General features: G+C 36.1%; 210 protein-coding genes, 9 tRNA genes and 3 pseudogenes (2 of these 222 cut by a window edge). 94 read left to right on the forward strand and 128 right to left on the reverse strand.

The features are described 5' to 3' along the window. On the reverse strand, positions 1-2235 hold the 5' portion of the coding sequence (ppsA, locus tag JHT90_RS08200; protein WP_201090307.1) for a phosphoenolpyruvate synthase. Its footprint begins 138 nt before the window's first position; 2235 of the gene's 2373 nt are visible here — the first part of the coding sequence; its start codon is at positions 2233-2235; its stop codon lies beyond the left edge, outside the window. A 190-nt stretch (positions 2236-2425) separates the two neighbouring features. On the opposite strand from ppsA, the gene ppsR reads away from it, so the two are divergent. Both ppsR and JHT90_RS08210 read left to right on the forward strand, forming a co-directional pair. Further along, the gene (gene ppsR, locus JHT90_RS08205) at positions 2426-3235 is read left to right on the forward strand and encodes a posphoenolpyruvate synthetase regulatory kinase/phosphorylase PpsR (protein WP_201090308.1); all 810 of its coding nucleotides are present in this window, start codon (positions 2426-2428) and stop codon (positions 3233-3235) included. A 14-nt stretch (positions 3236-3249) separates the two neighbouring features. Next, complete coding sequence (locus JHT90_RS08210; protein ID WP_201090309.1) at positions 3250-3810, forward strand: zf-TFIIB domain-containing protein; 561 nt, start codon at positions 3250-3252, stop codon at positions 3808-3810. Between the two features lie 68 nt (positions 3811-3878). Here JHT90_RS08210 and pyrF read toward each other — a convergent pair whose 3' ends face one another. Continuing rightward, the gene (gene pyrF, locus JHT90_RS08215; RefSeq protein ID WP_201090310.1) at positions 3879-4571 is read right to left on the reverse strand and encodes an orotidine-5'-phosphate decarboxylase; all 693 of its coding nucleotides are present in this window, start codon (positions 4569-4571) and stop codon (positions 3879-3881) included. A 162-nt stretch (positions 4572-4733) separates the two neighbouring features. Here pyrF and ypfJ point away from each other — a divergent pair, with 162 nt between their 5' ends. Beyond that, positions 4734-5582, forward strand: a complete 849-nt coding sequence (gene ypfJ, locus JHT90_RS08220; RefSeq protein ID WP_201090311.1) for a KPN_02809 family neutral zinc metallopeptidase — start codon at positions 4734-4736, stop codon at positions 5580-5582. Here ypfJ and JHT90_RS08225 read toward each other — a convergent pair. Beyond that, positions 5575-6513, reverse strand: a complete 939-nt coding sequence (locus tag JHT90_RS08225) for a CobW family GTP-binding protein (protein ID WP_379971682.1) — start codon at positions 6511-6513, stop codon at positions 5575-5577. The genes ypfJ and JHT90_RS08225 overlap by 8 nt on opposite strands. A 195-nt stretch (positions 6514-6708) precedes the next feature. Between JHT90_RS08225 and JHT90_RS08230 the strand changes: the two genes are divergently transcribed. After that, on the forward strand, positions 6709-7608 hold the full coding sequence (locus JHT90_RS08230; RefSeq protein ID WP_201095812.1) for a GNAT family N-acetyltransferase: 900 nt from the start codon (positions 6709-6711) through the stop codon (positions 7606-7608). Next, complete coding sequence (locus JHT90_RS08235; protein WP_201090313.1) at positions 7608-9038, forward strand: PIG-L deacetylase family protein; 1431 nt, start codon at positions 7608-7610, stop codon at positions 9036-9038. Before JHT90_RS08230 ends, JHT90_RS08235 begins: the two co-directional genes overlap by 1 nt. Before the next feature lie 50 nt (positions 9039-9088). Here the strand turns inward: JHT90_RS08235 and JHT90_RS08240 are convergent, their stop codons facing one another. The 8 genes from JHT90_RS08240 to pstS all read right to left on the reverse strand — a co-directional run bounded on the left by JHT90_RS08240 (position 9089) and on the right by pstS (position 17188). Then, a complete protein-coding gene (locus JHT90_RS08240) occupies positions 9089-10564 on the reverse strand; it encodes an amino acid permease (protein ID WP_236254111.1) in 1476 nt (491 codons plus the stop codon). A 216-nt stretch (positions 10565-10780) separates the two neighbouring features. Beyond that, positions 10781-12094, reverse strand: coding sequence for a phosphate regulon sensor histidine kinase PhoR (phoR, locus tag JHT90_RS08245; RefSeq protein ID WP_201090315.1), 1314 nt, complete (start codon positions 12092-12094; stop codon positions 10781-10783). Further along, positions 12094-12792 (reverse strand): phosphate regulon transcriptional regulator PhoB, encoded by a 699-nt coding sequence (gene phoB / locus JHT90_RS08250; RefSeq protein WP_330892969.1) that lies wholly within the window; start codon positions 12790-12792, stop codon positions 12094-12096. The genes phoR and phoB overlap by 1 nt, the downstream gene beginning before the upstream one ends. Positions 12793-12794: 2 nt before the next feature. Then, a complete protein-coding gene (phoU, locus tag JHT90_RS08255; RefSeq protein WP_236253891.1) occupies positions 12795-13508 on the reverse strand; it encodes a phosphate signaling complex protein PhoU in 714 nt (237 codons plus the stop codon). 13 nt (positions 13509-13521) lie between these two features. After that, positions 13522-14304 carry a phosphate ABC transporter ATP-binding protein PstB gene (gene pstB, locus JHT90_RS08260; protein ID WP_201090316.1) on the reverse strand — a complete coding sequence of 261 codons (783 nt, stop codon included), beginning with the start codon at positions 14302-14304 and terminating at the stop codon, positions 13522-13524. A 6-nt stretch (positions 14305-14310) separates the two neighbouring features. Continuing rightward, entirely contained in the window at positions 14311-15171 is an 861-nt protein-coding gene (gene pstA / locus JHT90_RS08265; protein ID WP_201090317.1) for a phosphate ABC transporter permease PstA, read from the reverse strand. After that, positions 15168-16124: a phosphate ABC transporter permease PstC gene (gene pstC, locus JHT90_RS08270; protein ID WP_201090318.1), complete on the reverse strand. Its 957-nt coding sequence runs from the start codon at positions 16122-16124 to the stop codon at positions 15168-15170. Before pstC ends, pstA begins: the two co-directional genes overlap by 4 nt. Positions 16125-16153: 29 nt before the next feature. Then, positions 16154-17188: a phosphate ABC transporter substrate-binding protein PstS gene (pstS, locus tag JHT90_RS08275; protein WP_201090319.1), complete on the reverse strand. Its 1035-nt coding sequence runs from the start codon at positions 17186-17188 to the stop codon at positions 16154-16156. Positions 17189-17574: 386 nt separating this feature from the next. On the opposite strand from pstS, the gene JHT90_RS08280 reads away from it, so the two are divergent. Next, on the forward strand, positions 17575-18270 hold the full coding sequence (locus JHT90_RS08280; RefSeq protein ID WP_236253893.1) for a hypothetical protein: 696 nt from the start codon (positions 17575-17577) through the stop codon (positions 18268-18270). A 23-nt stretch (positions 18271-18293) separates the two neighbouring features. Here the strand turns inward: JHT90_RS08280 and JHT90_RS08285 are convergent, their stop codons facing one another. The 8 genes from JHT90_RS08285 to leuC form a co-directional block, all read right to left on the reverse strand. Beyond that, positions 18294-19871: an EAL domain-containing protein gene (locus JHT90_RS08285; RefSeq protein ID WP_201090320.1), complete on the reverse strand. Its 1578-nt coding sequence runs from the start codon at positions 19869-19871 to the stop codon at positions 18294-18296. A 292-nt stretch (positions 19872-20163) separates the two neighbouring features. Continuing rightward, entirely contained in the window at positions 20164-21663 is a 1500-nt protein-coding gene (locus tag JHT90_RS08290; protein WP_201090321.1) for a multicopper oxidase family protein, read from the reverse strand. A 20-nt stretch (positions 21664-21683) separates the two neighbouring features. Continuing rightward, on the reverse strand, positions 21684-22151 hold the full coding sequence (locus JHT90_RS08295) for a hypothetical protein (RefSeq protein ID WP_201090322.1): 468 nt from the start codon (positions 22149-22151) through the stop codon (positions 21684-21686). Between the two features lie 369 nt (positions 22152-22520). Next, positions 22521-23633 (reverse strand): aspartate-semialdehyde dehydrogenase, encoded by a 1113-nt coding sequence (asd, locus tag JHT90_RS08300; protein WP_201090323.1) that lies wholly within the window; start codon positions 23631-23633, stop codon positions 22521-22523. 54 nt (positions 23634-23687) lie between these two features. After that, on the reverse strand, positions 23688-24770 hold the full coding sequence (gene leuB, locus JHT90_RS08305) for a 3-isopropylmalate dehydrogenase (RefSeq protein ID WP_201090324.1): 1083 nt from the start codon (positions 24768-24770) through the stop codon (positions 23688-23690). A gap of 41 nt (positions 24771-24811) precedes the next feature. After that, positions 24812-25570: a class I SAM-dependent methyltransferase gene (locus tag JHT90_RS08310; RefSeq protein ID WP_201090325.1), complete on the reverse strand. Its 759-nt coding sequence runs from the start codon at positions 25568-25570 to the stop codon at positions 24812-24814. Between the two features lie 10 nt (positions 25571-25580). Beyond that, entirely contained in the window at positions 25581-26225 is a 645-nt protein-coding gene (gene leuD, locus JHT90_RS08315) for a 3-isopropylmalate dehydratase small subunit (RefSeq protein ID WP_201090326.1), read from the reverse strand. A gap of 1 nt (position 26226) precedes the next feature. After that, positions 26227-27657, reverse strand: coding sequence for a 3-isopropylmalate dehydratase large subunit (gene leuC / locus JHT90_RS08320; protein WP_201090327.1), 1431 nt, complete (start codon positions 27655-27657; stop codon positions 26227-26229). A gap of 283 nt (positions 27658-27940) precedes the next feature. On the opposite strand from leuC, the gene JHT90_RS08325 reads away from it, so the two are divergent. Beyond that, positions 27941-28519, forward strand: coding sequence for a GNAT family N-acetyltransferase (locus tag JHT90_RS08325; protein WP_201090328.1), 579 nt, complete (start codon positions 27941-27943; stop codon positions 28517-28519). Positions 28520-28745: 226 nt separating this feature from the next. Here JHT90_RS08325 and JHT90_RS08330 read toward each other — a convergent pair. The 4 genes from JHT90_RS08330 to alaS all read right to left on the reverse strand — a co-directional run bounded on the left by JHT90_RS08330 (position 28746) and on the right by alaS (position 33151). Continuing rightward, positions 28746-28836 (reverse strand) — tRNA-Ser (locus JHT90_RS08330). A gap of 72 nt (positions 28837-28908) precedes the next feature. Next, entirely contained in the window at positions 28909-29097 is a 189-nt protein-coding gene (gene csrA, locus JHT90_RS08335; RefSeq protein ID WP_201090329.1) for a carbon storage regulator CsrA, read from the reverse strand. Positions 29098-29253: 156 nt separating this feature from the next. Further along, positions 29254-30489 (reverse strand): aspartate kinase, encoded by a 1236-nt coding sequence (locus JHT90_RS08340; protein ID WP_201090330.1) that lies wholly within the window; start codon positions 30487-30489, stop codon positions 29254-29256. A gap of 37 nt (positions 30490-30526) precedes the next feature. Continuing rightward, positions 30527-33151 carry an alanine--tRNA ligase gene (alaS, locus tag JHT90_RS08345; RefSeq protein WP_201090331.1) on the reverse strand — a complete coding sequence of 875 codons (2625 nt, stop codon included), beginning with the start codon at positions 33149-33151 and terminating at the stop codon, positions 30527-30529. Positions 33152-33761: 610 nt separating this feature from the next. Between alaS and JHT90_RS08350 the strand changes: the two genes are divergently transcribed. The 4 genes from JHT90_RS08350 (at position 33762) to JHT90_RS08365 (ending at position 36070) form a co-directional block, all read left to right on the forward strand. Beyond that, positions 33762-33838, forward strand: a tRNA-Arg gene (locus tag JHT90_RS08350). Between the two features lie 839 nt (positions 33839-34677). Then, positions 34678-35100: a hypothetical protein gene (locus JHT90_RS08355; protein ID WP_201090332.1), complete on the forward strand. Its 423-nt coding sequence runs from the start codon at positions 34678-34680 to the stop codon at positions 35098-35100. Between the two features lie 268 nt (positions 35101-35368). Beyond that, entirely contained in the window at positions 35369-35509 is a 141-nt protein-coding gene (locus JHT90_RS08360) for a hypothetical protein (protein ID WP_201090333.1), read from the forward strand. Between the two features lie 237 nt (positions 35510-35746). Further along, positions 35747-36070, forward strand: a complete 324-nt coding sequence (locus tag JHT90_RS08365) for a DUF3601 domain-containing protein (RefSeq protein ID WP_201090334.1) — start codon at positions 35747-35749, stop codon at positions 36068-36070. A 178-nt stretch (positions 36071-36248) separates the two neighbouring features. Here JHT90_RS08365 and JHT90_RS08370 read toward each other — a convergent pair. The 6 genes from JHT90_RS08370 to prmB form a co-directional block, all read right to left on the reverse strand. Further along, a tRNA-Ile gene (locus tag JHT90_RS08370) sits at positions 36249-36325 on the reverse strand. A gap of 58 nt (positions 36326-36383) precedes the next feature. Beyond that, the gene (rpoD, locus tag JHT90_RS08375; protein WP_201090335.1) at positions 36384-38231 is read right to left on the reverse strand and encodes an RNA polymerase sigma factor RpoD; all 1848 of its coding nucleotides are present in this window, start codon (positions 38229-38231) and stop codon (positions 36384-36386) included. A gap of 84 nt (positions 38232-38315) precedes the next feature. Beyond that, entirely contained in the window at positions 38316-40121 is a 1806-nt protein-coding gene (gene dnaG, locus JHT90_RS08380) for a DNA primase (RefSeq protein WP_201090336.1), read from the reverse strand. A 116-nt stretch (positions 40122-40237) separates the two neighbouring features. Further along, a complete protein-coding gene (gene rpsU / locus JHT90_RS08385; protein ID WP_109702367.1) occupies positions 40238-40453 on the reverse strand; it encodes a 30S ribosomal protein S21 in 216 nt (71 codons plus the stop codon). Positions 40454-40570: 117 nt separating this feature from the next. Then, positions 40571-40972, reverse strand: coding sequence for a DUF4345 family protein (locus JHT90_RS08390; protein WP_201090337.1), 402 nt, complete (start codon positions 40970-40972; stop codon positions 40571-40573). A gap of 26 nt (positions 40973-40998) precedes the next feature. Continuing rightward, a complete protein-coding gene (gene prmB / locus JHT90_RS08395; protein WP_201090338.1) occupies positions 40999-41913 on the reverse strand; it encodes a 50S ribosomal protein L3 N(5)-glutamine methyltransferase in 915 nt (304 codons plus the stop codon). 151 nt (positions 41914-42064) lie between these two features. Between prmB and pyrC the strand changes: the two genes are divergently transcribed. Next, positions 42065-43120, forward strand: a complete 1056-nt coding sequence (gene pyrC / locus JHT90_RS08400; protein WP_201090339.1) for a dihydroorotase — start codon at positions 42065-42067, stop codon at positions 43118-43120. Continuing rightward, complete coding sequence (gene rnt, locus JHT90_RS08405) at positions 43110-43778, forward strand: ribonuclease T (protein WP_201090340.1); 669 nt, start codon at positions 43110-43112, stop codon at positions 43776-43778. The genes pyrC and rnt overlap by 11 nt, the downstream gene beginning before the upstream one ends. A 57-nt stretch (positions 43779-43835) precedes the next feature. Here the strand turns inward: rnt and JHT90_RS08410 are convergent, their stop codons facing one another. Then, complete coding sequence (locus JHT90_RS08410; RefSeq protein ID WP_201090341.1) at positions 43836-44207, reverse strand: DnaJ family domain-containing protein; 372 nt, start codon at positions 44205-44207, stop codon at positions 43836-43838. Positions 44208-44213: 6 nt separating this feature from the next. Continuing rightward, complete coding sequence (locus tag JHT90_RS08415; protein WP_201090342.1) at positions 44214-44825, reverse strand: HAD family hydrolase; 612 nt, start codon at positions 44823-44825, stop codon at positions 44214-44216. Between the two features lie 112 nt (positions 44826-44937). Between JHT90_RS08415 and JHT90_RS08420 the strand changes: the two genes are divergently transcribed. The 6 genes from JHT90_RS08420 (at position 44938) to JHT90_RS08445 (ending at position 50120) form a co-directional block, all read left to right on the forward strand. Beyond that, positions 44938-45798: a carboxylate/amino acid/amine transporter gene (locus tag JHT90_RS08420; RefSeq protein WP_201090343.1), complete on the forward strand. Its 861-nt coding sequence runs from the start codon at positions 44938-44940 to the stop codon at positions 45796-45798. After that, positions 45798-46706, forward strand: coding sequence for an EamA family transporter RarD (rarD, locus tag JHT90_RS08425; RefSeq protein ID WP_201090344.1), 909 nt, complete (start codon positions 45798-45800; stop codon positions 46704-46706). Before JHT90_RS08420 ends, rarD begins: the two co-directional genes overlap by 1 nt. Before the next feature lie 113 nt (positions 46707-46819). After that, a complete protein-coding gene (locus tag JHT90_RS08430; protein ID WP_201090345.1) occupies positions 46820-48574 on the forward strand; it encodes a penicillin-binding protein activator in 1755 nt (584 codons plus the stop codon). Then, positions 48574-48939, forward strand: coding sequence for a YraN family protein (locus tag JHT90_RS08435; RefSeq protein WP_201090346.1), 366 nt, complete (start codon positions 48574-48576; stop codon positions 48937-48939). Before JHT90_RS08430 ends, JHT90_RS08435 begins: the two co-directional genes overlap by 1 nt. Positions 48940-48957: 18 nt before the next feature. Next, positions 48958-49539, forward strand: a complete 582-nt coding sequence (locus JHT90_RS08440; RefSeq protein ID WP_201090347.1) for an SIS domain-containing protein — start codon at positions 48958-48960, stop codon at positions 49537-49539. Then, positions 49539-50120: a BON domain-containing protein gene (locus tag JHT90_RS08445; RefSeq protein ID WP_201090348.1), complete on the forward strand. Its 582-nt coding sequence runs from the start codon at positions 49539-49541 to the stop codon at positions 50118-50120. The genes JHT90_RS08440 and JHT90_RS08445 overlap by 1 nt, the downstream gene beginning before the upstream one ends. 53 nt (positions 50121-50173) lie before the next feature. On the opposite strand, the gene JHT90_RS08450 is transcribed toward JHT90_RS08445, so the two are convergent. From JHT90_RS08450 to JHT90_RS08465, 4 genes are all read right to left on the reverse strand, one after another. Next, the gene (locus JHT90_RS08450) at positions 50174-50452 is read right to left on the reverse strand and encodes a DksA/TraR family C4-type zinc finger protein (protein ID WP_201090349.1); all 279 of its coding nucleotides are present in this window, start codon (positions 50450-50452) and stop codon (positions 50174-50176) included. A gap of 136 nt (positions 50453-50588) precedes the next feature. Beyond that, positions 50589-51167, reverse strand: coding sequence for a YceI family protein (locus JHT90_RS08455; RefSeq protein WP_201090350.1), 579 nt, complete (start codon positions 51165-51167; stop codon positions 50589-50591). Between the two features lie 167 nt (positions 51168-51334). After that, complete coding sequence (gene metH, locus JHT90_RS08460) at positions 51335-55027, reverse strand: methionine synthase (RefSeq protein ID WP_201090351.1); 3693 nt, start codon at positions 55025-55027, stop codon at positions 51335-51337. 126 nt (positions 55028-55153) lie between these two features. Then, positions 55154-56035, reverse strand: a complete 882-nt coding sequence (locus JHT90_RS08465) for a LysR family transcriptional regulator (protein WP_201090352.1) — start codon at positions 56033-56035, stop codon at positions 55154-55156. Positions 56036-56172: 137 nt separating this feature from the next. Here JHT90_RS08465 and JHT90_RS08470 point away from each other — a divergent pair, with 137 nt between their 5' ends. Continuing rightward, complete coding sequence (locus tag JHT90_RS08470) at positions 56173-57381, forward strand: MFS transporter (RefSeq protein ID WP_201090353.1); 1209 nt, start codon at positions 56173-56175, stop codon at positions 57379-57381. Positions 57382-57514: 133 nt separating this feature from the next. Beyond that, positions 57515-57805 (forward strand): DUF5339 family protein, encoded by a 291-nt coding sequence (locus JHT90_RS08475; protein WP_201090354.1) that lies wholly within the window; start codon positions 57515-57517, stop codon positions 57803-57805. A gap of 96 nt (positions 57806-57901) precedes the next feature. Here JHT90_RS08475 and JHT90_RS08480 read toward each other — a convergent pair whose 3' ends face one another. Together JHT90_RS08480 and JHT90_RS08485 are read right to left on the reverse strand one after the other, a co-directional pair. Next, the gene (locus JHT90_RS08480) at positions 57902-58591 is read right to left on the reverse strand and encodes an LrgB family protein (RefSeq protein ID WP_201090355.1); all 690 of its coding nucleotides are present in this window, start codon (positions 58589-58591) and stop codon (positions 57902-57904) included. Next, positions 58581-58985: a CidA/LrgA family protein gene (locus JHT90_RS08485; protein WP_201090356.1), complete on the reverse strand. Its 405-nt coding sequence runs from the start codon at positions 58983-58985 to the stop codon at positions 58581-58583. Before JHT90_RS08485 ends, JHT90_RS08480 begins: the two co-directional genes overlap by 11 nt. Before the next feature lie 396 nt (positions 58986-59381). Between JHT90_RS08485 and gltP the strand changes: the two genes are divergently transcribed. Further along, positions 59382-60740, forward strand: coding sequence for a glutamate/aspartate:proton symporter GltP (gltP, locus tag JHT90_RS08490; RefSeq protein ID WP_201090357.1), 1359 nt, complete (start codon positions 59382-59384; stop codon positions 60738-60740). Positions 60741-60776: 36 nt separating this feature from the next. Here the strand turns inward: gltP and JHT90_RS08495 are convergent, their stop codons facing one another. Both JHT90_RS08495 and JHT90_RS08500 read right to left on the reverse strand, forming a co-directional pair. Next, the gene (locus tag JHT90_RS08495) at positions 60777-62159 is read right to left on the reverse strand and encodes a DUF3482 domain-containing protein (protein WP_201090358.1); all 1383 of its coding nucleotides are present in this window, start codon (positions 62157-62159) and stop codon (positions 60777-60779) included. Beyond that, positions 62152-63537, reverse strand: a complete 1386-nt coding sequence (locus JHT90_RS08500; protein ID WP_201090359.1) for a DUF2868 domain-containing protein — start codon at positions 63535-63537, stop codon at positions 62152-62154. Before JHT90_RS08500 ends, JHT90_RS08495 begins: the two co-directional genes overlap by 8 nt. 267 nt (positions 63538-63804) lie before the next feature. Between JHT90_RS08500 and JHT90_RS08505 the strand changes: the two genes are divergently transcribed. Beyond that, the gene (locus tag JHT90_RS08505) at positions 63805-64062 is read left to right on the forward strand and encodes a hypothetical protein (protein ID WP_201090360.1); all 258 of its coding nucleotides are present in this window, start codon (positions 63805-63807) and stop codon (positions 64060-64062) included. A gap of 65 nt (positions 64063-64127) precedes the next feature. Here JHT90_RS08505 and JHT90_RS08510 read toward each other — a convergent pair whose 3' ends face one another. Next, positions 64128-64670, reverse strand: a complete 543-nt coding sequence (locus JHT90_RS08510) for a carboxymuconolactone decarboxylase family protein (protein WP_201090361.1) — start codon at positions 64668-64670, stop codon at positions 64128-64130. Between the two features lie 523 nt (positions 64671-65193). Beyond that, a complete protein-coding gene (locus JHT90_RS08515; protein ID WP_201090362.1) occupies positions 65194-68166 on the reverse strand; it encodes a calcium-binding protein in 2973 nt (990 codons plus the stop codon). Between the two features lie 565 nt (positions 68167-68731). Here JHT90_RS08515 and JHT90_RS08520 point away from each other — a divergent pair. From JHT90_RS08520 to JHT90_RS08545, 6 genes are all read left to right on the forward strand, one after another. Beyond that, positions 68732-70837: an SdrD B-like domain-containing protein gene (locus JHT90_RS08520; RefSeq protein ID WP_201090363.1), complete on the forward strand. Its 2106-nt coding sequence runs from the start codon at positions 68732-68734 to the stop codon at positions 70835-70837. Positions 70838-70851: 14 nt separating this feature from the next. Beyond that, a complete protein-coding gene (locus JHT90_RS08525) occupies positions 70852-71712 on the forward strand; it encodes a rhodanese-like domain-containing protein (RefSeq protein WP_201090364.1) in 861 nt (286 codons plus the stop codon). Positions 71713-71741: 29 nt separating this feature from the next. Further along, positions 71742-75557: an Ig-like domain-containing protein gene (locus tag JHT90_RS08530; RefSeq protein WP_201090365.1), complete on the forward strand. Its 3816-nt coding sequence runs from the start codon at positions 71742-71744 to the stop codon at positions 75555-75557. Between the two features lie 41 nt (positions 75558-75598). Beyond that, positions 75599-79831 (forward strand): RHS repeat protein, encoded by a 4233-nt coding sequence (locus tag JHT90_RS08535; protein ID WP_201090366.1) that lies wholly within the window; start codon positions 75599-75601, stop codon positions 79829-79831. Positions 79832-80336: 505 nt separating this feature from the next. Continuing rightward, complete coding sequence (locus tag JHT90_RS08540; RefSeq protein ID WP_201090367.1) at positions 80337-80762, forward strand: hypothetical protein; 426 nt, start codon at positions 80337-80339, stop codon at positions 80760-80762. A gap of 375 nt (positions 80763-81137) precedes the next feature. Beyond that, on the forward strand, positions 81138-81356 hold the full coding sequence (locus tag JHT90_RS08545) for a hypothetical protein (RefSeq protein WP_201090368.1): 219 nt from the start codon (positions 81138-81140) through the stop codon (positions 81354-81356). A 269-nt stretch (positions 81357-81625) separates the two neighbouring features. On the opposite strand, the gene JHT90_RS08550 is transcribed toward JHT90_RS08545, so the two are convergent. Together JHT90_RS08550 and JHT90_RS08555 are read right to left on the reverse strand one after the other, a co-directional pair. Further along, positions 81626-81916 (reverse strand): hypothetical protein, encoded by a 291-nt coding sequence (locus tag JHT90_RS08550; RefSeq protein ID WP_201090369.1) that lies wholly within the window; start codon positions 81914-81916, stop codon positions 81626-81628. Between the two features lie 199 nt (positions 81917-82115). Further along, positions 82116-85766 (reverse strand): autotransporter outer membrane beta-barrel domain-containing protein, encoded by a 3651-nt coding sequence (locus tag JHT90_RS08555; RefSeq protein ID WP_201090370.1) that lies wholly within the window; start codon positions 85764-85766, stop codon positions 82116-82118. A gap of 852 nt (positions 85767-86618) precedes the next feature. Here JHT90_RS08555 and JHT90_RS08560 point away from each other — a divergent pair. The 5 genes from JHT90_RS08560 (at position 86619) to JHT90_RS08580 (ending at position 88621) form a co-directional block, all read left to right on the forward strand. Further along, complete coding sequence (locus tag JHT90_RS08560; protein ID WP_201090371.1) at positions 86619-87059, forward strand: hypothetical protein; 441 nt, start codon at positions 86619-86621, stop codon at positions 87057-87059. Positions 87060-87390: 331 nt separating this feature from the next. Further along, on the forward strand, positions 87391-87618 hold the full coding sequence (locus JHT90_RS08565) for a hypothetical protein (protein ID WP_201090372.1): 228 nt from the start codon (positions 87391-87393) through the stop codon (positions 87616-87618). A 508-nt stretch (positions 87619-88126) separates the two neighbouring features. Then, a complete protein-coding gene (locus JHT90_RS08570; protein ID WP_201090373.1) occupies positions 88127-88318 on the forward strand; it encodes a hypothetical protein in 192 nt (63 codons plus the stop codon). After that, positions 88293-88484 carry a DUF4224 domain-containing protein gene (locus JHT90_RS08575; RefSeq protein ID WP_201090374.1) on the forward strand — a complete coding sequence of 64 codons (192 nt, stop codon included), beginning with the start codon at positions 88293-88295 and terminating at the stop codon, positions 88482-88484. The genes JHT90_RS08570 and JHT90_RS08575 overlap by 26 nt, the downstream gene beginning before the upstream one ends. Then, positions 88481-88621, forward strand: a complete 141-nt coding sequence (locus JHT90_RS08580; RefSeq protein WP_201090375.1) for a hypothetical protein — start codon at positions 88481-88483, stop codon at positions 88619-88621. Before JHT90_RS08575 ends, JHT90_RS08580 begins: the two co-directional genes overlap by 4 nt. A gap of 396 nt (positions 88622-89017) precedes the next feature. On the opposite strand, the gene JHT90_RS08585 is transcribed toward JHT90_RS08580, so the two are convergent. The 3 genes from JHT90_RS08585 to JHT90_RS08595 all read right to left on the reverse strand — a co-directional run bounded on the left by JHT90_RS08585 (position 89018) and on the right by JHT90_RS08595 (position 89267). Continuing rightward, positions 89018-89093, reverse strand: a tRNA-Lys gene (locus JHT90_RS08585). A 15-nt stretch (positions 89094-89108) separates the two neighbouring features. Further along, a tRNA-Pro gene (locus tag JHT90_RS08590) sits at positions 89109-89184 on the reverse strand. A 7-nt stretch (positions 89185-89191) separates the two neighbouring features. Continuing rightward, positions 89192-89267, reverse strand: a tRNA-Asn gene (locus JHT90_RS08595). A 166-nt stretch (positions 89268-89433) separates the two neighbouring features. Here JHT90_RS08595 and JHT90_RS08600 point away from each other — a divergent pair. The 4 genes from JHT90_RS08600 (at position 89434) to JHT90_RS08615 (ending at position 93072) form a co-directional block, all read left to right on the forward strand. After that, positions 89434-90057 (forward strand): phosphoribosylanthranilate isomerase, encoded by a 624-nt coding sequence (locus JHT90_RS08600; protein ID WP_201095817.1) that lies wholly within the window; start codon positions 89434-89436, stop codon positions 90055-90057. 144 nt (positions 90058-90201) lie between these two features. Continuing rightward, entirely contained in the window at positions 90202-91155 is a 954-nt protein-coding gene (gene accD / locus JHT90_RS08605) for an acetyl-CoA carboxylase, carboxyltransferase subunit beta (protein ID WP_201090376.1), read from the forward strand. Next, entirely contained in the window at positions 91152-92435 is a 1284-nt protein-coding gene (folC, locus tag JHT90_RS08610) for a bifunctional tetrahydrofolate synthase/dihydrofolate synthase (protein ID WP_201090377.1), read from the forward strand. The genes accD and folC overlap by 4 nt, the downstream gene beginning before the upstream one ends. Before the next feature lies 1 nt (position 92436). After that, positions 92437-93072, forward strand: a complete 636-nt coding sequence (locus tag JHT90_RS08615) for an SPOR domain-containing protein (protein ID WP_201090378.1) — start codon at positions 92437-92439, stop codon at positions 93070-93072. A gap of 62 nt (positions 93073-93134) precedes the next feature. On the opposite strand, the gene JHT90_RS08620 is transcribed toward JHT90_RS08615, so the two are convergent. The 13 genes and pseudogenes from JHT90_RS08620 to thrS form a co-directional block, all read right to left on the reverse strand. Beyond that, the gene (locus tag JHT90_RS08620; protein ID WP_201090379.1) at positions 93135-94043 is read right to left on the reverse strand and encodes a LysR family transcriptional regulator; all 909 of its coding nucleotides are present in this window, start codon (positions 94041-94043) and stop codon (positions 93135-93137) included. A 1-nt stretch (position 94044) separates the two neighbouring features. Next, a complete protein-coding gene (locus tag JHT90_RS08625) occupies positions 94045-94938 on the reverse strand; it encodes a polyprenyl synthetase family protein (RefSeq protein WP_201090380.1) in 894 nt (297 codons plus the stop codon). Further along, positions 94935-95177: an exodeoxyribonuclease VII small subunit gene (locus JHT90_RS08630; protein WP_201090381.1), complete on the reverse strand. Its 243-nt coding sequence runs from the start codon at positions 95175-95177 to the stop codon at positions 94935-94937. The genes JHT90_RS08625 and JHT90_RS08630 overlap by 4 nt, the downstream gene beginning before the upstream one ends. Before the next feature lie 7 nt (positions 95178-95184). Beyond that, entirely contained in the window at positions 95185-95730 is a 546-nt protein-coding gene (locus JHT90_RS08635) for an NADAR family protein (RefSeq protein ID WP_201095818.1), read from the reverse strand. Between the two features lie 12 nt (positions 95731-95742). Beyond that, positions 95743-96405: a BUD32 family EKC/KEOPS complex subunit gene (locus JHT90_RS08640; RefSeq protein WP_201090382.1), complete on the reverse strand. Its 663-nt coding sequence runs from the start codon at positions 96403-96405 to the stop codon at positions 95743-95745. A gap of 124 nt (positions 96406-96529) precedes the next feature. Next, positions 96530-97285: a sulfate transporter CysZ gene (cysZ, locus tag JHT90_RS08645; protein WP_201090383.1), complete on the reverse strand. Its 756-nt coding sequence runs from the start codon at positions 97283-97285 to the stop codon at positions 96530-96532. Positions 97286-97319: 34 nt separating this feature from the next. Beyond that, positions 97320-98246 (reverse strand): annotated as a pseudogene (rluB, locus tag JHT90_RS08650) (23S rRNA pseudouridine(2605) synthase RluB); the annotation flags it as partial. Positions 98247-98683: 437 nt separating this feature from the next. After that, positions 98684-98981: pseudogene (locus tag JHT90_RS08655) on the reverse strand (hypothetical protein); the annotation flags it as partial. Between the two features lie 266 nt (positions 98982-99247). Beyond that, entirely contained in the window at positions 99248-101938 is a 2691-nt protein-coding gene (locus JHT90_RS08660; RefSeq protein WP_201090385.1) for an autotransporter family protein, read from the reverse strand. Positions 101939-102291: 353 nt separating this feature from the next. Then, positions 102292-102648: a 50S ribosomal protein L20 gene (gene rplT / locus JHT90_RS08665; protein ID WP_201090386.1), complete on the reverse strand. Its 357-nt coding sequence runs from the start codon at positions 102646-102648 to the stop codon at positions 102292-102294. A gap of 17 nt (positions 102649-102665) precedes the next feature. Continuing rightward, positions 102666-102866, reverse strand: coding sequence for a 50S ribosomal protein L35 (gene rpmI / locus JHT90_RS08670; RefSeq protein ID WP_201090387.1), 201 nt, complete (start codon positions 102864-102866; stop codon positions 102666-102668). Positions 102867-102928: 62 nt separating this feature from the next. Next, positions 102929-103459 (reverse strand): translation initiation factor IF-3, encoded by a 531-nt coding sequence (infC, locus tag JHT90_RS08675; protein ID WP_201090388.1) that lies wholly within the window; start codon positions 103457-103459, stop codon positions 102929-102931. Positions 103460-103488: 29 nt separating this feature from the next. Further along, positions 103489-105405 carry a threonine--tRNA ligase gene (thrS, locus tag JHT90_RS08680; protein ID WP_201090389.1) on the reverse strand — a complete coding sequence of 639 codons (1917 nt, stop codon included), beginning with the start codon at positions 105403-105405 and terminating at the stop codon, positions 103489-103491. A 302-nt stretch (positions 105406-105707) separates the two neighbouring features. Between thrS and JHT90_RS08685 the strand changes: the two genes are divergently transcribed. The 4 genes from JHT90_RS08685 (at position 105708) to JHT90_RS08700 (ending at position 111281) form a co-directional block, all read left to right on the forward strand. Further along, on the forward strand, positions 105708-106673 hold the full coding sequence (locus JHT90_RS08685; protein WP_201090390.1) for a 2-hydroxyacid dehydrogenase: 966 nt from the start codon (positions 105708-105710) through the stop codon (positions 106671-106673). Positions 106674-106889: 216 nt separating this feature from the next. Then, on the forward strand, positions 106890-107483 hold the full coding sequence (locus JHT90_RS08690; protein ID WP_201090391.1) for a LemA family protein: 594 nt from the start codon (positions 106890-106892) through the stop codon (positions 107481-107483). Positions 107484-107502: 19 nt separating this feature from the next. Then, entirely contained in the window at positions 107503-109374 is a 1872-nt protein-coding gene (locus tag JHT90_RS08695) for a M48 family metallopeptidase (RefSeq protein WP_201090392.1), read from the forward strand. Between the two features lie 32 nt (positions 109375-109406). Then, positions 109407-111281: a M48 family metallopeptidase gene (locus JHT90_RS08700; protein WP_201090393.1), complete on the forward strand. Its 1875-nt coding sequence runs from the start codon at positions 109407-109409 to the stop codon at positions 111279-111281. 94 nt (positions 111282-111375) lie between these two features. Here JHT90_RS08700 and crcB read toward each other — a convergent pair whose 3' ends face one another. From crcB to JHT90_RS08800, 20 genes are all read right to left on the reverse strand, one after another. Next, on the reverse strand, positions 111376-111765 hold the full coding sequence (gene crcB, locus JHT90_RS08705; protein WP_201090394.1) for a fluoride efflux transporter CrcB: 390 nt from the start codon (positions 111763-111765) through the stop codon (positions 111376-111378). 315 nt (positions 111766-112080) lie between these two features. Continuing rightward, positions 112081-112398, reverse strand: a complete 318-nt coding sequence (locus JHT90_RS08710) for an integration host factor subunit alpha (protein ID WP_201090395.1) — start codon at positions 112396-112398, stop codon at positions 112081-112083. A 6-nt stretch (positions 112399-112404) separates the two neighbouring features. Next, complete coding sequence (gene pheT, locus JHT90_RS08715) at positions 112405-114786, reverse strand: phenylalanine--tRNA ligase subunit beta (RefSeq protein ID WP_201090396.1); 2382 nt, start codon at positions 114784-114786, stop codon at positions 112405-112407. A gap of 26 nt (positions 114787-114812) precedes the next feature. Next, positions 114813-115829, reverse strand: coding sequence for a phenylalanine--tRNA ligase subunit alpha (pheS, locus tag JHT90_RS08720; protein ID WP_201090397.1), 1017 nt, complete (start codon positions 115827-115829; stop codon positions 114813-114815). Positions 115830-116400: 571 nt separating this feature from the next. Beyond that, a complete protein-coding gene (locus JHT90_RS08725) occupies positions 116401-116709 on the reverse strand; it encodes a TRL-like family protein (RefSeq protein WP_201090398.1) in 309 nt (102 codons plus the stop codon). A 208-nt stretch (positions 116710-116917) separates the two neighbouring features. Beyond that, positions 116918-117721 carry a glycine-rich domain-containing protein gene (locus JHT90_RS08730; RefSeq protein WP_201090399.1) on the reverse strand — a complete coding sequence of 268 codons (804 nt, stop codon included), beginning with the start codon at positions 117719-117721 and terminating at the stop codon, positions 116918-116920. Positions 117722-117744: 23 nt separating this feature from the next. Further along, complete coding sequence (locus tag JHT90_RS08735; RefSeq protein WP_201090400.1) at positions 117745-118536, reverse strand: TatD family hydrolase; 792 nt, start codon at positions 118534-118536, stop codon at positions 117745-117747. A gap of 22 nt (positions 118537-118558) precedes the next feature. Beyond that, the gene (locus JHT90_RS08740) at positions 118559-118909 is read right to left on the reverse strand and encodes a PilZ domain-containing protein (protein WP_201090401.1); all 351 of its coding nucleotides are present in this window, start codon (positions 118907-118909) and stop codon (positions 118559-118561) included. A 32-nt stretch (positions 118910-118941) separates the two neighbouring features. After that, positions 118942-119928 carry a DNA polymerase III subunit delta' gene (locus tag JHT90_RS08745; RefSeq protein WP_201095819.1) on the reverse strand — a complete coding sequence of 329 codons (987 nt, stop codon included), beginning with the start codon at positions 119926-119928 and terminating at the stop codon, positions 118942-118944. Further along, on the reverse strand, positions 119921-120559 hold the full coding sequence (tmk, locus tag JHT90_RS08750) for a dTMP kinase (protein WP_201090402.1): 639 nt from the start codon (positions 120557-120559) through the stop codon (positions 119921-119923). Before tmk ends, JHT90_RS08745 begins: the two co-directional genes overlap by 8 nt. Beyond that, positions 120559-121605 carry an endolytic transglycosylase MltG gene (gene mltG / locus JHT90_RS08755; RefSeq protein WP_379971726.1) on the reverse strand — a complete coding sequence of 349 codons (1047 nt, stop codon included), beginning with the start codon at positions 121603-121605 and terminating at the stop codon, positions 120559-120561. Before mltG ends, tmk begins: the two co-directional genes overlap by 1 nt. Before the next feature lie 16 nt (positions 121606-121621). Next, positions 121622-122869: a beta-ketoacyl-ACP synthase II gene (gene fabF / locus JHT90_RS08760; RefSeq protein ID WP_201090404.1), complete on the reverse strand. Its 1248-nt coding sequence runs from the start codon at positions 122867-122869 to the stop codon at positions 121622-121624. Positions 122870-123094: 225 nt separating this feature from the next. Further along, positions 123095-123334 carry an acyl carrier protein gene (acpP, locus tag JHT90_RS08765; RefSeq protein WP_201090405.1) on the reverse strand — a complete coding sequence of 80 codons (240 nt, stop codon included), beginning with the start codon at positions 123332-123334 and terminating at the stop codon, positions 123095-123097. 179 nt (positions 123335-123513) lie between these two features. Next, positions 123514-124257: a 3-oxoacyl-ACP reductase FabG gene (gene fabG / locus JHT90_RS08770; RefSeq protein ID WP_201090406.1), complete on the reverse strand. Its 744-nt coding sequence runs from the start codon at positions 124255-124257 to the stop codon at positions 123514-123516. A gap of 10 nt (positions 124258-124267) precedes the next feature. Beyond that, positions 124268-125209 (reverse strand): ACP S-malonyltransferase, encoded by a 942-nt coding sequence (fabD, locus tag JHT90_RS08775; protein ID WP_201090407.1) that lies wholly within the window; start codon positions 125207-125209, stop codon positions 124268-124270. A gap of 156 nt (positions 125210-125365) precedes the next feature. Then, positions 125366-126487, reverse strand: coding sequence for a sel1 repeat family protein (locus JHT90_RS08780; RefSeq protein WP_201090408.1), 1122 nt, complete (start codon positions 126485-126487; stop codon positions 125366-125368). A 217-nt stretch (positions 126488-126704) separates the two neighbouring features. Then, positions 126705-127742 carry a phosphate acyltransferase PlsX gene (plsX, locus tag JHT90_RS08785; RefSeq protein ID WP_201090409.1) on the reverse strand — a complete coding sequence of 346 codons (1038 nt, stop codon included), beginning with the start codon at positions 127740-127742 and terminating at the stop codon, positions 126705-126707. 2 nt (positions 127743-127744) lie between these two features. Beyond that, positions 127745-127933 carry a 50S ribosomal protein L32 gene (rpmF, locus tag JHT90_RS08790; RefSeq protein ID WP_201090410.1) on the reverse strand — a complete coding sequence of 63 codons (189 nt, stop codon included), beginning with the start codon at positions 127931-127933 and terminating at the stop codon, positions 127745-127747. Between the two features lie 13 nt (positions 127934-127946). Further along, positions 127947-128477, reverse strand: coding sequence for a YceD family protein (locus JHT90_RS08795; RefSeq protein ID WP_201090411.1), 531 nt, complete (start codon positions 128475-128477; stop codon positions 127947-127949). 197 nt (positions 128478-128674) lie between these two features. Continuing rightward, a complete protein-coding gene (locus tag JHT90_RS08800) occupies positions 128675-129052 on the reverse strand; it encodes a hypothetical protein (RefSeq protein ID WP_201090412.1) in 378 nt (125 codons plus the stop codon). Positions 129053-129249: 197 nt separating this feature from the next. On the opposite strand from JHT90_RS08800, the gene JHT90_RS08805 reads away from it, so the two are divergent. From JHT90_RS08805 to JHT90_RS08835, 7 genes are all read left to right on the forward strand, one after another. Beyond that, positions 129250-129828, forward strand: a complete 579-nt coding sequence (locus tag JHT90_RS08805) for a Maf family protein (protein ID WP_201090413.1) — start codon at positions 129250-129252, stop codon at positions 129826-129828. 84 nt (positions 129829-129912) lie between these two features. Further along, positions 129913-130320, forward strand: a complete 408-nt coding sequence (locus JHT90_RS08810) for a pilin (protein WP_201090414.1) — start codon at positions 129913-129915, stop codon at positions 130318-130320. A 166-nt stretch (positions 130321-130486) separates the two neighbouring features. After that, positions 130487-131128 carry a uracil phosphoribosyltransferase gene (gene upp, locus JHT90_RS08815; RefSeq protein ID WP_201090415.1) on the forward strand — a complete coding sequence of 214 codons (642 nt, stop codon included), beginning with the start codon at positions 130487-130489 and terminating at the stop codon, positions 131126-131128. Positions 131129-131158: 30 nt separating this feature from the next. Beyond that, entirely contained in the window at positions 131159-131920 is a 762-nt protein-coding gene (trmJ, locus tag JHT90_RS08820) for a tRNA (cytosine(32)/uridine(32)-2'-O)-methyltransferase TrmJ (protein ID WP_201095820.1), read from the forward strand. 21 nt (positions 131921-131941) lie between these two features. Continuing rightward, the gene (locus JHT90_RS08825) at positions 131942-133036 is read left to right on the forward strand and encodes a calcium:proton antiporter (RefSeq protein WP_201090416.1); all 1095 of its coding nucleotides are present in this window, start codon (positions 131942-131944) and stop codon (positions 133034-133036) included. Positions 133037-133479: 443 nt separating this feature from the next. After that, the gene (locus JHT90_RS08830; protein WP_201090417.1) at positions 133480-134043 is read left to right on the forward strand and encodes a Smr/MutS family protein; all 564 of its coding nucleotides are present in this window, start codon (positions 133480-133482) and stop codon (positions 134041-134043) included. Between the two features lie 74 nt (positions 134044-134117). Then, on the forward strand, positions 134118-134675 hold the full coding sequence (locus JHT90_RS08835; protein WP_201090418.1) for a hypoxanthine-guanine phosphoribosyltransferase: 558 nt from the start codon (positions 134118-134120) through the stop codon (positions 134673-134675). A 44-nt stretch (positions 134676-134719) separates the two neighbouring features. On the opposite strand, the gene JHT90_RS08840 is transcribed toward JHT90_RS08835, so the two are convergent. Both JHT90_RS08840 and glyA read right to left on the reverse strand, forming a co-directional pair. Then, a complete protein-coding gene (locus JHT90_RS08840) occupies positions 134720-135712 on the reverse strand; it encodes an MFS transporter (protein ID WP_201090419.1) in 993 nt (330 codons plus the stop codon). An 81-nt stretch (positions 135713-135793) separates the two neighbouring features. Then, positions 135794-137047 (reverse strand): serine hydroxymethyltransferase, encoded by a 1254-nt coding sequence (glyA, locus tag JHT90_RS08845; RefSeq protein WP_201090420.1) that lies wholly within the window; start codon positions 137045-137047, stop codon positions 135794-135796. A 198-nt stretch (positions 137048-137245) separates the two neighbouring features. On the opposite strand from glyA, the gene JHT90_RS08850 reads away from it, so the two are divergent. From JHT90_RS08850 to JHT90_RS08865, 4 genes are all read left to right on the forward strand, one after another. Then, complete coding sequence (locus tag JHT90_RS08850) at positions 137246-137689, forward strand: hypothetical protein (protein WP_201090421.1); 444 nt, start codon at positions 137246-137248, stop codon at positions 137687-137689. A gap of 167 nt (positions 137690-137856) precedes the next feature. After that, entirely contained in the window at positions 137857-139521 is a 1665-nt protein-coding gene (gene ettA / locus JHT90_RS08855) for an energy-dependent translational throttle protein EttA (protein WP_201090422.1), read from the forward strand. Between the two features lie 77 nt (positions 139522-139598). Next, on the forward strand, positions 139599-141248 hold the full coding sequence (locus JHT90_RS08860) for a phosphoethanolamine transferase (RefSeq protein WP_201090423.1): 1650 nt from the start codon (positions 139599-139601) through the stop codon (positions 141246-141248). A gap of 234 nt (positions 141249-141482) precedes the next feature. After that, positions 141483-141974 carry a hypothetical protein gene (locus JHT90_RS08865; RefSeq protein WP_201090424.1) on the forward strand — a complete coding sequence of 164 codons (492 nt, stop codon included), beginning with the start codon at positions 141483-141485 and terminating at the stop codon, positions 141972-141974. Between the two features lie 49 nt (positions 141975-142023). Here the strand turns inward: JHT90_RS08865 and ahpF are convergent, their stop codons facing one another. The 3 genes from ahpF to JHT90_RS08880 all read right to left on the reverse strand — a co-directional run bounded on the left by ahpF (position 142024) and on the right by JHT90_RS08880 (position 145211). After that, complete coding sequence (ahpF, locus tag JHT90_RS08870) at positions 142024-143586, reverse strand: alkyl hydroperoxide reductase subunit F (protein WP_201090425.1); 1563 nt, start codon at positions 143584-143586, stop codon at positions 142024-142026. A 129-nt stretch (positions 143587-143715) separates the two neighbouring features. Next, positions 143716-144279: an alkyl hydroperoxide reductase subunit C gene (gene ahpC, locus JHT90_RS08875; RefSeq protein WP_201090426.1), complete on the reverse strand. Its 564-nt coding sequence runs from the start codon at positions 144277-144279 to the stop codon at positions 143716-143718. A 188-nt stretch (positions 144280-144467) separates the two neighbouring features. Next, positions 144468-145211, reverse strand: coding sequence for a hypothetical protein (locus JHT90_RS08880; protein WP_201090427.1), 744 nt, complete (start codon positions 145209-145211; stop codon positions 144468-144470). Between the two features lie 175 nt (positions 145212-145386). On the opposite strand from JHT90_RS08880, the gene JHT90_RS08885 reads away from it, so the two are divergent. From JHT90_RS08885 to JHT90_RS08905, 5 genes are all read left to right on the forward strand, one after another. Further along, positions 145387-145860 carry a hypothetical protein gene (locus tag JHT90_RS08885; protein ID WP_201090428.1) on the forward strand — a complete coding sequence of 158 codons (474 nt, stop codon included), beginning with the start codon at positions 145387-145389 and terminating at the stop codon, positions 145858-145860. A gap of 251 nt (positions 145861-146111) precedes the next feature. After that, positions 146112-146188 (forward strand) — tRNA-Arg (locus tag JHT90_RS08890). A 50-nt stretch (positions 146189-146238) separates the two neighbouring features. Next, positions 146239-146314, forward strand: a tRNA-His gene (locus tag JHT90_RS08895). A 22-nt stretch (positions 146315-146336) separates the two neighbouring features. Beyond that, a tRNA-Leu gene (locus JHT90_RS08900) sits at positions 146337-146421 on the forward strand. Between the two features lie 397 nt (positions 146422-146818). Next, positions 146819-147136, forward strand: a complete 318-nt coding sequence (locus tag JHT90_RS08905) for a hypothetical protein (protein WP_201090429.1) — start codon at positions 146819-146821, stop codon at positions 147134-147136. A gap of 550 nt (positions 147137-147686) precedes the next feature. On the opposite strand, the gene JHT90_RS15405 is transcribed toward JHT90_RS08905, so the two are convergent. Further along, the gene (locus JHT90_RS15405) at positions 147687-147866 is read right to left on the reverse strand and encodes a terminase small subunit-like protein (RefSeq protein ID WP_379971681.1); all 180 of its coding nucleotides are present in this window, start codon (positions 147864-147866) and stop codon (positions 147687-147689) included. 298 nt (positions 147867-148164) lie between these two features. Between JHT90_RS15405 and JHT90_RS08910 the strand changes: the two genes are divergently transcribed. After that, the gene (locus JHT90_RS08910) at positions 148165-148473 is read left to right on the forward strand and encodes a hypothetical protein (RefSeq protein ID WP_201090430.1); all 309 of its coding nucleotides are present in this window, start codon (positions 148165-148167) and stop codon (positions 148471-148473) included. An 871-nt stretch (positions 148474-149344) separates the two neighbouring features. On the opposite strand, the gene JHT90_RS08915 is transcribed toward JHT90_RS08910, so the two are convergent. From JHT90_RS08915 to JHT90_RS08945, 6 genes and pseudogenes are all read right to left on the reverse strand, one after another. Next, the gene (locus JHT90_RS08915; RefSeq protein WP_201090431.1) at positions 149345-149809 is read right to left on the reverse strand and encodes a hypothetical protein; all 465 of its coding nucleotides are present in this window, start codon (positions 149807-149809) and stop codon (positions 149345-149347) included. Positions 149810-150073: 264 nt separating this feature from the next. Further along, entirely contained in the window at positions 150074-154048 is a 3975-nt protein-coding gene (locus JHT90_RS08920; RefSeq protein WP_201090432.1) for a hypothetical protein, read from the reverse strand. 15 nt (positions 154049-154063) lie between these two features. Further along, the gene (locus JHT90_RS08925) at positions 154064-154837 is read right to left on the reverse strand and encodes a DUF4123 domain-containing protein (protein ID WP_201090433.1); all 774 of its coding nucleotides are present in this window, start codon (positions 154835-154837) and stop codon (positions 154064-154066) included. Continuing rightward, positions 154834-157065: pseudogene (locus tag JHT90_RS15205) on the reverse strand (type VI secretion system Vgr family protein). Before JHT90_RS15205 ends, JHT90_RS08925 begins: the two are co-directional and overlap by 4 nt. Positions 157066-157209: 144 nt before the next feature. After that, positions 157210-157833, reverse strand: a complete 624-nt coding sequence (locus JHT90_RS08940; protein WP_201090436.1) for a hypothetical protein — start codon at positions 157831-157833, stop codon at positions 157210-157212. Between the two features lie 89 nt (positions 157834-157922). Further along, positions 157923-158543, reverse strand: coding sequence for a hypothetical protein (locus JHT90_RS08945; protein WP_201090437.1), 621 nt, complete (start codon positions 158541-158543; stop codon positions 157923-157925). A 722-nt stretch (positions 158544-159265) separates the two neighbouring features. On the opposite strand from JHT90_RS08945, the gene JHT90_RS08950 reads away from it, so the two are divergent. Continuing rightward, the gene (locus JHT90_RS08950; protein ID WP_201090438.1) at positions 159266-159709 is read left to right on the forward strand and encodes a tetratricopeptide repeat protein; all 444 of its coding nucleotides are present in this window, start codon (positions 159266-159268) and stop codon (positions 159707-159709) included. A gap of 531 nt (positions 159710-160240) precedes the next feature. Continuing rightward, positions 160241-160429, forward strand: coding sequence for a hypothetical protein (locus JHT90_RS08955; RefSeq protein WP_201090439.1), 189 nt, complete (start codon positions 160241-160243; stop codon positions 160427-160429). A gap of 249 nt (positions 160430-160678) precedes the next feature. Here the strand turns inward: JHT90_RS08955 and JHT90_RS15410 are convergent, their stop codons facing one another. The 3 genes from JHT90_RS15410 to JHT90_RS08970 all read right to left on the reverse strand — a co-directional run bounded on the left by JHT90_RS15410 (position 160679) and on the right by JHT90_RS08970 (position 162762). Next, on the reverse strand, positions 160679-160801 hold the full coding sequence (locus JHT90_RS15410) for a helix-turn-helix transcriptional regulator (RefSeq protein WP_201090440.1): 123 nt from the start codon (positions 160799-160801) through the stop codon (positions 160679-160681). 539 nt (positions 160802-161340) lie between these two features. After that, entirely contained in the window at positions 161341-161841 is a 501-nt protein-coding gene (locus tag JHT90_RS08965; RefSeq protein ID WP_201095821.1) for a pilin, read from the reverse strand. Positions 161842-162366: 525 nt separating this feature from the next. Further along, the gene (locus tag JHT90_RS08970) at positions 162367-162762 is read right to left on the reverse strand and encodes a DUF3592 domain-containing protein (protein ID WP_201090441.1); all 396 of its coding nucleotides are present in this window, start codon (positions 162760-162762) and stop codon (positions 162367-162369) included. A 273-nt stretch (positions 162763-163035) separates the two neighbouring features. On the opposite strand from JHT90_RS08970, the gene JHT90_RS08975 reads away from it, so the two are divergent. The 5 genes from JHT90_RS08975 to JHT90_RS08995 all read left to right on the forward strand — a co-directional run bounded on the left by JHT90_RS08975 (position 163036) and on the right by JHT90_RS08995 (position 171078). Next, positions 163036-163581, forward strand: coding sequence for a GNAT family N-acetyltransferase (locus JHT90_RS08975; protein ID WP_201090442.1), 546 nt, complete (start codon positions 163036-163038; stop codon positions 163579-163581). An 11-nt stretch (positions 163582-163592) separates the two neighbouring features. After that, complete coding sequence (locus JHT90_RS08980) at positions 163593-165266, forward strand: AMP-binding protein (protein ID WP_201090443.1); 1674 nt, start codon at positions 163593-163595, stop codon at positions 165264-165266. 24 nt (positions 165267-165290) lie between these two features. Continuing rightward, positions 165291-165521 (forward strand): acyl carrier protein, encoded by a 231-nt coding sequence (locus tag JHT90_RS08985; RefSeq protein ID WP_201090444.1) that lies wholly within the window; start codon positions 165291-165293, stop codon positions 165519-165521. 113 nt (positions 165522-165634) lie between these two features. Then, the gene (locus tag JHT90_RS08990; RefSeq protein ID WP_201090445.1) at positions 165635-168541 is read left to right on the forward strand and encodes an autotransporter family protein; all 2907 of its coding nucleotides are present in this window, start codon (positions 165635-165637) and stop codon (positions 168539-168541) included. 314 nt (positions 168542-168855) lie between these two features. Beyond that, positions 168856-171078 (forward strand): EAL domain-containing protein, encoded by a 2223-nt coding sequence (locus JHT90_RS08995; RefSeq protein ID WP_201090446.1) that lies wholly within the window; start codon positions 168856-168858, stop codon positions 171076-171078. Between the two features lie 114 nt (positions 171079-171192). On the opposite strand, the gene JHT90_RS09000 is transcribed toward JHT90_RS08995, so the two are convergent. Both JHT90_RS09000 and JHT90_RS09005 read right to left on the reverse strand, forming a co-directional pair. Further along, entirely contained in the window at positions 171193-171678 is a 486-nt protein-coding gene (locus JHT90_RS09000; protein ID WP_201090447.1) for a hypothetical protein, read from the reverse strand. Positions 171679-171859: 181 nt separating this feature from the next. Beyond that, positions 171860-173050 carry an amino acid aminotransferase gene (locus JHT90_RS09005; RefSeq protein WP_201090448.1) on the reverse strand — a complete coding sequence of 397 codons (1191 nt, stop codon included), beginning with the start codon at positions 173048-173050 and terminating at the stop codon, positions 171860-171862. Positions 173051-173341: 291 nt separating this feature from the next. Here JHT90_RS09005 and JHT90_RS09010 point away from each other — a divergent pair, with 291 nt between their 5' ends. The 7 genes from JHT90_RS09010 to JHT90_RS09040 all read left to right on the forward strand — a co-directional run bounded on the left by JHT90_RS09010 (position 173342) and on the right by JHT90_RS09040 (position 180290). Then, a complete protein-coding gene (locus JHT90_RS09010) occupies positions 173342-173686 on the forward strand; it encodes a hypothetical protein (protein WP_201090449.1) in 345 nt (114 codons plus the stop codon). Continuing rightward, positions 173665-174156, forward strand: a complete 492-nt coding sequence (locus JHT90_RS09015; protein WP_201090450.1) for a hypothetical protein — start codon at positions 173665-173667, stop codon at positions 174154-174156. The genes JHT90_RS09010 and JHT90_RS09015 overlap by 22 nt, the downstream gene beginning before the upstream one ends. A 179-nt stretch (positions 174157-174335) precedes the next feature. Next, positions 174336-176354, forward strand: a complete 2019-nt coding sequence (gene uvrB, locus JHT90_RS09020; RefSeq protein WP_201090451.1) for an excinuclease ABC subunit UvrB — start codon at positions 174336-174338, stop codon at positions 176352-176354. Positions 176355-176624: 270 nt separating this feature from the next. Further along, positions 176625-177131: an OB-fold protein gene (locus JHT90_RS09025; RefSeq protein ID WP_201090452.1), complete on the forward strand. Its 507-nt coding sequence runs from the start codon at positions 176625-176627 to the stop codon at positions 177129-177131. A gap of 188 nt (positions 177132-177319) precedes the next feature. Beyond that, the gene (purB, locus tag JHT90_RS09030; protein WP_201090453.1) at positions 177320-178690 is read left to right on the forward strand and encodes an adenylosuccinate lyase; all 1371 of its coding nucleotides are present in this window, start codon (positions 177320-177322) and stop codon (positions 178688-178690) included. Positions 178691-178693: 3 nt separating this feature from the next. Further along, positions 178694-179863, forward strand: a complete 1170-nt coding sequence (locus JHT90_RS09035; protein ID WP_201090454.1) for a ribosomal protein uL16 3-hydroxylase — start codon at positions 178694-178696, stop codon at positions 179861-179863. Next, complete coding sequence (locus tag JHT90_RS09040) at positions 179856-180290, forward strand: GNAT family N-acetyltransferase (RefSeq protein ID WP_201090455.1); 435 nt, start codon at positions 179856-179858, stop codon at positions 180288-180290. Before JHT90_RS09035 ends, JHT90_RS09040 begins: the two co-directional genes overlap by 8 nt. A gap of 149 nt (positions 180291-180439) precedes the next feature. Here the strand turns inward: JHT90_RS09040 and JHT90_RS09045 are convergent, their stop codons facing one another. Next, positions 180440-180697 carry a hypothetical protein gene (locus JHT90_RS09045; protein WP_201090456.1) on the reverse strand — a complete coding sequence of 86 codons (258 nt, stop codon included), beginning with the start codon at positions 180695-180697 and terminating at the stop codon, positions 180440-180442. Between the two features lie 604 nt (positions 180698-181301). Here JHT90_RS09045 and aqpZ point away from each other — a divergent pair. From aqpZ to JHT90_RS09065, 4 genes are all read left to right on the forward strand, one after another. Then, a complete protein-coding gene (gene aqpZ, locus JHT90_RS09050) occupies positions 181302-182024 on the forward strand; it encodes an aquaporin Z (RefSeq protein WP_201095822.1) in 723 nt (240 codons plus the stop codon). Positions 182025-182493: 469 nt separating this feature from the next. Further along, on the forward strand, positions 182494-182928 hold the full coding sequence (locus tag JHT90_RS09055) for a DUF1090 domain-containing protein (RefSeq protein WP_201090457.1): 435 nt from the start codon (positions 182494-182496) through the stop codon (positions 182926-182928). A gap of 158 nt (positions 182929-183086) precedes the next feature. Beyond that, complete coding sequence (locus tag JHT90_RS09060; RefSeq protein WP_201090458.1) at positions 183087-184076, forward strand: class I SAM-dependent methyltransferase; 990 nt, start codon at positions 183087-183089, stop codon at positions 184074-184076. A 91-nt stretch (positions 184077-184167) separates the two neighbouring features. After that, positions 184168-184539 (forward strand): SirB2 family protein, encoded by a 372-nt coding sequence (locus JHT90_RS09065; protein ID WP_201090459.1) that lies wholly within the window; start codon positions 184168-184170, stop codon positions 184537-184539. On the opposite strand, the gene JHT90_RS09070 is transcribed toward JHT90_RS09065, so the two are convergent. Next, positions 184536-185294, reverse strand: a complete 759-nt coding sequence (locus JHT90_RS09070; protein ID WP_201090460.1) for a class I SAM-dependent methyltransferase — start codon at positions 185292-185294, stop codon at positions 184536-184538. The two genes, JHT90_RS09065 and JHT90_RS09070, sit on opposite strands and share 4 nt — an antisense overlap. A 340-nt stretch (positions 185295-185634) precedes the next feature. Here JHT90_RS09070 and JHT90_RS09075 point away from each other — a divergent pair, with 340 nt between their 5' ends. The 5 genes from JHT90_RS09075 to JHT90_RS09095 all read left to right on the forward strand — a co-directional run bounded on the left by JHT90_RS09075 (position 185635) and on the right by JHT90_RS09095 (position 189268). Beyond that, positions 185635-186657, forward strand: a complete 1023-nt coding sequence (locus JHT90_RS09075) for a class 1 fructose-bisphosphatase (RefSeq protein ID WP_201090461.1) — start codon at positions 185635-185637, stop codon at positions 186655-186657. A 13-nt stretch (positions 186658-186670) separates the two neighbouring features. Next, positions 186671-186931, forward strand: coding sequence for a hypothetical protein (locus JHT90_RS09080; RefSeq protein WP_201090462.1), 261 nt, complete (start codon positions 186671-186673; stop codon positions 186929-186931). 84 nt (positions 186932-187015) lie between these two features. Continuing rightward, the gene (locus JHT90_RS09085) at positions 187016-187984 is read left to right on the forward strand and encodes a DMT family transporter (protein ID WP_201090463.1); all 969 of its coding nucleotides are present in this window, start codon (positions 187016-187018) and stop codon (positions 187982-187984) included. Between the two features lie 46 nt (positions 187985-188030). After that, positions 188031-188897, forward strand: a complete 867-nt coding sequence (pdxY, locus tag JHT90_RS09090) for a pyridoxal kinase PdxY (RefSeq protein WP_201090464.1) — start codon at positions 188031-188033, stop codon at positions 188895-188897. Positions 188898-188917: 20 nt separating this feature from the next. After that, positions 188918-189268 (forward strand): hypothetical protein, encoded by a 351-nt coding sequence (locus tag JHT90_RS09095; protein WP_201090465.1) that lies wholly within the window; start codon positions 188918-188920, stop codon positions 189266-189268. 28 nt (positions 189269-189296) lie between these two features. Here the strand turns inward: JHT90_RS09095 and JHT90_RS09100 are convergent, their stop codons facing one another. The 4 genes from JHT90_RS09100 to JHT90_RS09115 all read right to left on the reverse strand — a co-directional run bounded on the left by JHT90_RS09100 (position 189297) and on the right by JHT90_RS09115 (position 191752). Then, a complete protein-coding gene (locus JHT90_RS09100; RefSeq protein WP_201090466.1) occupies positions 189297-189701 on the reverse strand; it encodes a ClpXP protease specificity-enhancing factor in 405 nt (134 codons plus the stop codon). Beyond that, on the reverse strand, positions 189701-190327 hold the full coding sequence (locus tag JHT90_RS09105; RefSeq protein WP_201090467.1) for a glutathione S-transferase N-terminal domain-containing protein: 627 nt from the start codon (positions 190325-190327) through the stop codon (positions 189701-189703). The genes JHT90_RS09100 and JHT90_RS09105 overlap by 1 nt, the downstream gene beginning before the upstream one ends. A 149-nt stretch (positions 190328-190476) precedes the next feature. Further along, positions 190477-190857 carry a diacylglycerol kinase gene (locus JHT90_RS09110; RefSeq protein ID WP_201090468.1) on the reverse strand — a complete coding sequence of 127 codons (381 nt, stop codon included), beginning with the start codon at positions 190855-190857 and terminating at the stop codon, positions 190477-190479. Between the two features lie 91 nt (positions 190858-190948). Continuing rightward, a complete protein-coding gene (locus tag JHT90_RS09115; RefSeq protein WP_201090469.1) occupies positions 190949-191752 on the reverse strand; it encodes a phosphatase PAP2 family protein in 804 nt (267 codons plus the stop codon). A gap of 216 nt (positions 191753-191968) precedes the next feature. Between JHT90_RS09115 and hslO the strand changes: the two genes are divergently transcribed. Next, positions 191969-192859 carry an Hsp33 family molecular chaperone HslO gene (gene hslO / locus JHT90_RS09120; protein WP_201090470.1) on the forward strand — a complete coding sequence of 297 codons (891 nt, stop codon included), beginning with the start codon at positions 191969-191971 and terminating at the stop codon, positions 192857-192859. Positions 192860-192861: 2 nt separating this feature from the next. After that, positions 192862-193416 carry a DUF4166 domain-containing protein gene (locus JHT90_RS09125; RefSeq protein WP_201090471.1) on the forward strand — a complete coding sequence of 185 codons (555 nt, stop codon included), beginning with the start codon at positions 192862-192864 and terminating at the stop codon, positions 193414-193416. Between the two features lie 6 nt (positions 193417-193422). Here JHT90_RS09125 and ggt read toward each other — a convergent pair whose 3' ends face one another. Beyond that, positions 193423-195117 carry a gamma-glutamyltransferase gene (gene ggt, locus JHT90_RS09130; RefSeq protein WP_201090472.1) on the reverse strand — a complete coding sequence of 565 codons (1695 nt, stop codon included), beginning with the start codon at positions 195115-195117 and terminating at the stop codon, positions 193423-193425. 401 nt (positions 195118-195518) lie between these two features. Between ggt and proP the strand changes: the two genes are divergently transcribed. Then, positions 195519-197021, forward strand: coding sequence for a glycine betaine/L-proline transporter ProP (gene proP / locus JHT90_RS09135; RefSeq protein WP_201090473.1), 1503 nt, complete (start codon positions 195519-195521; stop codon positions 197019-197021). A gap of 151 nt (positions 197022-197172) precedes the next feature. Continuing rightward, positions 197173-198246 (forward strand): LOG family protein, encoded by a 1074-nt coding sequence (locus JHT90_RS09140; protein ID WP_201090474.1) that lies wholly within the window; start codon positions 197173-197175, stop codon positions 198244-198246. A gap of 69 nt (positions 198247-198315) precedes the next feature. Here the strand turns inward: JHT90_RS09140 and JHT90_RS09145 are convergent, their stop codons facing one another. Then, positions 198316-198795 (reverse strand): L,D-transpeptidase family protein, encoded by a 480-nt coding sequence (locus JHT90_RS09145; protein ID WP_236254115.1) that lies wholly within the window; start codon positions 198793-198795, stop codon positions 198316-198318. 245 nt (positions 198796-199040) lie between these two features. Between JHT90_RS09145 and JHT90_RS09150 the strand changes: the two genes are divergently transcribed. Further along, positions 199041-200753, forward strand: coding sequence for a proline--tRNA ligase (locus tag JHT90_RS09150; protein ID WP_201090476.1), 1713 nt, complete (start codon positions 199041-199043; stop codon positions 200751-200753). Positions 200754-200791: 38 nt separating this feature from the next. On the opposite strand, the gene JHT90_RS09155 is transcribed toward JHT90_RS09150, so the two are convergent. From JHT90_RS09155 to JHT90_RS09245, 19 genes are all read right to left on the reverse strand, one after another. After that, positions 200792-201031 carry a sulfurtransferase TusA family protein gene (locus JHT90_RS09155; RefSeq protein WP_201090477.1) on the reverse strand — a complete coding sequence of 80 codons (240 nt, stop codon included), beginning with the start codon at positions 201029-201031 and terminating at the stop codon, positions 200792-200794. Positions 201032-201046: 15 nt separating this feature from the next. Next, on the reverse strand, positions 201047-202486 hold the full coding sequence (locus JHT90_RS09160) for a M48 family metalloprotease (RefSeq protein WP_201090478.1): 1440 nt from the start codon (positions 202484-202486) through the stop codon (positions 201047-201049). A gap of 99 nt (positions 202487-202585) precedes the next feature. After that, positions 202586-203422 carry an ammonia-dependent NAD(+) synthetase gene (gene nadE, locus JHT90_RS09165; protein ID WP_201090479.1) on the reverse strand — a complete coding sequence of 279 codons (837 nt, stop codon included), beginning with the start codon at positions 203420-203422 and terminating at the stop codon, positions 202586-202588. Positions 203423-203441: 19 nt separating this feature from the next. Continuing rightward, the gene (gene pncB, locus JHT90_RS09170; protein WP_201090480.1) at positions 203442-204641 is read right to left on the reverse strand and encodes a nicotinate phosphoribosyltransferase; all 1200 of its coding nucleotides are present in this window, start codon (positions 204639-204641) and stop codon (positions 203442-203444) included. A gap of 4 nt (positions 204642-204645) precedes the next feature. Then, entirely contained in the window at positions 204646-205287 is a 642-nt protein-coding gene (locus JHT90_RS09175) for a nicotinamidase (RefSeq protein ID WP_201090481.1), read from the reverse strand. A gap of 222 nt (positions 205288-205509) precedes the next feature. Then, the gene (locus JHT90_RS09180) at positions 205510-207579 is read right to left on the reverse strand and encodes an EAL domain-containing response regulator (protein WP_201090482.1); all 2070 of its coding nucleotides are present in this window, start codon (positions 207577-207579) and stop codon (positions 205510-205512) included. A 278-nt stretch (positions 207580-207857) separates the two neighbouring features. Continuing rightward, positions 207858-208733, reverse strand: coding sequence for an archaetidylserine decarboxylase (gene asd / locus JHT90_RS09185; RefSeq protein WP_201090483.1), 876 nt, complete (start codon positions 208731-208733; stop codon positions 207858-207860). A 4-nt stretch (positions 208734-208737) separates the two neighbouring features. Continuing rightward, positions 208738-209550, reverse strand: coding sequence for a rhodanese-like domain-containing protein (locus tag JHT90_RS09190; RefSeq protein WP_201090484.1), 813 nt, complete (start codon positions 209548-209550; stop codon positions 208738-208740). Positions 209551-209666: 116 nt separating this feature from the next. Continuing rightward, entirely contained in the window at positions 209667-210323 is a 657-nt protein-coding gene (locus JHT90_RS09195; protein WP_236253895.1) for a class I SAM-dependent methyltransferase, read from the reverse strand. Continuing rightward, complete coding sequence (locus JHT90_RS09200; RefSeq protein WP_201090485.1) at positions 210320-210727, reverse strand: hypothetical protein; 408 nt, start codon at positions 210725-210727, stop codon at positions 210320-210322. The genes JHT90_RS09195 and JHT90_RS09200 overlap by 4 nt, the downstream gene beginning before the upstream one ends. A 30-nt stretch (positions 210728-210757) precedes the next feature. After that, a complete protein-coding gene (locus JHT90_RS09205) occupies positions 210758-211213 on the reverse strand; it encodes a YiiD C-terminal domain-containing protein (RefSeq protein WP_201090486.1) in 456 nt (151 codons plus the stop codon). A gap of 62 nt (positions 211214-211275) precedes the next feature. Further along, the gene (locus JHT90_RS09210) at positions 211276-212637 is read right to left on the reverse strand and encodes an ATP-binding protein (RefSeq protein ID WP_201090487.1); all 1362 of its coding nucleotides are present in this window, start codon (positions 212635-212637) and stop codon (positions 211276-211278) included. After that, positions 212637-213314, reverse strand: a complete 678-nt coding sequence (locus JHT90_RS09215; RefSeq protein ID WP_201090488.1) for a response regulator — start codon at positions 213312-213314, stop codon at positions 212637-212639. Before JHT90_RS09215 ends, JHT90_RS09210 begins: the two co-directional genes overlap by 1 nt. Positions 213315-213351: 37 nt before the next feature. Next, complete coding sequence (locus tag JHT90_RS09220; RefSeq protein WP_201090489.1) at positions 213352-214020, reverse strand: riboflavin synthase; 669 nt, start codon at positions 214018-214020, stop codon at positions 213352-213354. Positions 214021-214145: 125 nt separating this feature from the next. Next, positions 214146-214541: a DUF1090 domain-containing protein gene (locus JHT90_RS09225; RefSeq protein ID WP_236253896.1), complete on the reverse strand. Its 396-nt coding sequence runs from the start codon at positions 214539-214541 to the stop codon at positions 214146-214148. Between the two features lie 178 nt (positions 214542-214719). Then, on the reverse strand, positions 214720-215193 hold the full coding sequence (locus tag JHT90_RS09230; protein WP_201090490.1) for an outer membrane lipoprotein: 474 nt from the start codon (positions 215191-215193) through the stop codon (positions 214720-214722). Between the two features lie 108 nt (positions 215194-215301). Next, positions 215302-216615, reverse strand: coding sequence for an ATP-binding protein (locus JHT90_RS09235; protein ID WP_201090491.1), 1314 nt, complete (start codon positions 216613-216615; stop codon positions 215302-215304). Next, positions 216612-217280, reverse strand: coding sequence for a response regulator transcription factor (locus JHT90_RS09240; RefSeq protein ID WP_201090492.1), 669 nt, complete (start codon positions 217278-217280; stop codon positions 216612-216614). The genes JHT90_RS09235 and JHT90_RS09240 overlap by 4 nt, the downstream gene beginning before the upstream one ends. A 155-nt stretch (positions 217281-217435) precedes the next feature. Continuing rightward, positions 217436-218353: a L,D-transpeptidase family protein gene (locus JHT90_RS09245; protein ID WP_201090493.1), complete on the reverse strand. Its 918-nt coding sequence runs from the start codon at positions 218351-218353 to the stop codon at positions 217436-217438. Positions 218354-218616: 263 nt separating this feature from the next. Between JHT90_RS09245 and JHT90_RS09250 the strand changes: the two genes are divergently transcribed. Continuing rightward, positions 218617-220155, forward strand: a complete 1539-nt coding sequence (locus JHT90_RS09250; RefSeq protein ID WP_201090494.1) for a phosphoenolpyruvate carboxykinase — start codon at positions 218617-218619, stop codon at positions 220153-220155. Between the two features lie 62 nt (positions 220156-220217). Here the strand turns inward: JHT90_RS09250 and JHT90_RS09255 are convergent, their stop codons facing one another. The 3 genes from JHT90_RS09255 to JHT90_RS09265 all read right to left on the reverse strand — a co-directional run bounded on the left by JHT90_RS09255 (position 220218) and on the right by JHT90_RS09265 (position 224388). After that, complete coding sequence (locus JHT90_RS09255; protein WP_201090495.1) at positions 220218-220766, reverse strand: AAA family ATPase; 549 nt, start codon at positions 220764-220766, stop codon at positions 220218-220220. Then, positions 220766-222409: a phosphoethanolamine transferase EptA gene (eptA, locus tag JHT90_RS09260; protein ID WP_201090496.1), complete on the reverse strand. Its 1644-nt coding sequence runs from the start codon at positions 222407-222409 to the stop codon at positions 220766-220768. The genes JHT90_RS09255 and eptA overlap by 1 nt, the downstream gene beginning before the upstream one ends. Before the next feature lie 266 nt (positions 222410-222675). Continuing rightward, positions 222676-224388, reverse strand: a complete 1713-nt coding sequence (locus tag JHT90_RS09265) for a cation:proton antiporter (protein ID WP_201095825.1) — start codon at positions 224386-224388, stop codon at positions 222676-222678. A 380-nt stretch (positions 224389-224768) separates the two neighbouring features. Here JHT90_RS09265 and JHT90_RS09270 point away from each other — a divergent pair, with 380 nt between their 5' ends. The 6 genes from JHT90_RS09270 to JHT90_RS09295 all read left to right on the forward strand — a co-directional run bounded on the left by JHT90_RS09270 (position 224769) and on the right by JHT90_RS09295 (position 229436). Then, positions 224769-225212 carry a YqaA family protein gene (locus JHT90_RS09270; RefSeq protein WP_201090497.1) on the forward strand — a complete coding sequence of 148 codons (444 nt, stop codon included), beginning with the start codon at positions 224769-224771 and terminating at the stop codon, positions 225210-225212. Between the two features lie 160 nt (positions 225213-225372). Beyond that, on the forward strand, positions 225373-225864 hold the full coding sequence (locus JHT90_RS09275; protein ID WP_201090498.1) for an acyl-CoA thioesterase: 492 nt from the start codon (positions 225373-225375) through the stop codon (positions 225862-225864). Between the two features lie 177 nt (positions 225865-226041). Further along, positions 226042-227856, forward strand: coding sequence for a cation:proton antiporter domain-containing protein (locus tag JHT90_RS09280; protein ID WP_201090499.1), 1815 nt, complete (start codon positions 226042-226044; stop codon positions 227854-227856). A 136-nt stretch (positions 227857-227992) separates the two neighbouring features. Next, entirely contained in the window at positions 227993-228580 is a 588-nt protein-coding gene (locus JHT90_RS09285) for a YqaA family protein (protein ID WP_201090500.1), read from the forward strand. A gap of 9 nt (positions 228581-228589) precedes the next feature. Beyond that, complete coding sequence (locus tag JHT90_RS09290; RefSeq protein WP_201090501.1) at positions 228590-229015, forward strand: DUF3301 domain-containing protein; 426 nt, start codon at positions 228590-228592, stop codon at positions 229013-229015. Further along, positions 229002-229436 carry a PA0061/PA0062 family lipoprotein gene (locus tag JHT90_RS09295; protein ID WP_201090502.1) on the forward strand — a complete coding sequence of 145 codons (435 nt, stop codon included), beginning with the start codon at positions 229002-229004 and terminating at the stop codon, positions 229434-229436. Before JHT90_RS09290 ends, JHT90_RS09295 begins: the two co-directional genes overlap by 14 nt. Before the next feature lie 162 nt (positions 229437-229598). Here JHT90_RS09295 and JHT90_RS09300 read toward each other — a convergent pair whose 3' ends face one another. Beyond that, complete coding sequence (locus JHT90_RS09300; RefSeq protein WP_201090503.1) at positions 229599-230198, reverse strand: hypothetical protein; 600 nt, start codon at positions 230196-230198, stop codon at positions 229599-229601. Positions 230199-230363: 165 nt separating this feature from the next. Beyond that, positions 230364-230686, reverse strand: the final stretch of a protein-coding gene (gene ubiH / locus JHT90_RS09305) for a 2-octaprenyl-6-methoxyphenyl hydroxylase (protein WP_201090504.1). The gene runs 865 nt beyond the window's last position; only the last 323 of its 1188 coding nucleotides appear in the window; the start codon falls outside the window, past its right edge — the gene reads right to left on this strand; the stop codon is at positions 230364-230366.

The following is a 230686-nucleotide window of genomic DNA, read 5'->3' on the forward strand; positions in this document are numbered from 1 at the left end:
TTTATCAGCTTTACGACAAGCTTGAATAGCCATCGATAATAGTTTCTTAACTGCTGGATTACGCTCATCAAATAAATGAGCGATAACACCTGAATCTCTATCTAAGCCTAAAGTTAATTGGGTCATATCGTTAGAGCCAATAGAGAAACCATCAAAATACTCTAAAAACTCATCTGCAAGTAAAGCATTGGATGGTAATTCGCACATCATAATAACGCGCAAACCATTCTCACCTCGTTTTAAGCCATATTCAGCTAATAAATCAATCACTTGGCTAGCTTCACCTAAGGTACGAACAAAAGGCACCATCAGTTCTACGTTGGTTAAGCCCATTTCTTCACGCACCCTTTTCATGGCACGACACTCTAGCTCAAAGCAATCTCGGAAAGACTCGCTAATATAACGAGAAGCACCACGGAAGCCCAACATAGGGTTTTCTTCTTCTGGTTCGTATAGCTTGCCACCAATTAAGTTAGCATATTCATTGGATTTAAAGTCAGATAGACGTACAATAACTTTCTTTGGATAGAAAGCAGCGGCTAAGGTACTCACCCCTTCCACTAGCTTATCGACATAGAAATCTACAGGGCTACCATATCCAGCAATACGTTTTTCAACTGCTTCTTTAACATCCATTGGCAAGCCATTAAAGTTTAATAGTGCTTTTGGATGTACCCCAATCATACGGTTAATAATAAATTCTAAGCGTGCTAAGCCAACACCCTCATTCGGTAGCATAGAGAAATCAAAAGCACGATCAGGATTACCCACATTCATCATGATTTTGAATTTTAAAGGTGGCATAGCGTCCACTGAGCTTTTACGAATATCAAAATCTAATTTACCTTCGTAAATAACCCCTGTATCACCCTCTGCACAAGAAACTGTCACTTCTTGACCATCTTTTAAAACTTTAGTTGCATCGCCACAACCTACTACCGCTGGTATACCTAGTTCACGGGCAATAATAGCGGCATGGCAAGTACGACCACCGCGATTGGTAACAATCGCGCTTGCGCGCTTCATTACTGGCTCCCAATCTGGATCAGTCATATCAGAGACTAATACATCACCTGCTTGTACCTTATCCATTTCAGCTACGCTATGGATAATTTTGACTGGGCCAGAGCCTATACGCTGTCCAATTGAACGACCTTCTACCAGAATATTACCTTTTTCTTTCATAAGGTAACGTTCCATTACACTGACATTAGTACGGCTTTTTACGGTCTCAGGACGCGATTGCACAATATAAAGTTTGCCATCATCACCATCTTTCGCCCATTCAATATCCATTGGACGACCATAGTGCTTTTCAATAATCAGTGCTTGTTTAGCAAGATTAGCTACTTCCTCATCTGTTATACAGAAACGAGCGCGCTCTTTATTAGCCACATCAACTGTTTTTACGGAACGACCTGCTTTAGCTTCATCCCCATAAACCATTTTAATGGCTTTACTACCTAGATTGCGACGTAAAATAGCAGGACGGCCAGCTTCTAAGGTAGGTTTATGGACATAAAACTCATCAGGATTAACAGCGCCTTGCACAACAGTTTCACCTAAACCATAAGCACCCGTAATAAATACTACATCCCTAAAACCAGATTCAGTATCTAAGGTAAACATTACCCCTGCTGTGCCCGTTTCAGAACGAACCATGCGTTGCACACCAGCAGATAAGGCAACTATTTTATGGTCGAAACCTTGATGGACACGATAAGCAATAGCGCGATCATTAAATAAAGAAGCAAATACTTCTTTAGCGGCACGAATAACATTATCCACGCCACGAATATTTAAAAAGGTTTCTTGTTGGCCTGCGAAAGAGGCATCTGGAAGGTCTTCTGCAGTTGCTGAAGAACGAACTGCTACAGCAATATCGTGACCTTGTGCTAATTCAGCAAATGCTGCACGAATATCTGCATCTAATTGTGCAGGAAACTCAGCCTCCATAATCCATTGGCGGATTTGGCTACCTGCTTTAGCTAAAGCATTAACATCATCTACATCTAATGTGTCTAGTAAATCATGGATACGATTATTTAAACCACTTTGCTCTAAAAACTCGCGATAAGCGTCTGCCGTTGTTGCAAAGCCACCTGGTACGGAAACCCCTGCACCAGCTAGATTACTAATCATTTCACCCAAAGAGGCATTCTTGCCTCCTACCTTCTCTACATCATGTACGCCTACATTTTCTAATGAAACTACGTACTTTGTATTAGTCGCCAAGGCTGTCTCTCCACTCTAACGATTGACAATAGGTCACACTAGATGACACAGTTAATATCTATCATAATGAAAATACTAAACAAACATATTTTTTTAGCAAATACTTTTTAAAAAAACTTACCAATAAAAAATAATCGCATTACTATATCAGACTTAAGCACAATATTGTTTATTTTTAGGCAAGCATTTTATGAAAAGAACCGCATTTTTTGTCTCTGATGGTACGGGTATCACGGCTGAAGCAATAGGTCATAGCTTATTGTCACAGTTTGATAAAATAGAACTACAGATGACCACCAAGCCGTATATTAATACTGTGGAAAAAGCGCAGCAACTTGTCCAACAAGTTAATGAAGCCGCAGAAAAAGATGGTTTGCGCCCACTTGTTTTTGAAACCATTGTCAATCAAGAAATTAGTAATACCTTAAAACAATGTAACGGCTTTATTATTAATATTTTTTCTACTTTTCTATCTTCTTTAGAAGCCGAGCTAGATACTAAAGCCACTGGCTCGGTGGGCAAAACTCACTCTATTTCAAATAGTTATGTAGATCGTATTGATGCTATTAACTTTGCCCTAGATAATGATGATGGTTCACGTACTCGTTTTTATGATCGTGCTGATATTATTCTAATTGGTGCCTCACGCACAGGTAAAACCCCTAGCTGCCTTTATATGGCAATGCAATATGGGATACGTGCAGCTAATTACCCTCTTACTGAAGATGATTTAGAAAGTCGTAAATTACCAGAACCATTAAGAGATCATAAAAGAAAGCTATTTGGCCTAACTATTGATGTAGACCGTTTAGTCGCTATTCGTAATGAGCGTCGCTCTAACAGTAAATATGCCAGTTATGCTCAATGCCAGTATGAAATCCAAGAGGTAGAAGCACTCTTTCAACGAGAAAATATTCCTTTTGTTAATTCTACGCATTTTTCAGTAGAAGAAATCGCTGCTAAAATCCTAGCGACCCAAAATGTTACTCGACGCTTTTAATAAGGAGTTTTTGTATGAAGTGTCCAAGCTGTCAACAAGGTGAATTAAAATACTCACAACTTGAAGAATCTCTACCTTGCCAAACCTGTAATCATTGTGCAGGCAATTGGTTATTACTGATCGACTATTTAAGTTGGCAAAGCGTTACTAAATTTGCACCAACTCCCGAAGAAATTAATACAAATACAACCATTGAAGTAGATGAAACACGTAGAGCATTACTTTGCCCTGTCTCTGGCAAACTAATGACTAAATTCCGTATTTCTAGTAAAACCACTCACAAAATTGATTTAAGTACTACAGTTAATGGTATTTGGTTAGATAAAGGGGAATGGGAACTGTTAAAACAACAAGGCCTATCCCATAAACTAAATAGTATTTTTACAGAACCTTATCAAAAGAGTATACGAGAGGAATTAGCTTCTAAATCCTTTGCAGAGCATTATCAACAACAATTTGGTGAAGAAACTTACCAAAAACTAAAGACGTTCCGCGCATGGTTGGATAAACAAGATAAACGTGCTGCTTTACTTGCCTATTTGATAGCGGAAGACCCTTATTCAGCCAATCGCTAAACCTATATTAATAATCTTAAGACTAGAGCCTAAATTAAATAGGCTCTATATAAAGAAAAGAATAAAAATTACTGTAAGCTTATTAAAATATCTTCTAATGCTTGGGGAGGGTTAACTGCTTTGGTAATAGGGCGACCAATTACCAAATAATCTGAACCGTCTAGCATAGCCTGTGCAGGGGTTACAATACGTTGCTGGTCATGTTTACTTGCCCCAACAGGTCTAATGCCTGGCGTTACCAATTTTAATTGAGGGAAGTTTAGCTTTAATGCCCTTGCCTCTTGTGCAGAGCTTACTAAACCATCTAATCTCGCTTCTGCTGCTAATTGTGCTAAGCTTAATACTTGTTGCTCTGGTGTTTTGGTAATACTTAGTTGCTGTAAATCCTCAAGCCCTAAACTTGTTAACACAGTAACACCTATTAACAAGGTTTTACTGTTCATTTGATCTAATACATTACGACAAGCTTGCATCATGGCTAAGCCACCAACACAATGAATATCTACCATCCACACCCCCATAGAGGCAGCCACTTTAACAGCCATTGCAGTGGTATTAGGGATATCATGGAATTTTAAATCTAAAAATACTTCAAATCCTATTTTTTGTAATTCCTCAACAATTTTTGGGCCAGTAACTGTAAATAACTCTTTCCCTATCTTCACACGACATTTAGTGGGGTCTAATTGTTTAGCTAAATTAATAGCATCTTCAACAGTCGAAAAGTCTAAGGCAACAATAACAGGACTAGTACAAGACATGTAAAGGGATTCCTTTAAATAGATAGTTGAGATCAAGCTAAATGCTGTTTAACAAACCTTTTTTGAATACAGTAAAGAATTTGTTAGATTAAAAGCTAGTTGCATTTTATTAAATACCTTCATCATAATAAACCAATTTATTGGTTATTTTGAATATTTTATATGCGTTGGAAAAATCGTCGAGAAAGCGACAATATTGAAGATCGTCGCTCAGATCAATCTATGCCCATGGGTGGCTTTAGTCTACCTCGTGGTAAGCTAGGCATTGCCGTTATTGTTATTGTGTTTGTAGCAAGTTACTATGGTATAGATCTTACTCCTTTACTCACAGGCCAATCTTCTCCTGTAGCTACTCAACAGCAACCAGTAGATACAACCCGTGATAATGAAATGGCGCAATTTACCTCGGTAGTATTAGCCACCACAGAAGATACTTGGACTAACATTTTCCAACAGATGGGTAAACAATATACCGATCCTAAACTGGTGCTTTACCGTGGCGCGACACGTACAGGTTGTGGTGTCGGTCAATCTGTGATGGGCCCCTTCTATTGCCCAACTGATAGCACTGTCTATATTGACCTTTCTTTCTATGAAGAAATGAAAACTCGCTTTGGTGCAGGTGGTGATTTTGCCCAAGGTTATGTTATTGCTCACGAAGTTGGCCATCATGTACAGCACTTATTAGGTATCACCGATAAAATGCGTGCTATGCAACAAGGCCGCAGTGAAGTAGAACAAAATAAATTATCGGTTAAATTAGAATTACAAGCTGATTGTTTAGCAGGTGTATGGGGGCATTATATGGAAAATGAAAATATTCTAGACCCCAATGATCTACAAGAAGCCCTTAATGCAGCTATGGCTATTGGTGATGACAGATTACAAAAACAGGCTCAAGGCCGTGTAATTCCAGATAGTTTTACTCATGGCACATCAGAACAACGTTATACTTGGTTTAAAACAGGGTTTGATAGCGGTAAAGTAAGTAGTTGTAATACCTTTAACTGATAGTAGTTAATAAGCTATCTATCAATAACTGCCCTGTTTGTTTAGAGGTAAATATAAGTTCTATACGGCTATCCTTGCGCCATTCTGTTGCTTTCCAAGGAGCTGTATCTTCCGCAACAGCATTAACAGATAGCCAACCGTGATTAGTATGTACTACTAGCTTTGCCCGTAGCCATTGGTATTGTTTTAACCAATTATCTAATTTGAGCTTATCAAAACAATAATGTGGTTGAAACTGCCAACCAATAGACCATTCCTCTCGCTGCTCTTGCATATGGCAAACAATTCCCTCAGCCAATTGCTCTTTTTGCCCATTATCACCAGCAATACTATATATCTTTTGTGGTGCTAACAGCTCGACTAATGGCTGTTTAGGTAAATAAGATAAGGGTAAATAGCCTTGTGTTGTCCAATACAAATTACATTGTGGGAACTGTTTATTTATCGCTTGTTGTTGCTGTTTAGTAATATCTTCTGATTTATTAACGAGCAATAGCCCAGTGCTGTTATAGGGCTGAAAATCTGCTAATAACTGTTTAGCATCTACTACTTGTAGTAAGGGATGCAATGTTAAAACTGTGTTCCAAGGTTCGGCTTGTAATTGTTTTTGTACTTGTAGAGGATGGCCTAACCCCGATAACTCTATAAACAGCACATCTGGTTTAGCTTGTTTAAGTAATCGAGTTAATCCAACTTGAAAAGGTGCGCCCCCTGTACAACAAACACAGCCCCCTGCTATTTCGGTAATAGTGACTGCCTGCTCGCCCAATAAAGCCTTATCAACACCTATTTTGCCAAACTCATTAATTAATACAGCCCACTGCTCATCAACTGGTTTTTGTTTTAATAATTGTTGGATTAAGCTCGTTTTACCAGTACCTAAGGAGCCAACAATTAAATATGTTGTTATTTTATTCAGCAAACAAATCACCTTTCTCTATGCTTTAAACTAGTAAGATTAAAGCCTATTAATTAATATAGCTATTGCTCTATATTTTTATACGTCGTTGAATGACTTCGCCGTACTAGTTGTACTGTCTTCAGCCATTCGCCTCGTCTAAAATTACATAGAAACAGCTATATCATGTTAAAATAACTGCACAATTTATGAAAGGAAAAAGCAGTGTTGCTGAATAAGTTTCAATGGTTTCGCGAACGTGGTTGGCAAGAAATTGATGCTACTACTTATGAACAAATATGGCAAACCTATGGTGGTAGTGTAGCTACCCATCCTACTATTATTGATCGTCTATCTAAATTTGCCAATATCAAAGTACGTTATCTCGGTTGGCAACAAGAGGGGCAATTAGTAGGTGCTATTGCTTGTTGGGGTGATTCGCTGGCACTTTCTCGAGACCAATTAAAAAAGCATGGTAAGCGCGGTTTATTTGATCTGGGTAATGCGGAAATTATTTTACCGTTAGCCGACAACAGCCAAATTACTTTACGTCATAGGGCTCGTTATCTTTCTACCCTTAATCAAACACAAATAACTAACTGGCAAACACAGAAAGAACAGTTAGCTATAGCCCGCGCCTCTGAAGAATATTCTAAAAAATTTAGATATAACCAACGCCGTGAATTACGCTTATTAGAGGAAACAGGTGGTATTATAAAACCTATTTTAGATTTCTCTGCTGAACAGTTAGCCAACATCTATTGTGATCTATTTTTTAAGCGTTGGAATTTTCAAGTACCCAGTGCCGCCACACAAAAAGAAGTATTTACTTTATTGCGTGAGTTTATGGTAGGTTCAGTTATTTTGTTAGAAGATAATCCAATAGCCATACAGGTTTTATACCAAGTAGAATCACCTAAATGGCTGAGTATTGAGTATGTAAATGGTGGGGTGGATCCACAAGAAAGAGCTTTTAGCCCAGGCAGTGTATTAAGCTTTGTCAACTTACAGCAAGCTTGGCAGCAAGCCAATCAACTTAATAAGACATTACGCTATTCTTTTGGTAGAGCAGATAGAGAATATAAAGATCGTTGGTGTAATCGTACACCTGTAGGAATTATTAATTAATGAGTAGAAAACAGCAGCTATTAAAAAAACATCGACAAAAGAAACGTTTAATCCTAATAGGGTTTGCTATCTATTTACTGGCTTGGATTGTTGCTTGTTTTTTTGTACCACTTTTAGCCTGTTTTATACCTTTTATCATCATAGGTATTTGGGTTATCCATGAAGCATGGTTAGCTGATCATTTATTTTACTCACCAAAACAGGATTATATTTATAATTTTCCTGCTAATACCTTTACAATCCCTGCACATTTACAACAAGATAATTTACAGATCAATTTAGGTAATTTACCTGATAATTTTGATACCCTTATTTTAGCTGTTAATTTAAAAAGCTCTTTTATGGGTAATTTATTAGACCCACAAGTGATTATTAAAACCAATCAACTCACTGATCGCCAAGATTTTGAAAGAAGCGTACAAGGATTACGTTATATTAATTTATCAGGTCTAGCTGATGAATTACAGCAGGGCAATATTACAATTGCTACTAAGCACTGCCATATTAAAGGTGAATTAACACTTTATGGCTTTACTAACCCTGACTATAGCCAACAGCGTATCATGGTTATTGCACCCCATGCAGATGATGCTGAACTGTCTGCCTTTGGGCAATACAGTCAATGTCCAGAGGCCAGTATTATCACCCTCACCCAAGGTGAAATTGAAGCTGAACATTACCAACAAACCCTCAACCTAACCAAACAAGAAGCCGCCCAGCTTAAGGGACGTCTAAGAAGTTGGGATAGTATTGCCGTTCCTTTATGGGGAGGTATTAATCCTAGTAATAGTGTGCAATTGGGTTATTACTGTTTACAGTTAAAAGCTATGCACCAACAACCTGAACAACCTTTTGGTTCTAAAGAGTCAGGGGAAACAGATACGCGCCTAGTTCGCCTATTTAACACCTTACCCTTACCTAGTGATAACGATGGTCTAGCCACATGGCAAAATTTAAAAAATGATCTTACTTTCTTAATTGAACATTTTAAGCCTGAAGTTATTATTATGCCCCATCCGCAACTAGACCCTCATGAAGACCATGTTGAAGCTAGCTTATTGGTAGAAGAAGTATTACAAACAACCTCTTGGCAACCTACTACACAATTACTTTATGCTAATCATTTGCATGATAATGATCGTTGGCCAATGGGCCCTGCTTATCAAGGGATTGCTCTGCCACCTGCTGTAGACTCTCTACCCGCCTATGCACTATGGAGTCCTGTATTAAGTAAGCAAACACAGCTTAATAAAGCAATGGCATTAGCGATGGAACACGATTTACAGCCCCCTTTATCGATTAAAAGACGCTTACGTCGTTTAATTCAATTACTTATCACTGAGCGTGAGCATCCATCAGCAGGGGAAAACGAATTCTTCCGCAAAGCTGTACGCAGACATGAATTATTTTGGGTAAAACCTAGACAATAAAACAAAAAAGCACCTTAATTAAGGTGCTTTTTTATTAATCATACAAGTGATTACTTCTCATCTTCTTCTCTAAATTCTGGATACTTCATTTCTTCATAGCGAATAAATTTGGTTCTTTTGATAAATTTATAACTTAACCAAATGACAAAGAATAAGGGTAAACCAATATATGTAGAAATTACCCGTTTCCAATCTATATTATCTGCCCAAAATGCTTGGTAATCTTGCCCTATTACAATTATCATACAAATAATAAAAGCAAAAATAGGCCCAAATGGGAAAGAGCCTGCTTTATAGGGTAATTTTGATAAATCTAAGCCTTGTTTTACAAAGCCTTTTCTAAAACGATAATGGCTGATAGCTATACCTAACCAAGCAATAAAACCCGTCATCCCTGAAATGCTTAACAACCAACCGTATACTTCTTGGCTTTGAAACATTGAGGTTAAAAAGCACAGCATGGCAATTAAGGTGGTAGCTAATAGCGCATTACGTGGTACACCATTACTTGATAAACGAGCAAAAATTGCAGGTGCTTTTCTATCCCGTGCTAATGCATAAAGCATCCGTGAAGAAGCGTACATACCAGAGTTACCAGCAGATAATACTGCGGTTAAAATAACCGCATTCATTACTGTAGCAGCGGATAATAAACCTGCATGTTGGAATACTAAGGTAAATGGGCTTACTGCAATATCTGACTCTGCATTACTTAATAAGCGTGGGTCTGTATAGGGAATTAAAAAGCTAATAATAAAAATAGCAAATACATAGAATAATAAGATACGCCAGAAGATACGACGAATCGCAATCGGAATATTTTTACCTGGATTTTCTGACTCACCTGCTGCAATACCTACTAACTCAGTTCCTTGAAACGAGAAGCCAACAATCATGGCTACCCCTATCATTGCGGAGAACCCTCCTACAAAGGGAGCGTCACCCATTGTCCAGTTTTTCCAGCCACCTGTTTCACCACCTTGCATAATGCCTAAGATCATTAATAACCCTAGTACAATAAACACAACGACAGTGACTACTTTAATTAATGAAAACCAGAATTCAGCCTCCCCAAAGCCTTTTACGGAGATATAGTTAAGCCAAAACATAATCAGCAGGAAGATAGCACTCCACTTCCACCCTGCTACATCAGGTAGCCAGTAGGCCATGACTAATTGCAGCGAGACAAGGTCAACCGCAATGGTGACTGCCCAGTTATACCAATAGTTAAGCCCCATCGCAAAACCAAAACCTTCATCTACATATTCTGCACTATAAGTTGCAAATGAACCGGGGGTTGGCATAAAAGCAGCTAACTCTGCCAAACTGGTCATAATAAAATAGACCATCATACCTACCACAATATATGATAATAACGCACCGCCTGGCCCTGCTTGAGCAATGGTTTTACCTGAAGCAACAAAAAGCCCTGTACCTATAGAGCCACCAATGGCTATCATAGAGAGATGACGTGCTTTTAATGTTCGTTTTAATGAGGTTTTATTATTGGTTGCTGCCTGAGTCATCATTAACCTTATTAATTTTAAAAATAGCGCGAATTTTAACAAATTATCTTAAAAATAGCTTAAAAGATTTCAAAATTTAAAAAGGTGTTTTCTAATAACAATGACTTAATGAATTACGATGGCAATAAATACTATTGACGCTAGAAAATTGTTGATCATCAGGTACTTATGCCATGATCTTGGGGCAAGATAAGTTATTTAGAAATTATTGCTATTTTATATTTCTGATGGCTTAATTCTATTAACTGGGAAAATTAAGCTAAAAGTAGAACCTTTACCTTCTATACTTTTAATACCCAAGCGTCCACCATGTCGCAATACGATGTGTTTTACAATGGATAAACCTAAACCTGTACCACCCGTTTCACGGGAACGGCTTTTATCCACACGATAAAAACGTTGGGTTAAATGTTTAATATGTTGTGCAGGGATTCCTTGACCTGAATCTTTAACCTGAAACACTGCTTCACCATCAATCAGTTTAAAGCTAATATCTATATCACCGCCTTGTTTGGTATAACGTACTGCATTAATGGCAATATTAGCAACGGCACTTATTAATTCAGATTCCACACCTGCAATAGCAACATTATCAAAACAATTAACGGTAATTTTATGTTGCCCTGCTGATAATTCCTGTATGGTATTTTCTGTATGTTCTAAAATACTTTTTACAGCAACCCATTGATCCATAGGGGGTGGTGGGCTGTCTTCTAAACGGGCTAATGTTAATAAATCATTTACCAGTGACTGCATACGGTCACCTTGTTGTTGCATTAAATCTAAATAGTGTTTACGCTCAGCCTCGTCTAATGGCAAATTCTGTATAGTCTCAATAAAACCACTGAGTACGGTTAAGGGCGTTCTAATCTCATGTGACACATCCGCCACAAAGTTACGACGCATTCTTTCAACACGCTCCAATTGGGTAATATCATTGGTTAGCAACAATAAGCGTCCTTCATCATAGGGATGTAATTGGATTAGTAGTTTTTGCTCCTCATCATTTCCTAATGCTAGCTTCAACGGTTTTTGATAGTCCTTATTTTCTAAATAAGCGATAAAATTAGGATCTCTTACTAAATTAGTGATATGTTGTTGTAAGTCTAACTCAGCATCTAAGCTAAAATGTTGTGCGGCTGTGGCATTACACCATTCAATTTTATAATCTTCATCAAGCAATAGCACACCATTGGGTGAAACCTGTATCGCCCCTAATAGCTTGTTTAATTGATCTGTACTATTTTGATTCTCTTGATCACGTTGTTTTAATAAACGCTCAACATAATCAGCTATTTCTTTACTGTAACCAACAAATTGGTATTGGTCTTTATTTTTAGCCCCTTGTTTTAACCAACTGATCAACAGATTAAATTGTTTTTTATTAAACCATAACCAACCAATAACAAATACAAAGATGCCCACCACAACAAGAATTGGGTTTGCCAAGCGCGCGCCCAAATAGACATCAATAAATACCGCTATAACAATATAGATTAGTAACCAAAACAGTGGCTTATAAAAACTCATTATTCACTCTCAGTTTTAGGTGCATTAAAACGATAGCCTGCCCCTCTTACTGTTTCTATTAAATGATCAGCTTGAACAATGGCTAATCCTTCACGTAACCGTTTAATATGGACATCAACCGTACGCTCTTCGATAAATACATGTTGCCCCCATACTTTATCTAATAATTGGCTGCGGCTATGTACTCTATTAGGATAATGCATTAAATAGTTTAATAACTTAAATTCTGTAGGGCCTAATTTTACTTCTTCCCCTTTATAGACAATTTGCCATAATTCGGGATCTATGGTTAACCCCGCTAATGATACACGTTCAGCACTTGCTTCTGGTAATTTACGACGCAGTAATGCGCGCACTCTCGCCAGTAACTCTTGGGTTGAAAAAGGTTTGACTACATAGTCATCTGCACCAGCATCTAACCCTTGTACTTTATCTAATTCTTCACTACGGGCTGTGAGCATGATAATAGGTATTTGCTTAGTTCGCTCATTGCTGCGCCAGCGTCTTGCTAAAGATACACCGCTTTGCCCTGGTAACATCCAATCGAGCAATACTAAATCGGGTAATATACTATCTACTTCTTGTTGTGCTTTATCCGCATCATCAACAATGACACAATCAAAGCCTGCATGTTTTAAATTAATAGCTAATAATTCCGCAATGGCAGGTTCATCTTCAACGACTAAAATACGTGCCATAATTAACCCTCTGAATTTTGAGTAAGAGATTCAATTTCTTCCATGGCCACATGTCTAACATCTTCGCCTTTAACGATATAGATAATGAGTTCCGCTATATTTTTAGCATGATCGCCAATACGCTCAAGAGCCTTAGCAATAAACAACAAATCAAGGCTTGGCGTGATCATGCGGGGATCTTCCATCATATAAGTGATTAGTTTACGGATAAAACCACCAAACTCCACATCAATTTCATTATCACTACGCATAATATAGAGGGCTGCTTTAATATCTAGCCGAGCAAATGCATCTAATGACTTATGTAATAAATCTAATGCAAGATTAGCCATAAAACGTAATTCTGCACCCATTAGGTTTCTAGAAATACCATGTTCAATAATTGACTTGACCATACGGGCTATTTTGGTAGCTTCATCGCCCGCCCTTTCTAAATTATTGGTGGTTTTAGAAATAGCCATTAATAGCCGTAAATCTCGTGCAGTTGGCTGACGACGTGCAATCATTGACACTAGGTTTTTATCAATTTCCACTTCCATTGAGTTTACTTTATGTTCAAGCTCAATGACTTTATCAGATACTTCAATATCAAAACTGGTTAATGCAGTAATGGCTAAAGTCATTTGTGACTCAACTAACCCACCTAACTCCATAATCTGGGTAGAGATGCTATTTAATTCAGCATCAAATTGGGTTGAAAGATGTTTATTAGTCATAATCTAGTTCCTATTAACCAAAACGGCCCGTAATATAATCTTCAGTTTCTTGACGTTGCGGTTTTAAAAATAATTGTTCTGTTTCGCCCACCTCAACTAACTCCCCCAAATACATATAAGCAGTATAGTCTGAACAGCGTGCTGCCTGCTGCATATTATGAGTTACAATCGCTACAGTATAATCTTGTTTTAACTCATGAATAAGCTCTTCAATTTTACCTGTGGAAATAGGGTCTAGGGCTGAACAAGGCTCATCCAGTAATAACACTTCTGGCTTAATCGCAATACCTCTGGCAATACATAAGCGTTGTTGCTGACCACCTGATAAGCTAGCGCCATTTTGATGAAGTTTATCTTTTACCTCATTCCATAAGGCTGCTTTATTTAAAGCCCACTCAACCCGATCATCCATTTCCGCATTAGAGAGCTTTTCAAATAGTTTTACCCCAAAAGCAATATTATTATAAATAGACATAGGGAAAGGCGTAGGTTTTTGAAATACCATACCAATCCTCGCCCTAATTAAGGCAACATCTTCTTTACTGGTTAACAGATTTTCGCCATCAATTAAAATTTCGCCTTCCGCCCGTTGCTCCGGGTATAACTCAAACATGCGATTAAGGGTGCGCAATAAAGTTGATTTACCACAGCCTGAGGGACCAATAAAGGCGGTAACTTTTTTCTCAGGAATATCTAAATTAATGCCTTTTAATGCATGAAACTTACCATAGTAAAAATTTAAATCACGAATTGCTAATTTCGTTTTAATTGTTTCATTGTGTGGTTTGATGACCATCAGTAATTAACCTTTCTTCTTAAATAAAATACGCGCTGTCACATTGAGAATCAATATACCAAAGGTAATAATAAAGACACCTGCCCAAGCTAGTTTTTGCCAGTTTTCGAATGGGCTCATCGCAAACTTAAAGATAGTCACAGGTAAGCTCGCCATTGGCTGCGATAAGTCGCTAGTCCAGAATTGGTTAGATAATGCAGTAAATAATAACGGTGCTGTTTCACCTGCAATACGGGCAATAGCTAACAATATACCAGTAATAATTCCTGCGCTAGCTGCTCTAATGGTTACCATTAACACTACTTTCCATTTGGGCGCTCCGAGTGCATAGGCAGCCTCACGCAATGAGTTAGGAATAAGTGCTAACATATTTTCCGTGGTTCTTACTACCACAGGCACAACAATCAATGCCAATGCCACAACACCAGCCCAGCCTGAAAATCCTTTAAAAGGTAAAACAATTAAAGAATAAACAAAAAGACCAATAATAATGGAGGGGGCTGATAATAAAATATCATTAATAAAACGGGTTACACTGGCAATAATGCCTTTGCCACCGTATTCACATAAATAAACCCCAGTCATAATACCAATCGGCGTACCTATTAAGGTAGCCATCAATACCATTAGGAATGAACCCCATATGGCATTAGCTAAACCACCTGTATCTGCATTCGGTGGCGGCGTCATTTCACTAAATACCGCTAAATTGATACCACCAATACCTAAATAGATGGTTTCAAATAATATCCACGCTAGCCAAAATAACCCAAATAGCATAGCCATCAGTGATAGGGCTAAGGCTATATGATTTTTTAACTTACGACGATTATGTTGTTTAACTTTTTGAGGGCTAAAATAACTCATGCGCGCCCTCCTTCATTTTTTTGTAATTTCATTAAAAATAACTTTGAACAAGAAAGCACCAAGAAAGTAATAAAGAATAAAATTAAACCTAGATAAATTAATGAAGCTTGATGTAAACCGGGGCTTGCTTCAGCAAACTCATTAGCCAATACCGAAGTGATACTATTAGCTGCTTCAAATAAAGATACTGATTCCAATTGGTTCATATTACCAATCATAAAGGTAACTGCCATGGTTTCTCCCAAAGCTCTACCTAAACCAAGCATAATCCCACCAATTACCCCTGCCTTGGTGTAAGGAAATACCACATTTCTGATGACTTCCCATGTGGTTGCTCCTAGACCATAGGCTGATTCTTTTAATAAAGGAGGTGTTACTTCAAATACATCACGCATTACTGATGCAATAAAAGGGATAATCATAATGGCAAGAATAATGCCTGCAGAGAAAATACCTATTCCCACAGGATAGCCCGATACTAGAACATTTAAATAAGGTACATTACCTAGTAGACTTTGTAACGGTGTTTGCACATATTCAGCTAATAGAGGCCCAAATACTAATAATCCCCACATACCATACACAATGGAGGGAATAGCCGCTAATAGTTCAATTGCTGTACCCAAGGGTTGTTTTAACCAATTAGGTGCTAATTCGGTAAGAAATACAGCGATACCAAAACTAACTGGAATAGCAATAAGTAATGCGATAAGCGAAGTGGCCACTGTACCATAAATCATTACCAGTGCCCCATACTTGTCTTGTACAGGGTCCCACTCATTACTCCAAATAAAACTTAAACCAAATTCTTTAAACGCAGGTATGGCACCTATAATTAAGGAAATAATAATACCTGCTAGCATTACCAAGGTTAAAATAGCAGCACCACGGAACAGCCCTGCAAAAATAGCATCCCCATAACGGGAATGCTTGCGACTAGGAGAAGATTGCATATTTTATATAATAATCCTTAGTAACCTGACTACTTATAATTAATAACTGTACCATTAGTATCTACTATTTTAGACCAACTATTACGAATAGTTTTCTTTACTGTCTCAGGAAAAGCCACATAATCTAACTCAGCAGAAGCAGCATCACCTTTTTCTAATGCCCAGTTAAAGAATTTTAAAGCAGCGGCTGTTTGTGCAGGTTTATTAGTTTGTTGATAAAGAATGATATAGGTCGCTGTAGATAAAGGCCATGCTTGTTCGCCTGCGGCATTAGTCATATCTTGCGCAAAGGTTTTTTCCCAATCAATGCCTTCCGCAGCAGCTTTGAATGCTTCATCGCTTGGTACTACAAAATTACCTGATGAGTTTTTTAAGGCCACATAAGCCATTTTATTTTGTTTAGCGTAAGCGTATTCCACATAACCAATTGAGTTAGCCAAACGCATAACAAAGGCAGATACGCCCTCATTACCTTTACCACCTACACCCACTGGCCATTTCACCGCTGCGCCTACACCCACTTGATCTTTCCAATCAGCACTAACTTTTGCTAGGTAAGAAGTAAATACGAAACTAGTACCTGAACCATCTGCACGACGTACTACAGTAATTTTAGCATTAGGTAAATTAACTTGTGGATTTAATTTTTTAATGGCCTCATCATTCCATTGGGTAATTTTGCCTAAATAAATATCAGCTAAAACTTCACCTGTTAGTTTTAACTGGCCTTCTTTAATGCCTTTAACATTAATTACAGGTACCACGCCACCAATTACTGTAGGAAATTGCATTAAACCATCTTTAGCCAAATCTTGATCACTTAAGGGAGCATCAGAAGCACCGAAATCCACTGTTTTCGCTACTATTTGTTTTACACCAGCACTTGAACCTATGGATTGATAATTAACGCGATTACCTGTTTCTTTATAATAACTATCAGCCCATTTGGCATAAACGGGAGCAGGAAAAGAAGCGCCTGCCCCTGTAATATCTTGTGCAGTTACTGGTAAAGCAACCAATAAAGAAGCTAAACCAACTGTTTTTAAGATCGATGTTAAGCGCATAATACTCACCTTTATTATTAAGTTGAGCATATCATGGCAAAGTTTTATGACAGTTTTATGACACTGGTGTAAAAATTAATTAGTGGCTTTAAATAAATTGATCGTATCAGTATCAACAGCTAACTAATATGCTTCTAAACCAAACTAAAATACCACTAGTTAGTTTTTTGCAGATTCAGTGTTGTATATCGTAACTTTTTTCCAATTCAACATTACCTATATCTATTTGTTTTAATTTGTTATTGATTTATATAACACTTTTACTATTAAAGACTTTAAAAAAAGACTCAGCACTTTATAATACATAAGAAATCATAGGGAATAATACAAAACAGCTAATGTATTTTTTTAAAAAACTTATTCAATATCCTTTTATAGTAATTTGTTTGCTCGTTTTAACCGCCTGTCAAACTAATTTCAGTGACGCTGATCTTGATCGTCAAGAAATCGTTACCAATCAAAGTAATGTTACTGCTAGTGAATTATTACAAACAGATGCTAACCGTGTTACCACGATTGCCATGCGTAATAATTTACATGGACTTTATGTTTTATTAGAAAAATTTTATAAACGTAATCCTAGAGAATGGCGAAAAACGGCTAATTCTTTAGAAGAAGCTAGAAAAATGGTATTTGATGCCATTGAACACGATAAATTTCTGCCTGGTTTAGAAAATAAAACAAGTATTGATGCACTCTATGTCGCCTTAGACCCCAATTATACAGGCGATAGAGCTGCAGCTTTAATTTATGGTTTAGCCACCATGATTATCGTTGCCCATGGCGACCATACAAAGTTTTATCTAGCTGATGTGGTTGATGCAGAACATATTTTTAATGCCGCCCGTAATGTGGAAATTGCCCAATGGATGTTAAAGCAACGTCAAAGTTCTGATGGTAAGCCATTACTGATTTCTAATGAAATGTCGGATAATGGTTATAATTTGAGCTTTGCTATTGAGCTGGCCAAAATAACTGCTCGCTTAGATTTAGTTTCAGCGATGTTAGATGAACGTTATCGACGTGTTGGCACCAATTATGTACATAACTTATTATTCTTAACCTTTTTACCTGTGCAATAATTTTACTGTTTATAAGTGATAAGCTACTCACTAAACATTGAAAATTGTTGGTATGGCAAAGGAGCGTTATAGGGTTTCAGTATAGACTTAATAGTATATTCTATAGGGGAAGGTCTGCTAAACAAGAAACCCTGAATATATTCTACGCCCTGATTACTCAAATAATGCAATTGGTCTATTGTTTCCACTCCTTCTGCCACAATTTTCATTTCCATATTTTTGGCTAAGCCAATAATAGTATCCAATAAATAATTAGCTGTATTTTTCTTATAAATAGTGGATACAAACATTCTATCAATTTTTAAATTATCAATTTTATACTTCTGCAAATAACCCAAATTTGAATAGCCTGTGCCAAAATCATCTATGGAAATAGAAACACCAATTTCATGAAATTTATGTATTAATTTATCTAGTTTGTCCGATGATTTAACAAATTGACCCTCTGTTAACTCTAACACTAATTTGATTGTATCAGCTGGAAATCTTGCCAGAAATTGTTGGCAGTCAGCTATTAACTCAGGGTCATCAAGGTGAGAGGCATGGATATTAAAACTAACATGAAAGGGTTTAGGAAGAGAAAAAATATAGGGGGTTAACTCAGTTGCCACCCTATCCATAAGTCCTTTTGTCATAGGAATAATCAGTTTACTACGCTCAGCTAAACTAATAAATTTATTGGGTCTGATTAGACCATGTTTTGGATGGCGCCATCTTGTTAATACTTCAAGACCATGCCACTTAAAGTCCGCTGTAGAAACAATCAATTGGTAATAAGGAACCAGCTCATTCTCTACAATAGCCCTTTTAAACTCGCGCTTAGCTGCTGTCATTGCTATATAAATAAATGTTACTATTCCTAATAGCAACAATAGAATGGTTAATATAATAAAGGATAAAATTGTTTGATAACCGCTTTTAATAGCATCTGAATTAACCAATATTTTAAAGGGGTATTTATTAGAACTAAAATCTGACCATCCTTTCCTTGTGAAACCTTCATACTCCAATACTGTATTGTCTGTGTCTATTAACTTATTATTAATAATAATAAAACTTTCCCTTTCAAATTCAGTTGTGTGTAAGATATCTGCTATGACTTTACCATGAATTCCTACAAAAACGCCCCAATCACCCTCTTTAACACTATAACTAATAATAGGCGTTTCTGGTGTTAAGTGGTTAGATTCAAATAAATTAAGTGGCTCTTCTATGTAACGTTTTACATTAACATAGCTTCTTTGATTTAAGTCGTAGATAGATGAACAATAAATAACGCCATTGCGCGTTAATGTTACAGATCTAATTATATTACTGGTAGCAACTAACTTTTTAAAAGTATACTCCTCTGCCTTACATGGAGTATCTTTCATTATCATAGCATTATGTGCAATTTCATTAGCTTCATCAAAAACATTATTTAGCTTATCAATCACTAGCTGAGATTCAGACCTAATTTGTTTTTTGTAATTATCATTAATACGATAATAGTTATAAAACTCAGCTAATAACACCACTAACAAGAATACTAATAAGGCAATAACAGCCAGCGCAGTATTAGAATAACGGGCTTTGAGTAAAAAACGATGCAAAACACGCATAAATTAAGCTAACTTTATTAAAGCAGTTTTTATAGTAATAATCTTTATACGCATTTTTTATACCCCCAGAATAATAAATTAGTATTTATTCCTGCTAATTTAAATATTTTAGAAAATGTGTATATTAGATGTTAGTCACATTAACCTATGCTTTATAATGGAGACAAATGACGCTAAAAGTTAATAAATTCGGCAAAAATTACCAACCACTATTTTAAATAACAAAAAAATAGCCTAGTTGCTGTAGCAAACTAGGCTAATTAAATATTAAGTAAAACTACCTATAAATATATTATTTGATTTCGACCTGCCCCATCATTCCTAAGGTTTCATGCTCCAAAATATGACAGTGATACATTCTTAAACCTTTATCATACTCTACAAACACAATACGTGCTTTTTCATAAGGTTTTAGATTGATGGTATCTTTTAGCTCTTTAAATAAAGGTTTAGTTACTTTACCTGCTAATTCATATTCTTTTACTTGAAATTGTGGGCCATGCAAATGGAAAGAATGATCCATATGGGAGTTATTAAAAATCTCCCACTCCTGTACCTCACCTACCTTAACGGTGAAATCAACACGTTTTAAGTCATGTTTTTTACCATTCACTAAGAAGTCCACACCTGCTGGCGAATCAGGATTATTTACCTCTGTAAACTCAACTTTATAGGTGACAACTGCTTTAGCTGTATCAGCAATATCTGTTAATTTTTCTGGTAATGAAATTTTATCTTTCAGTTGCATTTTTACTTGGGCTACAGGTAAATCTTGCTCTTTCGCAACATTGCCCATTTTGCCACGATCATAGGCTAAAGCGGTCAACATAAATTCAGCTTGTTTTTTAGGCGTTAATACTATTTCTGCACGCTCACCTGGTGTTAGAAGTATTTGAGTAATCGCTTGTGGCTTTTCTAATAAGCCACCATCACTTGCAACTTGATAAGCCTCTACTTGATCTTCAGGAAATGATAAGTTTAGATAACGTGCAGAATTACCATTCCAAATTCGCCAACGCTGTGTACCCTCTAAACTAATAATAGGTTGATATTGGCCATTAATTAACTGAAACTGCCCTTCCCGTCCATTCATCCAATCTAACATTGTGTTGCTAGCAATTTGTGCTTCTTTATCTAATTTCAAGTCAGAGAAAAACAGATTTTGCTCAGGTATAGCTTTTAATGGGTCATTAGGGTCTCGTACAATAAAAGCACCTGCTAGTCCTCTGTATACCTGCTCAGCAGTATACTCATGAGGGTGTGGATGAAACCAATAAGTACCAGAAAAATCTTTTGGCAGGGTAAATTCAATATTTCTGGTATCACCTGGCTCGATAGGGTGTTGAGGGTTACCATCTACTTGTGGCGTTACAGGTAAGCCATGCCAATGAACGGTTGTGCCTTGCGACAAATGGTTTTGGATGGATACTTTTACGGTTGTTCCTGCCATGACATCAATCACCGGTAAAAACTTTTGTTCATATAACCAAAAAGTGGTTGGCTTATTAGCAATTAACTCAATTTTGGTTGGCATAATCATTAAATCAGTCTCAAATACATCAGGCTGTTTACTTTTATTAGCCAATACAGGTAGCGGTTGTAGTGGTTGACCTTTGGGGATTAAATCTTGTGCTAGTAATTCTTCATTACTGGGTGTCATCACCATACCAGTATGTTGGCTATGATCCTGCTGGGTAGTTTGATGATGATGCGGCTGAGCAAAACTGAGTGAACTTGAAAGGGTAAAAATAAATAAACAACTTAGTTTTTTTAATAGTTTATGATTTGCCATATAAGATCTCTAATAACGAGTTACTTTTTAGCTTTAGGATACCTCCAATACCATAACACTTCTTCTTTACCATCATTGATACCCACCCAGCTATTACTTTCGCCAGTCATTATACCATCAATAGCCCATCTAATTTCACTAAGCCAATTTTTACCAATTGTTAAGGTTGCAGGTTCTAAGCCTGTTGAAAATTCCCACTTTTCAGACTGTTTAGAAAAGCTTATATGCCACTCTTTAGGTGCAATCCACTTGGCAACACCTACTCTATTATTTGGAATACTTAATATTTCATTGTTTGGTGCAGTAATGGTTACAGTTTTACGATTAATTGCTTGATCTCTTTCAAATGCTTTAAGCAACAACATTAATGAGAGACAGCCAATATCGTCTGCTGTTATATGCCAATTGGGATAGTGAATGTCATCAGGATACTGATAGCGCCAAAGCGAAATAATCCCCTGTTGCTTCCAATTTTCAACATACGACATTAAACACTCAACTCCTCATTTATACTCATACAATGACGTATAAAACTTCTCTTCTAATAGTTATAAATTATGCCATAGATTATAATCATAAGTAACATGATTATTTATCATTTTTGAAAAAGTTTCTAAATACAACTCTTCATTATTATTAGTCTAAATAATACTCTTTATTTGCCATTTAAAAAAGTAATAAATTAAAACTACATAAAGAAGAATTAGAAGGCTTATATAATAAGAAAATACTATAAAAAGCTTAACTATAACTTAATAATAAAATGCTTAAGATCATTTTATAGATAAATTTAAAAAAATATACCCATATACATCTTGTTAGGAAAATTAATAATGTATATGGGCTATCTCTGTGAATTAACGCTCTAGCAATAGGCGTAACATGCGACGTAAGGGCTCAGCAGCACCCCATAGCAATTGATCACCTACGGTAAACGCACCTAAATATTGTGAGCCAATATTTAATTTGCGTAATCTACCTACAGGTACAGTCAAAGTTCCTGTTACAGCAGTGGGTGATAAATCCTGCATGCTAATTTCACGATGGTTAGGTACTAACTTAACCCAATCATTATGATTTTTTATCATGCTTTCAATGTCTTCCATAGGTACATCTTTGTTTAATTTAATAGTCAATGCCTGACTATGGCAACGCATTGCGCCAATACGTACACAGATACCATCGATTAGTATTGGATTTTTAGCACGGCCTAGAATTTTATTGGTTTCAACTTGTGCCTTCCACTCTTCACGGCTTTGACCACTTGGCAGCTCTTTATCAATCCAAGGAATTAAACTACCTGCTAAAGGCACCCCAAAATGTTCATCAGGGAAACTTGCACTACGCTGAGTAGCAGCTACTTTACGATCTATTTCTAAAATAGCACTAGCAGGATTGGCTAATTCATCTGCCACTGAATCATTAATCACGCCCATTTGCTTGATTAATTCACGCATATTTTGCGCGCCAGCACCTGATGCAGCCTGATAAGTCATCGCACTCATCCACTCCACAAGGCCAGCTTCAAATAAACCACCTAATGCCATCAACATCAAGCTCACTGTGCAATTACCACCGATAAAATCTTTTTTACCTGCGTCTAATGCTTGATCGATGACTTTACGGTTAACAGGGTCTAGTATAATAACAGAGTCATCTTCCATTCTTAGGCTAGAAGCCGCATCAATCCAATAGCCTTGCCAACCAGCACTACGTAACTTAGGGAAAATTTCAGTTGTGTAATCGCCACCTTGACAAGTAATAATAGCGTCTAGTGTTTTCAGCTCATCAATATCATAAGCATCTTTTAGGGGATCTACTGTTTTGCCAATAGTAGGCGCAGCCCCACCCACATTAGAAGTGGTAAAAAATACAGGCTCTATAAGATCAAAATCCTTCTCCTCCTGCATACGTTGCATAAGGACTGAACCCACCATTCCACGCCAACCGATTAAACCTACACGCATCATAAAATATTGTTTCCTCTAAATACTTATTGCATTAATGCCCCATTGACTAACAATTTACAACTTTTTTAGCTCTGCAACAACTGCGTTACCCATCTCTGAGGTAGACACTTTATCACATCCCAGTGACATAATATCAGCGGTACGTAAATTTTTATCTAAAGTCAAACCTACTGCCTTTTCAATTAAGTTAGCTGATTCAGTGTGCTTAAAGGTATAACGAAGCATCATAGCAGCAGATAAAATTGTTGCTAATGGATTAGCAATATTTTTTCCAGCAATATCTGGTGCTGAACCATGACTAGGTTCATACATACCCTTACCATTCTCATCTAACGAAGCAGAAGGCAACATACCAATAGAACCCGTTAACATTGAGGCCTGATCCGATAAAATATCACCAAACATGTTTTCTGTTACGATCACATCAAATTGCTTTGGTAAACGCACTAGTTGCATAGCTGCATTATCCACATACATATGTGATAGCTCTACATCTGGATAATCCTTTGCAATATCATTAACCACTTCACGCCATAATTGACTCGCTTCCATTACATTGGCTTTATCCACCGAGCAGAGTTTTTTATTGCGTAATTGCGCCATTTCAAAGCCTACTCTTACTATACGTTCAATTTCGCTCTCACGATAAGGTAAGGTGTTATAACCTTGACGCTCACCACTCTCTAACATACGAATACCTCTTGGTTCACCAAAATAGATACCACCCGTTAGCTCACGAACAATTAAAATATCTAACCCAGCTACAAACTCTGCTTTTAAACTAGAAGCGTCAGCCAGTTGTGGATATAAAATAGCAGGACGTAAATTAGCAAATAATCCTAATTCTGAACGAATTTTTAATAAGCCTTTTTCTGGACGAATGCTACGCTCGATATTATCCCATTTCGGGCCACCCACCGAACCTAGTAACACAGCATCTACTTCACGCGCAGTCGCTAGGGTTGAGTCTGCTAAGGGAACACCATATTTATCGACAGCCGCACCACCAATAGCATCTTCGGTTAATTCAAAACCTAAGTTATATTTATCATTAATAACATCTAATACCTTAACCGCTTCAGTAACAATTTCTGGACCTATGCCATCACCCGCTAGTACTAAAATTTTCTTACTCATCACAATATTCCCAATTCACTTTTTAATTAAAAATCCCGTTATTATTTAGTAGCCCATACTACTAGCACATCAGTAGTAAATGAACCTTGTTGATCTATTGCAAAATAATCTCTGACTTCTTGTGCCATTGATTGCTGTAGCGCCAAAATGGCATCCCTATATAGCGCAGGAGTACGCATCCGCTCAACCCAACTAGTAAATTCTAAACGCAACTTTTGGCGATGGTGCTTCGTGACTATCAGACCTGACTCGCCTAATTGCCTTATCCATTCAGCTACAGTGTAATCACGTACATGACTGGTATCCCTTAAAACTTCTACTGTTTGTAAATAAGTATCAAACAATGGTTGCTGTGGAGAGATAACATCAATAAAAGCCACCACGCCCGAAGGCTTCAATACCCTTATTACCTCACGTAGAGCTATGCCTAAATCCTGCCAATGATGTGCAGAATAACGACTAAATACAAAATCAAAACTATTATCAGCAAAGGGTAATGATTCAGCAACGCCTTGCACTGTTTCTATATTGCCTAAATGTTGAGCAGCACTACTTGCAGCAACTACTTCTAACATTGATTCAGAAAGATCATAGGCGATTACTTTATTAACAGAGGGCGCCACATTAAAACTCACATGCCCTGCACCACAACCTAAATCCAATACATCTGCATGCTGTCTGTTAGCTACAGCTTGCTGAAGTAAACTAAACTCTTCACCTTGGGCATGCACAGCACTGGTTAAATAAGCATTGGCTTGCTCACCAAATTGTTTATCCACCACCTGCTTATGATCTTTCATTGTCTATACTCTACTGGTTTTGAAATAACCAAGGCTGCGCCTGCTTGTGTTTTTCTTCAAAGCTGCGAATGGTATCAGCATCTTGTAAGGTTAAACCAATATCATCTAAGCCATTTAATAAACAATGCTTACGGAAAGCATCCACTTCAAAATGGTATTGTTTACCTTCTGGTGTGGTGACTGTTTGGCTAGCTAAGTCTATTATTAGTTGATAACCTTCATTTGCTTCAACTGCTTTAAACAATTCATCTACTTCTTGTTCAGTTAAAACAATAGGTAATAAACCATTTTTAAAACTGTTATTAAAGAAAATATCCGCATAACTAGGTGCAATGATGGTACGAAAACCATACTCTTCTAATGCCCAAGGCGCATGTTCACGGGACGAACCACAGCCAAAATTTTCACGGGCAATTAATACCGTAGCACCTTGGTAACGTGGTTGGTTAAGTACAAACTCTTTATTAATGGGTCTAGTTGAACAATCTTGCCCTGGATAACCTACATCCAAATAACGCCATTCATCAAATAAGTTCACACCAAAACCAGTACGCTTAATTGATTTTAAAAACTGTTTGGGGATAATTTGGTCAGTATCCACATTAGCACGATCTAAAGGAGCTACTAAGCCAGTTACTTTAGTATAGGGTTTCATTTTATGCTCCTTCCTTTATTAACTCACGAACATCAATAAAATGACCAGCCACTGCCGCAGCTGCAGCCATTGCAGGGCTCACTAAATGGGTGCGACCACCTGCACCTTGGCGACCTTCAAAGTTTCTATTTGAAGTTGAGGCGCAATGCTCACCACTTTCTAAACGATCAGGGTTCATGGCTAAACACATTGAACAACCTGGTTCACGCCATTCAAAGCCTGCTTCTATAAAGATTTTATCCAGACCTTCTTGTTCAGCCTGTTCTTTTACTAAGCCAGAACCTGGTACAACCATTGCTAATTTAACATTAGCCGCTACTTTACGTCCCTTAGCTATCTGAGCCGCAGCACGAATGTCTTCAATTCGTGAATTAGTACAAGAACCAATAAATACTTTGTCTACTTTAATATCAGTAATCGCTTGGTTTGCTTGTAAACCCATATATTTTAAAGCACGCTCAATAGAACCACGCTTAATAGGATCAGCCTCTTTGGCTGGATCAGGCACTATAGCATCCACTGGCAATACCATTTCTGGTGAAGTACCCCAACTTACTTGAGGCTTAATAGACGCAGCATCTAACTCTACTATTGTGTCAAAATGGGCGTCTGCATCTGATACTAAATCTTGCCAAGCAGCTACTGCCTTTTGCCAATTGTCACCTTTGGGTGCAAAAGGACGACCTTTTACATAGTCGATAGTCTTTTCATCAACAGCTACTAAACCTACCCTAGCACCTGCTTCAATAGACATATTACATAAGGTCATACGGCCTTCTACTGATAAGTCACGGATAGCACTTCCTGCAAACTCCATTGCATGACCAGTACCACCTGCTGTACCAATTTTGCCAATTACAGCCAATACAATATCTTTGGCCGTTACCCCTGCCGCTAATTTGCCTTCTACTTTGACCAACATGTTTTTCATTTTTTTTGCCACTAAGCATTGTGTAGCTAATACATGTTCGACTTCGGAAGTACCAATACCATGCGCCAATGCACCTAAAGCACCATGGGTGGAGGTATGCGAGTCACCACAGACAATGGTCATACCTGGTAAAGTAGTACCTTGTTCTGGGCTAATCACATGTACAATCCCTTGCCGCACATCGTTCATTTTGAACTCTAAAATACCAAAGTCATCACAGTTTTTATCTAAGGTTTCCACCTGTAAACGTGACACAGGATCAGTAATAGACTCAATACCGCCTTTACGATCTGGTGTAGTAGGCACATTATGATCGGGAGTAGCAATATTGGCATCAATTCGCCAAGGTTTACGATTAGCCAAACGTAAGCCCTCAAATGCTTGCGGTGAAGTTACCTCATGCAAAATTTGCCGATCAATATAAATTAAAGCGGAACCATCATCACGTTGTTTGACCAAGTGCTGATCCCATAATTTATCGTATAACGTCTTAGCAGACATGCTATTTCCTCATCGAAACTAATTATTAATCTTTATATATTGCTATAGTAGGACTTTATTAATAATAAAACAAATTTATATTTTTTATAATTTTGATAACTTTTAGGAATAGTAAATTCACTGTCATTAACTAAAGAAAATTGATTTAAAACAAATACTTTTTAAAAAACAACAGTACAAGACCGAGAAAATAACCATACTATACTAAAGGTTAATATACAGTCATCCTAATTAATGAAGAATTTACACTCTTAACCAAGGATCACCATAAATGAGGAACATTATGACGACTGCATTTTCAACAACAACTTTAAATACTGCACGGCTGTTATTACGTCCGCTCGTCGCTCAGGATGCCCACGATTTATATAAAATAATGTTTGATACTGAGGTTCTACGCTACTGGAAAACAGATCCTATCAAATGTATTGAGCGTGCCTATAAAGTAATCGATGAAGCCAATAAAGCAATGAAGGCTGAAACCCAATTATCACTAGGCATTATCAGAAAAAGTGATAATAAATTAATAGGTACTTGTTTATTATTTAATATTCAAAAAAATGCAAAACGTGCCGAAATAGGCTATGGCCTAGCAACTCACGCTTGGAATAAAGGTTATATGCGCGAAGCCCTGTATGCGTTTCTGAGTTTCGCCTTTGACAACTTGCATCTTAACCGTATAGAAGCAGAAATTGATCCCCATGATGACAGCTCTGCCAAAATATTAGGCCATTTAGGCTTTCATAAAGATGGCTATTTAAAACAGCGTTGGATTATTCATGGTGAACATTGTGATTCAGAGCTATATGGTTTATTAGCAGAAGACTGGGCTATTAGAAAGAAACAAAACAAGGTAGCTTAATCATTACATCACTTACAAAGTCGCTATTCCACAATTAGCAAGCTAATAACCTATTCTCAAACCATTAAACTAAACTGATACGCTTTTGAGAGATTTAGGAGTTTTTAGTACCAGTAGTACTCGCTTAGGTGTTAATAAAGATGTTGAAGAATAAAGGTAATCTAGATAGTTTTTTGTTCTTCAAAATAAAAACCCCTTGTGTTTAGCAAGGGGTTAAATATTTCTATGGCGGAGAGGGGGGGATTCGAACCCCCGATACCCTTTTGAGGTATGCTCCCTTAGCAGGGGAGTGCCTTCGGCCTCTCGGCCACCTCTCCAGTATTGGGGGCGTATCCTACCTTCTTTTTAATCATTTGAAAAGCAAAATTTTCATTTTTTTCAAATTTTTCCTATTCAGGCTTTACAGCTTGATTTTTTTCCTTTTGAATACGTTGATAAATTTCTTCACGGTGTACCGCTACCTCTTTAGGCGCGCTCACACCAATACGAACCTGGTTACCTTTAACACCTAATACGGTGATATTAACATCATCACCTACCATTAAAGCTTCCCCAACCTTACGGGTTAGAATTAACATTCCCTATCTCCTCACAAGTACTTCTAGGATGTAAAATTGAACACATAATATTTCACAAGATGGAAATACTATAACCTTACTTTTTTAAATCAATCACCTCTAATAATAAGGGTATAATGAATTAAAAAAAGCACCCTTTTGTTTCAAAACATTTAATTAATCTAAAGTTTTATCTGGTACATCTAGTTCAAATGCAGTATGCAATGATCTAACTGCTAACTCCAAATACTTCTCTTCAATCAATACAGAAATTTTAATTTCTGATGTTGATATCATGAGAATATTAATACCTTCCTTAGCAAGTACTCCAAACATACGGCTGGCAACACCTGCATGAGAGCGCATACCCACTCCGACAATAGATACTTTAGCAATATCTAGGTTGCCTGCAACCTCTCGTGCTGAAATCTTTTTAGCTGTATCATTTAAGATATCAAGTGCCGTTTGATATTCATTACGAGACACCGTAAACGTAAAATCTGTTGTTCCATCTTGAGATATATTCTGAACTATCATATCTACTTCAATATTAGCAGCACTGATAGGTCCTAAAATATCAGAGGCCACTCCAGGAGTATCTGGTACTCCACGGATAGTTAGCTTAGCTTCATCTCGACTAAAAGCTATTCCAGAAATAATCGGCTGTTCCACAGAAACCTCTTCATCAATTGTTATAAGAGTACCAGACCCTTCTTTAAAGCTATGTAATACACGTAATGGCACATTATATTTGCCAGCAAACTCAACAGAACGAATTTGCAATACTTTTGAACCTAAACTAGCCATTTCTAGCATTTCTTCAAAAGTAATTTTTTCTAAACGTCGTGCCTTAGGCTCTACCCTTGGATCTGTTGTATAAACGCCATCTACATCTGTATAAATTTGGCATTCATCAGCCTTTAAAGCCGCCGCCAGAGCTACACCTGTAGTGTCAGAACCTCCACGACCTAAGGTAGTAATATTTCCATTATCATCTACACCTTGGAAACCTGCTACTACCACTACTCTACCTGCTTTAAGGTCTGCTTTAATATTATGGTCATCGATACTTAAAATACGAGCTTTGGTATGTGAACTATCAGTTTGTATACGAACTTGTGCACCTGTATACGACTTGGCAGGCACACCAATACTCTCTAAAGCGAGGCACAATAATGCTATAGTTACCTGCTCACCTGTAGAGACCATAACATCAAGCTCTCTAAGGTTAGGACGATCAGTGATTTGCTTAGCAAGCCCTAATAGCCTATTCGTTTCACCGCTCATTGCAGAAACAACAATAACTAGATCATTGCCCTCTGCTTTAAACTTCTTAATTTTCTGAGCTACTTGTTGAATTCGTTCAACAGAGCCAACCGAAGTACCACCAAATTTTTGTACAATTAATGCCATAATATTAACTGCCTAACGCTATTGTGCAATTATTTTGCTATAAAGTCTGTTCTACAAAAGTAGTTGCTAAAGTTAATGCCTCATCAATTTTTGAAACATTACTGCCACTACCTTGTGCCATACTTGGACGACCACCGCCCTTACCTTCTACTACTTCACAGGCTTGTTTAATTAAATCCCCTGCTTTTAACTTACTACTTAGATCATCTGTTACACCAGCGACTAAAACAACTTTTCCGTCTAATTCACTGGCCAATAAAATAACAGCTGAACCTAATTTATTTTTAAGTTGGTCTAATAAGGCCAATAATGCTTTATTATCCTGACCATCAACGCGTGTTGCTAAAACTTTTATACCTTTAATATCTAACGCATTAGATACTAAATCACTGCCTGCTGCTGAAGCTAATTTCGCTTTTAGTTGTTCTATTTCTTTTTCCAGATGACGATTCTGTTCTAACACAGACTTCAGTTTTTCAAAGAAATTATCTTTGTTACCTTTTAATAATTGAGCAGCTGTTTTTAAATCATTGTCTGCGGAGTTTAAATAATCAAAGGCAACAGCGCCAGTTACTGCTTCAATACGACGCACACCCGAGGCTATACCTGTTTCTGCAATAATTTTAAATAAACCAATATCACCTGTGCGCTCAACGTGCGTACCACCACATAGTTCAACAGAGAAACCACTACCCATTGAAAGAACACGTACTACATCGCCGTATTTTTCTCCAAATAGCGCCATAGCTCCCATTTCTTTTGCTGTGTCTATATCGGTAACTTTGGTTTGAACTTGCGTATTTAAACGTATTTGTTCATTGACTAATCGTTCTAATTCACCAATTTGTGCAGGTGTCACTGCTTCAAAATGGCTAAAGTCAAAACGAAGACGCTGACTATCAACTAATGAACCTTTTTGCTGTACATGATCTCCTAATACATTACGTAAAGCAGCATGTAATAAATGTGTTGCTGAATGGTTTAATGCAGTAGCTTTACGCACATTAATATTGACTACCGCTTTTAGTAACATACCTGTGTGGATAGCTCCTTCAGCTACCTTACCATGATGTAAAAAAGCACCTTTTACTTTGGTTACATCAGTCACTTCAAAGCGTACACCATCTAAAAATAAGTAACCCGCATCACCTACTTGGCCACCTGACTCCGCATAGAAAGGCGTTTTATCTAAGATAACACACCCTTCATCACCTACTTGTAACTCAGTAATGCTTTCATTACCTTTTAATAAGCTAATTACTTTGCCTTCATCTGCTAAATAATCATAGCCTGTAAATTCTGTTTCAGAATCTATTTTAAGAATACTGTTGTAATCTACGCTAAAATGGCTAGCTGATTTAGCACGTGCTTGTTGTTCTTTCATATTGTGTTGGAAACCTTCTTCATCCAACACCAATCCTCTTTCACGAGCAATATCATTGGTTAAATCAACAGGGAAACCATAAGTATCATATAACTTAAAGATAACATCACCAGGAATAGTATTACTGGTTAACTCTGCTAAATCTTGCTCTAAAATACGTAATCCCTGATCCAATGTTTTAGCAAATTGTTCTTCTTCTGCTTTTAAAACACGTTCAATATGGCTTTGATTTTGTTGAAGCTCAGGATAAGCATTACCCATTTCAGCAACTAATGCAGCCACTATTTTATGGAAAAATGCACCCTTAGCACCTAATTTATTACCATGACGGCAGGCACGACGAATAATACGACGTAATACATAGCCTCGCCCTTCATTAGAAGGCAAAACCCCATCTGCAATTAAAAAACTACAAGAACGTATATGATCTGCCACCACTTTTAAAGAAGGTGCGTCATCATTTTCACAACTAATAGCTTCAGCAGCCACTTTTAACAAGCTCTGGAATAAATCAATTTCGTAATTAGAGTGGACATGCTGCATTACTGCACTAATACGCTCCAAGCCCATTCCTGTATCTACACTTGGTGCTGGCAATGGATGCATTACACCATCTGCAGTACGATTAAACTGCATAAAGACCACATTCCAAATTTCTATATAGCGGTCACCATCTTCTTCTGGAGTACCAGGAAGACCGCCCCAAATTTCAGCGCCATGGTCATAAAAAATTTCTGTACAAGGACCACAAGGACCAGTATCGCCCATTGTCCAGAAATTATCTGAAGCATAAGGAGCGCCCTTATTGTCACCAATACGAATAATTCGTTCTGCTGGTACACCTACATGATTAGTCCATATATCAAAAGCTTCATCATCATCCTGATAAATAGTGACCCATAATTTTTCTTTAGGCAGACCTAACCACTCAGGAGATGTTAGAAACTCCCAAGCATAACTAATGGCGTCTTTCTTAAAATAATCACCAAAGCTAAAATTACCTAACATTTCAAAAAAAGTATGGTGTCTAGCGGTATAACCTACATTCTCTAAGTCATTATGCTTACCACCTGCTCTTACGCATTTCTGGCTTGTAGTAGCACGAGTATAAGAACGTTTTTCACCCCCTAAAAAACAATCCTTAAATTGATTCATACCTGCATTAGTAAACAATAAGGTGGGATCGTTATCGGGGACTAGAGAGCTGGAAGGAACACGAGTATGTTTTTTACTTTCAAAGAAACGTAAATAAGCTTCACGAATTTCTGTACTTCTCATAAAGTATTCCGCGAGATTTGGCAACTAAAGGGCATATTAATCATCTTAATTTAAATTCTATTTTTCAATATATATCTAATCTATATAAAAAAACTTATTGAAATATTAAATACATATTGCTAATACTGTATTGATAGACACACCTACTAAATAAGTACTTTTACCATTTTAAATATAATTACTGAGTAAATGCGCCACAACAAACAGCCCTGTCTATCAGAAAACAGACAGGGCTAGAATAATGCAATAATAAAACCTAACCAACAATGATCAAATAACTAATCATTAATTCAATTAAAATTCTACTTAATCCCACGTATTCTACAGGATTATCAAGGTACTTTCAATAATGGCTTAATATACAACATACTATAGATAATAGATTGATCTATAACATAAAAGTATCTTTTATCAGTAATACTAAATTAGCTACCTTTATGTTTCAAAAAGTTTTTATAAATAGAGGATAATAACTAATTTTATTTATAAATTTTCTTTTCATTGATATTAAGATCAAAATTATAAAAAACAACATACATTTGTGCTGTAGTTATCGTATAGTAATTAACTTAAGGGTTATGATAAAATTATTGTTTATAATAGTTTTTTTGCGCTTGTAGCTCAGCTGGATAGAGCGACCGCCTCCTAAGCGGTAGGTCGCGGGTTCGAATCCCGCCTTGCGCACCATTTTTAGACTTTTATTTATCCCACAAATTTAAATTTGTCCCATAAAATATTTTTATTGCAAATTATTTTGACTATTACTAATCAATTTTTAATTAATTTAATCTTTATAAGATTAGACAAAAGACTTTTTATGGCCGGAATTTAAATAACTTATAGGTTTTCCCTGACAAAATGTAGGTTTTTGTTGCCTCACTTTCTGAAATAGACAAGCCAGGAATTTTCTCAAACAGTATACCTTTATGACCGATATCAGTTAGTACTTGTATCAACTCATATTAAGCTGTCGTACCTTTTAGTTTCTGCCCACATTCAAAGTTACTTTTATCTTAGGCAAACAAAATGCTGTCTCTTATTGATGGTGAATGAATAAACTATGTGATATTAAAAATATCATCCGAACTTAAATATCTCATTTATATCTCTTTTGTTGTTTCTAAAGATTTTATTTTATTGAATCATTTATAAAATTTATTATTTCAAACAAAAAAAACATACATAAAAAATCAAACTATATACAAAAGTATTAGATATTGTTTTTAACAATTGGTTATTTTAATCACTTAATAAAAACATTCTTGACACCCATAATTTTTGTGGTTTATAAATGATTCTAGCTCCTAGCTAACATCATTTTAATTTCTTTTTTATATGCTCTAAACATCTTGTTTAGAGTTTTTTATTTAGAGATAACGTTTCTATTTTTTTAGACAAAAGACTAATAAACCCTTCTCTCCCTTTGCAGTCAAGATATTTTTAGAAACAATCTAGCGCTTTTCTTTTATCACACAGCTGACTACCATAATATTCACATTATTATTTTTTTATAAGGTAGTTATAAAATGAACAAAGCACTTCCATTTGCAGTATTAGCATTAGCTCTTTCAAGCACAGCAGTTTATGCTCAAGAGCAAACAGAACATATGCAACATAAAACTTTTAAAGAAACTATGGCAGAGAAAAAGCAAGCCGATAGAGAACAGGCTGCTAGTGAACGACAAGCATTAAAAGATAAAGTTAAAACTAACAGAGAAGAAGCCAAAAATAAATATGAAGCTGATAAGCAATCACTTGAAGCGAGAAAGCAAGAGCATCAAAATGGTGTAAAAACCAAAGAAGAGCTAAAGAAAGAACGTGAAGCACGCAAAGAGAAATTTGAAGCAGACAAGAGAGCTGCTAGACAACAACGTGCTGATCAAAAGCAACAATTTGAGAACAGAGTTCATCAAAGAGAACAAGATACTTTAAATAAAGTATCTCAATAATGAAAAAAATAAGGTGATTAGTTAGCTAATTACCTTATTTAAACCATTGTATAAAACAAACTATTCTTAATACTTTAATATTATTATTCTAGCTTTATTTATACCCATTAAAAGTCTATCAAATCTACTGTTATTTATTTAATTTTTAAATAACGTCTCAACCTACTAACAATTAAATTTATTAATCACCATTTCCACTAAAAGCCAATTTAAAAAAACCTATTTTAAACTATAGTAAACCTATAATTTTTATCAAGATGAAATCATTATGGACCTTAATAAAGAATTACAAGTATTTGCAGAAAGCCGTTTAAAACGTTCTTTAACAGTTGAAGAAAAAAAACTAATAGATGAATTGATTAAGCAAATAGAATCAGAAGAAAAAAAACCTACTTCCACTGACAATTAACTCTATATAAAAATTATAAATCTCAGTCTATTCTCTGACTTAAAGATATTAAATAATATAAAATTCGCTCTACTAAGCGAATGGCTTGATTAATAATAGATTAATATTAAAGAATACCTAAAGAAGATATATCGTTTTAATAAATAATATTCAATTAATGGATTGTAAGTGTTTTTTAACTTATGCTAAGTTATGATTAAATCATACTATCAATTCATCTAGCTTTGACCGAAAAATATGCAAAACTTGAAGCCCATAGGATTTTATAGCAAAAGCAAGAGTGAAAATTATGGTTATTTAAAGGTAAATAATTTCTACAAAATAATTAAACCTTTTACAGATAATGATAATAATCTTCATGTGGTTGGAGAAAAATGGCAATATTTAGGTTATTCTTTTTTGCCTTACGATGAAGGATTACAATGGATAGTATCATTTGATGGAAAACACGAAATGATGATTCCGCTTTGGCTGTTGCTGGAAGAACAGCGATATATTGCTAACAACATAGAGCAATTTATTCAATTAATTCCAACCATCGAGCATATTACAAGCAATTAATCCTAACTTAAGTGATAAACCTAGTTTTACCCTTTACCTAACGCACTGTTATTAAAAGCGAAGAGATAAACAGCTAGATATATAATGCTATGAAAACTATTTAAAATGATGCGGAAACTAACCGTTTCAATTTGACAATAAAAAAGCCAGCAATCTCTTACAATTACTAGCTTTTAAATGGTGGGCCCAGCAGGACTCGAACCTGCGACCAACGGATTATGAGTCCGCTGCTCTAACCAACTGAGCTATAGGCCCTTAGTGGGGGCAAATTATACAGATAGAAAGTAAATTCGCCAACCTATTTTTAAGAAAATTATTCGTCTAAGAACGAACGCAGATGCTCACTGCGTGTAGGATGACGTAATTTTCTTAAAGCCTTAGCTTCAATTTGTCGAATCCGTTCACGTGTTACATCAAACTGTCTACCAACCTCTTCTAAAGTATGGTCAGTATTCATATCAATACCAAAGCGCATTCTCAGTACTTTTGCTTCACGAGCAGTTAAGCCTGATAGTACTTCTCGCGTCGCTTCTTTCAAGCTTTCAGAAGTTGCGACATCAACAGGTAACTGCATGGTTGCATCTTCAATAAAATCGCCAAGATGCGAATCTTCATCATCACCAATGGGCGTTTCCATTGAGATAGGCTCTTTAGCAATTTTTAATACCTTACGGATTTTATCCTCAGGCATATCCATGCGCTCACCTAATTCTTCAGGGGTTGGCTCACGACCCATTTCTTGTAGCATTTGACGTGAAATACGATTGAGTTTATTAATCGTTTCGATCATATGTACAGGAATACGGATGGTTCTAGCTTGGTCGGCAATTGAGCGAGTAATAGCTTGACGAATCCACCACGTAGCATAAGTTGAGAACTTATAACCACGACGGTATTCAAACTTATCCACTGCCTTCATTAGGCCAATATTACCTTCTTGAATAAGATCTAAAAATTGTAGGCCACGGTTAGTATATTTCTTAGCAATTGAAATAACTAAACGCAAGTTTGCTTCAACCATTTCTTTCTTAGCACGACGTGTTTTAGCTTCGCCAATAGAAACACGACGGTTAATATCTTTCACTTCAGCAATCTTCAGACCTAGGTTTTCTTCAATATCCAATAACTCTTGTTGTAAAGCTTGAATATTTTCGACTTGTTCAGCCATTGCTTCAGCATATTTACTCTTACCACTGGCAATTTTAGCCGCCCAATTCACATTGGTTTCATTGCTTGGGAAGTGGCGTAAAAAATCGGTACGTGGCATTTTGGCATTACGCACACATGCTTGCATAATCAGACGCTCACGCTTGCGCACTTCACTTAGTGCCTGACGCACCATACCTATTACAATATCGTATTGCTTAGGCACTAGTTTAATTGGCATTAAGATATCAGCTAATAGTTGTAATTGCTCTTGTACTTTGGCTGATTTACGAGAGCTTTTTTTCATTAGCTTTTGTACTGCTGCAAACTGCTCTGCTACAGCTGTAAAACGAATTCGTGCCTCTTCTGGATCTGGTCCACTTTCACCATCACTATCGTCTGAATCTGATGCTTCTTCATCTTCATCATCTTCTAAATCATCATCTTTTGCAGCGACTTCTTTTTCTTTAATTTCTAAGGGGATTTCTTCTTCAGATAAGTCACCATTTTCTGCATCAATGTAACCAATCAATAGATCAGATAAACGGCCATTTTCTGTAGTTATGCGTTCATATTCTGCTAAAACGTGTTCTACAGGACCAGGGAAATGCACAATAGCACTCATTACATCGCGAATACCTTCTTCAATACGTTTCGCGATTTCAATTTCACCCTCACGGGTTAACAGATCTACCGTTCCCATTTCACGCATATACATGCGCACTGGGTCTGTAGTACGACCAATATCACTTTCAACAGCCGCTAATACAGCTGCCGCTTCTTCAGCAGCTACTTCATCAGTATTGGCATCAGAGAGTAGTAAAGAATCTTCATCAGGGGCTACTTCATAAACATTAATCCCCATATCATTAATCATTCGGATGATATCTTCGACCTGCTCTGGATCTGAAATATCCTCAGGCAAATGATCATTAACATCCGCATAAGTCAAATAGCCTTGTTCACGGCCACGACTAATCAATTCTTTTAAACGGGATTGCTGGTTTTCAGACATAGGACTCTATCCAAGGTAGATCTATAGCAAAAAGAAAATTAGCTGAACAGTATAGCAGAAAATAGCCTACTAAACCAATACTAATCACTTTGTCTTAGCTTTAATGGCAAGTAATTCTGTTAATTGGCTCTTTTCTTCATCTGTTAAAGCAATGCCTTTTTTAAGCAACCTATCTAACTGGGTTTCACTTTTAGTTTCATTTTGTTGCTTAATTAGTACCAATATGGCGTCTATAAACTCTTTTTCAAGGTCTCGTTCATTATTAAGTAGTTTTTCATCAGTTAATAAATTCACTAATAACCCTGCTTTATCAAAGCTTGCTAATTTACCCATTAATTGAAAACTATTTAAATTAGGCTCTTTTTGTAAAAAAGTAATAGTTTTTAATAAAAACTTACCATAATCACTCTCAACCTCATTGAGCTCACTTATATTCTTAACCTTAGTAATTAATGTTGGCTTTTTTAATAAATGACGTAATGCCACCAGAGCAGGCGTTACTTCAACCGTTTTATTTATTTTAGTATAAGTAGCTACTTCAAAATATTCTGTGTTAGTAGAAACATTTTTCATAGGTTGTTTTTGAGCGGACTTAATAGTCAATAAATGACTTTGATCTAACCCAGTTAGATCTTCTAATTTCTGATACATCAAAGTTTTTAAGCCACTATTAGGCATTTTCGTTAGCAACGGAGTAGCCATAGAAGCAAGATGGGCTTTTCCCTCTAAGCTATTAGGTGCAGCCTCTTCCATTAAATGACTAAAAAAGTAATCGGTTAAAGACTGTGCTTGCTGACTAATACGCGCTCGAAAAGCGTCTTCACCCTCAGCCCGTATTAAACTATCTGGATCTTCGCCATCAGGTAAAAATAGAAATCTAACCTTTTTACCATCTTGTAAATAAGGTAAGGCAGATTCTAAAGCGCGCCAAGCTGCTTTGCGACCTGCTGCATCCCCATCAAAGCAAAATAATATATTATTAACAATACGAAAGAGTCGTTTTATATGTTCTTCTGATGTCGCTGTACCCAAGGTAGCGACACCATTACTAAAGCCAAACTGAGCCATAGCAATAACATCCATATAACCTTCTAATACAATAATCTCGTCTAAATGGCGATTATTTTTCCTGACCTCATATAATCCATAAAGCACTTCACTTTTATGGAAAATAGGTGTTTCTGGGGAATTAAGATATTTGGGTTTATCATCGCCTAGAACCCTACCACCAAATGCTATCACCCTACCCTTAGTATCACGAATAGGAAACATTACTCTATCGCGAAAACGATCATAACGGCGGCCGTTATCAGCATTTTCTACCACCAAGCCTGCATCTATTAACAATTTCTGTTGAGCATCATCAGCATCCAAAGCTTTAATAAGGTTATCCCAACCTGGCGGCGCAAAACCTAAACCAAAATCACGGGCAATAACCCCAGTCAAACCACGCTGTTTAAAATAGTCTACTGCTATTTGTTTGGCAGGATGTGTTCTTAGTGCTTGCTGATAAAATTCAGTTGCTTTGGTTAATAGTGAATATAGGGGAGAATCTATAGATTGACGTTGCCCTTTGTGTAATGAGCCTTCCTCATAAGGAATATCCAATCCCAATTGCTTAGCTAACACTTCTACCGCTTGAGGAAAATCTAAGTGGTCATACTCCATGATAAACCCTAATGCGCTACCTGACGCTCCACAACCAAAGCAATAATAAAATTGCTTATCAGGGCTTACCGTAAAGGAAGGTGTTTTTTCATGATGAAAAGGACAACAAGCTGAATAGTTTTTACCACTTTTTTTTAGTTGAATGCGACTCCCTACCACGTCAACGACATCTACGCGATTTAATAAGTCATCAATAAACGTTTGTGGTATTAGCCCAGCCATAGTTTCTTATTTTACCAAATCTGAAAAATAAAAACTCCATCCTAATGGCTAGGATGGAGTTTTTAAGAATTATTATTGAAATTCAAGCTTATTAAAGCTTAAATTTTAACGATCAATTAATAATTGTGTTTTGCTGGACGTTGCTCACGCGAAACTTTCTTCGCATGACGCTTAACAGCTGCTGCCTTTTTACGCTTACGTTCAGCCGTAGGTTTTTCATAAAATTCACGACTACGGACATCAGCCAATACACCAGCTTTCTCACAAGCGCGCTTGAAACGACGTAATGCTACATCGAAAGGTTCATTTTCTTTGACTTTAACAGCAGGCATTCAGGTCTTACCTTTAATAAACAGTTAATAATTCGTTGATAAATAGTACTTATAATAAGTACCCAGTTAAATGAAAGTCGCAATACTACTATTTTTTGCTTGGCTAAGCAAGTTTTTCTATATATTTTTTGGCAATGATTTAAAAAGGAAAAAAATACAGAAGCTAAACAATACAATATCTACAAGCAACATAACCACTGATGACCAATGATGATACCCATCTACCAATAAACTAAAAGACAGCCCTGCAATTAATCCTGTTACAACCACTAGTTCAACATTTAATAAAATATGGACATGTGACTTGGAAAAGCAACCATATATAAATAATGATCCAAGCGCTAAATATATACCCATAAGGGTTCGAAAGATATGTAACTCACTACCATTAATGGAAGCATTAAATAATTTGCTTAAATATCCTTCGCTTGGTAACCCTACCATCAACCCTAAAACTATAAAAATAATACCTGATATAGCTAAAAAAATTTGCGCCGCTTTGTCTTTTATTACAATCATTTACAACTCTACTATTACATCAAACGCTATAGCAACTCTTCAAAAGCTGATTGGTAAGCTACACACTGCTGTGCTGTTAATAAAAATACACCATGCCCGCCTTGTGCAAACTCTAACCATGTAAAATCTATTTCAGGATATAATTCCTTAACATGTACTTCACTATTACCAACCTCTACAATCAAGATACCTTGTTCTGTAAGATGATTTGCAGCCTCTGCCAAGATAACTTTAACAATATCTAAGCCATCTTCCCCTGCAGCTAGGCCTAATTCTGGCTCATGTTGAAATTCTGGTGGAATATCTGCCATATCCTCTGCATCAACATAGGGAGGATTACATACAATTAAATCAAAACGTTGTTTGGGTAAACTATCGAAACAATCACCTTGTACGGTATATACCCTATTATCAAGGTGATAACGCTCGATATTTAAATTAGCCACCTCTAACGCTTCAAATGATAGGTCTGCCAAGATTACCTCAGCTTTAGTAAATTGCTGCGCACAAGCAATACCTATGCACCCTGAGCCACAGCACAAGTCTAAAATACGCTTGGGTGTAGATATGAGGTAAGGTTTAAATTGATTTAAAATTAGTTCGGCAATGGGTGATCTTGGTATCAACACCCTTTCATCAACATAAAATGGTCGCCCACAAAACCATGCTTCACCGAGTAAATAAGCCGTAGGAATTCTTTTTTCAATCCGCTCATTAATTAAACTGGTTAGCTCTGCTTGTTCCTCTTGCTCTAAGCGGCAATTCAAATAAGTATCTGGCAAATCAAAGGGTAAACTTAAATACCCTAAAACCAATTGCCGAGCATCATCCCATGCATTATCAGTACCATGACCAAAGAATAAATCATGTTGATGAAACTGGGTAACTGACCAACGAATATAATCTTTTATCGTTAATAAGTTTGAAGTTTTAGGTAGCATTTAATACAACCTTTAAATGAGAGACAATGAATAATATAATAGAATAAACCACCTACTAACACTATTTTTAATAAAAAAATAGCTTTTTAATATGTTTTATCAGTTTTTTTACGGTAACATATTCCACCAATATTGTTACTAGGATCCATTTATGCAAGACCAAATAACCATTATTCGTCCTGATGATTGGCATATTCATCTACGAGATGGTGTCGCATTACAACAAACAGTAAAAGATGCGGCTAGTCAGTTTGCACGTGCTATTGTGATGCCAAACTTAGTTCCACCTGTCAAAAATGCACAACAAGCTAGAGACTACCAACAACGCATTCTTGCTGCCATTCCTAGTGGCAAACAATTTGAACCCTTAATGACGCTCTATTTAACAGATAACACCACTATTGAAGATATAAAAACAGCTAAAGCTAGTGGTATTGTTTATGCTGCAAAATTATACCCCGCTGGAGCTACCACCAACTCTGACTCTGGCGTCACCTCATTAGAAGTTATCTACCCTATTTTAGAATGCATGGCTGAACAAGGGCTTCCACTGTTATTGCATGGTGAAATTACACGTCCTGAAATAGATATCTTCGATCGTGAAAAATACTTTATTGATGAACATTTAACTAAATTAGTTAAACATTTTCCTGATCTAAAAATAGTATTAGAGCATATCACTACACAAGACGCGGTTGAATTTGTAAAACAAACAGCTAATAACATAGCGGCAACGATTACCGCCCATCACTTACTTTATAACCGTAATCATATGTTAGTCGGTGGTATTCGTCCCCATTATTACTGCTTACCCATTTTAAAGCGAAATAGTCATCAACAAGCACTGATAGCCGCGGCAACTAGTGGTAATCCAAAATTCTTTTTAGGAACAGACTCTGCCCCTCATGCTACGCAGACAAAAGAGGCAACATGCGGTTGTGCTGGTTGTTATACGGCATTTGCCGCTATTGAGCTGTATACAGAAGCGTTTGATCAAGCAGATGCATTAGATAAACTAGAAAATTTTACCAGTCGTTTTGGTCCTAATTTCTACAACCTACCTGTTAATAGCGATACAATCACTTTAATACGCAAGAAATGGACTGCACCAAGCTCATTACCCTTTGGTGATAACCAATTAACCCCACTACGTGCTGGAGAAGCCATACACTGGCAATATTTGAATGAGAACAACAATGGCAAATGAGTATATGGATAACCATTTTGAGGAAACTAAACAAACTAGCCAAAAACACCCAATGGCGCAACGTTTTCGTGGCTATTTACCGGTTGTAGTTGATGTTGAAACAGGTGGTTTTAATGCCACAACAGATGCATTACTTGAAATAGCAGCAACCACTATTAGCATGGATGACAATGGTCTTCTTTATCCTGAACATAGTTATTTCTATCGTATTGAGCCTTTTGAAGGAGCCAATATTGAAGCCAGTGCTTTAGAGTTTACAGGTATAAAGCTTGATCATCCATTACGCATTACGGTTACTGAAGAATTTGCTTTAACTGAAATTTTTCGTGGAATACGCAAATCGTTAAAAGCCAATGATTGTAAACGCGCTATTTTAGTAGGCCATAACAGCAGTTTTGATTTAGGTTTTTTAAATGCTGCGATTACCCGTACCGATATAAAACGCAATCCTTTCCATCCTTTCTCAAGCTTTGACACAGCTACTTTAGCAGGCCTTGCTTATGGCCAAACAGTATTAGCGAAAGCTTGTGAAGCCTCAGGGATTGAATTTAACCAGAAAGAAGCTCACTCCGCTCGTTATGACACAGAAAAAACAGCAGAACTATTTTGTAATATAGTAAATTTATGGAAAGAAATAGGTGGTTGGCATAACTATTAATGCTTTTATTGCTTATATCCTCTCTTGCAACAGCATTAGAGGATTATAAAATCTCGTTTATTTAACTGTTATTAATGCCCTTACAAGCTTAGTTTTATATTTACTCTGTAAGAAATTTGTATTAATACCTGCCAGCTTCATTTTTAATTCCAGTTTTTCTAGCTCTCTTGCTTTTAAAGTAAATTCTTCTGAGTCCTCTTCTACGGTTTCCAATAAATCTACAAGTTCTAAAGCCCGTTTGCGATCCTCTAGTTCTGCGGGTAAAAAGCCTGAATTCTTTAGTATTCGATAAGCCGCTTTAAGTTGTGGTGGTACATGGCTATCATCATCAATAGTTAAAGGCTTGCCTTGCCCTGATAAATTATCTAGCTCATCTTTTTCAATGGCTTGCAAAATATGCTTTTCTGCCCAATCATCAATAATAGACATGCTACTTTACGACTGCTGTAGATCGTTTAATAAATGTTGGCAATTTGGATAGTACCAATCAACCAATTCAGGCCATGCATTATTAGGATAGTTTACTAAAATAGTATGAGTACCTGCATTTTTACCACTGGCTAGATCATGCAGAAAATCACCTATAATTAACATATTGTCAGGAGCTACTTGCCATCTATCAGCTAATTTCAACATACCATCAGGTGATGGTTTAGGTTGCGCCTCATTACGTCCTAACACAAGATCTTTAGTAAAGAACTGATCCAAGCCTATTGCTTGCAGAGTTATATAAGCAAGTTGTTGGTCATTTCTGGTTAAAATAGCCAGTTGATAGTCTTGCTCTTTTAAAAATTTTACTAACTCTACAGAACCTAAAGCAGGCTTCGCATTTTCAGCCAGTTCTTTTTCATGCTCTATTAACCAAGCATTTTTTTCTGCTTTCTCTTGCTCTGGTAATGATGCTAGATGAGCAAGAATATCAGCTTCTGGCGGAATACCTAAAGCTTTACGAATGGCAGGAAAATCATGGACAGCTTGCGTTAATGTGCCATCCATATCAAATACCCAATATTTGATCGCTTTAGGTTTCTTCTGTTTAATTACCATAACTATTTCTCTTTTAACAACTTTATGGGTGATAGCTTGTCTATTATCACTTATAATCTGGCGTCCATTGTATCACCACCTTTTTAATAAATAATCGATTTGTTATAAACCAATGTTTTACCTTATTATTGTTACAATTTTATGGGCTTTCTCATTTAGCCTAATAGGTGAATATTTAGCTGGCAGTGTAGATAGTTACTTTGCGGTAGTAACTCGTATCTCATTGGCTGCTTTAGTATTTTTACCTATCACCCAATGGCGTGGTATAGCAAAACCTTTTATTAAAGGGGTGATGATTTGTGGTGCTTTGCAGTTTGGCATTACTTATGTTTGTTTATACTTAAGCTTCTCCATGCTCACAGTGCCTGAAGTATTGCTGTTTACCATTCTAACACCGCTCCATATTACGCTAATTGATGACCTGTTAAATCGTCGTTTTCAAGCTTGGGCATTATTAGCTGCTTTAGTTGCTGTATTTGGCGCAGGGATTATCCGATATGATGCCGTAAGCCAAAATTTTCTGGTGGGATTTTTATTATTACAAGTAGCCAATTTCACCTTTGCAGCAGGCCAAGTTTATTATAAGTTTTTAGTTAAACATTATCCATCCTCCGTGCCACAATACAAACGCTGGGGCTATTTTTATATTGGTGGTTTTCTAGTAGCCTTGCCTGCTTTTTTGTTATTAGGAAATGCCGCCACCATTCCCCAAATTAGCACAACACAATGGGCTATTCTAGCTTGGTTAGGGCTTGCCGCCTCTGCCTTAGGCATGTATTGGTGGAACAAAGGCGCTTGTCAAGTGGATGCAGGTACGTTAGGCATAATGAATAACGCACTTATTCCCGCAGGTTTAATTGTTAATATTATTATTTGGAACCATAATGCAGATATTTTGCGATTAATGCTAGGCGGGAGTATTATTGCAAGCTCTTTGTGGATTAATAAGCTAGGTAGAAATAGGACTTTATAATGGAACTTTCTAAGAAAGGCATGGCACTTTCAATACTTGCTTCTGTTTTATTTGCCTGCTTACCTGCTTATTTTTTATGGCTATTGCCATTAACAGCTACGCAAATCCTTGCATTACGTATCTTTTGGACTTTTTTTGCTTTATTACTATTATTAATTATTACTAAGCAAACGGCTGTCTTTCAAGCAACAGTTAAACGCTTAACCAGTAATCCTAAGCTAATTATAGTATTAATCTTCTGCGCCATTATGAGCACAACCCACCAAGCTTTTTTTGTTTGGGGGCCGATTGCAAATATTATGCTTGATGTCTCCTTAGGTTATTTTTTAGCGCCATTAGTATTAGTTGTTTGTGGTCGGTTTATCTATAAAGAAACCATGCGCCCTTTACAATTAATCGCGATTATTTTAGCAGTTATTGGGGTAGCTCATCAGTTATGGGTGGCACATTCACTGTCATGGGTAACAGCAATTATTGCTACCACTTATCCATTGTATATTATCTTAAGGCGTTGGTTACAAATTCAACCCATTCCGGGTTATCTACTAGAAATGGGCATTATTTTACCTTTGGCTATCGTAACTATTATTTACACAAATCCATTTAGTACTTTACAAGCTAGACCTGTATTATGGCTACTAGCGCCAGGATTAGGGTTATTAACAGCCATAGCACTAGCTACTTTATTAGCCTCTAGCCGTTTATTGCCTGTAACGCTATTTGGAATTCTCAGTTATGTTGAGCCCGCTCTATTATTTGCTTTTGCAATAATTATTTTAAGAGAACCTCTCACCCAAACTGATTTATGGACATATATTCCTATTTGGTTAGCCATTTTATTTGTTATCATAGACAGTTTATTCATATTAAGAAAACAAATGGCTAAAACTGCAATAGCACGCCAGTAAACTTAATTATTAATTAATTTAACTCTACTGCTGATATCGTTCGTTGCACAAAATAGGATATTAGGTAAAATCAGCAACTCTATTTAACAATTGATGGGAAATAAAATATTGTTATGAAAGCTTATTCGCGTTTTTTATTAGTATTTTCTGTTTTACTGTTTTTAACAGCATGTGATCTGTTACCACTTAACAGTCAAAGTATGCCATCTTTTAACAATAATCAAGATGCTCCTGAGTATTTAATTGGCCAAGCCAATCAACAAACTAATTCAGAAATAGCTAATCAATACCGACTCATTGCAGCGGATAAATATATTAAAGCGAATAATCTTGAAAAAGCTCAAACTATTTTAGGCGAGTTACAACCTCAGCTTAATAACACTCAGCAAATGATTGCTGATACGCTGAAAGCTAATATTGCTTTAAATAAAAAAGACACTGCAACAGCACTAAATCTTTTAACAAGCAATACTTTCTATCGTTTAGATGAGCAAGAAACTTATTTACAAGTACGTGTTCGTTTATTAAAAGCCACCGCTTTTGAAACGGATGGCAAACCGTTACAAGCTTTACGTGAACGCTCTTATATTTCCTCATTCTTATCAGGACAAACCGCGCAAGATAACCAAGATAATATCTGGCGCTTAGCTATGTCAATACCTTTAGAAGTATTGCAGTCAGCAGCAGATGGTGGTGAAACAGGTGGTTGGTTACAACTGGCTAAGGCGGTGAAAAGTGCCTCTACTTTAGCCGAACAAAAAGAAAATATTAATAACTGGATAGCCGCTAATCCTAATCACCCTGCTGCTAAAAATCCTCCTGCTGAATTAATGACTATCCAAAACTTAACCACGGAAACCTATACCAAAGTAGCTATCTTATTGCCTCAAAAACAAAAATATGCACAAGCTATTTATAACGGTTTTATAGCTGCTTATTACCAAGCAGATAATAAAGATAAAATTACTATTAAAGCTTATGAAAGTAGTGACTTTAAATCGATGGATGCTTTCTATGAGCAAGCTAAAAAGGATGGTATGCAATTAGTAGTGGGTCCTATTGAGAAAAACTTAGTCAATGAACTCAGTAAAAAACCCACATTACCTATCACCACCTTGGCTTTAAATTATGCAGATGGTAATAGCCATCCTCCACAACTGTTCCAATTTGGCTTATTACCAGAAGATGAAGCCAGAGAAGCCGCCATTCGTGCCTTTAGTGATGGACGTCGTCATGCTGTTGCAATAGTGCCTCAAGGAGAATGGGGTAAAAAAGTATTATCTGCTTTCCGTAGCCAGTGGGAAGAGCTAGGCGGTGTGTTAGAAGGCATTCAATATATAGATCGCCCTGTAGACTTAGACGGCCAAATGGTATCACTGATTGACAAGCTACCAGGCAATGGTATTAAGAGTACCAGCGATGATGACAATATGCTATTTATGGTAGCAGAACCTGCTATTGCACGCCAAATTAGGGCGCTACTAGTCTATCGTGATGGTGATAAGCTGCCTGTTTATGCCACTTCACATATCTACACAGGTACACCTGATGCAAACCAAGACAGTGATCTAAATGGAGTACTATTCACTGAAACACCTTGGCTACTATCAAATAATGACCCTATTCAACAAAGTATCATTAGCCAATGGCCACAAGCTAAAACCAGTTTTGCGAGGCTCTATGCACTTGGTGTTGATACATGGCGCTTAACACCCCGTATTTCAGAATTGAAAGCACTGCCTAATAGTCGTGTTGAAGGGCTTTCTGGTGAGTTAACTATTGATAACAAGCAACGTGTTACTCGCAAATTACCATGGGCAACGTTTAGTAAGGGTTTAATTCAACCAGCTCCCCCAAATGCCTTATAATGGCCACCCATTTAGTCATTGGTAAAGCGGCAGAAGAAATGGCTTTGCAATATTTGCAAAGCCAACATTTAACACTTATCGCTAAAAACTGGCGCTGTAATTATGGTGAAATTGATCTTATTATGACAGATAAACAGTCTGTTATATTTATAGAAGTTCGTTATCGTAAACAGACATCATGGGGAGAGCCAGCAGAGACTGTTACCTACAGCAAACGTCAAAAACTGATAAAAGCAGCTAGCCTATTTTTACAGCAAAATAACAGTTTTTCAGCGAAGCCTTGTAGATTTGATGTGATTGCCATGACAGGAGAATTAAAGAATCCTGCTATTAGATGGCTAACTAATGCTTTTTCCTTAACTTAGCATAAAAAGAATTTTAATATGCAAGAACGTATTCAAGCCTTTTTTCAAGATAGTATTAATACACTTAACCAAGTGGCTAATGTGCTTAGTGGCGAAATAGAGCAAGCTAGCTATCTTATGGTAAATAGCCTATTAAATGAAGGCAAAGTGTTAAGCTGTGGTAATGGCGAATCAGCTATTGCTGCTCAGTATTTCTCCACCAAACTACTTAACCATTTTATTCAAGAACGCCCCAGTCTTCCCTCTATTTCACTGTCTAACCATCCAATCACCTCGGCTATTGCCAACGATTATGGTTTTTCTGAAATATATTCTAAACAAATTAGAGCATTAGGTAACAATAAAGATATATTATTGGCTATCACAACTAGCAACAATTCAGCTAATATTATAGAAGCTATACATGCAGCTCATGATAGAGGAATGACTGTTATTGCCTTAACAGGAACTGACTGTAGTGCAATTAAAGCCTCGCTATTAGCAAGTGATATTGAGATTTGTGTACCAACCTATAAAATAGTACAGATCCAAGAGGCTCACTTACTGATTATTGATGGTTTGTGCAATCTAATCGATTATCAATTATTTGGAAGCGACTAATGAACAAAAAACACTCTCTACTTACTCTACTCATGTTAGTACTTGTACTATCTGGCTGTTCAAGTGTGGTTGGAACAACGCGTAATAAGCCAGTACAAGATGACTTAGGTACACGTACTTGGGGTGCTAAAATTGATGACTCGCTCATTGAAACCAAAGTAGCGGTTAATGTTGCTAAAGCCGACCCTAAACTAGACGATGATTCTCGCATTGTTGTTGTGAGTTTTAATGGCATTGTATTACTTGCAGGACAAGTACCTAATGCCAACTTAAAACCTATTGCCGTAAAGGCTGCCTCTCAAGGAATACAAGGTATTAAGCAGGTGCATGATGACTTGCAAGTAGGCCCTGTTGCAGGCTTCTTAGCCCGTAGCAGTGACTCATGGATAACCAGTAAAGTTAAATCATCCATGACATTTAAAGCTGAAATTCCAGCAAGTCGTATTAAAGTTGTCACTGAAAATGGTATCGTTTATCTGTTAGGACTCGTTACCCATAAAGAAGGCAAAGCAGCCTCTGAAGCCGCTAAAAATATTTCTGGTGTACAACGGGTTGTGATGGTATTTGAATATATTGATTAACTGAATTTATAAAAGGGGAAAATTAATTCCCCTTTTATTTAATTACTATTATTCTATCTTAACTGACTGTCTTTGCTGCCCCGTCGATTATATAGGTTTAGCTCTTTAGCTTGTTGCTTATCAAATTCCTGCTGACAATTAATACAATACCTAACACCAAGTAAAGCTTTACGCCTTGCTTCAGGAATAGGCTCACCGCATTCTTCACAGAACTCTGAGCTTTGTTGATTTGGATTTAGGTTTAATTGTTGTTTAGCATGCTGTACTGCATCAGCAATACTACTTTCAATTTGTTCACTTACTGCATCATCAGATGCCCAACCACTAGCCATAACTATAGCCTTCAACTTATTGAGGATACTTATTTATTATATGGTTACTGGTTAGTCACTTTTCAATAATCAAATAGTAAAAAACCGCTATTTAGGATAATAAATAACGGCAATTGGCAAACAAAGTAGTGAAAAACTATTGGCGAACACCTTCAATTGATAAAATCATTTCAACTGTTTCACTGGCAGGACCTAAATCATAATTGATACCAAAGTCTTTTAGTTTTAGCGTAGTAGTACCTAGGAAACCTGCACGATAACCGCCCCAAGGATCTTTTCCTTCACCAATAAATTCAGCATTAATGGTAATAGGTTTAGTAACACCATGCAGTGTTAAGTCACCTTCAATATCAAACTTGTTGTCTTGTTTTGGTATTACTTTTGTAGAAACAAAACTTGCTTGTGGGAACTTTGCCACATTTAACAGATCAGCTGAACTAATGTGTTCATTACGTTTCTCATGGTTAGTATCAACACTTTTAGTATTGATCACTACATTGACTTTATCTGCTGTGGGATTAGCTTTATCATAAGTAAATGTACCTGAGAAATCTCTAAAAGTTCCATACAGCCAGCTATAACCTAAATGGCTAATACGGAAATTAACAAAGGCATGTTGCCCTTCTTGATCAATCTTATAATTAGCCGCGTTAACAATGGGTGCTACTGCTAGTAAACTGGTAATAGCCGTTGTGATTATTGCTTTTTTAAACATAAATTATCCTAAAACATCATAATTAATAATGGCGAATAGTTTATGTATGCTTAACCAATAAATAAATAGTCAAAAGGGTTTAGACTGTTCCAATTATGGAATAATTATTCTGAATTCTCTTAAAAATAAATAAAAAATAGAGCTAATTAAGCTCCATTTTATATAAATTATTTGTCATACCCTAGATTAGGTGCTAACCAACGTTCTACCTCTTCAACAGGCATATTTTTACGTTTAGCATAGTTTTCTACTTGATCTTGATAAATCTTACCCACGCCAAAGTATTTAGCCTGAGGGTTAGCAAAAAACCAACCACTAATCGCAGCGGTAGGCCACATTGCATAGTTTTCAGTGAGTGTTACTTTACTTTGATTATGCTGATCTAATAATTCAAATAAGGTAGCTTTTTCAGTATGATCTGGGCAAGCTGGATAGCCTGGCGCAGGTCTTATCCCTTGATATTGCTCTTTAATCAATGCTTCATTATCTAATGACTCATTTGCTGCATAACCCCAATAGTTTGTACGTATTTGCGCATGTAGCCATTCAGTACAGGCTTCTACAAAGCGATCAGCGAGGGCTTTAACCATAATAGCATTATAATCATCTTGCTTAGCTTCATACTGCGCCACCAGTTCATTAACACCGATACCAGCAGTTACAATAAAGCCGCCTATATAATCAGTAACACCTGTAGCTTTTGGGGCAATAAAATCAGCTAGGGAATAGCTTTTTGCTCCCGCAGCTTTAATTTGTTGTTGGCGTAGATGATGCAATGTAGTGACTATTTGACCATTTTCATCATAAAGCTCAATATCATCATTATCAATTTGATTAGCCGCCCAAAAACCAAAGGTCGCACGCGCTTTAATCAATTTACCATCAATAATCATTTGCAGCATTTGCTGAGCATCATGGAATAATTTAGTGGCTTCCTCTCCTACCACTTCATCAGTGAGTATACGAGGGTATTTACCTGCCAAATCCCAAGAAATAAAGAAAGGTGTCCAATCGATATAATCCACTAAAGCAGCTAAATCGATATCTTCTAACACTTTCGTACCAATAAACTGTGGTTTAGTGGCTGTAAAGCCTTGCCAATCAATTTGAGGTTTGTTAGCAATAGCTTCTGGATAAGAAAGGTATTTAGCTGTTTGGCTACGCTTACTCATTCTTTCTCTAATTTGCTGATACTCATCACGCGTCTTGGCCACTAAATCTGGCTTCATTTCTTTAGAAAGTAACTGAGTAGCCACACCTACTGCACGCGAAGCGTCAGAAGTATAGATAGCGATATCATTTTGGTATTGTGGCTCAATCTTTACAGCAGTATGCGCTTTAGAGGTTGTTGCACCACCAATCATTAACGGTATATTAAAGCCTTGTCGTTGCATTTCTTTGGCAACATGTACCATCTCATCAAGTGAGGGAGTAATTAGACCAGATAAACCGATAATATCTACTTTTTCTGCAATGGCTGTTTGTAAGATTTTTTCGCAGGGAACCATTACCCCTAAATCAACCACATCATAACCATTACAACCTAACACAACGCCTACAATATTTTTACCAATATCATGTACATCACCTTTTACGGTTGCAACTAAGATTTTACCTTTGGCTTCTTTTTGATCGCCTTTTTCAGCTTCAATAAAAGGCACAAGATGGGCTACTGACTGCTTCATAACCCTTGCTGATTTTACCACCTGTGGTAAAAACATTTTACCATCACCAAATAAGTCGCCTACGATATTCATCCCAGCCATAAGTGGGCCTTCAATCACTTCGATGGGACGCTTACATTGTAAACGGCATTCTTCCGTATCTTCGACAATATAAGTAGTAATACCTTTAACTAAAGCATATTCTAAGCGTTTTCCAACAGGTAAATTACGCCACTCTTCTGTTTCAGCTTCTTTAGTCGCCCCATCACCACGATATTTCTCAGCAACTTCTAATAATGCTTCGGTTGCTTGGCCATTGCGATTTAGAATAACATCTTCTACTCTGTCTCTAAGCTCTTGCGGAATGTCATCATAAATCGCTAGTTGTCCTGCGTTGACAATCCCCATAGATAAGCCATTTTTAATGGCGTAATATAAAAATACTGAGTGAATCGCTTCTCGAACAGGGTTATTACCACGAAATGAGAAAGAAACGTTAGAAACTCCACCAGAACTTAGGGCATAGGGTAAATTATCACGTATATAAGCACAGGCATTAATAAAATCTACCGCATAGTTATTATGCTCTTCTATCCCTGTAGCTACTGCAAAGATATTGGCATCAAAAATAATATCTTCTGCTGGAAAACCTACTTCATTCACCAAAATATCATAGGAACGTTTGCAAATCTCTTTTTTACGTGCTTCTGTATCCGCTTGTCCTTGTTCATCAAAGGCCATTACAATAACCGCTGCACCATAACGCTTGCAAAGTTTAGCATGCTGTAAAAAAGGCTCTACCCCCTCTTTTAAACTAATGGAGTTAACAATTCCTTTACCTTGTATACATTTTAATCCTGCTTCGATAACTTCCCATTTAGAGGAATCAACCATTATAGGTACACGGGAAATATCAGGTTCAGAAGCCACCATATTTAAGAAGGTAACCATTGCCGCTTGCGAGTCAAGCATGCCTTCATCCATATTAATATCAATGATTTGCGCACCTGACTCCACTTGTTGCTGTGCTACTTCTAAAGCTTCTGCATAGTTACCTTCACGAATTAATCGAGCAAATTTAGCTGAACCTGTAATATTGGTACGCTCGCCTACATTGACAAATAATGAATCACGGGTAATATTAAAAGGTTCTAACCCTGCTAAACGGCAAGCTTTTGCAATTTCAGGAATCGGACGGGGTGCTATATTACTGACTACTTCTGCAATTGCTTTTATATGGGCTGGATTAGTACCACAACAACCACCCACAATATTTAAATAACCAGCCTCTGCAAACTCTTTAATAATAGCCGACATTTGTTCTGGTGTCTCATCATACTCACCAAAGGCATTGGGTAAACCTGCATTAGGATGAGCAGAAACATAGGTATCTGCCTTATCTGAAAGCTCTGCTAGATAAGGACGTAACTCTTGCGCACCTAAGGCACAGTTTAAGCCTACCGAAATAGGATTAGCATGGCGAATAGAGTTCCAGAAAGCTTCGGTTGTTTGGCCTGATAAAGTACGGCCAGAAGCATCGGTGATAGTCCCTGAGATCATAATAGGTAAGCTAATACCTAGTTCTTCAAATACACCTTGTACAGCGAAAATAGCGGCTTTGGCATTTAAGGTATCGAAGATCGTTTCTATTAAAATAAAATCAGCACCACCTTCAACAAGCCCTTTAGTGGATTCTGTGTAGTTTGTTACTAATTCATCAAAACTAATATTACGGAAACTTGGGCTATTTACATCAGGAGATATAGAACAGGTACGACTTGTGGGGCCTAACACTCCTGCTACAAATCTAGGCTTTTCAGGTGTTTCTAAGGTTTTTTGGTCTGCTACTTGGCGTGCAATACGCGCACCTTCAAAGTTTAACTCATAAACCAAACTTTCCATACCATAATCAGCTTGTGAAACACTGGTTGAGTTAAAAGTGTTGGTTTCTAATATATCAGCGCCAGCATCTAAATAGGCTTTTTCTATTTCTGCAATAATGGTTGGTTGAGTCAGTAACAATAAGTCATTATTACCTTTTACATCCATTGGCCAATCGGCAAAACGCTCGCCACGAAAATCTTTTTCCTCTAGCTTATAGCTTTGAATCATCGTTCCCATTCCACCATCGAGAATAAGAATACGATTTTTTAAAGCTTCTTGAAAAGCTGAAAGACGGGCAGCACGATCTAACATTGCAACAATACCTAATAGGAAATGGGTTAAAACTGCTTATTATAATGAATTATCAGTAAGATTAGGAAGAATACTAATGATTTATTAATTATAAGTATATTATTAAATGGCCAATCACTTTTTATATTAAGATAAGTGTTGCACGATATCTAATAACCTTTTAACGGTTGCTGCATTCTCATCAAACCACGCCAAGGCTAATTGAGCGGTTGGAATAGGTTTAGCAAACTCCCTATAACACACACCTTTGAGTTTAATTTGGGATAATGATGCAGGTACAACGGAAATCCCTAAACCTGCTGCCACTAGATTGATTACTGAAGAAATTTGCGGTGCAGGTTGGCCTATTTGTGGCGTAAATCCTGCTTCATGACACAGTTTAAAAAGTGAACTATATAAGGTAGTTCCTGGTGCAGCAGGAATAAAAATAAATGACTCTTTCGCTAAATCGGTTATTTTCAATAACTTTTTTCTAGCTAAGGTGTGAGTAGAGGGTAAAGCAATCACCATTGGCTCTTCAGGTAGATAGTGTAACTTTATGCCCTCTGGCATTGAATCAATCGGCCTTATAAAAGCAGTATCTAAATGATTGTCTAACAGGCGTTGTAATAGATAGGTTGTATTGATTTCTTCTAGCGTTAACGCTACAGCAGGGAAATTCTTTTTAAAAGTTCTGATACTTGTAGGAACAATAGGATTAAATGTTGCCGCACCAGTAAAACCTAAGCGTAATTGACCAATTTCACCCTTCGCAGCTTGTTGAGCTATTCGCTTAGCTAACTCTGCATTATCTAAAGTCCGCTTGGCTTCAATTTCAAACATTACGCCTGCAGGTGTCAATACTACGCCATGGGCAGTACGCTGAAAAAGCAATACCCCCAACTCATCTTCTAGATTTTTAATTTGCATACTTAAGGGTGGCTGAGCAATTCCTAATTGCTCTGCTGCCCTTGTCATATTGCCTTCTTTAGCGACTGCTAAGAAGTACCTTAAATGTCTTAATTCCATATATAAAATATATAAAGATAGCCAGTTTAATATATTGGACAGAATAACATATTCATAGCAGAATAGCTAAATCTTGCAACATGCTAAGTATCTCAATGTAAAAGCCTTATCTTGGAAAAATTAACCACTTATAACCTATGAATAGATTAAAGTATTTATTGGCCATAGATCGCAATGCCGCACAACCCACATTAATGGCCATCTTCTTGATAGGTTTTGCACAGATTCTTGTATGGGGTGGTTCATTCTTCTTATTAGCGGTATTAGCTAGACCTATCATGGCGGAAACGGGTTGGTCGCGGCAATGGGTTTATGGTGCGTTATCTCTTGGTATCTTTATTTCTGGCTTGCTATTACCTTACGGTGGCAAATATATTGCTAATAAGGGCGGTAGAAATGTGCTTGCCTATAGCGGTATAACAACCGCTGTTGGTCTGATTATTATAGGTTTTACTTCTTCCCTTAGTGTGTTTATGTTGGCTTGGTGTGTGCTAGGAATCGCTATGGCTATGGGGTTATACGATGCTTTGTTTGCCACCTTAGGGGATACTTACCGCGCCAATGCTAAAAAAGCCATTGTGACAGTCACCTTAATTTCTGGCTTTTGTACCTCAATAGTATGGCCATTGCTTGCTTATGGTGTAAGTCATATTGGTTGGCGTAATACTTGTTTTGTATGGGCGGTGGTTTTAATAATTACTATCTTTCCTATTTATTGGTTTTGTTTACCCAAGGTATCCAAACCTAGATTGCCAAAAAATACAGTTACTAAGCAGTCTATTACTATTGATAAAACAATCTATACATTAATGTCTTATATCTTTATGTTGACTGCCGTTATTATGACTGCTGTCACGGTGCAATTAATCGATCTGCTGCAAGAAGAAGGTTTTAAACTGGCTGCTGCCATTGCCATTAGTGCGTTAATTGGACCGACACAAGTAGCTGCACGAATACTTGATATAATTATTCATATTAGCCACCCTATTTGGTCACTCTGTTTATCTGTTATATTAGTATTTCTAGGAATGGCACTGATCTGTATTGTGCCTAAATATGCAGCCTTGGCTGTTATTTTCTATAGTGCAGGCAATGGTTTAAGATCTATCGTACGTGGGACATTACCATTAGCTATTTTAAAAGCCGAAGAATACGCTTTAGTAATGGGGAAAATAGCACGTCCTTCTTTAATTGCACAATCTTTAACACCTTTTTTATTTGGTATATTACTCGAACAAATGGGGGCAAAGGCTGTATTCTCCACTCTAGCAGTTATTGCGGCTATTACAGTATTACTTTGCTTGTCACTTACTGTACAACTTAAAAAGAAAGGCTTTTTAAACTAATTACCAATATCCTAATATTTATCAATGTAATACATTACTAAAGCAGTTATAATATAAAATCAGGATCAATGAATTTAAATCTTTTGATTTTGATAACAGCAATAAATATCACTATTACATTTAAGGATATAACATGAAAAAGATTTTATTAGGTTTAGTTGTTGCTTCTTTCTCTGCTTCAGTTATGGCGGCTGAATTAGTTACAGAATGCCAAGATTATTTTAAAGAAGCAGATGCTGCCTTAGAAGCTTCATTAGACACCATTAAAGCACAAGGTCTCGATCCTGAAACAGTTAAAGCGCAATATGAAGCATCCAAAACTCAATTTACTGCATTATCAGCAGATCAACAAAAATCTGTTTGTAAGCAAGCATTAGATGCATTAGAGCAATCTAAAAAAGCTCAAGCTGCTGCAGCTCAGTAATAATATTAGTTGCCTAAAGAAGAGTTAAAATAATTTCTTCTTTAGGTATTGTTAAGATGAACAAGCAACTACTTTCAAACTAATGCCAATTAACCGTTATAGCAAATAATGTATTAATGGTGCAGCAATTAAGTTAATTAATCCCATCAACACCATGGCTAAACCAGCCACAGAACCTTCCCCAACGCCAATCTCATTTGCTCTACTGACCCCACAACCATGGGCACCTACTCCAAAAATAGCGCCACGAGCTAAAGTCGTTTTTAATGGCAGCCACTTCAGCAATATACCTCCTAATAAAGCACCTAACACGCCTGTAATCAACACAAACACCGCGGCTAACTCTGGTACTCCACCTAAGCTTTCAGCCACAGGCATAGCAAAGGGGGTTGTAATGGTACGAGGTACAAGTGACATTGTTACTTTATCATCCAATGCCAATAAATGAGCTAACCCAAATGAGCTGATAATAGATAACGTACTGCCTACTAACATACCCAAAGATAGGGCTAACCAATGCTGCATAATTAGTTTACGTTGCTTCCAAATAGGAATGGCAAAAGCGACAGTAGCAGGGCCTAACATTAATACTAGCCAATGGGTATTTTGCGAATATTCTTTGTAAGTCGTATGTAATGGTACTGCGAATGCAAACAATACTATAGGCACAAATAACAAAGGCGATAAGATATAGTAACGTTTACGCCTATATAACCAGCGACTAAGAAAATAACTAAGTAATGTTAGTAATAGCCAAAGCCAAGGTTTCCACCACTCAATGACCATGTTTTTTTCTCCAGCGCCTCATCAAATTCCAACGATAGATAAGTTCTACGGTGATGGCTGTTCCTAGCATTACTAATACGGTGCTGAGCACAATAATTAAAATAATTTTCCAGCCTTGATTGATAATCAGCGTTCCATAATCCAGCAAACTCATTACCGCAGGCACAAAAAACAATAACATTTCACCAAGTAATAAGGCAGCGCCCCTTTGCAATTGCTCAGGGCTTAACCAACCCAACGCAAAGACCATCATTAATAATGCTAAACCAATAACACCAGGAGGAATGGCGAGATGAAACCAGATAACTAATTGCTTGCCCACTGCATAAAAAGCAATTAACACCGCTAACTCTGCTAATAGCCGAGTTAACACAAAAATATACTGACGTTTCATAGTAAATAATACATTGATAAAAAATATCACCTTTAACAGATGATATTAAAAAATAGAAAAAAAGAGAATGAGTATAACTATTAATCATACTGTTTTTATTATAGTCTTAATTTTATAGCTAAAACAGCTATTTAATAAGTTGTAGAGAAAAGAACATTTTTTATTATTAAAATTCACCAAGTAAAATAATATAACCCTTTATTTATAGCTGATCTATCTTACTATTTGCCTATCTTTACACTTAAGAGTAAATAAATATTACTGTTTTTCAATGAGTAATAGGGAACTAAACATTATCCTATCTATCTATAGATTTGGCATTTTTTGCCCATTATCATGACTATGTATAAATAATCTGAGTGATTAAAAATACCCTATAAATAATTTAGGATAATTATGAAAAAAAAGTCATTTAAAATTAGCCTAGCATGGCAAATATTAATAGCCTTAATTTTAGGTATTACCTTAGGAGCTATTCTTCATAATGTGCCAAGTTTACAAGTTATTAATATTTTTGGATTTGAAAAAACCATTGTAAATCCTAATGTCACTTGGACTATAAATACTATCTTGCAACCTGCTGGTGATTTATTTATTCGCCTTATTAAAATGATTGTTGTACCTATCGTGCTCTCCTCTATCGTAGTGGGTGTTGCAGGTATAGGGGACTCTAAAAAGCTTGGGCGTATTGGTGTTAAAACCATTGTATATTTTGAAGTTATTACCACTATTGCTATTGTAGTAGGTATTACTTTTGCTAATGTCTTTCACCCTGGTACAGGTATTGATATTTCTACCCTAACCCAAACTGATATCTCTCAGTATGCTTCTGCTACTGCACAAGTCAGCCATGAAAATCATTTTGTACAAACGCTAATGTCGCTAGTACCTACTAATATCTTTGCCGCCTTAATGCGTGGTGATATGTTGGCAATTATTTTCTTTGCTGTATTATTTGGGGTTGCTTTATCCTCTATTCCTGCCGCAAAAAGAGATCCATTATTAAATATTTTTAGTGGTGTATCAGAAACCATGTTTAAGGTAACTAATATTATTATGCACTATGCGCCAGTTGGTGTATTCGCATTAATAGCGGTTACTGTTAGCCAGTTTGGTTTTAGTTCATTGTTGCCATTGCTAAAACTAGTTTCCCTTGTTTACGCTGCTATTCTGTTTTTTGCTATTGTGATATTTGGTATTGTGGCAAAAATTTGTGGCTTAAATATTTTTAAACTGATTTTAATCCTAAAAGATGAATTAATATTAGCTTATTCCACTTCAAGCTCGGAAACTGTATTGCCGCGTATTATGGAAAAAATGGAGCATTACGGTGCACCAAGGTCTATTACTAGCTTTGTGATCCCTACAGGTTATTCATTTAACTTAGATGGTTCGACTCTTTACCAGAGTATTGCTGCTATCTTTATCGCTCAGTTATTTGGTTATAATCTAACTATCTGGCATGAAATCACCCTTGTTCTTACTTTGATGATTACTTCTAAAGGGATTGCTGGTGTGCCTGGTGTTTCTTTTGTGGTATTACTAGCCACCTTGGGTAGTGTGATTGATATGAAAGATGCTACCCTAGGTTTAGCCTTTATTGCAGGGGTTGATCGTATTATGGATATGGCACGTACTGCACTTAATGTGGTAGGTAATTCTTTGGCCGCCTTAGTAATCGCTAAATGGGAAGGTCAGTTTGATGTTGAAAAATCACTCGCTTATGAAAAACAAATGCTGCATCACAATCGCTAACCCTCTCTAGTTCTTTTTAAAAGCAGTAATTACAAATTACTGCTTTTTATTAACTAAAATATCTTCTAACTCTGTAGCTAATTTCAGAATTTGCTCTGCCCGATCTGAATCATTGGCTCTATAGCTTTTTAATAATGAACACCAATCTTGATGTGCCCGAGCTTTTTGTAAAGGTTTAGGTAACGCTTGCCACAGTTGATGGTCTGCCACCTTTAACTCAATCGCTTGATTAGCCGCATGGCCACGTTTTACTAAAGCAGCTAATAAATAGCATTGGCGAATGGCTAAAATTTGTAAAATAGCATCGTCCACACCTAAAAATTGCTTGCCAGTAAATTTACCTACTAATTGATCTTTATAATTGGAAAATGTTTGCCATGCACTGCCTGTTATAGCACCTAATAATGCAGCGGCGCCTAAAGTTAAGCCCGCAAACATCAAATCCACACCCACACCTGCCACAGCCCCAGCAGCAGCACCTTTACCAATACTTAGGCTAAACTGTTTTATGGTTTCAGGATTAAATAAATCATCGTCAAAACGACCATCAATTAAGGGTAGGTCTCCTGCAAAAGCATCATCTTTTCTAAACTGATACAGCGCCAACAAAGACTCAACACAACGTTGTTCACGTTTTCTTACTTTATCTTGTAAATTTTGCTTAGCATCATTAATGCTTTGCTCATCGGTAGCCACTAAAAAACTATAAGCGGCTATATCTATTAATAATTCAGCAATTATTTTTAGCCCTTGCTGATAACGCTCTGCTGCTTGTTGTTCATGGTAATCAATAAGGGAAATTAACTGAGGACGTGACTGCTCCAATAATAAAGCTAAACTCTCATATAAACGTCGCTCACCATCCTCTGGAGGGGCTACACTATCAAATTGTACTAAGGTATGTAAACCTAAGCGGGCTAAGGCTCCTCGCCATTCTTCTGTACGATGATTATTACTCGCTACAAAATTAACAACCGCTAATAATGGTTTACCTGTAACGATTAAAATTTCTAATTCATCTTTATATTTTGCCAGTACGGGTTCTCTGGCGTCGATTACGTATAATCCTGCATCAGATTGCAACAGTTGCCTTAATACTTTTGCCTCTTGCTCAAAGCGAAGTTTTGCCTCATTACTTGTTAGAAAACGCTCAATTCTCTCAGGCCCATCAAGCCTATCCCCTTGAGCTAACTGATCACAATAATCCAATAAACCAATAGCATCTTCTAGCCCTGGCGTATCATATAGCTCTAATAATGGTTTACCTGCAATCAGTAATTTAGCGCCTTCCACATGGCGAGTGGTACTAGGTTTGTGAGAAACCTCGCCAAAATGAGTGTCACGAATTAAGGTTCGTAATAGTGATGTTTTACCCACATTCGTATGACCCACTACAGCAAGCACTAATGGCTTAGTCATCCTCTGCTCCCAACCATGCTAATAAACTGGTTTTATCTCCATAGGTTAATTGCAACTGATTCAATGTTTGTTGCCAATCAGCAAGGCGTTGTGCATCAGTATCTGACTCTTCTAATAAGTATACCCTCGTTTCTGTTGCACATTGCGCTAACTCTGTAATCAATGCTAATGTTCCTCTATCAACTGAACGTCTTGGATCACAAACAATTAATAATTTAGCAACTGGATTGATAGTCAATTGATCTAAGATCTGCTTACGTTGTTCTCTTGTCTCTATTACGCCAGCATTCACTACATGTTCAGATAAATTAGCAGGTGGCCAAGGATAATTAGCTTCTAATTCTATTCCAACTAATACAGCCCCATGCTCTGACCAGTGAGCAGATGCGGCAGCTAACTCTGACCAATGTGTAGGCACAGCATCTGTTACACCAATTATTTCAGTATCTGGCAACAGGCGTGACTTTAATAAACTATAACTAGGCAACGCTAAGTCTAAACCAAGTCGTTTATAACCATATCGCCAGAAACTACTACAGAGTAAAAATAAAACTAACCGTGGTAATATGCCATAGACCACTAACACACCCACCAACCACGCAGCCCACGTTTGTCTTGCAGTATCAGACATTATAGCCATATCGCCACTTTGTCTAATTAGCTCCTCACTAGGGATAGGAAAACCTAAGATGTGGGGCAAAGTACCTAAAACCTGTACCACCATTACAAAACTATCCGCACTTAAAATAGTCGTTTGCCAGATAAAACCATAACGTTGGGTAGCTAGTAATAACAATAAACTTAGCAAAGCAATTATAGACGCTAATAGCCATAAGCCATTGGTTAATCTACCCAACCACCAACGCTCTAATTTTCTTTGATGTAATAAATTAACTAAGGCAGGCATTAACTGTACCACTTGTTTTTTACCTGATAACTTACTGGTAAGCCAGAGACTAAAGCGGCCTAATTGGTTAACTGATTGCCCGCCTGCAAAGGTACCTACTAACCAAATAATAAGCATCAGAATATTTAGACCTAGCAAACAACCAAGGGCACTAAAAATATTAATGGTATGCTCTACTGCGGAGAAAGTAGGTAAAACTAGCCCTATACCAATAAATACAGCCAAAACACACAAGATACGTACAGACCAATACATCGCTGTCAAAGTACTTTGCTGTGCTACCATTAAACCTGTTTTGTTAGCTAGCCATTGAGCACGCGTTAAAATACGTGACTCTATATCTCCTCCCGCTTTACGTGCTTGACGCACAGCTTCACTATCCGCTAATACTCCTTGCTGTTCCTCTTGCAAACGAATAGTTTCAGCCAACCATAGGTCATTAAAATGTTGTTGATTAGTTTGTTTAGCCACAATATTTATAAATAGCCTTTGCTAGACACATTAGCCTATATTCTACTGCATCTGACTGAAAATATTGTGGATAAATATTTAAATTTTATTTTCATATTACAAACCCATTCTTTACCTTATAAATACTAAAAGAAACTTAAAGACATACATCTACTGTAGATAATAATTTAAGAAGGCGTATAGTGAAAGCACAAGAGATTATTAGGTTTGGCCTGTTTACGCAAATTACAAGGCATGTAACTGCAAGTTAATTAGTAGGTAAATACGATGAAATATGTAACTGTCACACAACAAAATGCGTTAGAACTTTTAAACGACACTAAGGACTTGGTGGATATCAATGATATTGTTGAAGAAGTAGCTGAATTAACCCACTCATTTATAAAAGATAATATAAGCTTTGCACAAAATGCCAACTACTTAGAAAAAATAAAAGGCAATGAATTTATGATAAAAGTTTTAAGAGTCGCTGAATATCGTATGGCGCAAGTTAAAGCTTTATGGACAGACTTTAAACGAAGTTAATCTTTAGATTTATCAGACATTAAAAAAGAGGGATTATCCCCTCTTTTCTAAACTGCTTATTAGCATTATTTAGGCGTTATTGGCGGAAAATCTACTTCAGTTTCAGCTACGTTATTCATATAGTTTGTCCAAATATTTAGTGCCACATTCTGCACAATCTCTATTATTTCAGCTTCGCTGTATCCATGCTCATGGATATTTTGTAAATCTTGTGCCGATACTTTACCTTTCTTTTCTGCTACTTTCACTGCAAATTCAATAGCTGCTTTATTTTTTTCATCAGTAGAAGTGCCATTGCGGTTTGCTGCAATTTCAGCATCATCTACTTTCATTAAATTTTTGCTAATATAACTGTGTGCAGACAAACAATAAGCACAGCCATTAAGCTCAGCTAATGCCAAGGAAATCGCTTCACGGGTTTTAGCATGTAATTTACCTTTCGCCAAAGCACCTGAAAGGCTGACATAACCAGTTAATGCTTCTGGACTTAATGCTACTAAGCGATATAAATTAGGTACTTTACCTAATTTTTTATTAACTGCTTCTAGCATCTCACGAGATTGTTCAGGTGCTGCGTTAATATCAGCTGGAATAGTAAATCTAGTCATGTAACCCCCATGATATATTGCTAGGTAATCTATTTAAACCAATTAATAAAAACCTCTTATCTCATTACAGTATGAAATAAGAGGTTTTTAAAGCCCATTGCCTGTTATAAATTACAATCATTATACTTACTATAATCCTCCTACTTACCTAAACTTAGCTATTGGCAAAAAGTCTAAATATAGGATAAAAGCTAACAACTTTTTTTGGCAGTAAATGTAGTTACAAAACAAAGACAAAATGTATTTTTATTAATTCGAGCAGTTATAAAAACATATAATTTAGATAAGCTTTTTATAAACTACTTTAGATATAATGATTGAAATAAGGAGAAGCTGTAGCAACAACTTGAAAAATTAAACGATATATAACAACTTAATGAATTGTTGTTATAAAAATTGACTTACTAAATTAAAACTAAAATAAAAGCTTGTTAGTTAATTAAACCACACTTTCTTTCAATAATATTTATAAATAAAGCCCTAGATTAATTTCTAGGGCTTTGTAAAAGATTAACCAAGAATTTTAATTACTTATAATTCCTGTTTTATATTGTTCTAGTTGACGGATATCTGGCCAGATAGTGTCATCTGCAAACTCAAAGCGAGTGATAGATTGAGTCCATGCCTTTGTACTTGGATTTAAATATTCCTTAAATACCATTTGATCACCTTGATCACCCACAATAACCACTAAATCATATTCAATAGCCCGAAAGCTTATCATATCAGGTGTTACATCTTGGCCAAAAATAACTTTATCACTTCCTCTATCATTATGAATAATATCTTGACCATCACCTAAATTAAATAAAAAAGTATCATTTGAATACTGAACATTGGCATAAATAAGATCATTACCTAGCCCACCTCTAATTGTTCCTTTTCCTCTAATGGTATCGTTTCCAGCTCCTCCATCTAGGTAGTTATTACCTACAATATCCGTAATAGTGTCATCACCTGATCCTGCATAGATTGCATCGTCCCATGGTGTACCTAAAATTTCTTTACTGTAGTTATCAGGGTAATATTGTTTTAATACTATTTTGCGAATATCTGGCCATATTGTACCATCAGCAAATTCAAAGTGACGGTAGCTTTGACCTGCAACACCATCGGTTGAGCTAAAGAAGTTAATAAATTTTATTTCATCTCCTTGATTACCTACTACTACAACTAATATATTGCCTTCTCGACGGAAACTGATCATATCAGGCGTAACATCCTCACCAAAAATAATTTTATCTGTATAGCCATAATTATCATAACTATCAACAGTATCTTTACCATCGCCTAGATTAAAATGAATAATATCACCCGCTGAATTATTGATTCTATTCATAATATAATCGTTACCTTTACCTCCTCTAAGCTCACCTCTGCCATAGATAAAGTCATCTCCATCTCCCCCATCTAGGTAGTTATAACCTACAAGATCTTTGATATGATCATTACCATTACCTGCATAGATCACATCATTCCACGCAGTACCTAAGATATTATTTTGATTATCTGCATAATATTGGGTTAGCTTTGTTTTGCGAATATCTTCCCAAACAGTACCATCTACGAACTCAAAGTGACGATAAGTTTGCCCTGCAGTCCCCTCAGTTAAACTAAAGAAATTAATAAAGTGCATTTCATCGCCTTGATCGCCCACTACCACTATTAAACTTTCCCCATTTCGACGGAAACTAACCATATCATGCGTGACATCTTTGCCAAAAATAACTTTATCTACATAGCCATAACTATCATAACTTTCAATAATATCTTTACCATCCCCTAGGTTAAAATGGATAATATCGTTTGGTGAACTATTGGCTCTATTAATAATGTAGTCATTACCTATACCTCCTCTGAACTCACCCCTACCTATAATCATATCGTCACCCACACCACCATCTAAATAGTTGTAACCTGAATAATCTCTAATATGATCATTACCATCACCTGCATAAATCACATCATCCCAAGGTGTACCTAAAATTTGATTGTAATTATCAGGATAGTATTGGGTTAATTTTATTTTACGAATATCTGGCCAGACTGTACCATCTGCGAACTCAAATTGACGATAACTTTGTCCTTCTACATTGTAACTGCCTTCATAGCCAAAAAACCTGACAAAATTCATTTCATCACCTTGATCCCCTACAACAACAATTAAGGAAGTTCCTTCACGACGAAAACTAATCATATCTGGGGTGACATCTTCACCAAAAATAACTCTATCTTTGTTATTCTCATTCCCTGCATAATTAACCCAAGTTTCAATAGTATCCTTACCATCACCTAAATTAAAATGTATAATTTCACCAGGTGAGTTACTAAATTTATTAATTATATGATCATTACCTTTGCCTCCTCTTATCTCTCCTCTGCCCATAATTACATCGTTACCAGCACCACCATCTAAATAGTTATAGCCTGTATAACTTTTAATAACATCATCGCCTGATCCTGCATATATAACATCTGTCCATGGGGTACCTATAATTTGGTTATAGTCATCAGGGTAATATTGTTTGAGGGGTTGTTTTCGAATATCTTCCCAGATTGTTCCATCAGCAAATTCAAATTGGTGATAGGTTTGACCTGCTGTATTGTAAACTGATTCATCACCAAAGAATCTAACAAACCACATTTCATCACCTTGATCACCTACTACTACAACTAAAGCTGCGCCTTCTCGACGAAAAGTGATCATATCAGGGGTAACATCTTCACCAAAAATAACTCTATCTTTATAACCATTACTATCATAGCTATCGATAATATCTTTACCATCACCTAGGTTAAAACGAATAATTTCCCCTGCTGAATTACTAACTATATTAATAATATGATCATTACCAATACCCCCTATCATTTCTCCTCTTCCTATAATGACATCATCGCCTGCGCCACCGTCTAGATAGTTATAACCTGTATAATCCATAATGACATCATTACCTGAACCACCTATTAAGGTATCATTTCCACTGGTTCCATAAAGTATCATGGGGTCATCTGGAAAGGCTTGATCGCGAATATCTGCCCAAAAACCACCATTGGCAAACTCAAAACGATTAAAGGTTTGGTAATCTGTGTGTTTATAATAGTTAGTGAAGGTTATTTGATCAGTTTTATCACCTACTTTAACAATTAGGTCATCATTATTTTGACTGAAGCTAATCATTGCTTTGGTAATGCCTTCCCCAAAGATAACTTTATCTCGTTTGCCATAATTTTCATCTTGTAAATCATCGAAGGCATTAATAATATAGTTACCTGCGCCACTATTAAAAATCAACGTATCATGAATGCCTGACTCTTGAGCATTTACTATAAGATCAGTATCCAACCCACTATTTGCTATAGCCTCTTGTTCAGAGCTTGCAATAGCTTGATTATAGGTATTGATATGTTGAGCATGTATTATCTTAAAAGGCCATATAGAGAGCACCATAAAAAGCAAGGTGAATATACGCTGATAGTGTTTTTTAACTGTTTTCATTGCTTATAATCCTTAGAACTCCATAGGTAATAGATAAATTCCTGAGAAGTTTCTATGTGCTAAATTCTTATTAACTGTTTGATATATTTATTATTTTCTCTGTTACTGCTAGAGATAGAGGCATGGTAGGCTGTTTATAGAGTTAATTCTTTTGGCTTAAGCAAAAATTAATTAAGGGAGATATTCAATATAGAAGTGAAATTTTGTTATAAGATGATTGCAGCTAAAGATTACTAAAATATTAGGATAATTATGAGATCTTTCTTTTTATTAATAACTAACTACAAATAAAAAACTAAACATTAACTAAAAAATATAACAGCGTATTCAATATGATCTGTATCTTCTACACATCGGACGCTGCCGACGATCTGCAGTGTTTACCTCTCTCTGTTCCCCTTAATATTTAACCAACAAGAAACGTAATTATAAACAGCCTACCATGCCTCTATCTCTAGCAGTAACAGAGAAAATAATAAATATATCAAACAGTTAATAAGAATTTAGCACATAGAAACTTCTCAGGAATTTATCTATTACCTGTGGAGTTCTAAGGATTTAAACAATGAGAACAGTTAAAAAACACTATCGGCGTATATTCACCTTGCTTTTTATGGTGCTTTCAATATGGCCTTTTAAAGTGGCTCTGGCACAAGATGCTGAATGTGCTGAAGTTAGAGTAATTATTGAGCAGAAACTATCATTTGAACGGCAAGCATTTGATGCAAAAATGCTGATTAATAATGGTTTAACTTCTGCAAAATTAGAAAATATCCGTATTGAGCTTCTATTTGAAGATCGAAACAATCAGCCTGTTTCAGTCACTGAAGATGCTAATGAAACAGAAGCAATGTTTTTCTACAAAATAGACTCACTATCTGGTATAGAAAATATTTCAGGTACAGGTGAAATTGCCAGTAAATCTTCAGCAGAAATACATTGGCTAATTATTCCCGCTTATGGCGCAGCTGCTGATCAAGACAAATTATATTATGTAGGTGCTAAGGTTAGTTATACCTTAAATGGTGAGGAAACAAGCGTTGATGTTACACCTGATTATATTACGGTAAGGCCTTTACCTAAATTAGTTTTAGATTATTTTTTTCCTGAAGATGTGTATGGTGATGATGATTTTACTACAGATATAGAGCCTTCTATTCCTTTCACTTTAGGCGTAAGAGTTAAAAATACAGGCTATGGCGTAGCTAATAATACAGCCATTGAATCTGCCCAACCAAAGATTATAGATAATGCTCAAAACTTATTAGTTAACTTTGAAATTATTGGTGGTTATGTAGCTGATCAGTTGATTGGTAAAAGCTTATTATTAAAATTGGGTGATATACCGCCAAATGCTTCTCAAGTAGGCCGTTGGAATGTTGTTACTTCACTTTCTGGAAAATTTACTGAGTTTACAGCTAGCTATTCTCATGCAGATGGTTTAGGGGGTAAATTAACCTCACTGATTGATAGTGTAAACACTCACACATTGGTACATGATGTAAAAGTTGATCTCCCTTATAGAGACAACGTTCGTGACTTTCTAGCATTTGACCAAGATACTTTAAGAGTATATGAATCAGAAGGAATTGATTCAGAAGTCAGTGATCTATCTTCACAAAGTTTACTTGAAGCCATTAATGGTAAATATGCTCTTAGTTTTCCTGCCACAATGGGATTGGTTTACACCAAACTAGCTGATCCGTTTAATGGCACTCGAACGCCTTTCAATATGCAACGTTCTGATGGTAAGGTCATTGCCCATGAAAATGTCTGGCTATCAAAAGAACGTAATGAAGATTTATCTTGGTCTTACTTCATTCATTTATTTGATACAAATTCAACAGGCCAATATCAGTTTACATTTACTGAAATAACCAATAAAGCTTCATTAGCAGGAACGGTATATAACGATACTAATGATAATGGTGTGTTTGATGAGTCAGAAAAAGGTATTGGTGTTGCAGCTATTCAATTAACAGGAATAGATCAAGATTGCATAAAAATATCTACACAGGCTTATACAGATAACCAAGGTCATTTTAATTTCGTAGGATTAAATCCAGGTAACTACGCTCTACAAGCATTACCACTTAATGGCTTAAATGATGGTCAAGCAACGACTACAGTAGCAAATGCTACCACTCAAATAAGCAAAATTACTGATATTCAATTAGCTGCTGGTATGCAAGTAGATGGTAATCTTTTTGCTAAAGTAAGCAGTGAAATAGCGTTACCCCAAGCCAATGCAGCAGATCTTGATATTGGCATAGTGAGTTCAACTAATACAGCGAATGTTGATGATACGGTTAAATACACCGTTACATTAGTTAATCATGGTCCTAATGATGCGATTGATACAAGTGTAGATTTATCTATTCCAAAAAATCTTAGGGTTTATCTTATCAGTACTACCGCTGGCCAAGTCATCAATAGTAATGGTCGTTGGGTTATTAATAAAATCCCATCAGGCGCTTCCTATACCTTACAGATTAATACAAGAGTTATGCAAGCAGCAGGTAATGTGCCTGTAACAGCTACTATTACTAGCCAGACAGCAGATAACAATCCAACCAATAATACAGCAACTGTTACCTTGTTAACCACAGCAACCGCAAAATTAACGTTTGGATTTGACCAATTCGTCACTCAAATTGCGTCTAATTATTGATAGGTAAGGATACCATGATGAGCTTTCTAGGATACAAACCACTTGCTAACAGTGGTTGGCTTTTTCTTACTTTATTATTAGTGAGTACACAATGCCTACAGAGTTATGCAGGCTGTCCAAATAATACATTAGCTAATGAACAAGCAGAGCAATATAGCCATATTAATTTTGTAAATCACCAACACAGTTTAGACAGTAGTTGTTGGATTAATGATTCTGCAATAGCGGCACTAGCTGAAAAAGAAACCGTTTTATGGATTGATGTTAGATCAAAAAGTGAGCAAAAAAGATTACCTTTAGATGGTTTATTAGAAATCCCTCTTGCTGCTTTATCTAACAAACAATTTCTAAAAAAACAACCTATTGTATTGGTTGGAACAGGTTTTGATCAGGTTATGCTAAATAGAACCTGCATACAACTAAAACAAACAGGCTTTACAGAGGTTTATGCGTTAGAAGGTGGCGCTTATGTTTTGAATAAAAAACAACAACAGCATTATGAAATAACACCTGAACAATATTGGTCAGGTTCAATGGCAGGCTCATGGAAAACCATTGCTACTGATATTGCAGAAGAAGACTTACAAGTATTACCAATAATACCATTTAAACAATTATTTTCCACAGCGGATGATGTTGCTTTAGCTATTCAACAAACAGTATCTCAATTCAATCAATTAACACCTATTTCGCTTGTACTAATTACCCCAGATCAAGCAACAACAATCTATTGGCAACAGGTATTAAATAACCTCACTGACTCGAAACAAATCGTGTGGTTACAGGGAGGCATAAAAAATTATAACGATTATATCAATCAGCAACAAAGCATTCGAAATAACGCAGCAAAAGCACCTAGCCGCTCCTGCCGTTAATTCCTATAAACGCATTATAAGGTAATAATATGAACATATTGCAACACTATAATCGAACCTTGTTTTTACTTTACTTAGTTAAAAAACAAGGTTACCGATTATTCACATTAACGTTAAAGAAAATAACCAGCTTAATTGCTTTTTGTAGTCTTATTGCAATCAGCAATTTAACTATAGCTGCCACTAATACTGGCTTAACTGGTGACGATCAAGTTAAAGGCCCTTTCCCTATTGGCTTTAACTTTAAATTATATCAACAAGAGTTTAATGAGTTTCACGCTTCAACTAACGGGCTTCTACAATTTACTAATCCATCAACAGCTTATTCTAATAGCTGTTTACCTGGCAGTCTTAATAATACTCTTTATGTATTTTGGGATGATTTAAGAACCAATGTAACAGGCCAACCTGATGGTACCGTTTATTATGAAACCATTGGAGAAGCACCAGACCGTCAATTAATTGCGCAATGGACTAATCAATATTTTTATGGCTCTAATTTACCGATGGGTACATTCCAAGCCATTCTATATGAAGGCTCTAATGAAATAAAATTCCAGTACCGCAATCTATTCGATGATCGTAGTAAAGGCAATAGTGCAACCATTGGTATTCAGGGTGAAGACAAATTAGTACAACAAATTAGTTGTAATCAAACCAATGCCCTTTCCTCTGAGCAAGCTATTGTATTTACACCTAATGAAACACTAACTGGCTATACAGTTAACACACAAGCTGAATATGACTTTATTGATATTTCTGGGCTTAGTGTGAGACCTCCTGTAGCTACCAGTCGCTATACTAAAACAGATTTACATTGGACATGGAGCCAACTTTCTACCCTTACCTCCTATCAAATAGAAATTCAAGATCAACAAGGTAATATCGTTTTACAACAGGTTTTAGGTAATGTAGGTGAGTTTACTTATAACACTAACTTAACCAATGGTAAAAGCTACAAAGCCAGAGTCAGAGGCAGTATTAACAATGGTGGTACATGGGAATTTTGGTCAGGTTTTTCTTTACCTATTACAGTTGATACGGGTAAACCACAAGTACAAATTGATAGTTTCTCTCGTTTAAATGAAGAAACTCTTAAAATCATCTATCAAGCCTTTGATGATATCAGTGGCCTTGCCGAAGTTAATCTACAAATAGCCAGTGATGAGGCATTTGATACTATCCTAGTGACAGAGCAACTTTCTATTGAAAACACTTCTGCCACTATTACAGGTATCAACCATAGAGGATCACTCTATGCACGTATAAATGCCGTTGACCAAATTGGTAATACTTCCGATTTTTCTAATATTAAATCGATAGAGCTTTTAGCCCCTACCATTATAACTCCTGTAACCAATAGCAAGCTAAATCAAGCAACCGTAATGGTATCAGGTAAAGGTGAAGCAGGTGGTTTAGTGCAACTTTTTCTTAATGGTCAAGTGATAGGTTCTGAAATTGAAGTTGATCAACAAAATAATTTTAATACCACTATCACTTTACCCAATGAAGGTAACTATCAACTCAGTGCAACCATTAAAACTGACTCAGCAACAAGTGAGCTAAGCAACCTTATTAGTGTTGAATATAAACTACCTATCCCCACGGCTAGTTTTATTACGCCAGCAGAAGGTTTAACCCTAGTAGCACCCACTCAAATTGAAATCAGTGCTATTGATGAACTAGCGATTAAACAAGTTGAAATCTACATCAACAATAGCAAAAAAACTACGCTAACTAAAGTTCCCTATCAATACCAATGGGATGTTACCCAAGTTAAAAATGGTGATTACACCATTAAAGTTAATGTCATTAATAGCAGTAATAAAATGGTTACATTAACACGTCAAATTAAGGTGGATATACAGCAACCTGAAATACCACAAACTATTTATACAGGGGAAATAACTGATATTTCGCCTAAAACAAGTTATGGGCCACAACCTATTACATTTACAGGACATGCTATTTATCGTGCAGATGCTGAAAAAGCAGCTAATCTGCCTTTAACCCTATTACTGACTACAAATGGTTTTGATAAAACAATTAATGTAGTCACTGATGCAACAGGGACATTCTCCTATACTTTTGAGCCAGAAGCGCATGATGCTGGGCTTTATACTGCAATGGCTATTCATCCCAAAGAATCAAAAACCTATGCGCAAGGTAATTTTGCTATTAATCGTATTAAATTTGATATAACAGGTTATAACCTAACCACTGCCAGACATTTAGCAACCCCCATCAAAGTAACAGCTACTAGCAGTGCTGGAGCAACTAACCTGCATTGGCAGTTAAAAGCAGAAGACCAACCTACAGGTACTTTACCTAAAGGCATTGAAATTGATACCAGTGCCACAGTTAACATAGCAGCAGGCAAAAGTGCACCGCTTATTATTAATTTCAAAGCAGATGATACAGCACCTGAAACAGGCGCATTATTTTTAACTGCCTTTGCTACAGATTCAGGTGATTTAGAACGCGGTAAATTCCAAATTAACTACCGTTTAACACCTGCCACACCTGCACTTACTGTTACACCAACCTATATAGAAACAGGTGTGCAACAAGCAAACAGTATTGTAGAAAGTATCAAACTTACCAATAAAGGCTTAATTGCTGCTGAAAATGTACAAATTAAACTGCTAGATCAAAACAACAATCCAGCACCCAATTGGGTATTTATTAGTAGTAAACAATTAGGCTCACTAGAGGTAGGTGAAACACTAGATTTACAGCTTACTGCACAACCAGATAGTAGCTTAGCAGATGGTATTTATAGATTTAATATTATCGTAACTGCAAGCAATGGTAACGGTGGTACTATTCCTGTTTCTGTATCTGTCACACAACATGGACAAGGCTCTGTTATGTTTGATGTAGCCGATATCTACACAGCAACACTCAATGAAAATGGACTACCTATTCAGGGTGTAGCTAATGTCACTATTAAACTGCAAAACGAGAATGTAGTTACACAGCAATACCAATTAAAAACCAATCAACAAGGTGTGGCTGAACTTAACAATATTCCGCCAGGCATTTATCGCTATCGTGCCAGTGCAACAGATCACGTGGATACAAGTGGCATGTTAGTCATACGTTCTAATGTAACAACCAATGAACATATTTTTATGGAATACCAACTTATCAATATCGAGTTCAATGTTACAGAAACTACTGTTCAAGATGAGTATGAAATTGAACTAGAAGCGAGTTTTAATACCCAAGTTCCATCTCCTATTATGGTATTTGAACCCATGTCTATCAGCCTAAATGGTATGCAGGCAGGTGATGTAAAAACGGGGGAATTAGTACTAACAAACTATGGCTTAGTACAGGCAGAAAATGTGAAATTTTTCCCACCCACTTCAGATACTAAATTTCATTACGAATTCTTGGCTGAAGTGCCTTCTACTATTGCCCCCAAAACAAGAGTCGTTATCCCCTATAAAGTCACAGCCTTAGCAAAACCTGCTTTCAGAATGGCCAGTGCCTTTAGCACAGAGACTACAAATGAAGATTGTGACTCTTATGTTAAATACTTCTCAGAAGAACATACCAGCGAATGCGCCAATGGTGATACCTCAAATGGAAAAAGCCAAGGTAACTACAACAAAGTAGCAGGTAAAAGCTGTAATACAGCCTCCGTTGGTGGTAGTAACAATATCGGTGGTGGCGGTTGGAGTTCTGGCGGTTTCGGTGGTGGTACTTCAGGTGGTGCATCAGGTGGCTGGACAGGTGGTGGAACCACATCATCCCCTATTCCATTAACCGATGGTTGTACACCAGAGTGTGAGGGTGAGTGCTGTGAAGGCGAAGGCTCTCAAGCTGGTAATCAATAACAGAATAATTTTCTATAGATTTAGATACAAGGAATCATCTTATGTTAGCTAAACAACATAAACGACACAAAATGAAAAGATCAAAGAAAACAACGATCGACTATATATTATCAATTGGGTTAGTAATTATGATGATTATTATCTCAATACCACAAACAGTATTTGCACAAGTTATGCCTAATTTTGCAGGCTCGAATGCTATGTCCAGATCTAAAATTAAACTACCTAATGCAGAATATACAGAAAGCAGTATAGACCTTAGCGTCAAAGCACAAGGTGGCGAAATAAAACTAAATCGTACTTGGACTAATAATCGTTGGTATATCAATCCAGTATGGGCAGATTTAGAATTTAAAGCCTATGAAATTAACAAAGCTCTATTTAGCATTAATAGAGCAGGTGTTATTTATTATAAAATAGGTAACACTGATCTATACAGCGCTAGCCAAACCTATATTAAGAAAACAGAGTCAGGCTGGCAATGGTATGATCGTCAAGGTAACTGGATTAATTATGACAGTAAAGGCCGTGTTACTGAATACAGTGACAGCAATAACAACAAAGTAAGCTTTGATATCAGCCCAGAAGGTCGTCGTACAGCCATTAGAGACCATCATGGAGAGCTCGTATATAGCTTTAAATACGATACTAGCGAGCGCCTAATTGAAGCCAAAGACCGTGAAAATCGTACAGTAACCTATCTCTGGCAAGGTAATTTATTAGTCAAAGTAACTGATGTGCTAGGCAATGATTGGCACTATGGTTATGACGATAAAGGCCGACTCAGCCAAACCACTGCACCTGATAGTACGATTAATAAAATTGAATACAGTAGCAGTACAAAAGCAGCTTCAACAGGTATGGTCAGTGGCAAAAATGCTGGTCAAATAGAATACATAAAAGTTATTACAGCTGGCTCTACAGGGAAATCAGGTAAAGGCTATACAATGGCTACTGCTGGCAAGCAGTCAAAATCTGGTGCTGGTGAAACAACCATTACTCGCCAATACAATGGCACTACTAAGACCTATAAAGTTGACACTGTAAAATCGGGTAGTTCAAACCGTATCAGTAGTAGAACCTATAATAAAAGCGGCAAAGCACTTACCAGTTCCAGTAATGGAAAAAAGACAGAAGATATTAAACGGGATAATAATGTCGTTAAATATACTGATGAACGCGGTTATACCAATGCTATTCACTTTGATAGCATAGGTCGCCCCATTAAAATTATTCGAGCAGATGGTTTAAGCGAAAGTTTTGCTTATGAAAATACTTTTAACAAGGTGACTCGTTATACCGATGCACAGGGCAATACCTACAAATACAGCTATGATAGTAAAGGCAACTTAACACAAGCTATTGCAGCAGAAGGTAAAAATGAACAGCAAACAACACTATTAAAGTATGATAGCTTTGGCCAACCAACCACCATTACTCTTAAAAGTAAAGACAGAACCATTACCTTACGTCAAACCTTTGACACTTACGGTAATGTAGCCTCATTTACTGATGGTAATGGCCATACCTACCAGTTTACCTACAATATTCAAGGGCAAGCTACCAGTGTAACCAATCCCTTAAACAATACATGGCAAACTACCTATAATGCAGCGGGCTACCCTACTGCAATAATAGACCCATTAAACCATCACTATACCTATACAACGGACTCAATGGGACGTGTAACCTCTATTACTAATCCATTAGGTAAAGTGGTTACCTATAACTATCAATTTAGCGATAGCGGATGGCAAGTTAATAAAACCAACGCACTTAATGAAACCCAAAGTTATTATTTTGATACGGATGGTCGTTTTATTAAAGGTGTATTACCCTCAGGTTTAGCAATAACTCAATCTTACGATATTGATGGCAACCTTATCCAACAAACAGATATGGCTGGTAATAGCTATCAATACGAATATGGTGCTGAAAATACTAAGTTAAGTGGTTTATTAACTAAAACTATTTATCCAGCCTACAGTGAAACCTATCAATACAATGCACTAGGTTTCCCTACTCAAATTACCCAAATACTTGATGCACAAAATCAGTTAATCAATCGTATTGGCTATAATGAACTTAATGTGCCTGTTAATATAACAAAAGCAAACAATAGTACAACTAGCCTACAATGGAATACTTTTAAACAAGCTACTGGTTTAACTGATGCATTAGGAAATAACAGCAAACAAGAGTGGGACATTTTTGCCAATGTTACAAAACTAATTGATCCACAGGGTAATAATTATCAATTTAGCTATGATAATAATGGTAATCTTATTAAAGAGACCAAGGCTGTTAGTAATGTGGTTGAATATACCTTTAACACAGCCAATCAGAAAATTAAAGAACAAGATTCCGTAGGTAATATTATAGTTTATCAATACGATAAAGCGGGTCGTCTTACTCAAAAAGACTACAGTTTAAAAGAACAAACCTCTCCTAGCCAAACTATCATATATAACTATGATGCTGCTAACCAACTAACCAATATTATACAAACAGGAGATACTCATAGTCAGTTCAATTACACATATGATGAGCTAGGTCGTATCATTAAAGAAACCATTACTTATGGTACAGGTACGCAAAAAATTACCAATACCTTAAAGTACACATATGATATTGATGGCAACTTAACGAGTTTAACCTACCCTGATAATACTCAAACTTCCTTTCACTATGAAAAAGGATTAATTAAAGAGGTACGACTCGCCAATGGTGAAAAAATTACTTGGGAACAATACACATGGTTAAAACCTAGCTTAATTCGCTTCCCTGGAGCAACCAAAACCATTAACTATGATGGATTATTACGCCCTACTAATATTAAGATAACTAATAATCAAAATAGCCTATTAATGAATAGAGATTACCAATACGATAAAGTACATAATATTATTGATCTTAGTAATGAAGATGGTCAAACTGAATACAAGTATGATTTATTAAATCGTTTAACAACGGTTACCCCATCACCATCATTGCAACAAATAGGATTAAGCGCTGAAACCTACAGCTATGATACTGTTAATAATCGTATTGGCAGTGGTCAGGATGGCAATTGGTTATACAATAGCAAAAATCAATTAATTCAATATACAGAAAATAACCAACATACCCTATTAACCTATTCAGAAAATGGTAATTTAGCCACAGAAACTAAAAATAGTAAGACATTGACCTATCAATATAATGCAGCTAATCGTTTAACTGCCATAAATGATGGTACACAAGAAATTGCTTATTATCAATATGATCCTTTTGGGCGTCGTATTAGTAAAACTGTAAAAGGTGAAACCACTTATTACCTCTATACAAAAGAAGGTTTAATAGGTGAGCTAAATGAACAAGGTACAATGTTTGTAGCTTATGGCTGGGAACCCAATACACAATGGGGAACACAACCATTATGGCAAGCGAACCTAACTCAAAGCTCAAACCTTACAACCACCAAATATAATTATCTCTATACAGATCATTTGGGTACCCCCCAACTAGCTGTTGATAATCAAGGCCAAACCACATGGAAAAGTATAACAGAAGCTTTTGGTAAAACTAACTTAAATACTAATAACCAAATAACCATGAACTTACGCTTTCCTGGACAATATTTTGACCAAGAAACAGGGTTAAATTACAACTGGTTCCGTTACTATAATCCCTCTATAGGTCGTTATACTCAAAATGATTTTCTTGGATATTATCATGAGCTAAATGAATATGTTTATGTAAATAATAATTCAATCATTAAATTAGACTACAATGGATTAGCAACTCAATTTGGTGTTGGGCTCTCTGGAATATTTCATGCTGGAATTCCACCTCTCTTTTTAGGTCTTGGATCTGGTGCAAGTATTTCAGTAGGTATCTCAATACCTGATAATATTCTAAAGTTAAAATGTTACCAGTTATTTTTTCAATCCCAAACTAGTGTTAATTTTGGTTGGGGTGCATATATTGGATTTGGAGTAAATCTAAGTGGTTCCACTTCTGAAGGACCTCTCAAACAAGGTTTATCAAAAGAATCAGGTTTAGTTTTTGATGTTAATGCGGGATATGGGGCATCTGGAGGACTATCAATCAATATGGGTGATGAAGCCGTAATAAATAAAGGAAACTCATGGACTCCTGGAGATTTAGGACTATCTACTTCTCTTCCTATAAAATTAATACCAGGAAAAGGATTCGGGGTAGCTGGAAGCGTTGGTAGGTATACAAGTCATAAATATGTAGTAAATGATGTTGATGAGTGTGAATGTAAGTAATCATTAATAAAACTATTTCTAAAGTATACCAAGGCTGTTCTTGGTATACTTATATACCAATTTTTACATCTTTTAAACTAATAATAAGTTCTTATAGCTACTGATAGTACTTTTATGTACCTCCTATACAATTAGTTTTCCAATGCCTAAACCTAAATTAATGCCTCCTCTTTCCAATATCTTTGAATTTAGTTATACAGTTTTCAACATGTGAATTTATTCAACTTTCACTATAAAACCTAAAAAAACTCATACTACTGTTTACTTAAAATCATTATTAAAAATAAAATCTTTTTGCTATATTAATTAACCGAATTAGACCTGATTAAAAGGAGTGTTTACTTTAAAAAATAGTATTAGTTATTTCCATTGATAATTGATTAGTAAATAACTGTAAGATGGCTTTCAAAAGTTAGAAATTAAAACTATTTGCAATAAAGAATCAACCAAACTAGAGGCTTTATACTAACATCCCCCACTTTAGGTTGCTAAAAATGGTGAATATATGATTTTTCGCTATCTATTAGTTTTAGTTATATCTATTTCCTGTGTGGCTTGCTCTGATAATGTTGAAGTTATTAGTACTAATATAGTCAATGATCCTGACACAAGCTCACCACTAGAAATATGCTTTAATAAACCTTTTACAGACCGATTAAAAGCCAAAATAACTGTTGTAACCAAAGATGATTTAATCTTTTCTAGACAAGATATAATTTTATCTTTTGATCATAGTAATAAAACAAATTGCTTATTTCTCAATGCTAGAAAGTCTTTACTACCTAAAAGATCGCCTAAGGAGTTACGTCGACAAGCAAGAAATAGCTTGAAACATGAGAATATTAAATCAATTGATATTAAATTATCTCAAAACCATGGATATCTTTATAACTCGGAAAATCAAATAACTGAATATTTAAGAACATTCTAAATAGTTATAAATAAACCTACTTAATGTAGGTTTATTTATAACTATTTTTTCGGCTAATTTAATTGGCATTTGCACCATAACACTCTTGCTTTAGTTTATTTCACTCTATTTTAATATATTAATAGCATTATTATTTAAGATTATTTGAATTTAATAAAGATTCCTTATTTACTCCCTACGCGCTTCACAACACCTACTAGCTATAATTATTTGTTAAACTCTTTCTAAAAGATTATATGAATATCTTGCAATTCTAAAAAAAAATTTGGTATATTAAAAATGTTTGAATTGCTTTATTGAAATATAAAAATCAAATTTTATAGCATTAACTTAAAGTAAAAAATAATTATTAATTAATGAGTTACGGGGAGGTTTATGACTAAAGAAGAGCAATTAATACTTAGTAAGGCCTATACAGCTAAAGATCATCCAATTGAAGAATTTAGGTGTGTAGAAATAACAAGTGACTCTAGCCATTACCATGCGGCTAATAATCTAGTTGCCAAAGGTTACCTTACCACGTTGTTTACAGAAAACTTTTTTATTATTACTGATAATGGTATCAAATGTTGGGGTACACAGTCTTTATCCTAAATAAAGGTTAAACCCGTTTAAAAATCGATTAACTTAAAAGCCCCCTTAAACGGGGCTTTTAAATTTAAGTAAAACTCTTCTAGGATAACTTCTTACTAAAAATTAACAAAGTTTTTATATAACATCTATAGTAATTATCCATTAAATGATTAATTGCTTATATTTTCTATAAATACTAAAAAGTTTTTTATATGTATGACAGAACATAAATAATTAGACCCCTGACTATTTCTAATTCAGAGGTCTTTTATTACTAATTTAAATTTTAGTTAGTTGTTTACTAAACTACTATTTAACAAAGTCTTAGTAAATGCTACAGCTTCTGCTCTAACATCTTCTACTGATTTATTTTTATCTCCAGGAATTTTAACCATAAGTGTTCCATTAAAAACTGTTACTCGTTGTACAGCGTCTGCTATCTCCCAATGCACATCTGATGGGTTATCAACTCTAAACTCCAGTTTTACTTCAACTGTATGCCTAGCAGGAACTATCCCCATAAATGCAGACTCCCAATCTGATATATCGCCTGCTGTAACAGCCACTTTTGTATATTCCATATTAATCTCCTTTAATGTTTAATGGAGATACTATTTTATTAAATATAACCTATTGATTCTTCTTGCCTTAACAAGATATATAGGAGAATTATAAATAAAAAAACCAACAATTAAGTTGGTTTTTTATGGCGATTAGTAAATTACTTATAATTCAAAAAGTGCTGTCAAATTAAACAGCATCTTTTCTTTAAATAGCCAACTAGAAATGGTAGTTTACATTAATTTGAGCTTGATAGGCGTTATACTGATTTTCACCCCATACACCACCTACTTCACCAGATAGACTCCATTTATTATTGATATTTCCCTGTACACCTATCTTAGCTTCATAACGATTACGGGGTAACCCATCATGTTCATTCTCACCATTAAATTTTAATTGGTTTCTAGCTGTTGAGTGTATCCAGTTAGCCTCTAAAAAGGGTTCCAACATAGATTTTTGTATACCACGACCATGTAAGCGTATACCAGTACGACTCACTAAACCACTGGCCTTATTAGCAGTAACGATTAAACCATTCTTATCATGTTGATTATCAGCATCATATAAATTATAAATAAATTGTTGTTGTGGCGTGATTAACCATTCATATTGTTTATTATTTGAAATAGGTAAACCATAACCCACTTCAATAGAGCTACTCCAAACATTACTATTATAATGTTGTGTTGCTAGCTGTCCTTTGCCTTCAACTTTATTACGAAACCAATTCATCTCAGTCCATGTATCAATATACAGTCCCGTTTGAGTATCCCTATTGGCAAAATAGGTAGCATAACCGCCAGCATTATAGCCTTTCACCTTACCTTCAGCTTTCGTGCGAGTAGTTCTAGAGGTACTGGTATTTTTATGATCACCATACCCCGCCATAACGCCTAAATGTAAATAACCTTTTTCTAATTTTAAAACAGCTAAATCTCCACCCATCTGTGCCATATAGGTACGAGAACGATTGCTTAAAGCATTACTAGCACTACGATGCCCTTCATGTGTCATCTTAGTACGAAACCATAAAAAGTTTTGCTCAGCATCATCACTTGCACCATTATTTGTAGTCAATCTGTCAAACAGTGACATTTTGAACATTTCTGTCGCAGCCGTTTGATTACTTAGATAAGCGCCTATTGATGGGTTTAGGTTGTAATAACTCTCAGTCCATCCCGCTTTAGCCTTATTACTTAAATACCAACTATAATTAGTAGGATCATCTTCAGGTTGACTTAAAATATACTCATATCTGCCTGCCAATACTGGACTATTCAATACAAATGCATCGCTTGAGCTGATACCATTCACCTCAACAATCTTAATACCATGATCTGGGTTAGTAATAAGCGCATTAATACTATCCTGAGTAGGACGTATAGTCACCAACGTTGCACCACCTGCACCTGTTGAGATATCACCATTAACAATTAATTGATCACTTTTACCATCAACCCTATCATCTTTACCTATTAAGGTATTAACAATTAACTGACCGCCCTCAGATACATAATTACCATTGATAGTGAGCGTATTACCAATATAATTACTATGTACGGCTGTATTAGCTCTCGCTGAACTATTAGTAGTTAGGTCTATAATACCAGCATTATTAAAAGTACCTACTTGGATAACTGCATTGGTTGTTGTATTGATATTACTGCCAATAAAGTTTTTATCACCAAATGCAACTATGCCTCTATTATTAAATACACCTTTACCATCAGTACCTATTGTGGAAGTAGATATGCCTTTAGCGTTACCATCAGCACCAAAATCTTGTAGTGAAAATAAGCCATCTTGCTCATTATTCACTGTTACATTACCACCCTTTAACGTTACATAACCTATAATTTTCCCCATATTTAAAATATCGGTAGAATTTCTAGTAGCATCACCATTAGTAATTACAGCAAGGTCATTATCTGAGGTAATAGTACCTCCAATATTATTAACTGTTATATTACCTGTTGAGCTAGTTAAATTAATACCTGCACCGTTACTACCTGTTCCACCCTGTATAGTAGTATCACCAACTAATGAAACAACATTGTCTCCTACCGTACTCACTGCATGAATCGCTACACCATCTGTTGAATTGGCTCTCACCAATTTAGTATCTATAATGCTCACAGATGCGCCACTATTATTAACAGATGCAACATCAATAGCTATAGCTTTGCCTTCTATTGAGCTAGCTATAACCTCCTCTACCTCCCAAACTACCACAGCAGCTGAACCATCACCGAGATTAATTGTTTTTGCAGCAATAGCTGTGGCATTACCTTTTGTAGAAGTAGCAGAAATCACATTTGCGTTCATGACACTAACCATAGCTGAACTGCTCTTTGCCCCATTAGCTGAGATAGTGGTAGTCTCACTCTCACCAGAAACTTTTAATTGGTCAGCGTAACTTACCTGAATCAATGAAGTATTCCCTAGCCCATTGGATTGCGCAAATAATCCTATTAGTTTATTAGCATCAGAATTACCTAGCGATTTTATATTTAATGAAGAACGTTCTGCTTTATTAATATCACCAAACAAAATAGAAGATGCGCCCGTATTGGTTACTACTGAAGAAACACCTACCGCTTTGTCTGAATCAATATTGATACTTCCTCTTACATTAACCATAGAAATAGCACCCATTGTGGTAGAGTCTATGCCTATATTCGATGACAGATTTGATGCACTTGAGCCAGTAATAGAAATATTCCCTGTATAATCAATGACAGTAGTTCCCTGTGTATTACTATTATTTGCTTTAATACCAACAGTATTACCCCCACTGATATTAACATCACCTACGGTTTTTATTTGAATATTACCTGTAGCACCACCTTTATTATCCGCAATAATAGCAACACTATTATCACCAAACATATCAATACTCTTTGTAATAGCAGTAATATAATTACTGCCACCACCAGTATTAATACTATAAATTCCAGCCGAAAGTGCTGATAAATACGCTGAGTTTGAACCTACATTAACACGAATACTATTCTGTTCATCATTGTAAATAATGGATCCTCTCTCTTTATTCGCAGTCGTTAAAGAAATACCTTTTGAACCACTTCCGCCATTAACAATAGCGCCTGCTGTATCTTGACCTATAGTAATTTTACCGGATGCTTGTATGGCAGGTGTGTCAATACTATCTACACCTGTTGCATTAACACTAATACCAACATTAGATAAGCCATTCGTTGTAATATTACCTGTAGAAGTAACATTTGCAGTTGCAGCCATTGCACTAATTAGTATTCCAAAATCACCATTTAAAGTAAGGTTTCCTTTATTAACAATCAAAGCATTATCTTTTGCAGAAATACCAGCCGCTATTGATCCTCTGCCTGTAACAGTAATATCACTATCTTGTGTTAAATTAAGCTCGCCACTACCACCTCTATTCTCTATCCATACTGCTTGAGGAAAAGATGAGGTATTCGTCAAATTTATAGAAGCACCTGATGTTACTTTAGCTAAAGAGTCAACAGTATCTGTTCTTACATAAATACCAGCAATATTAGCAGCAACTGTAGCGGTGATAGAGGTATTTTTATCAACCTCTACTTCAAGGTTACCATAATTATTATTATATTTATCAGCACCATTAACCCCACCTAAACTAATAGCAGAACCCTTACTCAGGGTAGTACTTCCATTATTAATTTCTGTACCCTTAACTACTAACTTTTTAATATTACCATTTTGCACAAGCGCGCCATTAATAGTCCCACCCTCATAAGTAACTGTAGAATTATCAGGGCTTACTGTAATAGTTGGTGACGCAGCATAAATAACAACTGGAGATGCAGTGAAAAATAAACTAAATAAAAAGAAACTATATTTTTGCATAAGAAATACAACAACTAACAAAAGGACAACTAGGAATAAAAATTAAAAGGAAAGAAGATAGTGCAACAACAAGTAAAACAACTACTCTAACTATTATTTAATATCCACCACTAACTAAACATATTACTTTACCAATATCTGATATATTGATATTTTAATATCTAATTATCAAAAACGAATAAAAAATTAATAATTCCTACTATTTATTCATAGATTATTCATAATGATACATAACAAAATACACAATTTAGAAACTCAAGGTTTTCTGTTAATTCATTAATTCTCTAATGTATAGAATATTGTTAGATCAAAATGTAAAAGATCCTCTATATCAAATGGATTATTGATACCCTCATTTTTAGAAACTAAATCATCTTTAGGGCCACTCATCTTAATAGCTATAGTAGACATTACACGTTTACCATAATCCAAGGTATTATCATATCTAATTGCATTTATTTTTTTACAAATTCATCTTTACTGATCTGCATTATTCGATTAAATATTCATTAATCATGGCAATAATCATGATTTATTCTGCCAATTTATTAAAGCATCCACTTTGATTAGGACAAAGGTTGAGGTTTTTAATCTTCATTGAAGCGTATTCATAAAGCTCACCATTAGTTGTTGGTTGGTATGCTTTAACTGTTAAACGCTAACATGCAAATATAACGGGTGGCATTACTTGGATAAACTTTGTTTCTGTTATTATTTGCTTATCAGTACAGCCTCTTAAAATAATAATGTTAAAAGATATTTTTTTATTTAAAATTCTGTCTGTGACAAAAAGATTACATATTTATTTAGGATGAAAATGTTAACTCCTTAAACAAAAAATGGAGATTAATAATGAAGATTGCATTCGCATCCAAAACATCTTATGTTTCATCAACTAATATTCTTGATGAATATGTAGTTGAAGTTCCAATTCCTGCTGAAGTTAAAGCTGCAAAAGATGTTGGTAAAACAATTTGGTATTTATCAGATGCCTTTTTAGCTAATAGAAGTACTAATGTTAATAACAATAAAATGGTGATGCTAGCATCAGCTAGTTATCGTTATGGGTTATGGGATATAGGAAATTATATTAGAACCCAAATTTGTGGAGTTCAACAATATTTTGGTCCTCCTCCAACAGTTTTTAACGGCTATGGTGGAAATCCAGCGATATTTGGCGTTGAACTATTAAAAGAGGATGTAATTTATTTCTCAGCTAGAAAAGTTGATGACTTAGACGAATTAGACCGCATGGATTTTTATGTCTCAGCACAATTTTTTATCCCTGAATAATAAATAATTTTAAAGGAAGTGTATTTTTACACTTCCTTTAAAATAATCCAATAGGTAATTTCTGACTAACCCAATTAGAAATAGTTTGGCTTTCATGTTTTTTGGTTTTGAACTCTTGGTCTCACTTAGTAGCTTCTTTCTCTGGCTTGGTTCGTTTGGTTTCCAATTAAGTAATATAAACTCTGTTCAAGTGAGCTTAGCTATCTAGTAGATCAATTGACCACTTTGATTGATATTAGCTTTATCTAGCTTAACTAATGCCTAAAACTTTTACTCATACCCTACTCCTACTAAATCATTTTAACTAATAAAGTGTTTATATGCCTATGTTATGAGGTTAATTATAGCTCGTAATAAAGCACTATCTTTAACAATCCGTTATAAAGATACACATAAAGCCTATATTCCTGGCGTAAAAGCTAGAAGATACAACAAACCTAAAGCTGCTCCACTCCCTGCCTATACTGATAAAGCCTTTTGTTTAAAACATTTGTGGCTTGCGGGTTGGAATGACACTGATATTGAATTATTTAATAAACCCAATAAGGGCATTGAATGATTATGATGAAAGTTAGTATAGATCATTCAGCTTGCTTAGGTAATAAATATATTCTTAGGGTAATTAGTGAAAACCTAAAAAATCATTCAAATGATCCTATTAACCATCATGTTCTATAAAATGTTTGATAGAGGTATAAACTCAGATGAATAATTTATAAAAGCCATTTCTTTATTAAAACAGGTTCTAGGCACTGAGTTAGAGGTTATAGAGGAGCTTATTCGATGATAATTGAAGAAGGTGTGAAGATATTTGTATTTGTTATTGTACATAACAAACACACAGATAGTTTTTACATACTCCCAAAACTGAATATAAAAGAAAAAATATTTTAAATTTATGTATTAAGCAAGAAGAAACAGCAATAAAAAATAGCTAAGCTAGTAAATCAAGATAATAGCACTAACTGAGAGGAATAATCATGAAAAGATATTATTTAATTACCGTAACTCTATTAATTTGTAATTTAGTTACTAGCTGTGCTCTTTATTACAGATAAGGAGAACTTATGCTTAGATTATTTATAACGTTCAGCCTGTTAGTTTTAACAGGCTGTATTACTGTGTATGAATGCGAGGGAGAACATAAGGAAACTTATAATAATATCTCTCCCACTACACAGCAATCTACTACAACTAATCGAGCTGATCAAACTTTAGAAAATGGTGGTCAAGATGAGCCAAGTATTAACCCAATCTGAGATAAGAGACTTAACCCTTTATAAACATAAGGGCAAGCAGATCGAAACGCTTTTAAAGATGGGAATTCCCTTTTATATCCATCCTGAAAAAGGCAAACCCATTGTTACTACCGTAGCAGCCAATCAATATAAACAAAGTAATGATCCTGAAGGAGAGCCAAATTGATACGGTTAAAACCTTTTGCTCAAAATGTTAGGTGGAAAAATGGCGCTTGGCGTTATAAAGTTCCAAAGTGGTTGACAGTAGAACAAAAACAAGAATTATTCGAAGGTAAACAAGAAATTACATTGGGAAAAAACTAGGCAGAAGCATTACTGGTTAATGCAAAAATAATTAATAAACTGTCAGAAAAAGAGAATCAACCTATAAATCAAGAACTTCCTATAATAATCGCTGATTTAATTCATAAATATTTAGCTGTATTCGTTCCTAACAAGGGAAAAACAACACGAGAAAACAACTTAGCCTCAATTGAGATAATCAAAAAAGTATTTGTCAACGTTAGAGTAAAAGGCTTTAAATCAGCATGGGTTTTTAGATACCGTGACGAAACACAGAAAAATATGCTTCTGATAGAAGAAAACCTGAATTAGCCGATTAGCGTAAAATGAGAGCAACTTTTTTTTATGCTGCGTGGGACAAGGCTTATTTTGTGGGATAAAAAAAGGCTTACAGATTTTTCTATAAGCCTTTTTATATGGTGGGTCGTATAGGATTCGAACCTATGACCAATTGGTTAAAAGCCAACTGCTCTACCGACTGAGCTAACGACCCAAATCAGTTTTGATTTGGTCGGAGTAGAGAGACTCGAACTCCCGACATCCTGCTCCCAAAGCAGGCGCGCTACCAACTGCGCTATACTCCGTTAAATTTGGCTCCGCGACCTGGGCTCGAACCAGGGACCCAATGATTAACAGTCATTTGCTCTGCCGACTGAGCTATCGCGGAATCACTTAAACTTACCCTAGAAAGGTTGTTTTATGTTGCCTCTCAAGGTGGGCGCCATTTTACGGATTTTTAAAAATGTGTCAACTGTTTTTTTGTTTAAATATAAAGTTTTTTAAAAATCCTGCGACTTGCTATACTCTACTTTTATTATAACCCTATTTGAGAAATAGTTGTGACGCGTATTAAAATCTGTGGTATCACTCGTATAGAAGATGCATTAGCGGCTGTTAAAGCAGGTGCGGACGCGATAGGCTTAGTATTTTTTGCTGCTAGTCCTCGAGCTATAACCTTAGATCAAGCGTCACAAATCTGTGCGGCTTTACCTCCCTTTATAACTACAGTAGGTTTATTTGTTAATGCTTCCTATGAAGAAGTATCTACCATATCCAGCAAACTTTCTTTAGGCTTACTACAATTTCATGGCGACGAATCACCTGAATACTGTGAACAATTTAAGCAACCGTGGATAAAAGCATTAAGGGTACAACCAACTACCAATATTGTAGCAATCATGCAACCTTATAATAAAGCACAGGGTATTTTATTGGATAGTTATGTGGCAGGGATACAAGGTGGAACTGGCACTACTTTTGATTGGTCACTAATCCCACAGCAAACTGATAAACCTATTATACTCGCAGGTGGTTTAACTGTAGAAAACGTTCAACAAGCTATACAAATAGCCAAACCTTATGCAGTGGATGTCAGTGGTGGTGTTGAAGTAACAAAAGGTATTAAAGATCACAATAAAATGAAAGCCTTTATTAACAAGGTAAGAAGCAGTTTATAATGATTTAATTAAAGATTTATAACAGAAATAAATAACTTTTTTAACTAATTCAGGGTAAAATAGCACTTTTATAAATATTAGGTGTACTGTTTTATAAAATAGTTCTCCTACCGCTTATACCCATAACGAGAGGAATAAATAAGCATGAGTAACTGGTTGGTGGATAAACTAATTCCTTCCATTATGCGTTCTGAGTCAAAAAAGAGCTCAGTTCCTGAGGGGCTTTGGCACAAGTGTCCATCTTGTGAGGCAGTATTATATCGCCCAGAACTTGAAAAAAACTTAGACGTATGCCCTAAATGTGGTCACCACATGCGTATTAAAGCACGGAAACGCTTAGATATTTTCTTAGATACAGAAGGTCGTGAAGAAATTGCTAAAGACCTAGAACCTGTTGATAGACTTAAATTCAAAGACTCTAAAAAATACAAAGATCGTCTAGCTGCTGCCCAAAAAGAAACAGGCGAGAATGATGCGTTAGTAGCGATGAGTGGTACTTTACTTAATAACCCTATTGTTGCCTGTGCTTTTGAATTTAGCTTTATGGGCGGTTCAATGGGTAGTGTTGTGGGTGAGAAATTTGTACAAGCTGCTAATGTTGCCATTGAGAAAGGTTGTCCCTTTGTATGTTTCTCAGCGTCAGGTGGCGCACGTATGCAAGAAGCCCTTCTCTCATTAATGCAAATGGCTAAAACCTCAGCAGTACTCGCCCGTATGCGTGAACTAGGTTTACCCTATATTTCTGTATTAACCGATCCTATCTATGGTGGAGTTTCTGCCAGTTTAGCTATGCTAGGTGATGTAATTGTGGCTGAACCAAATGCGCTAATTGGTTTTGCTGGACCACGTGTTATTGAACAAACAGTACGTGAAAAATTACCAGAAGGTTTCCAACGTAGCGAGTTCTTACTAAAACATGGTTCAATTGATCTTATTATCAAACGCAATGAACTACGTGAACGCTTAGCGAAAATATTAGCTCAGTTACAAGGCCTACCTTCTCCTACACCAACTGCTACTTCTGAAATTACCTTTGTACCTGTTACAAGTGCAGAAATTCCAACAATTGATGAAGTGGTTGAACCAACCAAAGAATGAGTAAGCATAACCTTAACCAATGGTTAGCTTATCTTGAACAATTGCATCCCAGCTCCATTGACATGGGGCTGGATCGTCTGCAACAAGTTGCCCAAAATCTCCAGCTAACTCGCCCTGCTCCACTTGTTATAACTGTCACTGGAACCAACGGTAAAGGTTCTACCTGTGCCTTTATTACTGCTTTACTGGAAAGCCAAGGGTTAACAGTGGGGCTTTATACCTCACCTCATCTGCTGCACTATCAAGAACGGGTTACTATTAAACAACAACCTGTTACTGAAACTATGCTTTGTGATGCATTCACTGCCATTGAAAAAGTGAGAGGTGATATATCACTAACCTATTTTGAATTTGGTACCCTAGCGGCTTTGTTGTTATTTAAACAAGCTAATTTAGATGCGGTTGTATTAGAAGTAGGATTAGGCGGTCGTTTAGATGCAGTAAACTTAATTGATGCAGATATAGCGGTAGTGACTAGCATTGGCATTGATCATCAAGAGTGGCTAGGTAATACCCGTGAATCGGTAGCCTTTGAAAAAGCAGGTATTTTTAGAAAAGATAGCCCTGCTATCTGTGGTGATAACAATCCACCTATAACACTTATTGAACAAGCAGCCGCCAAAGGTGCCCCTCTTTATATTCGAGATAAAGATTTTAGTTTAGTTATAGAACAGGATCATTGGCAATGGCAAGGCAAAGATAAGCAAGGTAATTTATTAAGCTTAACCAATATTCCATTACTCAATCTACCAATGGTTAATGCCTCAACAGCTGTACAGGTTTTTGCGTTATTAGACTTAGCATGGCAACAAGAAACGATTATTAACACCTTACAACAGGTAAAAGTGACTGGTCGTTTAGATCATTATCAGCTTAATTATCACGATAAAACTATTAATCTACTATTCGATGTAGGTCATAACCCCCATGCAGCTGATTTTTTAGCTAATTATTTACAACAGCACCCCATTAAAGGTAAACGTTATGCTGTATTTGGCTTATTAGCTGATAAAGATTTACAAGGCGTTATCACGCCATTATTGCCTTTAATAGAAGACTGGGCGGTTGCACCTTTAGATACACCCCGTTCTAATACAGCAGAACAATTAGCGGTTATGCTTGTACAAAAACAGCAACAAGTTACTGCTTGCACCTCTATTGAGAAGGCTTTACTCTTACAAGCAGATAAAGTAACAGCAGACGATGAAATCCTTGTGTTTGGCTCATTTTATGTGGTGGCAGAAGGATTACAGTGGTTAGCAAGTTTAAGCAGGAAATAATATGTCTATTTTTGATGGTAATCTAAAGCAACGTTTAATAGGTGCGGTGGTAGTCATCGTATTAGCAGTAGTTTTTTTACCCATGATTTTTAATAATAAAGGCGAGAAACTACCTGAAACTGTAGTTACTGTGCCTTTAGAGCCTACTAAGCCTGCACAACCTGCTACCCAATTACCGCCAGCGATAGTTACGCCTACTTCTGAACCGACTACAACCACGAGTGAACCAATACAACCTGAACAGCCTATTGTAGACAATAACACCACTAATTCAGCTGCCCCTACTACAGCAGCGACCACACCTGAAGCCACTGTTACTACCCCAATAACTGGTAGTAATACAGCCACAACAACGACACCGACTAATCCTGTTGTTTCTCAGCCTAATGCTCAAGGCATAACACCTAGCTGGACAGTCCAAGTGGCGGCAGGATCTAATTTGCAAAATGCAGAAACCTTTACTAATAAATTACGCCAAGCTAATTACAATGCCTATATTCGCAGTGAAGGTAATATGCACCGTGTGTTTGTAGGTCCATTTATTGAAAAAGCAGAAGCAGCTCGTGTACAAAAATCCATTGAAAAACAATTTAAAGAAAAAGGGTTTGTTACTGAGTTTAAACCAGAAAAGAAATAACTGATTTTATATTTTAATTATATAGAGGGCTAAAAGCCCTCTTTTTTACACTATATTAGGTATTAAATTAATGCCTGTTTCAATTCCTTTAAAAACACCTGTATTTTCATTGGCAATAACTTTCGACCAGAAGTAATTGCCCACATGGTAATAGTAGGCATTTCCCAATCTGCCAATAAATGAACTAGCTTCCCTTCGTCCACATATTGCTGCACTAAGGTTGAGGTAATAGAAATAATACCAACACCTTGAGTCGCTAATAATCTAATCATTTCAATAGAGTTAGTGGTCACGGGTCCTTTTGGTATGCCCTGCCAAGCTTCTTTACCACATTTTAATTGCCAATTCTGGATTTCACCCAATGAGTTTGTTAAATGAATTCCTATATGGTTTTCAAGATCCTGTGGTGTTTTAGGAATACCATGCTTTTTTAAATAAGCAGGGCTAGCATATAGCCCACCTGATAAGTTTTTTAATGGTCTGGCTACCAATGTAGCATCATCAGCTAATTTAAAGGCTATCCGAATAGCTAAATCATAACGCTCCGCTACAATATCTACACGACGGCTTGAGAAATCTAAATCCAAATCAATATGGGGATAATTATTTATAAAATTTTGGAAAAAATCTTTATGAATAAAATCCACATAATTAGGGGGCATTGATACCTTTAAATTACCACTGGGAATAATTTGTCGGTAATTAGCTAAATCAGCTACCGCCAAAGCTTCTTGCTCAATAGCATGAGCATGATCCAAAACAGCCTGACCAAACTCAGTAATAGCCAGTCGTCTGGTATTACGTATAATTAATCGTTCTCCTAACTGCTGCTCTAAATGAGTAATTCTTCTTGATAGCGTAGATTTAGGCAAACCGATATGATCAGCTGCAGCAGTAAAACTTCCATAATCGATGACCTTAGCAAATAATGCTAAATCATTTACATCAATAGTCATCTGTTTATCTATCATATTAATGGCGTCGCTCAACAATATAAGTGGCTATATCCCTTAGCACATTGGCAGACTCTGCAAAGCCACTTAATGCGTCCAGTGCTTGTTGGTGCAATTGTTTGATATACTGCTTAGCTTCCTCTAGCCCCATTACAGCAGGGTAAGTAGGCTTATCATTAGCAATATCTGAACCTTGTGTTTTACCTAATACCTGCGTTTCACTTTCAATATCTAAAATATCATCCTGTACCTGAAAGGCTAAACCAATCGCTTTGGCATAATCCGCTAGTAGACCAATTTGTGGGATAGATGCTCTACCACTAGCTAATGCACCCAGTACCACACTTGCTTCAATTAAAGCCCCTGTTTTATGACGATGCATATTTTCTAAAGCTTGCTGACCTAGCTTTTTACCCACTGACTGTAAATCAATTGCTTGGCCACCTACCATACCCTTTGGCCCAGATGCCTGTGCTAAAATTTGTACCATTTGCAAGGTTATTTCGGTTGCTTGCACATTTAATTTAGGACTTACCAAAACCTCAAAAGCCATTGCCTGCAAACCATCGCCTACCAAAATTGCACAAGCTTCATCGTAAGCTTTATGGGTAGTTGGCTGACCTCTTCGTAAATCATCATTATCCATAGCAGGCAAATCATCATGCACCAATGAATAGGCATGAATAAGTTCTACTGCACAGGCTACACCATCCGCTTGCTCTAAGATACCACCTAGCGTTTCACAAGCACCATAAGCTAATAATGGCCTTATTCGTTTACCACCAATCATTACACTATAGCGCATAGCCTCATACAAACGTGCCTGTTCAGGACTAGGCGCTTCAAATAAACTTTCTAATAAAGCATTTACGCGTTGTTGACAAACTTTCTGATAGGCCGCTATTAAACTCATGACTGGCTTTCCACATCAAAAGGGATCGTTTCCACCTTATCACTCTTTTCCAAAAGCATTTGTACTTTCTGCTCAGCATCCGTTAAGGCTGATTGACATTCACGGGTTAAGCCTATGCCTTTTTCAAAATCAGCTAATGATTCTTCTAAAGTCAATTTACCCGATTCCATACGCTCAACTAATGCTTGCAACTCAACTAAAGACACTTCAAAGCTGTTACCACTCTTCTTCTTTGCCATTTATCTATCACCTACTTTTTAACTGATCACGGACTGCCATTAAAGCAAACCCTAATAGATTTTTGCCACGCCATGTTAAAGGATTTTCTATCGTATCGGCTGTTTCTGCCAAGCCAATTCCCCAAACTCTATCAACGGGGCTAGCCTCTACCAATACCCTACTGCCTGTATTTAACAAATATTCAGCTAGCTTGGGATGTTGTGAAAACTTTGCCAAATTGCCTGCTATCACGATTTGTGAACAATGCTCATCCCATACATCCTGTTTAAATCCTTGTACTTGCTTACCTAAAACCTTTGCTTCAGCCGAAGTTTTACACACTAATATCTTTGCCAATACTTGCTGATCATTAAATAATCTAGCTTTACCAGCCATCATAAAATGTTCAGCAGTAGAATAATGTATACCATCTACTTCAAAACTAATAGGATACCATTGGCTTAAACAGGCTTTAGAAACAGGTGCATTTTTAGCTTCTGTATGCCCCCAAAAGAATAGATATTTAAACCTTTCCCCTGCTTGATAGAGTCTGCAAAGCTGTTTGATATCCATTAACTGCATTGATTATCCTTGATCTTTTAAAAATAGACTATCTTTAGTACCAACCACTGATTCATAGCCGTTATAAAAAGCTGTAAAGTAATCATCAAATAACCAGCTTGCATCTTCTTTATAGCGTTGCATATGCTTTAAATTTCTAGCACGTTTACTTTGTGACAGCGCATTTACTTGCTTTGTCATATCAGCAAAATCAATAAGACCAAGAGTATTATCAGGTAACACCAATACATTACCTAAATGAATAGAACGAAAATAAACGCCTTGTTGGTGTAATGTAGCTAATAACCGGCCAAATAAGGTTATAAAATACTGTTGCTGATCTTGATCCACATTTGCCATTACTTGCCTTAATGTATCACCAGCCAAAGGTTCATAATGAACAGCGGTAAAATCTAACTCAGCTAAACTAAAGCGATATAGATGTAGAATATGGGGTGTTGCTATACCTAATTTATTTAACACCAGTGCATTATCAGCAAATCGCTGTACATATGGGTATATTAACTCAGATGAAAACCAACGTTTACGACGAAACAACTTAAGAAACTTACCATCCGCCAGCATCAATACTTTAGGTGCAGTTGTATCTTGTTCTAAAACTTTGGCATCTTTAACTAATGTTTGGTAGGCTTCTGTTGTAATAGGTTGGATTTTTAGCTTAGTCATAACAACTACTTATTAGTTTTTAATAGACTAATTATAACTGATCAAGCAGTTTTTTTTGTAAAGAATATGCTTTTTTTACAAGATTATTAATTAAACAAAAATTATACGCTTAAATAATGATGAGTTATTTTTTCTCTACAACCTGATCGCGATAATGCTCCACCCACATAGCGGTTGAACCGCAAACAGCCACAGGCATAATAATCAAATTTAATAAAGGGATCATAGTAAAAAGACTGACTAATGAACCAAATACAAGATTATCTACCCTATCCTGAGCAAGCATTTGGCGCATTGTTGAAAAACTTACTTTATGATTATCAAAGGCATAATCTGCGTACTGAATATTAATCATCCACGCCGTAAAAATAAACCAAATAATAGGCGCAACCGTTTGCCCAACAACAGGCAGAAAATAGAGAAATAATAAAGGTATTGCCCAGACAATATAGTAAAGTAACTTATAAAGCTCTCTTTTTAAAATACGAGGAATATCCTTTAATAGCGTCCAAATAGTTGTTTCTGGTGCAGGTTGATTGGTTAATTTGGCTTCAACATGTTCAGCAAGAATGCCATTAAAGGGTGCGGCAATAATATTGGTTATCAGACTAAAAAAATAACAGAAAAAAATCGCCATAATGACAATAATTATAAAAGAGGCTACATAGCTTAACCATTGTAGCCAACTTGGTAGGTAGTGCATACCAATATCAAGCCAACTGCTAATCTGTGCAAAAAACCACCACAGTAACAAAGACATCACTATGATATTAGCCAACATGGGTAATATAACAAAACGTTTTATACCAGGTTGGCCAATAAGCTTCCAACCTGTTATAAAATAGTCAATGCCCGTATTTTTACTCTGTATTGGTTGCATTATTTCTTAGTCAAACTATAACCAGTTAACGTTTAGGCTTTCTTTTAGCCGTAGTAGGCCGCTCAGCAATCGTTGTTGCCCGTGACCTTTTAGCAGGTTGCCCTTTTATGGGCTTCACAGGTTTAACTATTTTACGCTGTAAACGTTGAATACGATCTTTTACTTTAGTCGTTAACTGTGGTAATGCCACTGGCTCAAGACCTACCTCTGCACTAAGAATATCAACTTCTCGTTGATCCATTTCACGCCAACGACCAACACTTAAACTAGCGGTCAAAAATACAGGGCCAAAGCGTACACGTTTTAGACGACTAACCACTAATCCCTGTGATTCCCATAAACGACGCACTTCACGATTACGACCTTCCATTACCACGCAATGATACCAACGGTTTAACCCATCACCTTCAGGTGCTGCTTGAATATCAGAGAACTGAGCCATACCATCTTCTAGCATTACCCCTTTCTTTAAATTCTCTATCATCTCTTCCGTTACTTCACCACGAATACGCACTGCATATTCTCTATCCATTTGTGAAGAAGGATGCATTAGGCGATTGGCTAACTCACCATCTGTGGTAAATAACAATAAACCAGACGTGTTAATATCTAGACGACCAATATTAATCCAACGACCCACTTTTAAACGAGGTAAACGCTCAAATACTGTACGTCTCCCTTCAGGATCACTGCGTGTACAAACTTCGCCTTCAGGCTTGTTATAGATAATTACTCGACGTAAGGGGGTTAATTCTTGCACACGGACAGGACGGTCATCCACCGTAATCGCTTCATTACCTGCAACTCGTTGACCCAAAGTAGCTACTTCACCATTAATTTTTACCCGACCATCAACAATCCATCGTTCAATATCGCGGCGTGAACCAATACCTAGATTGGCTAGTACTTTTTGGATACGCTCTCCAGTTTGGTTTATTTCAATAGGTAATTCATCAGTCATCAGGGCACCTCACGGCGTAAATAGATTTATAAATAATTAATTATTGTATCATTTAAGCGAAATGAAACCCACCATAACTATGTAAATTTCAGTTAAATAAAAAAGCCTAACTGTTAAGTTAGGCTTTTTATTAGACTTAATCATAGAATATTATTCAGCCATTATTTGCTTATAACGTCTTTGATATTCTTCATAAGGTAGATTTTGTTGCTGTAACTCTCTGATTTTTTGATCTTTAGCAGATTGATCTACATTTCTAGATGATTGGCTCCTATAGACTGGAGCAGTAATCAATGGCTGAGCTATAGGATCCAAATCATATTTTTGACTAATATTTGCTAACTCTACACGATATGTATAATCATCAATTAAACCATTTAATATTTTTTGGTTTAACTCATTAGTTTCTTTGTTTTTTAAAGTAGCCACACGATGTTTAGTTTCAACGTAATTAATTCTAGTTGCTGCATTATGACCACTTACCGGATCCCAACAAATTGATAATGGCCAAAATAATAGATTAACTACACCTAATCCATACTCTCTACCATAAAACGAACCACCACCAGGTAAAATCCCTAAAGCCACGGCTGCACCTGGACTTTTCTCATTTACAGCTAATCCCCTAGCCTCATATGTTTCTAACTCCATTTTTTGATAGCTACTAATACCACTAGCACAGCCGGTCAATAATGTAACAGAAGTTAAAACTGCTATTAACCCTTTCTTGCTCATTTAATACCCTCTAATTTTCCATATGTTTAATAATCTTATACTTTTATCTTTATTAAATCAATAAAAAAACATCAATCTATTGCAGCTCAAGGGCTATAAAACAAACAAACGTTTTAATAAGATAGGGTTAGCATAATTTGATCTTAGCTTAGAAAGTAAGTATGAAAATATTATCTATAGGGAGATATACAAAAAGCTTAGTAGATTATTAAGCATTTACTTGAAACTAATAAGTGATTTTTAAATCACCTATTAGTTTAGAGATATTACCAGTTATATTTAATACCTATTGAACCACCATAGGCTTTAGTTGAATGACTACCAAGTTGTCCTGATAATTGACCATATGCAGTGAGGCTTTTATTGATTGCGATTTGACCACCTGTTTTTATTTCAAAAATATTTCTAGCACGATCACTTGTTAAGTCAACATTATTCATTGATATTTCAGCATTTTGGGTATTATGCCAATAATTGAAAGTAACAAATGGTTGAAATCCATCTCTTTTACCCTGTAATCTAATACCCAAACGGCTAGTAATATTATCATCACCACCTAAACGGACATGTGTTCCATTTCTTTCAGTCAAACCTTTACTACGAAAATTATTATAGATTAATTGAGCTTGAGGCTCTAACTGCCATTCTGTTTTAGCAGAATGTTTGATAATAAATCCATAGCCAGTTTCAGCAGAAAGAGTATAGCCTCTTGTTTTAAACTTCTCTTCAGGCTGACCATGACCATTCACTTTATTATCAAACCAGTTATATAAAGCATAACTATCAACATATAAGCCGCCTTGGTCATTTGTTTGATCATACCAAGTACCATATATACCCGCTGAATAGCCTTTTGATTTAGCCTTTGCATCTATTGCTTGTAAGCGAGAATGAGCGTTTATATCACTTGCTACATAACCCCCCATTACACCAAAATGGAAATTATCCTTCTGGTAGAGATCAGTACCTAACTGTACTAGATATTGATCAGTACGATTAGTTATTTGATTAGCTGCTCTAGATTTTCCTCGATTATAATTTACCCTTAACCAACTGGATTGATACTGATTATCCAACATTTGCTGACGATCATGAAAGCTATGATTAAAGGCAGCCTGATTTTCAAGAATTCCTAAATAAGCTCCAGCCTCAGGACGAACCGCAGATGTTGAAGGATCAGTAGGGCTTAAATAAGAAGTTAAATACCAGTTACTAGCATTCGCTCCCTCTCCTCTGCGTAATGTATAATCATAGGCGCCTGCTACAATACGACCTTGTTGTTTAAACTCGCCATCTGAACTACCTGCAATATTGATTAACTCTATACCATTTAATGTTTCTGCACCTATTCCGCCCACATTATTTACACGTACATAGGTAGTTCCAGAAGTATCTCCTGTAATACTTAGATGATCCGTAGGTGAATTATCATCCCCTAAGGTAGTGTCAAAACTAATTAAGCCATTGTCACCATGATAATTGCCTTGAATTGTCCATTTTTCACCCACAACCCCATTTGACAGCTTAATCAAGCCCGCATTATTGACAGTACCATTACTGGCCATTAAACGAATATCCTGGCCATATACAGAACTACCAACTTGTAATACAGAACTTTGGTCAATATTAATATCTGTATTTGCTTGTAAATAACGACCTACCAAATTAAAAGTCGTATTATTAGTTAAATTGATTGTATCCCAACCATTTAATCCTGTGCCTTCAGTATTAGAAATACTATAGCCATTAAAATTGATATTACTGAATGTAAGATCACCTGCTCCTGATAAAGAACTTAGCTGACTGGCATCAAACTTATCAGCAACCAGCGCCTTAGTTGTTGTTGCATATCCAACATCAACATTACCAATTATTTTGCCACCTGTTGCTTCAAAATAATTAGCACCATTATCCATGCTTACATCACCTGTTAAGGTACCAGCATCTATTTTGAAAATATCATCGCCACGGGCAAAACCAACATCACCATTAACATTACCACCTGTGATATGTAACATATGGTTCTTGGTGTTTGAGGATGAAACATTATAAGCCATACCCGAAGATGTTACGTCACCTTTGATAGTTGTAATACTATTTGAAGAGCCTGTTAATACATAAATAGCATCGCCATACTTTACATTGATACTGGCATTCGCACCAATATTGAGTTGGCTAATACCTGCTCTGTTATTTATTAACTCGTCAGCCACTGTCTGGCTATCGCCCAGACTTATTACAGAGTTACCATTTAGCCATATGCCATCGCCACCAATAGAGGTACTTTCCACAATAGTTTTACCTGTAGAAATTAGGGTAGCATCCCCACCAGCTGTAGCAATAAAATGGTTATCTGATGAAATATCAAGTTCATTAAATTGTACGCTTGAATTACCTTGCGCAGATAAAGTCATTAACCCTGTACTACTAGAGTCGTTACGGATAGTTGCTTTACCCTCCACAACAATTTTACTATCACCCGTAACATATAGGATGCCACCACTGGTTGAATTTTCTAAGGATGTCCAGTTGGCATCTCCTTTAACGATTAGATCACCGCCTGCAATATTAATCATCGCTGGGCTAGCACTAACTGGACTACCCTCTAAATAAAAATCACCATTAATAATAACTGAGCCACCAGAAGCAATACTCATAGCTGTAGTATTGGATATTTCTCCATTGGCTGCAGTAGGCATAATCGCCAAATCACCTGCAAATATAATACTACCTTTATCACTTGCATTAACTGTTGTGCTACCTGTCCGATAACGATCAAGAGTTACACTAGTACTGGTAAAAGTTAATGTTGTATTATCACCACTTACTATCGCACTACTCATACGACTATTTGTGTCCGTACAAGAATTACCACCACTACAAGATATTGCATAACTATAATTACAATATGAAACAAACATAACCATCATGGCTAACAAACTTCTTTTTGTTTGCATAACTGCTGTATCCCCAAAAATATACATTAACATACATAAACTACTGAATTCTGGGAGACTTTATATTTCCACAAAGCTATCCAAACTTTATAAAACCTAAAATCATCCGTAAACATATCATTCTATTAGTTACTGATTTCATCAACTAAGTTCGACTTTAGTTGTATAATATGTTACCTAAATATCAAATCACCTATTATAAAAATTTATCTATTGAGTTGATTAATTTATTAAATAACTAAAAATTGATAGTTTATTAATAAACAATATGAGGAAAGGGAACTAGGCTTAGGAATTTTATGTAGGCAATAAAAAAGCAGGCTAAAGATATAGCCTGCTTTTTAAAGTAATGCTTAAGCTAAAGCAGATTTAGCTTTTTCAACGATAGCAGCAAAAGCTACTTTTTCATTAACCGCTAAATCAGCTAATACTTTACGATCGATTTCAATCGCAGCTTTCTTAAGACCAGCAATTAAACGGCTGTAAGAAAGACCGTTGATACGAGCACCAGCATTGATACGCGCAATCCATAAAGCACGGAATTGACGTTTACGTTGGCGACGGTCACGGTAAGCATATTGACCAGCTTTGATAACAGCTTGTTTAGCTACACGGAAAACACGAGAACGTGCACCATAATAACCTTTAGCTAATTTTAAAATTTTCTTGTGACGAGCACGAGCTATCACACCACGTTTTACACGAGCCATTTATTTATCCTCTCCAATTAACGTAAACGTAAAGAACGTTTTACAGAAGCTACATCTGATGGATGTAACAATGATGCACCACGTAGCTGACGCTTACGTTTAGTACTCATTTTGGTTAAGATATGGCTTTTGTAAGCGTGTTTAAATTTAACACCGCCAGCCGTTACTTTAAAGCGCTTTGCAGCACCACTTTTGGTTTTCATTTTAATCTTTGGCATGTTCATACTCCAAACAAATGAGTTAATAATGATAACAGCAAGGCCTGCCAGTGCCCTGGTTGTTATTTCTTTTTAGGACCCAACACCATAGTGAGTTGACGTCCTTCCATTTTAGGAAACTGTTCTACAGTGCCATAATCAGCCAAGTCTTCTTCAACTCGTTTCAATAGCTCCATTCCCAGCTCCTGATGAGCCATTTCACGGCCACGGAATCGTAATGATACCTTAGCCTTATCGCCATCTTCTAGGAAACGTTTCAAGTTACGTAATTTCACTTGATAGTCGCCTTCTTCCGTCCCTGGACGAAACTTAATTTCTTTTACTTGTACTTGCTTTTGATTCTTTTTAGCAAGTGCAGCCTGTTTTTTCTTTTCAAACAGGTGCTTACCATAATCCATTATCTTACATACAGGCGGAGTAGCATCAGGTGATATTTCCACCAAATCCAATTTTGCTTCTTCCGCTGCGCTAAGCGCCTCGGCAATAGGCACAATGCCTACTTGTTGTCCGTCTGCCCCGATTAAGCGTACTTCGCGGGCAGTAATATTTTCATTAATAGGTGCTTTTGGTTGACTTTTTTTGTCTTGTCTCATTTCGCGCTTAATAGTTCTTTACTCCGTAATTATTCAATACGACCACGTTGAGCAACTGCTTTCGCAATGAGTACATTAAACTCGGCAATAGTCATAGAACCTAAGTCTTTACCATTATGAGTACGTACTGCAACGGATCCCGTTTCAACTTCTCTATCTCCTACTACAAGAAGATAAGGAACTTTCTGCAAAGTATGCTCGCGAATTTTAAAGCCGATCTTCTCATTTCTCAAGTCCGTTTTTACACGGAAACCATTTTGAGAGAGTTCTTTAGCTATTTTTGCAGCATAATTTGCTTGATTATCTGTAATATTTAACACTACTGCTTGAATTGGTGCAAGCCATGCAGGGAAAAATCCTTCATAATTCTCGATTAATATACCAATAAACCGTTCAAAGGAACCTAACACTGCTCGATGAAGCATCACAGGTACTTTGCGGCTATTATCTTCAGCCACATATTCAGCACCTAGACGTTGTGGTAAGTTAAAATCGCACTGTATTGTACCACATTGCCACACTCGACCTAAACAATCTTTTAATGAAAACTCAATTTTAGGGCCATAAAAAGCACCCTCACCTGGCTGTAATTCCCAAGCCAAACCTGCTTTTTCTAGTGCTGTTTGTAAAGCATGCTCTGCTTTATCCCAAAGCTCTTCAGCGCCTACTCGCTTTTCAGGACGGGTGGATAGTTTTAACTCAACATCTTTAAAACCAAAATCTGCGTATACGGCTAAAGTCAAATTAATAAAAGCTGATACTTCACTGGCAATTTGATCTTCAGTACAGAAAATATGTGCATCATCTTGGGTAAAACCACGCACACGCATAATACCGTGTAATGCGCCTGATGGCTCATTACGATGACAACTACCAAACTCTGCCAAACGCAATGGTAAATCACGGTAGCTTTTTAAGCCCTGATTAAATACTTGCACATGGCAAGGACAATTCATCGGCTTAATAGCAAAGTCATGATTTTCTGAGTTGGTAGTAAACATATTTTCAGCATAGTTAGTCCAATGGCCTGACTTTTCCCACAATACTCTATCAACGATTTGTGGCGTTTTAATTTCATCATAGCCATGCTCTTGCTGAACTTTACGCATATACTGCTCAAGCACTTGATAAATAGACCAACCATTTGGATGCCAGAACACCATACCTGGCGCTTCTTCTTGAGTATGGAATAAATCCAGCTGTTTACCGATTTTACGGTGATCGCGCTTCTCTGCTTCTTCAATGCGCTTAATATATTCAGCTAACTGTTTTTTATCAGCCCATGCAGTACCATAAATACGTTGCAACTGTTCATTTTTAGAGTCACCACGCCAATAAGCACCAGAAAGTTTAGTTAACTTAAAAACTTTTAAGAAACGGGTATTTGGCACATGGGGACCACGGCACATATCTACGTATTCTTCGTGATAATAAAGCCCCATTGCCTTCTCATCAGGCATATCTTCAATAAGACGTAATTTATACTCTTCGCCACGCGATTGGAATACTTTAATAACCTCATCTCGCGGCGTCATTTTTTTAATAACATCATAGTCTTTAGCAATCAACTCATGCATACGCTTTTCAATAGCGACTAGATCTTCTGGAGTAAAAGGACGCTCATAAGCAATATCATAATAAAAACCCTCTTTAATCACAGGGCCAATTACCATTTTTGCGGTTGGATATAACTGCTTTACTGCATGCCCGACTAAATGCGCGCAAGAGTGGCGAATAATCTCTACACCCTCTTCATCTTTTGCGGTAATAATCTGTACCGTAGCATCCTTATTAACGATGTCACATAAATCAACTAAATTACTATCTACGCGACCAGCAATAGCCGCCTTGGCTAGACCAGTACCTATCGACTGAGCAATTTCTAAAATGCTAACAGGATGATTGTAAACACGCTGACTTCCATCAGGAAGAGTAATAACGGGCATGGCGCCTCCTATACCTAGTGGTGATCCCTACCAAAGATCACATACGGTGGATGAGCCAGTAAAGTGCCCAAGCACTAATCAACCATACATGGGTTGTTCAAGTAAAACCTGCAAAGCGCTCGAGCAAGATCACTGGGGGTAATTAATAAAGCTCGCGATTATATAATAACTTGCACTATCTTTCTAGAAAAATATCGCCCAAAAGAACACGCTATATTTATTCGTATTGTTAATTACATAATTCTCTATTTTCTATATTATCTTAATGAATCATTATAAATTTAAATACCTTAGGAGATATTATGCCTTCCACAATAGTTAAAGCTGTTTATTTAGACGGTGCTAGCCTACAGCTAGATAAGCAAATATTTGCCCCCTTAATAAGTTTATTTAGTGAATGGCAATCCTATCCACAAACCAAGCCTTCCGAAATTATTGAGCGTATACAAGGAGCACATGTTGTTATTTGCAATAAATCACCCCTCTCTAGAGAAGTAATAGAAGCGAGTCCAGCACTTAAACTGATTTTGGTGACAGCAACAGGGACAAATAATATTGACTTAGTAGCTGCCAAAGAACATAACATCACCGTATGTAATTGCCGCGGTTATGGTACTGAAGCAGTTAGTCAACATGCCTTAATGTTAATACTCGCACTTGCTGCGCGTCTTATTGACTATAATAAAGCAGTGGCAGCAGGTGAATGGCAAAACGCTAATAATTTTTGTCTAATGAATTACCCTATTATGGAATTGGCAGGTAAAACCTTAGGTATTATAGGCTATGGTGAACTAGGCCAAGCTGTTGCTAAATTAGCAGAGGCTTTTGGTATGAAAATTTTAATCGGACAAATTCCCAATCGTCCTCAGCGTGATAATACTATTGCCTTAACTGAATTATTACCCCAAGTAGATATTCTTACCCTACACTGCCCACTAACAGAAGATACTAAAAATCTACTAACAGAAAAAGAACTGCGCACCATGAAAAAAGATGCCTTACTGATTAACACCGCAAGAGGTGGCATTATTAATGAACAAGATTTAGCTAATGTACTTAAAAGTGGCCATTTAGGGGGTGCTGCTACTGATGTATTAACTATAGAACCACCTAAAGACGGAAATCCACTACTCGATCATGCTATTCCAAGACTAATTATCACCCCCCACTGTGCATGGGCAACCAAAGAGGCACAACAGCGTATAGTAGAGCAAGTTACAGAGAATGCTAAGGCTTTTTTAGCTGGCAAAGCTATTCGTACTGTATAAATAAGTATTAATATTTATCAACTACTCAAGCTATAAATCATTATATAATTATAGTATTGTCTTCTCTGCTAATGAGTAGACAATAATGTGCTTACTTAAATTACCAATTGAGCATTTTTAACTATTATTTAATTAAATAAATATAATCACATATTGATTACATGTAACATTTATGTATAATTACATGTAAATAAATTTTAGCTAGAGAGAGCCATTATGAAATTTCTTGTTATTTTAGTCGTTATTATTATTGTAGTTGTTGGAGGTATTGCTTATCTTTACAACCAATTGGTTAGTTTAAAAGAGCAATTTAAAAATGCCTTTTCACAAATTGATATCCAATTAAAACGTCGTTATGATCTTATTCCTAACCTAGTGGAAACTGCAAAAGCTTATTTAAAGCATGAAAGTGAGACGCTAACCAAGGTTACAGAAGCCCGTAATAGTGCTTTAGCTGCACTTAAAGCTGCCTCAGCCAATCCTGATAGCCAAGCAACCATCAACGCTTTAAACGGTGCTGAACGTCAGCTTTCACAGGCATTAACCAGTTTCAATTTACAAATGGAAGCCTACCCTGAACTAAAAGCAAATGAAAATATGCTACAACTTTCTGAAGAACTATCTTCCACAGAAAACCGTGTTGCTTTTGCTAGACAAGCTTATAACGATTCAGTAATGGCTTACAATATTCAACGTAAATCATTCCCTACTAACTTTTTTGCTGTTAGTTTTGGTCACCCTACAGATGCAGTTTTGCTAACTTTTGAAGATGCAAAAGAAATTCAAACTGCACCTAAAGTTAGCTTTTAATTAGTGTGATTAACTAAAAATGGACTTTTTTGGCCACCAAGATAAAGCAAAAACAAGAACGTTTTTGCTTGTATCTTTGTTTATTATCGGCCTTGCTCTACTCTCAATCGTAACAACTTTTGCCATTAATCTTGTATTAATGGCTACTTTAGATGCTCATGCAACTGATTATATTTCATATTGGCCAATACTTGGGGCTATCGTAGGGATTACTTTACTAGTTACTTTTTTCAAACATCTTAGTTTACGTGCAGGCGGCAAAGTTGTAGCCGAAGCATTAGGTGGCCGATTAATCAGTAGAAGTACCCGTGATACAAATGAGAGACGTTTATTAAATCTTGTTGACGAAATGGCAATTGCCGCAAGATTACCTGCACCACCTGTTTACTTATTAGACGACGAACCTAATATAAATGCTTTTGCTGCTGGCCATACAGTCAATAATGCGGTTATTGGGATAACCAAAGGTGCATTAGAGTTATTAACTCGCGATGAATTACAAGCCGTCATTGGTCATGAATTCAGCCATATCTTAAATGGTGATATGCGGATAAATTTACGCTTTACCGCAATGATTTTTGGTTTCCTTTATATTACCCAAGCTGCCACAATAATCATGAGGGCAAGCCAATACTTAAGAGCATCCAGATCAAATAATAAAAACGCAGCCGCCGTTATGGCAGCTATTTTCTTAATTAGTATTATCTTATTTATCGCAGGTTGGCTTACTTCACTGTGGGCTAGAATAATGCAGGCGGCCATTAATAGACAACGTGAATATCTAGCTGATGCATCCTCTGTACAATTTACACGACAAGGCATGGCCTTGGCCTCTGCCCTTAAAAAAATTGGTGGTAGTGTCTCTGGATCAAGTTTACAGACAGCCTCTGCGCAAAGTTATAACCATTTATTGTTTGGCCAAGGGGATGAACATCTATTAGCTACTCACCCGTCTTTAACAAAACGTATTTTGCGTTTAGATCCTCTTTGGGATGGTGAATTTATTGTACCTGTAAGAATAAATGTAGAGCCAACCACAGAAGATGAAACAGAGCATGCTAAAGAAACATTCTCTAAAGAAAATATCGTAAAAGCAATTACCACTGGCGCCGCTATCTCTATGGGGTTACCTACCACAGCAGAACAAACAGCAGCAGCCAGCAGCAGTAAAGATAATGAAACTCCTTTAGTAAAAATAGCAGCCCTTTGCCAACAGCCAATGGGAGCTTGCTACTTAGTTTTTGCTTATTTATTAGATAACAATCCTGATAAAGTTGCTAAACAAGTCTCATTAATTAAAAATACCGAACTACTCAATACTTGTACTGAGTTATTAGCAGCTATTCCCAATACTCAACATTTATCATTTATTGAAAAAGCTATTCTGACTATAAAAACTTTAACGCCAGAACAGTATCAAGACTTTAAAAAAATAATGATGCAATTGATTAACATAGCTGGTGATATTTCATTACATGAATGGTTAATTTATCAACTAGTTACTCATCAAATAGAGTATTCACCTTCTACTGAAGTAAAGTATCACTCATTAGATCAACTACAACCAGAAATAACTACCCTATTATCTGCTTTGGCATACTTATCTCCCACTGAAAATACCATCAAATCTTCTTTTGGTATGGGCGCTAATATCATGGGGTTATATACCATCCAGTTACAGCCCAACCCAGCTATTACTGAATTATCAAACTGTTTACAAAAACTACAACAGTCTTCTAGCTCTGTTCGTTATAAATTCTTGCAAGGAATACTAAAGGCTATACAACAAGATAAAACCATCAACTTAGAAGAAGCTACCTTTTTCAGAGTTTTATCGATTTGTTTAGATTATCCAATGGAGCTTAATAATGCTATTCCATCAGTTAGTTAAGCCATATAACTTAATAAATAGATATTATTAATATGAATTTTTTTAAACTACAAAATAAAGCAAAAAGCCAAACATTTTGGCTTGTTATTCTATTCTGCCTAGGTTTAATTATTTTACCCTTTATTGGAGCACACATTATTACCTTTTGTGTGGAGTTCTTTACTTTACCTAAAAATCGCTCTCCTGAAACCTTTTGGCTGGTCCTAAAGTGTCTCACTGTAATTATTATATTGGTTTCTCTCTACAAATATATCTCTCTACGTCAAGGTGGTAGGGTGATTGCTATTGCCTTAGGCGGACGACTAGTTGATAAGAGAGCATCCAATCCAAATGAACGTCGTTTATTAAACGTTGTAGAAGAAATGGCTATTGCCTCCAGTGTACCCGTACCTCATGTTTACATTTTGGATGAAGAAATTCATATCAATGCCTTTGCTGCGGGTCATACGATTAATGATGCAGTTATAGGTGTAACTAGGGGTACAACCGAGTTACTAACTCGCGATGAACTACAAGCAGTTATTGCTCACGAATTTAGTCATATATTAAATGGTGATATGCGTTTAAATCTACGCTTTACCGCCCTTTTGTTTGGCTTTATCTTTATCAGTCAAGCTGGCTTTGTATTACTTAGATTGGGATTTGGTATAGGTAATGAAAAAAAAGGCGGTATTTTTCCACACTTTCTTGTACTCGCGGTGGCATTATTAGCAGCTGGCTTTTTAGGACAGTTATGGGCCAGAATTATGCAGGCTGCAGTTAACAGACAACGTGAGTACTTAGCTGACGCATCCTCTGTACAATTTACCCGTCATGGTCCCGCTCTAGCGTCAGCCTTAAAGAAAATTGGTGGCTCTGAGGGTGGTGCTACTTTAGAAACAGCTATGGCTGGTAGTTATGGACACTTTTTCTTTAGCCAAGCAGATACTAACCTCTTAGCTACTCACCCCCCTTTAGAAAAACGTATTAAACGAATTGAACCTTGGTGGCAAGGTGGCTTTATCAACGTTGATTTTAGCAAACTCATTAACAGCGAAGAAGATACTGAACCACAGCAAAACAACAGCATTCGGGATAAAAAATTAACCGCTGCAATTGCTGCAGGTTTATCGATTACAGGAACAGATGCTATCCCCTACTTAAAACCTGTTACCCTATTAAATACTAATGTAACAGATAAAGAACAAGCAATTGCCAAACTAGAAGCAATTTGCCATGAACCTATGGATGCTTGTTATCTAATGTTTGCACTACTTGTTGATACTATTCCATCGATTCGAGCCAAACAATTTTTGGCTGTTAACAATACTGGCTTAGTTACAGATTACTATCAAACACTATCACTTATTCCGAAGGAAAAACATTTAGAGTTTATTGAAAAAGCTATTCCTTCTTTAAAAAACTTATCGGATGAACAATATAAAAACTTCAAAACTACATTGATGCATTTTATTCAAGCAGATAATGAAATTTCTTTGTATGAATGGTTAATCTACCAACTGATTATTCATCAAGTTGATGGACAGTTTAATCCTAAAGCGATTATTACTTCTTATAACTATAACTCGTTAGACCAACTTAGAGATGAAGCTGCCATAATGTTAAGTGGTATAGCTCATTTAACAGAAAATCCAGACTATCAGCAGCGTGCTTTCGGGTTAGGCTCTAATATCATGGGGCTCTATACGATTAAATTACTACAGCAAAAACCTAATATTAGTCAGCTTACAACCAGCTTACAAAAATTACAGAAAGCAACAGAACCTGTTCGTAGAAAATTTTTACAAGGTGCATTACGTGCTATTGAACACGATCAGCAAGTAAATATTAAAGAGACTATGTTCTTTCGGATTTTATCTCTTTGCTTAGATTGTCCTATCCCTACGCTAGATTGCACAGTTCATTAACGACACAATGGCGTTGCTCCTCTAGTAATGCCATATTCTATGAAGTTGTTATATAGAAAATAACTTGTTTTGAATAAGCAACTTATACTAAAAATTACTTTAATAAAAATTTAAAGAAAGTGACTGTAGCCATACCCAGTAAAGTCATCGTAATACTGCCTATTACATGAACCGAGACTGCTGCTCCTGCCCAAAATATACGTCCCTGTTGTAGCAGTGTTGTTACCTCTGCGGAGAAAGTAGAAAAGGTTGATAACCCACCTAAAAATCCAGTGATGATAAATAGTTTCCACTCAGGAGCCATATTTGGATTATTCATAAAAATAACAAGAAATAAACCTATCAAATAGCCTGCTAACAAGTTGGCAACTAACGTGCCTGGCGGGATAGTAGGAAATAATGTATTTAACAATAACCCTAAAACCCAACGTAATATAGCTCCCAAGCCACCACCTAGACCTATTATTAAAGCAGCTTTCAACATTACAGCTTATCTCCTAGTTCTTTGAGTAATAATTTTTATGAGGATAACAAGTAGACATCATTAGCCAAAACGATTAGAGGAGGAATACCATATCCTAGCAAGTACTAATAAAAAAACCAACCTAGCTAAAATACACATTCTTTTTATTATTATCCATAGATCATTGGTTTAATGGTATTTATTATTCAATTTCCTTCATTAAACAAACGCTGTTTCGTCTATCTTACGAATTAAGAAACGATAAATTATTTTTACTGAAAAGACTATTTTTTAAAATGCACACTTGGACAAGTATGCATTTTTAGCAGAACAACACTATTTTTTTAAATTCGCAGTTAACTGCTTTATATTGCTTTCTACTCTAGCCCTAAGCTTTTGGCCAGGGTGGAAGGTAACTACTCGTCTTGCAGTAATTGGCACTTCCTCACCAGTACGTGGATTGCGTCCTGGTCTCTCATTTTTATTACGTAGCTCAAAATTACCAAAACCTGATAACTTAACAGGTATACTATTAGCAAGAGACTCTTTCATTTCTTCAAAAAAATCTTCAACTAATTGTTTTGCTTCCTGTTTCGTCAAATTTAGCTCATTAATCAAGCGCTCGGCCATTTCCGCTTTGGTTAAAGTACTCATATTTTTTTACTTCCTCAACGTAGCGTTAAACTGCTCTTCTAATACAGCTACGATATTTTGCAAGGAAGCATTGATTTCATCATCAGTTAAAGTACGTTCAGGATGTTGCCAAGTAAGGCTCACAGCTATACTCTTTTGATTATCATCAATGCCCTTTCCTTGATAAACATCGAATAGTTGTATACTTGTTAAATAATTACCTGCTGCCGTCTTAATAGTTGCCATACATTTTTCTGCTATTAATGATTTGTCTACTAGAATAGCCAAATCGCGACTGACCTCAGGGAAACGGGATAATTCTCTAAATTTTGGTAAATTTCCCAGTTTCATTTCACTTAATGATAGTTCAAATAAGTAAATTGGAACATCTATACCCAGCACTTTTGCCAATTCTGGATGAAGAGCACCAATATAACCAACATCTTGACCATCACGGACTATTATAGCACTTTGTCCTGGATGTAGGGCAGTATGTTGTTGTGGAATAAATTGATATTGATCTAAAGCACCAGCCAATCCTAAAATCGCTTCAACATCACCTTTAATATCATAAAAATCAACAACTTCTTTAGTATTTGCCCAACCTGCAGGCAAACGACTTCCCATAATTAAACCCGCCACCATATCTTCTTGTTTTAACTGGGGCAGTTGACCTTCAAAGCGTAAACCAATTTCAAAGATACGCACACGATTTTGTTGCCGATTTAAATTGTGTTGTAACGTTTTAATCAAACCAGGCCATAATGATATCCTCATAGCAGACATATCATTAGAAATTGGATTAGCCAACATTAATGGCTCATGTTCTGGATTAAACAATTTAAATAATTTAGGATCTATAAAGCTATAGGTAATATTTTCCTGATAGCCCCTTGCTACTAATAAATCTCGTAGAGATTTTTTATTGATTTCAGCTTCTTGTTTATTAGCATGGGGCGCTAAGCGAGCTTGTGGATAACGCACAGGTAAACGATTATAACCGTATAAGCGTGCCACTTCTTCGATTAAATCTTCTTCAATAGCTAGATCATAACGATAGCTAGGTACAGTTACCTGCCATATACCCTCGGCTTTAACTTGCAAGGTTACGCCCAAAGGTTTAAGTAATTGCTCTACCTGTTGATTAGTCAGTGCGATACCTAACACCTTCTCAATACGTTCAGCACGTAAAGTTACAGAACTAATAGTAGGTAAATTCTGTTCACTTACTGCCTCGACAATGGGCCCTGCTTCACCGCCAATAATTTCTAATAACAGTGCTGTTGCACGCTCCATAGCAGGGCGAGATAATTGCCAGTCAACACCACGCTCATAACGTTGTGAAGCATCAGTATGTAAACCATAAGAACGGGCTTTACCTGCAACAGTAACAATATCAAAGAACGCAGATTCTAATAATAAATCTTTAGTTTTATTACTAATACCACTGTGTTCTCCACCCATTACTCCAGCAATAGCCAAAGGCTTAGCGTGATCAGCAATCACTAAGGTATCATTACGTAATTTTACTTGCTGCTCGTTGAGTAGGGTTAACTGCTCATCTTGATACGCCATGCGCACCACAATGCCTTGATCTATTTCGGCTAAATCAAAGGCATGCATAGGTTGGCCTAATTCAATCATCACATAGTTAGTCACATCCACCACTGCATCAATACTACGGATACCTGAGCGACGTAAACGCTCTACCATCCACATTGGGGTTGGCTTAGTAACATCTACATTACGAATAATACGCCCCAAATAACGTGGACAACCCGCAGTATTCATTACATCAATACTAATTTGGTCATCAATGGTAGGCGTTACTGCATGAGTATCAAACTCTGCCACAGCTGAGTTATATAATGCGCCTACTTCACGGGCTATACCACGTACAGATAAGCAATCACCACGGTTAGGTGTTAAATCAACCTCAATCACAATATCATCTAGGTTTAGATAATCACGAAAATCTTTACCTACAGGTGCATCTGCTGGCAATTCCATTAATCCAGCATGGTCATCACTGATCCCTAATTCTTTGGCAGAACAAAGCATACCATTTGATTCTATGCCACGTAATTTGGCTTTTTTAATGGTAAAATCACCTGGCAATTTAGCGCCAAGCAATGCAAAAGGTACTTTTAATCCTTGTCTCGCATTTGGTGCACCACAAACCACTTGCAAGGTTTCATTACCATTGCTTACTTGACATACCCGTAGTTTATCTGCATCTGGGTGTTGTTCAATACTGATTATTTCTCCAACTACAACACCTGTAAATTGTTGAGCAACAGCTTCAACACTATCTACTTCTAGCCCAGCCATGGACAGGCGAGCGATTAAATCGTCTTGAGAGACATTAGGGTTTACTAAACTACGAAGCCAATTTTCACTAAATTTCATACTGTTCTCCTTTATTTAACTAATGATTAACGAAATTGCGATAAAAATCGTAAATCGTTATCGAAGAACAGGCGTAAATCGTTAACGCCATAACGTAGCATTGCTAAGCGTTCAGCCCCCATACCGAAAGCAAACCCTGAGTATTTCTCTGGATCAACTCCTGACATTTTCAAGACATTAGGATGCACCATGCCACACCCCATTACCTCTAACCAACCAGTTTGCTTACAAACACGACAACCATTGCCGCTACACATAACACACTGAATATCCACTTCGGCAGATGGCTCTGTGAAAGGGAAAAAAGAGGGACGGAAACGTACTTCAAATTCTTTTTCAAAAAATACTCTTAGAAACTCTTCAATGGTTCCTTTTAAATCTGCAAAACTTATATCCGTATCAACTAATAAGCCTTCTACTTGATGGAACATAGGAGAATGCGTTATATCAGAATCACTACGATAAACACGACCAGGACAAACCACGCGAATAGGAGGCTGTTTCGCCTCCATGGTTCTTACTTGGACTGGCGAAGTATGGGTACGTAACAACATATTGGCATTAAAATAGAAAGTATCATGCATTGTTCTGGCTGGATGGTGACCAGGAATGTTTAATGCTTCAAAGTTATGATAATCATCTTCTACTTCAGGGCCTTCTTCCACGCTATAGCCAATATTAGTAAAGAAACTCTCAATACGCTCTAAAGTACGAGTGATGGGGTGAATACTACCAGTAGTTTGCCCTCTACCAGGTAAAGTTACATCGATTTGCTCAGCAGTTAATTTTTTATTCAGTGCGGCTTGCTCTAAAGTATCCTTTTGAGCGTTTAAGGCTGACTGTACTTTTTCTTTTGCGGAATTTATTAATACCCCTACCTTAGGGCGATCTTCAGGCGATAAATCACCTAAGGTTTTCATTACTTGGGTTAACTCACCTTTTTTACCTAAATACTGTACTCTTAATTGTTCTACAGCATTCACATCATCAGTTACTGCTATTGCTTGTAAAGCTTTAGCCACTAACTCATCCAGATTTTCCATCCACTAAGCTCCAGACATAAAAAAATGAAAAAATAAGGGCAAAAGTATAACACCTTTCGCTTTTCGGATAATACTTTAATCAGTATATTTTATGCCTAGCTTTAAAATGAAAGGATAACCAATAGATTAAAATATGAAAATAGCATAGTACAATCATTATTGTTATGTTTCAATAACTTATCTATTTAAACTAGGCTTTTAATGTGTATCTAAATGCTAATAAAACTGCTAAGTTCTAATAAATGCCCTGTTTAAAAGCATACAGTTACTCTGTAATAAATACCAAAGCAGTATTTTATTATTTCATTAGGGGATTTATGGCTGTTTCTAATCAGATGGCTTAGTAATAGCTTTTCCATCACTATAACTTGCATAGGTTTAATCAGTCTTTGCGACAAGGCAGCGCCAAAGATTTGCAGATAAAACTGAAACCAACTATATAATTTAATAAGTTATAATAAATGTCATTTATAGACGAATAAAAAAAGGGGAAAGTATTAACTTTCCCCCCCTTCTGGTTATATAGCCACTTTAGCATTTCATACGGAACAAAGATGCTTAAGTCTATTTGTTACTCTCCAGTAACCATTACGCATGTTTTACCAAAGAATGGATATATACCATTTGAAGAATAATCTACAGTTGAAACTTTTCTGATACCAGCATTTTGTTTAGCTGATAAAATAGAAGCATCACCCGATGCATAAAGCCCTAAAATATTTTGCGCACAAGACATACCAGATTTTGAACCAACAGAGTTATCAGTTGCTGTTACTGGTCCTTTCACATCTGTTATCAAACCAAAGCCAACTGGTGACATATTACCAGCACAACCTGTTAATAAAATTGCTAACCCCATTAAACCCACTATCTTTTTCATGATTTATAATTCCTAAACTGTGTATGAGAAAAACTGGTTTTTAGTGAGTAAAGACCAGATAGACACTATTAAATCTGAAATAAAATAGGAAACAAGAGATATTAGCCAAAAGTCGAAGGTATTTTAATACTTATGTAGCATAAGCAAGAATATATTTTTATCAATACAAACAATTAGTTAACCATATAAAATTTTATTACAGTAACAACTAATCACCACCCCCACCACAACTGCTACAGGAACTGCTGCTATCAGATGAGATGTTATCGTCATATTTAGTATTATTGTTAGAGTCATTATCTTGATAATTATTTTTATTTGTATAAGAACCACCACTACAACCTGAACAGCCTACACCTTTAGCACTTTCATTGGTTGTGTTTCTATATAAACGAGCCTTTGCCAAAAACTCCTCTAAAGTATAACTAAAACCTTGTGGGATATTTAATACATCATCTATTTGAAATAACATAGGAAATGTATCAACCATCATTAAATTTCCTTTGTTTTCTAGTTGGCCAGCATAAACCCATGTTGTATATAGCTGGTCGTTTATTGTTTGCTTTCTTTGATAAGCCACATTGGCATCAGCCGAATTATGATGTAAATAAAAACCAAAACACTGCTTACAAAAAGCCATATAAATTCGACTATCTAAAATAAACACATGCCATAAATCATCTACTACCCTTGATGGCATACCCAGTATAGGTTTAGGTAATTTTTGCAGCGTATTATCATGGGTGGCTGTTAACACAATAATAAAATAATTTTTTAATTGCTCAATAACTTGGCTTACTACTACATTATCTAATTGAGGATAGTATTTCCGAAAAGAATTCAGCACATTTTCAGTGAAAACATAATTATTTATTAATATTAATCGCTGTTGAAAACTAATCTCTTCTGCTTGAGTGGCTTTATCGCTTGCCTTTTTTGAATTAACTTTTTGTACTATTACGAAAAAAACCACAGCAATTACTACTATCCCTAATATTACCAATGATTCCATTAATTATTATCCTTAACTACACCTTATGAATCTGGCTGAGCTAATGGAAAAAGACGATAAAAATTAGCTGTTGTCATCTCAGCAAACGCTTCTAAAGGCATATTCCTTAACTCTGCGATAAAGCTTGCTACTTCTTTTACATACTCTGGCAAATTAGATTTACCACGATAAGGTACAGGTGCTAGATAAGGTGAATCTGTTTCAACTAATAAACGATCATTCGGTACTTTTTTGGCTACCTCTCGCAACATATCTGCATTACGAAAGGTTACAATACCTGATAGCGAGATATAGTAGCCTAAATCCAAGGCTGCCTTAGCCATTTCCCAATCTTCAGTAAAACAGTGTAGCACCCCTGCTTGAGACAAAGCGGCATGTTTTAATATGGTTAAAGTTAGCTGTTTTGCTTCTCGTGTATGAATGATTACAGGCTTGCCTGTTTGATGGGCTGCTTCTAAATGAAGCTCAAAAGAAGTTTGTTGGGCTTGTACGGTTTCTGCTTGATAATGAAAATCAAGCCCTGTTTCACCAATTGCCACTACTTTTGGATGATCTAGCGCTTGCATTAACCAATCTAAACTAATAGGTTGCTTATCCGCTAAATCGAGCGGGTGAATACCTACTGAACAATACACATCCTTATATTTTTCAGCAATTGCTTGCACAGTAGTGGCATTATCTTTACTCACACCGATGGTTAAGAATTGCTTAACACCTTTATCTCGTGCTTGCTGAAGAACAGTATCTAACCCCCCTGCTATAGCGTCTAACTTTAAATAATCAAGGTGACAGTGAGAATCAACTAAATACTGCATAACTTCTTATAAAAACGAAAGACTACATGGTAAAAGTAGGTTGTGTATTACCTTCTAGTAAACCTGCTAAATATTTTAAGACTTTTTCTTTAGCTTTGGCTGAATCAGCAGGCGAGAATTGTATACCAACACCTTGCACACGCGAGCCTTGATTTACAGGAGAAATCCATACTACTTTACCCGTCACCGGGATTTTTTCTTCTTCATCAATCAAATCAATTAATAGAAAAACTTCATCGCCTAGGTTATGTTTCTTATTGGTTCTAACAAACAAGCCACCATCAGTAACAAACGGCATATAAGAAGCATATAAGATATTCTTATTAGGAATACTTACATTGATAATGCTATTACCACCCATACTTAATGCCATAACTACGCCCTCTTGCTATTAATGACCCTATTTTACCTTGTTGTAAGTAAATTAATCCAGCCAATCAACACACTTTCTATTAACAATACCCTATTTAAATTAGCCTTAGCCAGAACTTTTTGTCTTTCTCGCAATAATTTTTCTTGTAATTGCGTCACCTTTTCCAGTGAAGCTTTATCTGCCAAATAATTCAATACCTTCTGCATATCAGCCATTCCTAAGGTATTGATATCCTTAGTAGCTTGATAACATAAAATACAATGTAACCACTCGCAAAACCAATTAAATAATAACAATAATGGAATATTATTCCAACTCTCAGCTATTTGACTTGCTACTAGCTGGTGTTTTAGCAATTTTTTTATATCTTCAACCACTTGCTGACGTTGCTTTAATACATCCTGTTGATAAAGCTCTACCGCATATAGAGGTGCTGAACCTGCTAATACTAGCAATTGGCTCAACTGTTCAACCTCTACATTGGTTAATTGCTGTTGCATCCATTGTAAAGCATCTGATTGCTTTGGTGTGGGACAGAGTTGCTGAATACAACGACTTTTAATGGTAGGTAATAATTGCCCTGCTTGATGGCTGACTAAAATAAGCCGACTATTACCTGCTGGCTCCTCTAAGCTTTTTAACAAGGCATTTGCAGCATTTAAATTTAATGCTTCAGCAGGTTCTATTAAGACAACTTTGCATGGTGATATTTGAGGAGTTTGATTAATAAAGTCAATTAACATCCTAACTTGATCGACTTTGATAAATTCAGAGTCTTCAGGTTTTAACCAAAAAATATCGGGATGAGCACCACTAGTTGCTAACAAATGACAACTTTTACAATGACCACAAGGCTGTTTATTATCTGATGTAAGGCATAACCAATAATAGCCTAAACGCTGAGCAAATTGCTGTTTACCAATACCTTTTTTACCATGCAATAAATAAGCATGAGCAGGTTTTGGATTGGTCACCATTTGTTGCCATAATATTTGTTGCCAAGGTAGCAACTCAGTCAACATTTAAACGTTCCCAAATCTCAATAAAACAAGCATCAATCTGTAACTGTACATTTTCTAAACTTTTGCTGGCATCAATCACCCGATAAATACCAGGATATTGCTCAGCACGCCGCCAGTAAGCAGCACGTACCGCTTCAAAAAAAGTTAGGCTTTCACGCTCAAAACGATCTAAACCATCCCTTGATTTAATAACACGGGACAACCCTATGGTTGCGTCAACATCAAATAATAATGTTAAGTCTGGTCGTAAAGTACCTTGCACCACACGCTCTAGCAATGTAATTTTATTTTCGTCAATACCCCTACCGCCACCTTGGTAAGCGTAAGTAGCATCAGTAAATCGATCACAAATGACTGTTTTACCTTCTTTAAGGGCAGGTAAAATTACTTGTTGTAAATGTTCTGCACGAGCTGCAAATATTAATAATAGCTCTGTATCAACAGCCATGCCTTTAAATCTGGGATCAATTAATAGGTCACGCACCCTTTCTGATAATAATGTACCACCAGGTTCTCTTGTTACCAAGATAGGATAACCAGCCTCCTCCAAACGATTAGCAAGGTAGTAAATATTAGTTGATTTTCCAGCGCCTTCAGGCCCTTCAAAAGTAATAAATATTCCTGACATTATTTAGACTCACTCGATGGAGGGCTAGAACGATAATCTGCTCGACGATTCAGTTGATATTTACGAACAGCCCTTTGATGTTCTGTCAAACTCTCTGAAAACTCGTGACTACCATCTCCTTTGGCAACAAAATATAAGAACTTACCCTCTGCTGGATGCAATGCCGCATGTATGGCTTTACGACTTACCATAGCAATAGGTGTTGGCGGCAAACCAGATATTACGTAAGTATTATATGGTGTTTCACGCTTTAAGTCAGCACGTGTAATTCTCCCCTTATAATTATCCCCCATTCCATAGATAACCGTTGGATCAGTTTGCAACAACATATTTTTTTGTAAACGTCTTACAAACACTCCTGCAATTTGTGGGCGCTCTTCTGGTACCCCTGTTTCTCTTTCGATAATAGAGGCCATAATCAAGGCCTGATATGCATTTTCGTAAGGTAAACCATCATCTTTATTTTGCCATTCTTCATCAAGGACTTTGACAAGACGCTTATGTGCTTGCCCTAACAAGCTAAGATCAGTATCGCCACGCATGTAAACGTAAGTATCAGCAAAAAACTGCCCTTCAGGATGTTTGCCCGTCTCACCTAAAGCATCCATAATCTGTTCATCTGTCATTGCTGAAATGGTTTGCTTCAATGCCTCTTGTTTAGCCAGTGCAGTACGTATCTGTTTAAAATTCCAACCATCTACTAAAGTCACTCGATAAAGCACTACATCGCCTTTTAACCAAATAGCAATCAGCTGTTGTATATCCATGCCTGGCAATAATCGATACTCACCTGCATGAATGGCTTTACCTTGATTTTCTAACCGCCAATGTAATTTAAGAAAAAAAGCATCTTTGATATGGCCTTTTTGCTCTAATTGATTAAACATCACATTAGGTGTTGCTCCTACTGGCACTATTATTGTTTGCTCAGAGGAAATCATCAGTGGTTGTTGCAAAGCATTGCTATACTTCCAATACCCTACACCAGCCACAGAACCAGTCAATAAAATAAGTACAGCAACAACAATTAGAAATATCCGCATTATTAATTAACTATATACCTTAAGAAAAACGGCGGAAGATCAAACTTCCATTAGTACCGCCAAAACCAAATGAATTAGACAGTACTGTATCAACAACCATAGATCTTGCTTCCCCTGGTACGAAGTCTAGATCACACTCTTCACCTGGTTCCTCTAGATTAATGGTTGGAGGAACTATTTGATCACGTATTGCTAAAATACTAAATACTGCCTCAATAGCTCCAGCAGCGCCTAATAAATGTCCTGTCATTGATTTAGTAGAGCTCACTGGTAATTTATAGGCAGCATCACCAAAAATTGATTTAACCGCTTTTACTTCTGCCAAGTCTCCTACAGGTGTTGAAGTACCATGAGCATTAATATAACTGATTTGATCGGCATTTAATTTTGCATCTCTCAGGGCATTTTTCATACAAGTAGCAGCACCTTTGCCATCTGTTGTAGGCGCTGTCATATGATAGGCATCACCACTGAAACCAGCACCAACTAGCTCTGCATAAATTCTTGCACCACGTGCTTTAGCATGTTCTAACTCTTCTAATACTAGAACACCTGCACCATCTCCTAGTACAAAGCCATCTCTACCTTTATCCCAAGGACGACTTGCATGGGTAGGATCATCATTACGGGTAGATAATGCACGGCAAGCAGAAAAACCTGCTAAGCCTATACCGCAGGTAGCTTTTTCTGCTCCACCCGCCAACATTACATCTGCTTCACCATGAATAATATTACGTGCTGCCATACCAATACTATGTGTACCAGATGCGCAAGCAGTTGCAATAGCATAATTAGGACCATGAACGCCTAAGTTAATGGATAATAGACCAGAAGCCATATTAATAATTGCACCTGGTACGAAAAACGGAGAAACACGACGTGGCCCTTGTTCTGCTAACGCTTTGCAGTTTGCCTCAATATTTGGCAGACCACCAATACCAGAACCAATTACTACACCAATCCGATCTCTATTTTCATCGGTTACTTCTAAACCTGAATCCAACATGGCTTGCATACCTGCTACTACACCATATTGAATAAAAACATCCATTTTTCTAGCTTCTTTTACGGATAAATGGGGTTCTACAGAAAAATTTTTAACAGGTGCGCCAAAACGAGTAGCAAAATTGGAAAGATCAAAATCTACGTCAGTAAGCATCTCTACGCCATTTTTACCTGCTACGATATTTTGCCAACTGCTAGAAACATCATTTCCTACAGGACACACTATGCCAAGGCCAGTAATAACAACTCGTCTTTGCAACACTGCTTTCTCCTTAATTAAACTATTCTTTATTCAAATAAATCATTTTAACCAATTAATACACTATAATAAATTTAAACAAAGTATTAGAGCATATTTTTTTTGAGAAAATATAGCAGTAAATCTACTATTCAACCACAACAAACAACTGATTATTCTAATAGTATTATAAAATAAAAAGCCGCACATCCAAAGATGTACGGCTTTTTTCAAAGCAAAGGCGAAAAATTACTCTTCGATATTTGCAGAAATATAATCTACAGCATCTTGTACAGTAGTAATTTTTTCAGCTTGCTCATCAGGAATCTCTAATTCAAACTCTTCTTCCAGAGCCATTACCAGCTCAACATTATCAAGAGAGTCTGCACCTAGATCTTCAATGAAAGAAGCATTGTTGGTAACCTCTTCTTCTTTAACATCAAGTTGTTCTGCTACAATTTTCTTGACGCGTTCTTCAATGGTGCTCATACCTTGTTTTCACTCCTAAGTTGGATAATTTGGCTCTGGGCCACTTGCTAATTTTATAGAAAGGTAATTACTTTTATCAAGTAATATTTCAAAAACCTTTCCAAAAAACACCTAGAGAAAAATCCTCTAAGTTAATCTTACTATTTTACGATAATCTACACTATTTTGGTAGATATGAATCAACTCATATACATGCCACCATTCACAGGAATGGTCGCGCCTGTTATATAAGCAGCTGAATCAGAGGCTAAGAAAGCTACTGTTTCAGCAATTTCTTTAGCTTGCCCTAAACGGCCAAGCGGGATTTGGGTTAATAAAGCATCCCGTTGTGTTTCAGGTAACTCACGCGTCATATCAGTATCAATAAAACCTGGCGCTACTGCATTAACAGTTACTGAACGTGAACCTAGCTCACGCGCTAAAGCACGAGTAAAACCTTCTAAACCAGCCTTAGCTGCTGCATAGTTGGCTTGGCCTACATTACCCATTGCACCCACTACAGAACCAATGCTAATAATACGACCCCAGCGTGCTTTAGTCATACCTCTTAATACACCTTTTGAAAGACGATAAAGGCTATTTAAATTGGTATCGATTACATCATACCATTCTTCATCTTTCATACGCATCATTAAATTGTCGCGGGTAATACCTGCATTATTCACTAAAATATGTGGCGCGCCAAATTCTTTACTGATATTAGCTAATACTTCTTCAACTGATTTTTCATCAGTCACATTGAGAGCCATGCCAACACCTGTAATATTATTTTCTTTTAAATATTGGGTAATGTTTGCTGCCCCAGACTCTGTCGTAGCTGTACCTATAACTGTTGCACCTTTCGCACCTAACTCTAATGCAATAGCTTGACCAATACCACGGCTAGCGCCTGTTACCAAGGCAATTTTACCTGTTAAACTCATCTATTTATTCCTATGATTGTAAAGCATTTAAAGTGGCATTAAATGCATCTGTTGTTTCTAATGCATAAGTATCTAATTCTTTAACACAACGTTTATTTAAACCACTGAGCACTTTACCAGGTCCACATTCAACTAATGCTGTGACACCTAATTTAGCAAGCACTTGGACAGACTCAACCCAACGAACGGGGCTATAAAGTTGGGCTAAAAGATTTTCTTTAAGCGTTTGTAAGTCACGACTTACATCAGCAGTTACATTCTGTACAATAGCAATATTAGGATTTTTCCAAGAAGCCGCTGTTAATGCTGCGGCAAACTCTTCTGCTGCAGGGCGCATTAAATCACAATGGGAAGGTACACTAACGGGTAATGGTAATGCTCTTTTTGCACCTTTCGCTTTACATAGCTCAATAGCTCTATTTACCGCTTCCATATTACCTGCAATAACCACTTGACCAGGTGCATTAAAATTAACTGCACTGACTACTTGACCTTGAGCTGCCTCATTACATGCTGCTATTACATCATCATCCGATAACCCTAATATAGCAGCCATAGCACCTTGCCCAGCAGGCACTGCTTTTTGCATTAACTGACCACGTAACTCAACTAACTTTACCGCCTCTACAAAAGGTAAGCTTTCTGCAGCAACTAACGCAGAATACTCACCTAAACTATGACCTGCTACATAAGATGGTATAATATTTGATTGCTTTTGCCATAGTCTCCATAATGCAACTGATGCTGTTAAAATTGCAGGTTGTGTTTTATCTGTTTGATCTAATTTATCTTTAGGCCCTTCTTGTATTAGCTGCCATAAATCATAGCCCAAAGCATCAGAAGCTTCTTTAAAAGTATCTTGAATAATTGTATGTTCTTTTGCAATATCAGCTAACATTCCAATTGCTTGTGAACCTTGTCCAGGAAAAACAAACGCAGAAACAACAGACATAAATAACTATCCCAATTAATGTAATTAATAATTCTGTAATAAACTTGCCGTATCTTACAATAAGATGAATACTATAAAAACAATTTTTACCTATTTAAAAGCTTATAATTAAAATATAGGGATATTTTCTTATTCTATAAATATCCCTAATTTAAACTATTTTTTTGGCTCAGCGGTTTCAGGTACTATTGGCTTCTCTATCTTAATCGCTGCTGCCTCTTTAGCTAATTCGTCATAATCATAATCTGTATCATAAAACTTTAAATCATCTTCTGATAACACCACTCTAATATTCCTATCCCAATCTGGTAACTCATCAGGTGGGAAAGGTAAAACTTTTTCTAAATTTGGGAATGTTAGACTAGCGTTACCTTTTACTTCATCATTCCTGCCTTGCGCTTTACGAATAGGATCTCGATGTATATAAATAGAATTTTTGGCATTTTGGAATATACTCATGCGCTCTAAAAATTCTTTATCAAAGAATGTTTTACCATATTGTTGCTTATAGTAATTTTCTTTATTAGGAAAGCTTGCTATAGCATTGTAATTACCTGCTTTAGTCGCTTCATATAAATACTTAAAAGAGCCTATCAACTCAGCTTCAGTAGAAGCCTCACCTTCTAATACATTAGCTTTTTTCATTAGTGCGCTAGCGGTTCCCTGCTTTTGTTTTACTGCACAATCCAACAGCGCATTAGCATCTTTTATACGACCAACACTAACAAAAATATCATACATATCAGACAGTGCATCAGGATTATTTAATCTAGCCGCCTCAAATAAATAAACGGAAGCAGGAATAGGGGCATTTCTAAACTCAGGCATGCCATTTAATTTATACTGTCCCATTGCATAAAAAGCACCAGGCACATTCTTTTGTAATAACTTATCTATATACATCCTAGCCTTTTTAGGATCATATTCTGTGTAATAACTGTTTGAGTTTTTTAAATATAAACTAGCCATTAATAATTTAGCGTTCCAATGCCCCATTTCTGCCGACTTATCAGCTAAAATAAACATTTGTTTATAGTGATCCGTATCATTTTGCCCAAGAATTTTCATCGCTACTTTATAATACAGATCTGCTCGAGGATCTTCTGGCAAAGCAGGAATATTCTCTGACTCTTCACCACAAGTAGGAAGCGCTACTGTTAAAAAATTAATTTCTTTATGGGTAGCGTTTAAGTCAAGTGCTAATGCTGGCGTACTAATAGTTAAAAAGCCTACTAATAAATACTTTAACATTCCATAGTTTAACTTGTTAATTTGCATAATTTAATCTCAAATGTAACTAAAGCCCAATTTGTAATACTCAGATTATTTATTTTCACTTATTATCTATTACCATTAAGTAAAATAACTAATAACTGATTATTACAATAAATCTATATTATTAATTATATAACTCATTATACTGCAAAAAGCAGTCTACACAATAAATAGCAAAATGCTTTATAGTAATCTTTATCAATAGAGTACCAAATTTTTACTAATGCGGTTGCAACAATACATCTTCAAGCAAAAGACTAATTTGTTGGGATAAACGTGCTTGTAAATCCTCATTCACTTCCATGTAAGCATGATGTAATGCTGTTTGAAAAGCTGTACTATCTGCTGAACCATGACTTTTAATTACAACACCCTGCAAACCAAGAAAACTAGCGCCATTATAACGCTCAGGAGAAAAATCTTTACGTAATCCCCTTAACATCGGTAAAAACATAATAAGTCCCTTTAATCTACCTAACCAATTTGCTTTAAAACGATTATCTAAACGACTCGCTAATAATCGCAAAACTCCTTCACTGGACTTTAATAATACATTACCTACAAAGCCATCACATACCACTACATCTGCATCGCCACGGTAAACGCCATCACCTTCCACAAAACCAATATAATTTAACTTATTTTGTGATTCTAGCAATTGAGTAGCTTGCTTTACTTGCTGATTACCTTTTATATTTTCTATACCTATATTTAACAAGGCAACTTTAGGTTGTGCTACACCTAACACCTCAGCCGCCACGGAACCCATCACAGCAAACTGAAATAATTGTTCAGCACTACAATCAACATTGGCACCTAAGTCCAATAAATAACAACCTTTATTTGCTTGGGTAGGTAAACAGCACATCATCGCAGGCCGATCAATACCTGGTATTGTCTTTAAGGTAAAGCGTGCTAATGCCATTAACGCTCCTGTATTACCTGCACTAACACAAGCATTTGCTTTACCGTCACGTACCAATTCCAGACTCAGCCGCATGGAGGAATTAGGTTTTGATCTTAAAGCAACAGCAACAGGATCATCCATAGCCACAACCTCTGTAGCATCAACAATCTCTAATTGTGAATGAACAGCATGGCTAGAAGGTGGCAATAATGGTGAAATAACAGCAGATTGGCCAACAAGGATAAGTTTTAAAGAGGGATTTTGTGCTAAATATGAGAGACAAGCAGGTACTGTACAGGAGGGGCCAAAATCCCCTCCCATTACATCAACAGCAATGACTGGTGTAGTCAAATTTATTCGTCGAAATCTTGATCTTCAACGATGACTTGACGTCCACGGTAAACACCACTTGGTGTTACATGGTGACGTAAGTGCATTTCACCTGTTGTTTTCTCAACAGATAATGCATTAGATTTTAATGCATCGTGAGAACGGCGCATATTGCGAGCCGAACGTGATTTTTTGTTCTGTTGAACAGCCATAATTCATTAACTCCTAAGCTTTGGGGTCACGCTTTAACTGCGCCAGAACACTGAATGGGTTTGACCTTGTAACCTCATTCTCAATCGGTTCGGGCTCATCAAGCACTACCGGTTGCTGGCATTCATCTAACTCATGTATTGGAATAATAGGAAGCGCTAACAATAACTCATCCTCTATCAATACTTTTAAGTCAAAAGGATCTTTTGTCCCTAATTCAAGGGCATCATATCCTTCTGGCAACATTATTTCTCCACGCTCACTACTCATAAACATATAATTATAAGTATCAGCAGTAAAAAAAGACATCACATCTAAACAACGTTGGCAAATCAATTGCACTTTAGCATCTAGTCTAACAGACATTAATGCTTGCTGTTGTTCCCCACGTTTAAAAACCACTTTAACATAAATATCAACTTCATCAGAAGCTAAGGCTTCATGTAACCGTGGCAAATCAGCTAAAGAAATATTACCCTCATAAGTAACATTTCGATCAACCAATTTATAGGGTTCAATATAATGTGGAATTGGGCCATTTGACATAGGGGCGGTATTTTATGGTTGTTCGGTCTGTCTGTCAAAGGAAATTGTGTATAAAATGCAATAATTACTACAATTTATTTTTTTCTAAGAAAAAATTTTGATTAAACTTAAAGATATACCTAACTAAGATATATTTAAAATCACTATCAAAACAATATATCCTAGCTAGGTTTTTTGTAAATATTAGACTATGTAACTCACACCCTACCTAGCTCTATTAATCTTTCAGCATCATAAATAATATTGAATGGCAAATTATCCACCTCCAAAATGACTTTACGTTCTAATAAATCTCTTACAAGAGAAATAGAACCATCATTTGGTTTATAAACAAACCAAGTAGTCGCCAGATAATCCAATTTTATATTGATTTCTAGCTTAACATCTTGTTCATCTTTTAGTGGAAGACAATTAATGAAATTAATAACCGCTTGTGAACCAAATGTTAAAAGATAATCAAAATTCAATATTTCAATAGTCATATCACTATCTTTATACTGAGCAATTGCATTTCCTACAGTAGCCAAATCTGCAAAAGCTTTCTTAACATCCAAAGTTAATTTATATCTTTTCATACAAAAATCCCTTATCTCTTTTATTTAAAATGGATGTTTATATTAGTATTTATCTTATTAACTTTATTCTTGTTGCAGCAAAATAATTACAGCCCCTGATGACTTTTTAATTTCAATTATTAATTATATTTTATTCAATAGCTTTATAATATTTATAATAAATTTTTTTCAACATTACTTTATACTGAGAAGACCTCATGTTACCTATTGTATTAGCTTCAAGTTCAAGCTATCGGCAACAACTCTTACAGCGTTTAAAAATCGATTTTAATGCCATCAGTCCCGATATAGATGAAAGTCCATTGCCAAACGAGTCACCTGCAAAGTTAACCGAAAGATTAGCTATAAGCAAAGCCAAAGCACTGGCTACTCGATGCCCTAAGCATCTTATTATAGGATCAGATGAAGTGGCTTGCTTAGAGGGTGAAATAATGGGCAAACCACATCACTTTGAACAGGCGTTTAAGCAATTAAAAATGGCAAGTGGTAAAACTGTTATTTTTTATACGGGTCTTGCACTCTATAATAGTGCTACAGGGTCACTACAAGTCGATACTATTCCTTTTTATGTACACTTTAGAGAACTTTCAGACAGTGCTATAACTAAATATTTAGAAATTGAAAAACCTTTTGACTGCGCAGGCAGTATAAAAGCGGAAGGCTTGGGTATTTGCTTTTTTAAGGGAATGGAAGGCTCTGATATAACTAGCCTTATGGGGCTCCCCTTGATTCGCTTGGTGGATATGTTGCAAAAAGAACAACTATTTATTCCTTAAACTTGTTTATTTGGTTACTATAAAACGTTCTTTTTATAAATGACCTACCGTTTATTAAGCAATACTCTAATAAGGAAATATAAAATGAAAAAACGATTGATTGCAAGCGTGCTACTCTCAAGCCTTATAATTACAGGCTGTGGCGATAAAGAAGATGCTACAGAAGGGGTACAGAAAGTAGCTATAGTACAAGGCATGAAAACTATTAGTTTATTTAAAACCCAATTGGCGACTTATTATACAGAACATCAGAAATGCAATAGCAATGCTATTAGCAGTGGAGATAGAGCCTTAACTAAAATTCATTATGTACAAGATGTGATTAGTAACGATCAATGCCAAGTTGTTTTAACCTTTAAAAATGATCCAACCATCCCTGATTTATCTGGCAAGCAAATTATACTTACCCTTTTGCCTACTAATCATACCCATAATTGGCAATGCACCTCTACTGTTACAAGGAAAGATTTATTACCTAACGATTGTATTTAACCTATTTAATACAATACCCTTAATTATAGACGCTTATAGTTAAGGGAGTTTGTCAATGAATAAAATCTTAAATAGCTAAAATTATTATAAAGGCCAATATAAATCCTTAGATTTTAACGCTACAATATAGCCTTCTACATTATTGCTGCTTATAGTGGAAACTATCATGCCTATTCATGAAATTCGCCATCCTCTTATACGCCATAAAATTGGCTTAATGCGTCATCGAGATATCAGTACTAAACACTTTAGAGAATTAGCTCAAGAAATTGCTGCCTTACTCACTTATGAAGCAACTAAAGATATGCCTCTTGAACCCTGTCATATTGAAGGTTGGGATGGTAACAAACTAGTAGTAGATAAAATAGCAGGCAAAAAAATAACCGTAGTTCCTATTTTAAGAGCTGGCATAGGTATGCTTGATGGCGTATTAGGTTTAATTCCTAGTGCCAAAGTAAGTGTTATTGGTCTGGTTCGTAATGAAGAAACCTTAAAGCCTGATACTTACCTTGAAAAACTCGCCTATGAAATTGACCAACGCAATGCGCTTATTATTGATCCAATGCTAGCCACAGGTGGTTCTATGATTGCAACTATTGATATGTTAAAGGCTGCAGGTTGTAAAGAAATTAAAGCCTTGGTATTAGTGGCTGCTCCAGAAGGAATTGCCGCTCTAGAAAAAGCACATCCTGATGTCATTGTTTATACAGCTTCCATTGACTCACACCTAAATGAAAAAGGTTATATTATTCCAGGCTTAGGCGATGCAGGAGATAAGATTTTTGGAACTCACCAAAAAGATATTTAAGTTTATTCCATTAGTAACCGCAACATTATGATGAACTTATCCGCTATAAGAGTCGTATTAGTTGCCACTACCCATGCTGGTAATATGGGAGCTACGGCTAGAGCCATGAAAAATATGGGGTTAAAGCAACTTTTTTTGGTTAATCCCAAACATGCTTTACCCCATCCTGACGCCACTGCTCGAGCGTCAGGTGCAGATGATATCCTACAAACCGCGCAAACAGTTGCTAACTTAGAAGAGGCCTTAACAGGCTGTAGCTTAGTATTAGGCACTAGTGCTAGAGATCGACAAATTCCTTGGCCTATTTTAGACCCCAAAGAAGCCGCTAATCTTAGTATAGAAACCACCCAACAACAGCAACAAGTTGCCCTAGTTTTTGGGAGAGAGCATGCGGGGCTTACTAACGAAGAATTACAACGCTGTGATTATCATGTCCATATTCCTGCTGATGATAGTTTTTCTTCCCTTAATGTGGCAGCGGCTGTCCAAGTGCTAACCTATGAACTCAGAATGGCATGGTTGCAAGCGCAAAAGCAACCTACCAAGATGCAAAAACAAGAAACCACCTTGCAGCAAAATAATTTACCTTGTACCCATGAGGAATTAGAGCTATTTTACCAACACTTAGAGAAAACGCTGATTGCGGTTAACTTTCTTGATCCAAACCGCCCACGCCATTTAATGACGCGTTTACGTCGTTTATATAATAGGGCACAAATTACCAAACTGGAAATGAATATCCTGCGTGGTATTCTTACTGAAACACTCAAATCAACCCAAAATAATCAATAATGAATTGTTAGAGAACTACCTATGGCAAATATGCTAAAAAATGAAAAACTAATGATACTTGGTCTTATTGTTGCCATTATTGCCTACAGCATTGAACATACCTTAATCGCTAACGGTCGAGCATTAGCATTGATTGCAGCTGCTGTACTGATTATAGTAATTATTGGTGTAGCCATTCGTGTTGCCCATCACGCTGAAGTTATTGCTGAAAAAATAGGCGAACCTTATGGCACAATGGTATTAACGCTATCGGCGGTGTTAGTTGAAGTCATCATCTTAGTGATTATGATGAGCCATGAAGGCTCCTCTCCTACCCTAGCAAGAGATACTATCTATGCAGCAATTATGCTAGATATGAATGGCATTATTGGTTTAGCCGCCTTGCTTGGCGGCTTGCGCCATGGCGAGCAAGTCTATAATGATGATTCAGGTAAAGTCTACGTGGTAATGATAATGACTGCGGTAGGTATCTCTATGTTAGTACCTGAATTTCTACCTGATGATAAATGGACTTATTACTCTGTCTTTACCATTGGCATAATGATTGTGCTCTATACCCTCTTTTTAAAAATGCAAACAGGGCGCCATAGTTACTTTTTCCACTACAACTACATTGAAAAACACAAAAAAGGCCAACAGGAAGAACAGCATTCAGTAACAGGTAGCATTAAATCTGCAATAATTCTACTGATAGTAGGTATTATCTTAACGGGTGCTTTAGCAGAGGTAATGTCTGTAATCCTCAATGTAGGGGTAGAAGGCATGGATATCCCTCCTATTATGCTCGGTTTAGTGGTTGCAACTATTTCAGCCAGTCCTGAAATTTTAACCGCTCTGCGTGCCGCCTTAGCCAATAGAATGCAACCTGTGATCAATATTGCCTTAGGTGCGACCCTTTCCACCGTTATTCTTACTATCCCTGTCGTTGAAGCTGTAGCACTATTAACAGGTAATCAAATCACCATGGGATTAACCATTCCACAAACAGTCATGGTGTTTCTCACCCTTATTGTGGCGGCAGTCAACCTCAATGATGGTGAGACTAATGCCATTGAAGGTATGACGCATTTCGTATTATTTGCAACCTTTATTATGCTCTCTGTGCTTGGCTTATAAATTGTTATGGATTTATTTAATGCATTAAAAGCTAAATAAATCCAATTTCTTTACTTATTTATTATTAATTTATACGCGAAATTTTACCCACAAAATCTGTGGGTAACTCTGTTAATAACAGTTTAAAAAAAGTGCCTATGATTGCTAAACACTCACTTTCCTACAAAATGATTAAAAAACAACAAATAAATATCTTATTTAAAATCAATAACTTATATAAATAAACATTTTTAATAATTATACTTGACAAGATAAAGCCAGTATTTTCAGGTCATGTGAATAAAGCAAGTAATTTATAACTCTATTTTAGTCTAAAAAACAACAATAATATGACTTATTATTTTACTTTATGATAAACATCTATTTACTAATCAAGTATCATTCTTGCCCTTAACCTATCTATAATACAATTCTTTAAAAATTGCTATGTAAAAGAGTAAGCTATGGCAGAAGATGATGATATTTCACTATTTAAAGCGGAAATGAAAGGTGTTAAACCTATCAAATACGATAAAGCTGATATTTCTAAAAAAACAAAAGATAAACTACACATTAAAACATTAAGAGAAAATGCGGCAAATACACTGACTAAAGAAAATATTATTGATGGTTTATCAGACCAATTTGTTATAGATGTAGAACCTGAAGAGTTTCTCTATTGGGCCAATAATGGTGTGCAAGAAGCCCAAATGCGTCGCCTAAAAGCAGGCCAAATTCCCTTTGCAGGAAGCATTGATCTACATGGCCTAACAGTTGATCAATCGCGAAAATTACTATGGGAATTTTTAGACGAAGCAACCAAACTAGAAATACGCTGTGTCCGAGTGACCCATGGTAAAGCCTTGCGTAAAGATAAAGCCAAGCCGATTATTAAAAGCTATATTAATACGTGGTTACGGCAACACCCGCAGGTGCTTGGTTTTTGCTCTTGCCAACCTAAGCACGGTGGCACTGGTGCTGTTTATATTATATTAAAACGCACCATGCTAGAAGGTCGCGATGAATAATAAAACACTATTAATCATCGACTATTAATGTAAAATAGCCACCTCCTCTATCATATTGTAAAGGTAAAATATCCATGAGTCTTGATATGGAAACCATTCAACAAGTACGAGCTGAAGCGGACTGTCTTTATACCAAAGCTGAACTTGATACAGCTATTAATAGATTAGCTAGCGAAATCACCAACGAACTTGCTGATAAAAACCCTATTGCTTTTTGTGTTATGAATGGTGGTTTAATCTTTGCTGGGCAACTACTACCACAGCTAGACTTTCCATTAGAAGTGTCTTACCTTCACGCCACTCGCTACTTAAATGAAACCAATGGTGGTGAACTATTTTGGAAGGCAAAACCTGAAATATCTTTTATTGATCGAGATATTCTTATTATTGATGATATTCTTGATGAAGGCCATACCCTTTCAGCCATCATTCAATATTGCCAACACGCAGGTGCTAACGCTGTTTACACAGCCGTGTTAATCGATAAAGACCATAATCGTAAAGCTATTCCTGGCTTCTCTGCCAACTACACAGGCCTAAAATGTGCTGATCGCTTTATTTTTGGTTATGGTATGGATTATAAAGGCTACTGGCGTAATGCCCCAGGTATTTTTGCTGTCAAAGGTTTATAGTATTTATTCAGCGAGGTTATTAAAAACCTCGCTATATCACTTTATTAACTATTATTATTTTCTACACTAGCTAATTTGTTAACCTCTGATTGAACCATTGCAGCCGCAATAGGTGGCAAAAATAAACCTATCGCGATGATTAACCCTGTTTTAAACATACCTTTCTTTCCCTTATCTAATAATTTTTGTCGTATCACATCATTTAATATGGAAAGCATAATTGGCATTGCAAAAGGCATAAATATGGATGAGAGGCCTGCACCTAATGGTGTTAAAAGTGTTGCTGACTGGGAGAAATTTCGAATATCTTTATGCACTCTATAAAACCAAAAGATGAAATAGAATGGCACAAAAAACAATAACAATGTGACTAATGCGTTTACATTACGTGGTGTTTCAGGTGGGACTTCTCGTACTCTGGGGTGTTCATTAAACAAACATTTTTTCACAGGTAATAAAAATAGCGTACCTATTATAATTAAAATAACTAAAAAAATGATAATGGTATTAAAAGGAACCGCTTGACTTATCAGGTTACTCATAACAAATGTCATAGATGTACCATTGAGCATATTAGTTATACTAATTACACCAAATGACAGAATAAATACTTCAACACTATTCACCGCTCGAGCAATATAAGCAGGGATTAATAAATTTACGCTACCTATTGATAAACCTAATAATGCCATTGCTACAAAAATTAGATTATTTCCATCTTTTGCAAAACTTAATAACAACAACCCTATTACCATAAGAATAGCAAATAAATAAAGCGGATAATAATATTTTGTCCGACTCACTAGCCAAGCAGGTAAAATCGCGATAATCGTAAAGAGCAGTTTTATAGATACTGAAGTGCCAATTATTACGTTTGGAATACCATAATTTATACGTAAATAAGAAATTACATTACCTAAACTAGCATTAACCATCATTACTGTTATAAAGAAGATAAATAAAGCCCAAAAACGATAACTACTAACTAAATCCGCCCATGTCCATTTTATTTCAGACCTACTTTGCTCAAATTGCATTATTTATACTTCCTAAACCTAACTAATAAAAAAGGGGATATAATCTTATATCCCCTTACTACTTTATTTAACAACGACTAATTATTTACCATAAACAGGAAAACGTGCACAGATATGTTGTACTTGGGCGCGTACACGCTCGATTACTGACTCATTAGTAATATCATCTAAAATATCACAAATCCAATTAGCCAACTCAATACACTCTGCTCCACCAAAACCACGGGTAGTTACTGCTGGCGTACCAATACGTAAACCAGAAGTTACAAAAGGTGAACGTGGATCATTGGGTACTGAGTTTTTATTAACTGTAATATGGGCACGGCCTAGCGCAGCATCCGCATCTTTACCTGTAATATCTTGCTTAATCAAACTTAATAAGAATAAATGATTATCTGTACCGCCTGACACTACATCAAAACCACGATCAATAAACACGCGCGCCATTGCTTTAGCATTAGCTATTACTTGTTTTTGGTATTCAACAAATTCAGGTTGCATTGCTTCTTTAAAGCAAATCGCTTTAGCCGCAATTACATGCTCTAATGGACCACCTTGACCGCCAGGGAATACTGCTGAATTTAACTTTTTCTCTATGGCTTCATTCGCACGCGCTAAAATTAAGCCACCACGAGGGCCACGCAATGTTTTATGGGTAGTGGTAGTCACTACATCAGCAAAAGGTAATGGATTAGGATAAACACCAGCAGCTACTAAACCAGCAACATGCGCCATGTCTACAAAGAGGTAAGCACCCACTTTATCAGCGATTTCACGGAAACGTGAGAAATCAAGAATAGGCGAATAAGCCGAAAAACCAGCAATAATCATTTTTGGTTGATGTTCAACCGCTAAACGCTCTACTTCATCATAATCAATAAAGCCTTCATCAGTGATACCATATTGTACAGAATTATAAATTTTTCCTGAGAAGCTTACAGTAGCCCCATGAGTTAAATGGCCACCATGGGCTAAACTCATACCTAATACAGTATCACCTGGTTGTAATAAGGCCATATAAACAGCACTATTCGCTTGTGAACCTGAATGAGGTTGCACATTGGCATAATCTGCACCAAATAGTTTTTTAGCCCGATCAATCGCTAACTGTTCAACAATATCAACATACTCACAACCACCATAGTAACGCTTACCAGGATAGCCCTCAGCATATTTATTAGTTAACACGCTGCCTTGTGCTTCCATTACGGCTGGACTTGTATAATTTTCTGAAGCAATCAATTCAATATGATCTTCTTGGCGTTGAGCTTCATGCTCCATAGCCGCATAGATCTCAGGGTCAAAGCGAGCGATAGTCAAATCACGACTGAACATAGCAATCCTCTAACATAGGCTAATATTGATAATAAAAGAGCTATTTTAACCTATATTTTATCTCTGCGTATATGAAAGCTTTTCATCTATTCCATCAGAAATCATCATGCAGTATTTTTTTATTCACTATTTTAATCTATAGTTAATACTAGCTTTATAAACTTACCTTGCTTTAATTAACACACTAGGAATTACCCCATGAATTTCAAAACAATTATTCTACCAGCCATTATGTCATTCGCTATTTTAAACCCTACTACTGCATTAGCAAATCCTGCTGATGAACTCACCCAATGCTTAACCACAAAAGCAACTGAACAAGATCAAATTAACCTCATCAAATGGGTGTTTTCTGCGCTTGCTCAACATCCTCAGTTAAAACAATACAGCAATATTTCAACCGCAAGCCAAAAAGCAATTGATAAAGATGTAGGTGCTACTTTAGATCGTTTATTAACCGTTGATTGTAAAGATCAAGTTGCTAACGCAGCTAAAACAAATCCTGCTGCTATTGGTGAAAGCTTTGGCGTATTAGGCCAAGTAGCAATGGGTGGCTTAATGACGAATGCAGAAGTAGCTAAAGCCGTGGCGAATATGCCAAATCTTATTGATATGAAAAAATTCGAAGCAGTGATTAAATAACCTGTCCATGCCACGAGTAGCATAAAACAAATATTCTACTCGTGGAAATGCCATTTATACTCCCTAAGCCACCTTCTTTTACTATAAATAATTACACAACAGCCACTAGAGAAGGTACAATACAAAGTTTGAAAACAACTCGCTATTTTTATTACTACAGGTAAGACATGGCACAATACGTTTATACAATGAATAGGGTGAGCAAGGTTGTTCCCCCTAAACGTGAAATTCTTAAAAATATTTCTCTCTCCTTCTTTCCAGGTGCAAAAATCGGTGTACTCGGTCTAAATGGTGCAGGTAAATCTACTCTTCTAAAAATTATGGCTGGTGTAGATACAGAGATTGATGGTGAAGCACGTCCAATGCCAGGAATTAAAATTGGCTATTTACCTCAAGAACCACAACTAGATCCACAAAAAACCGTACGTGAAGTCGTTGAAGAAGCCGTTGATGAGATCAAACAAGCACAAGCACGTTTAGACCAAGTTTATGCCGCTTATGCTGAGCCAGATGCTGATTTTGATGCGCTAGCTGCTGAACAAGCAAAATTAGAAGCTATTGTACAAGCCTCTGATGGTCATAACTTAGAGCGTCAACTTGAAATTGCTGCGGATGCCTTACGTTTACCCGAATGGGATGCCAAAGTAGAAAAACTATCAGGTGGTGAAAAGCGTCGTGTTGCCTTATGTCGTTTACTTCTCTCTGCGCCTGATATGCTATTAATTGACGAACCTACCAACCATTTGGATGCTGACTCAGTGGCTTGGTTAGAACACTTCCTACATGATTTCCCTGGTACAGTGGTAGCGGTGACCCATGATCGCTACTTCCTTGATAATGTAGCAGGTTGGATTTTAGAGCTTGACCGTGGCCATGGCATTCCTTATGAAGGTAACTACTCAGGTTGGTTAGAAGCCAAAGCCTCTCGTTTAGAACAAGAAGCTAAACAAGAAGCCTCCCACCAACGTGCTATGAAGGCTGAATTGGAATGGGTGAGACAAGGTGCCAAAGCTCGCCAATCTAAATCTAAAGCGCGTTTAGCACGCTTTGAAGAAATGCAATCACAAGAATTCCAAAAACGCAGTGAAACCAATGAAATCTATATTCCTCCTGGACCTCGTCTAGGCGATAAAGTTATTGAGTTCAATAATGTTTCCAAAGGGTATGGTGATAGATTATTAATTGATAACCTCACCTTCTCTATTCCTAAAGGGGCTATTGTAGGGGTTATTGGTGGTAACGGTGCGGGTAAATCTACGCTATTTAGAATGATTATGGGTACAGAACAACCTGACTCAGGTACGATTGAGTTAGGTGATACAGTAAAGCTAGCTTGTGTTGATCAAAGTCGTGATAACTTACAAGGTGATAAAACCGTTTGGCAACAGATTTCTGACGGTTTAGATATTATCCAAATCGGCGGTTATGAAGTTCCTTCCCGTGCTTATGTAGGTCGTTTTAACTTTAAAGGCACAGACCAACAAAAATTTGTAAAAGACCTATCAGGTGGTGAACGTGGTCGTCTACACCTTGCCTTAACCTTAAAACAAGGTGGCAATGTACTATTACTGGACGAACCTTCTAACGACCTTGACGTAGAAACATTACGCGCCCTTGAAGAAGCCTTATTGGATTTCCCAGGTGCTGCGGTGATTATTTCCCATGATCGTTGGTTCTTAGACCGTATCTGTACGCATATTCTTGCTTATGAAGATGACTCACAAGTGACCTTTTTTGCTGGTAACTATACCGAATACGAAGAAGATCGTAAAAAACGTTTAGGTGACGCGGCTACTCAACCACATCGTGTACGTCATAAAAAGATTAAGTAATCAGCTTTATGGAAAGAAATACCTGTTTCTTTCCTTATTTTCCCCAAAACATTTTTAGTCATTAAAATAGTTTTTATATGGTATCTTTTATTAATCATAGTAATATTAAAAAAATATTTAAAATCATACTGTCATTAAAATGGAGCTTTATCTTTTTCTTACTGTTATTAGTGACTACTCACTGGTTTAAATTGATTCATTTATACCTTGAATTACAAAACACATGTATTATCCTTAGTTGTTTATTTATTTTTTCTAGAATTAAATATCTCAATTTCTTTCTTGCTTTTATTATTAGCCTAATTCTAGCTTTAGAAATTACATATCGTTATACTTCTGGAGTGGCTATTTCTCCTATTTTATTAGATGCTTTTTTTACTACCAATATTACTTATACCAGTCAAGTAATGCTGCCCTACCTATTAAAAAGCATGGTGCCATTTTGCTTTTTACTATTCTTATCTATCAAATGCATCCTTGAAATTAATCAAGTAAATAAATCTATTTATTTTATATTATTAGCATTTCTGCTAATCATTAGTCTATATGGTATTAGCAGAGGATATGTTGGCAGACATGTAAACTTAAAACGATTTATCCCACAAGTTAATCCTTATATAATACTGAAAGAAGATCAATTATATTTAAAACGTTATCCTCTACTTTTTGGCAACCTCAGTTATCTTATGATTTCTCTGTTCTCACAAGAGAATCTTGAACTCCCAAAGAATAGAGTAAATATACTCAATGACAAAATAGACTCTTCACAACAACCTATGAAAGTCGTCATTGTGATTGGAGAAAGCTCCACTAGTCAACACTACTCTCTCTATGGATATCCTTACACTACTACGCCTGAATTAGACAACTTATATAATAATAATGAACTAATCTTCTTTAAGAATGTTATCGCACCAATCCCTAGTACAGATATATCCTTAAAACTTACTCTATCTTTTAGTGATCCAGTTAATCTTGATCATTTTTTTGAATATAAAAACATTATAGATATGGCAAAATTAGCAGGTTATCAAACATATTGGTTATCAACCACATATGAAAAAGGTATCAATGCTAGCTATAGTAGTCTGCTTGCTCAATCAAGTGATATTTTTTATGAATCAACAATGCATCCTATGTTATTTGCTAAGGATGATTTAGTATTGGCCAATGTTTTAAAAGAAAATTTAGAATTTAATAAAAAACAATTTATCATATTACATATGCAAGGAAGTCATGTACCCTATGCTGATCGCATAGATGATTATGATACAAAAAACTTAAACTCAACACCTGAGTTTCTTGATTATGATGCCTCTATCTTTCATACAGATCGTTCACTGGTAAAAATTATTGATGCATTGAAGCAAAACAATGAAAGCTTCATTTTTTATTATTTTTCAGATCACGGAGAGATTGTTAATATAGGTCACGGTATTGAAAGCGACGATATCTCACAATATCTTATACCATTAGTTGTCTACCAATATAAAAATAATCTAAATATTACATCATTAATTAATAAATACAAAAGTAATAATGGTTATTTAAACCTATCTAATACCTCATATATTATCTCTGAGATATTAGGGTTTAAAGTCAATCCTAAACTTATTGAGGAAGCCAAGCAAACTGGTGAATACATAATTACTTTACACAAAGAGCCAGTATCCAATCAAAAAAAATCTACTTTCAAGCTGATAAAAGCTCAGGATTATCTAAAATAAACAGAATATAATGAAGATATTATAAACTTTTAAATGATATTGCTACTGAATTTTACTAAATACATATTAAATAATTAATAACAGGAGGTTTAAGCCTCCTTTTTTATAATAATCATCATATCAATATTCATCAATTAGCTATCAATCAAAATATTCTTTAATTTCTGTATTTACAGAAATTAAAGAATATAATATATTAACAACATGAATAACTACTATATAAAGGTTACGATTATGCCTACTATTAATAAGCATGTGGTAGAGTTATTATTGGTTGAGATGAGCAAACTTAGTTTAAACAGTGCAATTACAATTTATAACATCTTAGAAAAACAAGGATTAAAATACGCTTCTTTGGCAAAGTGTATTGCTAAAGGGAATAATTTGATTGGTTTTTGTACTAATCATTACTTACAAACAGTGGCTAAATGGCAAACAGGTTTGATAATTAATAATCATGCCAATGCTGATATTTTATTAGATCACATAAAAATAGCTATGGCTTATCAATATGCTCAATATATTATTGATAAATATAATAAATCACATGATAAAAATAATAACTGTATTATTCAGCAAATTTCTCTGACTAAAATAAGAGAACTACATAGCAAGGTATTTACACAATTTGGCCTTAGTAGTGATGTATGGATACTAGCTATTCCTTTTAAAATCTATGATTGTTTAGATGCTCTAAAACAACAATACAGAAAAACCTATCACTAACCAATAAAAAAGCTCCGCACATACTTGTACGGAGCTTTTTAATCATAAACTAATTGCCTGAACGAATTAGATAATCAAATGAAGCTAGTGCTGCTTTAGCACCCTCTCCAATAGCAATTACAATTTGCTTATAAGGTACAGTAGTTACATCACCTGCTGCAAATACACCATCAATTGATGTTTTACCGCGATTATCAACTACAATCTCACCTTGAGGGCTTAATTCTACTGTTCCCTTTAACCAATCAGTATTAGGTACTAAACCAATCTGAACAAATACACCTGCTAAATCAATTTTGTGAATTTCTTCCGTTTTACGGTCTTTATAAGTCAAGCCCACTACTTTTTGACCATCACCTAACACTTCTGTTGTTTGCGCTTCTTTAATAACCGTTACATTATGCAGAGAAGCTAACTTTTGCTGTAATACAGCATCAGCACGCAACTCCGTACCAAATTCTAACAAGGTTACATGGCTAACCACACCTGCCAAGTCAATAGCGGCTTCTACACCAGAGTTTCCACCACCCACTACAGCCACTTTTTTACCTTTAAATAAAGGACCATCACAATGTGGACAGTAGGCTACACCTTTAGAACGATATTCTTTTTCACCAGGCACATTCATTTCACGCCAACGCGCACCCGTTGAAAGAATAACTGTTTTAGCTTTTAAACTAGCACCACTATCAAAACGCACCTCATGCAAACCACCTGCTTGCTCAGCGGGGATCAACGCTGTAGCACGTTGTAAACTCATGATATCTACATTATAACTTTTAATATGCTCTTCTAATTGAGCTGCTAATTTGGGGCCTTCCGTTTCAACGGTTGCAATAAAGTTTTCAATACACAAGGTATCCTGTATTTGGCCACCTAAACGTTCAGCAACAAGACCTGTACGAATACCTTTACGGGCTGTATAAATAGCAGCTGCTGAACCAGCAGGGCCTCCACCTACTATTAATACATCAAAAGCTTCCTTTGTGTTTAACTTCTCCGCTTCTCTTGCACTTGCACCTGTATCTACTTTAGCAAGGATTTCCTGCAGAGTCATACGGCCTTGACCGAAGGTTTCATCATTTAACAGCACAGTGGGTACAGACATAATCTGTAACTGGCTCACTTCATCCATAAATATTGCGCCATCAATCATTGTATGACTAATATTAGGATTTAATACAGCCATTGTATTTAATGCTTGCACGACATCTGGACAGTTTTGGCAAGATAAAGAAATATAAGTTTCAAAATTAAGCTTTGTCTTTAAACCTTTAATTTGCTCAACCATTTCTGGGGTTGCTTTAGGTGGATGACCACCCGCTTGCAATAAAGCCAATACTAATGAAGTAAACTCGTGCCCCATAGGAATACCAGCAAAGCGCATTTCACCAATTTCTTCACCTACACGCTTAATAACGAAGGAAGGTTTACGCTTATCATCACCTGCAGTATTTAAACTGACTTTATCAGAAAGGTGCTCTATCTCTCTCAATAGGCCTAACATTTCTTGAGATTTTTCGCCATCATCCAAAGAGGCTACAATCTCAATTGGTTTAGTTAACCACTCAAGATAAGTTTTTAATTGACTTTTTAAAGTTGCATCTAACATTTGAGATTCTCCTTGGCATAAGATAGGCAAAAAAACGCCCGGACGAAAAACAACCAGGCGCCTTTACGCTTCCTTTAAATTTTTTCAGTGGTCTGTTCTTTGAAGCGAAGAACAGACACTGTTCAATGATTAGATCTTACCAACTAGATCTAAAGAAGGTGCTAATGTTTTTTCACCTGGCGTCCATTTAGCAGGACATACTTCACCTGGATGCTCAGCAACATACTTAGCAGCTTGAACTTTACGTAGTAACTCTTTAGCATCACGACCAATACCGCCATCGTGTAATTCAACAATCTTAATCACGCCTTCTGGGTTGATTACGAAAGTGCCACGCTCTGCTAAACCGTCTTCTTCGATCATAACTTGGAAGTTACGAGAAATAGCACCTGTTGGGTCAGCAATCATTGGATATTGAATTTTTTGAATAGTATCAGAAGTATCGTGCCATGCTTTATGAGTAAAATGAGTGTCTGTAGAAACTGAATAAATTTCAGCGCCTAGCTTTTTGAATTCTTCATAATTATCTGCTAAGTCACCTAGCTCAGTTGGACAAACAAACGTGAAATCAGCTGGGTAAAAGAATACGATAGACCATTTACCTTTTAAATCAGCATCAGTTACTGTTTTAAAATCACCATTATGATAAGCCTGTGCTTTAAAAGGTTTTACTTCAGTATTAATAAGAGACATGTATCACTCCTTTTTTAAAATCTTCTATAGGTTTTTAGTAACTACGGAATACATTCTATAGACATCAGCTAATAATTAAAAATTAATTAATTTGATAGTATTGATTAGTTTTATTAATCATCAATTAATATCCATTAATTTTTTATATTTAACACTATAAATCCAAAATTACCAGCGATTAAAAGTTACTATTTATTAACACAAGCTAATACAACATCCTGTGCCACTTGGTAATACTCTTTTCCTGTAGATGACTCAGCAAATTTTATAAATTGCTGTAATTCTCCATCTGACAAACCACGATATACATAAATCAAAACATTTTCAAGTTGAGTATCTACTTGTTTTTGAATTTGCTGTTTAGTGGGCGTTATTTGTTTTAAAGCATCACCTGCTCCCATACCAGGTAACAACATATCTATGGTATCACTGGCAATACTTGTTAACGCTACACTAACCTCTACTGTTGCTTGATTATAAGGAATCACCCTTGTTAACTGTCTAAATAACTCTCTTCTCTGTGCACTAACCTCAATAGCTGGCACACCATTCTGGTGCTTTTTTAATTCTTCTTTCGAGGTTGCAGCTGTTTCTGCAGCAACCACCTTTTTCCCCAAATCAGTCTCAAAAAATGCTAAAGCCTCCTGTGGATTAGCTAATTTATTACGTAACTGCACTTCACCTTTTTGCTTCATCGCATTAGGCTCAAAACGCTGATTACTATTCAATACGATTGATTGATACAACAAAGGAGGCAATACTGCTTGATATTGGCTCTGCATTGTCTGTAAAGCATCATTAAAATGATCTATCTGCACAGGCCAACCCGCTGCTTTAAAAAGTTGGCTACTCGTATCCTCATCATTCGCCATCGCAAAACATGTACATGTAACTAACAATAAACTAATTAAATACTGTTTAAACCATTTCATATAAACTTTTAAAACCTTACAAAGAAAATAATTTGATATGCAGACTATACTCGATTTCTTATTACTGTATATTTTAAAAGTTATTCAAAATGTCACATTAGCTATTAGAAAACTGCATAGTCGTTTATCATATAATAATTTTTCAAATATAAAGCGCTTATTAAGGATTGTTATAATGGCTAACAACCAGCAAACTACGCATAATACACCCCTCTATAAAAATGCTGATTTCACTTGTGGCCGCTGCGATAGCCTTTGGCAAGCTACCTATATAGACATTGCAGCATTACGCGCTAACCAGCCCATTGCATGTAAAAGCTGTAACTGTGAACTCATAATGTCTGATGAAGAATTACAAACACTTAATCAGCGCTTTGCACAATCGGAAAAATTAAGTAAAAGAGCTATTTATTTCACGCTACCCTACTTTGTGCTTTGTGCAGTGATAGGCTTTATTTATGGTGGAATGGCGACAACTGTTATGATAGTGATTGGTTTTATGGTTATTATCACCATGCGGAAATCTTTAATGAAAGACGGTATTGATCACTTCCATTTAATCGCTTTAAAAAAAGAACCTACTAACCAAACCCAAGCAAAAAATCAGAACAAACCATCATTTAAGAAGAAAAAGAAAAAATCAAAATAGCATAAAATCAAGAGATAGTTAGCATTAACAAAAATTCAGATAATTGCTAACTATCTTAAACATTCTTATTAAACCCATTCTAATCTTCTATCTCTCCCCTTACTAAATAAATAAAAATTACTATTTTTATAAAAAACCATTGACTCAAACTATTATTCTAGTTATTATGCGCCCGCTTAACGAACATAGCTTAGCAAAGGGGCGAAGGGTCTGAGGGTCATCATTTTCCTGAACCTATAGCTCTAAATAGAGCGCCCGTAGCTCAGTTGGATAGAGCACCCGCCTTCTAAGCGGGTGGTCGCAGGTTCGAATCCTGCCGGGCGCGCCACTTAATGCCTGAGCAGTTATTAGCAAAGTATGTTATTGTAGTTTGTAATGGTGGGCGTAGCTCAGTTGGTAGAGCACAGGATTGTGATTCCTGTTGTCGTGGGTTCGATCCCCATCGTCCACCCCATTAATTAGCTACACAAAAATATGCGGACGTGGTGAAATTGGTAGACGCGCTGGACTTAGAATCCAGTACCGAGAGGTGTGAGAGTTCAAGTCTCTCCGTCCGCACCAAATAAAAAACCTAGTTAATTTATTTAACTAGGTTTTTTTCATTCATGAGCTTTTATCCTGCTTCTTATACTCATCTGACGCTGCAGACGATCGTCAGTTTGTACCCCCAGCTTATCTATTTAATTATAATTATATACGGATAATGATATTGCGCGCGTTTTGTAAAACATTAGTTTTTAATGCTATTAGATTATGATTATTTAAAGAGTAACTATGTTTTTATCCCCCCCTATCTAAATTCGCGCCAGTAAAAAAATAACTGGTTAATCAGTCTCTATTGAAATAGTTATAAGGTTTTACTATACCCCTTGTACCTCATTGTTAATAAATTATTCTTAACAATTAATGTAAAATTAAGACTTTCCCAATAAAATATATTAAAAATAAGGAAATAATTATGAAAAAAAGCTCAATAAAAAATTCTGCGAATATTCTACTTATATGTTTAGTGTGTTTCTGTGGAGTATTTTCAATACCATTTCTTAGCAATTATGTAGCTACTTTAATAATTGAGTCTGTAGGGTGTAGTGGTACTGGGGGCATTCCTGCTCCAACAGGGAATTGCCATATTAGTTTTTTTAATAGATTTTATCAATTTACTGGTATAGGTACGTTTGTTTCCCCAATTGTTTTAGTCGTATGTTTCTGGGATATTCTTCTAATATGGATAGCATCAATACTCATTTTGAATTATATAGATAAAAAAATGAAATGATCTTTATATGATTAGTTTATTAACACGGGGGATATTGAGAAATCAAAAACAATAAGAAAATGTAAACCACTCCCACTCGCACATAAAAAAAATCCTGTTTTTCAAAAGAAGTTAACTTTTAACATCAAAATCTTATAAATTGCTATTTTGCAATACTTACAGAGAAATTAAACCTTAACAAATTTAGTAAAAATGTTAACTTAATGTTAACTTTTAGGGTTACTTTTTGTTAAGGTTGTTTACTTAAGGATTACCTTTTTTATGGACTGGCATAATTCAAAATATTTCAAAGCTTATTTTTTTTATTGGCTAAGGCTAATTGATAACATTGTTCTAGTTCTTGGTCTGTTAGCTTGGCTAATTCGCGTTTATTCTGTTCACTTATTATGATATTAAGCGCAGGCGGTTGTTGTGGTGTTGGTTGTGGCTCTGGTTTATTTCCGTAAATTCTAGGCTTTATCTGCTATATCTAGTAAATCATCGGTTAGCATATCGGCTTGTATTTCCCTGGCTAGTTGTACTGGTTGCAAAACTCGGCATTACTAGCCAACTATCTAAAGACTGTAGCCTTATCTGGCATATCTTCGAAAGTATATATTGCTCTTAAAGACTCGCCATTTATTAAGCGCTCTATAATATTAGTTGCTAACTGTTCATTATATTTAATTGGTCGTGCTATTAAATAGCCCTGTATTATCCTGTGAATACATATTTTAAGCCATTTAATCATAAAAGTAATAGGATTATTGGTAACTCAGCAAGAGCTTTATGAAGGGGCTTCTAGGGCGTTATTGAATAAGTCACTACAAAAGGCTTGTATTGACTCGTTTTATTATTAGGACTATGCTTATTGTTAGGTGCTGAACACACCCTAATAGCGGTTACCACCCCGTAAGTTTGCGGTATTTTTTTGTACCTCTGTTTTATGGTTGGGTAGCGTGTAGCCATACGCTAGCAATAGCGAAAACTACAGGTCGTCTCATTGCGGTGTTCAAGTACCCAACCGCCTATCATGAACAATAGGCATAATGAACAAACTAATAGGAAACAAAAAAACGTCTAATTCAATTAATAATCCACGCTTTAAACCGCTAGAACAAGCCTCTCAAGGCTGTAATGAAAACGTTTTTTATTTTGATAGCCTAGCCACTAGAGAAGCAAAACTTGAATGTTTAACCGCCCGCTTAAGTGCTTTATTAGGTGTATTAGAGTTATTACATGAATTTGATAAACCGCCCGCTTATGCTCTGCAAAAAATGGGTATTCTTTCCACTATTATGTTAAGTAACGCCACAAGTATAATTAAAAATATTCAACATGAAGAATTAACCAAGTAATAGGATTGTTTAATGTGTGTAAAAAAGACAGTTTTAAAACTGGTCTTTTTTTATGGACTGAAAAAATTATCTAAGGGCTATTTGCTCGCGCGTAGGGATGGTGCTTTTTTGATGCTTTTCCCCCGCGTGGTGGTGTGCAAAAAGCGTTCTCTTTTTCGGCTCTATAGCTTTAGTAATAAGGCTTTAGGGTGTGCGCATATATTCACTTCTAAAAAGCAACATTTGTCCACATGGTGGTGGTTCTTTAAGTGGTTTTCACAAAAGAAAAAGCCTTATAACTCATCAGCACTATGGTAAATGTCATCCAAAGTTAAGTTATAGGGCTTTTTTATTTTCAGAATAGTTTATGAGTATGAAAGGATTAAACTTAAACCACTGATATTTAAAACACTTCTTAGCTAATATTATATAGAACTATCTTTGAAAAGGATTAGTATTAATAGACTCCCCTTTCTTTAGCGCATGATGGCAGATTTATCATCACATTGATAGAATGTTTACACCATTAAATACGCATGAAAATTCTTTATTGTCATTTACTTTAAGATTTACATAGATATTTCCCCCCTTGTATCTGTTTTTTAGTAATAGTTATCTCATCGAAGGATATCCTAGCACTCCTGATATCTCTGTTTTTATTTTTTCATCTGATAGTGTATTAGTTGACTCAGCAATTGAGTTCAACCAGTTACTCCTAGTGATAAAAGACATACTAATATCATTTTTTTCATATATTAAACTCCTTTAAATGGCTTGTCGTAATAAAAACATCATTTATTAAATAACACTTTCCCTTTATTTAAGATTTTTGTTAAACCTTAACTTAAAAAATATTAATGACTGTGCTAACACTTACATAAATAAAAGCACATTAACTATTGCTTAATTTACTCTCGATCTTTTCAATTAATGCATCTTGAATGCTTTTAACAGCTTCACTATTTTTACCTGAAACATCACGCCAAGACTGTACAGCATTACCTGATGACTCAAGGAAAGCTTTAACATTAAGCACTACCTTTTTATCAGTTCCAGATAGCGTAATAAGGTATTTATAACAAGTAGAGTTAGAACCTAATAGACCTAAAGCAACTAACTGAGTAGGACCAGCTACATAATCTGTTGAAATACTCACATCTTTCTTTTCATTTAAAATAATTACACCTGACTCATTTAACGCATCCAAAGAGGTCTGATAAACTTTTGCTTTGGTATAAGGCAATGTATTAGTTGCTTGAAAACCTGCTCTAGGCTCTGGAATAGCTTGCCCGCCGATTTGCATACAACCAACCATTGTTATAGTAGTTAATAAAGAAACAGCAATTATTTTTTTCATACGTTTCCCTAAATTTGCATATATTCAAAAAGTTTAATTATGGTTTACGCAGCTAAAATTATACAAATAATCCTATTAAGCATAGCTGCAATGATTAGCTTTATAACTACATAGATTATTACCTCAGTTAATTTAAAAATTAGTATTAACTTCTTTAATTAGTTTTTTATACTCAACCTCATCCCTCAGTTGTATACCTTAACCTTCATCAGTAGGACTCCATGTTCACTGAATAGTTTTTTAAGTTGTATTGATCTTTAAAATTTAATTATTAGATCTAGGTTTATTAGTTTCTTCATCAGCCCAATAAGGAACTCCTACTCTTGTAAAATCAGGAGTTAGTGATGGTACTGTATGCTGACGAGCATAACTATCAATTTCAGGAAGAGGAAATGTTAATTGCCTGCCTTTGTAATGTAATTTAAATTGTGCACGAACGATCCATTTAGTTTCTATCGTTGTAGTTGTAGAAATTGTAGCTGGTGAGTACAATTCTCGTGACTCTGACACTAACTCATGCCCCCCAAAAACAATTATTTTATTTTCTTCAGATATTTCAGGTTTATATTCTCGAATTATACTTTGGCTAATCCTTATTCCATCCCTAGTTACAACTCTTACATATTGATATCCTATGTTAATAGCTTCTTCTCCACCTAAAACACTAAATGGAATATTGCTAGTTACTTCAATTGTTGTTTTTGTTAGAGGATTTATTCCATTTTTATCCTCAGTTATTTTAATTGTGATGTCTGATAAAATATTTAATAAATAATGATAAGCAGTGACAGGATCTTTTAAAAAATGCGTTTGCTCATTATCATTGCTTGCAAAAGGGCCATTTGCTATCCACTTTTGTAACTCTGAATGGGAGAACTTTGCAATCAAAACTCCCCCTATAACTGTTAGGGCTAAAGCAGTCCACCCTAAAGGACCTGATGAAACGCCTAATAATGCAAGAATACTCACGACTCCCGCCGCCGCTATCAAACCATATCCGAAAGTGGCTCTAGGATCATTGTGCCATATAAATGATTTTTTAAGGTCAAGATAACTTAATACGAGTCCAATCATTGCAAATGGTCCTTTTAAAAAAGTTAATCCTGGAATATTAGTTTTACCAATTAGACTATTTCTACTTAAATAGCTTGTACTACGTCGTAAAGCAAAACCATTAGGCTTAAGCCTAAGTTGAGCTGATAAAGAGTTTCGACCTGAAAATAGATAACTTAACTCTTCACCTGCAAATACCAAATTTGATATGGTTACAGCCAACTTCCAATATGCTTGATTACCATTTCTTTGAACTTCTTGTTCTAATTTAGTAAGCTCATTAATGAGTCCTATGGTCTCAAAAATAATAAGTGTACTAGATATACCTCTGCTTAGATTAAGAAACCTTAGCCTATTCGTATACATAGTAAATGCTTGGTTACGTAGCGTAATAGCTTCTTGTAAACCTAAATTGGCTATATTCTGTCTACGCAAACTATTTAATAAACTTCTTCTAGCTTCGTGTTCTGTATCGATAAGCCTCGATAACTGACTGTTTCTAGGATAAAATACAGCAATAAACGAAGTGTTACTAGCTACACTATTATTGGGAATATTCCTAAGATTTGTTGAGGCTCTAGTATTATTATTGCTTCTATTAAGTAGATCCATATATCCTCTTCTTATTCCATTAGTATTTACTCCTTCGGCAGAAAAGATCAGAACTCGGCTATTATGCCCCTCTCCATCGTATGGAGTAATACCTGTGCCTGTACGGATGGCTCTACCTAAATATATTTCTCCTAATGGATTATTACCATTTACTGTTCTCATCAATTCAAAATTTTGTGCTTGTAATAATGGCAAATCTAAACCATGCAATCTGACTACCCGTATATTCCCCTTATTTAACAAATTATCACGCGCAGTTTGGGCATTTGCTATATCAGTGACAACTTCTCCAGTCGCTCTTGACATTGCCCTTTGAGATTCAATCATTGCTATTCTTGTTTTTAAATGATTAGTATAAGCACCTTCAATCGTTGATACCAAACTTTTAGAAATTCTTTGTAAAACTTTTAGAATAATTTTTGTATCAATAGAAGTTGGCGTAGAATCTATATCTTGGTTTTCTATATTATCAATTAGCAAAGCAATATCAAGGGACGAATCTTGTTTTATAGTTTTTTGTGATTGATCATTTATAAACTCTTTAACACAACAATCGATACGGTAAACTCCTGTTCCATCATTAGCTCTTTCCGCTATTGAATTCACAGATAATTTTTCAGTTAATTTAACCTCATTATCATTGATAGTTGGCCATAAAAAATGATGATATCTGTTTGTATTATCATTGGATAATTCAAGAATAAAATCCAATATAATAATAAACCTATCTCCCCTCACAATTACTCTATCTACTTCTGCTCTCACTTCTTTTGCTTCAGCTACAGCATCAACGAGTGTTTTAGTATTATTAACGGAAAAATCTATATTCTGATAAAGAATCTCTGTATTAGTAGTTATAGTATCCTTTCTATATGTTTTAATTCCTATTTCTAGAGTAGATATAACTGTACATAAATGACTATACGCTGCACAATACAAAACATTATTATCTAAACTTAAATGATCTGCCCATATTTCAATAGTTTTTTCTTTACTAAGTTCGTCAAATAACATAAATATTATTTGACATAGTCTCTCTCTAATAATTTCTCTTTGAGGAGCTACTGAATCCTTTGATATATTTCTTGCAGTTTGTGAACTGATTTGTGTTCTAGAAAGGTGAGGAGAAACAAATGTCTGCATTAAGATTGCACTATCAGAATAAGGTATATATTTTAAATATTCTAATGCTAAATCCATTAATTCATTACATACCTCTACTCGCCCTACTAAATGTCTTATTGTATAATACGGATCTTCAATAATTACACCATAAATCTCTCGCTCTTTAGCATTTAAAAGAACATCTGTTTCTATTATATTTTTTGCCCAAAATTGTCTTAAATTATTGTCTACTTCCTTTTTTTCTTGCAATTTTTCATTAACAGTATCAGTAAATAAAACTTTCCATGCTGATAGCTCTAAATCTTTGGCTAAAGTTAGATTATAGACACCATTAATACTATTTGTGTTAAAGTTCCTAGCGTTAGCAAAACTTTGAGTTAAATAGCTTCCTTCTATATCATATAAATACTTATTTGGATAATCTAGTTCCCATTCAACTTGAATATTTCTTTGTTTTTGTTCAGGAATAAAATTGATTGGAAATATATCTGTTATCAGCCAATTTTCTAATTTTCTAAATTCACTACTTACATTATCAATAGGATAATTTGCTTCTTTAATTATTTGTGATATTCTTAAATTGGATTCAGAACGATAGTTATATTTCTCAAAAAAACTTTGGTAAGAAATTTGAGGGCTTGAATGTAAACTATCATTATTTAGAGAACTCTCACGTATAGCAAGACGTGCAGCACTTAATTGCACTTCAGAATATTGTATGGAATATTCCATTGATACATTATATGCATTTTTAGTTCCATATTGTCTTGGTAACCATATTTCCTTTAATTCAACACCTATGACCTCTCTATCACCACTCCTGAAACTCCCATCTCTAAGCCGATAAAGGCTTACATTTACATCTTTATAAACAGTTTCATCATTTTCATTTTGAACTACACGAATCTCTCGCCAAAGTTTACCCTTATAAAAAATATAAAGATAACCTCCAGGCCTTACCAATACAGGAAACTTTTTGTTATTAGATGCAGTACCCATCCAAACTAAAGGTACAATTGGAATAATTTGGTTAATTTGCCCATCTTCTTGTCGGCATGTTTTACCAATCTCCTGCGCAAATGGCAATAATATAGGATTACCATTTGTGGTGTGTATTTTTAATGATAAACCTCTTTCTTCTTCTTGCTGATTTTGCCAACTCCAACTATGTAATGTACTAGTTAATTTATTTTCACCCTGGATTATTTCAATATCATTTTTATTAAAACGCTTTCCGCCTCTCCTCGACCTTGTATTTTTTTCATCCTTTGTAGATGATAGTTCTTGGCCTCTATTGTTTGTAATAATAACCTCTTGCCCTTCAGGGTGATTAGTACCCATTACTTGAATGATTAATACATTTTCCTCACAAGCTGTATTAGTTATTGGAGACAAGGCTGATCCCTGAAAAGGTGAGGAATAGTCCATAAAACGATAGCTTCCAGACATATCAATAATCCTTATTTAATTTATATTTTGCGAGTAATACTGTTTAAGAAAAGCTAATTTTTCTTGGCTATTACCACTTAACCAACTCTCTGGTAATGATTTATTAAGATGATTTATACGGATTTCTAAATATTGCTCAATTTCTGCTAATTCATAAAACCCATACAAAGCTGCTTCGTCTACTAATGAACTTACTTGTTGTACTGTTAAAGCCTTTTTATTTTTAAGTTTATTGCTATACCAATGATATGATACCTTTTGTTTTTGCATATTTTCTAATGCTTTTATATGGTGTTTGTCTAATCGATATATACCATTTACAGCTAAGGTTTTTTCTAAGTTTTTACAATATTTCCAACTAGATTCTTCTGTAGTCACCTCTTTCCACGAAATATCAAACCATTCTATACTATCAATTACTCCTAACCACGCACCTACCTCTTTCTCCAATAATGATGGGAAGAAGTAACTAGCAACTTTAGTATCATAGTACCTTAACACTCCTTGTTGTTTATCATTAAAATATACTATTAATATTTTTCTTAGTTGATTGAGTACATTTTCTGAAGTATATTGACTATTAATAAGTAAACCTGAGTTTTCTTTTAAAAAAGTACATAAATCTTCTTTGGTAGCTGTAGAATCCTCAATAAATATGGGACCTTTTTCTTTATAAATAGATAAGATGGTATTATCAAAAAGATAATGTATTTTTAGCTGCCTAAACATATTACAAAATATTTTTTGCATTACATTTTTTTCATTATTAAGCAATAAATATCTTCTCATATACTACCCTCTTCAGTTTGACGACAAGGGCAATTTGTTAGAGGGCAAGTTTGAGGGGTGCCTCTCTGTTTTTTAGCACACAAAGCTACAATGGGTGTATTTTCTCTATTCGCTTGAATAATTTGATGCGATAGCTTAGGAGATGGTTGTTCAGGTACACTTTTCTCGTTATTCATAGGCAACAAAGGTAGGGACGGTACTCCATCCATAGGAGTACCTCCTATGGTTATTGATGTACTTGCCCAAATACCAGCTGCATTTAAAACAATATGTTGGCCGCCTGCTTTTAAAGTCAGTGACAACCCTCCATCTATAATCGTCTGCATACCTGACTTAAGATGAATTTCCATTCCCGCTTGTACAGTTTTAATAGTACCTATTACTTCATGTTCTGCTATTCCCACTGTTTTATGATCATTAAGTAACACTTGAGTTTTACGATCTAACTCTGTTAAATGATGTTCTTCACTTTGATTTTTGGTATATCTATTTTTAACAATAGTTTCGCTATGTTCATTTTGTACGTGCAAATGGCTGTTATTTTTAACCTGTATGGTATGATTGTTTTTAGTCAGTTGATCAAAGTCTTTTTGAGCCTGCACAAATATCTGTTCTTCACCTGCTTTATCTTCAACTCTGAATTCATTAGAACCGACTCCTCCTTTAGAACTAGATGTTTTAAATACAGATCTGGTTTTATTAGCAGGTAATTCATAGGGTACTTTGTTTACTCCATTATGTAAGGCACCTACAACTATAGGGAAATCAGGGTCACCTTCCTCATATTCAATAAGTACTTCCATTCCTACGCGTGGAATAGTTAGTGCTCCATAACCATTATGCGCCCAATTACTTTTTACTCTTACCCAATGGCTAGAGCTCTCATCATAGTTACCTTCTCTATCCCAGTGACATTGAATTTTTACACGCCCATATTTATCACAGTAGACTTCTTCCCCTGCTGCACCTGTCACTATTGCTGTTTGAGCACCTAATACTTTTGGTTTGGGATGAGGTTTTGCAGGTCTGTAAGGTATATCCTGTGGTGTAAGTACTGCTACATTTCTATAGCCTTGCGAAAAATCTTCAACTGGAAACTCCAATTCTACTGCTACAGGATAATTAAAATACTGGTAAAGTTGACTAGCACTCTTAGTAGTGTTAGCTGAAGTTGTATCACCAAAAGCCTCCAATACAGCAGGTTGTTTACCTGCATGTCTGATTTGATTAATCAGCCAAGGCTTCTCAACATCTTGTAAAGGATGATTGTCTACTGTGATATATAGTCCTGCATAGAGCCCTATAACATCTCCATAGATTTCTGCTAGTACTTGAGTTGCTCTTAATCGCTCTATTTCTATTTTTGCCAAATAATCTGCTCTGACCTTGTTCATATGTCAACTAGGATAGTCATAGCTTTCTAAGCTAGGCTCGATTGCCTCATTGGCTTTAGCACTTTGTGTTCCTTGCCCATTGCCCTCAGGAATTTTCATATTTTCAAAATTATAGTTGCGCCATGATGCTTCTGTAGTACAACTAGATAAATTAATATCAAATCTCTTTATCACTCTCTCATCTGCCACAAAACCTGTGTCATTCACATATTTAATAGTTTGAGCCAAACTCGGAAAGAAAGGATTAGCATCTGCAAAAGTAACTGTATGTTGCTCTTGAGTATGCTGAAAATAATAAAATATGCCTTCACTCTCTGCTAAATGATTGATAAATTCATAATCAGTTTGATCATATTGAGTACAGTATTCTCTTATGGGATAAGTTTCTTTAAGTTTGAACTCAAATTGCGCACCCTCTTGCATTCCATATTCAGTAAGGATAACTGAGATAATTTCTGGAACAGATTTATTCCGAAATACTCGCTGATTAGTGCGTTTCTTTAGATGAGTCAAAGTAGGCGTTAGGATAACTTTAAAAGTAGCATAGTGTTGTCCTATCGCACCACGTTTAACTGATTGTATTACACCATTTATTCCTTCAGATTTTTCTGGATTAAAGGCCAGAAAAGCAGTCTTGCTTAATAGCTGTGTAACATCAAAACGAATATGATTGCAAACGAGTGTAACCTCAAAGGCATAATTATTGGAAATAGCTTCCAATCCTTCGAAAGATAATACTTGTAGTTTGGTGCTACTTTCTAGTCCTTGTACATCTAAACTAAAATGCACAATATTAGCTGGATTAAACATAAATACTCCTACGACGAAGCCCATTCATCCTTAAAATAATTTATTTTTTAAAATTTTAGTTATCAGCATTTTTTGCTCAAACTTTTCAATAATCTAAGGTGATTATGAACATTTTCTAAAAATTATTTTTTTCCTAAACCCATTTTGATTTATTGAAAAACCTTAAAATTAAAAAACAGCTTTTGTTGTTTTTTGTTTATCGAAATATTTATCTATTGCTTGTTCATAACCATTGTCAACAATAGCCATAGATGCCATTGTTACATTTAATGAAATATATGGTTTTGCTGGTCTGCTATAAATACATGAATCATTTTCAGGCGATAAGCACCAAAAGATTAATCCCCCTACTTGTGCAGATGGTTGGCCATATTTTTGAACCATTGAGTTAGATATTGTTTTTATATTATCTGAGTTTCTAGGCATACTATATCCAACTGATACAACGACCATTTGCTTATTATTGCCATTTAATACATTAGGTAAAAAGGATACAATATAGTTACCATTTGCTGTGCTAACTTTAAAATTAGTTATTTCAATTTTTCCTGTAATCTTTTTAATTTTTTTCTGACTCTCAGTATTAAAGCTTGTTGTACTCTGAAACTTTATTCGGGATTGGCTAATACCTAAATTTGATGTGATAGCTTTAACAGCTTGATCCATCGTCATACCCAATTTAACACCTGCCACATCTAGTTTTGTAACATCAACAGATCTACCTGCTGCAGAGATATTTTTGGTAGTCATTAATAATAAAAATGTTATTAGTGTATAAATTAACTTTTTCATAAAATTACCTCATGTAAAATACATTAATAGTTATTATTCTTTGATCTATATCTTCTTGTGAGAGTTTTAGCCTTATTTGGAACGGTTAATTAAAAAACAGGTTTTGTTGTTTTTTGCGTGTTTAGATATTCTTTCATTGCCTTTTCGTAGTAATTTGTACCTGAAATTAAAATAACATTAAGTGGTGATAGATGAAGGTATGGTTGGTTACCATATATACATCCACTTTGAGGGGGAGATGAACACCAATAATTATTTTTAGTGGTAGGTTGTCCATATTTTTTTATCGTAGACTCTGTTAATGCTTTCATATTATCAGCGCTAGCTTTCATAGTGTAACGGATTAGACTAACAACCATTTGCTCATTCTTACCATTAACCACATTAGGTAAAAACTCCACAGAGTAATTACCAGCATTGGTATTTAGTGCAAAAGAAATTATTTGAGCTTTTCCTGTAATTTTATAAATGCTTTTCTGTGTACTACTCAAATTAAGCATATTATTTGCTTGCATTTCTCGGAATTTTATCTGAGACTTATTAACATTTAATGTTGATGTTATGGCTTTAACGGCTTGATCTATGGTCATTCCTAATTTGACACCTGCAATATCAAATTTTGTAACATCAACAGATTGTTCAGTTGCAAAAATATTTTTTGTAGTTAGTAATAATAAAACTGTTGTAAATATATAAAGTAGCTTTTTCATAAAATACCTTTCTTATAAAAATTTATTAAGCATTAATTGTTATTGTTGTCTGCATGACCTAACAGTATATAAATTTTCTAATTGAGATAAGCGAGACCTAGCTTGAGCTTTCATATCGTTTGTAGAACTAACATCTGCAAACATGCTAACAAGTGATAATATATCTTCTGAGGTATTTAAATAGGTTCTTAAATCTTCGATATTACTTTTAATATCTTGGCAGGATAATGATAATTTATCTTGATCTGATAAATTAGAGGTATTTACTGAAGTATTAGCACAACCAGCTGATAAAAGAAACAGACTAAGCGCTAAGATTGACGATTGACGATTGACGATTGACGATTGACGATTGACGATTGACGATTGACGATTGACGATTGACGATTGACGATTGACGATTGACGATTGACGATTTTAACATAAAATTTTCCTTATTGTAAAGTTATTTGTTAATTTTATAGTATAAAAGTCTAATTGTATATAGTAATTTTGATAACTACAACAAATTAAACTCTTAGACTCATATTACTTTTTTAAAACAAATTATACTAATGTAATTTAAATATCATTTTTTCAATAATTTTCCTATTATTATGCTAGCTATTAAAACAGGACTTTGTCTAGTGACTACTTAATCAAATTAATCATTATTTAATAATAAATAGTTATGATATTTTATGAAGCTTAAAAGTAATGTTGTATTTATAGAAAGCAATTTCATGAAAGTTATATCTACTAAACCATTATCCTACCTTTTACTCAACTTAGTCATTGTTTGCTTTACTTCTACTAGCTATGGAAATGATAATTTATCTACAGATGAATTAATGGCGAAAGGCGAAAAAAATTATTATGAACAAGATTATCAGCAAGCTATGCAATGGTATTTGAAAGCCACTGATAAAGGTAATGCATATGCTATGGGTAATATTGGTGTGATGGATGAGCAAGGAATAGGAGTAGAGAAAGATCATCAACAAACCATGCAATGGTTTTTAAAAGCAGCTGATAAAGGTAATGTTTTTGCAATGTTTAACTTAGGTGTTAAGTATTACAATGGATATGGTGTACCGAAAGATATCTCTATAGCCAAAGAATGGTTTCAAATATCGGCTGATTTAGGGGATAGTGAAGCTAAAGAAGCATTAAAAAGATTACAATAATGCTCTTATCGATAAAAAGGCTATCTATTTAAAATAGCTTTTTTATTATTAAGTTATAGTCTGCTTTTTTTAATGTTGTGTTTAGCTATTATTTAAAATATGACTAATAATTATTTAAAGATCAGCATTAAGCAAAGAATGATAGTTCATATGGTTAATAATATCTCAATCTAATAATAATTTATCAGTAGTTAATTTTCGCATGTTATTAATATTTGTGAGTTGGTTTTTTCTTTTTTAGTTAAGGTACTATAAAAATTATCATAATCAAGGGTAATATTATTAGTTAAGTTTGGGTTAGTTGTGGCTGTATTTTTGGTGGTGTATTTGCTTTTTTTATCATATGTAGTCATAATATTTATGGGCATATATGGGAAAGCTACTAATAGTTTTTAAATCTTTTGCAAATCTCTTTTGGGTTATTTTTACTTTTAATTTTTTCTCTGTCAGTCCTTGTTTTTATCTGAAAATTCATTATCACGCATCAATTTTTTAATGTCTTTACTATCCATTTTGCCACTAGCTAATGTCATGGCTAATACTCTGGTTAGTCCGTCTTGTTCTTTAGATACTACTAAGACAATACGCGGTAATGCTCCAAATGCTTGCCAGCCTGTGACACGTTCAAGGGGATTTTTGCCTGTGCCTGTCGTACCGCCTAATATATGTACTTTGCCTTTGGCTAGTTTCTATTGTGCAATCATAACTATAGCCTTTTGAGTATTAACATACTCTGAACGATTTTTGTATTTTCTTTATTTATTGGTCATTCTGATAAGTCTAACGATTATTAGGCTTTTAACTTTTTTAAAGACAATAAAAGCTCCTATTACCTAACCAAAGGGTTGACTGATGATTAATGTTTATAATAAGTTAATTAATTTTTATTTAGCGAGCTTGACTATGTTGTTTTTCTGCTAAACATTGCTCTATCTATTCTTGAATTTCGTTATATTCCCAAAAAGTTGATCAACCAACTTTAACGTATTGGGGAAATATACCAGCGTTAACATAGTTATATATAGTAGCTCTTGATAAGCCAGTGATAGGTATTACTTGAGTTAGTTTGATAAATTTTTTAGTTGATAGCATAGCTTAATTCCTTAGCGTCTTTTAATGATGTACTTGGATAATTTTCCAAAGTAATTAATGACTCCCTGCCACCTGGCTTATAGTATTTTATTTAGCATACCTTACTACAACTATGAGATATTAATAAAAAAGCCATCACCATCAAATAACTTAATAAACTTTTTACTATCAGGTATAGTGTTATTAATCTTTGTATCTGTTAAGGGGTTATTACTCTAGCCATTATTAAAATCGTTTAAGGGTTAGATTATTTAACCCCAATATTACCCACCATTATTATTAGCTTTCTATAGTTCTATACACATCTTTTATAATATAATATCCTTGTATAACAATTAACATAGCTTACTCTATACTTATTATTAGATTTATTTAAATATCAGTTCAATTCGCTCCATCCACACCAAATAAAAAACCTAGTTAATTTATTTAACTAGGTTTTTTGTCACTTAATCAATATCTAACCCCTTATTAAACTCTATTTACATTTTTAGTTATTAATACAACCAAACCTATAAATGGTGTTTTGTGTGGATTAGTTAGCTTTGGCAAGAAGAAGGTAAATACTTATTTTCGATTGTTTTTGAAGCTCTGATATTTGAGACTGAACTACAATGCCACACAAAAGCGCCAGAAGTCTTAGCCATACGTAATGACAACCCACCACCAGCAACTCCACTATTGACACCAGAACTTCTCATAACAGCTGTTATATCACATACTGAAGTAAGAGTTTGCCCAGCAATAGTGAAAGTAGCACTACCTAGTGGAAAATCAACATAAACCCGTTCAACATATTTTCCATTAATTGCACTGGGAACCGCAACTCCCCCATTAGCATTAGTTGTATTCATTGGACACACTCCTGTTGCGCTATAACCCTCTGCTATTGGCCCTTTTAAACCACTCATTAAACTTAATGCTTCAGAAACTTGAGCCCGTCCAATATAATCCTGATACGCTGGAATAGCAATTGCTGCCAAGATCCCTATAATAGCAATAACAATCATTAATTCAATTAGGGTAAAACCTTTTTGCATAGACTTCACGTTAAATATCTCCTACTCTATGAATATTTAAATACAATGCTTTTAACTGCTTTTTACTCTTGGCGTAAAATATAATAATATAGTTTATTTTTAAGATATTAACTCTATTTACAAACACAGTTAATTTAAAATAAAAAACATATCAAATAATTGTGAATACATTATAAAATAAAGGATAATTCAAAATAATGAGCATGCTCAACAAATGTTGAAACAACTACAATAGATTTGATCTTATCTATATTATCAAGTCAGAACAGACTTTTATGGTATTAGCAATTAATCCTACTAAATCAAACTAATTTATTTAAAATTGAAATAAGCAGTGCTAATTGTATTTACAAAGGGCGATAGTAAAATGTAATGCTTATAGCATGTTTTATATAGGACTGGAAAAGACCTTGAGAAGATTATCAGCAGGCTATGCAAGGGTATTTGAAAGCTTATGATTTAACCCACCTTATTGCACTAAAGGTATTACGAAAATAACTTAACTGCACTAATTTTTATTAAATCTCAATAAAAATCCCTTTTCCTAGAGGATGAATTCATATCTCCACATATTGCAAAGACTATTAACCCCATCCCTACTACTATAAATCCCAAAATAGGATACGCAGAGACAACAGGATTATCTATCACAGCACTGCTAGGTTCATTTTCCTTATATAAAACTCTCAGAGTATCACCTTTTTTGTATTTGCTATATTGGGAGTTTCTAGATGTTTTAAAACTATAAGTGTTACCTCGTTTATCAGTGAAACTTATGGTTAATATATATTTATTACTAAGTAGATTACCCTCTTTTTCAACTACCTTGCCAATAGTTGAAATACCAGTCGCTCCCATCGTTTTTTGGTCATTGTAATAATAATAACCAATAATCACTAGCGCAATACCAACTAAAGCCATGCCTAACCTTTCCAATAGTCCTCTATCTCCATACTGTATAAACCTATTTTAATTTTAGCTTATACTAAAAAACTTAATTTAAACTTAAATAAAGGATAAAATAGTATTTATAATCTCGCAGATAAAAAAACTTAATTATATTAGCCCAATAAAAACTATATTAAGTTATTGTTATTTGTTATTTGTTATTGGTGTATACTAATTTGCCGTATATTCTAACTATAATATTTCGTATAAAATTAACTATTTATTACTCTGAGCCCTTGTACCATTATGAATAATTTAACCCACTCTCCTATATACATAGAAACCAATAATTTTGTATTACGGACTTTGGTGGAAAGTGATGTAAATGAACGTTTTTTAACTTGGCTCAATAGTCAAGAAATGATGGATGGTTTAAATTTATCAGGTGTACAATTTTCTACTAACTCATTAAAACAATTTATTGGTAGCTTTAATAACGTTACTAATTATTTTGTTGGCATTTTTGATCAGAAAACAAATTTATTAATTGGCTTTTACACCATTGATGCTGATTTAAAACATCGCGTAGGCAATATTTCAGCTGGCGGTATTGGAGAAACGGGTTATTCTGGTAAGAAAGTTTTTTGGGCTACTATTGATGCACTACTAGACTACTTTTATTTATATCGTGGCATGGAAAAAATGGTTGCTCGCGTATTAAGAAAGAATGTGCGGATGTTGTTTTGCTTTGTAAATAATCCACGATTTACCTGTGAAGCGGTTTTAAAAAAGGAATGCCTTGCTGCAAATGGTGAACGTTTAGATGTTGTTATATTTTCATCTTTTAAATAGGATTTTTAACGATGGATAACTTACTATTAACACCTACTAAAAATAAAGTATTACCCTTTAAAACAAGTGGCTTTAAAAGCTTAGTGGACGGTCTAGAGTATGCCGCCAAAGGCGAATCTGGCTTTAATTTTTATAATTCACAAGCTGAATTAATCAGTGTTTTATCCTATACAGACTTACTGAATCAAGCCATTAAAATGGCCCATCATCTATTAGCGATAGGATTAAAAAAAGGTGATCACTTACCTATTATTGCTGAAAATCGACCAGAATTTTTAGTAGTGTTTTATGCCTGTCAATGTCTTGGTGTTATCGTTTGCCCTTTACCGATGATTTCTTCTGCTGCTGAGCGTAGTAATTTTGCTGAAAAAACACTTCAACTGGTAAAACTAACTAACGCAAGACTTATAGTCACTTCAGAAGCATTAATTAAAACCTTTTTTACAGAAAATAATACAAACTTACAGTTTATAAGTTTTGAAAATCTCGCCACTGAGTCTGCTAAACAATCACTCACTACTAGCACAACACCATTTTCCCCTATTGAGAATAAAGGAGTCTCTTTTATTCAATTTTCTTCAGGTTCAACTTCTCAACCTAAAGGCATTACTATACATAATCATGATGTCTGTGAACATGTGCAAGTAGTACTAGAAGATGTTATGAAATTACAGGCGGATGATCGTTCATTATCATGGTTACCGTTTTATCATAATATGGGATTAATTGGTTTTATTATAGCTTCTGTTAACGGCCAACGATCTGTAGACTGTTTTTCACCTTTAACTTTTGTTAGCAACCCCGCTCTTTGGTTAAAGTTAATGTCGGCCAATCAAACAGCCATTACTTATGCCCCTATGTTTGCCTATCAATTAGCAATTAAGGTATTTGATGAACAATCGTTTGCTGGGCTGGATTTATCTTCTATTCGTGTGGCAGGTATTGGTGGCGATGCTATCCATATAGATATCATGAAAAAATTTCAACAAGTTTATGCACCCTACGGTTTTAACTATCAAGCATTCTTACCTAGTTATGGGATGACAGAAGCTATTATGGCTATTTCAGGCAAAATAGCAGATGAACAAGTAGTAACAGATATGTTTGAGGAAAAACAAATTGTCTCCTGTGGAACGGTACTACCTGATTGTCAGCTTAAGATAGTGGATGACAACAATACACCATTACCTGAACGTAGTGTTGGCAGTATCCTGTTTAAGAAAAAAGCTATAACAGGCGTTTTACATAAGCAATCTGAAAGCATTGCGCTATCTTCTCAAGATAATTATATTGATACAGGTGATATAGGTTATTTATATAAACAAAACTTATTTGTTCTTGGGCGCAAAAAAGATGTTATTTTAATTCGTGGCCGCAATATTTGGGCACAAGATATTAAAACGTCTCTTATTAATACTAACACATGGTTAAAATTGGAAGATATTCTGGTAATGGGTATTGAAGTAAACCAAGAGGAAAAATTGGTTGTAATGATTCAACGTGATGGAGAACATAAGGATAATTTAGCGCTTGCCAAAAAAATTAAAGGACAGATTAGTCAACAATTTAGTGTATTAGCCGATATCGTGTTTGTACGTGCAGGCGGCTTACCTTTAACACCTTCAGGTAAAGTGTCTCGAGAAAGATTTACAGAGATATACCTTACCCAAACCTCTTTATTTTAACTCTTAATCATAAAAGACAGAAAAATGAATTACCAACAATTAGCAAAATCAATTTTAGCAACCTCTCTGCATATTCCAGAAGACAGCATAAAAATGAGCCATACGATTGATGATTTGAAAGATATTGATAGTGTTGACTTCGCCCACATCGTGGCAGAGATCGAAAAAGTATCTAAAAAACAAATTCCTATTGAGGAATTATTAACCCTAGACTCCGTGGAGAAGTTAGTAAATATTTTAGAGAAAAATGCTTAATTTTTTCTTTTTTATGTAAATCTGTCGACTACATCACAGATGATATATTAGAACAATTAAATTAATAGTTATAATAGTGTATTGGAATACCTTATCTTTTATATGTTGTCCTTATGAAAAAATCCCCTTTTATACTAAAACCAATGTTTATTGGTATGCTTTCAGTTATCTCCTCTTATTCTGTAGCGGATGCTATTTGGAATGGCTCAACTAAAGACTACAAGGAAGGTAATAACTGGAGTACAAACACATTACCAGACTTAACGGTAGAAAATATTATAATAAACAGTGGCCAAGCTAACCTTGTTTTAGATGATAGTTATCCTGGGTTTAGCCAATGGGGAGGTAGTGGTAATAATAAACTAATTATTGGTGGATCAGCTTCTGCAAGTGGAATGCTAAATGTATCTATTGCTGATGGAACCTCTTATATTCAGCCTGACTATGGCTCGACACTCGCGGTTGGAGAAAATGGTGGTCATGGCACACTCACTTTAGATACTACAACAAACAGTAATCTTCTTAATGTAGGTATATCCTTTGATAATATCACGGTAGGTGATGGTGTAAATGGTCAACAAAGCCAAGGTTTTATTAATATTCTAGGCTCAGGTAAAAATATATATCAACAATCTATGGGCGGTCAGTCATTAGCCTCTGGTGAATTAGAGGTAGGGACTAATGGTGGATCAGGCACAATTAATATAGATGGTAGTAGTTTAGATATTAGTGGCTCACTGCCGTCTGTTAATGATGGAGATGTTTTTACACTGGGTAACGGTACCAATAGTACAGGTACTATCAATGTGTTAGGTGGTGGTAAGCTAGCTGTTTCTGTAGGTTATCAACCCGCAAATTCTGCTGTGATTGGTAAAGACGGTGGAACAGGCATATTAAATATTTCAGGGCAGTTTGATGGATTTGATATGATTGGTGATCCTACAAAAGTTTCTAGCCGAGCAGTTTTTTATAAAGGGCTAGTGGTAGGAGACGGTTTGGACAGCCAAGGCTCTATCAATATAAAAGATGGCGGCCTTTTAATCACCTATGGTGAAACAATTATTGGTAAAAATGATGGTACAGGTAATATCCTTCTGTCTGGTGAAAATAGCCGCTGGGAATTATCAGGCAAAGCCTCTACTGATGGGGTTAACAGTTCCTATGACTGGTCACAAGATGGCGTTTTAACACTAGGCTCTGCCGGTGGTACTGGTACTTTAACCATTGATGATGGTGCTGTAGTGAGCCTTGGGGTTGGTCGATCAATATATGGTTACTATGAAGATCATGATAATAACCAATACTTTAATTCCTATGATTATGAATTTGTCGGAGGAACAGGTACATTTAACTTGACCGACTCAGCTGATAGTACAGGTACCCTTATTTTAAAAGGTGATGCTGGCAAAGTTGGTGTATTAGATACACCTCAAGTTAATTTTGGTCCAGGAACAGCTTCTGTAGTTTTTAATCATAATGACTACACAGGCAGCTATGAATTTACCCCTGAATTAGTAGGAAGTAATGCCACCAATAGTTACCTCGTCAATAACTCTGGCATAACCGTATTTAACCGTGATACTAGTCAATTTATTGGCCACTCTATTGTAAATGGTGGCGTGTTTGAAGTTAACAGTATACTTGGTGGTGATATGACCATTAATAATGGTGGTACGCTAACTGGTATTGGTACGGTGGGTAGTACAGTACTAAATACTGGGGGTACTATTGCCATTGGTCAATATAACACCACCACAGTTTCAACACTTACAATTAATGGTGATTATCAGGGCAATAACGGTACTATTGTTTTTGATACAGTACTGGGTAATGACTCTTCCACTACAGATAAACTGATTATCACAGGCGATACATCAGGCTCTACCTATGTAAAAGTTAATAATTTAGGTGGCTTAGGCGACCAAACAATCCGCGGTATTGAGCTAATTAGTATACAAGGCGCCTCAAATGGCACCTTTACTTCAAGTGGACGTATCGTGGCGGGTGCTTATAACTACTCCTTAGTCAAAGGAGATGCTAGTAAAGGCGCCGATCCAAACAATTGGTATCTAACCTCTCAATATGCTAAAGCTAGTGGTGGATTAGGTAAAGACTTAAGAACTGAGTCAGCTACTTATATTGGATTGATAGAAAATAATATCGCTGCCTTTAATCACAGTTTCCATGATAGACAACAAACCTTAAATAATGGCTATGAGTCCTCATGGATGCGCGTCGAATATGCACATGATAAATACCATGCTGGTGAAAATAACTTACTTGAAAATAAAGTAACACGTAAATTAGTGCATTTAGGAACAGATCTTTATCAGCATGATCAACTCCACCTTGGTATCATGGCAGCTTATGCTAACAGTGATATTACTAGTAATTCTCGAATAAAAGATTACCATTCTACAGGTAAATCTGATGGCTATTCAGCAGGGGTTTATGCTACATGGTATGATCAAGATGCAATATCAGGTGGTTTATATATCGATAGCTATGCTCAATATAATTGGTTCCGTAACCAAGTAAATGGCCACAATTTAGCACAAGAAAAGTTTAATACGCAGGGACATACAATTTCCATCGAGACAGGCTATAACTTTGTAATAAGTAACAGCAAACAAGCTATATGGACGGTTGAACCTCAAGCACAAATTATTTATGGTAATAGCAGTACGTTTAATTACACTGAAGACAATGGTACACGTATTCATACCAACAATGATAAGGGACAAATAAGAAGCAGGCTTGGTGTGCGCTTACAAGCAGAGATTGAAAATGCAAAATTATTCTTAACCAGTAACTATTGGAATCAAAATAAACATACCGCTGTCCATATGGATGGAACAGAAGTCCGTAATAATCGTGCTAAAAACTTGTTTGAAATAAAAACAGGTGTGCAATATAACATCAACGATAAAATACAAGCGTTTGCTCAACTCAATGCTATTACTGGGGAAAACTCTACTAGAAGCTATGGTGGCAATGTTGGTATTAAATATCAATGGTAAAATAATTAATTAATTTTAGTATTTATCCCTCTCGTCTTAAATAAAGAGAGCATACAATAAGTTATGCTCTCAACTTTTTTAACCTTTGACTGCTAAACACAATATTCGTTTTTAACTGTTGTTATGATGGGATTACAACTCTATTCCCTTTATCACAAAAATAGTCTAAACTTATTGCTTCGGTGGAAGGACAATACACAAATAAAAAAAGTAATTCCTAATATACACTTTGTACTACTTATTGTAGTGCTGTTTAGATACTATACAACGTTAGTTACTAATGCTTAGTTGTTATTATCTTACCGAGATACTTCATGAATAAAGCCATTGATTTCCAGCAAATTATTGAGAATGGACCTTTTATTACTATGCGACTATCATTTGAAGATAGCGTATGGAAAATATGGTATGTATCACAGAATGTAAAAGAGTATGGTTTTGATCCTAATGATTTAATGAATGGCATTATCTCATGGGATGCAATGATTCATCCAGATGATCGTGTAGTAGCTATTAAACTAGCTAACGACTATATGATGAAGTCAGTGGACGACTTTCAATTGCAATACCGTATTGTTACTGCAAAGGGTGAAAGTACTCATATTATTGAGTACTCCCATGTTAATAGAGACTGCAACGGCAAAGTACTCTATGTAGACTCTGTATTAATCAATACTACAGCAGTTGAAGTGGATCGCAATATTGCTATAAACCACTTCAAACAACAAGCAGTAATGAATGATATTTTACTTAGCTTACATGATGCTAACTTAGAACTATCATTGCAAATAATTTTAGAACGTGTGGGTCGTTATTTAAATACCAGCCGCGTACTACTCTTTAAGGATAGCCCAGACCATAAAACTTGCAAAGTAGTCTGTGAATGGCTCAACAAACATATAACCTCCATCAAAGACCTAGATTATGCAGTTACTTATGAAACAGAGATGCCTGAAATCTACGTGGCACTTCAAAGTACTGGCTTTTTACTAGTAAATGCAGGAGAAATTCCTGAAAACTGTAAAGAAGAATTTGAAAATGAAGGGCTAGTCTCCTCTGCTATTTTTGCCGTCTACCTGCATGGTGAACATTATGGCTTTGTTTGCTTTGACGACTGTATCGTACAACGTGTATGGGATGAAGATACAGCTAATTTTCTAAAAAACATCTCCAATATGATATCGAATGTATTGTTTAGGATACATACCGAAGAAAAATTAGCACACCATGAAGAAGAAATACGTAAGATGGCCTTTACCGACTACCTTACAGGTCTTCCTAATAGATTTCGTTGTGGTTCTGATCTGATAGAAACATTGAAAAATGCTGAGCAAACAGGGCATGGTGGTTACGTTTTCTTTATTGATTTGGATGATTTTAAAATTGTTAATGACTGCTATGGTCATGACTTTGGAGATGGCGTATTAGTCAGCTTCGCCAATTATGCACAAGAACTGTTTGCAGACAATGCCACTGTTTATCGTTTTGGTGGTGATGAATTCGTAATTATCCTCAATAATGCTGATGAAACTCTTGCCAACTCCTATCTTAACAAGCTCCTAAAACGTGCTAAAAAACCTTGGACAGCAAAGGGCAAAGAATTTTATTGCTCCCTTTCCATTGGTGTTGTGAAATATGCTGCCTATGGCGATGACTCTCAATCAATCATTAAAAAAGCTGATATTGCCATGTATCAAGCTAAAAAAGCAGGTAAAAACAATTTTGTTTTCTACACCGAAGAGCTTGCTTGTGACAGTATAAAACGCTCAGAAATGGAAACGCTACTGCGTAATGCTATTGAAAATGATTGCCAAGGATTTATTGTATATTATCAACCCTACCTTAATACACAAACAGGTAAAATTATTGGTGCAGAAGCGCTAGTACGAATGGTTGATGCTAAAGGCAACATAATTCTACCTGAACAGTTCCTATCCCTAGCAGAATACCTTGGACTTATTGTACCGTTAGGCGATTGGATTTTAGAACAAGCCGCTAAACAATGTCATATTATCAACAATATACAGGGGCTTGAAGACTTCACCATTACCGCTAATATGTCTCCTAAACAATTTAAACAAAAAGATATTGTTTTGCGCACAGAGAATATACTGAAAAAATCTCAGGTTGATTTTAATAATATCATCATCAGTATGAATGAAAATATGGCTGTAAATGCCATAGAAAAAATGTTGCAAGTTTGTGCTGAATTTCAAAAGAAAAACATTAAAATAGCACTTAATGATTTTGGTTCTGGTAGCTCTTCTTTTATTAATATGCGCGACCTACCTATTGATGCGATTCAAGTATCAAGTATTTATATAGAAAATATTGAAGATCAGTTTACCAATGCTTTTCTTAAGCTGGTGACCAATTTAGGACATTCTACAGGCAAACAAATAATAATGAGTGGCATTGAAACCAACAAACAATATGATTTTTGTAAAGAAATTGGTATTGATGTTGTTCAAGGTTTTGGCTTGTACTCACCTACTACAGCTGAAAACTTACTAAAGATAATAGCCGATAAGAAATAAATTAATTGAGTAGATAAGAAAGCTCATATAGAAACTGTATAATTTCTTACAACTAACACAAACATTCTATCTTATACTTTATAAAATAGAATGTTTGCTAATCAAGCCAACTAATTATTTACGCTCATCATTGCTTTTATCAGTTGCTTGTTTTAAATCTCTATCTGTATTTTTTCTCTGTTTTTGCTCAACACGTTTGCCGTCTTGTTGCTGATCTACGCGTTTTTCAGCTTTTTGTTGCGTACGTTTACCCTCTTTTTGCTGATCTACTCGCTTGTCACCTTTTTGCACAGTACGCTTGCCTTCTTTTTTCTGGTCGGCACGTTTTTCACCCTTTTGCGCAGCGCGTTTTTCACCTTTCTTTTCTACGCTCTTACCCTCTTTCTTTAATTCAGAACGCTTTTCATCTTTTTGTGTTGCTCGTTTACCTTCTTTTTGTGCAAGACGTTTTTCATCTTTCTTAACATCGTCAGTTACATCACGTTTTTGCTGAGATACTGGCTGTCTTTTTGGATCATGATTATCTTGTTGCGCAGAAGCATAGCCAGCAACACTTAAAGATAATAATGCAGCAATAGAGACAGATAATAATTTTTTCATATAAAGTTCCTTGTATTTAATTTCAGTGACTTTATTCTAACTATAAGTTATGTAAGGAAAAAACGTGTAGATGGTAAAGAATATGTAAAGATTTATGGTTACTGTTAGCTGTTAAAAAATTTTATTACTGCAAAAAAAAAGGAGGCAAAATAGCCTCCTTATTTAAACCTAGTAGCAAGTGCTAAATCACTTGCAAAATAGCATCTGTCACTGTTTTGATATTGTTATTATTAAGCGCAGCCACACAAATACGACCTGTAGCTACTGCGTAGATACCATAATCATTACGCAGTTTATCCACTTGATCAGCTGTTAAGCCAGAATAAGAGAACATGCCACATTGCTTAGCAATAAATGAAAAATCTTGCTTAGCCCCCGATAACTGCTCAACCATTAGATTACGCATTGCTTTAATACGATCTCTCATACCACTTAATTCATCATCCCATAGCTTATAAAGCTCTGGGCTGTTTAGCACTTTTGACACTAACATAGCGCCATAGATGGGTGGGTTTGAATAGTTGGTACGGATAACCCGTTTAACTTGTGAAAGAACTCGTGTTGCTTCATCAGCAGAGTTAGTCACCAATGATAAAGCACCGACACGTTCACCATATAATGAAAATGACTTAGAGAATGAACTAGAAACAAAGAAATTAAGCCCTGACTCAGCAAATAATCTAACCGCGAAAGCATCTTCCTTAACACCATTGCCAAAACCTTGATAAGCAATATCAATAAAGGGTATTAACTGCTTTTCTTTAACAACAGCCAGCACTTGCTTCCAATCATCTTGAGTTAAATCTACACCTGTTGGATTATGGCAGCAGCCATGTAATACCACTACTGTATTCTTAGGTAATGCTTTTAAATCAGCTAATAAACCATTACGGTCTAAACCATGAGTGTTAGAATCATAATAACTATAATCATGCACTACAAAACCAGCGGTAGAAAATAACGCACGATGGTTTTCCCAACTAGGATTACTAATTGCTACATCATGGCCATTTAGATAAGTTTTGATAAAATCAGCACCTAACTTTAAAGCCCCTGTACCACCTAAAGCTTGCACTGTTACCACACGTTTTTCAGTCACCAATGGCGAATCAGCACCAAATAACAATTTTTGCACAGCTTGGTCATAGCTACCAATACCTTCAATAGGCAAATAGCTGTGCGGAGCGCCTGCAGCCACAAATTCAGCCTCAGCTTTTTGTACAGCTTTTAATAAAGGAATACGCCCTTGTTCATCATAATAAACACCAACCCCTAAATTAATTTTATTAGTACGGGTATCGGCCTGATAAGCTTCATTTAAACCAAGAATAGGATCACGAGGAGCAAGTTCAATATCAGCGAACAAATTCATTTTTTATCACTCTAGGAAGGTGGACGATAGAAAAATCATTATAACGCTATCGTTATCGTATCTAAATAGCTAATTAATAAATTCAAACTTTGTTATTTATTAATGTAAGCCAGATGTTTCTTATACTAAGGATTTTATTGTTTGTAAACGCTGTGGCAAATAATCTTTATTCGTTTGTTGATTATACAAGCATGAGTTTTAGTAACGACTGCTACAATAATTTTGCGTTTTTATAATGTTAAGAATAAGTCTAATACTATAGCCAATAAATAGTATTTTTAAGGATGAAATATGGCTACAATAAATTGTAAACCTGTAAACAATTTTAGATTCAGCACTCAAGGTGCTGCTGCTGTAAAGGATATTCAACGTAAACTAGATGATGGGAAAATTATATCGGGTTTAATGATGGCGGGAACATTTCATTTAATTTTTACTAAAACATCAGCCACATGGCACGTTGGATTAAATATTACAAGCGCTGATTGGGAGGGTTTAGCAAAAGCTGCTGGCGACTGGCCTACTACTTTACGTTCTATGATTGCTAGACAAGCGGCAGAAACTACTATTTTAACATCTGGTCAAGAAAGTATCTTCTGGGAGGAGCTAAGTAAATGCTTAAATCCATATTACTAACAATACCTTTAGTTTTCCTTTGTACCCCTCTATATGCATATGGACTTTTAAGTGAACAAGCCAGAGAGCAAAAAATTAGGGAAATAGTAAAAGCTGAGGCGGAACAAGCTAGACTAAGCTATGAAAAAAAATATGATGAATGTTTTAAAGCAAGTTTAGAGAATCCTATTTCTGTAGAAGTATTTAAACAAAATAAAATAAATTTGACAGAAGAAGAAGCTAAATATTCATTAATATATATATATGAGCGTAATTTTATTAAATGTATTGGTGATAGTTCTAGCCACTACCTTGTGGCATTAGATACAGCCAAACATTATGGTGTTACTGATTTCCCAAAATATAGTGTTCCTGATTTACATATAAATATTATGAAATATAAAGCTGATTATTTATCAATTGCTGATGATAAGCGAAAGCTCATTGAGAAAATAAGCGAAATGCAAAAACTTTTTAGCTTAAAGAAATAACATATAAAGTCGTTTTGCTTCTATTTGATAACTGTTATTTACTGTAGGTGCCTACTACACTATTGATGGCGGTGATAGCGCCTCATAAATGAATAGTTATTATTTATTTACATTTTAGGGTAGATAAATAATGAATTAACCCTCATATTAAGAGGGTTAACTTAATATTGTAGGTAGTCATGAGTAAATTTTTACTAAAAACGAGTTATACACCCGCAGGTGATCAACCTAATGCTATTAAAGAAATGGTGCAAGGTATCGAAGCAGGTTTATCTCACCAAACTTTACTAGGCGTTACGGGTTCTGGTAAAACCTTTAGTATTGCCAATGTCATTGCACAATTGCAACGTCCAACACTTATTATTGCCCCTAATAAAACCCTTGCTGCACAATTATATGGTGAGTTTAAAAGTTTCTTTCCAAATAACTCGGTAGAGTATTTTGTTTCCTATTACGATTATTATCAGCCAGAGGCCTATGTACCCTCTTCTGACACCTATATTGAGAAAGACTCCTCAATCAATGATCATATTGAGCAAATGCGTCTTTCAGCTACTAAAGCATTATTAGAAAGACCTGATGCGATTATCGTCGCTTCTGTATCTTCTATTTATGGTTTGGGTGATCCAGAATCCTATTTTAAAATGGTGTTGCATGTGGATCGTGGTGATAAACTTGATCAGCGAACACTATTACGTCGTTTAACAGAACTACAATATACCCGTAATGATTTTGATTTTGCACGTGCCACGTTTCGGGTGCGCGGTGATGTGATAGATATCTACCCTGCTGAATCTGATTTAGAAGCTATTCGCCTAGAATTATTTGATGATGAAGTAGAAAATATTGCAGCCTTTGATCCATTAACAGGTGAAATCCTGCACAAGCTACCACGCTTTACTTTTTACCCTAAAACTCACTATGCAACGCCTAGATCAGTTTTATTAGAAGCCGTGGAACATATTAAAGAAGAACTAAAAGAACGCTTAGAATATTTACATGCTAATAATAAACTCGTTGAAGCCCAACGTTTAGAACAACGCACTAAATTCGATTTAGAAATGATGGTTGAACTAGGCTATTGTAATGGTATAGAAAACTACTCACGCTACCTATCTGGTAGAGCGCCAGGCGAGCCTCCTCCTACGCTATATGATTATTTACCTGATAATGCTTTATTGGTTATCGATGAATCACATGTGACTGTACCGCAAATTGGTGCCATGTATAAAGGTGATCGCTCCAGAAAAGAAACCTTAGTGGAGTATGGTTTCCGCCTTCCTTCTGCCTTAGATAATCGCCCTTTACGGTTTGAAGAATGGGAAGCGATCAGCCCACAGACTATTTTTGTTTCTGCTACACCGAGTACTTATGAGGCGGAACATGCTGGTCAAGTGGTGGAGCAAGTAGTTAGACCAACAGGCTTAGTTGATCCAGAAATTGAAGTACGCCCTGCTACTACGCAGGTCGATGACTTACTCTCTGAAATCAGAAAACGGGTTAATAAACAAGAACGTGTGCTAGTCACTACCCTTACTAAGCGAATGGCTGAAGATTTAACCGACTACCTAGCAGACCATGATATTAAGGTTCGTTACTTACACTCTGATATTGATACCGTAGAACGGGTAGAGATTATTCGTGATCTAAGGATGGGTACTTTTGATGTATTGGTAGGTATTAACTTACTTCGTGAAGGACTAGATATGCCCGAAGTATCCTTAGTGGCTATTCTTGATGCGGATAAAGAGGGTTTTTTACGTTCCGAACGCTCCCTTATTCAAACCATTGGTCGTGCTGCCCGTAACTTGCATGGTAAAGCTATTCTTTATGCAGATAGAATTACAGGCTCTATGCAACGTGCAATCGACGAAACAGAGCGTCGTCGTACTAAACAAATTGCCTTTAATGAAACACATGGCATCACTCCCATTGGTGTACAACGTGATATTACTGATATCATGGAAGGTGCTAATATTCCAGGTGCGCGTGGTGGTAAACGTCGTAGCCTTGCTAAAGTGGCTGAAGAAAGTGGCAGATACGATATTGAATTACGAACCCCAGCAGATTACGCAAAACGAATCAAGCAACTTGAAGAACAAATGTATAAATTAGCAAAAGATCTAGAATTTGAAAAAGCAGCACAATTAAGAGATCAAATTCAATTACTACGCCAACAAGCACTCGCCATTAGCTAACAATTTGCTGAACAAATTAAGCTATTTTATGAACCATTGTCTAATTTGTTGGAATTAATAAATTGAATTAAAGTCTAGTATAAGAGAAGACATCATTATCTGCTATTACCAAGCATGCTAGTAACCACTAGTAAGCAAATAGATTTACCCAGTATATAAGTTATAAATACTGAGAATGAGACGAACTTATCACTCATATCAATGGTTAACTTAGTAAATGCTTGGTAATGATACTTCACTTATTACCCTATCACGCTGAGGAATTTATAAATGAGCATAAGTAAATGCATTAATACCGTTATAGCCAGTTCTCTACTAGTTTTATTAGTAGGCTGTACGCAAAATCAAGGAACTAAGAGCAATTTAGTTGCCCATAATGCTTTAGAACAAGAAATATCGATTGAAACGATATGGAACGACTATAAAGAAAACTTCCCTGAAGCTACTTCTAAATGGACACAAGTGGAGGTAGTGCTAACAGGTACAGTTAAGAATATTGATAGTAAAGAGCTTCCATCACAACAAAATAAAGATAAAGCCACCGTCTATTACTTTGTGACTTTAAAAGATCAAGTTAATACAAGCTGTACTGGTGTTATTAAAATGAGCAACGATGTACCTAATATAGAACGAGTAACAGCCCTTAAAAAAGGTGATGTAGTCACTATTAAAACAAAACTTTATCAACCTGAACGTTTTATTACAGGCGATATTCCTAAATGTTCTTTCTTATTTGATCATGGTGTTATTAAACCAGTAGAAAAAATAACTAACTAACCCCCTCATTAACTTATTAATCGTTAATTGGGTAAATCTGCCAGTATATTCAGATACTTTAGCAATTTACCCTTAACTTTTAACCATAAATCAATAACTAACAAACTGCCTAAATTTCCTGCCAACTTTCCTAATGCTTTAGTGTATAATTCGCACAATTTTGTTAGCTATTTATTAGGAATGTGTTCATGTTGCTTTCTGCTCTTACTGCTGTGTCTCCTATCGATGGCCGCTATGGCTCTAAAACAGAAGATCTACGCCCTATTTTTAGTGAATATGGCTTAATTCGTTTCCGTGTAATGGTAGAAGTACGTTGGTTGCAACGTCTAGCAAGTCATCCTCAAATTCCAGAAGTAGCGCCTTTTTCTAAACAGGCTAATGATTTATTAAACAGCCTAGTAACAGATTTTAAAGAATCCTATGCACAGCGCATTAAAGAAATTGAAAGAACCACCAACCATGATGTTAAAGCGGTTGAATACTTTATTAAAGAGCAGGTAGCTAATCTACCTGAACTGGCTAAAGTCAACGAATTTATCCATTTTGCCTGCACCTCAGAAGATATTAACAATCTATCACACGCCCTAATGCTCCGCGCAGGCCGTGATGAAGTGATTGTGCCTACCATGAATAAAATTGTTGAAGCCATTAAAGTATTAGCCAAACAGTTTGCAGAAATACCTATGCTCTCTCGCACACATGGCCAACCTGCTTCACCTACTACTTTAGGTAAAGAAATGGCTAATGTGGCTTATCGTCTACAACGTCAAATCAACCAAATCATAGGCGTACAACTACTGGGTAAAATTAATGGTGCAGTAGGTAATTACAACGCCCACTTATCCGCTTACCCCGATATAGATTGGGAAGCAAATGCACAAGACTTTATTGAAAAAGAACTTGGTTTAGCATGGAATCCTTATACCACTCAAATCGAACCCCATGACTATATCGCAGAATTATTTGATGCTGTAGCGCGCTTTAATACCATTCTTATTGATTTTGATCGCGATATTTGGGGCTACATCTCTTTAGGCTACTTTAAGCAAAAAACCATTGCAGGTGAAATTGGTTCATCTACTATGCCACATAAAGTAAACCCTATTGATTTTGAAAACTCAGAAGGCAACTTAGGTCTAGCCAATGCTATCTTACAACACCTCGCTAGCAAACTACCTGTGTCTCGCTGGCAACGTGATTTAACTGATTCTACCGTATTACGTAATCTAGGGGTTGGTTTAGCCCATAGCTTAATTGCTTATGAAGCGAGCTTAAAAGGCATTAGTAAATTAGAAATTAATACCAACCGTTTAGCCGAAGATTTAGATAACTGTTGGGAAGTGTTAGCAGAACCTATCCAAACAGTTATGCGTCGTTATGGCGTGGAAAATCCTTATGAAAAACTAAAAGAGCTAACCCGTGGCAAAGGGATTACGCCAGATGCCCTTTTAGCCTTTATCGAGACACTTGAAATACCAGATACAGCAAAAACCGAATTAAAAGCATTAACCCCAGCCAACTATATTGGCAATGCTGTTGTACAGGCAAAGCGGATTTAATAAATGCAAATTGATCAACCATTAACTTTATTGGGTGGTATCTCACCCAGTACTTTTATGCAAGAGTATTGGCAGCGTAAACCTTTATTGGTACGTGGTGCATTTACTAATTTTAAAAACCCTATTAATCCTGATGAACTCGCAGGTTTATCACTCGAAGAAGAAATAGAGTCAAGAATTGTTATTGAACACGGTAATACACCTTGGGAGTTATTGCATGGGCCTTTTGTTGCAGAAACTTTCCAAAACTTACCTGAAACAAATTGGACTTTATTAGTACAGGCTGTGGATCAATTTATACCAGAAGTGGCTCAGCTATTTGAACCCTTTAGCTTTATTCCTAAATGGCGCTTTGATGACATTATGATTAGCTATGCGGCCAAAGGTGGTAGTGTTGGCCCTCACTTTGATTACTATGATGTGTTTTTAATTCAAAGCCATGGTCAACGTCGTTGGAAAATTGGACCACAAGAAAACAGCCAAAGCCCTCGCCTTGATCATCCTGACTTAAGATTATTAGCTGACTTTAAACAAACTGATGAATGGCTGCTTGAACCAGGCGATATGCTCTATTTACCACCACAGTTCGCCCATTATGGTATTGCTGAAACAGACTGTATGACTATATCTGTGGGCTTAAGAGCGCCCAGCACACAAGAAATACTAATCCATTATACAGACTATCTAAGTCAATTTTATGCCGAAGAATTTCGTTATAATGACCTTGAACAAAAAGCCGTTACTAAAGATCCACATTTTATTGATGAAGCAGCCTTAACAAGACTGAAAAAAACCTTACAGGAAGCACTGCAAGACGATCAAAAGTTGCTTACATGGTTTGGTCAACATGTGACTGAACCTCGCTATCCTGAACGTTTGATGGGTGAAACGCTTACCGAGCAAGAACTTGTTAATACTATAGACAATGGTGCGATAGTCATTCGTAATCCAAGTGGTAAACTTGCGTGGTCAATTTTTAATGATGAAGCAATCTTATTTGCCAGTGGATTTAGTCGTAGTTTCTCAACACATTATGCAGATTTACTCCGTTTAATTTGTGAAACCAATGCACTTTACCAAGAGAACTTACAAGCTTGGCTCAAAGACCCTATCGCCACTACCCTATTAACTGAATTAATTAAACAAGGAACATTGGAGTTTTTCAATGAGTAAGACCTTTGTTCGTAAAGCTGATTGGCAAACAGATATGGTCGATATCATGCGAATCAGAGAAGCCGTGTTTATTAATGAGCAAAACGTTCCTGCAGAACAAGAATGGGATGATCTCGATAGTTGTTCCACTCATTTCCTAGCGGTTGATGGCAGTTATGCTATGGGAACAGCTCGTTTAACCAAAGAAACTGAGGATTGTGCAAGAATTAGCCGCGTTGCTGTACTAAAAGATTGGCGTGGTTTAAGTATTGGTGACGAACTTTTGCATGCAGCTATTGAAGAAGCAAAACTGCAAGAATTCGCTAAACTAACCCTTACCGCCCAAACACATGCCACTAAATTTTATAAACGCTTTGGTTTTGAAGTAATAAGCGATGAGTTTCTTGAGGTAGGTATACCTCATGTGGAAATGCTGTTAGCCATTTAATCAATCAATACAGTATATTACTACTGTCTATCTTATTTGTATTTGTAAAATAAGCTCATCTTAGGATGAGCTTATTAATTTAAGAATTTTAAACTAGCAATATATTATTCAAATTGTAAAGACCTGATTCTGGAAAAAGGCTTTGCATATTAGAACCATTCAACAGGTTTGGGACAAGGACTTCCATTATAACCAATTGTATCTTCATATACATAATAAAGAGGTGTATTCATATTTGATTGATGAAAGTACCCTTTTGCCCAAGTACAATACCGAGTATTACCCTCTATTCGAAAATCTGAAAGATTCCAATATCCCCAATAATATTCTGGTAAACCAGGAATTGAACCTGCTAGTGACAAGGTTGAGAATAGCATTAAAAATCCAATAGCAATTACTTTTTTCATTGTTATATCCTTTTAAATTACTGCGTTTATTTTTGTACTTCTACAACATTGCGTATTGATATTAGCTTGGTAGATTGTAGGCAAATATACAACTTTAGTCGTATTAGTAATCTTATGGACGCATTCTATGATTTAGAACAAAATTAGCCTTATTACTCTCTAACCTAAAATTATTAATAATAAGCTATGAAATGATTATTATTTAGCCATTATGAAATATTCTGTAATAAATCCCATAATTTTTACTCATTACTCATCACTTTATAAATGATAAATATTATTATTAAATATTAGATAATATTCCATATAAATCATATAGTTATAATATATTTGAATGATAATGATAATACTTTTATATAATTAATAAAAATCATTATCAAAGAACAATAGCAGTATTACTTATCTAACTTTTCCAATACTTTTTTTTTACAAATTTTTGACATTAATAATAATAGCCTTACTAAGACATTTTACTTAGTACTTTGTTAGTAACTTTTAACAAAATGATTTTTTTACAATTAATACAAGATGACTGGTAAGTTTGAAGTGTTAAGTAAAGTAAAACTGAATACCTAATTGTCATAAAGGAATACATTAAATGAAAATTAACAACTATCTTGCAGAGTTTATTGGTACCTTTGTACTTGTCTTATGTGTTTGCGGCACTGCTGTCATGAATGCTGCCTATCCTAATCTTGGTGTTGGTTTTTTAGGTGTAGCTTTAGCAGCGGGTCTAGCTGTGTTAGTAATGGCTTATGCAGTTGGTCATATTTCAGGTGGTCACTTTAACCCTGCAGTAACTATTGGTTTATGGGCGGGTGGACGTTTCAGTGCAAAAGAAATCACACCTTATATTATTTCTCAAGTAATTGGCGCAACGGTAGCGGGTGGTGTGCTATATCTAATTGCCAGCGGTCAAACAGATTTTAACTTGGCAGGTGGTTTTGCCTCTACTGGTTATGGCGAACATTCTCCTGGTGGTTATTCAATGGCTGCTGCTTTTATATGTGAACTTGTCTTTACTGCGATTTTCTTATTCGTGATTATGAGTGTAACAGATAAAAAAGCGGCTACTCAGTTTGCTCCACTAGCTATTGGCTTATGCTTAGTAATTATCCACTTAGCAGCAATTCCTGTTAGTAATGCTTCTGTTAATCCTGCAAGAAGTACAGGCGTAGCTCTTTATGCAGGCGGTTGGGCATTAGCTGAGCTATGGTTATTCTGGTTAGCGCCAATCGCTGGTGGTGTTATTGGAGCATTAGCTTACCGTGTGGTTAATAGTACACAAAGCATGGAAGAAATGGCTGAAACAAACGTGCCTACTTAAGTTGACTAATCATTTTAGTTGATATCCTCTAATAACTAGCCGCTCAATAAAATGAGCGGCTAGTTACTATAAAGCTTAAATAACAGTTATCAATCAACTCTTTTATAGCTCATCCATCCTTCCATAAATTAACTTCTCCTAAAAATTAAACACGTATTAGAAAAAATACAAATATTTTTTAAAAAACAGTTACATATTTGAATAATAACTGAATAAACTATGTTTCGTTATAGCCAATATAGCTATTAAAAAGTATATTAATAATCACGCTAAGCAAAGGAATTACATCCTTACAAACCTTTCTTAAGCTATAGTTTTACTTTTCTAAATAATCACATCAGTGTTTTTATATCGATCATTTTATTTGTTCTTCCTATACTTAGCTTGTACTAGCACATATCTTTATTTCACTGTTATCTCTTTTACAACAGAGATAACATTTTTAAGTTATATTGATGGAGATGTTTCTATGCGTAAACTGACTGTTGGAGCAGCTTTGTTATCAGTTTGTTTAGCAAATACCGTAGTAGCTGATTATTACCATAAGCAACAAGGTTGTAAAATAAAGATCCAAAAATTGCAACAACAACTTGAATATGCAAAAACTTATGGCAATACAAATCGTGTACAAGGCTTAGAAAGAGCCATTGCCAATGTTAAAACTTATTGTTTGGGGGATTATGATGAAAATTATAGTTATAACGACCAAACAAAGGATATTTCCAAATTAAAATCCAAAGTAGCGGATAAACAAGAGAAAGTTGATGAGCGAAATGAGGAGTTACTAGAGGCCATTGCCAAAGGTGACCCTGAGAAAATCGTTAAAAAAACAAGGAAGCTAAAAGAGGCAATGGCAGAGTTAGAGGAAGCAAAAAGCAATCTTGCCCTGTCTACTCAAGAATAACGCTATAAATAGGATAGGCTATAGCCTATCCTATCAATATTTCCGCTGATTTAGCAAACTACTTAGAAACTATAACAATCTGACAAATAATGATAATATTACCACTTTCCGTATTAGCTTAGATTGCTTAGTAATCTGTTCAATGTTGAGTAACATCAATGGATCCACGTAGTGAAGTACTGCTTCGCCAAGCTGAATTATTTAATGGCACAACCTTATTAGCAGGTTTACCTGCTGATGAATTACTAAGCAAACTGCCACAAGCAACAGGCTGGACATGGTTAGCCAGTGACTGGCAAATGCTTAGTCATCACTATCAACAGCGTATCCATTTAGCGACAAGCGCCCCAGCTAGCAAGTTTCAGACAACTGTGCTATTTTTATCCAAATCAAAAGAACTAACTGAATACTTACTGCAAGCGTTAGCGGCTTCTACAGAACAGCAAGGCTTACTCTATTTAGTAGGCGAGAAAAAAGCAGGTATTGAACGAGCAGCCAAACAATTAGCACACTATGGCAAAACCCGTAAACTGGATAGTGCTAGGCATTGCCAACTATGGCAAGTACAGATTAATGAAGCTATTAGCGCTCCTCAACTAGCAGACTTTGCCCAATCCTATACCGTTAACAACCTCACTATTAGCAGTTTTGCAGGGGTATTTAGTCATGGTCATTTAGATAAGGGTAGCCAATTACTTATCCAGCATCTTGATAAAATACCTGCAGGCAAAATACTCGATTTTGGATGTGGTGCAGGAGTAATTGGTGCTTTATTAAAACAACGCTACCCACAATCTACTGTTTACTTACAAGATGTGGATGTTTTTGCTATTGCAAGCAGTGAACAAACCTTAAACAATAATAATTTACAAGCTATTACTATTACGGGTGATGGTATTGCTGCATCGCCCAAAGGATTAACAGCCATTATCACCAATCCTCCTTTCCATCAAGGTATTCAAACCAATTATCAAACCACCGAACAACTATTACATTACGCTATCGATCACCTTGTTAAAGGGGGTGAATTACGCTTAGTGGCTAATAGTTTTTTAAAGTACCAACCCCTTATTGAACAGACTTTTGGTAATTGTCAAATATTGGCTGAAAGCAATGGTTTTAAAATTTACCGTGCTTGTAAAGTTTGATACATGAGGAATTTCAACGCTTTATCCTTTACTTTATTATAGCTAAACTATTATCCATTATTTCAATACTAACAATAGATAAATATTTACAATGCAAAAAATTATTCTTCATCTTCATGCACTTACTGCGGTTATTACCATTAGTTTATTTATCACACGCTTTGTAAGCTTGCGAGTAGGTGCAAAGTTTATGCAGCGAAAGTGGGTACGTATTGTGCCTCATCTTAACGATACTTGTTTATTAATTTTTGGCATTACCCTTGTTATACTGACACAACAGTACCCTAACCTATCAAGCCACTTTTGGCTAACTGAAAAACTATCCTTTCTAGTAGGCTATATTGTTTTTGGTTTTATGGCAATTAAAGGAACAACTTCTGCCATACGCTATATTGGTTTTGCCTTAGCATTAACTTGTTTTGCTTGCATTGTTTATTTAGTAAAAACTAAAGTACCTTTTTAGATAACACCTACACGCATATTAATAGGCCAAGCGATTGGTCTATTTAACATGGGATCTCCCCACATTACAGTAATATCATTGGCAAATAACTGCAGTATATCTTCTCGTCCTTTTTCCAAAGCCTGCTGTACGGCTGACCAAGTAGCAATATAGCCCAGAAACTGTTGCAAATTCCACTCTAGCTTGATTTCTAACTTTGGTGTATCAAGCGCTTGGAAAGGAAAATTAAGCGATGCATATCCTGTATCAACTAATTGCCGTTCAGCAGGCCAGTAACGACCAATTTGTTGCCAATAAAAATGCTGAAACCGCTCATTTAATACTGGCTCAAGATTTAAAACCCCATAACTAATTAAAGCCAGAACGCCACCATCAACCGCAATTCGTTGTACTTCTGCATAGAATTTTAGCAGATCAAACCAGTGCGCTGCCTGAGCGGCTGTTATCAAATTTGCACAGTTATCAGTCAAAGGTATTTGCTCTGCAGATGCACAATAATAGCTAACATGCTCATGGGGTATTGCATTATCAATCTGGCTGGCACTAGGATCAATACCAACCACCGTAGAAAAATACTGCGCCAATTGTTTTGTCAGTTGACCATTGCCACAACCAACATCCACCGCTATTTTTTTAGCGGGTACTACTGAAGCTAAGAAAGCAACAAGCTCTGCTGGATATTCTGGTCGAAAACGCGCATACTCCTTGCCGCCTTGTTCAAACCAGTTTTTTGATACTTTATTATTTATCACCATTATCTCCTAACATAACTAATATTTAATTCTGTGAGAAGCCTTACTATTAAAGGAAAAACTCCTTTAAACATTTTATTAAGGTTACATTAGCATTAACCTGTTTTGCTTATACTATTTATTTAGTAAAAACTAAATTTTTTTGATAATAATTATTTTATCTTTTAATAAAGTACCTTAAATTATTTAAAATCTTAGTTTTTTAAGTTCATTTGTAATTTACTCAAGCTTACTTTTAAGATTATTGTCATTTTTTTAATAAAGATAGCGTATAATTGGCCAATTATTTTTTACATCATAAATCCTAATAAAATTTATAATTTGCTTATATTTGGAGTATTGCATGTCACGCATGACTACATTGAGTCACTTTCTTATTGAACAAACCCGCAACCACAATACCCCTTCTGACTTACGACTCCTTATTGAAGTGGTAGCACGTGCTTGTAAAATGATTAATCGTTCAGTGACTAAAGGTGCACTTGGTGGTGTATTAGGCAGTTTGCAAAGTGAAAATGTACAAGGGGAAGTACAAAAGAAATTAGATGTACTTTCCAATGAAATCCTATTAGAAGCCAATGAATGGGGTGGTACACTAGCAGGTATGGCTTCTGAAGAAATGGACACCGTTCATCAAATTCCTGGCCGCTATCCTAAAGGCGCTTATTTATTAGTATTTGATCCACTGGATGGTTCTAGTAACGTAGATGTTAATGTATCAGTGGGTACTATCTTCTCAGTTTTACGTTGTCCTGCTGAGCATTTAAGTCAAAATGATCCCTTAAAAGAAGAAGCATTCTTACAACCTGGTACTGAACAAGTGGCGGCAGGTTATGCTATCTATGGTCCACAAACCATGTTAGTGCTTACTTTAGGCAATGGTGTTAAAGGTTTTACCCTTGACCCTGAATTAGGCAGTTTTGTTCTAACCCACGATAATATTAAAGTACCAGAGCAAACCACAGAGTTTGCTATTAATATGTCCAATCAACGCCATTGGCAACAACCTGTTAAACAATATGTCACGGAATTATTAGCTGGTACTGAAGGGCCACTAGGTAAAAACTATAATATGCGTTGGATTGCTTCAATGGTGGCCGATGTACATCGTATCTTAACCCGTGGTGGTATCTTTATGTATCCACGTGATGCCCGTGAACCAAGCAAACCAGGCAAATTACGTTTAATGTATGAAGCCAACCCCATGTCAATGATTATTGAACAAGCTGGCGGTGCAGCAACCAATGGACATCAACGTATTTTAGATATTCAACCAGAATCATTGCACGAGCGTGTTGCTGTATTCCTTGGCTCAAAACAAGAAGTTGAACGTATCACAAACTATCACCAACAACAGCAAAAATAACAAGGATAATACCATGTTTAAGAAAGTTACCCTTACTTTGTGTATCGCTACCCTTACCGTATTGGCAGGCTGTAATAAACTTACTGAAGATAACTACAGCAAATTAAAAATGGGTATGGAGCGTAAAGAAGTTGAACGTATCTTTGGTAGCCCCAAAGAATGCCAAAGCGCCTTTAAAGCAACTAACTGTAGTTGGCAAGAAGGTGACGCAACGTTACAAGTACAATTTGTAGAGAGTAAAGTGCTTAGCTATTTTGGCAATAAAATTAAATAGTCTCAATCCCTTGTCTTTCTTTAAAAAAAGAGTAATCTAATGAATAGATTACTCTTTTTTGTTTTTATCTGAACTATTATCACTATGCATACAACATCAGGCCGCTGGCTGTTAGGCTTAGCATTGGCTTTAACAACCGCTATTCTATGGGGTCTTTTACCTGTAGTTATGAAAGAAGTTTTAAAAGGCATGGACGCTTACACCGTCACATGGTATCGCTTTACGGTGGCTGGTGCCTGCTTATTTAGTTACCTTTACTTAAAAGGCAAATTACCCCGTTTTAAAAACTTTGGTTTTAAAGGATACCTATTGCTATCCTTAGCTATGCTAGGTTTATTGGGTAACTACGTTACTTATATGATGGGCTTAAACCTATTAACACCTGGTACAACTCAACTAATGATGCAAATCGGACAAATTATGCTGATTGTTAGCAGTGTCATTATCTTTAAAGAATCTTTTAATCATGTGCAAGTGATGGCTGTTATTATTTTATTAGTGGGTTTTCTACTGTTTTTTAATCAACGACTCATAGAGTTACTCACCTCCCTTGGCAGTTATACCATTGGTATTATTATTCTGATTATTTCGTCTATGTTATGGACAGGCTACGCGCTCTGCCAAAAGCAGCTGTTAGTGCAATGGAACTCCATGCAAATTTTAATGATGATTTATTTAGGCAGTAGCTTATTTTTATTTCCTACCAGTCATCCTTCACAAATTACCCAACTTACTAGCCTGCAATTTTGGTTACTGGTGTTTAGTTGTGCTAATACTATTATTGCTTATGGCGCCTTTGCTGAAGCCCTTGCCCACTGGGAAGCATCTAAAGTTACTGCTACGCTCGCAGTAGCTCCTTTAGTAACCTTTATAGGTGCCACGCTAGGCGCCTATTTCTGGCCCGCTTACTTTATCGCAGACGCTTTAAATATTTTAGCCTACTTGGGTGCTATTATTGTAGTGATGGGTTCAGCCTTAGTTGCCCTTTCCCCGATCGTGATGCAGAAAATAAAAGCACGCCGTAAACAAACTAACTATAGCCAGTTATCTTGATATTTCTTACAATACGCTCTTTTTATTGATTGAGGAGTTGCTAACTATGAAATCTGTTCCGCAAATATTGACCATTCAATCACATGTGGTTTTTGGTCATGCTGGTAATGCGGCGGCTGTATTTCCAATGCAACGCCTAGGCGTAAATGTATGGCCGCTTAATACCGTACAATTCTCTAACCACACCCAATATAAACAATGGACTGGGCAAGTTTTACCGCCTAAGCAAATTTTTGAATTGGCACAAGGTATTGAAGCCATTGGTGAATTAGCCAACTGTGATGCCATATTATCTGGCTATTTAGGCACAGCCCAACAAGGCCGTGAAATACTACAAGTGGTTAAGCATATTAAAGAGCTTAACCCAAAAGCTATTTATTTATGTGACCCTGTTATGGGACACCCTGAAAAAGGTTGTGTAGTCGCCCCTGAGGTGAGTGAATTTTTATTAAAAGAAGCTGCTTCAGCAGCCGATTACCTAACACCTAACCAACTAGAACTAGACAGCTTTATTGGTCGCCACCCTACTTCTCTAGCAGATTGTATTGAAATGGCCAAAAGCCTTTTAAAATATGGCCCTAAAGCCATTATGGTAAAACATCTAAATTATCCTGAGAAACAAGCTGATAGTTTTGAAATGCTATTAGTGACTGAACAAGAGACATGGCATTTACAACGCCCATTGTTAGCATTCCCCAAACAACCTGTAGGTGTAGGTGATTTAACATCAGGTATATTCTTATCTTGTTTATTACTTGGTAATAGCTTACTTGATGCCTTTGAATTTTGTGCTGCCGCTGTCCATGAAGTATTATTAGAGACGCAAAAACATGGCAGTTATGAGTTAGAATTAGTGGCTACACAAGATCGTATCGCTCACCCTAGAGTTAAATTTGCTGCTAAAAAGCTTTAGTACTCACCTAGGGAGAACTTATGCTAGCTTTTTTAATCGGTATTATCCTCGCCTTACTGGGTACTTTTTCATTATTTATAATGAATGTGATAGGCCTGTTATTAAAGCTAGATAGAATTGAAAACACACCTATTCGTTATATTTCCTCTACTATACTGGTCTTTATTCATGTTATTTTAACCATTATTGGGGTATGGTTTTTACTTGATTTATTGACCACTCACTTCAATATTGATACCTACGAAATGCGATCATGGCATGTGCTAGCGGGTATTATCGTTGGTTTTATTCCTGCTATTTTTATTTTAAGCAAGTCTGTCAATAAATTTAGATACTATATTGAACAAAAAAGACACAATAATAATGAATAAATAATACTGTTATTTATCCATTCTTTTTTTACTTTACTATTTTAAGGCTTGGTTTTTTACGAGGTGTGGGTGTATCTGGTGAGGGTGGAGTATCATCAGGCTCGTTATTTTCTTCGGTTAGTAATGGATCATCCTCAAAGAACATACCATAACCATTTTCTCTGGCATAAATGGCTTTAACAGCAGCAATAGGCACATAAGGCCTTTGTACTACGCCAGCAAAACGCCCTTCAAAACTGATTGCCTCATTATCCATTAATAAATGTTTAATGGCAGCAGGCGCAAGATTTAAAACAATCTGCCCATTTTCAGCAAAGCCATCAGGTACATTTACACTAGGTAGATTAATATCCACTACGATATAAGGGGTACAATTATTATCCAGAATCCACTCATACAACGCACGGATTAAATAAGGGCGATTAGAGTTCATTAATTGGCTCCTGCTAATTTTAACTCTTGGTCTGATAAACTCGCTTGGAAACTTTCTCTTTTAAAACCTCGCTCCATATACGCTAGCAATCCTTTAGCTGTTTTAGGGATTTCAATATCCAATACAGATAAACGCCATAAAATAGGTAATAAACAACAATCCGCTAACGAGAAATCATTGCTAAGAAAATAAGGTTTGTCGCTAAATACCGCAGAAACACCAATTAAACTCTCTCTTAATTCTTTACGAGCGGCATTTTGAATAGTTACTTTAGTTTTAGGATCAAGAATAAGGTCAACTAAACGACACCAATCTTTCTGAATACGATACACTAATAATCGCTTAGCCGCCTTGTCACTAGGATAAGCAGGTAGTAAGGGTGGATAAGGGTAACGATCTTCTAAATACTCCATAATAACGATGGAATCATACAGCACTAAATCGCGCTCAACTAACACAGGTAAACTACTATAAGGATTTAACTCTGCTAAATTAGGAGGATAATAGTTAGGGTCTACATTGCGTATTGTTATAGCAATATCTTTCTCTGCTAATACTAAACGTATACGATGAGAATAATGATCTATTGGACTCGAATAACATATAAAATGGGGGGTAGTACCCATATCAAATTCCTTAGACTGCTAGCAAAGATAATAATTTATTTATTATAGTATTATATCGTTGTAAATACATTGCTTTCCAGAGCAACCTAGCCAAAAGTTGATAGATATTGCTATTTTTAGTCGCTAATTGGATGTTTTATTTATAGATCTTATAAATAATGGCCAACTAATATAATTCCCCACACAATAAATATTGTCCATAAGCCTATAAATTGAGCAGCACTGCCTAAGTCCTTAGCATTTTTAGAAAGTTCATGTCGTTCCAACGAAATTCGATCAACCACTGCTTCAATTGCTGAGTTAAATAATTCAATAATTAATGATAATAAACAAACAGCAATCATCACTGCCCTTTCTACAGGCGCTACAGGAAGTAATAGCGCAATAGGAATTAAAACAATATTTAGCCCTACTAAAGAACGAAAAGCAGCCTCATTGATAATGGCTACTTTTAACCCATCCATAGAATAACCCGTTGCATTTATAACCCGTTTTAAACCACGTGTTCCTTTAAAAGGCGACTTTTCCATAATACTCTCTTTCAATATAACTTTATTGCTAGCTATTATCTCATTAATTAAATAACAGTTAATAAATTTAACATTTTATTAACAACATTTTTTATTCAGGGTAACGAACAATAGCAAAACGATTAAGCACAGGAATTTTGTTCACTAAGCGGAAAATAGGCTTGGTAATTTTAACTAAACCACTGCTTAATTTAGCCGCAAAAGGTGTGTACATTCCCCAACCTAAGGCTAATAATGCCAATACCAAACCACCGATATAATCATCTGATGCCCAGTGTGCGCCAGCAATTAATCGCGGCATCATAAAAATAATAGCCAGCAACCAAACAATAAAATATTGACTAAATTTACGGGCAAATACCGATAAGAACAATGCCCATATCATTAATACCGAAGCATGGTCACCTGGAAAACTTCGGTTTGAACTGTCTTTAATCTCTAATTTTTGTTCAAGAAAATCAAAATGCCTAGAAAGACGATAACTGTCTTCTAAAGTTGCTGTAGGGCTAGCATGTTGCCAGCCAGCAGCCATAATCAGTTTAGTGAATATAATGCGAATCACTACTTGTAATAACATAATCACTAATAAAGCAAAAAAAGCCTGTCTTACTACTTTGGCACTGTATAGCCAATCTGCTTTTATCAAAAGTACTAGTAAAATAATAGCAACGATAAAGTCAAAAAAGCGGCTACTCATTACCGCCCAAATACTCGCCCATGCATAGCTATCTTTTAACGAATCATTGATTACTCTAAAAAATGCAATATCAAACTTCATTGCTAAGTTATGGGTTAATGGCCATGCCCACAGCAATAACAAAACAAGTGCAAATACATTACAAAATACTATCTTTTTTGTTTGCCAGATAGGTTGTAATAATTGAGCATCGCCCATATATAATGATTCTCCGCTTTTCTGTTTAGTGACGAATAATGAATTAAGCCGACCATTATATTATGTGTAATATCACATCGTACAAAGATAGTCGTTAGTTGTTCATTATTCTGTAATGATTTACTGAGCATAATCTATAGGTTATTAGTTTATACTCATAGTTAACGGTAAAATGGTGAATAATACATTATCCTTTTGAGGCTTTAAAATACCCTTATGAAACAAGATATAACACAACGTTTCCTATTTGAAAACTTAGATGTACGTGGTGAAATAGTTTCCCTAGAGCATAGCTACCATGAAGTATTAACTCGTCATCAGTACCCTGCCCCTGTAGCTAAATTATTAGGCGAACTATTGGCAGCCAGCGCATTACTGTGTGGCACCTTAAAATTTGATGGTACATTAGTATTACAAGCACGTTCCGAAGGCCCTTTACCGCTATTAATGGTGGAATGTAACAGTAATCGTGAAATTCGTGGTATTGCGCGCTATGAAGCTGAACAAATTAGCGATTCAATGACTCTGCAAGAATTAATGCCAAATGGTATTTTGGCCTTAACTGTTGATCCTACTCAGGGAAAACGTTATCAAGGGATAGTGGCATTGGAAGGTGAAACCTTAGCCAGTAGCCTTTCTAGCTATTTTGCTAGCTCTGAGCAACTGCCTACCTTCTTTTGGCTATGTGCTAATGGTAAACAGGCTAAGGGTTTCTTATTGCAAGCCTTACCTGCTGAAAAACAACATGATGATGAGGAACGCCAAAATACTTGGCAACACCTCACAGTATTAGCAAACTCATTAAATGCTGATGAGTTTCTAGCAGTCGATAATATAACTATCTTACATCGCCTCTATCACGAAGAAGATATACGTCTTTTTGAACAACTGCCTATAAAATTTCATTGCAGTTGCTCCCGTGAACGCTCCGCCAATGCTTTACGTAGCCTAGGGGAACAAGATGCCTTTGCTTTACTGGAGGAACAACAAGGTAAAATCACCATTGATTGTCAGTTCTGTAATAAAGAATATATTTTTGATATAGCCGATGTTACCCAATTATTTAAGGATGGTTCAAGTAACCCTCCTGCTGAGACGAGGCATTAGTTATGACGCAAACACCACCTGCTAATATTTTTGCTCATCTGTTAGGTGAGCGTTACCACGAAATTCCCCAAGCGATTCAGGATTTTCATAATACGCCTTGTATATTATGGCAAGGCCAAGCAAAAGCAGGTGGTGCTACTCATTTTATGGCAAATCTTATGCGTAAAATAATGGGCTTTCCACAACCTGCTAATAACTTGCCTGTTACCGTCACTGTTTACTATACAGAGCAAGGTGAAGAATGCTGGACAAGGCGCTTTGGTGATTCAGAATTTTCTTCTACACTTGCGTTGGATAAAAACAACCCACAGCAAATGTACGAAAAGTTTGGCCCAGTCAAACAGTATTTTACCCTAGACATTATAGATAACTGGTTATACTGGAAATTACAGTATTGTACTTTTCTCGGCATAAAAATCCCACAACTGCTTTCGCCAAAAGTGGTTGCCAATGAGGGAGTAGATACTGAAGGTATCTATCAATTTGTCGCTAAAGTGACCCTGCCATTGATAGGTACTTTGGTTGAATACAATGGTTATTTAACTAAATCCCATTAAATCCTATTACTCAACAATTAACGCCCTACCTCTTCCTCTAGGGTCAGCTACTGCGCTAGGCTTATCGTTAATAATCTGAATCACTTGTATATCACCACTGAAATCTTGCTGATGAAAGTTATAACCCATTTGTTGTAATCTAGTTTTTACCAATCTAGGCACACCGTGTTGAAAACGTTCGATAAAAATACGGTTTTTAGGTAGTAATTGATGATGATAACGGGGGGCAGAAACAGCCTGCTGCAACGTCATATGGTACTCAAACACATTAACAATCACTTGAAAAATAGAGGTAAAAATACGCGAACCACCTGGCGTACCTATTACCATCACAAGCTTGTTATCCTTCGTTAAAATAGTAGGCGCCATAGAAGATAATGGCCTTTTATTAGGTTTTATGGCATTGGCCTCACTTCCCACTACGCCAAATAGATTGGCCACACCTGCTTTGCTACTGAAATCATCCATTTCATTGTTTAATAAAATACCTGTTCCTTTAACGACAATACCTGCACCAAAATAACCATTTAAGGTATAGGTATTAGCAACACCATTACCCCATTTATCCACAATAGAAAAATGGGTTGTTTGTAATTTCTCTGTATCCAACCCTGCTGCAATATTTTCAGTAGGAGAAATAGCATAGGGATTAACCTGTTTAGCACGTTTTGCTAAATAATCGGTAGCCAATAATTGTTGTACAGGCACCTTAACAAAATCTGGATCGCCCATATATTCTGCTCTATCAGCAAATACTCGCTTTTCAATTTCTGCTAATAAATGAACATACCGTGCTGTATTCGGTCTTACACCCTTAAAATCATTGACTAATGCTTGCTTCATTAATAATAATTGTAATAAGCCTATTCCGCCTGAACTAGGGGGTGGTGCAGTGATAACCTGCATACCCTGCCAGTTCGCCAGCAATGGATCACGCCATTTTGCTTGATAAGCATTCAAATCACTTTCAGTGATTAATCCCCCATTATCCGCCATTTGTTTAGCGATAAGTTTAGCGGTTTCTCCTTGATAAAAATCATTCACACCCTGTTCTGCAATACGTTCTAATACAACTGCCAACTCTGGTTGTTTAAAGGGTTGAGCAATTCTCATCGCCCCAAAATATTCTTTAAAATTTCCGTTAGCAGGTACTTTATCCAATACTTCCCGATAACGTTGCATCAATTGCTCGTCCACCATAAAGCCGTCTTTAGCATAGCTAATGGCAGGGGCTAAAACTTCTTGCCAAGAGAGCTTACCAAAACGTTGATGAGCAGCCCACAAACCTGCCACAGTACCAGGCACCGCCACTGCTTTATGGGAATATAAACTTAAATTAGCAACAACTTCACCTGTGTTGTCCAAATACATATCAGTGGTTGCTTTGGCAGGGGCTACTTCTCGATAATCTAAAAAATATCCCTTACCATCCACCCATAGGGTCATAAAGCCACCGCCACCAATATTACCCGCCTCAGGGTAAGTCACCGCTAAAGCGAATGCGGTAGCTACTGCTGCATCAACAGCATTGCCGCCTTTAGCTAATATTTGTTGCGCCGCCATTGATCCATAGCTATTGGGAGAGGCCACTGCACCAGCCGTTAAAACTGTACTTTCCTCTGCTACAACAGATTGATTAATAGAAATAACAATAAAGATTGCATAACAAACTTTATAAAATGACCGCAACAAAAATGGCATTCTTTGCCCTCCTAATTAGCATTAGTTCTCTATTTTATACTACTATCCATCATATTTGTTTTAATCAATTGCAGTAAATGAGCAGATTAGCCTTTAGTCGCATAAACAATACCTTAGCACTTATTATTGTTATAATAAGCCAATAAATTGCTATACCCAATCTGCTTACAGTACGATCTAATAGTTAGTTTTGATTGGTCAACAAATCTATAAAGCAATCCCTAGTATTCAATCTTAGATACTGCCTCAAGCCCATTTGCTTGTATGCTGTGAACACCAAATGTAATTATCAATATAGTTGCTTCATTCACTTTGTTCACGTTTTGCGTATCCATTTTTATTTAATTATTAACTATTAAATCAGTTACTTAGTTATTTGACTTATATTTAGAGGAATAATTATGTCATCAACATCTAGAGCTAGTTCATCTGCTGAACTTAGTCTTGAAGATATTACCATCATCGATAACGATAAACTTAAAAAAGCAGTAACCGCTTCTGCACTAGGCAATGCGATGGAATGGTTTGATTTTGGCGTATATGGATTTATTGCCATCACCCTTGGCAAAGTATTTTTTCCTGAAACCACAGGCTCTGTTCAAATTCTTGCCACCCTTGCCACCTTTGCTGTGGCCTTTTTAGTTAGACCCTTAGGCGGGGTATTTTTTGGTCTCTTAGGAGATAAAGTAGGACGCCAAAAAATACTAGCCACCACTATTTTAATTATGGCCGTCAGCACCTTTTGTATTGGGCTGATTCCAAGCTATGCCACCATTGGCCTATGGGCCCCTATTTTGTTACTTGCCTGTCGTTTACTCCAAGGCTTCTCCACGGGGGGTGAATATTCAGGCGCCACTGTTTTTATTGCGGAATACTCTCCAGATCGCAAACGTGGCTTTATGGGAAGTTGGTTAGATTTTGGTTCAATTGCTGGTTTTTTATTAGGTGCAGGACTAGTTACGTTAATTACCTACCTGCTAAGCGATCAACAATTACTTGATTGGGGGTGGAGGATACCTTTCTTTATCGCTGGCCCACTAGGACTTATCGGCCTTTATTTAAGAAGCCAGTTAGATGAAACCCCAACCTTTGAACAACATCAAGAAAAGCTACAAGCTGATGAAGAACTCGGTATTAGTAAAGTTTCTTTTAAAGAAATTTTAATAAACCACTGGCGACCCCTGCTTATTTGTATTGGTTTAGTGATTGTAATGAATGTAACTTATTATATGTTACTCACCTATATGCCAAGCTACCTCAATCATAATCTTCACTATGCCGAAAGCCATGGGGTTATTCTGATTATCGTTATTATGATCGGTATGCTGTTTGTACAACCTAGCATTGGTTTCTTAAGTGATAAAATTGGTAGAAAGCCTATCGTTATTGTGGGCTGTATTGGTTTATTTTGTCTATCTATTCCATGCTTCTATTTAATCACCACAGGCAAAGTAGCCTATATTTTTATTGGTCTAATGATTTTAGGTATATTGCTTAATATGTTTACTGGGGTAATGGCTTCCACCTTGCCTGCTTTATTCCCTACCAGTATTCGTTACAGTGCATTAGCTATTTCTTTTAATATCTCTGTCTCGTTATTTTGTGGAACTACTCCTCTTATTGCAGCTTGGTTAACCGAAACAACCAACAATTTAATGATGCCCGCTTATTATTTAATGGTGGTTGCGGTGATAGGTTTGGTTGCTATTTTATTTACTAAGGAAACCGCCAATAGACCGCTACGTGGTGCTACACCTGCTGCTTCTGATAGAGCAGAAGCCAAAGAGCTATTACAAGAACACCATGATTATATTGAGGGCAAAGTAGATGAACTCACCGCACAAATCGATGAGCTTACTGAAAAGCGTGACAGATTGATTGAACAACACCCAGAACTTAAATAGTTATTTATCAATTAAAAGGTAGCAATACGTCGTCTGTTAACTTTCTGTTGCACACCAAAATTGACACTACCTTGATAAATAACTAGCATAATCCCTTTTTACTATGGCGTACCCATAACAATAGGTTACTTGGCAGTACTGGAATAATGATATGAAAAATGAACAAGATAATGACTTAAACCGTCATTACTCGCCAAGCTCTACTGAGCTAAACAACAAAATTGATGAGCTTATTAAGCTAGCACTCCCTGCTGGCGCAGAAGAACACAAACTTTATAAAGAGCTATTTCTAGCCGCTACTCGTATAGTACAAGCTGAACGCGGTCATTGGGATACTAAAATCGCTAAAAATGCACTGACCGAGATGGATAAAGGTTTTACTTTACTAGAGCGTTTTAAACACCACCGCAAAGTCACTGTATTTGGTTCTGCTCGTACGCCAATCGATCATTCCCTGTATAAACAAGCAGTAGATCTAGGTAAACAGCTAGCAGAAAAAGGCTTTATTGTTATTACAGGAGCTGGCGGTGGTATTATGGCAGCAGCTCATGAAGGGGCTGGGCAAGATAACGCTCTGGGCTTTAATATTAAGCTACCTTTTGAGCAATATGCTAATGAAACGATGGAAGGTAGTGATGCGTTACTCACTTTCCAATTTTTCTTTATCCGTAAATTATTCTTTGTTAAAGAAACAGAGGCTGTGGTACTTTGCCCTGGCGGTTTTGGTACTTGGGATGAGGCAATGGAAGTTTTAACCCTTATTCAAACAGGTAAAACACCACTAATTCCCGTTATTCTTTTAGAAACACCTGATAGCACTTACTGGAAAGATGCCATTGATTATTTTGAGAAACATTTAAAAGATCAACAGTATATTTTACCGAGTGATATGGGTTTAATGAAGCTGTTACATTCGCCAGAAGAAGCCACTCAAGAAATTATCCAATTCTATGCCAACTATAATTCTAGCCGTTGGTTTAAGGAATTATTTGCTATTAGAATGAATCATCCATTAACGGAACAAGCATTAACAGATATTAATCAACAGTTTCGAGATATCAGTAATAATGATTTTGTTCAACAAGCTTATGACGAAAGCTTTAAAGAGCCTGAGTTTCAGCATTTAAGCTATCTACTCTTTCAATTTACAGGCAAGCAACATGGCCGTTTAAGGGAATTAGTAGATTATATTAACTTGCCTGAAAATTGGCTTAAAAAAGAATAACTAATGCCATAAAAAAAGCATTTAGTTTTTTAGGCTAAATGCTTTTTTATAAATCCTTTATAACAATAATTAAGGTTTAATCTCAATTAATGTACCGTCTTTAACTAAGTTCCAGACTTCTTTCATATCCCAATTCATCATGGCAATACAGCCATCTGTCCAATTTAAACCACGGAAATACCATTCAGGGTAATCAGCATCAATCGGCGTACCATGAATCATTATCATACCACCTGGTCTTACGCCCTGCTTTTGCGCCGATGCTATATCCCGTGGATTAGGATAAGAAATATGCATCGAAAGGTTATATTTATCACTGGGTTTACGCCAGTCTATCCAATATAGGCCTTCAGGTGTTCGTTTATCACCTTCCATTTGCTTATGGCCAACTGGTTTTTTACCTAACGAAATACGGTAACTTTTAACAATATTATTGCCACTCATTAACGATAGTTTACGCTTTGATTTTTCAACCAACACTTTATCTATATTCAATCGAACTTGTGTTGTTGTAACTAGACTAGAGTTAGCATAGCCATAACTCGCCATACCACAATAACTCACTACTAACACTAACAATGTGCTAACTACACGACGCATTGCTATCCACTTCCCCGCATTTAACAGCTTAATCAAGGTATTACCCAATAAAGGAAGCATTTTAATCGGTTAATGGATTAGAGAAAAGTACCCAAATCAAAAATAAATAAGGTTTCTTTGCAGTTTGCTATTGAATGGTTAGTCTATCCGCCATTAAAATGGTTTATTTATAACCTCTTTTATGTGGATAAAGCATGCGTACAAGTCAATATTTACTGCCTACTGTAAAAGAAACTCCTGCTGATGCAGTAGTTATTAGCCATCAACTTATGTTACGAGCAGGTATGGTTCGTAAACTCGCTGCTGGACTATACACTTGGTTACCCCTTGGTTTACGCGTCTTACGTAAAGTAGAAAAAGTGGTACGTGAAGAAATGAATGCCATTGGTGCGCAAGAAGTGCTAATGCCAGCCGTACAACCTGCTGAACTATGGATTGAATCTACTCGTTGGGAACAATATGGCCCTGAATTATTACGCCTTAAAGATCGCCATCAGCGTGATTTTTGCTTTGGCCCTACCCATGAAGAAGTAGTGACTGATTTAGTACGTAATGAGATCAGTAGTTATAAACAACTACCGCTGACGCTTTATCAAATCCAAACAAAATTCCGTGATGAAATTCGTCCTCGCTTTGGTTTAATGCGTGGTCGTGAGTTTTTAATGAAAGATGCTTACTCTTTCCACACCGATCAAGCCTCATTACAACTCACCTATGATGATATGTATCGCGCCTATTCTAATATTTTTAGTCGTTTAGGTTTAGATTTCCGTCCTGTAGAGGCTGATAATGGTTCTATTGGTGGCTCTGGCTCCCATGAGTTTCACGTATTAGCAGACTCAGGTGAAGACGATATTGTATTTAGTGATGGTTCAGATTATGCCGCCAATATCGAAAAAGCCATTGCTGTTGCTCGTGAAACTGAACGCCAAGCCGCTACTGAAGAAATGCGTGTAGTGGATACACCTAACTGTAAAACCATTGAAGCCTTGGTGGAACAATTTAACTTACCTATTGAGAAAACAGTTAAGACTTTAATTGCCCACGGTGCCGAAGAAGGTAGCTTAGTTGCCTTAATCGTGCGTGGCGATCATCAACTCAATGAAATTAAAGCCGCTAACCATCCATTAGTAGCGAGTCCTTTAGTATTTGCTACTGATGAAGAAATTCGTCAAGCCATTGGCGCAGGCCCTGGTTCATTAGGCCCAGTTAACTTATCTATGGCTTGTATTATTGACAACTCAGTAGCCATGATGAGCGATTTCGCAGCAGGTGCTAATATCGAAGATAAACATTATTTTGGTATTAACTGGCAGCGTGATGTAGCACTACCAGAAGTAGCTGATTTACGTAATGTAGTAGCAGGTGATCCTAGCCCTGATGGTAAAGGTAGTTTAATGATCCGTCGTGGTATTGAGGTTGGCCATATATTCCAATTAGGTACTAAATACAGTGAATCAATGAACTGCACTGTGTTAGCTGAAAATGGCAAGCCTGTAGAATTAATTATGGGTTGTTATGGTATTGGTGTATCCCGTGTAGTGGCGGCTGCTATTGAGCAGAACTATGATGAGCGCGGTATTTTATGGCCTGAAACCATGGCACCTTTCCAAATTGCCATAGTGGCACTTAAATATGAAGACCCTGCCATTAAAGAAGTGGCTGATAAACTTTATGCTGATTTAACTAAAGCGGGATATGAAGTGCTATTGGATGATCGTGATAAGAAAACCAGCCCAGGGGTTAAATTCTCTGATATGGATCTAATCGGTATCCCACATCGTGTAGTAGTCAGTGATCGTGGTTTAAAAGAAGGTCAATTAGAATATAAGAACCGTCGTGAATCGGAGTCTAAAAACCTGCCATTAGCTACTATTGTAGAAGAATTAGCTAAACTCGTTAAATAATACAAAGGGGCTTTATAAGCCCCTTTGTTATTTACCATTCAACGTTTCTGCAACCAATAATAGTAACTCTGCTCTACTACTTCTTCATGCAATAATTGATTGCCAGACAATTTAGCAAAACTACGAAAATCCCGTTGACTACCTGCATCAGTAGCAATGACTTTTAATACATCCCCTGAATCAAGGGCAGCTAAGGCTTGCTTAGCCTTTAATAAAGGTAACGGGCAATTTAAACCTGATGTATCTAATTCTTGTTTAACACTAATTTGTTGACTCACTGTCCAATCACCTATTTATTGTAAAAATTGTTTCACCGTATCCTGCTGGCTACGAATTTCTTTTTCACGCTGATTAATAATAGCCACTTGTTGGAAACTATTGCCTGCTTTTTGGCGTGCATACTTAAGCTGCTCTAACGCACCATCATAATTACCGATTAACGCTAAATACTCCGCTTGTGCTTGATGTACACCCACAATATCACCTGCTCTACCTTTAACTTCTGAGACCTGATACCAAATATCAGGATCATGGGGACGACTACGAACAAGTTTATCTATTACTTTAGCAGCTTCTTGAAAATTTCTTTGCCTCACTAGTAAATCCACATAAGCTTTGGTAGCAGGATAATTATTAGGATTATTCGCTAATACTTTATTAATACGTTGACTGGCAGTTGCTAAGCGACCTTGGGAAAAATCTAGATCAACATAGGTTAAATTATAAAATATATTATTAGGGTCTTTTATCAGCAATTTACTGATTATTTGTTCACTTTCCGTAAGGTTATTATTTTTTATTAAAGCCAAGGCTAAGCCATACTGTAACGCATTATTATTAGGATCATTTTCTAAAAGACTGCGGAAACGTTTCACGCTAGAACCTGGAGTATCTTCAAACACTACCTGAATACGGGTACGAACTAAGTCATATTCTAAGGTGTTGCTTATACCGCCTTCTGGCAAACGTTCAGCTCTGTTACGGGTATCTGCAACCCGTGATTCTGTTAATGGGTGAGTAATTAAGAATTCTGGCGGCACTTGTTGAAAGCGATATTTCTTCATCAATATTTCAAATAAATCAGGCATTCCTTTTGGGTCATAGCCAGCTTTAGCAAGGGTTTCAATGCCAATTCGATCAGCTTCTTGCTCATTAGCACGAGAAAAACTCATCATATTTTGATAGGCCGCTGCTTGTGAACCAATAATGGTCGCCATGCCTGCATCTGGGCTACCTGCTGCTGCCGCTACAATACCCACTAATAAAGCGGTCATCATGGGTATTTGCAGTTGTTGCTGTTCAGCCACACCACGCGCAAAATGACGCTGTGATAAATGCGCTAATTCATGGGCTAATACGCCCATAAATTCTGACTCTTTAGGGGCTGATAAAAACAAGCCACCATTGACACCAATAATGCCACCAGGGGCGGCAAAGGCGTTTAATTCAGGGTCTTTAATAAGGATAAATTCTAAGCGATTATCCTGCAAACGGCTACTTTGAGCTAATCGCTTAACTTTGGTTTCGATATAATCTTTTGCTAAAGGGTCATTAATACGTGGCACTTGTGAACGCAATAAGCTTAACCACGCACGCCCAAGTTGGTACTCTTGCATAGGAGATACAATAGCAGACGATGAATCCCCCAATGAAGGTAAATTATCATAGGCTAATGCAGGCAAAGCATTCACTAAGCCTAAACATAGCAGTGTCGCTTTACCAAGATGCCTCATAAATCCCCTAAATAACAAATAAATAAGCCTTATCCTAAACATTTAAAACAAGCTTATAAAGCTCTTTTTAGTAGCTAATATGTTACTCTTTATAACAAGCTAAGGTGCGATAGGTAACTGTCTTTTATGCATACTGCGGTTATAGGTTTCTGTAATTTTTTTAAACGCTTCTGCTGACACAGGTTTACCTTGTAAAAAGGCATCTATTTCAGTATAAGCAACACCATGGGCTTGCTCATCAGGCAAACCTGGTTTTAAATCTTCTAAATCAGCAGTGGGTACTTTGTTCACTAAATTATCTGGTGCGCCCATATAACTTGCCAAAGCCCTTACTTGGCCTTTAACTAAACCGATTAACGGCCCTACATCGAAAGCGCCATCACCAAACTTGGTGTAAAAGCCCATCACCGCTTCAGCGGCATGGTCTGTACCTATTACTAAACCATTATAAACATTAGCCACTGCATATTGAGCTATCATTCTGGCTCTGGCTTTAATATTACCAATAATAAAATCTCTGGAAGCCTCTTTTACTTGCTGTAAACAATCAATAGCCCCTACCATTCCCTCGACACTTGCAGCAATATTAACCACCTCACAGTGATCGGGTGCAATTACTTGTACTGATTGTGTAGCTTCAGCTTCATCCGCCTGTGATTTATAGGGTAAACGCATTGCAATAAAACGATAACTGGTATCACCTGTTTCTTCTCTTAATGCACGTACCGCTCGCTGAGCCATCATTCCAGCGGTTAATGAATCTACCCCACCACTTATGCCTAGCACATAAGTTTTTAAACCAGATTCAATCAATATTCGTTTTAAGAAAATAATACGTCGCTCTAATTCAACCACTAATGCTTGTTCATCGGCAAAAGGTGTGCATACATTTAATGCTTGAGCAATCTCGCGTTGAACAGTTAATTGATCTATCATTGTTGTTCCTCTACAGCAATTATTCACCGACCTTAAAGACATGTTTTAAATAATTAACAAAGCTCTCATCACGACATTGTGTTTTGCCTGGTGAATCAGAAATTTTTGCCACAGGCTGACCATTACAACTCACCATTTTAATCACCATATTGGTGGGTGAAACCGTAGGAATATCACAGGTTAAATTTGTTCCTATGCCAAAGCTAACATTAATTCTATCACGTAATTGACGGTAAATTGATAAGGCTTTAGGTATATCCAAACCATCAGAAAATACTAAGGTTTTAGTGCGAGGGTCAATGCCTAATTTTTTATAGTGAGCAATCGCTTTTTCTGCCCAAACAATTGGATCACCAGAATCATGTCTTAAGCCATCAAATAACTTTGCAAAAAACAAATCAAAGTCATTTAAGAAAGCATCCATGGTAATACAATCAGTTAAGGCAATCCCTAGTAAACCACGGTATTCCCGTACCCAACAGTCTAGCGCAGCAATTTGGCTATCAATTAATCTAAAGCCTAATTGCTGATGGGCCATTATCCATTCGTGAGCCATTGTTCCCATAGATTTAATATTAAACTGCTGCGCTAAATGTACGTTACTTGTACCCACAAAATGACCAGGAAAGTCTGTTTTTAAAATACCTACCACAGCTTGTTGGGTTTTAAAAGAAAAACGGCGACGCGTCCCATAATCGGCTAATTTAAAATCTTTTAGCTCATCATCTGATGCCATCCGCGATAAGTTCTCTAACTTCTGATATAAACGATCAGTCGCTGTTTTTAAGGCAATCTGTGGGTAACGTCTTTTATTACGAACTTCACTAATAATTGCTAATAAAGGAATTTCAAACAGTACAATATGCAACCAAGGGCCTTTTAAGGTAATACTTAATTGTCCACCCTCTCCTGATACCGTTACATAACGAGGGTTAAAGCGAAATAAACGTAAAAACCTTATAAAGTCTGGCGCTAAAAAACTAATATGGGATAAATAATTTTGTTCATCTTGGCTAAGTTGTAAATCCGCTAGGCTTTCAATATGTTCCTTAATTTCAGGGATATAAGGGGTTAGGTCTTCTTGATCACGACAACGAAACTCCCACTCTACTTCCGCATTCGGATAATTATGCAAGATCGCTTGCATCATACTGAGCTTGTAAAAATCAGTATCTAATAAACTTTGAACAATTTTTTGGGAAAATATGGAATTATCCATTTTTTCATCCTCTACTTTTAATAAGTTGTTGATCTAATGCTGCACAGTCTTCACAGATAACGATGCCAGATTGCTGCATTTCAGCAATGGCTTGTTGTTTAGTATGCTCAGCAATTGCCCTAGTTGCCTCTAATACTATAATCACCTGAAAACCTGCTTTATGTAATTGCATGGCTGTATTTTTTACACAGTAATCTAAAGCCAACCCACCGACAATAACCAGTTGCACATTCTTTAGTCTTAAATATTCGATAACCCCTGTTGATAGTTTTTCTTTTAAATCATGATAACAAGCACCATAGGGGTGCATATCTGGTTCTACCCCTTTCCATACAAAAAAATCATACTGATCTGGGCGTGGTAAGTTGGCTAATAACTCAAACCCTTTAGTGCCTGGTACACAGTGTGCTACCCACGTTAAATCGGCATTTGGATAATTAAGTGGTTGTAACATCTGCTCAGCTTCACTTACTACCCACACAGCTTGTGGCGTATGAGCATCTTTACTTCCTACCCTTATATCAGCACGCTTCGCCATTTCATTTAAAGCAGCAGCAATTTGATCACCACCTTGCACAGGTAACTCATTTGGACAAAGGGGTGTAAAACTTTGTTGTGGATCTACATCAAAACTGGCAATTTTCATGATATTTAACTCAACTGCAATGGGTGAGAAATATGATCGACTGGATTATTTGTTTGTGATTAAACTAAAACTAATCACCATCCAGTTAGTTGTATAATACAACTAACTGGATGGATTATCAATAACCAACAAAAAAATATTACCTAAAACACCACTGTTCAACTAACAAAAAAGCCTGACACATATCTGTATCAGGCTTTTCAAAAACATTAATCACAATACCTACTGACCCGATGAGAAGTCATAACTCATATTAGGCATTGGACGTTGTAAATAATATCCTTGAATATAATCAGCACCTGCTTGCCAGAGGATAGACAAGATGCTTGCTGTTTCCACAAAAGGCACAATACTCTTGCGTTGTGACTCTCTTAGTTTGTTTAACATTTCTGTTAAAGCTTCCACACCTTCTGGCTTACGCAATGCTTGCACTAAAGTGGGCGCAAGTTTTACATAGTTTGCAGATAAATGATTTAAAGCTAATAGTGAGTTTTCATCTCTACCAAAATCACTAATTACTGTTTGGCAGTTGATCTCATTTAAACCATTAATCAAATTTTGTGCCTGTTTTAAGTAAGTAGCCGCATCACTTTCAGTAAACTCTACCAATAAACATTCAGGCGGTAGTTTAGTCGCTGCAAATAGTTTCTTAATCCAATCTAATAAATTTTCATTTTTTAGGGTATCGCTACCAATTTGGGCGAATACGCGTGGATTATGTCCTGCCGCATGCATTTTAGCTACTTCTTTTAATGCATTAACAATAACCCAACGGTCAATTTGCTCAGCCATGCCTGACGATGAAGCCACATTTAATAGCTCGGTCAAAGGTAACTCTTTACCTTGCGCGTCAAGCATTCTTAAACGAACTTCATAGAACTCAAAGGATTTACCGCGTAAACTAACAATCGGCTGATAGAGTAATTTTAAAGACTCTTGCTGTAATGTTTGTTGCAAGGTAGCCAATAAATCACCCTGACTGGCTGCTTTAGCTAATTCTTCAGCAGGGTCATATACTTTTATAACATTACTTGCGGTAGAAGATTCAATACAACGATGGGCTCGATCAATAATTTCCTGAGCACTCGAAGCGGTTTTATCAAAATCAGCAATGCCTACCGAAACAGTGATTTGGATAGAGAAATCATTTACATCAAAAATAACTTTGGTTATTTTTTCTTGTAGCTCTTTCACTGAATCCATTAAATCCTTAGAGGTTGCATTTGGTACTAACACCACAAAGGCATCATCAGATAATCTTGCTAAACTTTCTTCACGACAGAAATGGCCTTTCAATAACTGTGCAAAACTAGCTAGTAAGCTATCAGACCCTGCAATACCTATCTGCGAAGCCAAACTATCGAAGTTATCAATATAGATATATAACAAGGTAGCTTTTAAGTCGGCAGATTTTACTTGCTCCATCGTGCTATCAAGTAATGTTGATAAATGAGCGCGACTAAAGAGGCCTGTTAACGCATCCATATTGCTCATTTCACGAATTTTTTCTTCTAATGCTTCACTATTAACTGATGAGGTTTCCTCACGAATAATAACTTGCATACACTCTTCACCATCATAAGATGCAGGGTATGTAGAAATTAAAATAGGAAATTTAGAGCCATCCGCTCTAACACCACGACAAGCTAAAGAAGATTCAACACGATGTTTAAAGAGATCTTTTAAATCACTAGGATTATCAGCTGATACGAGGTCAATAATGGGTAGACCTTCCATATCAGTCTTATCTTCATAACCGAACATATCAATATAAGCTTGGTTAAGATAAATATGCATCCCATCATGGATATAGGCAATAGCATCCATGGATGAATCTAGTAGAAGATTACAACGTCGCTCAGATTCTGCTAAATTTTTCTCTGAACGCACTAATGAACGACGTTTCATTAAATTAGTCAATTCACGTTGTGCTATCAATAATAAGTGCTCAGGTTCAACGTCTATTGATAAAACGTCTTGCGCACCTTTCTGTAAATAGCTGATTGTAAATTGATCGTCTTCTAATGACTCAGGGTTAAGTAATTGAATATAAGGTATATCGATCTTTTTAGATTTTATATAAGTGAGTAACTCAATAGGATTGTAATTTTCACTTTCGGGTGCTGCGATAATTAAATCCCAATTTTGAGCTAATACGGTTTCAGCATCTTCAGCCGAGGTAATTCGATGCAAACGCGTTGCATAACCGGCATTACGAAAAATTACTGCGTAATTTTCTGCCTCATTTGGGGAATCATCTAAAATTAATAAACGAAGATTTTTTGTTTCCATAATTACTCATTAACTGGCTTTTATTCCGTGATAACAATAACTTATCTTTATCCATAGATATTGTAAAGCTCAACTGTATAACATTTACTACAAAGAATCATTGCAAACAAGTAAAGCAAATCTTTATACCTTTCACACTTAAACCGTGTAATTGTAGCATAAGCCTCTACTTTTTAATAACTATATCCCAATTCGCATATAAAATACTATTGTTGATTAGTAAACATTTACTAACAAATCAAAACAGTATTGATTTATCGCATATTAACCAACATTATTTAGCTATTTTTCGCAGTAATTGTTGCAATACGTTGCCCCATTTTAGTGGCTACTAAGGATTTAAGTTCCTTATTCCAAGCTATACGATTAGGCTCAAACACGATGATTGCTGTAGAACCTAATTTAAAACGACCCAACTCTGCTCCTTTCTCTAAAACAATCGGTTGCCTCGATGCTTCACCATACTTAGTGGTTCTTAACACACGTTTTGGTGGTGTTACTAAGCCAGCCCAGACTGTTTCAATGCTGGCTACAATCATAGCTCCCACCAAGACTACAGCCATTTTTCCATATTCAGTTTCAAATATACAAACAACGCGCTCATTACGGGCGAATAAACCTGAGACATTTTCTGCAGTGGTTTGGTTCACTGAAAATAATTGTCCAGGCACATAAATCATTTCTGTTAATGTACCAGCCACAGGCATATGCACACGATGATAGTCTTTTGGCGATAGATAAATAGTGGCAAATTCACCATTTAAGAATGGCTTAGCCCGTTCTGTATCACCACCTAATAAATCAGCCAAGCTATAATCATGACCCTTCGCTTGTAAAACGCGTCCTTCACGAATGGTACCTAGCTCACTTACTGCGCCATCTGCAGGACATACCACTGCATCAGCCGCCATATCAATAGGACGCATACCCTCTTTTAAGGGGCGAGTAAAAAACTCATTAAAATTTTTATACTCATGATAACTTTCGTATATTGCTTCACTCATATTGACTTTATAACGATTGATAAACCAACTAATCAGTTTATTTTTAAACCAAGGCGTTTGTGTTTCCGCTAAAAAGCCTATTGTTCTCGATAGTAAATGCTGTGGTGTTATGTACTGAACAATAATAAAAAGTCGTTGCTTAAATGTCATTTTTTTAATTTTCCACTATTGTATCAGGATGATTCCCCCATTCAGACCATGCCCCTGCATATGCCTTAACCCTAGGATATCCTAATGCCTTTGCCACTAAATAAGTAAACCCAGAACGATGATGACTCTGGCAATGTGTTATAACTTCCTTATCCTTAGTAATCCCTAATTCTTCTAAACGATCAATAATATCGCTACGAATCCTTAAACCATGCTCAGTATCCATCGCTGCTGTCCATTCCAGATGAACTGCACCAGGAATATGTCCCCCTTTTGCAGCTAATAGTTTTTCACCATTATATTCAGCAAGAGAGCGAGCATCCCATATCACTAGATCATCAGCACCTAAACGACTCTGTATATACTCAAAAGTGGCTGTTGGTTCCTCATCGATGGTTAATTTTGGCGAGGTAACGGATACCTCTGGTAATTCTGTAGATAACGGATAACCTTCAGCAATCCATGCACGCAAACCACCATTTAAATAATGGTAATTATGATGCCCTATTGAATCTAGCAACCAAATAAAACGACCTGCCCAGCCACCGCCTTCATCATCATAAACCACATAAGTGGCTTCGGAATTGTGCCCTAATTGGCCAAATAAATGTTCTAAAGATAATTTATCAGGTAATAAACCATAAAAACCCGTTTGTGATTGGGTTTGTTTTGTTTCAACACAATGAGCATGGGCAATATGCCCCTGTTGATAAGGAAGTTCACTACCAACATCAACTAAAATTAATTCAGGCGCAGATAACCTATCTAACAATTCATTAGGTTCAATAACGAGAGGTAATTCAGAAAATTCAGACATTAATTAAGTCTCACCATAATTATATTAATCACATTACTGCATAACCAACTGTATATTAAGCGAAGTTATAATAACACTTATCCTAAGGTTATCTAACCATACTATAGTAAAATAGCTTAACAAACTGTCTGATACAACTTCACCTGACAAAACTCGGCAGGCTCAAATAAATCAGGTATTGTCTCTGATTGCATATTGGCTAATAACTGATAACGTTGATGTTGAAAATTTTTTACTCTGGAATCAGCCAATAATACATGGCTTGCCCTACTAGGCAATACATCTAGCCAAAAAAAATTATCGCGATCATATAAAATATCTGCTGCCACAATAACATCGTAATAATTATCTGTCATGGTAAAATCAGCTAAACAATTTAAGGTTACGCCATTTAACTGAGCATTTGCCTGACATGCTTGTAAAGCGATAGGGTCTAAATCACATACCGTAACTTCTTTAGCACCAGCAAGGCTTGCAGCGATTGCTACACAACCAGAACCTGCACCAAAATCTAATATTTTTTTATCAGCGACTAGCTCAGGGTTTTGTAATATTTTTTGACAAAGTGCAACGCCACTACTCCAACAAAAACACCAATAGGGTGGTTGTTGTAAAATACGCATTATTTCTACACTATCAAAGATTTTTTGTTGCATATTATCGGCAGAAATTAACCAAAGCTGAATAGTTGTACCTGCTACCTGTTGTTTCTCTAACACAGCGTCTGGCACAATCGACTGCAAATGATTAGCTAATAAATCCCGTAGTTTCAAGGAGCCAACTCCAAAATAATACCTTTTAAATCCTGTGAGGTTAATTGTTGTTTATGCCAAGGCGTTACATAGCCAATCAGCTTTTTTGCTTGGGTAACACGTCCGCGTAATTCTAATGCATTAAATGATAATGCTGGATCCAGATAAAAATTGAGCTGAAAAGCTAGCGCATTACCATTACCTTTGTATTGCTCAGTTGCTAATAATTGTTTTGGTTTATTGTCACTGTCTAAAGCAAATAACGCCAACTGCAAATTACTTTTATTAGGCACATTCAACACTACTCCCTGTAATTGAAGTTGACCTGTTTTACCTTTATAAAAAGTATTTTCATTATCACGTGTACAGGCCAATAACACACAGCCAAGCAGTAATAACAAAGCGATTGTATAAAATTTTTTCATAGCCTCAATGACTTAATAGTATTAAATTTATCAGTGTTCACAATACACGACAAACTGACCATTAAATGTGACAGCTTCCTTACCTTCATACATAATAACTGTATTGAGTGCTAAACGACCTTTTTTATGGCGCTTGAAAACTTTTTCAAACTTTGCCCATTCTTTTTCATCAGGTGGATAACAAATCGCCAGAGCATCACCTAACACAGGATGCGGATAATCTATTTGGCCTGCTTGTATTACAATATGACCATTGCTAATACCAAGTTCTTTTAAACTAAGGTGCATCCATCCCCAACCTGCCAGTACAGCACCACAATATAAACTACCACCAAAGGTGCTACTCATATGATTGATATTAGGTGCTAGCGGCAATATAAGCGATAGTTTTTTATCTTGCCAATTAACTACTTTTACTTGCAATGCTTGAGTTAAAGGTATTTCTTCATTAAGCACATTTTGCAAATAATCACATATTTCCGTCATTACATATTCCTTAAAACAATACCTTTTATAAAAGATATTTTACCTTAAACTTATTACGTTGATTAAATAGGGAAATGGATATAAAAACAGGCACCACCTAAACTCGAGTCACTAATTTCCAAATAACCGTTATAACCCTCTAAAATATCCTGTACAACCGCCAAACCGATGCCTTGACCTGGATTTAGACTATCACCGCGAACCCCTCGCTGTAATACAGTTTTACGTTTATTAATAGGAACGCCAGGGCCATCATCTTCCACCGTTATTAACACCTCTTTCTCAGTAACTTTTCCTGTGATGCGGACAGTGGTTAAACACAGCCGATAAGCATTCTCTAATAAATTGCCAAATAACTCCAATAAAGCCGCTTCCTCAGCATGTAATTTTAAATCATGGGGGAAATCAATAACACTGATTACTTGTTTATCTGCATAAACTTTATTGAGGGTAGAGGTAAGTGAGTCTAACAAGGGACGCAAGCTGATCTGATGGCCAATCAACGCACCTTTACGTTGCGTAGCACGTTGTAATTGATAACCTATTTGCTGACCCATCCGCTCAATCTGTGCTTGCATAACAGCCAACTGATTAATAACACTACTGTCTTTTTCTTTGATTTCTTCAATAGTATTTTGCAATACCGTTAACGGGGTTTTTAAACTATGGGCTAAATCACCTAGGGTGTCTTGATAACGCTCACGTTGCATCCGCTCAGTGGTCAGTAGTCTATTTAAAGAATGGGTTAATCGATGAATTTCACTGGGTACGTTTTCATCTAATTGTTCTCGTTTTCCTGCTTCAATATCATCTAATTGTGACCTTAAACGTCGCAAAGGTTTTAAACTCCAAGTTAGGCCTACTGCTAATAAGCCTAATAAACAGCTTAACGCAACCACTAACCACAATTCAAAACGTCTTAAAAAACTGGTTCTTAAAATATCATATTCCGTTACGGGTTCCATGGTGATAACACTAAAATCTGGACCACCTAAATTGATTTCTTTATCAAATACATAGTAATGACGGCCTAAAGAGTCGGTAGATAGCCTAAAATCAGCCTTATTACTATCATTTGATAATAGATCGATGGGTAATTCGTTATTAGTGCTGTTATCTTTCTTTTCTATAGTATCAACAGGCCAGACCTTATCACCTTTTTGGGTATAGAAATAGCCAAACTGGTTACCTGTTTTACCTGTGGTTAAGCGCAAATCTTGTAGTGTGTTAGGTAGCGTCAACTCACCATTCACCACTTGCGCTGCTGTAATCAACTCATTAGCACGCTCTTCTAAGCGTATATTAGAAAATTGCCGAACTGCTTGGTCAAATGACTCGCGCATAATCGGCATTAATACAGCTAAGAATGCCACTAATAAAATAGCTGAACAGACTAATAACCGTACTCGAAAAGAACGTAACATTAAGAACAGGACTCCGTAAATAAATAACCTTGTCCACGCACTGTTTCAATGGGTTGAATACCGCATTGGCTTTCTAATTTACGACGTAGCCTACCTACTAATACCTCTATTACATTACTATCGCGCTCTTCTTCATCTTTATAAAGTTGCTCCATCAAACGCTCTTTCGCGACTACCTGCTGGCTATGGCGCATTAAATATTCTAAAAGACGATATTCATAGGCGGTTAACTGTAAGGGTGTTTCATTACAAAAAGCACGCTTTCTATTTAAATCTAGCTTTAATGAACCCACTGTAAGAATTGGTTGCACAATACCTGAAGCACGACGATTTAATACATTTAAGCGTGCTTCCAATTCTTCAAACTGAAAAGGCTTGACCACATAATCGTCAGCCCCTGTACTTAATCCTTCCACCTTGTCTTGCCAACTACCGCGAGCTGTTAAGATTAAAATGGGAAAAGTATATTCTTGTTCACGTAATTGTCGAATAAGCTCTAAACCATTAGTACCAGGTAATCCAATATCAACTACCGCAATGTCATAATGATTATCTTTGACAGATCTTAATGCCTCATCAGCATTGGCTACTGAACTGACAATATGGCCTAAATCTGATAAACGCACTGTTAAATGGTGCCTTAGCAATTGCTCATCTTCTACAATTAATATTTTCATGTTGTTCCCACTGTTATTTTATATAGCAATTTATTACTTAGCTGCGAATAAAGCCATGTTCTTTTAATAAAGCCGCCGTCACACTAGGTGACTTATTTTCACTTTCATTGGTTTTATTCGCCACTAACAATCGTTCTAAATACCTTGCTAATAGATCTACTTCCAAATTTACCAAGTGCGCTACTTTGTAACTACCAAAAATAGTTTCTGCTAAGGTTTGTGGAATAATATTAAGCTCAAAATTACAATCATGTACCGCGTTGACTGTTAAGCTTGTACCATCAACAGTAATCGACCCTTTTGCAGCAATATATTTAGCTAACTCTAGCGGTGCTTTTAGCTTAAAGAAAACTGAACGTGCTGCTTGTTTAATTTCAACTATTTGCCCTAAACCATCCACATGACCACTGACTAAATGACCACCTAAACGAGTGGTTGGTGTAAGTGCTTTTTCTAAATTAACTTTCTGACCTACTGTTAACTCTTGAAACGTTGTGCAACGCAATGTTTCAGCACTTACATCAGCCCAAAATGCTTGCTTATGTAACTCAATAACTGTTAGGCATACACCATTGACAGCAATACTATCGCCTAGTTTCACATCAGCTAAATCAAGTTTACCTGTGGCAACTTGTAATCTTAAATCACCTTGCAAAGGTTGTAGCTGTTGTATATTGCCAACGGCTTCGATAATACCTGTAAACATATTTATTCAACCTATCAATACTGTATATAAATAATTAATAGTGGTCATATTAATTCATAAAGCAGTATTCTACAAAAAAAGGCTAAGTTGTGTACAACTTAGCCTTTTTAATGATTATCGTAATTTTACTTAAAATAACCTTTTAACTCTTGCTCAGCCTTAGCTAATTCTTGCTTTGCTTCTGCTAATTTGCTTTGTTTTTTAGCTATTTTTTTAGCATCACCTTTGGCTTGAGCTTCAGTCAACTCAGTTTGGCGCTCAACTACTTTTTGCTGCTTTTCTGCAATATCTTGCTCTAAATCTTTACGTAAACTAGCCTCTGTACAATGTGCTTTCACTTCTGATAATGCTGTTTCCAATCCTGCTACGCGATGGCTATTACCATGCGCTTTTGCATAACTAATTTGCTCTTGAATTTTTTCTGCTTTTAGCGAGCAACCTGTAGTGGTATCAGCATACACCAATGATGGCATGGCACAAACAGATCCTACTAAAGCTATTTTAACTAGGTTCTTAAACACCTTAGTCTCCTTAATAAATAACAATTTTTAACGACTCCATCACTAACCAGTTACTTTTAAAAAAGTTAAAAAACTATCTGCTTAGTGTGGCTTTCTACATTAGAGCAATCAGTTCATAATTCCTAGCACAAATTAGCTTTATTCTTTACAAATTATTAAACTAAAAAATATCCTAAGTTTATTCAGTGCCTAAATGATAGACATTTACTTTGCCACTGGAACTTGAAACAACTTTAACTTTATCACCTATATTAAAAGTTTGTCCCTTATCAGGCACTACAATCACCGTAAAGTTATTACCATTATCTTGACGAATAGCCATTTTTAGCCCTTCATCTTTAGTCAATTGTCGCTCTACCCCAGCACCAGCAAAGCTACCACCGATGGAACCAGCCGCAGAACTAATCACTCTACCCCAGCCGCTACCAATGGTACTACCTAAAACACCGCCTAAAATAGAGCCTGTTAATGTTCCTTTCCATGAGGAAGAACCATCAATATTAACAATGGCAATATCTTCAATAGTACCTGTTAATGTAGTTTGAATACGATTAGCTTCATTATTAGCGTATGTTTCTTTACCATTATTTGAAGAACAAGCTGCTATAAACAGCATCATCATTAATAATACTGCTATTTTTTTCAAATACATAAGTTCTCTCCACGATCATGCATGGTCATATTAAACCTTAGTTTTTTATTTTTATCATTAATCTTTTAGTAAAAGGCTAAGGGATATTGTTAACTTTTGTTATTAACTTTAACGTTTAGGTAATATTACCGATACCTGTAATCCACCTAATTCGCTACGATTTAAGCTTAGCTCTCCCTGCCAGCTTTCGATCATATCTTTCACAATACCTAGACCTAAACCATGACCTGCTGTTTGTTCATCTAAACGTACACCTCGACTCAATACTTCTTCGAACTGGCTTTCATTAATTCCTGGCCCATCATCATCAATAACTAAATGGTAATGATCCGCTTCTTCAGTAATATTAAGCCTCACCTTGCTCTTGGCCCACTTACAGACATTGTCTAATAAGTTGCCTAATAGTTCTAAAATATCATCTTTATTCCAAGGCAGCCTAAGTCCTTCTGGAACCTGCAATTCCAAAGCCACCCGCTCGTTATGCACCATATGCAGTACTTCAATTAAGGTTGGTAATTCTTTATCACAAACAAAATAAGAAGCGGGCAATACATCTCCAATGATTTTTGCTTTATTAAGCTCTCGTACCAATAATTGCTCTATTGCTTCCAATTGTTCTTTCATCAGTAATTTAACTTTTGGAATTTTATCAAACTCAGGGCGTGCCATCACACTCATTAACACCGCCAAAGGTGTTTTTAAGGCATGCCCTAAATTGCCCAGTGAATTACGTGAACGCTTAAGTTGATTGCCCGTATAAATAAGTAGTTGGTTAATCTGTTCCACCAAAGGTTTCAATTCTATAGGCACTTCTTTATCCAAGCTTGTTCTTAAACCCCGTTGTAACTGTTCGATTTCTTCTCGTATTTGTCCTAAAGGTCGTAGTGCTTTAAAAATCACAATCCGTTGTAAAATTACAATCATTAATAAAGCAAATACAATGCCTACCACACCCCAATATTGAATACTCTTAAAGGCAGTTAAAATCGGTTCATAGTCTCTAGCAATAGTGACTTTTACATCATAGCCATATTTTTGAAAGTCAGCACGAAAGGTAAGTAATCGTTGATTATTAGGGCCTGCCACTAGCTTTGGTAGTAACCCTTCTTGATTAGCGGTTAAAAACTCAAAATCCCACAAAGAACGAGAGCGCCAGATATTACCGCCTGACTCAATCACATAATAACGACCCGAATAGGGTCGTGTGTAGATGGGGTTAATACGATCATCATTCACATATATGGCTTGTTTATTACGCACCACGGCGGTGACTAAATACTCTGTTTCTTCTTGTAGGTCATGTTCAAAATAGTTACGTAAGCCTGTATCAAATAACAAAATACCTAATTGCGTTAAGATTAGTCCTACCATTAAAATAGCACCAGCCAATCCTAAATTTAGCCGCCGCTGGATGGATTTCAATGATCTACTCCGTTATAGCGGTAGCCTTGACCACGCTTCGTTTCAATCACATCTTTGCCTAATTTACGACGTAAATGATTGATATGTACTTCGATCACATTAGAATCTCGCTCTGTTTCACCATCATAAATATGCTCATTTAAATGGGCTTTAGACAGTATCTTACTAGGGTGTAACATAAAATAACGGAGTAACTTAAACTCTGAAGCAGTAAGTTCTATTTGTTCATCGCCATTAATAACTATCTGTAATGATTCATCAAGTGCCAATCCTTGCACAACTAGCTTAGTATCATTAGTCACGCCTTTAGCTCGACGTAATAACCCTTGAATACGTAATAATAATTCTTCAGGATGAAAAGGCTTAACCAAGTAATCATCAGCACCTGCTTTTAATCCTTCAATTCTTTCTGACCAAGAGGAGCGAGCAGTTAAAATAAGTACAGGCACTGTTAGTTTTAATTTACGCCATGATTGCAATACTTCTAAACCAGAAACACCTGGCAAACCTAAATCGAGTATCACCGCATCATAAGGTTCACAAGCACCTTGTACAATAGCATCGCGCCCATCTGCCAACCAGTCTACGGCATACCCTTGGCTATGAAACATGGCTAATAGTTCGTCGGCTAAAGGTACATGATCTTCAACTAATAATAAACGCATCCTGTATTTACCCCTTATTGACTTTAATAATCTCAATTAGCACTTTAATAATACTTAAGCAATATTTCTAATAGCTATCATATAACTATGATTGAAACACTTTATATAGGTAGTAGATTAATCAACTGAGCTTAATCCAAACTTAATATAGGCTATTAATTGATTGTTTTAAATTGGTATCTACCTTCATTAACCGATACTCGTAACGGTTGATGTGTGGTGTTAAAAGTATCATAGCCCTGTTTTAAATTTAACCAAAAACCATACCAAGGGTGCTTTTTCATTTTGCGCATATTATTATCAGTTAAGGCAAAAGGATAAGCATGCACCTGTATACCCGTCTGGCCATTAGCAAAAGCTTTATACATTAAGGTATAAATTTCGGACATACGGGTATTAGTCATGGCATAGCAACCTACTGACGCACACTCACCATGTACCATCAACAAGCTCCCTGTACGATTATAATAACGATCGTATTGATTGGGGTAACCAATATTAAATGACAGAAAATAACTACTATTAGGATTTAAAGCACTGGCAGGTACGGTATAAAACCCTTCTGGTGCTTGATGATCGCCATTTTTTAGTTTTGGCCCTAGTTTGCCTGAGAAACGACAAATGGCATAGGTTTTAAATAATACATATTTATTATCTTTTTTTATCCACACTTCTAAAATTGAGGGCACTTTAAAAATACGAATTAAAATAGGACTCCCTAACTGTAAACCTCTCCCTTCAAGTTGTCTTTTTAAAATGGGGGTATATTGATTGATAACATTACTGGCGCGCGTACTGTTGGGGATATTTGGGATAGTATTCATGGCTAATGTGATATTAGCTTGTTTATTATCTACAGCATAGTCGCCAATCTCTTGTGATGCTTCTTTTGCGGGAGGCAAAAGCTGGCTAACGGCTCTATCATTCACTACTAAACTTTTGCCAACAGGTTGTGAAGCAGGATCATCCAACCATTGTGCCTGTATAGGCGCTACCCATAGACTCGTCATTAGTAAACTGACGCTACCTAAAACTGCTAAGCCCTGCTTTATTGCACACTGTTTAAATATCATATCCTTAATTACGACCACTGAATCAACCAACTCACCTATCCAAAACTAACAGATTATTAGCTAGCAAGTTACAAATACTTATATCTAATAAAATATTAGCACTATCATTTAGATCATTATAAGGAGTTGCATCAATTTGTCTCCAGTCTTTTTTTATCAAAATTATTTATCATCAGCGTTTAATCTGGCATAATTGAAAAATTTTCTTAATTAGCAATCATTTTTAATATAAAAGGGTCGGGATAGACCGACAGGAATTCCACATGAGTCAAACTACCATTTTCACCGATATTAGTATCGCACAACTTATTGAAGAAGCTATTCAACGTAAGGAAGGTGAATTTGCCGCTAATGGGTCATTAGTGGTTCAAACGGGTCGTCGTACAGGCCGCTCCCCTGCTGATCGCTTTATTGTTGAAGAACCAACTACAAAAGATAAAATCGATTGGGGTACTGTTAACAAACCCTTTCCAGCAGATAAGTTCGATGCTCTTTGGCAACGTGTAGAATCTTATATTAGCGAACAAGACCACTTTATTTCTCATGTCCATGTAGGCTCTGATGTTAACCATTACCTACCTGTTAAGATGACTACAGAAACTGCTTGGCATAACCTATTTGGCCGTGCTTTATTTATTAATCCAGAACAATATAACCCTCATAACCTAGATGAGTGGCAGGTATTAAATGCGCCAAACTTTGTTTGTAACCCAGAGCGTGATGGTACAAATTCTGATGGCGTTGTTATTCTTAACTTTGCTCGCAAACGTGTATTACTAGCAGGTATGCGTTATGCAGGGGAAATGAAGAAATCTATGTTTGCCGTGCAAAACTACTTATTACCAGAAAAAGATGTATTACCTATGCACTGTGCTGCCAACATGGGTGAGCAAGGTGATGTGACATTATTCTTTGGTTTATCAGGTACAGGTAAAACCACCCTTTCTGCCGATGAAAGCCGTTATTTAATTGGCGATGATGAGCATGGCTGGGGGGTAGGTACAGTCTTTAATATTGAAGGTGGTTGCTACGCTAAATGTATTGATTTAACTGAAAAGAATGAACCTGTTATTTGGAAAGCTATTCAGTTTGGTACAGTATTAGAAAATGTGGTATTAGACCCACAAACACGTCAACCAGATTACACCGATGATAGCCTCACGCAAAATACCCGTGCTTGCTATCCACGTGACTTTATTGCTAAACGTGCAGAAGAAAACAAAGGTGGTGAACCTAATGCGGTTATCTTCTTAACCTGTGACTTAACAGGCGTTTTACCACCTGTTTCTATCCTTAATAATGAACAAGCCGCTTATCACTTCTTATCAGGTTACACTGCATTAGTTGGCTCTACAGAAATGGGCTCAGGCAGTGGCATTAAATCTACTTTCTCTACCTGTTTTGGTGCGCCCTTCTTCCCTCGTCCTCCACGTGAATATGCAGAACTTTTAATCAAACGTATCAATGCATTTGGTTCTAAAGTATACCTTGTCAACACAGGTTGGACTGGTGGTGGCTATGGCGTAGGTAAACGTTTTAGCATTCCAACAACACGCGGTGTTATTGCTGCTATTCAAAGTGGTGCGTTGATTGGTGCTGAAACGGAACATTTAGATATTATCAATCTGGATGTACCTAAAGCAGTGCCAGGCGTTGAAACTGGTCTACTTAATCCACGTAACACATGGGCTGATACAGCTGCTTACGATGAAGCAGCACGCGAACTTGCTAGCAAATTTATTGAAAACTTCAAAAAATTTGAAGTGTCTGATGAAATTCGCAATGCTGGCCCTAAGTTATAATAGTTTTCAGCTAAATAAAAAGCCCTCTTTATAAGAGGGCTTTTTTATAGCAAGTAAATTTATTATTTGTCTTCTAAATAATTCTTTATAAAATCAATACGCTCTGCAACTGAAACTTTAGGTAGCTGTATCAGGGTATAGCCTAATTGCATATAAACATCTCTCATTACTTCCGCAGTCAATTTTGCTTCTTCGTGTGTTTGTTTACGTTCAGCATCCTGTTCAAATATTTCTGGCCAGTAAGGAGCAATAAACACATTTCGATTATACAAATAACTCTCCGCTGCTTTTTTAATAGGTAGCGGAACTTCCCTATTAACTGTGATTAAATAACCACAAATATCTGGAATTCCCCTATCAAAAATTACAGGTGAGGGTTGTTGCTTTGCTTCATTATAGGAGCATACATCTTTAGCAAGCATTTGTTCTGCAAAGGCTAACGGATTTACCCACGGTAAAGCCTGCCCCGCTGTTTGTAACTGCTGTTGAATGACTGCGCGACCAGACTCTGCTTTCACCGTATAAGACTTCACTAACTCGCGAATAAGTGTCGTTTTACCAGAGCCTGGCCCACCTGTAATAACAAATAAATGGTTAGTATCCTTCATCATTAATTATTAACAATCCAATTATTCTGACAACCCTTAAATAAATCCAGCTTAGGGTTATATACTTCAGTTGATATATTCATGGCACCCAGCACTGTATGAAACAGATTATCATGAGAGGCTTCATTATTTTTAGCATTAGTTAGCATACACGACTTATCTATTTTATTATCTACTAAAAAATCTTTTGATAACCAGAAAATCATCGGAATATGGGTTTGCTCTTTGGGTGCTATACTGTAAGGCATGCCATGTAAGTAAATACCACTCTCCCCTAATGACTCACCATGATCAGAGGCATAAAGCATAGCGGTTGTAAATTGTTCCGAATGCTTCTTCAATAACTCAATCACCTCATTTAATACATAGTCTATATTCACAATAGTATTATCATAAGCATTGACTAACTCTTCTCTACTGCATGTTTCTACCGCATTGGTACTGCATGCAGGGGTAAACTTCTCTTGTGCTTTTTGATAACGTCGATAATACGCAGGACCATGACTACCATTGGTATGTAATACAATCACTGTATCCTCTTGACGCTCATTAATATAATTATCTAAATCATCTAATAAATAAGTGTCATAACATAAACCATCAGGGCAAGATTCTTTTGGATAAATATCTTTTAAACGTACAGAAGGAACGCGATCACAAACGCCTTTACAACCACCATCATTTTCTTTCCAAAGAATATTAACCCCAGTTCTATTCAAAATATCTAATAAATTATCCTGCCGCTCTGCCACGCTTTCTTTATAGCGATTCTTGGGCATTACCGAGAACATGCAAGGCACGGAAATAGCAGTGGCCGTACCACAAGAGCTTACTTGTTCAAAATTAATAATATCTTGCTGTTTTAATAAGGGATTTGTTTCTTTAGCATAACCATTTAAGGAAAAATTCATTGCCCTTGAAGTTTCGCCCACCACAATAATCATTAATTTTTTCTTATGATTAGCTAATTGTTGACGTTTAGCATCTTCACCAACATTGATAAAAGGTAACTTCTTTTTAAAGATATCTTTGCCATAGCTCACTAAGCCATTAATATAATTACTGGGTGTAATTAATTTAGTAATTTGGTTATTAGTTTTTTCTCTAATAAAAAAAGCATATTGGTTATACAGCGGATAGGACACAGCCACTAACAAAACAACTGATAAGGTAATATTAGCTAACCGATAGGCTGTTGATCTTACAAAAGAGATTTTATTGATTTTAACAAATATCACCAAGATACTGGGTAATACTGCAAATATTAATAACCAAATAACTAGCTTAGCTGTAATTAAAGCCCCTGCTTCCTCTGGATTCGTTTGCATGACATTCTGTATCATATCCTTATCAACATAAATATTATATAAATAAGAGAAATAGTTAGCGCCAGCGCTACAGAACAGCAAAATAATAATTAATGGTTTTCTTAAAAAACCCACTAAAATAATTGAAAATAGAATATTCAAAAAGCATAAGATAAAAACAAAAAAAGAGCCTACTAACAAATAGTCTGTAAAGCTATCCATCTCTAGCAATTGAATGGTTTTAGAAAAAAAAGCAATATTTTGCAAAAGTGCAAAGAAAATAGCGCAAGCAATAACAAAAACTAAACTGTTACAAGATAGTCTTTTTAAATTAAACATATTAAATAATCCAACATATTAGTGAACATCAACTAACGAAACATAGGTTAATCCCAGTGATGACAGAAGATAGCAGACGATGTGTCAAAAATATGTTTAGGGATTGTCAAAAAAAAATTTAAATGACAAAAAAAATAATGGGCCATTATTTATAGTTTTTTTAGGCGATTTTAGAGCAACAGAATAACTTAAAACGGTTTATCAATAAGACAATATTAAGCAATGAAGTGTAAAAATAGAAAGCTACCGCTTTCTATTTTTAGAAACTATTTATGATGATTTTCTTGGTTATTTTCTAAGGTTTCAAATAAAGCTATTTGTAATCTTGAATGGATTTTTACAAACCAACGCCAAAGCACTAACGTTAAAACAGCAGTGACCGCCACTACAATAATCAATGTTTCACGGGAAGGTAAAATAGTTGAGGATAAGGCTGATAATAACACTAAAATAGCAATCATCGATAACGCAGGTATAACCTCCGCAATTACCCGTTGTAGTTTGACATTACTGCCTTTTAAGCTCATTTCTGCCAATAGCATGGATAATGCTTTTAATTTACGGTAGGCAGCGATTAAAAAAGGTAATGATAAAATCATTGCAACACCACAAATAATAGCTTTACGATAATCAACTTTGCTAACCCAATGACCTAGCCATTCGCTAATAGGCCCGACAAAGTAAGCTACCGCCAAGAAAATAGCGATTACTAAGGAGAGATTAATCCCTACCTGCATAATGATTTTACGGATCATACCTGCTAGCACCGCTTTATCACCATGCAATCGAATATGATCGACCCATTCGGTATAAGCAGTAAATACTTTACTAATAGGTGCAGGGATAACTTTGGCTAAACCTCTTGATAGTGGATCTGCCAATTTTATTGAATAAGGGGTGGTTAAGGTAGTAATCACTGATACTGCTACCACAATAGAATAGAGGAAATCACTGGTAACCCCTAAACTCATCCCTAAGGCAGCGATAATAAAAGAGAACTCTCCAATCTGAGATAGCCCCATACCTGCTCTTAAGGAAGTTCTGCCATCATTGCCTGTAATAAAAGCGCCTAATCCACAAGAAACAAATTTACCAACAATTACTGCCGCAGCAATAACAAAAATTTCTAATGAATAAGTTTTAAGGATCGAGGGATCCATCAACATACCAATAGTGACAAAGAATATAGCACTAAATAAGTCACGAATGGGCTCAATAATACGTTCTATTTGAGCCAATTGTCTGGATTCTGCCATAATGGCGCCCACTAAGAAAGCACCTAACACGACACTGTAATCAAGGGAAATAACCACTAAACAAAAGCCAAAGCAAATGCCTAATACCGTTACCAACATCACTTCATCACTTTGGAAACGTGCAATATAAGAGAGTATGCGTGGCACCATGATAATCCCTATCACTAATGACACCACCATAAACAGTACTAACTTACTAATGGTTGTCATCACATTAGCCGTGTCAATTTCTCCGCCAGAAGTAGCTATACCAGACAGTAAAGCAATAATGCCAATGCCTAAAATATCTTCCACAATCAATGCCCCAAACACCAATTGGGCAAATCGTTCATGTTTCATTTTTAGGTCATTTAGTGCTTTAACAATAATCGTGGTAGAAGACATGGCCAACAATGCACCTAGGAATAAGGTGTCCATTTTTCCCCAGCCAAAGAAACGTCCAATTTCATGGCCTAACCAAACCATTACCACAATTTCCAATAGCGCCACTGTAAAAGCGGTAGCACCTACTGAAAATAATCGTCGAATACTAAACTCTAAACCTAAGCAGAACATCAGAAAAATTACCCCTAACTGGGATAATGTCTCAATACTATCTTGATCGTGAATAAGCCCTGGCTTCATAAAATAAGGGCCGATAAGAAAGCCAGCCACCATGTAACCTAACACAATAGGCTGTTTTAGACGGGTAAAAATAACAATCGTTACGCCTGCAAATAGCATAAGAATAGCCAAATCTTGGAGAAAACTGGTAGCGTGGTGCAAGATGGCCTCCTAAAAAATAAAAAAACTTATACTATTTATAAATAAACTAAGGCGTGTATTTTAATAGAAAAGTACACAACAAATAAATTGTTGATAGAAAGAATTTTAATAAAAATAATGCTATTAAGTATATATTATTAACTTATTTACAGTATTATTCTTTTTTTAACAAATAGCTTACTTTCCTATTCTACAAAAAAAGCAAATAACCTTTATACTATATTTTAGACTATATGCTTAGATTCAACGTTGAAAATGATCGATAATACGCCACTTATAAGCCATTTTAAATCCATCGCCAATTACTCACCTTATGCTACTAAGTTAGGATTATCCGAGTGATCAATCTTTGGGTGTATGCTAGTTTATTTTTTGTCGCATTACTGGCGGCAACACTGTTACCTTTACAATCAGAAGCGCTGTTAATAGGTTTAGTGTTAACGGACAGCCAACCTATTAGCCTACTTATTATTGTAGCCACACTAGGTAATGTACTGGGTTCAACCATCAACTGGTATTTAGGGCGAAAGCTTGAGCAGTTTAGCAATCGATCTTGGTTCCCTATAAAACATGAAACATTAGTGCGTGCTGAAGTTTGGTATCACAAATACGGTGGTAAATGGTCTTTACTACTGAGTTGGATGCCTGTTATTGGTGATCCAATCACCATGATAGCAGGTATTATGAGAGTACCCTTATGGTTATTTTTGACCATTGTCACTACCGCTAAACTGGCACGTTATTGTGTATTAGTTGCCATTACACTAGGCTTATTTAGTTAATTTAACCTCTTTTGTTGCATTAGTCAGCTTAAAACCAACACAAAATAATAAAAATTTTAATAATTTATTTTCCAAGGAAAATGAATTTAATGTTATTAATAGTATCTATTGAACCCATAAGCTTAGCTATTTTTATATTTTTTTAGGAAATCGGTTAAAAATGCAAATTCCAAATAATTCAGAACTGTTTATGTCGGTACTGATGACGCCAGATATGGCGAATTTTACAGGCAATGTTCATGGCGGTACTTTATTAAAATTATTGGATGAAGTGGCCTATGCTTGTGCTAGTCGTTATGCTGGTTGCTATGCTGTCACTCTTTCAGTGGATCAAGTAATGTTCCGCGCCCCTATCCATGTGGGGGAGTTAGTCCACTTTCTGGCCTCAGTAAACTATACAGGTAATACCTCAATGGAAATAGGTATCAAAGTGGTCACAGAAAATATTAAACAGAAAAAAATACGCCATACCAATAGTTGTTTTTTTACCATGGTTGCTATGGATGATGATGGCAACCCTTGTCAAGTTCCGCCTTTAACACCCTCCACTAAAGAAGGCATAAGACGTTTCCATCAAGCGAAGAAAAGACGTGAAATTCGGCAAAATCTCGAACAACAATACGAAAATATGAAGAAAGAATATTTGCCGTAATATAATGATAAAAAAATAAATATTATTCTATAGTATTTAACTATAGAATCTTGTTATAAAATAAGCTAATTTTATAACTTTAACATCATTCTAATAACTCTATTCATTAACACTGGTGAAGTAGTCTTTGCTAACTCACTGGTGGTTTTTGTTTTTATATTATAAAAGGGAGAATTTATGGAAACACCGTTAATAGCAACCATTTCCGTTGGTTTTGTTTTAGCGCTTATTCTAGGTGCTATTGCACATCGCTTAAGAATATCTCCTCTAGTGGGCTATCTTATTGCTGGCATTTGTGTTGGCCCTTATACACCATTCTTTGTGGCGGATGGTCACCTTTCCCACGAAATTTCAGAAATTGGTGTAATTTTGCTGATGTTCGGTGTTGGTCTACATTTCTCCCTGAAAGACCTTATGTCCGTTAAAAATATTGCTATTCCCGGCGCGATTGCCCAAATCACCCTAGCAACACTCATGGGCATGGGGCTTGCTTGGTTAATTGGTTGGAATTTTGGAACGGGTTTAATCTTTGGTTTAGCTCTTTCTGTTGCTAGTACCGTGGTGTTATTAAGGGCTTTAGAGTCTAGACAATTAATTGATTCCCGTCGCGGTAAAATCGCCGTCGGTTGGTTAATTGTTGAAGACCTTGTTATGGTATTAGCCCTTGTACTTTTACCTGCTCTAGCTGGTGTATTAGGTGGTTCTGCTGGCGATATTGCTGCCGATGCTGCCCATAATCAAGATTTAGCTGATGCCGCTATTACTGCTGTAGCAGACACTTCCCCTGCTCAAATGGGAATTGTTATGCAGCTTTTAATTACCTTAGGTAAGGTAGCTGCCTTTATCGCCTTAATGATTCTGGTTGGTAGAAAAGTAATTCCATGGGTATTAGAACGTGTTGCAGGTATGGGCTCAAGAGAGCTATTTACCCTATCGGTACTGGCTATTGCGATGGGTATTGCTTTTGGTTCTGCTGAACTATTTGGCGTATCATTTGCTCTTGGTGCTTTCTTTGCTGGTATGGTACTCAATGAATCAGAGCTGAGCCATAAAGCGGCTGAAGACTCTTTACCGTTCCGTGATGCCTTTGCGGTATTGTTCTTTGTATCAGTAGGTATGTTATTTGATCCTAAGGTATTGGTTGAACAACCTGTTATGGTATTAGCAACCTTACTGATTATTGTTATTGGTAAATCTATTGCTGCTTTTGTTATCGTTAAAGCCTTTGGCAAGCCTACCCATACTGCACTTACTATCTCTGCTAGCTTAGCCCAAATCGGTGAGTTCTCTTTTATCCTTGCAGGGTTAGGGATGACTTATCATATACTTCCTAAAGAAGGGTATGATCTGGTATTAGCAGGTGCTATTTTATCTATTTTAATTAACCCCATATTATTTGTATTATTGGATCGCTTCTACGCAACAGCAGACAAAAAAGAGGCTGCTGTAACGGCTACCTCTACGGAAACAACAGATACTACTACCACTGACCTTGGTTCAGATGCAGTACCTCAAGCAGCAGTAGCTGAAGAAGAAAGTGATGATATTCAACCAATCACAGAAACTCAACATGCTATTATTGTGGGTTATGGCCGTGTTGGTGTGTTGACTAGCCAATATTTGCATGAAAAAGGTGTGCCTTTTGTGATTATTGAAGACGCCCATGTACGGGTAGACTCAGCAAGAGAACTGGGCTATACCGTGGTTGAAGGCAATGCAGCTAATATCAATATATTGCAACGTGCTAATATTGAACAAGCGCAATGGTTATTAATCGCTGTTCCTAATGGTTTTGAGGCAGGCCAAATTGCTGAACATGCGAGAAACTGTAATGCATCGCTCGATATTATGGCACGTGCTCAAACTGAGGCTGAACAGATTCACTTAGAAGAACATGGTTCTAATTTTGTGGTGATTGGTGAACGAGAAATTGCGCGTCTTATGGAGTCACGTTTACTTAAATCTGTATCAGAACAACAGATCAATATCTAACATATTAGGCAAAGGGCTAAATAATCATAGCCCTTTGCTCTATAACATACTTTTTAATATTAAAAGACTAACGTTCTATTTACAGAATTTAGTAGAATTAGCCCGTTTATCACTTCCATTAAGGAAATCCTTTTAGATGTTACGTCGTTTGTATGAGTGGACTATGCGACTCGCAGAACATCCTCGCTCTGAATGGGCATTAGCTGGGGTTAGTTTTGCAGAAAGTTCATTCTTTCCGATTCCACCTGATGTTGTATTAGCGCCAATGATTATGGCCAACCGTAAAAAAACGTGGCGCTATTTCTTTATTTGTACCCTTAGCTCTGCACTGGGAGGTATTTTTGGTTATCTAATCGGTATGTTCCTGATGGATACTGTAGGCCAGTGGATTATCAACCTCTATGGTTTACAAGACAGTTTTGAAACCGCCAAAGAAAAATTTAATGAACTTGGTTGGTTAATGGTACTTTTAGGAGGAGGTTTTACTCCTCTGCCTTATAAAGTAATCACCATTTTAAGCGGTATTACCCAACTAAACTTTTTAGTATTTGTGTTAGTGGGTACTTTCGCTCGTGGTACCCGTTTTTTAATTACTTGTAGTGTGCTTTATTGGCTAGGTCCTAAAGCTAAGCAAATAATTGAAAAAAGATTAGGACTTGCCTTTACTGCGCTTGTTCTTATTATCGCTGGTGGTTTATATTTAGCGAAATACGCATTTCACTAGGATACTCATATGCTATCACCGCTTGAACTAACCATTATCATTATTGTTGCTATTGGTTTATTGTGGTGGTGGCGTATTCATGGTCAAAGAGATTATGCGTTACGCTGTATTAAACAGCACTGCGAAAAACTTAACCTTACCTTACTGGATGGTTATGTTGCTTTAAAAGCTATTACCTTTAAACGGGATGGCTATGGCAAATTAAGATTTGCCAGAATTTACAGCTTTGAGTTTACGGTAACGGGTGAGCAACGTTACACAGGCACCATTACTCTATTTGGTTATCATGTTGGTAGCATTGACTTACCACCCTATCCTTTTAACCCACAACAAGCTGAAGATACACAGGGTAGCATTGTTGAAAATAGACCTCATCCTACCTTATTAACCTTAGATGATTATAAAAAGCGTAAAAATACTTATGAAAAAGATTAATTTAAACTCTTTGGTTTTATTATTAACTGCTGGCTTACTAACAGCTTGCACTTCCTCCCCTATTCCACAACCTACTGCTGATACGGCTATTGTAGAAATGTATGCACAACCCAGTAGAAGCCTTATGGCTGACACTTTAGACCGTCAGCGAGTAAATGATGGTCGTTACTTCAAAGTACCTGCAGGCAGCCATCGCTTAGCGGTTCGTTTTCAATATGAGACAGCAGAAGTAACAGGTGTGTTCCGCGATAGAGGTTATATCACTTGTTTAATGAGCTTTAACTATGACTTTGAAGCAGGTGTTAGCTATCGTCTAGAAGCACGACCTATGGTGACAGGCGCACAACTTCTGATTAGCAAAGGTGATAACACCAAGCTGTTTGATTTTTCTGAAGTCGATGTTAGATGTGGCCCTTATTAATTAAATCTAAACACAAAAAAACCGTCATCAAATGACGGTTTTTTTATAGCTATAACTATTTCTATATAATTTTAGACAAGGCGAATGGCTGAAGACATTACACTATAGTACGGCAAAGCCATTCAACGACGTATAAAAATATAGCGTAATAGCTATACAGTATTATTTTTCTACCATTGGCACTTTCACATTACAGATAATTTCTAATTTCTGGTTTGCAGTAGAAACTGTTAAATTATCATTTTGTGGAATGCCTGAAAGTGAACCTTGATCTGATGCTGTTAAAGGCTTACTTGCAGTGATTTGGTGGTAGCTACCATTTTGATCTTTTAATTTATTAATATTAACTGTAGTAAAATCTATGCCCACAATATTTACTGGTGAGTATAGGGTATAAGACATTTGATGGTCATTATTAATACCAATGGTATTACTGGTCATATTTTGAGAGTTATTTGCAAATAGCTGTGATACTTGATCGATATAATTGCTATACACATTAACTGCTGCTACAGGATCTTGTACAGGTGGTACATTCTGACATAACACATTGGCTACAATTTGCATTCTATCACCTGCAGAAATTTCTTTAACCGTCTCTGTTACAACATGTTCAGTCGTTGTATGGGTAGTTTGCGAGGTAACGTGTTCTACTGGAGCAGGAGAAATTTCACGAGTAGTTGTGGTAGTTGTAGTAGTTTGTGCAAGAGTTGCTGTACTAGTCACCGCTAGAGCCAAAGCACAAAGCATAGATGAACGCATGGTGGAACTCCTTAAACCTAATAAATAAAAGTAAATAGTCACTTATCAGATTACAACAAGTCATATCACACGTTAATGCTACCTTAAGGTAATAAATTGATGAATTACCCTGTTTTTAATAACATTTAATTACCAACATTCGCTTACAAATGGGTGTATTAATAGTTACTGATTAACACCCAAGCCCATGGCTTGTAAAATAAACCAGTGCTTTAATGGCGGTACAAGATTTGCCCCTGCTACTCCAAGCCCTAAGAAACGACCGAATTTTAGGATAGGTTGTTTATTTGAGAATAGACGGGTGAGTTGATCAGAAAAACCAATAATAAGGTGTTGATCGCGTAGTCTTTGTTGCAGGTATTGCTGTAGGGTTGCAAAGTCGCCTAGAGGTTTATCCGATTTTATTAATACTTGGGCTAATGCCCATGTATCCCGTAATGATAAGTTATAGCCCTGCCCAGCTACGGGGTGCATACCGTGTGCAGAGT

The sequence above is a fragment of the Entomomonas asaccharolytica genome (genome assembly GCF_016653615.1).
Classification (GTDB): domain Bacteria; phylum Pseudomonadota; class Gammaproteobacteria; order Pseudomonadales; family Pseudomonadaceae; genus Entomomonas; species Entomomonas asaccharolytica.

Bases quoted from the DNA above. Each gene is read 5' to 3' on its own strand.
- ppsR (WP_201090308.1), top strand. From the start codon at position 2,426: ATGAAAAGAACCGCATTTTTTGTCTCTGATGGTACGGGTATCACGGCT.
- JHT90_RS08210 (WP_201090309.1), top strand. From the start codon at position 3,250: ATGAAGTGTCCAAGCTGTCAACAAGGTGAATTAAAATACTCACAACTT.
- pyrF (WP_201090310.1), bottom strand. From the start codon at position 4,571: ATGTCTTGTACTAGTCCTGTTATTGTTGCCTTAGACTTTTCGACTGTT.
- ypfJ (WP_201090311.1), top strand. From the start codon at position 4,734: ATGCGTTGGAAAAATCGTCGAGAAAGCGACAATATTGAAGATCGTCGC.
- JHT90_RS08235 (WP_201090313.1), top strand. From the start codon at position 7,608: ATGAGTAGAAAACAGCAGCTATTAAAAAAACATCGACAAAAGAAACGT.
- JHT90_RS08240 (WP_236254111.1), bottom strand. From the start codon at position 10,564: ATGACTCAGGCAGCAACCAATAATAAAACCTCATTAAAACGAACATTA.
- phoR (WP_201090315.1), bottom strand. From the start codon at position 12,094: ATGAGTTTTTATAAGCCACTGTTTTGGTTACTAATCTATATTGTTATA.
- phoB (WP_330892969.1), bottom strand. From the start codon at position 12,792: ATGGCACGTATTTTAGTCGTTGAAGATGAACCTGCCATTGCGGAATTA.
- phoU (WP_236253891.1), bottom strand. From the start codon at position 13,508: ATGACTAATAAACATCTTTCAACCCAATTTGATGCTGAATTAAATAGC.
- pstB (WP_201090316.1), bottom strand. From the start codon at position 14,304: ATGGTCATCAAACCACACAATGAAACAATTAAAACGAAATTAGCAATT.
- pstA (WP_201090317.1), bottom strand. From the start codon at position 15,171: ATGAGTTATTTTAGCCCTCAAAAAGTTAAACAACATAATCGTCGTAAG.
- pstC (WP_201090318.1), bottom strand. From the start codon at position 16,124: ATGCAATCTTCTCCTAGTCGCAAGCATTCCCGTTATGGGGATGCTATT.
- pstS (WP_201090319.1), bottom strand. From the start codon at position 17,188: ATGCGCTTAACATCGATCTTAAAAACAGTTGGTTTAGCTTCTTTATTG.
- JHT90_RS08285 (WP_201090320.1), bottom strand. From the start codon at position 19,871: ATGCGTGTTTTGCATCGTTTTTTACTCAAAGCCCGTTATTCTAATACT.
- JHT90_RS08290 (WP_201090321.1), bottom strand. From the start codon at position 21,663: ATGGCAAATCATAAACTATTAAAAAAACTAAGTTGTTTATTTATTTTT.
- JHT90_RS08295 (WP_201090322.1), bottom strand. From the start codon at position 22,151: ATGTCGTATGTTGAAAATTGGAAGCAACAGGGGATTATTTCGCTTTGG.
- asd (WP_201090323.1), bottom strand. From the start codon at position 23,633: ATGATGCGTGTAGGTTTAATCGGTTGGCGTGGAATGGTGGGTTCAGTC.
- leuB (WP_201090324.1), bottom strand. From the start codon at position 24,770: ATGAGTAAGAAAATTTTAGTACTAGCGGGTGATGGCATAGGTCCAGAA.
- JHT90_RS08310 (WP_201090325.1), bottom strand. From the start codon at position 25,570: ATGAAAGATCATAAGCAGGTGGTGGATAAACAATTTGGTGAGCAAGCC.
- leuD (WP_201090326.1), bottom strand. From the start codon at position 26,225: ATGAAACCCTATACTAAAGTAACTGGCTTAGTAGCTCCTTTAGATCGT.
- leuC (WP_201090327.1), bottom strand. From the start codon at position 27,657: ATGTCTGCTAAGACGTTATACGATAAATTATGGGATCAGCACTTGGTC.
- JHT90_RS08325 (WP_201090328.1), top strand. From the start codon at position 27,941: ATGACGACTGCATTTTCAACAACAACTTTAAATACTGCACGGCTGTTA.
- csrA (WP_201090329.1), bottom strand. From the start codon at position 29,097: ATGTTAATTCTAACCCGTAAGGTTGGGGAAGCTTTAATGGTAGGTGAT.
- JHT90_RS08340 (WP_201090330.1), bottom strand. From the start codon at position 30,489: ATGGCATTAATTGTACAAAAATTTGGTGGTACTTCGGTTGGCTCTGTT.
- alaS (WP_201090331.1), bottom strand. From the start codon at position 33,151: ATGAGAAGTACAGAAATTCGTGAAGCTTATTTACGTTTCTTTGAAAGT.
- JHT90_RS08355 (WP_201090332.1), top strand. From the start codon at position 34,678: ATGAACAAAGCACTTCCATTTGCAGTATTAGCATTAGCTCTTTCAAGC.
- JHT90_RS08360 (WP_201090333.1), top strand. From the start codon at position 35,369: ATGGACCTTAATAAAGAATTACAAGTATTTGCAGAAAGCCGTTTAAAA.
- JHT90_RS08365 (WP_201090334.1), top strand. From the start codon at position 35,747: ATGCAAAACTTGAAGCCCATAGGATTTTATAGCAAAAGCAAGAGTGAA.
- rpoD (WP_201090335.1), bottom strand. From the start codon at position 38,231: ATGTCTGAAAACCAGCAATCCCGTTTAAAAGAATTGATTAGTCGTGGC.
- dnaG (WP_201090336.1), bottom strand. From the start codon at position 40,121: ATGGCTGGGCTAATACCACAAACGTTTATTGATGACTTATTAAATCGC.
- rpsU (WP_109702367.1), bottom strand. From the start codon at position 40,453: ATGCCTGCTGTTAAAGTCAAAGAAAATGAACCTTTCGATGTAGCATTA.
- JHT90_RS08390 (WP_201090337.1), bottom strand. From the start codon at position 40,972: ATGATTGTAATAAAAGACAAAGCGGCGCAAATTTTTTTAGCTATATCA.
- prmB (WP_201090338.1), bottom strand. From the start codon at position 41,913: ATGCTACCTAAAACTTCAAACTTATTAACGATAAAAGATTATATTCGT.
- pyrC (WP_201090339.1), top strand. From the start codon at position 42,065: ATGCAAGACCAAATAACCATTATTCGTCCTGATGATTGGCATATTCAT.
- rnt (WP_201090340.1), top strand. From the start codon at position 43,110: ATGGCAAATGAGTATATGGATAACCATTTTGAGGAAACTAAACAAACT.
- JHT90_RS08410 (WP_201090341.1), bottom strand. From the start codon at position 44,207: ATGTCTATTATTGATGATTGGGCAGAAAAGCATATTTTGCAAGCCATT.
- JHT90_RS08415 (WP_201090342.1), bottom strand. From the start codon at position 44,825: ATGGTAATTAAACAGAAGAAACCTAAAGCGATCAAATATTGGGTATTT.
- JHT90_RS08420 (WP_201090343.1), top strand. From the start codon at position 44,938: ATGTTTTACCTTATTATTGTTACAATTTTATGGGCTTTCTCATTTAGC.
- rarD (WP_201090344.1), top strand. From the start codon at position 45,798: ATGGAACTTTCTAAGAAAGGCATGGCACTTTCAATACTTGCTTCTGTT.
- JHT90_RS08430 (WP_201090345.1), top strand. From the start codon at position 46,820: ATGAAAGCTTATTCGCGTTTTTTATTAGTATTTTCTGTTTTACTGTTT.
- JHT90_RS08435 (WP_201090346.1), top strand. From the start codon at position 48,574: ATGGCCACCCATTTAGTCATTGGTAAAGCGGCAGAAGAAATGGCTTTG.
- JHT90_RS08440 (WP_201090347.1), top strand. From the start codon at position 48,958: ATGCAAGAACGTATTCAAGCCTTTTTTCAAGATAGTATTAATACACTT.
- JHT90_RS08445 (WP_201090348.1), top strand. From the start codon at position 49,539: ATGAACAAAAAACACTCTCTACTTACTCTACTCATGTTAGTACTTGTA.
- JHT90_RS08450 (WP_201090349.1), bottom strand. From the start codon at position 50,452: ATGGCTAGTGGTTGGGCATCTGATGATGCAGTAAGTGAACAAATTGAA.
- JHT90_RS08455 (WP_201090350.1), bottom strand. From the start codon at position 51,167: ATGTTTAAAAAAGCAATAATCACAACGGCTATTACCAGTTTACTAGCA.
- metH (WP_201090351.1), bottom strand. From the start codon at position 55,027: ATGTTAGATCGTGCTGCCCGTCTTTCAGCTTTTCAAGAAGCTTTAAAA.
- JHT90_RS08465 (WP_201090352.1), bottom strand. From the start codon at position 56,035: ATGGAATTAAGACATTTAAGGTACTTCTTAGCAGTCGCTAAAGAAGGC.
- JHT90_RS08470 (WP_201090353.1), top strand. From the start codon at position 56,173: ATGAATAGATTAAAGTATTTATTGGCCATAGATCGCAATGCCGCACAA.
- JHT90_RS08475 (WP_201090354.1), top strand. From the start codon at position 57,515: ATGAAAAAGATTTTATTAGGTTTAGTTGTTGCTTCTTTCTCTGCTTCA.
- JHT90_RS08480 (WP_201090355.1), bottom strand. From the start codon at position 58,591: ATGGTCATTGAGTGGTGGAAACCTTGGCTTTGGCTATTACTAACATTA.
- JHT90_RS08485 (WP_201090356.1), bottom strand. From the start codon at position 58,985: ATGAAACGTCAGTATATTTTTGTGTTAACTCGGCTATTAGCAGAGTTA.
- gltP (WP_201090357.1), top strand. From the start codon at position 59,382: ATGAAAAAAAAGTCATTTAAAATTAGCCTAGCATGGCAAATATTAATA.
- JHT90_RS08495 (WP_201090358.1), bottom strand. From the start codon at position 62,159: ATGACTAAGCCATTAGTGCTTGCTGTAGTGGGTCATACGAATGTGGGT.
- JHT90_RS08505 (WP_201090360.1), top strand. From the start codon at position 63,805: ATGAAATATGTAACTGTCACACAACAAAATGCGTTAGAACTTTTAAAC.
- JHT90_RS08510 (WP_201090361.1), bottom strand. From the start codon at position 64,670: ATGACTAGATTTACTATTCCAGCTGATATTAACGCAGCACCTGAACAA.
- JHT90_RS08515 (WP_201090362.1), bottom strand. From the start codon at position 68,166: ATGAAAACAGTTAAAAAACACTATCAGCGTATATTCACCTTGCTTTTT.
- JHT90_RS08520 (WP_201090363.1), top strand. From the start codon at position 68,732: ATGAGAACAGTTAAAAAACACTATCGGCGTATATTCACCTTGCTTTTT.
- JHT90_RS08525 (WP_201090364.1), top strand. From the start codon at position 70,852: ATGATGAGCTTTCTAGGATACAAACCACTTGCTAACAGTGGTTGGCTT.
- JHT90_RS08530 (WP_201090365.1), top strand. From the start codon at position 71,742: ATGAACATATTGCAACACTATAATCGAACCTTGTTTTTACTTTACTTA.
- JHT90_RS08535 (WP_201090366.1), top strand. From the start codon at position 75,599: ATGTTAGCTAAACAACATAAACGACACAAAATGAAAAGATCAAAGAAA.
- JHT90_RS08540 (WP_201090367.1), top strand. From the start codon at position 80,337: ATGATTTTTCGCTATCTATTAGTTTTAGTTATATCTATTTCCTGTGTG.
- JHT90_RS08545 (WP_201090368.1), top strand. From the start codon at position 81,138: ATGACTAAAGAAGAGCAATTAATACTTAGTAAGGCCTATACAGCTAAA.
- JHT90_RS08550 (WP_201090369.1), bottom strand. From the start codon at position 81,916: ATGGAATATACAAAAGTGGCTGTTACAGCAGGCGATATATCAGATTGG.
- JHT90_RS08555 (WP_201090370.1), bottom strand. From the start codon at position 85,766: ATGCAAAAATATAGTTTCTTTTTATTTAGTTTATTTTTCACTGCATCT.
- JHT90_RS08560 (WP_201090371.1), top strand. From the start codon at position 86,619: ATGAAGATTGCATTCGCATCCAAAACATCTTATGTTTCATCAACTAAT.
- JHT90_RS08565 (WP_201090372.1), top strand. From the start codon at position 87,391: ATGAGGTTAATTATAGCTCGTAATAAAGCACTATCTTTAACAATCCGT.
- JHT90_RS08570 (WP_201090373.1), top strand. From the start codon at position 88,127: ATGCTTAGATTATTTATAACGTTCAGCCTGTTAGTTTTAACAGGCTGT.
- JHT90_RS08575 (WP_201090374.1), top strand. From the start codon at position 88,293: ATGAGCCAAGTATTAACCCAATCTGAGATAAGAGACTTAACCCTTTAT.
- accD (WP_201090376.1), top strand. From the start codon at position 90,202: ATGAGTAACTGGTTGGTGGATAAACTAATTCCTTCCATTATGCGTTCT.
- folC (WP_201090377.1), top strand. From the start codon at position 91,152: ATGAGTAAGCATAACCTTAACCAATGGTTAGCTTATCTTGAACAATTG.
- JHT90_RS08615 (WP_201090378.1), top strand. From the start codon at position 92,437: ATGTCTATTTTTGATGGTAATCTAAAGCAACGTTTAATAGGTGCGGTG.
- JHT90_RS08620 (WP_201090379.1), bottom strand. From the start codon at position 94,043: ATGATAGATAAACAGATGACTATTGATGTAAATGATTTAGCATTATTT.
- JHT90_RS08625 (WP_201090380.1), bottom strand. From the start codon at position 94,938: ATGAGTTTAATAGCGGCCTATCAGAAAGTTTGTCAACAACGCGTAAAT.
- JHT90_RS08630 (WP_201090381.1), bottom strand. From the start codon at position 95,177: ATGGCAAAGAAGAAGAGTGGTAACAGCTTTGAAGTGTCTTTAGTTGAG.
- JHT90_RS08635 (WP_201095818.1), bottom strand. From the start codon at position 95,730: ATGGATATCAAACAGCTTTGCAGACTCTATCAAGCAGGGGAAAGGTTT.
- JHT90_RS08640 (WP_201090382.1), bottom strand. From the start codon at position 96,405: ATGACTAAGCTAAAAATCCAACCTATTACAACAGAAGCCTACCAAACA.
- cysZ (WP_201090383.1), bottom strand. From the start codon at position 97,285: ATGCAACCAATACAGAGTAAAAATACGGGCATTGACTATTTTATAACA.
- JHT90_RS08660 (WP_201090385.1), bottom strand. From the start codon at position 101,938: ATGCAAACAAAAAGAAGTTTGTTAGCCATGATGGTTATGTTTGTTTCA.
- rplT (WP_201090386.1), bottom strand. From the start codon at position 102,648: ATGGCTCGTGTAAAACGTGGTGTGATAGCTCGTGCTCGTCACAAGAAA.
- rpmI (WP_201090387.1), bottom strand. From the start codon at position 102,866: ATGCCAAAGATTAAAATGAAAACCAAAAGTGGTGCTGCAAAGCGCTTT.
- infC (WP_201090388.1), bottom strand. From the start codon at position 103,459: ATGAGACAAGACAAAAAAAGTCAACCAAAAGCACCTATTAATGAAAAT.
- thrS (WP_201090389.1), bottom strand. From the start codon at position 105,405: ATGCCCGTTATTACTCTTCCTGATGGAAGTCAGCGTGTTTACAATCAT.
- JHT90_RS08685 (WP_201090390.1), top strand. From the start codon at position 105,708: ATGCCTTCCACAATAGTTAAAGCTGTTTATTTAGACGGTGCTAGCCTA.
- JHT90_RS08690 (WP_201090391.1), top strand. From the start codon at position 106,890: ATGAAATTTCTTGTTATTTTAGTCGTTATTATTATTGTAGTTGTTGGA.
- JHT90_RS08695 (WP_201090392.1), top strand. From the start codon at position 107,503: ATGGACTTTTTTGGCCACCAAGATAAAGCAAAAACAAGAACGTTTTTG.
- JHT90_RS08700 (WP_201090393.1), top strand. From the start codon at position 109,407: ATGAATTTTTTTAAACTACAAAATAAAGCAAAAAGCCAAACATTTTGG.
- crcB (WP_201090394.1), bottom strand. From the start codon at position 111,765: ATGTTGAAAGCTGCTTTAATAATAGGTCTAGGTGGTGGCTTGGGAGCT.
- JHT90_RS08710 (WP_201090395.1), bottom strand. From the start codon at position 112,398: ATGAGTACTTTAACCAAAGCGGAAATGGCCGAGCGCTTGATTAATGAG.
- pheT (WP_201090396.1), bottom strand. From the start codon at position 114,786: ATGAAATTTAGTGAAAATTGGCTTCGTAGTTTAGTAAACCCTAATGTC.
- pheS (WP_201090397.1), bottom strand. From the start codon at position 115,829: ATGGAAAATCTGGATGAGTTAGTGGCTAAAGCTTTACAAGCAATAGCA.
- JHT90_RS08725 (WP_201090398.1), bottom strand. From the start codon at position 116,709: ATGAAAAAGATAGTGGGTTTAATGGGGTTAGCAATTTTATTAACAGGT.
- JHT90_RS08730 (WP_201090399.1), bottom strand. From the start codon at position 117,721: ATGGAATCATTGGTAATATTAGGGATAGTAGTAATTGCTGTGGTTTTT.
- JHT90_RS08735 (WP_201090400.1), bottom strand. From the start codon at position 118,536: ATGCAGTATTTAGTTGATTCTCACTGTCACCTTGATTATTTAAAGTTA.
- JHT90_RS08740 (WP_201090401.1), bottom strand. From the start codon at position 118,909: ATGGCATTAAGTATGGGTGGTAATAGCATTATCAATGTAAGTATTCCT.
- tmk (WP_201090402.1), bottom strand. From the start codon at position 120,559: ATGTCAGGAATATTTATTACTTTTGAAGGGCCTGAAGGCGCTGGAAAA.
- acpP (WP_201090405.1), bottom strand. From the start codon at position 123,334: ATGAGCACCATTGAAGAACGCGTCAAGAAAATTGTAGCAGAACAACTT.
- fabG (WP_201090406.1), bottom strand. From the start codon at position 124,257: ATGAGTTTAACAGGTAAAATTGCCTTGGTAACAGGCGCTAGCCGTGGT.
- fabD (WP_201090407.1), bottom strand. From the start codon at position 125,209: ATGTCTGTTGTTTCTGCGTTTGTTTTTCCTGGACAAGGTTCACAAGCA.
- JHT90_RS08780 (WP_201090408.1), bottom strand. From the start codon at position 126,487: ATGCAAATTAACAAGTTAAACTATGGAATGTTAAAGTATTTATTAGTA.
- rpmF (WP_201090410.1), bottom strand. From the start codon at position 127,933: ATGGCTGTTCAACAGAACAAAAAATCACGTTCGGCTCGCAATATGCGC.
- JHT90_RS08795 (WP_201090411.1), bottom strand. From the start codon at position 128,477: ATGTCAAATGGCCCAATTCCACATTATATTGAACCCTATAAATTGGTT.
- JHT90_RS08800 (WP_201090412.1), bottom strand. From the start codon at position 129,052: ATGAAAAGATATAAATTAACTTTGGATGTTAAGAAAGCTTTTGCAGAT.
- JHT90_RS08805 (WP_201090413.1), top strand. From the start codon at position 129,250: ATGTTACCTATTGTATTAGCTTCAAGTTCAAGCTATCGGCAACAACTC.
- JHT90_RS08810 (WP_201090414.1), top strand. From the start codon at position 129,913: ATGAAAAAACGATTGATTGCAAGCGTGCTACTCTCAAGCCTTATAATT.
- upp (WP_201090415.1), top strand. From the start codon at position 130,487: ATGCCTATTCATGAAATTCGCCATCCTCTTATACGCCATAAAATTGGC.
- trmJ (WP_201095820.1), top strand. From the start codon at position 131,159: ATGAACTTATCCGCTATAAGAGTCGTATTAGTTGCCACTACCCATGCT.
- JHT90_RS08825 (WP_201090416.1), top strand. From the start codon at position 131,942: ATGGCAAATATGCTAAAAAATGAAAAACTAATGATACTTGGTCTTATT.
- JHT90_RS08830 (WP_201090417.1), top strand. From the start codon at position 133,480: ATGGCAGAAGATGATGATATTTCACTATTTAAAGCGGAAATGAAAGGT.
- JHT90_RS08835 (WP_201090418.1), top strand. From the start codon at position 134,118: ATGAGTCTTGATATGGAAACCATTCAACAAGTACGAGCTGAAGCGGAC.
- JHT90_RS08840 (WP_201090419.1), bottom strand. From the start codon at position 135,712: ATGCAATTTGAGCAAAGTAGGTCTGAAATAAAATGGACATGGGCGGAT.
- glyA (WP_201090420.1), bottom strand. From the start codon at position 137,047: ATGTTCAGTCGTGATTTGACTATCGCTCGCTTTGACCCTGAGATCTAT.
- JHT90_RS08850 (WP_201090421.1), top strand. From the start codon at position 137,246: ATGAATTTCAAAACAATTATTCTACCAGCCATTATGTCATTCGCTATT.
- ettA (WP_201090422.1), top strand. From the start codon at position 137,857: ATGGCACAATACGTTTATACAATGAATAGGGTGAGCAAGGTTGTTCCC.
- JHT90_RS08860 (WP_201090423.1), top strand. From the start codon at position 139,599: ATGGTATCTTTTATTAATCATAGTAATATTAAAAAAATATTTAAAATC.
- JHT90_RS08865 (WP_201090424.1), top strand. From the start codon at position 141,483: ATGCCTACTATTAATAAGCATGTGGTAGAGTTATTATTGGTTGAGATG.
- ahpF (WP_201090425.1), bottom strand. From the start codon at position 143,586: ATGTTAGATGCAACTTTAAAAAGTCAATTAAAAACTTATCTTGAGTGG.
- ahpC (WP_201090426.1), bottom strand. From the start codon at position 144,279: ATGTCTCTTATTAATACTGAAGTAAAACCTTTTAAAGCACAGGCTTAT.
- JHT90_RS08880 (WP_201090427.1), bottom strand. From the start codon at position 145,211: ATGAAATGGTTTAAACAGTATTTAATTAGTTTATTGTTAGTTACATGT.
- JHT90_RS08885 (WP_201090428.1), top strand. From the start codon at position 145,387: ATGGCTAACAACCAGCAAACTACGCATAATACACCCCTCTATAAAAAT.
- JHT90_RS08905 (WP_201090429.1), top strand. From the start codon at position 146,819: ATGAAAAAAAGCTCAATAAAAAATTCTGCGAATATTCTACTTATATGT.
- JHT90_RS15405 (WP_379971681.1), bottom strand. From the start codon at position 147,866: ATGATTAAATGGCTTAAAATATGTATTCACAGGATAATACAGGGCTAT.
- JHT90_RS08910 (WP_201090430.1), top strand. From the start codon at position 148,165: ATGAACAAACTAATAGGAAACAAAAAAACGTCTAATTCAATTAATAAT.
- JHT90_RS08915 (WP_201090431.1), bottom strand. From the start codon at position 149,809: ATGAAAAAAATAATTGCTGTTTCTTTATTAACTACTATAACAATGGTT.
- JHT90_RS08920 (WP_201090432.1), bottom strand. From the start codon at position 154,048: ATGTCTGGAAGCTATCGTTTTATGGACTATTCCTCACCTTTTCAGGGA.
- JHT90_RS08925 (WP_201090433.1), bottom strand. From the start codon at position 154,837: ATGAGAAGATATTTATTGCTTAATAATGAAAAAAATGTAATGCAAAAA.
- JHT90_RS08940 (WP_201090436.1), bottom strand. From the start codon at position 157,833: ATGAAAAAGTTAATTTATACACTAATAACATTTTTATTATTAATGACT.
- JHT90_RS08945 (WP_201090437.1), bottom strand. From the start codon at position 158,543: ATGAAAAAGCTACTTTATATATTTACAACAGTTTTATTATTACTAACT.
- JHT90_RS08950 (WP_201090438.1), top strand. From the start codon at position 159,266: ATGAAAGTTATATCTACTAAACCATTATCCTACCTTTTACTCAACTTA.
- JHT90_RS08955 (WP_201090439.1), top strand. From the start codon at position 160,241: ATGGCTAATACTCTGGTTAGTCCGTCTTGTTCTTTAGATACTACTAAG.
- JHT90_RS15410 (WP_201090440.1), bottom strand. From the start codon at position 160,801: ATGCTATCAACTAAAAAATTTATCAAACTAACTCAAGTAATACCTATC.
- JHT90_RS08965 (WP_201095821.1), bottom strand. From the start codon at position 161,841: ATGCAAAAAGGTTTTACCCTAATTGAATTAATGATTGTTATTGCTATT.
- JHT90_RS08970 (WP_201090441.1), bottom strand. From the start codon at position 162,762: ATGGCTTTAGTTGGTATTGCGCTAGTGATTATTGGTTATTATTATTAC.
- JHT90_RS08975 (WP_201090442.1), top strand. From the start codon at position 163,036: ATGAATAATTTAACCCACTCTCCTATATACATAGAAACCAATAATTTT.
- JHT90_RS08980 (WP_201090443.1), top strand. From the start codon at position 163,593: ATGGATAACTTACTATTAACACCTACTAAAAATAAAGTATTACCCTTT.
- JHT90_RS08985 (WP_201090444.1), top strand. From the start codon at position 165,291: ATGAATTACCAACAATTAGCAAAATCAATTTTAGCAACCTCTCTGCAT.
- JHT90_RS08990 (WP_201090445.1), top strand. From the start codon at position 165,635: ATGAAAAAATCCCCTTTTATACTAAAACCAATGTTTATTGGTATGCTT.
- JHT90_RS08995 (WP_201090446.1), top strand. From the start codon at position 168,856: ATGAATAAAGCCATTGATTTCCAGCAAATTATTGAGAATGGACCTTTT.
- JHT90_RS09000 (WP_201090447.1), bottom strand. From the start codon at position 171,678: ATGAAAAAATTATTATCTGTCTCTATTGCTGCATTATTATCTTTAAGT.
- JHT90_RS09005 (WP_201090448.1), bottom strand. From the start codon at position 173,050: ATGAATTTGTTCGCTGATATTGAACTTGCTCCTCGTGATCCTATTCTT.
- JHT90_RS09010 (WP_201090449.1), top strand. From the start codon at position 173,342: ATGGCTACAATAAATTGTAAACCTGTAAACAATTTTAGATTCAGCACT.
- JHT90_RS09015 (WP_201090450.1), top strand. From the start codon at position 173,665: ATGCTTAAATCCATATTACTAACAATACCTTTAGTTTTCCTTTGTACC.
- uvrB (WP_201090451.1), top strand. From the start codon at position 174,336: ATGAGTAAATTTTTACTAAAAACGAGTTATACACCCGCAGGTGATCAA.
- JHT90_RS09025 (WP_201090452.1), top strand. From the start codon at position 176,625: ATGAGCATAAGTAAATGCATTAATACCGTTATAGCCAGTTCTCTACTA.
- purB (WP_201090453.1), top strand. From the start codon at position 177,320: ATGTTGCTTTCTGCTCTTACTGCTGTGTCTCCTATCGATGGCCGCTAT.
- JHT90_RS09035 (WP_201090454.1), top strand. From the start codon at position 178,694: ATGCAAATTGATCAACCATTAACTTTATTGGGTGGTATCTCACCCAGT.
- JHT90_RS09040 (WP_201090455.1), top strand. From the start codon at position 179,856: ATGAGTAAGACCTTTGTTCGTAAAGCTGATTGGCAAACAGATATGGTC.
- JHT90_RS09045 (WP_201090456.1), bottom strand. From the start codon at position 180,697: ATGAAAAAAGTAATTGCTATTGGATTTTTAATGCTATTCTCAACCTTG.
- JHT90_RS09055 (WP_201090457.1), top strand. From the start codon at position 182,494: ATGCGTAAACTGACTGTTGGAGCAGCTTTGTTATCAGTTTGTTTAGCA.
- JHT90_RS09060 (WP_201090458.1), top strand. From the start codon at position 183,087: ATGGATCCACGTAGTGAAGTACTGCTTCGCCAAGCTGAATTATTTAAT.
- JHT90_RS09065 (WP_201090459.1), top strand. From the start codon at position 184,168: ATGCAAAAAATTATTCTTCATCTTCATGCACTTACTGCGGTTATTACC.
- JHT90_RS09070 (WP_201090460.1), bottom strand. From the start codon at position 185,294: ATGGTGATAAATAATAAAGTATCAAAAAACTGGTTTGAACAAGGCGGC.
- JHT90_RS09075 (WP_201090461.1), top strand. From the start codon at position 185,635: ATGTCACGCATGACTACATTGAGTCACTTTCTTATTGAACAAACCCGC.
- JHT90_RS09080 (WP_201090462.1), top strand. From the start codon at position 186,671: ATGTTTAAGAAAGTTACCCTTACTTTGTGTATCGCTACCCTTACCGTA.
- JHT90_RS09085 (WP_201090463.1), top strand. From the start codon at position 187,016: ATGCATACAACATCAGGCCGCTGGCTGTTAGGCTTAGCATTGGCTTTA.
- pdxY (WP_201090464.1), top strand. From the start codon at position 188,031: ATGAAATCTGTTCCGCAAATATTGACCATTCAATCACATGTGGTTTTT.
- JHT90_RS09095 (WP_201090465.1), top strand. From the start codon at position 188,918: ATGCTAGCTTTTTTAATCGGTATTATCCTCGCCTTACTGGGTACTTTT.
- JHT90_RS09100 (WP_201090466.1), bottom strand. From the start codon at position 189,701: ATGAACTCTAATCGCCCTTATTTAATCCGTGCGTTGTATGAGTGGATT.
- JHT90_RS09105 (WP_201090467.1), bottom strand. From the start codon at position 190,327: ATGGGTACTACCCCCCATTTTATATGTTATTCGAGTCCAATAGATCAT.
- JHT90_RS09110 (WP_201090468.1), bottom strand. From the start codon at position 190,857: ATGGAAAAGTCGCCTTTTAAAGGAACACGTGGTTTAAAACGGGTTATA.
- JHT90_RS09115 (WP_201090469.1), bottom strand. From the start codon at position 191,752: ATGGGCGATGCTCAATTATTACAACCTATCTGGCAAACAAAAAAGATA.
- hslO (WP_201090470.1), top strand. From the start codon at position 191,969: ATGAAACAAGATATAACACAACGTTTCCTATTTGAAAACTTAGATGTA.
- JHT90_RS09125 (WP_201090471.1), top strand. From the start codon at position 192,862: ATGACGCAAACACCACCTGCTAATATTTTTGCTCATCTGTTAGGTGAG.
- ggt (WP_201090472.1), bottom strand. From the start codon at position 195,117: ATGCCATTTTTGTTGCGGTCATTTTATAAAGTTTGTTATGCAATCTTT.
- proP (WP_201090473.1), top strand. From the start codon at position 195,519: ATGTCATCAACATCTAGAGCTAGTTCATCTGCTGAACTTAGTCTTGAA.
- JHT90_RS09140 (WP_201090474.1), top strand. From the start codon at position 197,173: ATGAAAAATGAACAAGATAATGACTTAAACCGTCATTACTCGCCAAGC.
- JHT90_RS09145 (WP_236254115.1), bottom strand. From the start codon at position 198,795: ATGGCGAGTTATGGCTATGCTAACTCTAGTCTAGTTACAACAACACAA.
- JHT90_RS09150 (WP_201090476.1), top strand. From the start codon at position 199,041: ATGCGTACAAGTCAATATTTACTGCCTACTGTAAAAGAAACTCCTGCT.
- JHT90_RS09160 (WP_201090478.1), bottom strand. From the start codon at position 202,486: ATGAGGCATCTTGGTAAAGCGACACTGCTATGTTTAGGCTTAGTGAAT.
- nadE (WP_201090479.1), bottom strand. From the start codon at position 203,422: ATGATAGATCAATTAACTGTTCAACGCGAGATTGCTCAAGCATTAAAT.
- pncB (WP_201090480.1), bottom strand. From the start codon at position 204,641: ATGGATAATTCCATATTTTCCCAAAAAATTGTTCAAAGTTTATTAGAT.
- JHT90_RS09175 (WP_201090481.1), bottom strand. From the start codon at position 205,287: ATGAAAATTGCCAGTTTTGATGTAGATCCACAACAAAGTTTTACACCC.
- JHT90_RS09180 (WP_201090482.1), bottom strand. From the start codon at position 207,579: ATGGAAACAAAAAATCTTCGTTTATTAATTTTAGATGATTCCCCAAAT.
- asd (WP_201090483.1), bottom strand. From the start codon at position 208,733: ATGACATTTAAGCAACGACTTTTTATTATTGTTCAGTACATAACACCA.
- JHT90_RS09190 (WP_201090484.1), bottom strand. From the start codon at position 209,550: ATGTCTGAATTTTCTGAATTACCTCTCGTTATTGAACCTAATGAATTG.
- JHT90_RS09200 (WP_201090485.1), bottom strand. From the start codon at position 210,727: ATGAAAAAATTTTATACAATCGCTTTGTTATTACTGCTTGGCTGTGTG.
- JHT90_RS09205 (WP_201090486.1), bottom strand. From the start codon at position 211,213: ATGACGGAAATATGTGATTATTTGCAAAATGTGCTTAATGAAGAAATA.
- JHT90_RS09210 (WP_201090487.1), bottom strand. From the start codon at position 212,637: ATGTTACGTTCTTTTCGAGTACGGTTATTAGTCTGTTCAGCTATTTTA.
- JHT90_RS09215 (WP_201090488.1), bottom strand. From the start codon at position 213,314: ATGAAAATATTAATTGTAGAAGATGAGCAATTGCTAAGGCACCATTTA.
- JHT90_RS09220 (WP_201090489.1), bottom strand. From the start codon at position 214,020: ATGTTTACAGGTATTATCGAAGCCGTTGGCAATATACAACAGCTACAA.
- JHT90_RS09230 (WP_201090490.1), bottom strand. From the start codon at position 215,193: ATGTATTTGAAAAAAATAGCAGTATTATTAATGATGATGCTGTTTATA.
- JHT90_RS09240 (WP_201090492.1), bottom strand. From the start codon at position 217,280: ATGCGTTTATTATTAGTTGAAGATCATGTACCTTTAGCCGACGAACTA.
- JHT90_RS09245 (WP_201090493.1), bottom strand. From the start codon at position 218,353: ATGATATTTAAACAGTGTGCAATAAAGCAGGGCTTAGCAGTTTTAGGT.
- JHT90_RS09250 (WP_201090494.1), top strand. From the start codon at position 218,617: ATGAGTCAAACTACCATTTTCACCGATATTAGTATCGCACAACTTATT.
- JHT90_RS09255 (WP_201090495.1), bottom strand. From the start codon at position 220,766: ATGATGAAGGATACTAACCATTTATTTGTTATTACAGGTGGGCCAGGC.
- eptA (WP_201090496.1), bottom strand. From the start codon at position 222,409: ATGTTTAATTTAAAAAGACTATCTTGTAACAGTTTAGTTTTTGTTATT.
- JHT90_RS09265 (WP_201095825.1), bottom strand. From the start codon at position 224,388: ATGCTATTTGCAGGCGTAACGATTGTTATTTTTACCCGTCTAAAACAG.
- JHT90_RS09275 (WP_201090498.1), top strand. From the start codon at position 225,373: ATGCAAATTCCAAATAATTCAGAACTGTTTATGTCGGTACTGATGACG.
- JHT90_RS09280 (WP_201090499.1), top strand. From the start codon at position 226,042: ATGGAAACACCGTTAATAGCAACCATTTCCGTTGGTTTTGTTTTAGCG.
- JHT90_RS09285 (WP_201090500.1), top strand. From the start codon at position 227,993: ATGTTACGTCGTTTGTATGAGTGGACTATGCGACTCGCAGAACATCCT.
- JHT90_RS09290 (WP_201090501.1), top strand. From the start codon at position 228,590: ATGCTATCACCGCTTGAACTAACCATTATCATTATTGTTGCTATTGGT.
- JHT90_RS09295 (WP_201090502.1), top strand. From the start codon at position 229,002: ATGAAAAAGATTAATTTAAACTCTTTGGTTTTATTATTAACTGCTGGC.
- JHT90_RS09300 (WP_201090503.1), bottom strand. From the start codon at position 230,198: ATGCGTTCATCTATGCTTTGTGCTTTGGCTCTAGCGGTGACTAGTACA.